At 66.7% G+C, this 230,059-nt stretch carries 196 protein-coding genes, 1 other RNA gene, 2 pseudogenes and 1 riboswitch (1 of these 200 running past the window's edge); of the genes and pseudogenes, 88 read left to right on the top strand and 111 right to left on the bottom strand.

The annotated features are described in order from the left end of the window. Positions 1–26 precede the first annotated feature (26 nt). The 3 genes from ACWV8V_RS15240 to pepQ all read left to right on the top strand — a co-directional run bounded on the left by ACWV8V_RS15240 (position 27) and on the right by pepQ (position 4,250). Positions 27–2,492, top strand: a complete 2,466-nt coding sequence (locus ACWV8V_RS15240; protein ID WP_455900116.1) for a DUF1631 domain-containing protein — start codon at positions 27–29, stop codon at positions 2,490–2,492. Continuing rightward, the gene (locus ACWV8V_RS15235; RefSeq protein WP_259259265.1) at positions 2,489–2,839 is read left to right on the top strand and encodes a PilZ domain-containing protein; all 351 of its coding nucleotides are present in this window, start codon (positions 2,489–2,491) and stop codon (positions 2,837–2,839) included. The genes ACWV8V_RS15240 and ACWV8V_RS15235 overlap by 4 nt, the downstream gene beginning before the upstream one ends. 82 nt (positions 2,840–2,921) lie before the next feature. Beyond that, positions 2,922–4,250 carry a Xaa-Pro dipeptidase gene (pepQ, locus tag ACWV8V_RS15230; RefSeq protein ID WP_455900115.1) on the top strand — a complete coding sequence of 443 codons (1,329 nt, stop codon included), beginning with the start codon at positions 2,922–2,924 and terminating at the stop codon, positions 4,248–4,250. Between the two features lie 168 nt (positions 4,251–4,418). Here pepQ and ACWV8V_RS15225 read toward each other — a convergent pair whose 3' ends face one another. Together ACWV8V_RS15225 and ACWV8V_RS15220 are read right to left on the bottom strand one after the other, a co-directional pair. Then, entirely contained in the window at positions 4,419–5,744 is a 1,326-nt protein-coding gene (locus ACWV8V_RS15225; RefSeq protein ID WP_455900133.1) for an aminopeptidase P N-terminal domain-containing protein, read from the bottom strand. A 7-nt stretch (positions 5,745–5,751) separates the two neighbouring features. Further along, complete coding sequence (locus tag ACWV8V_RS15220) at positions 5,752–6,300, bottom strand: UPF0149 family protein (protein ID WP_346482128.1); 549 nt, start codon at positions 6,298–6,300, stop codon at positions 5,752–5,754. 165 nt (positions 6,301–6,465) lie between these two features. Here ACWV8V_RS15220 and ACWV8V_RS15215 point away from each other — a divergent pair, with 165 nt between their 5' ends. From ACWV8V_RS15215 to ACWV8V_RS15180, 8 genes are all read left to right on the top strand, one after another. Beyond that, positions 6,466–6,687: a TIGR02449 family protein gene (locus ACWV8V_RS15215; RefSeq protein WP_017355837.1), complete on the top strand. Its 222-nt coding sequence runs from the start codon at positions 6,466–6,468 to the stop codon at positions 6,685–6,687. Beyond that, positions 6,684–6,983 (top strand): cell division protein ZapA, encoded by a 300-nt coding sequence (locus ACWV8V_RS15210; RefSeq protein WP_123730298.1) that lies wholly within the window; start codon positions 6,684–6,686, stop codon positions 6,981–6,983. Before ACWV8V_RS15215 ends, ACWV8V_RS15210 begins: the two co-directional genes overlap by 4 nt. A gap of 131 nt (positions 6,984–7,114) precedes the next feature. Further along, positions 7,115–7,299, top strand: a non-coding RNA gene (gene ssrS / locus ACWV8V_RS15205) — 6S RNA. A 79-nt stretch (positions 7,300–7,378) separates the two neighbouring features. After that, positions 7,379–7,978: a 5-formyltetrahydrofolate cyclo-ligase gene (locus ACWV8V_RS15200; RefSeq protein WP_121039478.1), complete on the top strand. Its 600-nt coding sequence runs from the start codon at positions 7,379–7,381 to the stop codon at positions 7,976–7,978. 13 nt (positions 7,979–7,991) lie between these two features. Continuing rightward, entirely contained in the window at positions 7,992–8,468 is a 477-nt protein-coding gene (locus ACWV8V_RS15195; protein ID WP_259259261.1) for an EVE domain-containing protein, read from the top strand. A gap of 27 nt (positions 8,469–8,495) precedes the next feature. Further along, the gene (gene rpiA / locus ACWV8V_RS15190; RefSeq protein ID WP_346468584.1) at positions 8,496–9,143 is read left to right on the top strand and encodes a ribose-5-phosphate isomerase RpiA; all 648 of its coding nucleotides are present in this window, start codon (positions 8,496–8,498) and stop codon (positions 9,141–9,143) included. Positions 9,144–9,188: 45 nt separating this feature from the next. Further along, positions 9,189–9,641: a DUF192 domain-containing protein gene (locus ACWV8V_RS15185; RefSeq protein ID WP_259259259.1), complete on the top strand. Its 453-nt coding sequence runs from the start codon at positions 9,189–9,191 to the stop codon at positions 9,639–9,641. 62 nt (positions 9,642–9,703) lie between these two features. Further along, a complete protein-coding gene (locus tag ACWV8V_RS15180; RefSeq protein ID WP_259259258.1) occupies positions 9,704–10,549 on the top strand; it encodes a SirB1 family protein in 846 nt (281 codons plus the stop codon). Between the two features lie 43 nt (positions 10,550–10,592). Here the strand turns inward: ACWV8V_RS15180 and ACWV8V_RS15175 are convergent, their stop codons facing one another. Then, on the bottom strand, positions 10,593–10,784 hold the full coding sequence (locus ACWV8V_RS15175; RefSeq protein WP_037553342.1) for a rubredoxin: 192 nt from the start codon (positions 10,782–10,784) through the stop codon (positions 10,593–10,595). 72 nt (positions 10,785–10,856) lie between these two features. Here ACWV8V_RS15175 and thiE point away from each other — a divergent pair, with 72 nt between their 5' ends. Together thiE and hemL are read left to right on the top strand one after the other, a co-directional pair. After that, a complete protein-coding gene (thiE, locus tag ACWV8V_RS15170; protein ID WP_259259256.1) occupies positions 10,857–11,498 on the top strand; it encodes a thiamine phosphate synthase in 642 nt (213 codons plus the stop codon). Further along, positions 11,495–12,784, top strand: a complete 1,290-nt coding sequence (gene hemL / locus ACWV8V_RS15165) for a glutamate-1-semialdehyde 2,1-aminomutase (protein ID WP_455900114.1) — start codon at positions 11,495–11,497, stop codon at positions 12,782–12,784. Before thiE ends, hemL begins: the two co-directional genes overlap by 4 nt. Positions 12,785–12,845: 61 nt before the next feature. On the opposite strand, the gene azu is transcribed toward hemL, so the two are convergent. Further along, complete coding sequence (gene azu, locus ACWV8V_RS15160; RefSeq protein ID WP_152152563.1) at positions 12,846–13,304, bottom strand: azurin; 459 nt, start codon at positions 13,302–13,304, stop codon at positions 12,846–12,848. Between the two features lie 113 nt (positions 13,305–13,417). Here azu and ACWV8V_RS15155 point away from each other — a divergent pair, with 113 nt between their 5' ends. Further along, positions 13,418–14,029, top strand: coding sequence for an HAD-IA family hydrolase (locus ACWV8V_RS15155; protein WP_455900113.1), 612 nt, complete (start codon positions 13,418–13,420; stop codon positions 14,027–14,029). A 13-nt stretch (positions 14,030–14,042) separates the two neighbouring features. Here the strand turns inward: ACWV8V_RS15155 and ACWV8V_RS15150 are convergent, their stop codons facing one another. Next, complete coding sequence (locus ACWV8V_RS15150; protein WP_455900112.1) at positions 14,043–15,272, bottom strand: acetylornithine transaminase; 1,230 nt, start codon at positions 15,270–15,272, stop codon at positions 14,043–14,045. 65 nt (positions 15,273–15,337) lie between these two features. Here ACWV8V_RS15150 and ACWV8V_RS15145 point away from each other — a divergent pair, with 65 nt between their 5' ends. Next, a complete protein-coding gene (locus ACWV8V_RS15145) occupies positions 15,338–16,210 on the top strand; it encodes an ion transporter (protein WP_455900132.1) in 873 nt (290 codons plus the stop codon). 42 nt (positions 16,211–16,252) lie between these two features. On the opposite strand, the gene ACWV8V_RS15140 is transcribed toward ACWV8V_RS15145, so the two are convergent. After that, positions 16,253–17,218: a YiiG family protein gene (locus ACWV8V_RS15140; protein WP_455900111.1), complete on the bottom strand. Its 966-nt coding sequence runs from the start codon at positions 17,216–17,218 to the stop codon at positions 16,253–16,255. A 79-nt stretch (positions 17,219–17,297) separates the two neighbouring features. Then, a complete protein-coding gene (locus ACWV8V_RS15135; RefSeq protein ID WP_259259250.1) occupies positions 17,298–18,116 on the bottom strand; it encodes an SDR family oxidoreductase in 819 nt (272 codons plus the stop codon). 116 nt (positions 18,117–18,232) lie between these two features. On the opposite strand from ACWV8V_RS15135, the gene ACWV8V_RS15130 reads away from it, so the two are divergent. Next, positions 18,233–18,913 carry a hypothetical protein gene (locus ACWV8V_RS15130; RefSeq protein WP_455900110.1) on the top strand — a complete coding sequence of 227 codons (681 nt, stop codon included), beginning with the start codon at positions 18,233–18,235 and terminating at the stop codon, positions 18,911–18,913. 69 nt (positions 18,914–18,982) lie between these two features. Here the strand turns inward: ACWV8V_RS15130 and ACWV8V_RS15125 are convergent, their stop codons facing one another. Continuing rightward, positions 18,983–19,645, bottom strand: coding sequence for a serine/threonine-protein kinase (locus ACWV8V_RS15125; protein ID WP_259259248.1), 663 nt, complete (start codon positions 19,643–19,645; stop codon positions 18,983–18,985). A gap of 102 nt (positions 19,646–19,747) precedes the next feature. Here ACWV8V_RS15125 and ACWV8V_RS15120 point away from each other — a divergent pair, with 102 nt between their 5' ends. After that, positions 19,748–21,751 carry a bifunctional DedA family/phosphatase PAP2 family protein gene (locus ACWV8V_RS15120; protein WP_259259247.1) on the top strand — a complete coding sequence of 668 codons (2,004 nt, stop codon included), beginning with the start codon at positions 19,748–19,750 and terminating at the stop codon, positions 21,749–21,751. A 52-nt stretch (positions 21,752–21,803) separates the two neighbouring features. On the opposite strand, the gene ACWV8V_RS15115 is transcribed toward ACWV8V_RS15120, so the two are convergent. From ACWV8V_RS15115 to ACWV8V_RS15105, 3 genes are all read right to left on the bottom strand, one after another. Next, entirely contained in the window at positions 21,804–22,382 is a 579-nt protein-coding gene (locus ACWV8V_RS15115; RefSeq protein WP_259259246.1) for an LON peptidase substrate-binding domain-containing protein, read from the bottom strand. A 12-nt stretch (positions 22,383–22,394) separates the two neighbouring features. Next, on the bottom strand, positions 22,395–23,759 hold the full coding sequence (mpl, locus tag ACWV8V_RS15110; protein ID WP_259259245.1) for a UDP-N-acetylmuramate:L-alanyl-gamma-D-glutamyl-meso-diaminopimelate ligase: 1,365 nt from the start codon (positions 23,757–23,759) through the stop codon (positions 22,395–22,397). 333 nt (positions 23,760–24,092) lie between these two features. Beyond that, on the bottom strand, positions 24,093–24,656 hold the full coding sequence (locus ACWV8V_RS15105) for an adenylate kinase (RefSeq protein ID WP_259259244.1): 564 nt from the start codon (positions 24,654–24,656) through the stop codon (positions 24,093–24,095). Between the two features lie 141 nt (positions 24,657–24,797). On the opposite strand from ACWV8V_RS15105, the gene ACWV8V_RS15100 reads away from it, so the two are divergent. Further along, positions 24,798–26,054, top strand: coding sequence for a 6-phosphofructokinase (locus ACWV8V_RS15100; RefSeq protein ID WP_346468595.1), 1,257 nt, complete (start codon positions 24,798–24,800; stop codon positions 26,052–26,054). 50 nt (positions 26,055–26,104) lie between these two features. On the opposite strand, the gene ACWV8V_RS15095 is transcribed toward ACWV8V_RS15100, so the two are convergent. Continuing rightward, positions 26,105–26,608, bottom strand: coding sequence for a hypothetical protein (locus tag ACWV8V_RS15095; protein WP_455900109.1), 504 nt, complete (start codon positions 26,606–26,608; stop codon positions 26,105–26,107). A gap of 269 nt (positions 26,609–26,877) precedes the next feature. Between ACWV8V_RS15095 and ACWV8V_RS15090 the strand changes: the two genes are divergently transcribed. Next, positions 26,878–28,905 (top strand): sodium-translocating pyrophosphatase, encoded by a 2,028-nt coding sequence (locus tag ACWV8V_RS15090; RefSeq protein ID WP_455900108.1) that lies wholly within the window; start codon positions 26,878–26,880, stop codon positions 28,903–28,905. A gap of 63 nt (positions 28,906–28,968) precedes the next feature. Here ACWV8V_RS15090 and ACWV8V_RS15085 read toward each other — a convergent pair whose 3' ends face one another. The 5 genes from ACWV8V_RS15085 to ACWV8V_RS15065 form a co-directional block, all read right to left on the bottom strand. Continuing rightward, positions 28,969–29,697: an energy transducer TonB gene (locus ACWV8V_RS15085; RefSeq protein WP_259259238.1), complete on the bottom strand. Its 729-nt coding sequence runs from the start codon at positions 29,695–29,697 to the stop codon at positions 28,969–28,971. Beyond that, complete coding sequence (gene exbD, locus ACWV8V_RS15080; protein ID WP_455900107.1) at positions 29,694–30,119, bottom strand: TonB system transport protein ExbD; 426 nt, start codon at positions 30,117–30,119, stop codon at positions 29,694–29,696. The genes ACWV8V_RS15085 and exbD overlap by 4 nt, the downstream gene beginning before the upstream one ends. 9 nt (positions 30,120–30,128) lie before the next feature. Then, a complete protein-coding gene (gene exbB, locus ACWV8V_RS15075) occupies positions 30,129–30,860 on the bottom strand; it encodes a tonB-system energizer ExbB (protein ID WP_455900106.1) in 732 nt (243 codons plus the stop codon). 113 nt (positions 30,861–30,973) lie between these two features. Beyond that, a complete protein-coding gene (locus ACWV8V_RS15070; RefSeq protein WP_310443492.1) occupies positions 30,974–31,366 on the bottom strand; it encodes a YbaN family protein in 393 nt (130 codons plus the stop codon). Positions 31,367–31,415: 49 nt separating this feature from the next. Then, positions 31,416–32,003, bottom strand: a complete 588-nt coding sequence (locus ACWV8V_RS15065) for a biliverdin-producing heme oxygenase (RefSeq protein ID WP_259259232.1) — start codon at positions 32,001–32,003, stop codon at positions 31,416–31,418. Positions 32,004–32,168: 165 nt separating this feature from the next. On the opposite strand from ACWV8V_RS15065, the gene ACWV8V_RS15060 reads away from it, so the two are divergent. Beyond that, positions 32,169–32,426, top strand: coding sequence for a DUF2789 domain-containing protein (locus ACWV8V_RS15060; protein WP_088432639.1), 258 nt, complete (start codon positions 32,169–32,171; stop codon positions 32,424–32,426). Positions 32,427–32,519: 93 nt separating this feature from the next. On the opposite strand, the gene ACWV8V_RS15055 is transcribed toward ACWV8V_RS15060, so the two are convergent. From ACWV8V_RS15055 to ACWV8V_RS15035, 5 genes are all read right to left on the bottom strand, one after another. Next, positions 32,520–35,435, bottom strand: coding sequence for a TonB-dependent receptor domain-containing protein (locus ACWV8V_RS15055; RefSeq protein WP_455900105.1), 2,916 nt, complete (start codon positions 35,433–35,435; stop codon positions 32,520–32,522). A gap of 140 nt (positions 35,436–35,575) precedes the next feature. Beyond that, positions 35,576–36,535, bottom strand: a complete 960-nt coding sequence (locus tag ACWV8V_RS15050) for a FecR family protein (protein ID WP_455900104.1) — start codon at positions 36,533–36,535, stop codon at positions 35,576–35,578. A 113-nt stretch (positions 36,536–36,648) separates the two neighbouring features. Then, complete coding sequence (locus ACWV8V_RS15045) at positions 36,649–37,146, bottom strand: RNA polymerase sigma factor (RefSeq protein WP_455900103.1); 498 nt, start codon at positions 37,144–37,146, stop codon at positions 36,649–36,651. A gap of 120 nt (positions 37,147–37,266) precedes the next feature. After that, complete coding sequence (locus tag ACWV8V_RS15040) at positions 37,267–37,743, bottom strand: hypothetical protein (protein WP_259259222.1); 477 nt, start codon at positions 37,741–37,743, stop codon at positions 37,267–37,269. Positions 37,744–37,778: 35 nt separating this feature from the next. Further along, the gene (locus tag ACWV8V_RS15035) at positions 37,779–38,273 is read right to left on the bottom strand and encodes a hypothetical protein (RefSeq protein ID WP_259259221.1); all 495 of its coding nucleotides are present in this window, start codon (positions 38,271–38,273) and stop codon (positions 37,779–37,781) included. Between the two features lie 258 nt (positions 38,274–38,531). Here ACWV8V_RS15035 and ppa point away from each other — a divergent pair, with 258 nt between their 5' ends. Continuing rightward, positions 38,532–39,068: an inorganic diphosphatase gene (gene ppa, locus ACWV8V_RS15030; protein WP_019183821.1), complete on the top strand. Its 537-nt coding sequence runs from the start codon at positions 38,532–38,534 to the stop codon at positions 39,066–39,068. A gap of 153 nt (positions 39,069–39,221) precedes the next feature. Continuing rightward, complete coding sequence (locus tag ACWV8V_RS15025) at positions 39,222–40,343, top strand: response regulator (protein ID WP_259259220.1); 1,122 nt, start codon at positions 39,222–39,224, stop codon at positions 40,341–40,343. Positions 40,344–40,497: 154 nt separating this feature from the next. On the opposite strand, the gene ACWV8V_RS15020 is transcribed toward ACWV8V_RS15025, so the two are convergent. The 5 genes from ACWV8V_RS15020 to thiC form a co-directional block, all read right to left on the bottom strand. Beyond that, positions 40,498–43,365, bottom strand: a complete 2,868-nt coding sequence (locus ACWV8V_RS15020) for a TonB-dependent receptor (RefSeq protein WP_259259219.1) — start codon at positions 43,363–43,365, stop codon at positions 40,498–40,500. Positions 43,366–43,433: 68 nt separating this feature from the next. Then, entirely contained in the window at positions 43,434–44,315 is an 882-nt protein-coding gene (locus ACWV8V_RS15015; RefSeq protein ID WP_123730264.1) for a helix-turn-helix transcriptional regulator, read from the bottom strand. A 114-nt stretch (positions 44,316–44,429) separates the two neighbouring features. Then, positions 44,430–46,763, bottom strand: a complete 2,334-nt coding sequence (locus tag ACWV8V_RS15010) for a winged helix-turn-helix domain-containing protein (RefSeq protein ID WP_455900102.1) — start codon at positions 46,761–46,763, stop codon at positions 44,430–44,432. 250 nt (positions 46,764–47,013) lie between these two features. Then, positions 47,014–47,691 carry an ion channel gene (locus ACWV8V_RS15005; RefSeq protein WP_259259214.1) on the bottom strand — a complete coding sequence of 226 codons (678 nt, stop codon included), beginning with the start codon at positions 47,689–47,691 and terminating at the stop codon, positions 47,014–47,016. 97 nt (positions 47,692–47,788) lie between these two features. Next, positions 47,789–49,666 carry a phosphomethylpyrimidine synthase ThiC gene (gene thiC / locus ACWV8V_RS15000; protein ID WP_455900101.1) on the bottom strand — a complete coding sequence of 626 codons (1,878 nt, stop codon included), beginning with the start codon at positions 49,664–49,666 and terminating at the stop codon, positions 47,789–47,791. 141 nt (positions 49,667–49,807) lie between these two features. Next, positions 49,808–49,909, bottom strand: a riboswitch (TPP riboswitch). 290 nt (positions 49,910–50,199) lie between these two features. Between thiC and ACWV8V_RS14995 the strand changes: the two genes are divergently transcribed. Both ACWV8V_RS14995 and ACWV8V_RS14990 read left to right on the top strand, forming a co-directional pair. Next, entirely contained in the window at positions 50,200–51,768 is a 1,569-nt protein-coding gene (locus tag ACWV8V_RS14995) for a BCCT family transporter (RefSeq protein WP_259259211.1), read from the top strand. Positions 51,769–52,251: 483 nt separating this feature from the next. After that, entirely contained in the window at positions 52,252–53,166 is a 915-nt protein-coding gene (locus ACWV8V_RS14990) for an IS110 family RNA-guided transposase (RefSeq protein ID WP_455900100.1), read from the top strand. A gap of 325 nt (positions 53,167–53,491) precedes the next feature. Here ACWV8V_RS14990 and ggt read toward each other — a convergent pair whose 3' ends face one another. Next, positions 53,492–55,210, bottom strand: a complete 1,719-nt coding sequence (ggt, locus tag ACWV8V_RS14985; protein WP_455900099.1) for a gamma-glutamyltransferase — start codon at positions 55,208–55,210, stop codon at positions 53,492–53,494. A gap of 656 nt (positions 55,211–55,866) precedes the next feature. Here ggt and ilvC point away from each other — a divergent pair. From ilvC to gdhA, 9 genes are all read left to right on the top strand, one after another. Further along, the gene (gene ilvC, locus ACWV8V_RS14980; RefSeq protein ID WP_070473592.1) at positions 55,867–56,841 is read left to right on the top strand and encodes a ketol-acid reductoisomerase; all 975 of its coding nucleotides are present in this window, start codon (positions 55,867–55,869) and stop codon (positions 56,839–56,841) included. A 39-nt stretch (positions 56,842–56,880) separates the two neighbouring features. Further along, entirely contained in the window at positions 56,881–58,614 is a 1,734-nt protein-coding gene (gene ilvG, locus ACWV8V_RS14975) for an acetolactate synthase 2 catalytic subunit (RefSeq protein ID WP_152154263.1), read from the top strand. After that, the gene (locus ACWV8V_RS14970; protein ID WP_070473596.1) at positions 58,598–58,858 is read left to right on the top strand and encodes an ACT domain-containing protein; all 261 of its coding nucleotides are present in this window, start codon (positions 58,598–58,600) and stop codon (positions 58,856–58,858) included. The genes ilvG and ACWV8V_RS14970 overlap by 17 nt, the downstream gene beginning before the upstream one ends. Before the next feature lie 114 nt (positions 58,859–58,972). Beyond that, the gene (locus ACWV8V_RS14965) at positions 58,973–60,070 is read left to right on the top strand and encodes a threonine dehydratase (protein ID WP_455900098.1); all 1,098 of its coding nucleotides are present in this window, start codon (positions 58,973–58,975) and stop codon (positions 60,068–60,070) included. A 2-nt stretch (positions 60,071–60,072) separates the two neighbouring features. Then, positions 60,073–61,620, top strand: coding sequence for a 2-isopropylmalate synthase (locus ACWV8V_RS14960; protein ID WP_455900097.1), 1,548 nt, complete (start codon positions 60,073–60,075; stop codon positions 61,618–61,620). 39 nt (positions 61,621–61,659) lie between these two features. Further along, on the top strand, positions 61,660–63,081 hold the full coding sequence (leuC, locus tag ACWV8V_RS14955) for a 3-isopropylmalate dehydratase large subunit (RefSeq protein WP_152154261.1): 1,422 nt from the start codon (positions 61,660–61,662) through the stop codon (positions 63,079–63,081). Beyond that, entirely contained in the window at positions 63,081–63,659 is a 579-nt protein-coding gene (leuD, locus tag ACWV8V_RS14950) for a 3-isopropylmalate dehydratase small subunit (RefSeq protein WP_123730256.1), read from the top strand. The genes leuC and leuD overlap by 1 nt, the downstream gene beginning before the upstream one ends. Next, positions 63,649–64,710, top strand: coding sequence for a 3-isopropylmalate dehydrogenase (leuB, locus tag ACWV8V_RS14945; RefSeq protein ID WP_152154256.1), 1,062 nt, complete (start codon positions 63,649–63,651; stop codon positions 64,708–64,710). The genes leuD and leuB overlap by 11 nt, the downstream gene beginning before the upstream one ends. Before the next feature lie 109 nt (positions 64,711–64,819). Then, complete coding sequence (gene gdhA / locus ACWV8V_RS14940) at positions 64,820–66,163, top strand: NADP-specific glutamate dehydrogenase (RefSeq protein WP_259259200.1); 1,344 nt, start codon at positions 64,820–64,822, stop codon at positions 66,161–66,163. Positions 66,164–66,231: 68 nt separating this feature from the next. Here gdhA and ACWV8V_RS14935 read toward each other — a convergent pair whose 3' ends face one another. The 3 genes from ACWV8V_RS14935 to ACWV8V_RS14925 form a co-directional block, all read right to left on the bottom strand. Next, positions 66,232–67,272, bottom strand: a complete 1,041-nt coding sequence (locus ACWV8V_RS14935) for a hypothetical protein (protein WP_455900096.1) — start codon at positions 67,270–67,272, stop codon at positions 66,232–66,234. Between the two features lie 116 nt (positions 67,273–67,388). Beyond that, entirely contained in the window at positions 67,389–70,559 is a 3,171-nt protein-coding gene (locus tag ACWV8V_RS14930; RefSeq protein WP_455900095.1) for an efflux RND transporter permease subunit, read from the bottom strand. A 4-nt stretch (positions 70,560–70,563) separates the two neighbouring features. Next, positions 70,564–71,712 (bottom strand): efflux RND transporter periplasmic adaptor subunit, encoded by a 1,149-nt coding sequence (locus tag ACWV8V_RS14925; protein WP_455900094.1) that lies wholly within the window; start codon positions 71,710–71,712, stop codon positions 70,564–70,566. A gap of 122 nt (positions 71,713–71,834) precedes the next feature. Here ACWV8V_RS14925 and ACWV8V_RS14920 point away from each other — a divergent pair, with 122 nt between their 5' ends. The 3 genes from ACWV8V_RS14920 (at position 71,835) to ACWV8V_RS14910 (ending at position 74,657) form a co-directional block, all read left to right on the top strand. Further along, a complete protein-coding gene (locus ACWV8V_RS14920) occupies positions 71,835–72,500 on the top strand; it encodes a TetR/AcrR family transcriptional regulator (RefSeq protein ID WP_123730250.1) in 666 nt (221 codons plus the stop codon). 131 nt (positions 72,501–72,631) lie between these two features. Continuing rightward, positions 72,632–73,279, top strand: coding sequence for a protein-L-isoaspartate O-methyltransferase family protein (locus ACWV8V_RS14915; RefSeq protein WP_123730249.1), 648 nt, complete (start codon positions 72,632–72,634; stop codon positions 73,277–73,279). A 16-nt stretch (positions 73,280–73,295) separates the two neighbouring features. After that, a complete protein-coding gene (locus tag ACWV8V_RS14910) occupies positions 73,296–74,657 on the top strand; it encodes a TolC family outer membrane protein (RefSeq protein ID WP_455900093.1) in 1,362 nt (453 codons plus the stop codon). 63 nt (positions 74,658–74,720) lie between these two features. Here ACWV8V_RS14910 and ACWV8V_RS14905 read toward each other — a convergent pair. From ACWV8V_RS14905 to ACWV8V_RS14890, 4 genes and pseudogenes are all read right to left on the bottom strand, one after another. Then, a pseudogene (locus ACWV8V_RS14905) lies at positions 74,721–75,006 on the bottom strand (transposase); the annotation flags it as partial. A 203-nt stretch (positions 75,007–75,209) separates the two neighbouring features. After that, positions 75,210–75,599: a hypothetical protein gene (locus ACWV8V_RS14900; protein WP_455900092.1), complete on the bottom strand. Its 390-nt coding sequence runs from the start codon at positions 75,597–75,599 to the stop codon at positions 75,210–75,212. Positions 75,600–75,721: 122 nt separating this feature from the next. Then, complete coding sequence (locus ACWV8V_RS14895) at positions 75,722–76,246, bottom strand: hypothetical protein (RefSeq protein ID WP_455900091.1); 525 nt, start codon at positions 76,244–76,246, stop codon at positions 75,722–75,724. 346 nt (positions 76,247–76,592) lie between these two features. Next, positions 76,593–77,048, bottom strand: coding sequence for a hypothetical protein (locus ACWV8V_RS14890; RefSeq protein WP_259259188.1), 456 nt, complete (start codon positions 77,046–77,048; stop codon positions 76,593–76,595). Positions 77,049–77,851: 803 nt separating this feature from the next. Here ACWV8V_RS14890 and ACWV8V_RS14885 point away from each other — a divergent pair. Together ACWV8V_RS14885 and mgtE are read left to right on the top strand one after the other, a co-directional pair. Further along, positions 77,852–78,520, top strand: coding sequence for a hypothetical protein (locus ACWV8V_RS14885; protein ID WP_455900090.1), 669 nt, complete (start codon positions 77,852–77,854; stop codon positions 78,518–78,520). 156 nt (positions 78,521–78,676) lie between these two features. Continuing rightward, positions 78,677–80,059 (top strand): magnesium transporter, encoded by a 1,383-nt coding sequence (mgtE, locus tag ACWV8V_RS14880; RefSeq protein WP_455900089.1) that lies wholly within the window; start codon positions 78,677–78,679, stop codon positions 80,057–80,059. Positions 80,060–80,107: 48 nt separating this feature from the next. On the opposite strand, the gene waaA is transcribed toward mgtE, so the two are convergent. Continuing rightward, a complete protein-coding gene (gene waaA / locus ACWV8V_RS14875) occupies positions 80,108–81,406 on the bottom strand; it encodes a lipid IV(A) 3-deoxy-D-manno-octulosonic acid transferase (protein WP_455900088.1) in 1,299 nt (432 codons plus the stop codon). Between the two features lie 95 nt (positions 81,407–81,501). On the opposite strand from waaA, the gene ACWV8V_RS14870 reads away from it, so the two are divergent. Continuing rightward, positions 81,502–82,422 carry an LpxL/LpxP family Kdo(2)-lipid IV(A) lauroyl/palmitoleoyl acyltransferase gene (locus ACWV8V_RS14870; protein ID WP_455900087.1) on the top strand — a complete coding sequence of 307 codons (921 nt, stop codon included), beginning with the start codon at positions 81,502–81,504 and terminating at the stop codon, positions 82,420–82,422. Between the two features lie 19 nt (positions 82,423–82,441). On the opposite strand, the gene ACWV8V_RS14865 is transcribed toward ACWV8V_RS14870, so the two are convergent. From ACWV8V_RS14865 to ACWV8V_RS14855, 3 genes are read right to left on the bottom strand one after another with little or no spacing between them, the layout of a single operon-like run. Continuing rightward, on the bottom strand, positions 82,442–83,764 hold the full coding sequence (locus tag ACWV8V_RS14865; protein WP_455900131.1) for an O-antigen ligase family protein: 1,323 nt from the start codon (positions 83,762–83,764) through the stop codon (positions 82,442–82,444). After that, positions 83,745–84,857 (bottom strand): glycosyltransferase, encoded by a 1,113-nt coding sequence (locus ACWV8V_RS14860; protein ID WP_455900086.1) that lies wholly within the window; start codon positions 84,855–84,857, stop codon positions 83,745–83,747. The genes ACWV8V_RS14865 and ACWV8V_RS14860 overlap by 20 nt, the downstream gene beginning before the upstream one ends. A gap of 15 nt (positions 84,858–84,872) precedes the next feature. Further along, positions 84,873–85,070 carry a zinc-finger domain-containing protein gene (locus ACWV8V_RS14855; RefSeq protein WP_019183790.1) on the bottom strand — a complete coding sequence of 66 codons (198 nt, stop codon included), beginning with the start codon at positions 85,068–85,070 and terminating at the stop codon, positions 84,873–84,875. Between the two features lie 387 nt (positions 85,071–85,457). On the opposite strand from ACWV8V_RS14855, the gene ACWV8V_RS14850 reads away from it, so the two are divergent. Both ACWV8V_RS14850 and ACWV8V_RS14845 read left to right on the top strand, forming a co-directional pair. After that, positions 85,458–88,808, top strand: a complete 3,351-nt coding sequence (locus ACWV8V_RS14850; RefSeq protein WP_455900085.1) for a GH92 family glycosyl hydrolase — start codon at positions 85,458–85,460, stop codon at positions 88,806–88,808. Further along, the gene (locus ACWV8V_RS14845; protein WP_455900084.1) at positions 88,805–89,503 is read left to right on the top strand and encodes a basic secretory protein-like protein; all 699 of its coding nucleotides are present in this window, start codon (positions 88,805–88,807) and stop codon (positions 89,501–89,503) included. Before ACWV8V_RS14850 ends, ACWV8V_RS14845 begins: the two co-directional genes overlap by 4 nt. 438 nt (positions 89,504–89,941) lie before the next feature. On the opposite strand, the gene ACWV8V_RS14840 is transcribed toward ACWV8V_RS14845, so the two are convergent. Continuing rightward, complete coding sequence (locus ACWV8V_RS14840; RefSeq protein WP_259259179.1) at positions 89,942–92,233, bottom strand: NADP-dependent malic enzyme; 2,292 nt, start codon at positions 92,231–92,233, stop codon at positions 89,942–89,944. A 255-nt stretch (positions 92,234–92,488) separates the two neighbouring features. After that, the gene (locus ACWV8V_RS14835; protein ID WP_121039654.1) at positions 92,489–93,838 is read right to left on the bottom strand and encodes a dicarboxylate/amino acid:cation symporter; all 1,350 of its coding nucleotides are present in this window, start codon (positions 93,836–93,838) and stop codon (positions 92,489–92,491) included. A gap of 261 nt (positions 93,839–94,099) precedes the next feature. Between ACWV8V_RS14835 and ACWV8V_RS14830 the strand changes: the two genes are divergently transcribed. Both ACWV8V_RS14830 and ACWV8V_RS14825 read left to right on the top strand, forming a co-directional pair. Then, positions 94,100–95,266 (top strand): OprO/OprP family phosphate-selective porin, encoded by a 1,167-nt coding sequence (locus tag ACWV8V_RS14830; RefSeq protein ID WP_455900083.1) that lies wholly within the window; start codon positions 94,100–94,102, stop codon positions 95,264–95,266. A gap of 56 nt (positions 95,267–95,322) precedes the next feature. Continuing rightward, complete coding sequence (locus ACWV8V_RS14825; protein WP_455900082.1) at positions 95,323–97,974, top strand: hybrid sensor histidine kinase/response regulator; 2,652 nt, start codon at positions 95,323–95,325, stop codon at positions 97,972–97,974. Positions 97,975–97,984: 10 nt separating this feature from the next. Here the strand turns inward: ACWV8V_RS14825 and ACWV8V_RS14820 are convergent, their stop codons facing one another. From ACWV8V_RS14820 to ACWV8V_RS14805, 4 genes are all read right to left on the bottom strand, one after another. Next, on the bottom strand, positions 97,985–98,635 hold the full coding sequence (locus ACWV8V_RS14820) for a LuxR C-terminal-related transcriptional regulator (RefSeq protein ID WP_259259176.1): 651 nt from the start codon (positions 98,633–98,635) through the stop codon (positions 97,985–97,987). 138 nt (positions 98,636–98,773) lie between these two features. Then, on the bottom strand, positions 98,774–99,808 hold the full coding sequence (locus ACWV8V_RS14815; protein ID WP_455900130.1) for an ABC transporter substrate-binding protein: 1,035 nt from the start codon (positions 99,806–99,808) through the stop codon (positions 98,774–98,776). A 20-nt stretch (positions 99,809–99,828) separates the two neighbouring features. Continuing rightward, positions 99,829–101,211 carry a sensor histidine kinase gene (locus ACWV8V_RS14810; RefSeq protein WP_259259175.1) on the bottom strand — a complete coding sequence of 461 codons (1,383 nt, stop codon included), beginning with the start codon at positions 101,209–101,211 and terminating at the stop codon, positions 99,829–99,831. After that, positions 101,201–101,899, bottom strand: coding sequence for a response regulator (locus ACWV8V_RS14805; RefSeq protein ID WP_455900081.1), 699 nt, complete (start codon positions 101,897–101,899; stop codon positions 101,201–101,203). Before ACWV8V_RS14805 ends, ACWV8V_RS14810 begins: the two co-directional genes overlap by 11 nt. A 156-nt stretch (positions 101,900–102,055) precedes the next feature. On the opposite strand from ACWV8V_RS14805, the gene ACWV8V_RS14800 reads away from it, so the two are divergent. Genes ACWV8V_RS14800 through phbB form a run of 3 tightly spaced genes read left to right on the top strand, consistent with a single transcriptional unit; the run spans position 102,056 to position 105,372 of the window. Further along, the gene (locus tag ACWV8V_RS14800; protein WP_346468634.1) at positions 102,056–103,237 is read left to right on the top strand and encodes an OprO/OprP family phosphate-selective porin; all 1,182 of its coding nucleotides are present in this window, start codon (positions 102,056–102,058) and stop codon (positions 103,235–103,237) included. A gap of 40 nt (positions 103,238–103,277) precedes the next feature. Then, positions 103,278–104,606 (top strand): CitMHS family transporter, encoded by a 1,329-nt coding sequence (locus ACWV8V_RS14795; protein ID WP_070473693.1) that lies wholly within the window; start codon positions 103,278–103,280, stop codon positions 104,604–104,606. Between the two features lie 25 nt (positions 104,607–104,631). Continuing rightward, positions 104,632–105,372, top strand: coding sequence for an acetoacetyl-CoA reductase (phbB, locus tag ACWV8V_RS14790; protein WP_019183776.1), 741 nt, complete (start codon positions 104,632–104,634; stop codon positions 105,370–105,372). Between the two features lie 800 nt (positions 105,373–106,172). On the opposite strand, the gene ACWV8V_RS14785 is transcribed toward phbB, so the two are convergent. The 3 genes from ACWV8V_RS14785 to rsgA form a co-directional block, all read right to left on the bottom strand. Beyond that, positions 106,173–108,464, bottom strand: a complete 2,292-nt coding sequence (locus ACWV8V_RS14785; RefSeq protein ID WP_455900080.1) for a TonB-dependent receptor — start codon at positions 108,462–108,464, stop codon at positions 106,173–106,175. 177 nt (positions 108,465–108,641) lie between these two features. Beyond that, positions 108,642–109,883, bottom strand: coding sequence for a flavohemoglobin expression-modulating QEGLA motif protein (locus ACWV8V_RS14780; RefSeq protein WP_429000478.1), 1,242 nt, complete (start codon positions 109,881–109,883; stop codon positions 108,642–108,644). Between the two features lie 31 nt (positions 109,884–109,914). Next, positions 109,915–111,012, bottom strand: coding sequence for a ribosome small subunit-dependent GTPase A (gene rsgA / locus ACWV8V_RS14775; protein WP_455900079.1), 1,098 nt, complete (start codon positions 111,010–111,012; stop codon positions 109,915–109,917). 184 nt (positions 111,013–111,196) lie between these two features. On the opposite strand from rsgA, the gene ACWV8V_RS14770 reads away from it, so the two are divergent. The 5 genes from ACWV8V_RS14770 (at position 111,197) to ACWV8V_RS14750 (ending at position 114,591) form a co-directional block, all read left to right on the top strand. Beyond that, a complete protein-coding gene (locus ACWV8V_RS14770) occupies positions 111,197–112,471 on the top strand; it encodes a pyridoxal phosphate-dependent aminotransferase (protein WP_259259168.1) in 1,275 nt (424 codons plus the stop codon). Further along, positions 112,471–113,091 (top strand): SGNH/GDSL hydrolase family protein, encoded by a 621-nt coding sequence (locus tag ACWV8V_RS14765; protein ID WP_455900078.1) that lies wholly within the window; start codon positions 112,471–112,473, stop codon positions 113,089–113,091. The genes ACWV8V_RS14770 and ACWV8V_RS14765 overlap by 1 nt, the downstream gene beginning before the upstream one ends. 17 nt (positions 113,092–113,108) lie before the next feature. After that, the gene (locus ACWV8V_RS14760; protein ID WP_346468661.1) at positions 113,109–113,792 is read left to right on the top strand and encodes a class I SAM-dependent methyltransferase; all 684 of its coding nucleotides are present in this window, start codon (positions 113,109–113,111) and stop codon (positions 113,790–113,792) included. Between the two features lie 67 nt (positions 113,793–113,859). After that, positions 113,860–114,225 carry a hypothetical protein gene (locus tag ACWV8V_RS14755; protein WP_455900077.1) on the top strand — a complete coding sequence of 122 codons (366 nt, stop codon included), beginning with the start codon at positions 113,860–113,862 and terminating at the stop codon, positions 114,223–114,225. 33 nt (positions 114,226–114,258) lie between these two features. After that, positions 114,259–114,591 (top strand): hypothetical protein, encoded by a 333-nt coding sequence (locus ACWV8V_RS14750; RefSeq protein ID WP_259259165.1) that lies wholly within the window; start codon positions 114,259–114,261, stop codon positions 114,589–114,591. 30 nt (positions 114,592–114,621) lie between these two features. Here ACWV8V_RS14750 and ACWV8V_RS14745 read toward each other — a convergent pair whose 3' ends face one another. Next, on the bottom strand, positions 114,622–115,398 hold the full coding sequence (locus tag ACWV8V_RS14745) for a polysaccharide deacetylase family protein (protein ID WP_455900076.1): 777 nt from the start codon (positions 115,396–115,398) through the stop codon (positions 114,622–114,624). A gap of 58 nt (positions 115,399–115,456) precedes the next feature. On the opposite strand from ACWV8V_RS14745, the gene grxD reads away from it, so the two are divergent. Beyond that, a complete protein-coding gene (gene grxD / locus ACWV8V_RS14740; protein ID WP_121039705.1) occupies positions 115,457–116,383 on the top strand; it encodes a Grx4 family monothiol glutaredoxin in 927 nt (308 codons plus the stop codon). A gap of 82 nt (positions 116,384–116,465) precedes the next feature. Here grxD and ACWV8V_RS14735 read toward each other — a convergent pair whose 3' ends face one another. The 3 genes and pseudogenes from ACWV8V_RS14735 to ACWV8V_RS14725 all read right to left on the bottom strand — a co-directional run bounded on the left by ACWV8V_RS14735 (position 116,466) and on the right by ACWV8V_RS14725 (position 120,952). Then, positions 116,466–117,005, bottom strand: coding sequence for a DUF924 family protein (locus ACWV8V_RS14735; protein ID WP_259259161.1), 540 nt, complete (start codon positions 117,003–117,005; stop codon positions 116,466–116,468). A gap of 50 nt (positions 117,006–117,055) precedes the next feature. Beyond that, positions 117,056–117,283: pseudogene (locus tag ACWV8V_RS14730) on the bottom strand (AMP nucleosidase); the annotation flags it as partial. 81 nt (positions 117,284–117,364) lie between these two features. Then, positions 117,365–120,952: an autotransporter domain-containing protein gene (locus ACWV8V_RS14725; protein ID WP_455900075.1), complete on the bottom strand. Its 3,588-nt coding sequence runs from the start codon at positions 120,950–120,952 to the stop codon at positions 117,365–117,367. A gap of 457 nt (positions 120,953–121,409) precedes the next feature. Here ACWV8V_RS14725 and ACWV8V_RS14720 point away from each other — a divergent pair, with 457 nt between their 5' ends. The 6 genes from ACWV8V_RS14720 to ACWV8V_RS14695 all read left to right on the top strand — a co-directional run bounded on the left by ACWV8V_RS14720 (position 121,410) and on the right by ACWV8V_RS14695 (position 126,734). Further along, the gene (locus tag ACWV8V_RS14720; protein WP_455900074.1) at positions 121,410–122,816 is read left to right on the top strand and encodes an amidohydrolase; all 1,407 of its coding nucleotides are present in this window, start codon (positions 121,410–121,412) and stop codon (positions 122,814–122,816) included. A gap of 14 nt (positions 122,817–122,830) precedes the next feature. Continuing rightward, complete coding sequence (locus ACWV8V_RS14715; protein ID WP_429000509.1) at positions 122,831–124,093, top strand: amidohydrolase family protein; 1,263 nt, start codon at positions 122,831–122,833, stop codon at positions 124,091–124,093. 72 nt (positions 124,094–124,165) lie between these two features. Then, complete coding sequence (locus tag ACWV8V_RS14710; RefSeq protein WP_455900129.1) at positions 124,166–124,798, top strand: DsbA family protein; 633 nt, start codon at positions 124,166–124,168, stop codon at positions 124,796–124,798. Positions 124,799–124,886: 88 nt separating this feature from the next. Beyond that, entirely contained in the window at positions 124,887–125,831 is a 945-nt protein-coding gene (locus ACWV8V_RS14705) for a DegV family protein (protein WP_346468650.1), read from the top strand. A 64-nt stretch (positions 125,832–125,895) separates the two neighbouring features. Then, the gene (locus tag ACWV8V_RS14700; RefSeq protein WP_455900073.1) at positions 125,896–126,231 is read left to right on the top strand and encodes a hypothetical protein; all 336 of its coding nucleotides are present in this window, start codon (positions 125,896–125,898) and stop codon (positions 126,229–126,231) included. A 104-nt stretch (positions 126,232–126,335) separates the two neighbouring features. After that, positions 126,336–126,734, top strand: coding sequence for a hypothetical protein (locus ACWV8V_RS14695; protein WP_123730212.1), 399 nt, complete (start codon positions 126,336–126,338; stop codon positions 126,732–126,734). A gap of 54 nt (positions 126,735–126,788) precedes the next feature. On the opposite strand, the gene fghA is transcribed toward ACWV8V_RS14695, so the two are convergent. The 5 genes from fghA to ACWV8V_RS14670 all read right to left on the bottom strand — a co-directional run bounded on the left by fghA (position 126,789) and on the right by ACWV8V_RS14670 (position 130,599). Beyond that, entirely contained in the window at positions 126,789–127,619 is an 831-nt protein-coding gene (gene fghA / locus ACWV8V_RS14690) for an S-formylglutathione hydrolase (RefSeq protein ID WP_455900072.1), read from the bottom strand. Positions 127,620–127,667: 48 nt separating this feature from the next. Further along, the gene (locus ACWV8V_RS14685; protein WP_455900071.1) at positions 127,668–128,777 is read right to left on the bottom strand and encodes an S-(hydroxymethyl)glutathione dehydrogenase/class III alcohol dehydrogenase; all 1,110 of its coding nucleotides are present in this window, start codon (positions 128,775–128,777) and stop codon (positions 127,668–127,670) included. 55 nt (positions 128,778–128,832) lie between these two features. Beyond that, positions 128,833–129,108 (bottom strand): metal/formaldehyde-sensitive transcriptional repressor, encoded by a 276-nt coding sequence (locus tag ACWV8V_RS14680; RefSeq protein ID WP_019183747.1) that lies wholly within the window; start codon positions 129,106–129,108, stop codon positions 128,833–128,835. An 87-nt stretch (positions 129,109–129,195) separates the two neighbouring features. Next, positions 129,196–129,612: a hypothetical protein gene (locus ACWV8V_RS14675; protein WP_259259144.1), complete on the bottom strand. Its 417-nt coding sequence runs from the start codon at positions 129,610–129,612 to the stop codon at positions 129,196–129,198. 102 nt (positions 129,613–129,714) lie between these two features. Further along, a complete protein-coding gene (locus ACWV8V_RS14670) occupies positions 129,715–130,599 on the bottom strand; it encodes a LysR family transcriptional regulator (RefSeq protein ID WP_259259142.1) in 885 nt (294 codons plus the stop codon). A 107-nt stretch (positions 130,600–130,706) separates the two neighbouring features. On the opposite strand from ACWV8V_RS14670, the gene ACWV8V_RS14665 reads away from it, so the two are divergent. From ACWV8V_RS14665 to ACWV8V_RS14655, 3 genes are all read left to right on the top strand, one after another. Next, positions 130,707–131,765 carry an NAD(P)-dependent alcohol dehydrogenase gene (locus ACWV8V_RS14665; RefSeq protein WP_259259141.1) on the top strand — a complete coding sequence of 353 codons (1,059 nt, stop codon included), beginning with the start codon at positions 130,707–130,709 and terminating at the stop codon, positions 131,763–131,765. Between the two features lie 396 nt (positions 131,766–132,161). Continuing rightward, positions 132,162–133,040, top strand: a complete 879-nt coding sequence (locus ACWV8V_RS14660) for an RHS repeat-associated core domain-containing protein (RefSeq protein WP_455900070.1) — start codon at positions 132,162–132,164, stop codon at positions 133,038–133,040. 155 nt (positions 133,041–133,195) lie between these two features. After that, positions 133,196–133,528, top strand: coding sequence for a hypothetical protein (locus ACWV8V_RS14655; RefSeq protein ID WP_259259139.1), 333 nt, complete (start codon positions 133,196–133,198; stop codon positions 133,526–133,528). Between the two features lie 308 nt (positions 133,529–133,836). On the opposite strand, the gene ACWV8V_RS14650 is transcribed toward ACWV8V_RS14655, so the two are convergent. After that, complete coding sequence (locus ACWV8V_RS14650) at positions 133,837–135,201, bottom strand: glutamate--cysteine ligase (RefSeq protein ID WP_455900069.1); 1,365 nt, start codon at positions 135,199–135,201, stop codon at positions 133,837–133,839. Positions 135,202–135,364: 163 nt separating this feature from the next. On the opposite strand from ACWV8V_RS14650, the gene ACWV8V_RS14645 reads away from it, so the two are divergent. The 3 genes from ACWV8V_RS14645 to ACWV8V_RS14635 all read left to right on the top strand — a co-directional run bounded on the left by ACWV8V_RS14645 (position 135,365) and on the right by ACWV8V_RS14635 (position 137,973). Then, complete coding sequence (locus ACWV8V_RS14645; protein ID WP_259259137.1) at positions 135,365–136,063, top strand: VIT1/CCC1 transporter family protein; 699 nt, start codon at positions 135,365–135,367, stop codon at positions 136,061–136,063. A 3-nt stretch (positions 136,064–136,066) separates the two neighbouring features. Beyond that, on the top strand, positions 136,067–136,900 hold the full coding sequence (locus ACWV8V_RS14640; protein WP_259259136.1) for a helix-turn-helix transcriptional regulator: 834 nt from the start codon (positions 136,067–136,069) through the stop codon (positions 136,898–136,900). 95 nt (positions 136,901–136,995) lie between these two features. Further along, positions 136,996–137,973: an MBL fold metallo-hydrolase gene (locus ACWV8V_RS14635; RefSeq protein WP_455900068.1), complete on the top strand. Its 978-nt coding sequence runs from the start codon at positions 136,996–136,998 to the stop codon at positions 137,971–137,973. A 67-nt stretch (positions 137,974–138,040) separates the two neighbouring features. On the opposite strand, the gene yihA is transcribed toward ACWV8V_RS14635, so the two are convergent. Further along, the gene (yihA, locus tag ACWV8V_RS14630) at positions 138,041–138,664 is read right to left on the bottom strand and encodes a ribosome biogenesis GTP-binding protein YihA/YsxC (protein ID WP_123730201.1); all 624 of its coding nucleotides are present in this window, start codon (positions 138,662–138,664) and stop codon (positions 138,041–138,043) included. A 155-nt stretch (positions 138,665–138,819) separates the two neighbouring features. Here yihA and ACWV8V_RS14625 point away from each other — a divergent pair, with 155 nt between their 5' ends. The 7 genes from ACWV8V_RS14625 to betA all read left to right on the top strand — a co-directional run bounded on the left by ACWV8V_RS14625 (position 138,820) and on the right by betA (position 147,431). Next, the gene (locus tag ACWV8V_RS14625) at positions 138,820–139,617 is read left to right on the top strand and encodes a c-type cytochrome (RefSeq protein ID WP_176988211.1); all 798 of its coding nucleotides are present in this window, start codon (positions 138,820–138,822) and stop codon (positions 139,615–139,617) included. Positions 139,618–139,746: 129 nt separating this feature from the next. Next, positions 139,747–140,391 (top strand): thiol:disulfide interchange protein DsbA/DsbL, encoded by a 645-nt coding sequence (locus tag ACWV8V_RS14620; protein ID WP_123730199.1) that lies wholly within the window; start codon positions 139,747–139,749, stop codon positions 140,389–140,391. Between the two features lie 121 nt (positions 140,392–140,512). Continuing rightward, a complete protein-coding gene (locus ACWV8V_RS14615; RefSeq protein WP_455900067.1) occupies positions 140,513–141,340 on the top strand; it encodes a thiol:disulfide interchange protein DsbA/DsbL in 828 nt (275 codons plus the stop codon). A 50-nt stretch (positions 141,341–141,390) separates the two neighbouring features. Continuing rightward, positions 141,391–142,128 (top strand): endonuclease/exonuclease/phosphatase family protein, encoded by a 738-nt coding sequence (locus ACWV8V_RS14610; RefSeq protein ID WP_183073759.1) that lies wholly within the window; start codon positions 141,391–141,393, stop codon positions 142,126–142,128. Positions 142,129–142,247: 119 nt separating this feature from the next. Continuing rightward, positions 142,248–144,227: a choline BCCT transporter BetT gene (gene betT, locus ACWV8V_RS14605; RefSeq protein ID WP_259259132.1), complete on the top strand. Its 1,980-nt coding sequence runs from the start codon at positions 142,248–142,250 to the stop codon at positions 144,225–144,227. Positions 144,228–144,261: 34 nt separating this feature from the next. Next, the gene (gene betB, locus ACWV8V_RS14600) at positions 144,262–145,734 is read left to right on the top strand and encodes a betaine-aldehyde dehydrogenase (protein ID WP_455900066.1); all 1,473 of its coding nucleotides are present in this window, start codon (positions 144,262–144,264) and stop codon (positions 145,732–145,734) included. 26 nt (positions 145,735–145,760) lie between these two features. Further along, complete coding sequence (gene betA, locus ACWV8V_RS14595) at positions 145,761–147,431, top strand: choline dehydrogenase (protein ID WP_455900065.1); 1,671 nt, start codon at positions 145,761–145,763, stop codon at positions 147,429–147,431. Between the two features lie 175 nt (positions 147,432–147,606). On the opposite strand, the gene ACWV8V_RS14590 is transcribed toward betA, so the two are convergent. The 4 genes from ACWV8V_RS14590 to ACWV8V_RS14575 form a co-directional block, all read right to left on the bottom strand. Continuing rightward, complete coding sequence (locus ACWV8V_RS14590; protein WP_455900064.1) at positions 147,607–148,485, bottom strand: EamA family transporter; 879 nt, start codon at positions 148,483–148,485, stop codon at positions 147,607–147,609. Positions 148,486–148,538: 53 nt separating this feature from the next. Continuing rightward, positions 148,539–149,627, bottom strand: coding sequence for an alpha/beta hydrolase family protein (locus ACWV8V_RS14585; protein WP_455900063.1), 1,089 nt, complete (start codon positions 149,625–149,627; stop codon positions 148,539–148,541). Further along, positions 149,618–150,469, bottom strand: coding sequence for an AraC family transcriptional regulator (locus tag ACWV8V_RS14580; protein ID WP_455900062.1), 852 nt, complete (start codon positions 150,467–150,469; stop codon positions 149,618–149,620). The genes ACWV8V_RS14585 and ACWV8V_RS14580 overlap by 10 nt, the downstream gene beginning before the upstream one ends. A gap of 106 nt (positions 150,470–150,575) precedes the next feature. Further along, complete coding sequence (locus ACWV8V_RS14575) at positions 150,576–151,055, bottom strand: VOC family protein (protein ID WP_259259126.1); 480 nt, start codon at positions 151,053–151,055, stop codon at positions 150,576–150,578. Between the two features lie 374 nt (positions 151,056–151,429). Between ACWV8V_RS14575 and fhuE the strand changes: the two genes are divergently transcribed. Then, the gene (gene fhuE / locus ACWV8V_RS14570; RefSeq protein WP_455900061.1) at positions 151,430–153,595 is read left to right on the top strand and encodes a ferric-rhodotorulic acid/ferric-coprogen receptor FhuE; all 2,166 of its coding nucleotides are present in this window, start codon (positions 151,430–151,432) and stop codon (positions 153,593–153,595) included. A 218-nt stretch (positions 153,596–153,813) separates the two neighbouring features. Here the strand turns inward: fhuE and ACWV8V_RS14565 are convergent, their stop codons facing one another. From ACWV8V_RS14565 to ACWV8V_RS14555, 3 genes are all read right to left on the bottom strand, one after another. Then, entirely contained in the window at positions 153,814–154,440 is a 627-nt protein-coding gene (locus ACWV8V_RS14565; RefSeq protein WP_455900060.1) for a LysE family translocator, read from the bottom strand. Between the two features lie 184 nt (positions 154,441–154,624). Beyond that, entirely contained in the window at positions 154,625–157,498 is a 2,874-nt protein-coding gene (locus ACWV8V_RS14560) for a TonB-dependent receptor (RefSeq protein ID WP_455900059.1), read from the bottom strand. Positions 157,499–157,870: 372 nt separating this feature from the next. Then, positions 157,871–158,224 (bottom strand): hypothetical protein, encoded by a 354-nt coding sequence (locus tag ACWV8V_RS14555; RefSeq protein ID WP_455900058.1) that lies wholly within the window; start codon positions 158,222–158,224, stop codon positions 157,871–157,873. A gap of 153 nt (positions 158,225–158,377) precedes the next feature. Here ACWV8V_RS14555 and ACWV8V_RS14550 point away from each other — a divergent pair, with 153 nt between their 5' ends. Together ACWV8V_RS14550 and ACWV8V_RS14545 are read left to right on the top strand one after the other, a co-directional pair. Continuing rightward, positions 158,378–160,366 (top strand): transglycosylase SLT domain-containing protein, encoded by a 1,989-nt coding sequence (locus ACWV8V_RS14550; RefSeq protein ID WP_455900057.1) that lies wholly within the window; start codon positions 158,378–158,380, stop codon positions 160,364–160,366. Positions 160,367–160,448: 82 nt separating this feature from the next. Continuing rightward, positions 160,449–161,675 carry a multifunctional CCA addition/repair protein gene (locus ACWV8V_RS14545; protein ID WP_455900056.1) on the top strand — a complete coding sequence of 409 codons (1,227 nt, stop codon included), beginning with the start codon at positions 160,449–160,451 and terminating at the stop codon, positions 161,673–161,675. Between the two features lie 22 nt (positions 161,676–161,697). On the opposite strand, the gene ACWV8V_RS14540 is transcribed toward ACWV8V_RS14545, so the two are convergent. The 6 genes from ACWV8V_RS14540 to ACWV8V_RS14515 form a co-directional block, all read right to left on the bottom strand. Next, positions 161,698–164,691, bottom strand: a complete 2,994-nt coding sequence (locus tag ACWV8V_RS14540) for an autotransporter family protein (protein ID WP_455900055.1) — start codon at positions 164,689–164,691, stop codon at positions 161,698–161,700. A 113-nt stretch (positions 164,692–164,804) separates the two neighbouring features. After that, entirely contained in the window at positions 164,805–165,872 is a 1,068-nt protein-coding gene (locus ACWV8V_RS14535; RefSeq protein WP_455900054.1) for an acyltransferase family protein, read from the bottom strand. Continuing rightward, positions 165,869–167,017 (bottom strand): N-acetylglucosamine-6-phosphate deacetylase, encoded by a 1,149-nt coding sequence (gene nagA, locus ACWV8V_RS14530; RefSeq protein ID WP_455900053.1) that lies wholly within the window; start codon positions 167,015–167,017, stop codon positions 165,869–165,871. Before nagA ends, ACWV8V_RS14535 begins: the two co-directional genes overlap by 4 nt. After that, the gene (locus ACWV8V_RS14525; RefSeq protein ID WP_259259108.1) at positions 167,017–168,045 is read right to left on the bottom strand and encodes an SIS domain-containing protein; all 1,029 of its coding nucleotides are present in this window, start codon (positions 168,043–168,045) and stop codon (positions 167,017–167,019) included. The genes nagA and ACWV8V_RS14525 overlap by 1 nt, the downstream gene beginning before the upstream one ends. Before the next feature lie 6 nt (positions 168,046–168,051). After that, a complete protein-coding gene (locus ACWV8V_RS14520; protein ID WP_019186013.1) occupies positions 168,052–169,119 on the bottom strand; it encodes a LacI family DNA-binding transcriptional regulator in 1,068 nt (355 codons plus the stop codon). 42 nt (positions 169,120–169,161) lie between these two features. Then, a complete protein-coding gene (locus ACWV8V_RS14515) occupies positions 169,162–170,454 on the bottom strand; it encodes a sugar MFS transporter (RefSeq protein WP_455900052.1) in 1,293 nt (430 codons plus the stop codon). Here ACWV8V_RS14515 and ACWV8V_RS14510 point away from each other — a divergent pair. The 4 genes from ACWV8V_RS14510 to ACWV8V_RS14495 all read left to right on the top strand — a co-directional run bounded on the left by ACWV8V_RS14510 (position 170,396) and on the right by ACWV8V_RS14495 (position 177,047). Next, on the top strand, positions 170,396–170,668 hold the full coding sequence (locus ACWV8V_RS14510; RefSeq protein WP_455900134.1) for a hypothetical protein: 273 nt from the start codon (positions 170,396–170,398) through the stop codon (positions 170,666–170,668). The two genes, ACWV8V_RS14515 and ACWV8V_RS14510, sit on opposite strands and share 59 nt — an antisense overlap. 153 nt (positions 170,669–170,821) lie before the next feature. Continuing rightward, on the top strand, positions 170,822–171,850 hold the full coding sequence (locus ACWV8V_RS14505; protein ID WP_346468922.1) for a glucokinase family protein: 1,029 nt from the start codon (positions 170,822–170,824) through the stop codon (positions 171,848–171,850). A gap of 135 nt (positions 171,851–171,985) precedes the next feature. Further along, a complete protein-coding gene (locus ACWV8V_RS14500) occupies positions 171,986–174,616 on the top strand; it encodes a TonB-dependent receptor (RefSeq protein ID WP_455900051.1) in 2,631 nt (876 codons plus the stop codon). A 94-nt stretch (positions 174,617–174,710) separates the two neighbouring features. Next, on the top strand, positions 174,711–177,047 hold the full coding sequence (locus tag ACWV8V_RS14495; protein ID WP_455900050.1) for a family 20 glycosylhydrolase: 2,337 nt from the start codon (positions 174,711–174,713) through the stop codon (positions 177,045–177,047). Between the two features lie 65 nt (positions 177,048–177,112). Here ACWV8V_RS14495 and ACWV8V_RS14490 read toward each other — a convergent pair whose 3' ends face one another. Together ACWV8V_RS14490 and ACWV8V_RS14485 are read right to left on the bottom strand one after the other, a co-directional pair. Then, positions 177,113–177,481: a VanZ family protein gene (locus ACWV8V_RS14490; protein ID WP_455900049.1), complete on the bottom strand. Its 369-nt coding sequence runs from the start codon at positions 177,479–177,481 to the stop codon at positions 177,113–177,115. A gap of 1 nt (position 177,482) precedes the next feature. Then, complete coding sequence (locus ACWV8V_RS14485; protein WP_455900048.1) at positions 177,483–178,667, bottom strand: class I SAM-dependent methyltransferase; 1,185 nt, start codon at positions 178,665–178,667, stop codon at positions 177,483–177,485. Positions 178,668–178,723: 56 nt separating this feature from the next. Here ACWV8V_RS14485 and ACWV8V_RS14480 point away from each other — a divergent pair, with 56 nt between their 5' ends. Beyond that, positions 178,724–179,461: a pteridine reductase gene (locus ACWV8V_RS14480; RefSeq protein ID WP_265308913.1), complete on the top strand. Its 738-nt coding sequence runs from the start codon at positions 178,724–178,726 to the stop codon at positions 179,459–179,461. 27 nt (positions 179,462–179,488) lie between these two features. Here the strand turns inward: ACWV8V_RS14480 and folK are convergent, their stop codons facing one another. Continuing rightward, on the bottom strand, positions 179,489–179,980 hold the full coding sequence (gene folK, locus ACWV8V_RS14475; RefSeq protein WP_259259098.1) for a 2-amino-4-hydroxy-6-hydroxymethyldihydropteridine diphosphokinase: 492 nt from the start codon (positions 179,978–179,980) through the stop codon (positions 179,489–179,491). Positions 179,981–180,064: 84 nt separating this feature from the next. Between folK and ACWV8V_RS14470 the strand changes: the two genes are divergently transcribed. Next, positions 180,065–180,799 carry a 20S proteasome subunit A/B gene (locus ACWV8V_RS14470; RefSeq protein WP_259259097.1) on the top strand — a complete coding sequence of 245 codons (735 nt, stop codon included), beginning with the start codon at positions 180,065–180,067 and terminating at the stop codon, positions 180,797–180,799. Here the strand turns inward: ACWV8V_RS14470 and ACWV8V_RS14465 are convergent, their stop codons facing one another. The 4 genes from ACWV8V_RS14465 to ACWV8V_RS14450 form a co-directional block, all read right to left on the bottom strand. Beyond that, complete coding sequence (locus tag ACWV8V_RS14465; RefSeq protein ID WP_455900047.1) at positions 180,800–182,314, bottom strand: ATP-binding protein; 1,515 nt, start codon at positions 182,312–182,314, stop codon at positions 180,800–180,802. It abuts the gene before it with no gap. A 4-nt stretch (positions 182,315–182,318) separates the two neighbouring features. After that, the gene (locus tag ACWV8V_RS14460; RefSeq protein ID WP_259259095.1) at positions 182,319–182,759 is read right to left on the bottom strand and encodes a response regulator; all 441 of its coding nucleotides are present in this window, start codon (positions 182,757–182,759) and stop codon (positions 182,319–182,321) included. Next, positions 182,756–184,576, bottom strand: coding sequence for a sensor histidine kinase (locus ACWV8V_RS14455; protein ID WP_259259094.1), 1,821 nt, complete (start codon positions 184,574–184,576; stop codon positions 182,756–182,758). Before ACWV8V_RS14455 ends, ACWV8V_RS14460 begins: the two co-directional genes overlap by 4 nt. A gap of 174 nt (positions 184,577–184,750) precedes the next feature. Further along, complete coding sequence (locus ACWV8V_RS14450; protein WP_121039870.1) at positions 184,751–185,125, bottom strand: BON domain-containing protein; 375 nt, start codon at positions 185,123–185,125, stop codon at positions 184,751–184,753. Positions 185,126–185,296: 171 nt separating this feature from the next. Here ACWV8V_RS14450 and ACWV8V_RS14445 point away from each other — a divergent pair, with 171 nt between their 5' ends. Then, complete coding sequence (locus ACWV8V_RS14445; RefSeq protein ID WP_455900046.1) at positions 185,297–186,337, top strand: oxidoreductase; 1,041 nt, start codon at positions 185,297–185,299, stop codon at positions 186,335–186,337. A 5-nt stretch (positions 186,338–186,342) separates the two neighbouring features. On the opposite strand, the gene gnd is transcribed toward ACWV8V_RS14445, so the two are convergent. The 7 genes from gnd to ACWV8V_RS14410 all read right to left on the bottom strand — a co-directional run bounded on the left by gnd (position 186,343) and on the right by ACWV8V_RS14410 (position 193,723). Then, on the bottom strand, positions 186,343–187,245 hold the full coding sequence (gene gnd, locus ACWV8V_RS14440; protein WP_455900045.1) for a phosphogluconate dehydrogenase (NAD(+)-dependent, decarboxylating): 903 nt from the start codon (positions 187,243–187,245) through the stop codon (positions 186,343–186,345). A gap of 9 nt (positions 187,246–187,254) precedes the next feature. Beyond that, positions 187,255–188,529 (bottom strand): hypothetical protein, encoded by a 1,275-nt coding sequence (locus tag ACWV8V_RS14435; RefSeq protein ID WP_455900044.1) that lies wholly within the window; start codon positions 188,527–188,529, stop codon positions 187,255–187,257. 22 nt (positions 188,530–188,551) lie between these two features. Beyond that, entirely contained in the window at positions 188,552–189,172 is a 621-nt protein-coding gene (locus ACWV8V_RS14430; RefSeq protein WP_455900043.1) for a DUF2242 domain-containing protein, read from the bottom strand. Between the two features lie 129 nt (positions 189,173–189,301). Further along, on the bottom strand, positions 189,302–191,479 hold the full coding sequence (locus ACWV8V_RS14425; protein WP_123730170.1) for a carboxy terminal-processing peptidase: 2,178 nt from the start codon (positions 191,477–191,479) through the stop codon (positions 189,302–189,304). 238 nt (positions 191,480–191,717) lie between these two features. Then, positions 191,718–192,731 carry a lipoyl synthase gene (lipA, locus tag ACWV8V_RS14420; protein WP_121039885.1) on the bottom strand — a complete coding sequence of 338 codons (1,014 nt, stop codon included), beginning with the start codon at positions 192,729–192,731 and terminating at the stop codon, positions 191,718–191,720. An 18-nt stretch (positions 192,732–192,749) separates the two neighbouring features. Beyond that, positions 192,750–193,457 carry a lipoyl(octanoyl) transferase LipB gene (gene lipB / locus ACWV8V_RS14415; RefSeq protein WP_346468915.1) on the bottom strand — a complete coding sequence of 236 codons (708 nt, stop codon included), beginning with the start codon at positions 193,455–193,457 and terminating at the stop codon, positions 192,750–192,752. Further along, positions 193,445–193,723: a DUF493 family protein gene (locus ACWV8V_RS14410; protein ID WP_121041243.1), complete on the bottom strand. Its 279-nt coding sequence runs from the start codon at positions 193,721–193,723 to the stop codon at positions 193,445–193,447. The genes lipB and ACWV8V_RS14410 overlap by 13 nt, the downstream gene beginning before the upstream one ends. A 193-nt stretch (positions 193,724–193,916) precedes the next feature. On the opposite strand from ACWV8V_RS14410, the gene ACWV8V_RS14405 reads away from it, so the two are divergent. Beyond that, positions 193,917–194,981 (top strand): lipid A deacylase LpxR family protein, encoded by a 1,065-nt coding sequence (locus tag ACWV8V_RS14405; protein WP_259259085.1) that lies wholly within the window; start codon positions 193,917–193,919, stop codon positions 194,979–194,981. Between the two features lie 111 nt (positions 194,982–195,092). Here ACWV8V_RS14405 and ACWV8V_RS14400 read toward each other — a convergent pair whose 3' ends face one another. The 9 genes from ACWV8V_RS14400 to ACWV8V_RS14360 all read right to left on the bottom strand — a co-directional run bounded on the left by ACWV8V_RS14400 (position 195,093) and on the right by ACWV8V_RS14360 (position 206,671). Beyond that, the gene (locus ACWV8V_RS14400) at positions 195,093–196,307 is read right to left on the bottom strand and encodes a D-alanyl-D-alanine carboxypeptidase family protein (protein ID WP_259259083.1); all 1,215 of its coding nucleotides are present in this window, start codon (positions 196,305–196,307) and stop codon (positions 195,093–195,095) included. A 106-nt stretch (positions 196,308–196,413) separates the two neighbouring features. Continuing rightward, positions 196,414–197,727 (bottom strand): septal ring lytic transglycosylase RlpA family protein, encoded by a 1,314-nt coding sequence (locus tag ACWV8V_RS14395; RefSeq protein WP_259259082.1) that lies wholly within the window; start codon positions 197,725–197,727, stop codon positions 196,414–196,416. Further along, positions 197,724–198,869: a lytic murein transglycosylase B gene (gene mltB, locus ACWV8V_RS14390; RefSeq protein ID WP_346468913.1), complete on the bottom strand. Its 1,146-nt coding sequence runs from the start codon at positions 198,867–198,869 to the stop codon at positions 197,724–197,726. The genes ACWV8V_RS14395 and mltB overlap by 4 nt, the downstream gene beginning before the upstream one ends. A gap of 600 nt (positions 198,870–199,469) precedes the next feature. After that, positions 199,470–200,570 (bottom strand): rod shape-determining protein RodA, encoded by a 1,101-nt coding sequence (rodA, locus tag ACWV8V_RS14385; RefSeq protein WP_455900042.1) that lies wholly within the window; start codon positions 200,568–200,570, stop codon positions 199,470–199,472. 165 nt (positions 200,571–200,735) lie between these two features. After that, positions 200,736–201,848 (bottom strand): rod shape-determining protein RodA, encoded by a 1,113-nt coding sequence (gene rodA / locus ACWV8V_RS14380; RefSeq protein ID WP_259259079.1) that lies wholly within the window; start codon positions 201,846–201,848, stop codon positions 200,736–200,738. Next, positions 201,845–203,914 (bottom strand): penicillin-binding protein 2, encoded by a 2,070-nt coding sequence (gene mrdA, locus ACWV8V_RS14375; RefSeq protein WP_455900041.1) that lies wholly within the window; start codon positions 203,912–203,914, stop codon positions 201,845–201,847. Before mrdA ends, rodA (ACWV8V_RS14380) begins: the two co-directional genes overlap by 4 nt. A 1-nt stretch (position 203,915) precedes the next feature. Further along, positions 203,916–204,401 carry a rod shape-determining protein MreD gene (mreD, locus tag ACWV8V_RS14370; RefSeq protein WP_019186042.1) on the bottom strand — a complete coding sequence of 162 codons (486 nt, stop codon included), beginning with the start codon at positions 204,399–204,401 and terminating at the stop codon, positions 203,916–203,918. After that, the gene (mreC, locus tag ACWV8V_RS14365; RefSeq protein ID WP_455900040.1) at positions 204,398–205,468 is read right to left on the bottom strand and encodes a rod shape-determining protein MreC; all 1,071 of its coding nucleotides are present in this window, start codon (positions 205,466–205,468) and stop codon (positions 204,398–204,400) included. The genes mreD and mreC overlap by 4 nt, the downstream gene beginning before the upstream one ends. A gap of 156 nt (positions 205,469–205,624) precedes the next feature. Further along, complete coding sequence (locus ACWV8V_RS14360) at positions 205,625–206,671, bottom strand: rod shape-determining protein (protein WP_019186044.1); 1,047 nt, start codon at positions 206,669–206,671, stop codon at positions 205,625–205,627. Positions 206,672–206,946: 275 nt separating this feature from the next. On the opposite strand from ACWV8V_RS14360, the gene ACWV8V_RS14355 reads away from it, so the two are divergent. Beyond that, positions 206,947–207,885: a carbohydrate kinase family protein gene (locus ACWV8V_RS14355; RefSeq protein ID WP_123730158.1), complete on the top strand. Its 939-nt coding sequence runs from the start codon at positions 206,947–206,949 to the stop codon at positions 207,883–207,885. 216 nt (positions 207,886–208,101) lie between these two features. Here the strand turns inward: ACWV8V_RS14355 and ACWV8V_RS14350 are convergent, their stop codons facing one another. The 3 genes from ACWV8V_RS14350 to ACWV8V_RS14340 all read right to left on the bottom strand — a co-directional run bounded on the left by ACWV8V_RS14350 (position 208,102) and on the right by ACWV8V_RS14340 (position 210,582). Further along, positions 208,102–208,704 carry an HAD family hydrolase gene (locus ACWV8V_RS14350; protein ID WP_455900128.1) on the bottom strand — a complete coding sequence of 201 codons (603 nt, stop codon included), beginning with the start codon at positions 208,702–208,704 and terminating at the stop codon, positions 208,102–208,104. A 5-nt stretch (positions 208,705–208,709) separates the two neighbouring features. Continuing rightward, entirely contained in the window at positions 208,710–209,441 is a 732-nt protein-coding gene (locus tag ACWV8V_RS14345) for a hypothetical protein (protein ID WP_346468909.1), read from the bottom strand. 94 nt (positions 209,442–209,535) lie between these two features. Then, positions 209,536–210,582, bottom strand: a complete 1,047-nt coding sequence (locus ACWV8V_RS14340) for an MBL fold metallo-hydrolase (RefSeq protein WP_455900039.1) — start codon at positions 210,580–210,582, stop codon at positions 209,536–209,538. A gap of 130 nt (positions 210,583–210,712) precedes the next feature. Between ACWV8V_RS14340 and ACWV8V_RS14335 the strand changes: the two genes are divergently transcribed. After that, positions 210,713–211,333: a TetR/AcrR family transcriptional regulator gene (locus ACWV8V_RS14335; RefSeq protein ID WP_259259070.1), complete on the top strand. Its 621-nt coding sequence runs from the start codon at positions 210,713–210,715 to the stop codon at positions 211,331–211,333. Between the two features lie 402 nt (positions 211,334–211,735). Here ACWV8V_RS14335 and ACWV8V_RS14330 read toward each other — a convergent pair whose 3' ends face one another. Then, positions 211,736–213,676, bottom strand: a complete 1,941-nt coding sequence (locus ACWV8V_RS14330) for a M1 family metallopeptidase (protein ID WP_455900038.1) — start codon at positions 213,674–213,676, stop codon at positions 211,736–211,738. A gap of 161 nt (positions 213,677–213,837) precedes the next feature. After that, complete coding sequence (gene ubiE, locus ACWV8V_RS14325) at positions 213,838–214,599, bottom strand: bifunctional demethylmenaquinone methyltransferase/2-methoxy-6-polyprenyl-1,4-benzoquinol methylase UbiE (RefSeq protein WP_070471930.1); 762 nt, start codon at positions 214,597–214,599, stop codon at positions 213,838–213,840. A 78-nt stretch (positions 214,600–214,677) separates the two neighbouring features. Here ubiE and ACWV8V_RS14320 point away from each other — a divergent pair, with 78 nt between their 5' ends. The 3 genes from ACWV8V_RS14320 to ACWV8V_RS14310 all read left to right on the top strand — a co-directional run bounded on the left by ACWV8V_RS14320 (position 214,678) and on the right by ACWV8V_RS14310 (position 216,058). Next, a complete protein-coding gene (locus ACWV8V_RS14320) occupies positions 214,678–215,130 on the top strand; it encodes a nucleoside deaminase (RefSeq protein WP_019186053.1) in 453 nt (150 codons plus the stop codon). Positions 215,131–215,384: 254 nt separating this feature from the next. Further along, positions 215,385–215,663, top strand: a complete 279-nt coding sequence (locus ACWV8V_RS14315) for a hypothetical protein (RefSeq protein ID WP_455900037.1) — start codon at positions 215,385–215,387, stop codon at positions 215,661–215,663. 62 nt (positions 215,664–215,725) lie between these two features. Further along, on the top strand, positions 215,726–216,058 hold the full coding sequence (locus ACWV8V_RS14310) for a hypothetical protein (RefSeq protein WP_123730151.1): 333 nt from the start codon (positions 215,726–215,728) through the stop codon (positions 216,056–216,058). 92 nt (positions 216,059–216,150) lie between these two features. Here ACWV8V_RS14310 and ACWV8V_RS14305 read toward each other — a convergent pair whose 3' ends face one another. From ACWV8V_RS14305 to smeD, 3 genes are read right to left on the bottom strand one after another with little or no spacing between them, the layout of a single operon-like run. Next, on the bottom strand, positions 216,151–217,551 hold the full coding sequence (locus tag ACWV8V_RS14305) for an efflux transporter outer membrane subunit (RefSeq protein WP_455900036.1): 1,401 nt from the start codon (positions 217,549–217,551) through the stop codon (positions 216,151–216,153). After that, on the bottom strand, positions 217,544–220,690 hold the full coding sequence (gene smeE / locus ACWV8V_RS14300) for a multidrug efflux RND transporter permease subunit SmeE (protein ID WP_259259062.1): 3,147 nt from the start codon (positions 220,688–220,690) through the stop codon (positions 217,544–217,546). The genes ACWV8V_RS14305 and smeE overlap by 8 nt, the downstream gene beginning before the upstream one ends. A gap of 12 nt (positions 220,691–220,702) precedes the next feature. Then, positions 220,703–221,881, bottom strand: coding sequence for a multidrug efflux RND transporter periplasmic adaptor subunit SmeD (gene smeD, locus ACWV8V_RS14295; protein WP_123730148.1), 1,179 nt, complete (start codon positions 221,879–221,881; stop codon positions 220,703–220,705). A 231-nt stretch (positions 221,882–222,112) separates the two neighbouring features. On the opposite strand from smeD, the gene ACWV8V_RS14290 reads away from it, so the two are divergent. After that, on the top strand, positions 222,113–222,781 hold the full coding sequence (locus ACWV8V_RS14290) for a TetR family transcriptional regulator (protein ID WP_259259061.1): 669 nt from the start codon (positions 222,113–222,115) through the stop codon (positions 222,779–222,781). A gap of 398 nt (positions 222,782–223,179) precedes the next feature. Here ACWV8V_RS14290 and hslU read toward each other — a convergent pair whose 3' ends face one another. The 8 genes from hslU to ACWV8V_RS14250 form a co-directional block, all read right to left on the bottom strand. After that, positions 223,180–224,553: an ATP-dependent protease ATPase subunit HslU gene (hslU, locus tag ACWV8V_RS14285; protein WP_121039962.1), complete on the bottom strand. Its 1,374-nt coding sequence runs from the start codon at positions 224,551–224,553 to the stop codon at positions 223,180–223,182. A 148-nt stretch (positions 224,554–224,701) separates the two neighbouring features. Further along, positions 224,702–225,253 (bottom strand): ATP-dependent protease subunit HslV, encoded by a 552-nt coding sequence (gene hslV, locus ACWV8V_RS14280; protein WP_019183676.1) that lies wholly within the window; start codon positions 225,251–225,253, stop codon positions 224,702–224,704. A gap of 91 nt (positions 225,254–225,344) precedes the next feature. Further along, a complete protein-coding gene (gene xerC, locus ACWV8V_RS14275) occupies positions 225,345–226,235 on the bottom strand; it encodes a tyrosine recombinase XerC (RefSeq protein ID WP_121039965.1) in 891 nt (296 codons plus the stop codon). A 22-nt stretch (positions 226,236–226,257) separates the two neighbouring features. Then, complete coding sequence (locus ACWV8V_RS14270) at positions 226,258–226,935, bottom strand: DUF484 family protein (protein WP_259259058.1); 678 nt, start codon at positions 226,933–226,935, stop codon at positions 226,258–226,260. After that, positions 226,932–227,786, bottom strand: a complete 855-nt coding sequence (gene dapF, locus ACWV8V_RS14265; protein ID WP_346469028.1) for a diaminopimelate epimerase — start codon at positions 227,784–227,786, stop codon at positions 226,932–226,934. Before dapF ends, ACWV8V_RS14270 begins: the two co-directional genes overlap by 4 nt. Beyond that, entirely contained in the window at positions 227,779–228,024 is a 246-nt protein-coding gene (gene lptM, locus ACWV8V_RS14260) for an LPS translocon maturation chaperone LptM (protein WP_455900035.1), read from the bottom strand. Before lptM ends, dapF begins: the two co-directional genes overlap by 8 nt. A gap of 65 nt (positions 228,025–228,089) precedes the next feature. After that, positions 228,090–228,512: a YbaN family protein gene (locus ACWV8V_RS14255; protein ID WP_455900034.1), complete on the bottom strand. Its 423-nt coding sequence runs from the start codon at positions 228,510–228,512 to the stop codon at positions 228,090–228,092. A gap of 89 nt (positions 228,513–228,601) precedes the next feature. Further along, positions 228,602–230,059, bottom strand: the 3' portion of a protein-coding gene (locus ACWV8V_RS14250; protein WP_346469029.1) for a S9 family peptidase. It continues 660 nt past the right edge of the window; the window shows 1,458 of its 2,118 coding nt (coding positions 661–2,118); its start codon lies beyond the right edge, outside the window; its stop codon occupies positions 228,602–228,604.

Here is a 230,059-nt window from a genome sequence, read left to right as displayed (position 1 = left end):
TCTCAGGGGAGCTGGAAGAACATCGGATGTCTGCGCCCGCACCTTCGTCGTCCCAGCCCGACATGACCCGCTTTGCGGACATGGCGGCGCCCCCGCGTGTGCGCCGCCTGCTGGCCGCGCTGCACGGGCTGGCGGTCCAGACCCTCACCCCCCCGCTCAGATTGACCGTCGTGGAGCTGGAGCGCGAACTGTTCCGCGATGCCGAGCGCGCCCGCAACAGCCAGATCCAGGCGGACATCTTCGCCCAGGCCCGGCAGCTGCACGAGGTCAACGCACAGTTCGGCCCACGCTTCCTGGAGGCACTGGGCGACAGCCTGGCCACCCTGCGCGGGCCCCGGCACACCCAGCGCACCGTGTCGACCGAGGTGGCCGTCACCGCCACCGCGCTGACCCTGGTCGACGACACCGACGTGGATCGCGACATCGTCCTGGTCGATATCATCCGCCGCGAAGCCCAGCGCTCGGCCAGCGCCCTGCAGTTGCTTGGCCAACGCTTCGGCGTGCTCGCCGCCGGCCCGGCCTTCGATGTCGATGACCTGCCGTTCGGACCGCAGGCGTTGTGCCGGATCGTGCGCGACCTGGGTGAAGACTTCGCGCTGGGCCTGGAAACACAGCTGGCGCTGTACCGCGTGTTCGACCGCCAACTGCTGGAGCGGCTGGGTGAGCTGCTGGAGCGCGCCAACATCCTGCTGGGGCACGAGGGCGTCCTGCCGGGGCTGGTCTACACCCCGTATCTGGCGCGCTCGGCCACAACCCGCCGGATCATCACCGGCCCCGAGCGCGGCCTGCCCGGCGCACGCGGCAGCGCTGCGGCACGCCCATTGACCGGCTGGAACGGCAGCGCACCCAGCGCCCGCTGGGCGGCCATGACCGAGGAAGCCATGGCGATGGTGCCGCCGGCCGCCGCGCCGGGCTACCGCACGGCCACCGATGACGGTGCCGCGGCATCGGCGCCTGCATCGGCGGCGGCCAGCAACGCCCCGTCTGCGGCCGCCGACCTTGGCGCACCGGCGATGTCTGCCCTGCACCAGTTGCTGGGTGCCGCCCGCCAGGCGCATGCCGCCGGCGCGGTGCCGGACGGCGGTGCGATGGCCGCGCAGGCCGTTGCTGCACCGGGTGCGTTGCCCGCGCATCCCACCGACACCGCCTTGCTCGCCCCCGAAACACCAGCGGCACTGGCCGTGCCCGCCGAGGCCGTGCATGCCACCCTGGCCAGGCTGCAGAGCCAGGCCGTCGCCCCGGGCGGTGCGCGCCGCAGCATGGCCGATCTGCACAACGCCCTGCTTGCCCAGGTCCGCGCGGACCATGGCCCCCAAGCGTCATTGACGGTCAAGGACAGCGACACCTTCGATCTGCTCGACATGCTCTACGGGCAGATCCAGCGCGAGGTCAGACCCGAGGCGGTGGCCACCGATCTGCTGACCCGGCTGCAGGTGCCGGTCGCCCGCGCGGCCCTGTCCGACCCGGCGTTCTTCGTCCGCGACCAGCACCCGGCGCGCGAACTGCTCAATGCGGTGGCCGAGGCCGGCGCCAACTGGCTCGGCGAAGAGGACGTCGACCCGCAGCTGGTGCAGAAGCTGGGGCAGGCCGTCGATCAGGTGGTCAGCGAATACGACGGCGATGTGGCGGTGTTCGACACCGCCAACGAGGAGATCCAGCAGCACTTCCGCGCGCTGGCCCACAAGGCCGAACTGGCCGAGCGTCGTCATGTCGAAGCCGCCCGCGGCAAGGAGCGGCTGGAGGCGGCCAAGCAACAGGCCAGTACCAGCATCGAACAGTTGTGTGCGCAGGCCGCGCCTCCGCGCTTCGTGCAGGCGCTGCTGAAACAGGCATGGTCGGACGTGCTCACGCTCACCCTGCTGCGCAACGGCGAGACCTCGCCGCAGTGGCAGCAGCGCCAGCAGGAAACCGCCCGGATCGCCGAGGTAACCTGCCTGACGCCCGGTGCAGCCGAGCGCGATGACGTGCTGGGCAACGAAGTCGAATCCGCCCTGCTGCAGGTCGGCTACCACCAGGACGAAGCGGCCGCGATCGCGCGGCGCCTGTCCACGCCCGGCGGCGAGGACGACAGCAGCTCGCGGACCGAACTTACCGCACGCCTGCGTGCGCGCACCCGGCTGGGCGAGCAGGCTGACGCCAGCGACCCACGCAAGGTCGCCCCGCTCGCGCGCAGCACCGCCGAGGACGACTGCTATCGCCAGCTGCGCACCCTGCCCTTCGGCACCTGGTTCGAGTTCACCACCAACCAGCAGGGCGACGTCCGCCGGCAGCGACTGTCCTGGTACAGCCTGATCACCGACAACGCCCTGTTCGTCAATCAACGCGGGCAGAAGGTCGGCGAGCATTCGCTGGATGCACTGGCACGGCTGATGGCACACGGCCAGGTGCGGATCGTCACCGAAGACAAGGGCAGGCTGATTGATCGTGCCTGGCAGGCCACGCTGCGCACCCTGCGCTCGCTGGCCGGCAGCCCCGCGGAGAACGCCGAATGACCACACCCGATACCCGCCGCGCGCCGCGCCGCCAGGTGACCGAGCTGGTGCCCGTCACCGACCTGATGGCCGAGACCGTGATCGGCCGGCTCGGCAACGTCTCCGAAACCGGCATGCTGATGCTGGCCTCGGTGCCGATGCACGACGATGCGTTGCACCAGCTGCAGTTCACCATCACCGGCCCGCAGGGGCAGCCACTGCTGATCGACGTTGGCGTGCACCTGCTGTGGAGCGAGCAGACCCACGCACCGGGCCAGGCCTGGGTGGGCTTCCGCTTCCTGACCCTGGCCCGCGAATCACGCGAGCAGCTGCGGCAGTGGATCGCCGAGGAAACTTCGGCAGTCTGAGCGCCGGTTCCGGCACAGCGCCGGTGGCCCGATTACGGCAGAATCTAGGGCTGCATTCCGCACTGTCAGCGAGCTTCATGCCATGAACCAGCCAGACCTCGGCGCCCTGTATTCCCACCATGCCAGCGTGATGCGCCAGCGCGCCGATGAAGCGCTGGCCCGTGGCGGCTTCGACCATCTGGTGATTCCCAGCGGTACGCAGCATTACCAGGCGTTCGACGATCGCGATTACCCCTATGCGGTGAACCCGAATTTCAAGGCCTGGCTGCCGCTGACCAAGCTGCCCAACAGCTGGTTGGTGTACACCCCGGGCAAGCGCCCGACCCTGATCTTCCACCAGCCCTTCGATTACTGGCACGTGGTGCCGGATGCGCCGAACGGCTGGTGGGTCGAGCATGTCGACATCCAGATCATCCGCACGCCCGACGAGGCGCTGGCGCTGCTGCCCAAGGACGCGGCGCGTTGCGCGATCCTGGGCGAGCCGCAGAGCGCGCTGGGGGCCTTCGTGCCGAACAATCCCGCGCCGGTCATCGATTACCTGGACTGGCAGCGCGGCTACAAGACGCCGTATGAAATCGCCCTGATGCGCGAAGCGCAGCGGCTTGGCGTGCGCGGCCACCGTGCCGCCGAAGCGGCCTTCCGCGGCGGTGCCAGCGAGTTCGAGATCCACATGGCGTATTGCCGTGCGGTCGGGCAGGACGCCAACGAACTGCCGTACGGCAACATCATCGGCCTCAATGAACATGCCGCCGTACTGCACTACACCGATCTTGGCCGCAGCGCGCCGACCCCGCTGCGCAGCTTCCTGATCGACGCCGGTGCCAGCGCGTACGGCTATGCCAGCGATATCACCCGTACCTATGCGGCCAGCGGCCATGACGAATTCCAGGCGCTGATCGATGCGGTGGACGCGGCCCAGCAGCAGATGGGCGCCGCTGTGCGTGCCGGCGTGGATTACAAGCAGCTGCACATCGACGCGCACCTGTCGCTGATGGGCATCCTCAAGGACGTCGGCGTGCTCAACGTCTCGCCGGAAGCGGCGTTGGCCACCGGCGTGAGCGCAGCCTTCTTCCCGCACGGCCTGGGCCATCTGATCGGGCTGCAGGTGCATGACGTGGCCGGGTTTGCGGCCAGCGACCGCGGTGGCCGCATCGAGCGCCCGCAGGGTCACCCGTACCTGCGCATGACCCGTGTGCTGGAACCCGGCATGGTGGTCACGATCGAACCGGGCGTGTACTTCATCGACATGCTGCTGGACGAAGTGAAGCAGGCCGGCAATGGCGCCAGCATCAACTGGGACCGCGTGGATTTCTTCCGCCCGTATGGCGGCATCCGGATCGAGGACGAGGTGCTGTGCACCGAGGGCGATGCGGACAACCTGACCCGCCCGGTGTTTGCGGCCGCCAGCTGAGCGGCGATGCGGGTGCCGACCCACGGTCGGTACCTGCACGGCATCATGTGACCGCCGCTGGCCGCTGATTGCCGCCCCGGTATCCGCGTAGAGCCACCCCATGGGTGGCTGAAGACCACGTCGGCACGGAGGGCCGCCACCCATGGGGTGGCGCTACCCGGGCGCGGATCAGCCCTTGGCCATCGCTTCTTCGATCTCATCGGCACTGCGCGCCAACGCAGCCGTCAGTACCTGATGGCCGTCCTCGGTGATCAGCACGTCATCTTCGGTACGAATGCCGATACCGCGCCAGCGCGCTTCCACGCTGCGGTCGTCCGGTGAGACATACAGGCCCGGCTCGATGGTGAACACCATGCCCGGCTCCAGCATCCGCGAATCCCCGGCCAACCGGTAATCGCCGACATCGTGCACGTCCAGGCCCAGCCAGTGCCCGGTCTTGTGCCGGTAGAAACGCTGGTAATGCGCTTCGGCGATGTTCTCTTCCAGTGTGCCCTTGAGCAGACCCAGCCGCAGCAGACCTTCGGTGAGGGTCTCCACCGCGGCCAGATGGCCGGCCTCGTACGCAGTGCCCGGGCGTGCCTGGGCCAGTGCCGCAGCCTGCGCCGCACCGACCAGCTCATGCAGCGCGCGCTGTTCGGCGGTGAAACGGCCGTTGACCGGGAAGGTCCGGGTGATATCGCTGGCGTACCCGCGGTACTCGGCGCCGGCATCGATCAGGACCAGATCGCCATCGTGCGCGCGCGCGTTGTTGTCGCGGTAATGCAGGATGCAGCCGTTGGCACCGGCACCGACGATGCTGCTGTAGGCCGCACACGCATCATTGGCACGGAACACACGCTCCAGATCGGCCTGCAGTTCGTACTCGTGGATGCCCGGCCGCGCCACGTGCATCGCGGCCCGATGCGCCTGCACGCTGATATCGGCAGCGCGCTGCATCACGGCGATTTCCGCGGTCGATTTGAACAACCGCTGTTCGTGCAGCAGGTGGCCCAGTTCCAGGAATTCATGCGGCGGCTGCGCGCCATGCCGCACCTGCGAGCGCACCCGGTTGACCCAGCCGATCAGCTTGAGATCGAACTCGGCATCGCGGCCGAAGTGGTAGTACACCCGCGAGCGCCCTTCCAGCAGGCCGGGCAGGATGTCGTCCAGATCGTCGATCGGGTACGCATCGTCCATGCCGTACTGCGAGACCGCGCCTTCCTGGCCGGCGCGCGCGCCATCCCAGGCTTCGCGGTCGGCATCGCGCTCGCGGCAGAACAGGATCACCTCGCCATGGCGGCGGCCAGGGATCAGCACCAGCACGGCCTCCGGTTCCGGGAAGCCACTCAGGTACCAGAAGTCCGAGTCCTGGCGGAACGGATAATGCGTATCCAGGCTGCGCACCCGCTCGGACGCAGCGGGCAGCACCAGGATCGCGTCGTCGCCGGCCATCTCCATCAACTGCTGGCGGCGGCGGGTGTATTCGGCGGCGGAGATGCCGGTCAGCTGCCGGATATCCATCTCAGTTCAGGCGCTGCCGATGGCGCGCGGCCATGACACAGTCGCCGTGCAGCAGCAGCACCGCCACGCGGATGAACTCCTCGATCTCGGCCAGCGCGTCTTCGTCATCGTCGTTGCCGCTTTCGAAGTCTTCGCTGGAGGCCTGGGCCAGCTTGGCCAGATCGGTCAGGGCTTCATCGCCCTCTTCGGACAAGGCCGGCCGGTTCTGGCCCGAGCCCAGCCCGAAGCCGCCCAGGAACGCGCGCGCCCAGGTGAACAGCGCATCGGCCTGCGCGGCGGTATCGCTTGAATCGCTCAGCAACAGTTCGAAGGCGAAATCGCGGTCTTCCATCTGCGCCACGCTGGCATCGAGCAGGCGCGCCAGGGCATCACCTTCGGCCGGGGTCGGCAGGTTGTCATCGGCCAGCACGCGGGCCGGCCATTCACGCACCGGCGCACCGCCAGCGGACAGCCAGCCACACAGGCCGCCGTGCAGTTCAGCGGCGCTGGCGCCCAGGCCCAAGGCCTGGCTGGCCTGGTTTACGTCGTCGACACTCGGGAGTTCGGTCATCTTGGGGCTACGGTTTGTGAGCGCCACAGTGTAGCAATCCCCCTGTGTCCACCGGGTTGCCATGGCCCGCCCCGGAGCCCGCCCCGGCACCGCCGGGCCCGCTGCCGGCAGGCCCCGTCATTATTCGCTTGACCGCCCCATCCGCCCTTGCCTATCGTGCCGGACATGGAACCCGCCGATGCCATCGCCCAATTGCAGGCCTTCGCCGCCCGGGTGGAGGCGTTGCTTGAGCGCAACCAGCGCCTGGCCGAGGAGAACCGCAGCCTGCGCCACCAGCAGGAGCAGCTGGTGGCCGAGCGCTCCCAGCTGCTGGCCAAGAATGAGCAGGCCCGCTCCCGGGTGGAAGCGATGATCACCCGCCTCAAATCCCTGGAGCAGCACACATGAGCCAGACCGAACCGGTCAGTGTCCGCATCCTGGATCGTGAATACACCGTGGGCGTGGGCGCGGAGGAGCGCGAGAGCCTGACCGCCGCCGCCCGGCTGCTGGATGCCAAGATGCGCGAGATCCGGGGCAGCAACCGGATGGCCGCAGTCGACCGCGTCGCGGTGCTGGCCGCGCTGAACCTGGCCCACGAGCTGCAGCAGCTGCGCGACGAGCACGCACGCCAGGCGATCGCGCTGCAGCAGACCCTGAGCGATCTGAACCGGCGGCTGGATCGGGCGTTTGACGGCGCAGGTTGATCCACGCATCGGTTCCACGCGGTGTTTGATTGCACAAGTGCATCGCGCGGTCTTCATCGATCTGAATTGACATGCAATTGGACCGACGAACGGACTGGTCGAATCGCACAAGAGGGCTATAATCCTCGTCGCGTTCTCTGCTGTGAACGACGGCGTGTGCAAACATTCGCCTTGTCCCTTAATTACGACCACGGGTGCGCGACGGCGCCGGGAGTGCAAGTCCGCCTTGTAGCGGGAAGCCCGATGGAACCCCAGCGTACCCACTTGAACCCCGGGTTCAAGGTCGTTTCGCATGCATCGTCACGGCGGAGAATGCAATATTCCAGCAAGAGCGGCGTTCCCTTGGGACGTCGCTCTTGTTTTATCCGCCTTTCCCGCACGCTCCGGACCCAGGCATGACCGACCCGCGCTCCGCACTGCGCCAGCAGCTGCGCCAACGCCGCCGTGATCTCCCCGCCGCTGTGCGCCTGGCCGCCGCCGAACAGTTGGCCGATGGCCTGCTCGCCCTTCCTTTCGCGCCCACGCAGGGCCATGTCGCCGGCTACTGGGCGATGGATGGCGAGATCGCGCTGCACCGCTGGCAGATGCAGTTGCCCGCCGGCCTGACCTACTGCCTGCCGGTCCTGCACGAGAAGACGCTGCGCTTTGCACCTTGGCGCCCCGGGCAGGCACTGACCACCAACCGCTTCGGCATCCCCGAACCCGATCTCGCGCTGGACGACACGCTCGCACCGGAGCAGATGGCGCTGGTCGTGGCGCCGCTGGTGGGTTTCGACGCACAGGGTCGCCGGCTGGGCATGGGAGGCGGCTGGTATGATCGCAGCTTCGCATTCCGCCACCAGCGCCCGGCCCCGCCGTGGCTGGTCGGGGTCGGCTTCTCGGTCCAGCAGGTCGATGATCTGCCGGTACAACCGTGGGACGTCGCGGTGGATGCGATCTGCACCGACGTCTCCACCCTTGTCTGCGTACCGACCAACGGTCGGCACCTACCGTAATCAAAGACTCCGCATGACCGCACGCAAGCGCTACTGGCTGATGAAGTCCGAACCGGACGCCTTTTCCATCGATGATCTGCAGCGCGTGGGCCGTGAGCCCTGGAACGGCGTGCGCAACTACCAGGCGCGCAACTTCATGCGCGATGGCATGAAGGTGGGCGACGGGGTGATGTTCTACCACTCCAACACCAAGGTGCCGGGCATCGTCGGGCTGGCCACGGTGGCCAGCGAGGCCTATCCGGACGACACCCAGTTCGATCCCGGATCGGACTATTACGACGCCAAGGCAACCCGCGAAGAACCGCGTTGGATGCTGGTGGACGTCGCCTTCGAGCGCAAACTGCGCGACACCATTTCGCTGGACGAGATCAAGCTGCACGCCGATGCGCTGGGCGAGGGTTTTCCGCTGACCGCGCGCGGCAACCGCCTTTCGATCCTCCCGGTGACCGCTGCGCAGTGGACGCTGCTGCTGTCGCTGGAAAAGCACTGACCCCCTTTCCTACAAGAGTTGCCCGCCATGTCCGAAGCCAAGCGCCTGGCCGCTGAAAAAGCCATTGAATACGTCGAAGACGGCATGATCGTGGGGGTCGGCACCGGCTCCACCGTGGCCTACTTCATCGACGCCCTGGCCAAGATCCAGCACCGCATCAAGGGCGCCGTGTCCAGCTCGGACCAGAGCACCGCGCGCCTGAAGCAGCACGGCATCGAGGTGCTCGAACTCAACCACACCGGCAACCTGTCGTTGTATGTGGACGGTGCCGACGAATGCGACGGCAACAAGAACCTGATCAAGGGCGGCGGCGCCGCGCTGACCCGCGAGAAGATCATCGCCGAGGCCAGCGAGCGCTTCGTGTGCATCATCGACCCGAGCAAGCAGGTCAAGGTGCTGGGCAAGTTCCCGCTGCCGGTGGAAGTGATCCCGATGGCCCGCAGCCTGGTCGCCCGCCGCATCATGGACATGACCGGCGGCCAGCCGACTTGGCGCGAGGGCGTGGTCACCGACAACGGCAACGTGATCCTGGACATCCACCACCTGGAGATCACCGACCCGGTCAAGCTGGAGCGCGAGCTCAACCAGCTGCCGGGCGTGGTCGCCGTTGGCCTGTTCGCGCGCCGCCCGGCCGATGTGGTGATCATCGGCGGTGAGCCGCCGATCGTGATCTGACCCCGTGGCCGGCCCGTGCGCCGGCCACCCCAACGAGGTACGCCCATGTCCCTGTTGCGCCTGCTGCCCCTGCTCCTGCTGTTCACCCTGACCGGCTGCGCCAGCACCAACGCCCGTCACTGGGTGGAGCTGGACGGCAACCGTTACCACGTTGAACTGGCCACCAATGACGACACCCGCGCGCGCGGGCTGATGTTCCGCGACCAGATGCCCGAGGATCACGGCATGTTGTTCATCCACGAACGCGAAGAGCTGCAGGCGTACTGGATGAAGAACACCAAGATCGCCCTGGACATCCTGTACTTCGATGCGCAGCGCCGCCTGGTCAGCCAGCAGCGCGATGTGCCGCCGTGTTCGGCCGGTGATCGTTGCCCGCCCTACCCCAGCAGCGAGCCGGCCCGCTACGTGCTGGAACTCAATGCCGGGCAGGCCGAAAAGATGGCGCTCAAAGACGGCACCGAGCTCACGTTCGGTCCCGGCATCGCCGACGGCAACTAAAACTGTCCGGATAAACGCGCCGCGCCCTTGAATCGCGGCGCGTTTGTCGCCAGTCTTGTCCCATGCAGGGGCTGATCACATTGCCGACGTGGGACTCACTGGCCGAGCTGGATGACGAGGCGCTGCCGCTGTTGCCGACCGCGTTGTTGATCGCCCGGGATGAATATCCGGATCTGGACCCCGCCGTCTACGACGCGGTCCTGCAGAGCCACGCCGACCACCTGCGCACCGAGATCGCCACGATCGACATGTGGCCGCTGAAGATTGCCGCGGTCAACCGCCACCTGTTCGACGAACTGGGCTACAGCGGCGACCACGGCGAGTACTACGACCCGCGCAACAGCTATCTGAACCAGGTTTTCGAACGCCGCCTGGGCAACCCGATCTCGCTGGCACTGGTGCAGATGGAAGTCTCGCGCCGGCTCGGCATCCCGCTGGACGGGGTGTCCTTCCCCGGGCATTTCCTGGTGCGCCTGCCGCTCAACGACGGCGTACTGGTGATGGACCCGTTCAACGGCGGCCGCCCGCTGGGTGTGGAAGAACTGCGCGAACGCGCACGTTCACACCTGGGCGGTGAAGTCCCCGACGACGATGTGCTCGCGCAGATCCTCGACCCGGCCCCGGCACGCGCGATCCTGATGCGGATGCTGCGCAACCTGCATGGCGTGTACGTGGAACGGGGGGAATGGGACCGCGCCGCGCGCAGTGCCGACCGCCTGCTGAAACTCGCCCCCGAGCAGGACGACGCCCTGCGTGACCGCGGCATGGCCTACCTGCAGCTGGATTACGAGGCCGGTGCGCGCAGCGACCTGGGGCTGTATCTCAAGCGCAATGCCAAGGCCAGCGACGCACAATTCGTGCGCGAGAAGCTGGTCGGCCTCGGTGGCGTGGTGCCGCGCCTGCATTGAGCACACCAACACGCGCGCCCGGGCGATGGCGTCCGGGCATTGCTCAGTCGACTTCGACCATCTCGAAATCATCCTTGGTCACGCCGCAGTCCGGGCACGTCCACGTATCGGGAATGTCTTCCCAGCGCGTGCCCGGCGCGATGCCTTCTTCCGGCAGGCCGTCCTCTTCCCTGTACAGGAACCCGCAGACAACGCACATCCAGGTGCGGAAGGTGGTGGCGGTAGCGTCGGTCATCGGATAATCACGGTGGGACAAGGGCAGACAGCCCGCATTGTCCCACTCCCGTTGCACTACCGGTAGCCATTGATGAATCACGCTTCAGCCCCCACGCCGCCGCGCGGCGTCTACCTGATCACCCCGGACGAGCCCGATACCGCCCGTCTGCTGGCGCGTACCGCGCCGCTGCTGGCCACCGGCGTCACCCTGCTGCAGTACCGCAACAAGACCGCCGATGCCCCGCTGCGCCGCGCACAGGCCGAGGCCCTGCAGGCGCTGTGCGCCCGCTACGCCACGCCGCTGATCATCAATGACGACCCCGCGCTGGCCCAGGCGGTCGGTGCGGCCGGCGTGCACCTGGGGGAGGACGATGAAGGGATCGCCGCCGCACGCGCCCTGCTCGGCCCGACCGCCATCATCGGCATCTCCTGCTACGACGATCATGCGCGTGCCGAACGCGCCGCCACCGCCGGTGCCAGCTACCTCGCCTTTGGCGCCTTCTTCGCCAGCAACAGCAAGGCCACCACCCGCCGCGCCACGCCCGCCCTGCTGCGGCAAAGCGCCGCACTCGGGCTGCCGCGGGTGGCGATCGGCGGGCTGACGCCGGACAATGTGGCACCGCTCATCGCTGCCGGCGCCGATCTGATCGCCGTCATCAGCAGCGTGTACGCCGCACCCGATCCGGTCGCTACGCTGCACGCCTACCTCGATTGCTTCCAGGAACCCGCATGAACCACGACCAGTCCCACGCCCTTTTCACCCGCGCCCAGACGCTGCTGCCGGGCGGCGTCAACTCGCCGGTGCGCGCGTTCAAGTCGGTCGGTGGCGAGCCGTTCTTCGTCAAGCGCGCCGATGGCCCCTACCTGTACGACGTGGACGACAACCGCTACATCGATTACGTCGGCTCCTGGGGCCCGATGATTGTTGGCCACAATCACACCGCGGTGCGCCAGGCGGTCAAGCAGGCGATCGGCAACGGTCTGTCCTTCGGCGCGCCGTGCGAAGCCGAAGTGACCATGGCCGAAACCCTGACCCGGCTGGTGCCGTCCTGCGAGATGGTGCGCATGGTCAACTCGGGCACCGAGGCCACGCTGTCGGCGATCCGGCTGGCGCGCGGCGCCACCGGCCGCAGCCGCATCGTCAAGTTCGAAGGCTGCTACCACGGCCACGGCGACTCGTTCCTGGTCAAGGCCGGCAGCGGCATGCTGACCCTGGGCGTGCCGACCTCGCCGGGTGTCCCGGCCGGGCTGAGCGAACTCACCCTGACCCTGCCCTACAACGATGTCGAAGCGGCCACCGCGCTGTTCGCCGAACAGGGCGAGCACATCGCCGGGCTGATCATCGAGCCGGTGGTGGGCAACGCCAACTGCATCCCGCCGCGCGAGGGCTACCTGCAGCACCTGCGCGCACTGTGCACGCAGTACGGCACGGTGCTGATCTTCGATGAAGTGATGACCGGCTTCCGCGTGGCCCTCGGTGGCGCGCAGGCGCATTACGGCGTCACCCCGGACCTGACCACCTTCGGCAAGATCATCGGCGGCGGCATGCCCGTGGGTGCCTACGGCGGCCGGCGCGAGCTGATGTCGCAGATTTCCCCGGCCGGCCCGATCTACCAGGCGGGCACGCTGAGCGGCAATCCGGTGGCGATGGCCGCGGGCCTGGCGATGCTGGAACTGGTGCAGGAACCGGGCTTCCATGATCGCCTGAGTGCTTCGGCCGCGCGCCTGTGCGCGGGGCTGGAAGCGGCGGCGGCGGATGCAGGCGTGGCAGTGACCACCACCCAGGTCGGCGCGATGTTCGGCCTGTTTTTCACTGACCAGAAGGTGGAGACCTACGCGCAGGCGACCGCGTGCGACATCACCGCGTTCAACACCTTCTTCCACGCGATGCTGGAGCGCGGCGTGTTCCTGGCCCCCTCCGCGTATGAAGCCGGCTTCCTGTCCAGCGCCCACGACGACAGCATCATCGATGCGACGCTCGACGCCGCGCGCGAAGCGTTCAAGGTCGTCAAGGGCTGATCAAATAACAGGGACGGGGGTAGTTAATAATTACCCCCGTCCCTGTTAAATATTGATTGCTTCAACCGAATACGAAGCGGCCTTTCATCATCGCGAAGTGGCCCGGGAACGAGCAGAAGAAGGTGTAGTCGCCGCCCTTGGTCAGCTTGGCGGTGGAGAAGGTGACGCTGGTGCTCTGGCCACCGCCGATCACCGGGGTATGCGCCAGCACGCGTGCATCGCCCTTGGGCAGGTAGCTGTCGGCCAGCGTCGTGCGCATGCCGGCCATCGCGACCGGCTGATAATCGGCGGCGCGGGTCAGTACCCAGTTGTGGCCCATTGCGGTCGCCGCGAGCTTGCCGGTGTGGCGCAGGGTCAGCTTCACCTGGGTGCAGTCCGCGGCAACCTTGAGTTCCTTCTGGCTGAAGCTCATCTGGTCGGTGCTGTCGATGGCGATCGCGCAGACGCGCGCATGCGCGGCCGGGGCCAGCATCAGGCCAGCGAGCAACACGGGGGCAAGCAGTTTCAAGGCGATCTCCATCAGGCAGTCCCCACGATTCTAGTGACCGCCCGTGCAGGCGACGTGCGACGCGATGTCGCAGCGCAGGCCCCGGCTGGGTTACGGTCAGCCCTGGACCTGGACGAGACTTCCCCATGCCGCGTGTCATCGAGTGCCTGCTGCTGGATTTCGATGGCGTGCTGGTGCGCTATGCGCGGCACCTGCGTGTGCGCCATCTGGCCGCGAGCATCGGCTGCAGCGCGGCGCAGGTGCAGACGGCACTGTTCGACAGCGGGCTGGAACGTGCCTACGACAGCGGCATGGCGACCGACGCCTACCTGCAGCAACTGGGCGATGCGCTGCAGACCACGATCAGCATCGCGCAGTGGCAGGCCGCGCGCATCGCCGCGTGCGCACCGCAAACAGGTGTGGTCGAACGCGTGGCGCAGATCGCGCAGACGTTGCCGATCGGGATCCTGACCAACAACGGCGCGCTGATGGCGCAGACGATTCCACAGCTCCTTCCAACCCTGGCCGATGCCCTGCACGGCCGCATCCTGTGCAGCGGTGCGCTGGGCGGGCGCAAGCCGGATCCGGCGATATTCGCCAAGGCGGTGACGCTGCTCGGCGCACGTGCCGAGCGCACGCTGTTCATCGATGACCTGTTCGTCAACGTGCGCGGGGCACGGCTGGCCGGCCTGCAGGCCGAGACCGCAACGGACAGCCGCGCGTTCGGCAAGGTCATGAAGCGATACGCCCTGACGTAGCGCCGACCGTTGGCTAGCGCGACGCGATGAACGATTGCACGGCCGCACGCAGACGCTTCAGGCCTTCGGCGATTTCCTCATCCGTGATGTTCAGCGACGGCACGAAGCGCAGCACGTCCGGCCCGGCCTGCAGGGTCAGCAGGCCGTGCTCGGCGGCGTGATCCAGGATGGGACCGGCCTGACCGGCAAAATCCTTGTCCAGCACCGCGCCCAGCATCAGGCCGCGACCGCGGACCTGGCTGAACACCTTGAACTCGTCGTTGATCTTGCCCAGGCCATCGCGCAGCGCCTGCGACTGACGGCTCACGTTGTGCGCGATCTCCGGCGAGGACAGCTTGCGCAGCGCCACGCGGGCGACGGCGGCGGCCAGCGGGTTGCCACCGAAGGTGGTGCCGTGCGCGCCGAACTGCATCACCTCGGCCACCTTCGGGCCGGCCAGCATCGCGCCGATCGGGAAGCCGCCGCCCAGTGCCTTGGCCAGGGTGACGATGTCCGGTTTGATGTTGTCCTGCCAGTGCGCGAACAGCGTGCCGGTGCGGCCCATGCCGGCCTGGATCTCATCCAGCACCACCAGCGCGTTGTGCTGGTCGCACAACTCACGCACGCGCTGCAGGAAGCCCGGCTTGGCCGGCATCACGCCGCCCTCGCCCTGGATCGGCTCCAACATCACCGCGGCCACATCGCCGGCGGCCATCGCGGTCTCCAGCTGCACCTCGTCATTGAAATCGACATAGCGGAAGCCACCGGGCAGCGGCTCGTAGCCTTCCTGGTACTTCGGCTGGGCAGTGGCGGTCACCGCCGCCAGCGTGCGGCCGTGGAAGCTGCCGCGGAAGGTCACGATCACCCGCTGATGTGCCGGGCGGCCCAGCGAGGAAGCCCACTTGCGGACCAGCTTGATCGCCACTTCATTGGCTTCGGCGCCGGAGTTGCACAGGAACACCCGCTCGGCGAAACGCGAGGCGGTGACCAGTTCCTCGGCCAGGCGCAGCGGCGGCTCGCTGTAGAACACGTTGCTGGTGTGCCAGAGCTTGCCGGCCTGCTCGATCAGCGCCGCGGTGAGGTCCGGATCGTTGTGGCCCAGGCCACACACCGCGATGCCGGCGGCCAGATCGATGAATTCGCGGCCCTGACTGTCCCAGACGCGCGCGCCCTGGCCACGTTCGAGCACCACCTGGCGCGGTTTGTAGACCGGCAGGTAGTAATGCGACAGGGACAACAGCGGATCGGTGGCAGCGGCAGTCATGGCAGTCAACGGCTCAGGAAAGATCCCATTCTCGCGCTTTGGGCCGGTGGGGCACAATGCGCCCCATGCGACCGTTCACCGCCCCCCAGCTCAACCCCGCCACCGACTCCGGCTGGCGCCGCCAGTGGTTCGACATCATCTACCGCCACGACACCCGGCCCTCGCGCAATTTCGACCTGCTGCTGGTCTACGCGATCATCGCCAGCGTGGTGGTGGTCATGTTCGACAGCGTGCAGCGCTTCCACGCGGCCTATGCCGACTGGCTGTATGTGCTGGAATGGGGCTTCACGATCCTGTTCACCGCCGAGTACCTGCTGCGGCTGGTGGTGGTCAAACGCCCGCTGCGCTACGCATTCAGTATCTGGGGCATCATCGACCTGGCCTCGATCCTGCCGACTTACCTGTCGCTGTTCATCCCCGGCGCCCAGAGCCTGCTGGTGGTACGCGCGCTGCGCATCCTGCGGGTGTTCCGGATCCTCAAGCTGACCCGCTACATCGAAGAAAGCGGCGTGCTGATGGAGTCGCTGTGGCGCAGCCGGCGCAAGGTGCTGCTGTTCCTGTTCACGGTCATCACCATCACCATCATCGCCGGCACCATGATGTACGTGATCGAAGGCCCCAACCACGGCTTCACCAGCATCCCCAGCAGCATGTACTGGGCGGTGGTGACCATGGCCACGGTGGGCTTCGGCGACATCGTGCCGCAGACCGTGCTGGGCCGGTTCGTCACCTCGGTGCTGATCCTGATCGGCTACAGCATCATTGCGGTGCCGACCGGCATCTACACCGCCGAACTGGCCAATACCATGCGTGATGCCGAGCATGCCGCACGCCGGGATGCGCGCGGCTGCCCGCACTGCGGGCTGGAAGGGCACGAACCGGATGCGCTGCACTGCCGCCACTGCGGCGAGAAACTGCCCCCGGTCTTCAACGTCTGATCAACGCGGGGCGGGCCGCCTGGCAGCCCGCCCCGCGCCGGCTCAGCGTGCGCCGCTGGACTGCGCCAGGCGGTTGCTCATGTCGACCAGATCGTTGTAGCTGACCAGCAACGCTTCGGCCGAGCCCTGCGGGTTGTTGATCCGGCCGCCGCTCTCGATCAGCATCTGCTCGCTGCGGGTGTACGGCTTCTTTGACTCGACGCGCTCGATACGGCGACCGGCATCACGGGCCAGCGTATCGGCCGCACGTTCCAGGTGCCCCCACATCGCATCGCCCTTGCCGACCTTGTCATCCTGCGCCTGCTGCAGCAGCGCCTGGAACGCGGTGAGCTGGGTGCGGGCCACGGCCAGGTCCGGCGCCTCGGTGTTGAGCAGCTGGGTCAGCTGCTTGCCATCGCCGAGGATCTTGATCTGGTAGTACGCCATCGAGCGGCCTTCAGAGGCTTCAATCTCCTTGAGCTGCTCGGCACGGCGTTCGTCTTCGCGCTTTTCCAGCGCGGCATCCAGCGCGGTGCCTGCATCGAAGAAGGCCATGTAGGCCTTCATCAACGGCGCATGCTGGCTGCGCATCCCGGCATGGTCATCGCGCAGGTAGTCCTCGCGGCTGTAGTAACGGTCGGCCTGCTCGATCAAGGCGTACAGGTCGACGAAGGTCTTCTGGTAGTTGCGGGCTGCCGGATCCAGTGCCGGCTCGGCCGGCGTCATCGCCAGCGCAGCGACCATGGGCGCGTTGCACGCGTCCACACGATGCGACAGCACCGTACCCGGGCCACGTACCTTCTTCTCGTTGCCGGTCGGGCCGGCCTCCGGGTCCTGCATCCAGCCGATGTACTGCTGGAAGCCTTCGTGGATCGGCTGTTCGACGGCATTGAAGCAGGCGATGTAGGCGTTCACCTTCTCCACGCCCTGGGTATCGGCGACGCTGCCCGGGCCCTTGCTGCAGGCGCCGAGCAGGCTGATCAAGGCGATGGCGGCGGCGAGCGGCGCGGTCCGTGTGCGGAATGACATGCGAGTGTCCATACAAATTGGGGCCCGCACCTTAACAGCCCGGTGTGTGCAGCCGCTGTCATCGCACGCCGGGCGCGCGTCAGTCCAGGAACAGATCCGGCATCAGCGGGCGCGATGGATCGACGGCATAGCCGCTCAGATCGGTGATGCCGGCCTGCGCCAGCACCTCGTCATCGAGCAGGAACTGCCCGCTGAAACCGGCCGCGTCGCGGCACAGCACCGCATGCGCGGCGTCCGCCAGGATCGCCGGCGTGCGGCAGCCACTGATATCCACACCGGGAATCATGTTGATCGCATCGGTGGCGATCACCGTGCGTGGCCACAGCGCATTGACCGCCACGCCCTGCGGGCCGAACTCGGCCGCCAGGCCGAGGGTGACGAAGCTCATGCCCATCTTGGCCAGGGTGTAGCCGGTGTGCGGGCCCCACCACTTCGGGTCCAGCGTCGGCGGCGGCGCCAGCGTGAGGATGTGCGGATTGGGCGCTTGCAGCAGGTGCGGCAGGCAGGCCTGTGCGCACAGGAAGCTGCCGCGCGCGTTGACCTGCTGCATCAGGTCGAAGCGTTTCATCGGCGTATCCAGCGTGCCGCGCAGCCAGATCGCGCTGGCGTTGTTGATCAGGATGTCGATACCACCGAAGGTATCCACGGTGGCGGCGACGGCCGCGCGCACCTGGTCTTCTTCGCGGATGTCGCACTTCAGCGCCAGCCCCTGCCCGCCTGCGGCGGTCACCGCCTCGGCGGCGCTGTGGATGGTGCCCGGCAGCTTGGGGTTGGGCACGGACGACTTGGCCGCGATCGCGACGTTGGCGCCGTCGCGTGCCGCGCGCAGCGCGATGGCCAGGCCGATCCCGCGCGAGGCGCCGGTGATGAACAGGGTCTTGCCTTGAAGACTGGCCATGCGCGGGTTCCTTCGGTGCGATTGCAATGAACCCGCATTATGCCGCCCCGGCGCACACGCCGGATTCATGCACCCCGTCGATACTGGCGGCTCCCGTTCTGCATGGAATGAGCGACATGACGGCGATCCGCCTTCCCCTGACCGCGTTGGCCCTGGTGCTGAGTAGTGCGGCCTGCCAGCCCACCGGCGATCCGGCCACATCCGCCACGTCCGCCACGTCGGCGGTCGCCACGGTGCCGGGCACCGCCGGTGGCGTCTCGCCCTTCAGCGACGCGGCGATCTGGGACGGCCAAGTGGATGCCTGCCGCGGCCAGGCACCCGTTGCCGATGATTGCCTGGCCAAGGTCATGCAGGCCGCCAACGCGAGCCCGCAGGCGATCGCGGCCGCCCATCAGCTCGGTGCGCAGGGCAATCCCGGCTATGTGAGTGCATGGCGCAACCAGGACGGCGTCGGCATCGCCACCATCGAGTATCCGTTCCGCGCCAATACCAACGAGGGCACGCTGCTGGTCGACAGTGCGGGCCACACGCAGGATGTGGACGCCGACGTGCTGCCGGAAATGTCGCGCGCCGACGCCACGGTCAAGCCGTTCCTGGATGCACACCCGGACGCCACGCCTTTCGCACCGGCGCAGGCCAGCGGCAGCGAAGCGCTGCCCGAGGGAGGCGTGCGCTTGATCTACAGCACACCGATGCGCACCTGTCACGCCTGCGCGGACGATGGGAAACTGAGGGTCGCCTACGATTTCGATGGGCAGCGCCGCTTCAGCGGCAAGCAGATTCTCGATCTGCGCTGATCACCCACGCGTGGTCCAGGTCAGCCGTGCACTCGCCCGGTCACTGCGGCGAGCGCGCCGTGCGCGCGCTCACGGCTTGGGGCCCTGCCCTTCGTTGTCTTCCCAGTGCAGGATTTTCCGCGTGACAAAGCGGTAGACCGGCTTGCCGGTACGGAACCAGAGATCGCGCACCCATGAGGTGCGTTTGAGCAGCCGTTTTTCCACCGGGGTCAGCGACTGCCTGCAGTACATGCGCTTGTGCTTGAGCAGATGCCGCAGGTCTTCGCGGGCCAGCAGGCGCATCCAGCGCGAGCGCGGGTTGCCGATCACCGCCAGCTGGAAATCGATCAACGCCGGCGAGCCGTCTTCGCGCACCAGCCAATTGGCCTCCTTGGCCAGGTCGTTGTGCGCGATGCCGTGGCGATGCACCTGCTGCAGCAGCCGTCGCGCCGCGCGGAAGTAGGCCAGATCGCCATGCGGCGGACGCTGGTACATGGCATCACCGGCCATGAAGCTGCGATCCAGCCAGCGCCCGTTCCAGCCCAGCAACCGCGGGGTGGCCGGCATGCCATCCAGATGCGCCAGCGCGCGCGCCTCGCGCCGGGCCAGCCACCAAGCAGGTACCCGCAACCACCAGGGCGTGGCCTCCAGGTCACGGCGCACGAAGCGCTGGCCATCCTCCTCCATCAGCAGGATGCGGCCAAAACTGTCAGCTTTGAGGGCGGTCGGCGCGGGATCGGCAGGGCGTGTCATGCCGCCATTCTAGGCGGGTGACCGCGTTCATTCACTGCAGAAGCTGCACATTGCCGGCGCCTGGCCGGCAGGCAGTCACTTTGCCCCCTCTATAATCCCCCGATGGACTCGTCATGGATCGATGCCACGCTTGCGTGGATCTCAGCTCACCCCGTGCTTGCCGGTGCGGTCATTTTCCTCATCGCCTTCTGCGATGCGGTCATCGTGCTGGGCGCGATCGTGCCCGCGTTGCCGCTGCTGTTCGCGGTCGGTGTGTTCATCGGCCTGGGCCAGATCTCCGGGCCGTATGCGGTGGCCTGCGCGGCGTTGGGCGCGTTCGCCGGTGACGGCATCAGCTACTGGATCGGCCGGCGCTGGGGCGATCGCCTGCGCGGCTTCTGGCCCTTCAGCAAATACCCGCAGCTGCTCGACCGTGGCGAGACGATGTTCCGCCGTAATGCCTTCAAGAGCATCCTGGTGGCGCGCTATGTCGGCGCGATCCGCCCGTTCGTGCCGGCCATCGCCGGCATGATGAAGATGCCGCTGTCGCGCTACATCCAGGCCAGCGGCATCGCCAGTCTGTCCTGGGCGGTGCTGTTCCTGGCGCCCGGCTGGGTGCTCGGCGAGGCGTATGACGCGGTCGCTGCGGTCGCCGGCCGGCTGGTGATGGTGCTGGCCCTGCTCGGCGTGATCATGGGCCTGGTCTGGGCGATCGTGCTGTATGGCTACCGCTGGTCGGCCTCGCGCATGGACAGCTGGCTGGCCAGCCTGCTGGCCTGGTCGCAGCGTCACCCGACCCTGGGCCGTTACTCGGTCGCCGTGTTCGATCCGCAGCGCCGTGAGTCGGTGCCGCTGGCGATGCTGGCGGTGATGCTGCTGTTGCTCGGCTGGGGCTGGTTCGCGCTGTTGATGGCGGTGGTCGCCCACGGTGAACCGCTGATGGTCGATCTGGCCGTGCACCACGCGATGCTGGCATTGCGCAATCCGCTGGCCGATTACCCGATGGCCGCGCTGGCCTCGCTGGGCGCCTGGCAGGTCCTGTTGCCGGCCACGGCGGCCGGCATGGGCTACCTGGTCTGGCGCCGGCGCTGGATGGCGGCCGCGCACTGGCTGGCCGCCCTCGCCTTCGGGCTGGCGCTGTGCAAGCTGCTCGGTGCGACGGTGGACGTGGTCCGCCCACCGGATGCGAGCAGCGGCTTCGGCTTCCCGTCGGTGTCGGTGACGATGGCCACGATCACCTTCGGCTTCTTCGCCGTGCTGATCGCCCGCGAACTGCCGGGGCGCACGCGTGTGTGGCCCTACCTGCTGTCGGGCATCGTCGTCAGCCTGATCGGCTTCGCCCGCATCTACCTCGGCGCGCATTGGCTGAGCGATGTGATCGGCGGCATGCTGTTCGGCCTGTTCTGGCTGCTGGTGCTGGGCATCGCCTACCGCCGCCGGTTCAACCGCTCGTTCTGGGTCAAGCCGGTGGCATGGTTGTTCTACGGCACGTTCGCCATCGCCGCGCTCTGGTACGCCCCGCGCAACATTCCGGTGAAACTGGCGCGCTTCGAGCCGGCCCAGCCGACCCCGGCACCGCTGGACGCCCAGGCCTGGTGGTCAACCGAGTGGCAGCACCTGCCCTCGCGCCGCAATGAGTTCGATGACGATCAGCGCTGGCCGCTGGATGTGCAGGTGGCCGGTCCGCTGGCCCCGTTGCAGCGCCGGCTGGAAAGCCAGGGCTGGCGCGTGCAGCCGCAGGCCGGCTGGGAGCAGGCGCTATTGATGCTCGACAAGTCCTCCGACAAGGACAAGGTACCGGTGCTGCCGGCCACGCTGGATACGCAGGTCGAATCGCTGCTGATGCTGCGTGCGGGCAATGCACCCAATGAGATCTTCGCCCTGCGCCTGTGGCCCGCGCCGGCACGCCTGGCAGCGCCGGACAACGAACCGCTGTGGCTGGGCAGTGCACAGACCCTGCACTACCAGCAGCACTTCAAGCTGATCGGAATGTGGCGGCCGATGCGGGGCATCGACCCGTCGCTCAATGCGGTCCGCCAGGCACTGGACGGCCTGCCGCAGCAGGTCGATACCCATCCGGACACCGAGATGCCGGTACTGCGCGTGCGCATGCCGCCGGCCGAGTAATGCAGCGCCGGGGCTACCCGGCCGAGGGGGCGTAACGCGGGGCGAAACCGCGTTACGGCATCCAGTCCAGCAGCGCCTGCAGGCGCTGGTGCGGGTCATCGTGTTGCAGCAGTTGCAGGCGTTGCGCGTCCTGCAGCGGCAGCAGTTCGGCCAGGCGCCAGCCGACCCAGCTGGCCTGCTCCATCTGCGCCGGGCTGACCGGTGCGAAGGCCGCGCCGGCCTGCTCGATGATGTGCTCCAGCACGGTGGCCATCAGCGCGTGCTCGGGCTGCAGTTCGTCGTCGCTGTCGGCGGCGCACCAGGTCACCTCGGCGATGATCAGCCCGTTGTCGCGCACGCGGGTGTGATCCACATGGAAGCGGCGCTGGCCACGCAGGCGCAGCACCAGCACGCCATCGGCGCCCACGTCGAAATCCTCGATCCGCGCCTCGACCCCATAGGCGGCCGGCAACGCCGGCGCACCGATCTCCTCACCGTCCAGGATCAGGCAGACACCGAAGGCCGTCCCGGCACGGCTGCACTCACGCAGCATGTCCAGGTAGCGGCGTTCGAATACCCGCAGGCCGAGCGCGGCGCCGGGCAGTAGCACGGTGTGCAGCGGGAACAGGGGCAGTGAAGCGGTGTCGGTCATGGCCCGCGTCCCTCAGGGCTGCTGCAGCTGTGCCAGGAAGCGGCGCGGCGCCCCATCGAAACCGCCGTTGGACATGAACACCACATGGTCACCCGGCGCGGCGATCGCGCCCAGCTGAGCCAGCAAGGCATCGGTGTCCGGCACGGCATGGGCCTGGCCACGCACGGCGGCGATCACGCTGGCCGCATCCCAGGCCAGCTCGGGGCGATGCAGGAACACTACCGCGTCGGCACCGTCCAGCGAAGGCGCCAGCGCCTGCGCGTGTGCCCCCAACCGCATCGAGTTGCTGCGCGGCTCCATGGCCACCACGATGCGGGCATCGCCCACCTTGGCACGCAGGCCATCAAGCGTCGTGCGGATCGCGGTGGGGTGATGCGCGAAATCGTCGTAGAGGGTGATGTCGCGTGCCTGGCCGATCACTTCCATCCGGCGTTTGACGCTGCGGAATGCGGCCAGCGCCGGGATCACCGTGGCCAGCTCGACGCCGACCGCATGCGCGGCAGCCAGGGCGGCCAGCCCATTGAGGACATTGTGGCGGCCAAGCAGCGACCAGCGCACTTCACCGACCCGCTCGCCGCGATGGTGCACGACGAACACACTGCCGTCGGCCTCCACCAGCTCGGCGTGCCATTCCAGCGAAGGATCGAAACCGAAGCGCTCCACCGGGGTCCAGCAGCCCATCGCCAGCACGTCGGCGAGATAGGCATCTTCGCCGTTGACGATCAGGCGCCCGCGCGCGGGCACGGTGCGGATCAGATGGTGGAACTGGCGCTGGATCGCGGCCACGTCCGGGAAAATATCGGCGTGGTCGTATTCGAGGTTGTTGAGGATCGCCACCAGCGGCCGGTAGTGCACGAACTTGCTGCGCTTGTCGAAAAACGCGGTGTCGTACTCGTCCGCCTCGACCACGAACTCACGGCCGCTGCCGACGCGGGCGGAAACGCCGAAATCCTCGGCCACGCCGCCGATCAGAAAGCCGGGGTCACGCCCGGCGCTGTGCAGCAGCCAGGTCAGGATGGTGGTGGTGGTGGTCTTGCCGTGGGTGCCGGCGACGGCCAGCGTGTCGCGGCCCGGCAGCACCTGCTCGGACAGCCATTGGGCGCCGGAGATATAGCGTTGGCCGGCATCCAGCACCGCTTCCACGGCGGGATTGCCACGCGACAGCGCATTGCCGATCACCACCTCGTCGCAGTCCGGCGCCACGCTGTCGGCGCGGTAGCCCGGATCCAGGGCGATGCCCAGGCGTTCGAGCTGGGTGGACATCGGCGGGTAGATCGCCTGGTCGCTGCCGCGGACCGTATGGCCCTTCTCGCGCGCCAGTGCGGCCACGCCGCCCATGAAAGTGCCTGCAATGCCAAGGATGTGGATCGTGCTCATGCGTGCGATTGTCGCCGATCACCATCGCCGATGGAGATCGCCGTCAGACAACTCCTGGTCGACTATAAGAAAAGTCCAGCGGGGTGTCGGGGAATTCCCGATAGCGCCGTACTGTGAAGACGGACACAATTGTCTCGGCCAGCCGCAGTACCCCATTGGTCCTACTCCCCAAGAGGCCATCCCCAGGGGGGCTCATGCTGCGGGGCTCTGAGCAAGCCCGCTCGCTGGCACCTTCAAACCACACGCCTGGTCCCTTCGGGGGCCGGGCGCGTGTGTTTTCGGGCCCTGCACGCGCGGTGCGGGTGCGGTGCCGCCGTAGCGGCACCCACCGGCTCAGGCCTGGATCGCGGCGCGGATGCGCGCTTCCACATCGTTCAGTTCACCCACGCCATCCACGCGTGCGAGCGTGCCGCGGCCGGCATAGAAATCCACCACCGGCGCGGTCTGGTCGTTGTAGACCTGCAGGCGCTGGCGCACGGATTCGGGATTGTCATCGGCGCGGCCCTGTTCGGCGGCGCGGCCGGCGATGCGCTCGACCAGCAGTTCGGTCGGCACGTCCAGCTGTACCACGGCATCCAGCGGCTGGCCGATCTTGGCCAGCAGGGTATCCAGCGCATTGGCCTGGGCCACGTTGCGCGGGTAACCGTCGAGGATGAAGCCATTGGCCACATCGTCCTGGCCCAGGCGCGACTCGAGCATGCCCAGCAGGATGTCGTCGGACACCAGATTGCCGGCATCCATCACGGCCTTGGCCTGCTTGCCCAGCTCGGTGCCGGCGGCCACTTCGGCGCGCAGCAGATCACCGGTGGAAATGTGCGCAATCGAAAGATGTTCCTTCAGGCGCGTCGCCTGTGTCCCCTTGCCCGAACCGGGCGGTCCCAACAGAACCAATCGCATCAACCTGACTCCAACTTGGTAAGAAAACGGAGGGCGCGCGCCCCGGGAATGTCCACAATCACGCTGCACCGCAATACGCGCACTTTACCCCATCCGGGTAATGTCTCTGCAATGTCCGTCCCCCCAGACCAAGGTCGCACCATGTCCAAAGGTACCCTCCTCTACGCCCAGTCAGGTGGCGTCACCGCCGTCATCAATGCCACCGCCTCGGCGGTCATCAGCACGGCCCGGGCCAAAGGAATCAAGGTCTTGGCCGCGCGCAACGGCATTCTCGGCGCGCTCCGCGAAGACCTGATCGACACCTCCAAGGAGACCGCCGCCGCCATCGCCGCCCTCGCCCATACTCCCGGCGGCGCGTTCGGCTCATGCCGCTACAAGCTCAAATCGCTGGAGGCCGACCGCGGCAAATACGAGCGTCTGCTCGAGGTGCTGCGTGCCCATGACGTGCGCTGGTTCCTCTACAACGGCGGCAACGATTCGGCCGATACCGCCTGGAAGGTCTCCCAGCTGGCCAAGGCCTTCGACTACGACCTGACCTGCATCGGCGTGCCCAAGACCATCGACAACGATCTGGCGGTGACCGATACCTGCCCGGGCTTCGGCTCGGCCGCCAAGTACACCGCCGTCTCCGTGCGCGAAGCCGCGCTGGATGTGGCCGCGATGGCCGAGACCTCGACCAAGGTGTTCGTCTACGAGGCGATGGGCCGCCACGCCGGTTGGCTGGCCGCCGCCGCGGGCCTGGCCGGCCAAGGCGCCGACGACGCCCCGCACATCATCCTGCTGCCCGAGCGCGCGTATGACGAGGCGGCGTTCCTGGCCAAGGTCAAACAGGTGGTCGAGCGGGTGGGCTACTGCGTGGTGGTCGCCTCCGAAGGCATCCAGACCGCCGATGGCCGCTTCGTCGCCGATGCCGGCGGTGGTACCGATTCATTCGGGCATACGCAGCTTGGTGGCGTGGCCTCGCAGCTGGCCGCGCGGGTCAAGGATGGGCTGGGCTACAAGGTCCACTGGACCCTGCCCGACTACCTGCAGCGTTCGGCGCGCCATCTGGCCTCCAAGACCGATTGGGAGCAGGCACAGGCCGTGGGCAAGGCGGCGGTGCAGTTCGCGCTGAAGGGCCAGAACGCGGTGATGCCGGTGATCGTGCGCACCAGCGACACGCCCTACCGCTGGAAGATCGAGGCGGCCCCGCTGCACAAGGTGGCCAACCACGAGAAGAAGATGCCGGCCGGCTTCATCCGCCGCGATGGCTTCGGCATCACTGACAAGGCGCGGGCGTATCTGGCCCCGCTGATCAAAGGTGAAGCGCCGCTGCCGTACGGGTCCGATGGGCTGCCGAAGTACGTGACGCTGAAGAACGTGGCGGTGAAGAAGAAACTGCCTGCCTTCGAGGCGTAATCGACCCGGTAGTGCCGGCCGCTGGCCGGCACCGTCGGTGTGTGGTCAGCTCAGTTGCAGGCCTTGCCCTCGACCTTCATCTGCGCGGCGAACATCGGCACCTGGGCGATCTTGCCGGCAGCCGCCTGCTTCTTGGCGTCTTCCAGGTAGATGCGCGACTGGCCCTGCCCATCGAGTTCCGGCTTGGTGGTGACCGGCAGCCGCCACACGCGCACCACCGCCTGCTGTGCCGGGCAGGCGGCATTCGGCACGCGGATCACGTCATTGAGCTTCCAGCCCTTGGCTTCGCTGGGCTGCGCCTTGTCGTAATCGACAAAGCGCGCACGCGGCTGGCACTGCTCGCTGGTGCGGACCACGGCGAATTTGTATGGCTGTGCCGCCTCGCCGGTGAACACGCCTTCCAGCCGTGCGCAGGCTTCGGGAATCTGGCGCAGCGTGTGGGCCGCGCCTACCGCCTGCGGTGTGCCGGCGGCGCGCTGCAGCTCGGGGGTTTCGGCGGCGAAGGCGGACACGGCGGGCAACAGGGCCAGCCACAACAGATGACGGGGGGACATGGCAGGACTCCAACGGCGGGGGATGGGCCGAGGCTGCCAGTGGATGGCTGAACGGCGTGGCAAAGGCCGCGGGCACGCGCTTTGAAATCCTTGCTGGCATGCATCGAGGATTTGCCCGCATACTCGGGCCACCAGGGATTGCTGAACACCGCCACACGCTTGAAGACCGGCACGGTCTGAACGGGTTGGTTCATGGTTGCAGCCTGTTGTGCCCCGCGTGGAGACGTTCATCCGTTCACTGGATGTCATTCCATCACCCGGGAGGGGACATGCTGGAACGTTACGGGCTTTCTCTGGCGCTGTTGTGCGCCATTCTCGCGATTCTCTACGGCATCGTGTCGGCACGCTGGATCCTCCGGCAACCGGCCGGCAATGCCCGCATGCAGGAAATCGCCGCCGCCATCCAGGAAGGCGCGCGCGCCTATCTCAACCGTCAATACCTGACCATCGCCATCGCCGGTGCCGTGCTGTTCGTGCTGGTCGGCCTCTTCCTCAGCTGGTATACCGCGATCGGCTTCGCGATCGGTGCCGTGCTGTCCGGCGCGGCTGGCTACATCGGCATGAACGTTTCGGTGCGTGCCAACGTGCGTACCGCCGAGGCCGCCCGCAACGGCCTGAGTGCGGCCATGGACGTCGCCTTCCGCGGCGGTGCGATCACCGGCATGCTGGTGGTCGGGCTGGGTCTGCTGGGCGTGGCCGGCTATTACGCGCTGCTGCTGCGGCTCGGGCTGGATGTCGCGCAGACGCTGCACGCTCTGGTCGGGCTGGCCTTCGGCTCGTCGCTGATCTCGATCTTCGCGCGGCTGGGCGGTGGCATCTTCACCAAGGGCGCCGATGTCGGCGCGGACCTGGTCGGCAAGGTCGAAGCCGGCATCCCCGAGGATGACCCGCGCAACCCGGCGGTGATCGCCGACAACGTGGGCGACAACGTCGGCGACTGCGCCGGCATGGCCGCCGACCTGTTTGAAACCTACGCCGTCACCGTGATCGCCACGATGCTGCTCGGCAACCTGATGATCGCCGAGGCCGGGGCGAATGCGGTGCTGTATCCGCTGGTGCTGGGCGGCGTGTCGATCATCGCCTCGATCGTCGGCGCGCTGTTCGTCAAGGTGAAGCCCGGTGGCTCGATCATGGGCGCGCTGTACAAGGGCGTGATCGTGTCCGGTGTATTGGCCGCCATCGCGTTCTATCCGATCACCACCCAGCTGATGCCGGACAACGCGCACGGTGCGCTGAACCTGTATTTCTGCGCCTTGATCGGACTGGTGCTGACCGGGCTGATCGTGTGGATCACCGAGTACTACACCGGCACCCAGTACAAACCGGTGCAGCACGTGGCGCAGGCCTCCACCACCGGGCACGGCACCAACATCATCGCCGGCCTCGGTGTCTCGATGAAGTCCACCGCCCTGCCGGTGATCGCGGTGTGCGTGGCGATCTGGCTGGCGCACTACTTCGGTGGCCTGTACGGCATCGCCATCGCCGCGACCGCGATGCTTTCGATGGCCGGCATGATCGTGGCGCTGGACGCCTACGGCCCGATCACCGACAACGCCGGCGGCATCGCCGAGATGGCCGAACTGCCGCCGGAGATCCGCGACATCACCGATCCACTCGATGCCGTCGGAAACACCACCAAGGCGGTGACCAAGGGCTATGCGATCGGCTCGGCGGCGCTGGCCGCGCTGGTACTGTTCGCCGATTACACGCACAACCTGCAGGCGGCCAATCCCGGCGAGGTCTTCGCCTTCGACCTGTCCAACCATGAGGTGATCATCGGCCTGCTGATCGGCGGCCTGATCCCCTACCTGTTCGGTGCGATGGCGATGGAAGCGGTGGGCCGCGCGGCGGGTGCGGTGGTGGAGGAAGTGCGCCGCCAGTTCCGCGAGATTCCCGGGATCATGGACGGCACCGGCAAGCCGCAGTACGACCGCGCCGTGGACCTGCTGACCCGCTCGGCGATCCGCGAAATGATCATCCCCTCGCTGTTGCCCGTTGCGGTACCGGTGGTGGTCGGCCTGCTGCTCGGGCCGCGCGCACTCGGCGGCCTGCTGATCGGCACCATCGTCACCGGGCTGTTCGTGGCGATCTCGATGACCACCGGCGGCGGCGCGTGGGACAACGCCAAGAAGTACATCGAGGATGGCCACTTCGGCGGCAAGGGCAGCGAGGCGCACAAGGCCGCGGTCACCGGCGATACCGTCGGCGATCCCTACAAGGACACCGCCGGCCCGGCGATCAACCCGCTGATCAAGATCATCAACATCGTGGCATTGCTGCTGGTGCCACTGCTCTGAGTCGGGACGGGCGCGCTGGCCTCAGGCCAGCGCGTCCGTGCAGCGCGTGCGGGTTGCCACGCCTCAACGCCGCCGGAGGAAGAATGTCACCGGCACCATCACCTCCACCGGGTCGCCGGTGATCTCTGCTGGCGGCGGCGGCAACGGGCTGCCGCGCCGCACCGTGGCCAACGTTTCCTCATCCAGCAGCGGATGGCCGCTGCTCTGGCCCAGCCGGATATTGGAGGCGTTGCCCTGCCGGTCCACCGAGAAGCGCACATAGGCCACACCCTGCTGGCGCAGACGCTCGGCCTGGCGCGGATAACGACGGTACTGTTCCAGATGGCCCAGCAGCAGGCCCTGCCAGGTGACGGCCGCGCTGCCTTGGCGGCCAGCCACCGTCTGCGTGGCGGCATAGCGCTCGGACGGGCGTGCGGACACCTCCGGCGGTGCCAGGGTCTGGTCCACGTTGTGCTGGTCGGTCGGCGCTGCTTCGCGGGGTGTCTCGCGACGCAGGACGTCCTGCGCATCCGGCGCGTCATCCGGTGGGAGATCGATCTTCGGCACCGGCGTCGGCTCGGGCCGGTGCTGTTCCTGCTGCAGCGGCCCAGGCGGGATGTCCTTCCGTGGCGCGGACGGCGCCTCAGGTACCGGCGCCAACTCCACCATCACCGCTTCCACCGGCGTGTCACTGACCCGCACCGGCGCACGCTGCTCCCACCACAGCGCGCCGCCGATCAGCACGGCATGCACAGCCAGCACGAGGGCGAGGCTGCCTGCCCAGCGCAGTGTCGCGGCGGTGTCGCGGCTCATTCGCTGTGCTGCTCCACGCCCACCAGCGCGATCCGGCGATACCCGGCCGCACGCAGCGCGTTCATGGTCTGCATCAGCTCGCCATACGGCACGGCCTGATCGGCACGCAGGTAGATGCGCTGTTCGTGGTCGCCAGCGGTCAGCCGCTCCAGCGTGGCGTTCAGGCCCTCAGTGCCGACCGTCACATCGTTGACGCTCAGCGACAGATCGGCCTGCACCGAGAGGAACACCGGTTCGGCATCGCGCGGCTGTGGCTGCGCGGTGCTGGCCGGCAGCTCCACCGGCGTGTCCACCGTGGCCAGCGGCGCCGCCACCATGAAGATGATCAGCAGCACCAGCATCACGTCGATGAAGGGGGTGACGTTGATCTCGTGGCTTTCTTCCAGCGCATCGTCGTCGTGGCGGGCGGTCTTGATGGACATGGCCGACTCTCAGCGCGCGTCGCGCACGGCAGGCGCGCTGCCGAGGCGGTCCAGATCGCGCGATACCAACTGCTGCACGCCCGCGGACAAATCACCGAGCAAGCCGCGGATGCCGGCCATCACACGGGTGAAGTGGTTGTAGATCACCACGGCGGGAATCGCTGCGACCAGGCCGAGCGCAGTGGCCAGCAGCGCCTCGGCGATGCCTGGTGCGACCACGGCCAGATTCGTGGTGTTGGCGTGGGCGATGCCGATGAAACTGTTCATGATCCCCCACACCGTGCCGAACAACCCGACGAATGGCGCGATCGCGCCGATGCTGGCGAGCAGGCCCACCCCGGTGCGCAGCTGCCGCGCATGCGCCAGTTCGATGCGTTCCAGGCGCGAGGCGACCCGCTCCTTGATCCCGACCGGATCCTGCGCATCCTGCGAGAGGCGCAGCTCGGTCCGGGCCGCGTCGATCAGGTCATGCGCCGCGCCGTCGTCCAGCAGCGGATGCGTCTGCGCCACCGGCAGATGCGCGGCCTGCAGCAGCAGCGCGCGCGCCTGGCGCAGCCGCGTGCGTTGCCGGCCCAGTTCCCAGGTCTTGGCAACCAGCACCGTCCAGGTGGCGATCGAGGCGAGCGCCAGCCCGAACATCACAGTCTGCACCACGCCATCGGCGGCCTGGTACATGCCCCACGGGGTCAGGTCGTGCGGCAGTGCCGCCACGGCGGCAGGAAGAGCGATGGGCAAGGTCATGGGCGGAGTCGTCGGTCAGGGGCATCGCGGCACCGTGCAGGGCCGGAGGCAGGAAAGGGGCGGAAAGTATCGGGGGCAAGGCGGTGGGAATCAGTACCGGGCGGACAGCACGTTCAGCGCTGCGACGGGCGATCGGCCGTGGCCGACGGCTGCGGCGCAGGCCGTGACAGCACATACGCCGCGCTGGCCACGAAGAACAGCCCGACGCCGAGCAGCAGCGGCCAGGACGGATGCGCGCCCCAGCAGAACATGACGAACCCGAACGCCATGCCGGCGCCGGCGAAGGCCTTGCCCTTGCGGCTGATCGCGCCCTGTTCGCGCCACAGCCGCAGCGATGGACCGTAACGGGGGTGCTCGAGCAGCCGGCGTTCGAACGTCGGCGAGCTGCGCGCGAAGCAGCCGACCGCCAGGATCAGGAAGATCGTGGTCGGCATCACCGGCAGCAGGGCGCCGATGACGCCCAGCGCCACCATGATCCAGCCCAGGCCGAACCAGAGCCAGCGCATCATGGGCGGCGGTTGCGGTCCGGCGTGACGTGCCTGGGAGGCGCAGCGGTCATGCGAATTCTTCCTCGACATGCCCGTGCACGCTGCGGAAGGCCGCATCGGCCGCATCGATCACCTGCTGCTCCTGCGCCTCGGTCAGCGCGACACCATCGAGCGCAGCGGTGAACTCGCGCCAGTGGCGGGCGGCACCATCGGGATGGGCGGCCAGGTGACGGGCGCCGAAATTGCTGTCCAGGCCAAGACGTGCCGCCATCTTGTACAGCACGGTGCCACCGAGATTGGAGCCTTCGGCCACGTACAGCCAGCCCAGTGCCGCCGGCAGTGGCAGGTCACCATCCAACCGGGTGGACGTGGGCAGCGGCAGGGTCTGCTCCAGATCAGCCAGGTCGCGGGCGATCAGTGGCAGCCGGCGGCGCTCGTCCAGATCGGGCAGCAGTGCATCCAGCGCGGGATTGCCGTAGAGCGCGTCGATATCGCGGTGGAAGCGGTACTGCACGCGCAGGAACGTTGCGAACAGGTCGCGGCTGGCGAAGATGTCGCCGGCCATGATGCGCTTGTCCAGCGCGCCGTGGCTGTCACGGGTGGCCGCCTTGAGGCGTTGGCTGCGGGTGGCTTCGGGAGTATCGATGACGATCATGGCACTGCTTGGATGGGGAAGTGGGGCACGGTTCTCTGTTGAAGACGTCTGGCACGGGGGTAACCCCAAGCCCATTGTCGCGTGATCAGCAGTGCGAATGTCACATGCCACCGTCACGGCCTTGCCCCGATAATACGGACCACGCCCTGCCACTGGAATGACACGATGATCACCACCGAACCGCGCATGACCAATCTGTTCCTGCAGCTCGGCCTGGACGCCAGCGAGGAGGCGATTGCCGCCTTCATCCGCGATCACCAGCTGTCCAACGAGATCCGCCTGATCGAAGCGCCGTACTGGAACGACGGGCAGCGCCAGTTCCTGACCGAGCAGCTGCGCTCGGATGCGGAGTGGGCGATCGTGGTCGATGAGCTCAGTGAAGCCCTGCACGCCGATGCGACCGCACAGGCCAACGCCGGCTGAGCGATCGCGGGATGCCGATACCGGCCGCACGCCCTGTGTGCAGGCCGGATGCACGCAGGGGCCGGCAATGCCGGCCCCTGTCGTGTCCGGGCATCAGTAGCGGTAGGTCAGCGCCAGCCGCACGGTCCGGCCCGGTGCGGGCATCACGCCCAGCGCCAGTGGATCGAGGTAGTAGCGGTCGGTCAGGTTGTCCACATTGAGGTCCACCGCGAACTGCTCGCTGGCCTGCCAGCTGGCGAACAGATCCACGATGGTCGCCGGGCGGTACAGCTGCTGGATCGCCGACAGGCCGACGTTCCATTCCTTGTCCAGCGTGCTGATCGGGCCGGCGTTGTGGATCACCCGGGTGCCGACGCTGAGGCTCTGGTCGAACAGTCGCGAGCCCAGGGTCAGATTGACGTTGTAGCGCGGCGGGTTCTGCGTGTTGCTGTAGGACCCTTCAAAGCCACCATCCACGCAGTCCGGGGTGTTCTTCAGCTCCTCGATCCTGCGCTGGATCCCGTAGGCGCGGCGCTCGGCGGCGATGTCCGGCGCGCAGGTCTTGGCCTGGATGTAGTAATGCGCGGACAGATCGGCGAACACCGTGCCGCTGTCATAGCTGGACTGGAACTCCACGCCGGAGACCTTGAAACGGTCCACGTTGCGGATCAGGCCGGCCGACAGGGTGCGGTAGTCGCGGGTGATCAGGTGATCGATGCGCGTGTTGAAGTAGGCCAGCTTGAAGCCCGCCTGGTCGCCCTCGGTGAACAGGCTGTGGCGCACCGTGCTCGCGCCGATTTCCCAGGTCCCTGCCCGCTCCGGCTTGAGCTCACCGGTGGGCTTGGCCGCGGTGAACAGGCCCAGCGTGGTTTCGAACAGGCTGGGCAGCTTCACGCCTTCGGCGTACTTCACGTACACCATCGTGTCTTCGTCGAAGCGGTAGGCGACGCTGGCGCTGGGCATGAAGGCACTGTCGCGGCGGCGGATCGGCTGCGACCAGGTCCAGCTGACCGGCACGCTCAGGTCTTCGGCTTCATCGGCGTCATAGAAGTTCCAACCGGTGATGTCACCGACCGTGCCCTTCTCATACGGGGAGGCCAGCAACGAGGCCTCGGTGAACTGGCCATTGGCATCCGGATACCAGTTCAGCATGGCGATGCGCTTGGCGCGCCATGCCGGCAGGTTCGGGTTGCCATCCAGCAGCTGGGTGTAGCGGTACTGACCGATCACGCCGTAGGCGTCCGGCGTGGCCAGGCGGTTGCGGTCATGCACGTTGACGCGGTTGTAGCGGCCACCGACCAGCACTTCCCAATGCTCGTCCGGCTGCCATTTGACCGAGGCCACCGCGCTGTATTCCTTGCGCTCGGCATTGCGCAGGAAACGGTTGTTGACCAGGTCGTCGTGCATGACCGGCGAGTGCGGGCCGGGGCCGACGTCCTCGTCGCTGAAGGACAGGCCGTAGTCCAGCGTGAACAGCCCGGCGCCGGTATCCAGATGCGTGGTGTTGCCCACATCGACGCCGAGCCGCGTCTGCGTCAGCTCATTGCGGTAGGCATCCTTGTAGCCCGGATCGGTGTTGAACGACGGGCCGTCGTACCACTCCGTGCGGCGATCGAAGTACCACGGCGTGATGCCGGTCAGGCCGTTGTACATCAGGCTGTCGGCGTCGGTGTACCAGAGGTTGGCCTTCAGATCGATCAGCTCGTTGTCCGGGTTGAAGCGGTAGCGCAGGTTGTAGGCATCCATGTCGACATGACCCGGATCCCACTGCGGCACGCGGTCACGGTCCACGCGGATGATCTGCGAGGCCATGATTTCGCCCGCGGTGCCCTCATAGCGGCGGTAGCCGGCTTCCAGCGTCTGGTTGTCGTCGATGCGCCAGGTGCCCTTGAGCAGGAACGACGCCGAGCGCGAGGAGGTGTTGAACACTTCGGTGTCCGGCGGATTCAGCGGCGCCAGGGTGCGCCGGGTCTGCGGGAAATCGTCGTAGCCATGCTTGCCCGAGAAGTAGTTGCCGTTCTCGCGCCAGGCGTACGCCGCGACCAGATCGAAACGATCCCAGTGCTTGGCAGTGGCGATGTTGAAGAACTGGCTGCCCAGCGCGCTGCGGTCGGTACGCGGTGCGGCGTCATAGGCGGGCACGTTGTTGGCGCTGGCATTGGCCATGCCGGTGCGCACGCGCAGCCCGGCATCGCGGCCGTCGCGCAGTACGTCTTCGATCTTCAGCGTTTCCATCTCGACCACGCCACCGATGCCACCGGAAGCATTGACGCCCAGGCTCGGCCCCTTGGTGATGGTGATGTTGGAGATCAGGTCCGGATCGAGATAGGTGCGCTGCGACTGGCCCGCGTAGCCACGGTAGGTATCCATGGTGGACTGCCCACCGTCGATGATCACCGGGATGCGGCTCTGGCCCTGGATGCCGCGGATGTTCACGTCCAGCGCGTTGGCGGTGCGCGGATCGCCCGCGGTGACGCCGGCCACGCCCTTGACGATGTCCGCGGTGGAAGTGCCGCGGAAGCGCTCGATCGTGTCACGCGCGATGTACGCGCTGGAACCGGCCGTGCGGTACACCTCCAGCACACGCTCGGCATCGCTGCCGCCCTCGATGCGGTCACCGGCCACGCTCAGCGCGTCGGTGACGATCAGGCCATCGTCGTTGGCTGCCACTGCAGCGCGCTCCAGCGTGACCGCGTCCGGCCCGACCTGGCGCAGGCTCAGCCCGCTACCCTGCAGCAGGCGCAGCAAGGCAGCCTGCGCATCCATCTGCCCGGCCACCGCCGTGGAGGTCACGCCTTCGGCCAGCGCGGCCGGATAGGCGACCTGCACCCCGGACTGCCGCATGTAGGTGCGCAGCGCATCGGACAGCGGCTGGGCGGGAATGTCGAACCGCAGCGTCGCCGCAGCCGGTACCGGGCTGGATTGGGCGAATGCCGGCAGGCCGGGCGCGGCCGCCAGGCCAGCAGTAAGCAGAGCGATGCAGAGACGTGACGGGCGCGGACGATGGGCCGCGCGGGGGGAGATGCGCATGGAAAACCTGTCAGAAGATCAGTGCCGCAGAGGCGGGTCACCCGCACGCAGGTGCGGATGCAGCGGACGTACGTGGCGGCGGCGGGTACGTTATGCCGAGTAAGACGAACGAACCGGGCACAGCCCCAAGACCGGTTGCGCTACTGCGCCGGTGCCACGATCGCCACGCCCATCGGCAGGCGGGTGACGCTCAGCCCGGCGCTGACGGCCAGCGCATCGAGCGCCTGCTCCGGGCGATCAATACGGAACGCCGCGTTGACCGCCGGCAAGGCCGACAGATCGCCACGCACGAAAGTGGCACCCGGGCGGTAGCGCGCAATGCGCTGCACCGCCTCCTCCACGCTGGCCGTCTCCAGCAGCAGTTCGCCGTCGCGCCAGGCCGCAATGCGGTCCAGCGCAACATCGTCCAGCCGCGTGACCCGGCCGGCTGGCGCAATGCGCGCCCGCTGGCCCGCATCGAGATAGGTCCAGCCGCCTCGTTCAGTGGCCGCAACCCGCACGCGCCCCTGCTCGACCACCGCCTCGACCTGGTCGTTCCAGCGGGACACGGCGAATGCGGTGGAGATATCTTCAACCACACTGCCCTGCGCTTCTACCTGGAACGGGCGGGACGCCTCGTGCGCCACCTCGAACCAGGCCTGGCCACGCAGCAGCGCGATACGACGCACATGACCGTCGTAGTGGACGGCGATGGCACTGTCGGCATCCAGTACCGCACGGCTGCCATCGGGCAGCGATACCGTCTCGATCGCACGCGTGCTGCGGTGATCGGCCTGCAGCCGCAGCCACGCATCGGGCGCGACCCATGCCAAGGCCAGCACGGCTGCCGTCGCCACGCTCCACGCGTGCCAGCGGGCCCGCCGTTGACGCGGCACCGCCACTGCCGCCGCGGGGGGGCGTGGCCCAAGACTGCGCCAAAGCTGACGTTCGTGTTCGAAGGCATGCCGGTGCCCGGGCTCACCCAGCCACTGCTCGAAGGCCTGCATCTGTCCCGCATCGGTCGCACCGGAGGCCAGCCAGGCAATCCAGGCCCGCGCCTGGACAGCGACAGCATCGGACGGCGGCGGACAGGGAGAGGAAGAAGGGGGGGGCGGGCTCATGGCTGGCGATGGGTGGCGCAGTCACGCGCGGGCAAGGGATGGACGCAGTCAACACGCCATTATGATCAAGACGGTCGGCAGACGTGTATCCCCAAGTCGGATATCAGCGCGCTTCAGCGGCCACTGCGTGCCCAGGCCAGTCGTTGCAGTGCGCTGCGCACATGATTCTCCACGGTCGTTACCGACACCCCCTGGCGCCTGGCGATGTCCGCCTGGGTCATGCCCTGCAGGCGGTTGAGCCGGAAGATGGTGCGGGTCGGCTCGGGCAGATGCTCGGCCGCCTCCAGCACGCGCTGCAGTTCGTCCTGCGCCATGACCTGCTCTTCGGTGGAGAGCACTTCGTCCGGTCCCCACAGGTAATGCTCGGCAAGCAGTCGCGTGCGCCGCGTGCGCTCACGGCCGTGATCCGTAGCCAGATTCACCGCCAAACGATAGAGATAGGCGCGGGGATTGCGGATCGGCTGGCCGCTATCCACGCCACGCGCCTTGAACCAGATGGACTGGATCACATCTTCGGCGCCGCCGTCACTGCCCAGGATGCGCTGGACCAGGCGCAGCAGCGCCGGGCGCTCGCGGATCAACAGCTCGGTGAGGGTGGCGTTGGAGGACATGGGCCGATGCACGTAGCGGGACCGCAGGAAGACGGCCATCCGTAAGCCGCGGCATGTTACTCCGCAAATGAGAATGAGTCACGTTTGAACTGCGCGGGATTTCGATGTGACGACGCGCCCCTAGAGGCACGCCGTCAGTCCGTCGTAGATGCTGTCGGGGGTTCCGGGCAACGCCACATGCAAGGCATCGTCCTGCTCCAGCGCCTGCAGCAGGACGGGCAGCAGCGTGGTGGCCGCCAGCGGCGCGCGGCAGGCCCACGTCCGCGCGTCCACCGCGATACGGCCCGTCGCAGTGTCCACGCGCGCGGTGCTGCCGGTGAACGTCCACACGCATTCCTGCACCCGTCCGCTGGCGGCCTCGACCGAGCAGCGAAAACGCAGCGCCTGAAGGTTGTGATACTCACCTTCGCAGAACGTGTCGCCACAGAGGTCGTTGAAGCCCCGGACCAAGCGGGCTTCCACCGCACGGAAGCGCTCCCAGCCCGCGGCCTGGGTCGGGTAGGTCCGCGCGTCGATGAAGGTCTCCGCGGTACGGCCGTCCATCGGGAGGCTGCAGACTGCCAGCACCAGCAGAGCGCTCGGGAAGATCGGTTTCATGGGTGTCTCCTGTACGGCGTTGGGGAAGCGCAGGCTCAGTTGAGGCACTCGAACAGCGCGTCGTGCATGGATCGGTGTGTGCCCGGAAGCGGCCGGGTCAATGCGTCACGTCGCCCGAGTGCGGTATGCAGCGCTTCCACGGAGGTATGGGGCGCCAATGGCGCCGCGCACGCCCAGGTACGGCTGTCCGGCACTACCTCGCCGGTGGTCGGCTCCACCTCCAGATTGCCGGCCGCGATGACCAGCGCGCAGGACGCGACGCTTCCACTGGGCGCGTGTACCGAGCAGCGGAACTGCAGGACGATGTGATTGCTGAATTCACCTTCGCAGTACGTATCGCCGCAGAGGTCATGGAACTGCCGTGTCAGATGATCCTGGAGATCGTAGAAGCGGTCCCAGTTGGCTTCGTTGTAGGGGTAGTCGACCAGATCCACGTACGCACCACTGCGGGCACGGGCCTCCCCGGCCACCGCCGTGAGGGACAGGACGAGCGCCATCGACAGGCAGGCCATCCGAGTTGTCAGGGTCATCACCATCCTCCAAGCGGGTTCATGGCCATGATCGACCGCTCGGCCAGGCGCAACCATCGGCGCTCTGCCCGGGGCAGGGTCGGGATTGGTGGCACCGCCCTGTGGGGGTCTGCCCCCCCGTCCCGCGCGCAGGCTGACCTTCCTGGGCCGCGCCCGCCGCGGATCGACCCATCGGCGGCACGACCGCTGCACGCTGGCCGCCAATGGGCCTAAAATGGCGGACTTTGCGCCCTACCCCCTCTCAGCTGGAGCACACCCATGGGTCTGGAACTCGTTTCGCCGGGCAAGAACCCGCCGGAAGAAATCAACGTCATCATCGAAATCCCGAAGGATTCCGAGCCGGTGAAGTACGAAGTGGACAAGGAAACCGGCGCGATCTTCGTCGACCGCATCCTCTCCACCCCGATGCGCTACCCCTGCAACTACGGCTACGTGCCGAGCACCCTGTGCGGCGACGGTGATCCGGCCGACGTGCTGGTGGTCCTGCCGCTGCCGCTGGTCCCGGGCTCGGTGGTGCGTTGCCGTCCGGTCGGCGTGCTCAAAATGAGCGATGAAGCCGGCAGCGACGAGAAGATCCTGGCCGTGCCGATCTCCAAGGTGTTCAGTGGCTACGCCCACGTCGAAGACATCGAGCAGGTGTCCAGCCACTGGCTGGAGCGCATCGGCCACTTCTTCGAGCACTACAAGGATCTGGAGAAGGGCAAGTGGGTCAAGCTGGATGGCTGGGGCGGCGCCGCCGAAGCCAAGAAAATCCTGGTGGAAGCCCACCAGCGCTACCTCGGCAACATCGCCTGAGACTGAACGACATCGCTCCGGCGCACACTGCCGGAGCGATGCGCATCACGTTTTTTCAATGCGGCACATCACTATTCGTGCCGGATTGGGTACATTGCGTCTCTTAACACCGTCCACGGTGCGTTTCACCGTGGTCAGCCAGGGGACCGTGTCGTGCGCATTCTGCTTGTTGGGGACGAAGCCAGCCTGTCGGCTGAGCTGTTGGAATTCATTGCCGATCTTGGGGAAGAGTGGCAGCCACTGACCGCCATCGATGGCCACAGCGCCATGGGCATCGTCGCCGCCTCGCCGGTCGATGCGGTGATCGTGTGTCCGCAGTTGCCGGACCTCAATGCCACCACGCTGCTCGGCCAGATCCGGACCCTGCGCCCTGAGACCATCCGCATTGCCCTGGTGGATGCCGAGCACGGCACCCGCCCGCCGCCGGCACGCCTGATCGGCGTGGCTCATCGCTTCCTGCCTATGCCACTGGCCCCGGAAGTCCTGCTGGAAGCATTGACCAGCCTGGAAGAGCTGCGCGAACTGCTCGACAGCGCGCGCCTGCGCAGCGCCATCGGCCGGATCGAGAAGCTGCCCTCCCCGCCCCACCTTTACCTGTCGCTGACCCAGGCGCTGGAACACGACGACGACACCAACACCGCCGACGTGGCCAAGCTGGTCTCAGCCGATCCGGCCATCGCCGCCAAAGTGCTGCAGTTGTCCAATTCGGCGTTCTTCAACAACGGCCGGATCATTTCCGACCTGCGCACCGCCGTAACCCGGCTGGGACTGTCGACCCTGCGCGACCTGGTCCTGGCCAGCGAAGTGTTCTCCGCCCAGCCGCTGTCCGGCGCCGAGCGCAACTCGCTGCAACAGCGCGCGCTGCTGGCCTCGCGCCTGGCCGCCAAGCTGTTGCCGGAGTCCAGCGCGGAACTGGGTGCCACCGCGGCCCTGCTGGCCGACATCGGCCTGCTGCTGCCCGGCGTGCGCAATGAGCGCACCGCGCCGGCCGATGCCGCTGACGACCGTCCCGGCCACGCCGAGGCCGGCGCCTACCTGCTCGGCCTGTGGGGCCTGCCGATGCCGATCATCGAGGCGGTGGCGTTCCACCTGCAGCCACAGAAGTCCAACACCCGCAGCTTCTGGGTGACCGGTGCGGTGCATGTGGCGCTGGCGCTGATCAACGGCGACCCGGTCGATGAGGAGTACCTGCAGCGCGCGGGCGTGCTGAACAAGTTGCCGCTGTGGCGTGAACATGCCAATGCACTGATGGGGCTGGTCGCCGCCGACGCCTGAGCATTCAATGCTGTGTGACAACGATGGCGCGCCCAGGTGGCGCGCCATCGTCGTTTCAGCGGTTCGTGGATCCACACCTGTTGGTGGATCCACAACGAAAAGAGGGCGGACCTTGCGGCCCGCCCTCCTTTGTCTGCACCAATGCTTCGATGGATCAGAAGCGCTGGGTGTACTTCATGTACAGGAAGCGACCGACGTCGAAGCCACCGTAGTAGGCGAAGCTCGAGTTCGGGGCCGAGTACATCAGCGCACCGCGATGGTCGAACACGTTGTTCGCGCCAACAGCGATGGTGGCATCCCACGGCGCATTCCAGCTGACCTGCACGTCATGGAACGTGTTGGAACCGGTGTGACGCAGCGGATCGGACTCGCCATTGGCCATGTGGTTCGGAGCATCACACCAGCCTTCGGCCTCGGTGATGCAGCTTTCCTTCATGCCCGAGTAGTAACGAGCGGTCCAGTTGACGCCGAAGTCACCCAGCTCCCAGTTCACACCCAGGTTCGAGCGGACGCGGAACAGGCCGGCTTCGCCGACGCGGCCGATGGTGATGTTGTCACCCGCCGAGTTCTGGCCAGCTTCGTCGTACTTGGCCAGGTAGCTGGTCTGCCAATCCAGGCTGATCTTGCCGATGGACAGTTCCGGCAGACGATACTTGACGCCCAGGTCGTAACCTTCGGTTTCCATCGAGCCCAGGTTGGCCAGGCCGTAGGTCAGTGCGTCGATGTGGCCATCGGCCGCACGCGACACGCCTTCGCAACGGGCGGCATTGCCGAGCACGTAGCAGTCACGCAGGATGCGATCAACGCTGTCAGCGATGATCATGTCCTTGATCTCGTAACGGTACCAATCCAGCGAGATGTCCAGACCCTGCACCCAGCGCGGGCTCCAGACCAGACCAGCGGTCTTGCTCGTGGAGGTTTCCGGGCGGAGCTCGGAGTTCGAGCCGCTGATGAACTGGTCCGGGGTCGCGCACGGGAAGGTGCTGCAGGGCGTACCGCCCTGGCCAACCTGCACGTACGACGGCGAGACGCCCGCCGCGGTGCAGGCAGCATTGCCGGCAACGCTGCCCGCTGCGGTCGAACCGCACGGATCGGTGTAACGCTCGAAGCTGGAGTTCTGGCCACCGTACAGATCGTCGATGGTCGGAGCACGGAAGCCTTCAGCGTAGGTCGCACGGACCAGCAGCTCGTCGATCGGACGCCACACCAGGCCGAACTTGGAGTTGATGGTGTCACCGAAGTTGCTGTAGTCCGAGTAGCGGCTGGCAGCGTTGAAGGTCAGTTCCTTGGCGAACGCCATGTCCGACAGGATCGGCACATTCAGTTCGAGGTAGAACTCATCCAGGCTGTAGTCGCCCGAGGTCGTGGTCGAGGCCAGACCCGTGCTGCGGCCCGACTGGCGGAAGGCGTCCGGCACGAAGGTGCCTTCTTCCTTGCGGTGCTCATAGCCCATCGCCACGCCGAGTTCACCGGCCGGCAGATCGATGATCGAACCGGAGAGGTTGGCCGTGAAGCTGGTGGTCTTGGTGACGCCGGTGTCGGTGTAGGTCGGGAACAGGAAGTTCTGCAGGTCCGGATCGGACAGCGAACCCTGGCCAGCCACGCCGTACGGCAGCAGCGGGTTCCACGGACGGCAGGCGCCCAGCTCGATCGGATTGGCAGCGGTACCGCACTGCGCGATGTTCTGGCCGTTGATGAACGACGGGCCCAGGGCCTGCTCGGACGCGATCAGGCTCATGTCGCCGTGACCGGTCTTGGTCAGCTCGTTGCGGTTCCACAGCGCGCCGACGTCCCAATCCCAGGTCTTGCCGGCAACTTCGAAGTAGCCGTTCAAGGTCGGGGCGAAGCGCAGGGTCTTCAGGTCATTGACCGTGGTACGCGGCACTTCCCACAGGCGACGACGGAACTCGACGTCCTGGCCCGGAACCGGGCTGAAGGCGCTGGCGCCCGACAGCGGGGTGCCGAACGACAACGACTGGTACGGGTAACCGGCGATCTGCTGATCGGTGGTGCGCTGGTTGTACAGCAGGTCGGCGTTGAAGGTGATCGAGTCGGTCAGATCGTAGTTGCCGTTGACGTACACGGACTTACGCTCGACGCCGGTCTGCACCATCATCTGCTGGTTGGCGTTGGAATACTCTTCCGGGGTCAGCTCGTGGTAATCGGCCGAGTTGGTCGGATTGCCACCCTGGTTCAGGGTGAACCACTCCGGCTGCGGCTGGCCAGCCGCACGCGGCTTGCAGTTGCCCCACACGCGCGGGTCGCACCAGGTGCTGTTCTGGCTCAGTGCGCTCCAGTCTTCCGGGGTCGAGTTCGGACCCAGGCCGCCATCACGGCTGAACCAACGGTCCTTGGCCCACACCGGATCCTGCTTGGAGTATTCGGCCGACAGGGTCACGCCACCGCGCTCGCCTTCCGAGCCCAGGGTGAACGAGTAGGTGTTGGTGTCGCCGTCGCCGCGGCCGTACTGGCCGACGTAGACGCTGGCTTCAGCACCGTCGAAGCGCTTGCGGGTGATCACGTTGACCACGCCGGCAATGGCGTCCGAACCGTAGATGGCGGACGCGCCATCCTTCAGCACTTCAATGCGCTCCACAGCCGACATCGGGATCTGGCTCAGATCCTGGTAGCCGGCGGTGGTGGCGCCGAGGCGCTTGCCGTTCATCAGCACCAGCGTGCGCTGTGCGCCGAGGTTGCGCAGATCGACGTAGTAGCCACCGACGTTTTCGCCGGAGGACAGTGCGTCAGCGCGCGAGATGGCCGGCGAGCCGGCCGAGGTCAGGTTCTGCAGCACGTCTGCGACCGAGGTGTAGCCCTGCTTTTCCAGGTTCTCACGGCTCAGGGTCAGGATCGGCTGCTGGGTCTCCATCGAGGCGCCGCGAATGCGCGAACCAGTGACTTCAATGCGATCCAGGTCGGTCGCGCCCTTGGCTTCCTGTGCGGAAGCGAAGGTCGGCGTCAGCGCAAGCGCAATGCCGGCGGGCAGAAGGCCCAGCCGCACTGCGGGAGTACGAAAATTCATTTATCTCTCCGAGGTACGTTAGTAGCGTGTTAAACCGCCTCGGAAAGTTACGATTGCGTTGCAGTTAATTATTTGCGTGATGCAACCAATGGCTTTGCCGAGTCTGGCGACAGGTTCGCACCTGCCTCACGGTAGCGTGACGCGGACAGCCCAAAACGGGCTCGAAACGCCCGTGCGAAGCTGCAGCAGTTGTCAAATCCACTGGCCGCGGCAACCTCACCCACCATCATGTCGGTGTCGCGCAGCAGATCGGCCGCACGCTCCAGTCGCAGCCGCGCGGAGAGCGATTGCGGACTCTCTGCATACAGGCTCTGGAACGTCTTGGAAAGGTACCAGCTGGAGAAGTTGGTAAGTTCGGCCAGTTCACCGATGCGGACCACGCGGTGGCTGTTGCCTTCCAGATAGAGGCGCGCACGCTGCATGCGACCGAACACCTGACGCTTGCGGCTGCGCGAACGGCCGGGGCAGCGCTGCACGCCCGTGGCCATGCCCTGCTGCAGGGCGGCCAGGTGCAGCAGGGCCGGACGCAGGGCCTGCATCGGGCGGTCGCTGTCCAGCGCGTCGCGCCACAGGCGCATCGCCACCCGCATCTCACCGCGCGTCATGGTGCCGCGGCCGGCATAGAGGTTGCAGTCGACCAGTTCACCCAGCGCACGCAGCGCATCGGGCGACAGGCTCAGGCCGATGCACAGCCCATCACGTCCGGCCTGCACCATCGGCTTGGAGTCTTTCTCGAAAGCGATCCACTCGCGCTGGCGCAGACGGAACTTGCCCTCCTTGGATTCAACCCACGCGCTGCCACGCACCTGCATCCAGACCGTGAACGTCGTGCCGGCCGTCTGCAGGCTGCCCAGGCGAGCAACCCCGAGACAACTCGGCAGCACGCCGTCGTCGGCGATCTTGTCCAGGGAGAGAGATTGACCGCGATCGGCCAGGGAGAGCTGACGCATGACTGCACCGTGTGTTTGCCTTTGCTGGCGTGCAGTTTTGCCAAGTCAGGCCACTTCTCTCAGGACGTCTTGGCGAGATTGATCCGAATTCGCCACGACAACCTCACGAAGAACTTACGAAGGATCTTTTCCCTTCATAAACATGAGGTTGGAGAATGCCGGGAAGAACGAGGTGGTCGGCTCGGGCAGGCTCATGATGCCGATGTCGGAGCCGTCGGCCACTGCCAGGGCCACATACACGGCACTGCCGTCCGGGCTGGCGCTGAATCCGTTGCCCGTGCCGAGCCGCTCGGCGTCCAGACAGTGCGTGGTGTCGCTCGATGCCGCACTGAGCCGGGCAAACGCCGTTGCGCAATCGGCCCGATTGGACAGGTAATCGATCTGCCCATCGCCGGACACCGCCCAGGACCGATAGCGCCAGCGTGACGGCTGGTCGCCACGAACCTGGCGGATGCTCTGCGGCGTCAACGCCGCATCGGCCGACCACAGTCCGCTGGCCGACAACCGGGTGAACAGCACACGTTCGCCGGCCGCGTCATAGCGCGCCTGGGATACGCCCTCGATGCTGCCCAACAACCGCCACGGCGTCGTGGTGCGATCAAACAGGGACAAGCGCATGCGTTCATCCCGATCGCGCTCGACCACCAGCATCTGGTTGGACTGCTGTCCGTACAGCGCCTGCAGCGGCTGCGCTGCCGGCACCGCCAGCCGCACGATCTGCTCATCACGCGGTGAGACTTCGAACACGGCCGGATTGGCATGCTCATCGCGCCCCAGCACCAGCAGGTGGCGGCTGTCGCGCGACCAGTCCGGGATCTGGCGGGTTTCCGGGCGCAGGCCCTCGATCGGGCGCAGTGATTCGGCACGCTGCAGGTCGGCCCACCACAAGGAGTAGCTGCCGGAGCGATTGGAACTGAAGACCAATTGGCGGCCATCCGGCGCGATCATCGGCTGCGCATCGCGGCCACCGGAGGCGAACAGGCGTTCGGGCACGCCCGGGCCATCGGCGCCGATCGGCACCTTGAACAAGCCGAACTGCGCACGCCGATGCATGAAGGCCAACATGTTGTTGCTGCGCGACAACGCCGGTGACTGCGCATCGTCCAGCCCCAGGTCGCGCAGCGTATGCGTGCGCGTATCCAGTTCATACAAGCGCGCTTCGCTGTCGACGCGGCGGCCGAACACGATGTGGCGGCTGTCGCTGCGCCAGGCCCAGCCACGGATCTCCGCCGAATCGTTGGTCAGTTGTTCCGGCACCCCACCCCCGGCCGGGATCCGCCACAGATCGCCGACCTGGGGATTGCGCACGAACACGATCCAACGCCCATCCGGGGAATAACGCGGGGCGTATTCGAAGCTGTCCGGGTCCATGTCGTAGTCCAGGGCGCTCCAACTGCCACTGGCCAGGTTGAAGGTGCGGATGCCACGGTGCGCGTACTTGCCCGACAGTGAGCCGAACAGCAGGCCGCGGCCGTCCGGGGTCCAGTCGAAACTGAGCAGCTCGGTGCCATCGCAACGGGTGACGTGGCGCAGTGCGCCGCCGGTGGCGCTGGCGATGAGGACTTCACAGCTGCCGTCCGGGCCAAACCGCGCGAAGGCGATATCACGGCCGTTGGGCGACCAGTTGGGGAACCGGTCCGAATAGGTGTCCGGGGTATCCATCAGCACCCGCGCCGGCGCATTGCCCGAGGTCTGGACCTTGATGACGTTGCCTTCGCGCGACGGCATGCCGGCTTCGTAGGCAACCTGCGAACCATCCGGAGACAAGGTGGGGTACGTTTCAAAGCCGGCCGAGGCGGTGATCAGGCGATAGGGCCGTTCCGGGCTGCCGATCACGCGCGTGCCGTCTTCCACCGCCGCTTCCACCGCCGTTGCAGGCCGCTCGCGCTGCACCAGCAGGGCGGCCATGACCAGCAGCGCGATCATCATCGTCAGGCCGATCGCCAGCAGCACATACCGGCGGATGCGGCGCCAGCGCCGGCGCATCGGGCTGTCGACACGCTTGGCGGGCACACCGGTGACGGGGCGAGGTACACCGTCGTCGCTGATGACGTCAGCACCGGCCTCTTCCGTCTCGGCCAGTCCACGCGCCTCGTCGACCACGCTCACGGGTACCAGCAGGCGGTAACCGGTCTTGGCGATGGTCTCGATGTACATGGTGCCGGCGTCTTCGTCAGTGGCGAAGGCTTTGCGCAACTGGGTGACGGCCTGGGTCAGCACGTCATTGGTGGGCAGCGTATCGGGCCACACCTCGGCGAACAGTTCATCGCGCGTCACCACGGTACCGGGCGAGCGCATCAGCGCCTTCAAGACACCCAGTGCCTTCGGAGTGAGACGACGCGGGCGACGCACGCCCACCACCATGACTTCCCGGGAGGAAAGTACTACGGTGCAATCGCCGATTCGGACTACATCGGCGGCGGGTCGCTCACTGTCGTTGTTGATCATTCCGGTGACACGAGTGAATGCAGGACTACTGGAACGCAGCATTCATCACAATCGACACCGATCGAACGAACCGCCAGATTCCGCACAAACCATCAGCGCAAAGCGCAAAACCACTGAAGGCCGCGAATACTAGCCTATGTGGGTTAACCGCAGCTGTGCGTGCGGCCAACATCAGGCTCTCTCTCGCCGACGAAATTACATAAACTGATTCAGCATTCGCGCCTGCGGGCGCGAATTTTTTATGTGCGATTCAGTTTTGTATGCGCCGGATCATGGTCAATCCGACCAGGCGCGACACCACCAATGCGACGTACATCACGCCTGCAAACTGCTCCAGCATCACCAATGCCCGTGCTTGGGGATGGACCGGCACCACATCACTGAGTCCCACCCCGGACAGCAAGCTGAAGCTGAGATAAAGCAACTCCATCCAGGTACGCAGTTCCGTCTCGCTGGTGGCCATGAAACTGCCTGGATACCACTGCTGGCACACCGAGAAGGCGAAGGCGAAAGCCCACGCCAGCAGCGTGAAGGTCGCCCCCGCCGCGAACAGCTCATCACGGGTCACCTTGTGGTCCTGGAGCATGTAGGCGATCAGGCTGCCGGCCGTATAGAAATACAGCAGGCATTCGAGCAGCTGCGCGGTGGTGACCAGCGCCGGGCGCGCCAATAGAGCGCCTGAGATGGAAAACACTACCGAGGGAATGGCCAGCAGCAATGCCACCCACATCCCGAGCGGGCTGCGCCGCACCACCCACAGGGCCAGGCCGAGCACGGCGATGCCGAACGCACCAAACAGCGCGCGACTGGCGCCGGCCTCATCCATCGCGGGGTACAACAACACGCCGAGCAGTTGCACGGCCAACAGCCAGGCAGAGGGATGCCGGCGCGCGATGGCCAGCCATTTGGTGCTGCGTGCTATCGCCATCGTCGTCCCCGCCCCTGCCTGGTCGCGCCGAGCTTAGCGGGAATTGCGCGGGCGGCGGATGATGGCCGGGGCGGCGCGCACTGCCCCGGCCGCCACATCACTCCTGGCGATACACCTCGGCGCCGAGGTCGCGGAACTGCGCGGACTTCTCGGCCATGCCGGCCTCCAAGGCCTGCTGTGCATCCAGGCCCTGCCCCGCCGCATAGTCACGCACGTCCTGGGTGATCTTCATCGAACAGAAGTGCGGGCCGCACATCGAGCAGAAGTGGGCGAGCTTGTGCGCGTCCTTGGGCAGGGTCTCGTCATGGAACTCCTTGGCCTTCTCCGGATCCAGCCCCAGGTGAAACTGGTCCTCCCAGCGGAATTCGAAACGTGCCTTGCTCAACGCGTTGTCGCGGACCTGCGCGCCGGGGTGGCCCTTGGCCAGGTCCGAGGCGTGCGCGGCAATGCGATACGCCATGATGCCATCGTGCACGTCCTGCCGATTGGGCAGGCCCAGGTGTTCCTTCGGGGTGACATAGCAGAGCATCGCGGTGCCGTACCAGCCGATCATCGCCGCACCGATCGCACTGGTGATGTGGTCGTAGCCCGGCGCGATATCGGTGGTCAGTGGGCCCAGCGTGTAGAACGGGGCTTCACCGCACTCGCGCAGCTGCTTGTCCATGTTCTCCTTGATCAGCTGCATCGGCACGTGGCCGGGGCCTTCGATCATGGTCTGCACATCATGCTTCCACGCGATCTTCGTCAGCTCGCCCAGCGTCTCCAGCTCGCCGAACTGCGCGGCATCGTTGGCATCGGCGATGCAGCCCGGGCGCAGGCCGTCACCCAGCGAGAAGGTCACGTCGTAGGCCTTCATGATCTCGCAGATGTCCTCGAAGTGCGTGTAGAGGAAGTTCTCCTTGTGATGCGCCAGGCACCACTTGGCCATGATCGAGCCACCGCGCGAGACGATGCCGGTCACGCGCCGGGCGGTCAGCGGCACGTAACGCAGCAGGACCCCGGCGTGGATGGTGAAGTAGTCCACGCCCTGCTCGGCCTGCTCGATCAGCGTGTCGCGGAAGATCGCCCAGTTCAGTTCCTCGGCACGGCCATCAACCTTCTCCAGCGCCTGGTAGATCGGCACCGTCCCGATTGCCACCGGCGAATTACGCAGAATCCATTCGCGCGTTTCATGGATGTGCTTGCCGGTGGACAGGTCCATCACGGTATCGCCGCCCCAGCGGATCGCCCAGACGAGCTTTTCCACCTCCTCGGCAATGCCCGAGGACACCGCGCTGTTGCCGATGTTGGCGTTGATCTTGGTCAGGAAGTTGCGGCCGATGATCATCGGCTCGCTTTCCGGGTGGTTGATGTTGTTGGGCAGCACGGCACGGCCACGCGCGATCTCATCGCGGACGAACTCGGGGGTGATGATCCTGGGGATCGAGGCGCCGAAGGACTCGCCGGGATGCTGCTTCAGCAGTGCGGCGTCGCCGATCGCATCGAGCCGCTGGTTCTCGCGGATCGCCACGAACTCCATTTCCGGCGTGATGATGCCGCGGCGTGCGTAGTGCATCTGGGTGACGTTGGCGCCTGCCCGCGCACGGCGTGGCTGCAACCGCGCGGGGAAGCGCACCGCATCGAGCCGTGCATCGGTCTCACGCGAACGGCCGAATGCCGAGCTCAGGCCTTCCAGCACCTCGGTATCGCCGCGCTCGGCTACCCAGGCGGCGCGCAGCGCAGGCAGACCGGCGGAGAGGTCGATGGCGACAGCCGGATCGGTGTACGGGCCGGAGGTGTCGTACACGGTGACCGGCGCGTTCTCTTCGCCACCGAACAAGGTGGGCGTGCGGGTCAGGGTGATCTCGCGCATGGGCACCTGCAGATCGGGGCGCGAGCCCTGCACGTGGATCTTGTGCGAGCCGGGAATCGGCCGGGTGACCGATTCGGAGAGTTGCTGGGCCTGTTGCTGCAGGGCGGAGAGCTGTGCGTTCATCGAGGCATCGTCCTAGGTTCAATCCCCGCACAGGGACTGTGCGGTTCTATGCGAGGGATTCGCATGGGAGGGACGAAACGGCGGCGCTCGACGGACGGATCGCGGGCGGTCTCCGGGCGCGGTGGCCCTACGGCGCAATGCATCTGCAGATGCGAAGCTTCCCTACGCCGGTATCAACCGGATCAGGTTCGAAGGGACTGTCTCAACCTTGGCCACTGGGCCGCGGTACCCCCGCTTCGGGGCGAATTAGAGCACAAAGCGGCGCCCACGGGCGCACCGCCAAGCCGCACGCCAACGTGATCGGCCTGTGCATGTGAACAGAGCACCGACACGCCATGCACTACCATGCTGCAGCGCGGTATGCGGTGCGGTCAGGGGGTAGCCTCCCGATTGCGTGCACACCGCGCTCTGCTCGACGCCATTGACGTCCGTACTGACCGGCCTCGACCGGCTTGATCCGCCCCAGTCGTTGCCGTTGTGCCGCTGGAGATTGCAAGCCTCGGCTCGCCCCTACTGATCGGAGACACGCCTGCATGGTGTTCCGCATTTCCATCGCACTGGTCGCACTGCTGGTGCTGATCGCCGGCCTCGCGCCGGGCCCCTTCAACGAGGTCGTCCAGAGCGGCCTGTCCACCATCATCCGCAGTACCGGCTGGCTGTATCTGCTGGTGGTGTTCATCACGCTGTCGTTCCTGATGTACCTGGCCTTCGGCCGCTTCGGTTCGCTGCGCATCGGCGGCGAGGACGCCGAGCCTGATTTTTCCAATGCGAGCTGGATGTCGATGTTGTTCGCCGCCGGCATGGGCATCGGCCTGGTGTTCTGGGGCGCGGCCGAACCGATCTCGCACTTCGTGAAGCCACCGGAAGGACTGGCACCGCAGAGCATGGAGGCGGCGCGCGCATCGATGCGCTACGCGTTCTTCCATTGGGGCCTGCATCCGTGGGCGATCTATGCGCTGATCGGCCTGGCGATGGCCTGGTTCCAGTTCAACCGCAACGGCCGCGGGCTGATCAGCGATCTGCTGCAGCCGATCATCGGCGCGCATCACCGTGGCTGGATGGGCACGGTGGTCAACGTCGCCGCCGTGGTCGCCACGGCGATCGGTGTTGCCACGACGCTGGGCTTCGGCACGATCCAGATCGCGGCCGGCCTTGAGCGCGTGTTCGGTATCCAGGCCTCGGTGCCGGTGCAGCTGACCATCATCGCGGTGGCGTTCGTGCTGTACATGGCCTCCACCACCAGTGGCGTGCACCGCGGCATCAAGTGGTTGTCGAATTTCAATCTCGGTCTGGCGGCGTTGCTGCTCGCGCTGATCCTCGTACTGGGGCCGACCGGTTTCATCTTCGATACGTTCACCACGACGATCGGCTCGTACCTCAATTCACTGGTGACGATGAGCCTGCGCATGTCGCCGTTCTCGGGCAGCACGTGGGTGGCGGACTGGACGATCTTCTACTGGGCCTGGTGGATCGCGTGGGCGCCGTTCGTGGGCTCGTTCATCGCGCGCGTCTCGCGTGGGCGCAGCATCCGCGAGTTCGTGCTGGGCGTGGTGATCGCGCCGAGCGTGCTGGGCTTTTTGTGGTTCTCGGTATTCGGTGGCACGGCGCTGTGGTCGCAGATCTTCGGCCACGTGGATCTGGCGCAGGCGCTGGGCAATGGCTACGAGACGGTGTTGTTCACGATGTTCGACAGCCTGCCGATGCCGACGGTGCTGTCGGTGATCGCGCTGGTGCTGTTGATGATCTTCTTCGTGACCTCGGCCGATTCGGCGGTGCTCGTGCTGGCGACGATGTCGACGGAGGAGTCCGGTGATCCGCCGCTGGCGCGCCGGATGGTGTGGGGCGTGGCGATTGCGTTGATCGCGGGCGTACTCTTGTTGGCCGGCGGTCTCAATGCGCTGCAGGGGATGATCACGATCGCGGCACTGCCGTTTGCGTTGTTGATGCTGGCGGTGATGTGGTCGTTGTACCGGGTGCTGGATATGGAGCATGCGCTGCAGCGGCGCCGTGCGCAGCGCGCGCGGCGGTTGATGGATGAGTGGATCGAGCGGGAGATCGCGGCGCAGGAAGAGACGCGCGATGAGGCGGCTCGGGCGCCTTAGGGTGGGTCTGCATGGCCGCCTAGAGCACCTCGCTTGCCGAGCTATCGATGGGCGGGCCGGGGCGGGAGGGTTGGCGGGACACGCCGTGAATCCGTCCATGGAGGCTCATGTCGCGCCATCCATGGCGCTCATGGTCCCGACAACCCACCCGCCCCGTCCCGCTCACAGTTTTAAGGTGGTTCTGGTAAAGCCGCCGAGCAACGCTCGGCACAGCAGCGTGCACCTGACGCATCGGATCATCGTTGAGGAAAAAGGAGCCACGCATGGCGTGGCTCTTATCTCTTGCCGATCTGGCACTTTAGGTGCCGAGAGCCCGGCGTGGGCGACCGTGTGGCTCCAGGTCTTGCGACCGCTCGGTAGCTTGGGTCCCCACGCCGGTTTCTCCCTGATCCGCCCGAACAGTTGATCGAGTTGGCGCTCGGACTGATAAGACTGGGCAAGCGGGGGGAGCTCTCGACCCTGTCAGCCTAGCGGAGTTCTGCCATGTATGGGATCGGGATCGATGTAAGTCAGGCCACGCTGGATGTGGCCGTCCATGAACAGGCGTTTGACCAATTCAGCAACGATAAGCGCGGCTTTGTGCGGCTGATTCAATGGCTGAAACAATGGCCCATCACGCAGGTCGTTCTGGAAGCCAGCGGCGGCTACGAGCGTGCCGCCCTGGAGGCTTTGCACGAGGCTGGGCTTCCGATGGTCCGCATCAATCCCGCTCGGGCACGCCGCTTCGCCCAAGCTACGGGACGTGCTGCCAAAACCGATCGACTCGACGCAGCCGTGCTGGCGCAGATGGCGCACCTTTTACCGCTCACCCGCTACGTGCCACCGGCGCCGTGGCAGCGGCGTTTGGCCGAATTTGCGCAGTGCCGTCGTCATCTGGTGCAGATGCGCGTCAGCGAGATGCAGCGCTTGCGGCAGCTGACCGATCCAGTCCTGATCACGATCAAGCAGCGCCCTCTTGCCCAGCTGTCCGAAGATCTTAAACAGCTGGACAAGGCCATGGCCGAGCAGCGCGCCGCGCAGCCGGGCTGGAAGAACATCGGAACGCTTAAAGGCGCTGGGCCGATCCTGGTCAGCACCTTGGCCTGCGAACTGCCGGAGCTGGGAACACTGGAGAGCAAGGCCATTGCTTCGCTGGTCGGCCTGGCCCCCATGAACCGCGAGAGCGGTACCTGGCAGGGCAAGCGCAGCATCACCGGGGGCCGGGCCGTAGTGCGCGAAGCGCTCTACATGGCGGCGCTAACTGCCATCCGTTACGAGCCCAAGCTACGTGACTTTTACGCGACCCTGAAAGCCAAAGGAAAGGCGAGCAAGGTCGCCTTGGTAGCTGTCATGCGCAAGATGCTGGTCATCCTCAACGCCCGGATGCGCGACGCTCAAAGCGAATCGATCCCCGCTTGAAGCGCGCCGGGGCACATCTCCAACGGCTGCCGGCCAGCGGCCGGCACTACCGTGCCCGTCCGCCGGGGGGCTGAAGCTCCTCCAGCAACACAGTTGCTACCGCTTTCGCACGCGCGCCGACCCATTGTGGGTGGGTCGGCCTGGGTGGGTTGGCGGGACCATGAGCCGCATGGATGCGGCGACATGAGCCTCCATGGATGGATTCACGGCGTGTCCCGCCAACCCACCCAGGGCGGCCCACTACCCGCAACCCCAAAGCGCCCTGCTTTACGCCCTGCCCTGCGCTTCTGCCGACCAGCGGTCGGCTCTACGGGGTGCCAGCAAATCAGTACCCCGCCGCCTGCCCATCCTTGCGGCTCTCCGACGCGCCGTAGTACACCCCGGTCTCCGGATCACGCAGGATCGCCTGATACCCACCGTACGGACCATCCGCGAACACCACGCGATGGCCCTTGCGCATCAGCGCGCGCACCGTCTCATACGGGAAGCCGGTTTCCAGATTCACCTCGCCACCGTCGCTCATCGCCGTCGCCTGCCCGGTCGGCTCGGTCGAGCCCTCGTGCTGGATGCGCGGCGCATCGCCGGCTTCCTGCAGATTCATCCCGAAGTCGACCATGTTCATCACGATCTGCGCATGACCCTGCGGCTGCATCGCACCGCCCATCACCCCGAAGCTCATCCACGGCTTACCGTCCTTGGTGACGAAGCCCGGAATGATGGTCTGGAACGGGCGCTTGCCCGGCGCATAGCCGTTCGGGTGATCCTTGCGCAGCACGAACATCTCGCCGCGGTCCTGCAGGATGAAGCCCAGGCCCGGAGGCGCCATGCCGCTGCCCATGCCCCGGTAATTGGACTGGATCAGCGAGACCATCATGCCGTCCGCATCGGCCACGGTCAGGTAGATCGTGTCGCCTTCCTTCAATTGCTTCGGCGTCCCCGGCTGCACTTCACTCAGCGCCTTGTCCATCGAGATCAGCGTGCGTCGCTCGGCGGCGTAGCCTTTGGAGATCAGCTTATCGACCGGGGCCGGGTGGAACGCCGGGTCGGTGTAAAAGCGCGCGCGGTCGGCGAAGGCCAGCTTCTTGGCTTCCACGAACAGGTGCACATGCTCGGGCGAGCCGAAGGGGATGTTGGAGAAATCGTACCCTTCCAGCACGTTGAGGATCTGCAGCGCGGCGATGCCCTGGCTGTTCGGCGGCAGTTCCCATACGTCATAGCCACGGTAGTTGCTGCTGACCGGCTCCACCCACTCGCCGTGATGGCTGGCCATGTCGTCATAGCTCAGGTAGCCACCGTTGGCCTTGAAGTAAGTGCCGATGGTGCGGGCGATCTCGCCTTTGTAGAAGGCATCGCGGCCGCCCTGGGCGATCTGCTCCAGAGTGTGGGCCAGGTTCGGGTTCTTCCACATCTCGCCCTTGCGCGGGGCATGGCCGTTGATCGTGAACTGCTCGGTGAAGCCAGGGTACTTGGACAGTCGCGGCACCGAGCGGTCCCAGTAGTAGGCGATGACCTCGGCGACCGGGTGGCCTTCGCGGGCGTAGCGGATCGCAGGCGCGAGGTTGTCGGCCATCGGCTTGCGGCCGAAACGGTCATGCAGGGCGAACCAGCCATCGACCGCGCCGGGGACCGAGACGGGCAGTGGGCCGGTGGCCGGAATCTCCTTCAGGCCGCGGCGCTGGAACTCGGCCAGGGTCAGCGACTTCGGCGAGCGGCCCGAGCCGTTGTAGCCATACAGCTTCTCGGTTTTGGGGTCCCACACGATCGCGAACAGATCACCGCCGACGCCGTTGCCGGTGGGTTCCATCAAACCGAGGGCGGCATTGGCCGCGATCGCGGCATCCACGGCCGAGCCGCCGGACTTCATCACGTCCAGGGCGATCTGGGTCGCCAGCGGCTGGGAGGTGGCGGCCATCGCATGCGGAGCGATCACCTCCGAGCGGGTGGCGAAGGTGTGGCCGGTGATCCGGTCAGCGGCGATGGCGGCGGCGGGCAGCGTACACAGGACGGCGGCGGCGAGCAGACCGCGGGCAAGGCGTGAGGACACGGGGTGGTTCCTGAGAGGTGGTAGCGAGCTGATGGTGGCGGCAGATGCCGCCGGAGGACATCCCACTATGGTCATGCACCTCACACAAATCGGCCCCGAATCCGCGCAATCGCGCCCGGCAAAATGCTGAATTCCGGTTCACCGGAACGCTTTCAGCCGCAACCATCCTTGTACAGCGGGGGCTTGCGGTGGATGCAGGCGAAACCGATGGAAATTGTCTTTCCAAGGTTGACACCGCCGAAACCCGTGTGGTTTTCTCGATCTCATGTTGCAGCGCACAGCCACCCGCGAATCCATCGAGCACGCCGACCACGGCGCGGCCTCCATCCGTTCGCTTCTCGTACTCGTACTTATTACCCAACCAACAGGTGCGGGACGGACCGGCGTGTAAGCAAGACTGCCAGGTATCCATCAAAACCCGCACCCGACCAGGTGCGGGTTTTTTCGTTTCAGAACCCTTTGATTTCCATCCTCCCCGCCGAGTTGCCTTCCACCATGACCCGCCAGCCCACCTCGAGCCAGCCGATGCCCACCGCCCCCACGGCGGGTGCGTTCGCGTGTGCTCGCGGCCAGGCCGGCGCCACCCCTTCCCCTGATGGGCCGACGCGTCGCTGACCGTCGGCCCTCTTTTTTCTTGCCTCCAAAGGACCTCCCCCATGAGCACCAACGACCTGCCCCAGATCAAGATCGCTGTTGTCGGCTACGGCAGCCAGGGCCGCGCGCACGCGCTGAATCTGCGTGAATCCGGTTTCGATGTCGTCGTCGGGCTGCGCCCGGGCGGTCCCACCGAGGTCAAGGCCCAGGCCGACGGCTTCACCGTCAAAGCCCCGGCCGAGGCGGTGAAGGATGCCGATCTGGTCGCCGTGCTGACCCCGGACATGGTGCAGAAGAAGCTCTACGAAGACGTGCTCGCGCCGAACATGAAACAGGGCGCGGTGCTGCTGTTCGCGCACGGTCTGAACGTGCATTTCGACATGATCAAACCGCGCGAGGATCTGGACGTGGTGCTGGTCGCGCCGAAGGGCCCGGGTGCACTGGTCCGTCGCGAGTATGAGATCGGCCGAGGCGTGCCGTGCATCTGGGCGGTCTACCAGGACAAGAGCGGCAAGGCCGCCGAGTTCGCCCTGGCCTACGCCGGTGGCCTGGGCGGCGCGCGCGCCAACCTGATCCAGACCACCTTCAAGGAAGAGACGGAAACCGATCTGTTCGGCGAGCAGGCCGTGCTGTGCGGTGGTGCTTCGGCACTGGTGCAGGCCGGTTTCGAAACCCTGGTCGAAGCCGGTTACCAGCCGGAAATCGCCTACTACGAAGTGCTGCACGAACTGAAGCTGATCGTCGACCTGTTCTACGAAGGTGGCATCACCCGCATGCTGGAATTCATCTCCGAAACCGCACAGTACGGCGACTACGTCAGCGGCCCGCGTGTGATCGACGCCGGCACCAAGGCGCGCATGAAGGACGTGCTGACCGATATCCAGAACGGCACCTTCACCAAGAACTGGGTGGCCGAGTACGAAGCAGGCCTGCCGAACTACAACAAGTTCAAGCAGGCCGACCTGGAGCACCCGATCGAGAAGGTAGGCAAAGAACTGCGCGCCAAGATGGTCTGGTTGCAAAGTCAAGCCGCGTAAACGCGCGGCTCCCCCACCCGCTTTCGTAAAGGTCACCGCATGAATACCTCCGCACACAGCACCGCGCCCCGCAACGGCGCACGCTGGTTGACGCAGGCCCTGGAAGCCGAGGGCGTGCATACGCTGTTCGGCTATCCGGGCGGCACCATCATGCCGTTCTATGACGCCCTGGTGGACTCCGGGCTGAAGCACATCCTGGTCCGCCATGAGCAGGGCGCGGCCCTGGCCGCCAACGGCTTCGCCCGTGCCAGCGGCCGGGTCGGCGTCTGCGTCGCCACCTCCGGCCCGGGCGCCTCCAACCTGGTCACCGGCATCGCCGATGCGATGCTCGATTCGGTGCCGATGGTCTGCATCACCGGCCAGGTCGCCACCCCGCTACTGGGCACCGACGCGTTCCAGGAACTGGACGTGTTCGGGCTGACCCTGCCGATCGTCAAACACAGCTGGCTGGTGCGCTCGGTCGATGACCTGCCGCAGGTGGTCGCCGATGCGTTCCGTATCGCCCGCGAGGGTCGCCCGGGGCCGGTGCTGATCGATCTGCCCAAGGACGTGCAGGTGGCCGATGCGTCGCACCTGCCCGACCACGTGCCGTCCACGGTGGTCGCACCGCCGGCGCCGAATGACGACGCCATCGCGCAGACCATCGCCGCCATCGCCGGGGCCGAGAAGCCGGTGATCTATGCCGGGGGTGGCGTGGCGCTGGGCGATGCGGTGGAGGACTTCCGTGCCTTCGTCGAGGCGACCCGTATTCCGACCGTGCTGACCCTGCGCGGCCTGGGCGCGCTGCCGCCGCAGCATCCCCACTACCTGGGCATGCTGGGCATGCACGGCACCCGCGCGGCCAACATGGCCGTGCAGGAAAGTGATCTGCTGGTCGTGGTCGGCGCCCGTTTCGATGACCGCGCGACCGGCAAGTTGAACGAGTTCGCCCCGTTTGCGCGCGTCGTGCATATCGATGCCGATGCATACGAGATCTCCAAGCTGCGCACCGCCGACATCGCGGTGCCGGGCAATGTCGGTACGGCGCTGCGCGCACTGACCGCTGCGGCCACCGCGCCGGCCACGCAGGAGGCCTGGACCAAGCGCTGCCAGGGTCATCGTGAACGCTTCGCCCCGCGCTACGACGCACCGGGCAAGCACATCTACGCCCCGGCGCTGCTGAAGCGCCTGAGCGAGCTGGCGCCGAGCGACGCGATCATCGCCTGCGATGTCGGCCAGCATCAGATGTGGGTCGCCCAGCATTGCCGCTTCACCCACCCGCGCAACCACCTGACCAGCGGCGCGCTGGGCACCATGGGCTTCGGCCTGCCCGCGGCGATGGGTGCGCAGTTCGCCTGCCCGGATCGCACCGTGGTGCTGGTCTCCGGCGATGGCAGTTTCATGATGAACGTGCAGGAGCTGGTCACCATCGCCCGCTGCCGCCTGCCGGTGAAGATCGTGCTGCTGGACAACAGCTCGCTGGGCATGGTCCGCCAGTGGCAGGAGCTGTTCTTCGCCGAGCGCTACAGCGAGATCGATCTGTCCGACAACCCGGACTTCGCCGCGCTGGCGCAGGTGTTCGGCATTCCGGCCACGCGCATCGAAGCGCGTGACGATGTTGAAGGTGGTTTGGCCGCGATGCTGGCCCAGCCTGGTCCGGCCCTGCTGCATGTGGCCATCGATGCGCGTGCCAACGTGTGGCCGCTGGTGCCGCCCAACAATGCCAACAGCACGATGCTGGAAAGCAACCCCGCTCATCAGTCCCAGGAGTTCCCCAATGCAATACCGGCTTGACCTGGTGCTGACCCCGGCCGAAGGCGCGCTGCTGCGCGTGATCGGCATGGCCGAACGCCGCGGCTTCGCACCGCGCGCGATCGCCGGTGCGCCCAATGCCGCCGACGATGGTCGCTGGCACCTGCAGCTGGTGGTCGATTCCACCCGCCCGCCGGAAACCCTGCGCCGCCAGATCGAGAAGATCTACGACTGTGTGTCGGTGCGCATCAGCGCACTGGAGCCCGGTACGGGAGTATCCGCATGAACGCCCGCACCGTTGCATCGGTGCCGGTACGGAGGTGTCTTCTCGGTCGTACGTCGCACCGTGCGCCGTGGCAGCGCGCGTCGCTCCGGAACGATCACCATGGCCGGGTGCGTGATGCCGGCTAGCCGCACCGCGCAGGAACCGGACGTAGGCGACGTAAGCGTCGCCGATGTGCTGGCCGCGCAGGCGCGGCTGCGCCGCTTCCTGCCGCCCACGCCGCTGCATTACGCCGAGCGTTTCGGCGTGTGGCTGAAGCTGGAGAACCTGCAGCGCACCGGCTCCTACAAGGTGCGCGGTGCATTGAACGCCCTGCTGGCCGGGCGTGAGCGCGGCGACGACCGCCCGGTCATCTGTGCCTCGGCCGGCAACCACGCCCAGGGCGTGGCGTGGGCCGCCTACCGCTTGAACATTCCGGCGATCACGGTGATGCCGCACGGTGCACCGGCCACCAAGATCGCCGGGGTCGCCCACTGGGGCGCCACCGTACGCCAGCACGGCGAGAGCTACGACGAGGCCTACGCCTTCGCCCGTGCCTTGGCCGACCAGCACGGCTACCGCTTCCTGTCCGCCTTCGACGACCCGGACGTGATCGCCGGCCAAGGCACCTTGGGCATTGAGCTGGCCCCGCATGCGCCGGACGTGGTGATCGTGCCGATCGGTGGTGGTGGCCTGGCCTCCGGCGTTGCGCTGGCGCTGAAATCGCAGGGCGTGCGCATCGTCGGTGCACAGGTGGAGGGCGTCGATTCGATGGCCCGCGCCATCCGCGGCGACGTGCGTGAGATCGCCCCGGTCGCCACCCTGGCCGACGGCGTCAAGGTGAAGATTCCCGGTTTCCTGACCCGCAAGCTGTGCAGTGCACTGCTGGACGATGTGGTGATCGTGCGTGAAGCCGAGCTGCGCGAGACGCTGGTGCGGCTGGCGCTGGAAGAGCACGTCATCGCCGAAGGTGCCGGCGCGCTGGCACTGGCCGCCGGTCGCCGCGTCGCCGGCAAGCGCAAGTGCGCGGTGGTCTCCGGCGGCAACATCGATGCGCTGGTATTGGCCCAGCTGCTGGCCGACATCCGTCCCCGCCCCCCGCGCAAACCGCGCCGCCGCGCCAGCGAGCGAACACGCCCGCCCCTACCAACCGTGCTCGCGACATCCCCGATTTCCGCTTCGAATCCTACCTCTGCCATCCCATCCGACCTTGCCGTCGAGGAGACCTCCTGGTGACCATGCCCAACTCCCCCCGAATCAGAATTTTCGACACCACCCTGCGCGACGGCGAGCAATCGCCCGGCTGCAGCATGAGCCCGCAGCAGAAGCTGGTGATGGCCCGCGCACTGGACGAACTGGGCGTGGATGTCATGGAAACCGGCTTCCCGGCCAGCTCCCAGTCCGACCGCGAAGCGATGGCGATGATCGCCCGCGAAGTGCGACGCCCGACCCTGGCCGTGCTGTCGCGCTGTCTGGCCGCCGATATCGAAACCTCGGCCAAGGCGCTGGAGACAGCGGCGAACCCGCGCCTGCATGTGTTCCTGTCGACCAGCCCGCTGCACCGCGAGCACAAGCTGCGCATGACCCGCGAGCAGGTACTGGAGTCGGTGCACAAGCACGTCAGCCTGGCCCGCAGCTACGTGGGTGATGTGGAGTTCTCCGCTGAAGATGCCACGCGTACCGAGGAAGACTTCCTGATCGAGGTCGCCCGCGTGGCCGTGGCTGCCGGCGCGACCACCATCAACCTGCCCGACACCGTGGGCTTCACCACGCCGGAAGAGATCCGCGGCATGTTCCAGCGCGTGATCGCCGGCGTGCCGGACAGCGACCGCATCATCTTCAGCGCGCACTGCCACAACGATCTGGGCCTGGCCGTGGCCAACTCGCTGGCTGCCATCGAAGGCGGCGCGCGCCAGGTCGAGTGCACCGTCAACGGTATCGGCGAGCGCGCGGGCAACTGCTCGCTGGAAGAAATCGCGATGGTGCTGAAGGTCCGCAACGCCTTCTACGACGAAGACACGCGCATCAACACCCAGCGCATCGTGGCCACCTCGCAGCTGCTGCAGCGCCTGGTCGGCATGCCGGTCCAGCGCAACAAGGCGATCGTCGGCGCCAACGCCTTCGCCCACGAGTCGGGCATCCACCAGCACGGCATGCTGCGCCACCGCGGCACCTACGAAATCATGCGCCCGGAAGACGTGGGCTGGGAATCCTCGCAGATGGTGCTGGGCCGCCACAGTGGCCGCGCCGCGGTCGAACAACGCCTGCGTGCGCTGGGCTTCTTCCTGTACGAGGAGGAACTGAAGCACGTCTTTGAACAGTTCAAGGCGCTGTGCGAACAGCAGCGCGTGGTCACCGACGCCGACCTGCAGACCCTGATGCAGGGCAGCGCGACCCAGAACGGCTATCGCCTGGCCTCGATGACCATCAGCGATGTGGGCAGCCGCGCCAACGCGCTGGTCGAGCTGTCCGATCCGGAGGGCAACCGCGTTGCCGAGACGGCGCAAGGCGATGGTCCGGTCGATGCACTGTTCGGCGCATTGTCGGCCGCCACCGGCGTGCAGTTGATGCTGGACAGCTACCACGTGCACAGTGTGGGCATCGGCGCCGATGCGCGCGGCGAAGCCAACCTGAGCGTGCGCCACGAGGGTGTGGAGTACGAAGGCACCGGCACCAGCCGCGACATCATCGAAGCCTCCGCACTGGCGTGGCTGGAGGTCGCCAACCGTCTGCTGCGCCAGCGCAACGCGACGGCCGACCAACCCGCGGCCACCGCCGCGGCCTGAGCCCCCACTACGTACCCCGAACCGCAGCAAGGCCAGTCCATGACCCCAGCTCCCCGCACCCTGTACGACAAACTGTGGGATGCCCACGTCGTCGTTCCCGAGACCGACAGCGCGCCCGCCGTGCTGTACATCGACCTGCACCTGATCCACGAAGTGACCTCGCCGCAGGCCTTCACCGAATTGCGCGAGCGCGGCCTCTCCCCGCGCCGGCCGGACCGGACCAAGGCCACGATGGATCACTCCACCCCCACCCTGCCGGCCGGCGCCGACGGCAAGCTGCCCTATGCCAGCGCCGCCTCCGAAGCCCAGGTAGCGATGCTGGCCGACAACTGTGCCGCGCATGGCATCGAGCTGTTCGACCTGCAGTCGGCCAGCCGCGGCATCGTGCACGTGATCGCCCCCGAACAGGGCTTCACCCAGCCGGGTATGACCATCGTCTGCGGCGACAGCCACACCTCCACGCATGGTGCATTTGGCGCGCTGGCCTTCGGTATCGGCACCAGCGAGGTCGGCCATGTGCTGGCGACGCAGTGCCTGCTGCAGCGTAAAGCCAGGACGATGGCGATCACCGTCGATGGCGCGCTGGCCCAGGGTGTCGGCGCCAAGGACGTGGTGCTGCACATCATCGGTGTGATCGGCGTCAACGGCGGTACCGGCCATGTGCTGGAGTTCCGTGGCAGCGCGATCGAAGCGATGGACATGGAACAGCGCATGACCTTGTGCAACATGTCCATCGAAGCCGGGGCACGTGCCGGCATGGTCGCCCCGGACCAGATCACCTTCGACTGGGTGGCCGCCACCCCGCGTGGCCCCAAGGGCGCCGACTTCGATACCGCCGTGGCCGCGTGGTCGCAGCTGCGCAGCGATGAAGGTGCGCGCTTCGATGTCGAGGTCCACATCGAGGCCGCCGACATCCGCCCCACCCTGACCTGGGGCACCCACCCCGGCACCGCCATCGCGGTGGACCAGCCGATTCCGGCGGCCAACGACGCGGCCGCGCAGAAGGGCCTGGATTACATGCACTTCCACGCCGGGCAGACCTTGGCCGGCACCCCGGTGGATGTGGTGTTCGTCGGTTCCTGCACCAACGGCCGCCTGAGCGACATGCGCGAGGTGGCGCAGGTCCTGCAGGGCCGCCGTGTCGCTGACCGCGTGCGCATGCTGGTGGTGCCGGGCTCGGAAATCGTCAAGCGTCAGGCCGAAGCCGAAGGCATCGATGTGGTGGTGCGCGCGGCCGGTGCCGAATGGCGCGAGCCGGGCTGCTCGATGTGCATCGCCATGAACGGCGATCTGGTCGCGCCGGGACAACTGGCGGTCAGCACCAGCAACCGCAATTTCGAAGGCCGCCAAGGCCCCGGTTCACGCACCCTGCTGGCCTCGCCGATGACGGCCGCCTGGGCGGCGGTGAACGGCCGCGTAGCCGACCCACGCGAACTGTATGCCACGCTGGAGGTGGCCTGATGAGCGGCTTCCGTACCCTGACCTCGACCAGCGTGGTGCTGCGCGAGACCAACATCGACACCGACCAGATCATTCCGGCGCGCTTTCTGTCCACCACCGAGCGCGTCGGCCTCGGCAAGCACGCCTTCAATGATTGGCGCTGGCAGAGCGAGGGCGTACCAAACCCGGCGTTCGCCTTCAACCAGCCGCACAACGCTGGCCGCAGCATCCTGCTGGCCGGCCGCAACTTCGGCTGCGGCTCCTCGCGTGAGCATGCGCCGTGGGCCCTGACCGACCTGGGCCTGCGCGCCATCGTCAGCAGCGAGATCGCCGATATCTTCCGCGGCAACTCGCTGAAGAACGGTCTGCTGCCGATCGTGCTGGACGAAGCCGATGTGCAGACGCTGATGCAGCGCCCGGATGACGAATTGACCATCGATGTGGCCGCGCGCGAACTGCGCACCCCCGATGGGCGCGTGTATGCCTTCCCGCTGGACGGCTTCTCACAGACCTGCCTGCTGGAAGGCGTGGACCAATTGGGGTATCTGTTGGGCCGTACCCCTGACATTGAACGTTACGAGAGTGAACATGCACGCTGAGATTGTCGTATTGCCGGGTGACGGCATCGGTCCGGAAGTCGCCGCTGCCGCCGTGGCGGTGCTGGAGGCCGTCGCCACCCGTTTCGGACACAGCTTCGGGTTCCAGGAACACGACATCGGTGGCATCGCCATCGATCGCCACGGCGAGCCGCTGCCGGCCGCCACGCTGGACGCCTGCCGCAAGGCAGACGCCATCCTGCTCGGTGCGGTCGGCGGGCCGAAGTGGTCCGACCCGAATGCCAAGGTCCGCCCGGAGCAGGGCCTGCTGGCGATCCGCAAGGCGCTGGGGCTGTACGCCAACCTGCGCCCGGTACGCACGCATGCGGCCGCGCTTGGCGCCTCGCCGATCAAGGCCGAGCTGCTGGAGGGCGTGGACTTCGTGGTCGTGCGTGAGCTGACCGGCGGCATCTACTTCGGTGAGAAGACCCGCACTGCCGATACCGCCAGCGACCTGTGCAGCTACAGCGTGGGCGAGATCGAGCGCGTCATGCGCACCGCGTTCCGGCTGGCGCAGACCCGCCGCGGCAAGGTCACCTCGGTGGACAAGGCCAACGTGCTGGAAACCTCGCGCCTGTGGCGTGATGTCGCCGCCCGGATCGGCCGCGAGGAATTCCCGGACATCGCCTTGGAGCACCAGCTGGTCGATTCGATGGCCATGCACCTGCTGGCCAAGCCGCGCGAGTACGACGTGATCGTGACCGAGAACATGTTCGGCGACATCCTCACCGACGAAGCCTCGATGCTGGCCGGTTCGCTCGGCCTGCTGCCCTCGGCGTCGCTGGGCGAACCCGGCGCAGTGGGCATCTACGAGCCGATCCACGGCTCGGCGCCGGACATCGCTGGCAAGGGAATCGCCAATCCGTATGCCACGATCTTCAGCGCGGCGATGCTGCTGCGGCATTCACTGGGGCTGGACGACGAGGCTGCTACGGTCGAGGCAGCGGTGTATGCCGTGCTGGATGACGGCGTGTTCACCGCCGATCTCGCCGCCAAGGGTTATGCGGTGAGTACCGCCGCAGCGACCGACGCGGTCCTTGCCAAGCTGCAATGATCGCAAGGACGCGGCCTGAGGGCCGCGTTCGTGTTTCCACATCGCGCACGGCCTCCCTGTCCCGTCGGTCACGTCGCTGCCAGCGGCTGGCCCCCAACAAGGAAAGCCCTTGAACCATCGTTCCTCTGCCGACTTTCTCAACCACGTGGCCCAGCGCGATCCGCATCAGCCGGAATTCCTGCAGGCCGTCAAAGAAGTGATCCAGAGCCTGTGGCCGTTCCTGGAGCGCAACCCCCGCTACCTGGAACAGGGCCTGCTGGAGCGGCTGGTGGAGCCGGAGCGGGTGATCCAGTTCCGCGTGGCCTGGGCCGATGACGCCGGCAAGACCCATGTGAACCGCGGCTGGCGCGTGCAGCACAGTTCGGCAATCGGTCCGTTCAAGGGCGGCATGCGCTTCCATCCGTCAGTCAACCAGTCGATCCTGAAGTTCCTCGCGTTCGAGCAGACGCTGAAGAACGCGCTGACGACCCTGCCGATGGGCGGTGGCAAAGGCGGCTCGGATTTCAATCCCAAAGGCCGCAGCGATACCGAAGTGATGCGCTTCTGCCAAGCACTGATGCTGGAGCTCCATCGTCACCTTGGTGCCGATACCGATGTGCCGGCCGGTGACATCGGCGTGGGCGCACGTGAGGTTGGCTACATGACCGGCATGATGAAGAAGATCACCAATGACGCCTCCTGCGTGTTCACCGGCAAAGGCCTGTCCTACGGTGGCAGCCTGATGCGCCCGGAGGCGACCGGCTTCGGTACCGTCTATTTCGTCGAGCAGATGCTGCACCATGCGCGGCGCGATACCGATGGCGCGAAAGTGTTGATTTCCGGCGCTGGCAACGTCGCCCAGCATGCCGCGATCAAGGCCATCGAACTGGGCGCGAAAGTGCTCACGCTCTCCGATTCCGGCGGCACGCTGTACGCCCGTGATGGCTTCGATGAGGCGGCGCTGCAGGAGGTGGTGGAACTGCGCAACGAGCGCCGCGGCTGCCTGTCCGAACTGGCCGATGACACACGCTTCGAGTACCTGGACGGCAAGCGCCCCTGGCATATCCCGGCCGAGATCGCCTTGCCCTGCGCGACCCAGAACGAGCTGGACGAAGACGATGCCCGCGCCCTGGTCGACAACGGGGTGCTGTGCGTGGCCGAAGGCGCCAACATGCCCTCCACGCTGGAGGCGGTGGAGGTGTTCCTCGAGGCCGGCACCCTGTACGCACCGGGCAAGGCCAGCAATGCCGGCGGCGTGGCCACCTCGGGCCTGGAGATGAGCCAGAACGCGCAGCGGCTGTCGTGGCACCACGCCGATGTCGACGAGCGGCTGCACGGGATCATGAAGGACATCCACGCCAACTGCGTGCGCCACGGCAAGCGTGCCGACGGCAGCGTGAACTACGTGGATGGCGCCAACATCGCCGGCTTCGTGAAAGTCGCCGATGCAATGCTGGCGCAGGGCGTTTACTGAGGGCAGATGGGTGAAGCGGCGCAGCGGTGTTCATCCGCTGCGCCCTGCAGTATTTCCCGCCGCAGCGGTCAGTCCGCCGAGCGGACCTCGCTCGTCATGCAGCCGGCCAGAACGGCACCGCTGTCGGTGGGTATCACGCTGAATGCCTGCACGCGCGTGTATCCGGAGGACGCCTCCCGGGAAGCTTCGCGCATCCAATACCCTTCCGCCCGACGATCCGCCGCGCCCAGGCCCGTGGCATCGAGCACCGCCTTCAGCGGCGCATCGCCCATGTCGGCTGCGAGATAGCCGCCATACGCGAGGACGATCGACGTCGCAGCCAAGCCCTTCAACGCCACCGGCTGCTCCAGGGTGATGACCATGACGGGCATCTCCTGGCCATCAGCTCGGTACTCGCGCTCGGCCACCGCGCGGACATTGTCCGGCCATGCCAGCGGCGACAGTTCCGACACACGCTCCCACAGATTGGCGATGCGCTGCATGGCAGCGTCGTCAGCCCGACATTCGAGCGCGGCGCCAAAATCACTTGCCGTGGCAGTCTCGCGCCATCGGGGTGGAACACGTGCCTCGCGCATCGGACCAGAGTAGTCACATCCCACCCGATAGCCCTCACCCTCGCTGCTCACCACGATGGCGCCCGGCGATGACGCATCGCCGGATGCCTCCGGTGGCGACCAGACCTGGAACGGCTCACGCAGGCTACTCGACCGCATCCGCAGCCCGTTCCCGCTGACAATGCGCGCACGCTGCCCGGCGTCGATGGGAATCGAGAAGCCCATGTCATCCGCCACCACGCGGTGCGTCGGGATGCCATGAACCCTCAGCGCGTCCGGCATGTCGATGAGGGTCGTCGTGTGCTCCTCGTCACCGCTGGGCGTGAAGCCCCAGCCCTGCAGATGGGCCGGACGATCCTCCGGCGCGCCATAGCGTGCGCCACGCAATGCCGTCGTCACCGCCTGCCTCGTCGCCGGTGTGGCACGGCATTCCAGGATCTCGACGAGATCGCGCTGGAAGTTGGCAGCGGTGGTCGCCTGCGCTGGCGATGCGGCGGGCATCAGCAGAGCGAGAGCTACCGCAGTGGCGAACGGTGAAAAGGAACGTGAAGACATCATGCGCGACCGAAGAAATCCGGTGTGCATTGTGCGCTTGCTGGCACCGCAAAGACGACAGGCATTCGCGTCGCACTGAAAGCATGAAGCCGGCCATCGGCCGGCTTCATCGTCCCTCAGCCTTCGCTGGTCTTCGCTTCATCCGGCTTCACCCGGAACCACGCCGCATACAGCGCCGGCAGGAACACCAGGGTCAGCACGGTGCCGACGATCAGGCCGCCCATGATCGAGATCGCCATCGAGCCGTAGAACGCACTGCGCGACAGCGGGATCATCGCCAGCACCGCCGCCAGCGCGGTCAGCACGATCGGGCGGAAGCGGCGCACGGTGGCATCGATGATCGCGTGCCAGCGGTCATGCCCGGCGTCGATGTCCTGTTGGATCTGATCGATCAGGATCACCGAGTTGCGCATGATCATGCCGGCCAGCGCGATCGTCCCCAGCAGCGCCACGAAGCCGAACGGCGCGCGGAACAGCAGCAGGAACAGGGTCGCGCCGATGATGCCCAGCGGTGCGGTGACCAGCACCATCGCCGCACGCGAGAAGCTGCGCAGCTGCAGCATCAGCAAGGTCGCCACCACGATCAGGAACAGCGGCATGCCGGCCTTGATCGAATCCTGGCCACGGGTGGAATCCTCCACCGTACCGCCGGTTTCCAGCAGGTAGCCGGACGGCAGTTGGGCACGGATGCCCTCCAGCGTCGGCAGGATCTGCTGCACGACGTCCAGCGGCTGCTTCGCGTCGGCAATATCGGCGCGCACGGTCACCGTCGGCAGGCGGTTGCGGTGCCAGATGATGCCGTCCTCGAACACGTACTCCAGGCGTGCCACCTGCGACAGCGTCACCGAGGTGCCGCTGGCGGTCGGAATGGCCAGGCTGCCCAGCATGTCCAGCCGCACACGCTCGTTGTCCGGGCCACGCAGCAGCATCTCGATCAGGCGGTTGCCCTCCCGGTAGGTGCTCACGCTCATGCCCGACAACGAGGTGCCCAGCAGCTGGCTCACCTGCGCGCTGCTCACACCCAGTGCGCGTGCACGGTCCTGGTCGATCACCAGCCGGACCACTTTGCTCGGCTCGCTCCAGTCCAGGTTGACGTTCATCACGTGCGGGTTTGCGCGCACCTTGGCTTCCACTTGCCGTGCGATGGCCTGCACCTGCTCGATATGCTCGCCGGAGATGCGCATCTGCACCGGGTAGCCGACCGGCGGCCCGTTCTCCAGACGGGTCACGCGCATCTGCACGTCCGGGAACTGCGGAATCACATCCTTGAGCAGCCAGTCACGGGTCGCCTCACGTGCGGTGGCATTCTCGGTCAGCACCACGAACTGCGAGAAGTTGGTGGCCGGCAGCTGTTGGTCCAACGGCAGGTAGAAGCGCGGCGAGCCGGTGCCCACGTAGGCCACGTAATTACTGATGCCTTCGCGGTCCTTGAGCAGCTTTTCCAACTTGGTCGCCTGCGCCTGGGTGGCCTGCAACGAGGCACCCTCGGCCAGTTCGATGTCCACCATCAGTTCCGGGCGGGTCGAATCCGGGAAGAACTGCTGGGGCACGAAGCGGAAGATCAGCAGCGAGAACACGAACAGCGCGGCCGTGGCGGCGATCACCCACCAGCGATGACGCAGGCACACATCCAGGAAACGGCGGAAGCGCACGTAGAACGGCCGCTGGTACGGATCGTGATCATGGGCATGCACCTTCGGCGCGATCCAGCGCGCGAACGCGGGATGGCGGTCGGCCCACCGAAGGCGACGGGCATGCCAGCGCCCCGCCAGGCTGTCCGGCTTGGGCGGCTGCGGATTGAACAGGTCCGGCAACATCTTGTCGCCCAGGTACGGAATGAACAGCACCGCGGCGATCCACGACACCACCAGCGCGATGGTCACCACCTGGAACAGCGAGCGGGTGTATTCGCCGGTGCTGGAGGCAGCCGTGGCGATCGGCAGGAAGCCGGCCGCGGTGATCAGCGTGCCGGTCAGCATCGGGAAGGCGGTCGATTCCCACGCAAAGCTGGCCGCGCGCAGGCGGTCGTAGCCCTGCTCCATCTTGGTGGCCATCATCTCCACCGCGATGATCGCATCGTCCACCAGCAGGCCCAGCGCCAGCACCAGCGCGCCGAGAGAAATCTTGTGCAGGCCGATGCCGAAGTAGTGCATGACAAAGAACGTCATCGCCAGCACCAGCGGAATGGTCACGCCCACCACCAGGCCGGTGCGCAGGCCGAGCGAGAAGAAGCTCACCAGCAGCACGATCACCACCGCTTCGGTCAGCACCTGCACGAACTCGCCGACGGACTCTTCCACCGCATGCGGCTGGTCGGAGACCTTGCGCAGCTGCATGCCGGCCGGCAGCGTCTTCTGCAGGCGTTCGAACTCGGCATCCAGCGTACTGCCCAGCTTGAGGATGTCGCCGCCGTCTTTCATCGCCACCGCAATGCCGATGGCGTCTTCGCCCATGAAGCGCATCTTCGGCGACGCCGGATCGGCAAAACCACGTTTGATCTCGGCAATGTCGCCCAGGTGCACGGTGCGGTCGCCAGCCTGGATCGGGAAGCTGCGGATGTCCTCCACGCTCTTGAACTGGCCGGTGACGCGCAGCTGCACCCGGTCGGTCGGGGTTTCGAAGAAGCTGGTGGCGGCAATGGCATTCTGGTCGGCCAATGCCTGCTGCACCTGCTGCAGCGACACGCCCAGCGTGGCCAGCTTGGTGTTGGACAGCTCGATCCAGACCTTCTCGTCCTGCAGGCCTTCCAGCTCGATCTTGCCCACATCCGGCACGCGCTGCAGTTCCAGCTGGATGCGGTCGGCGTAGTCGCGCATCACTGCGTAGTCGAAGCCCTGCCCGGTCAACGCGTAGATGTTGCCGAAGGTATCGCCGAACTCGTCGTTGAAGAACGGGCCGACGATTTCGCGCGGCAGGGTCGGCTTGATGTCGCCCACACGCTTGCGCACCTGGTACCACAGGTCGGGAATCGCCTTGGAGCGCAGGCTGTCGCGCGCCACGAAGATCACCTGCGATTCGCCCGGGCGCGAGTAGGAGCGGATGAACTCGTACTGCCCGGTGTTCAGCAGTGCCTTCTCGATCGGCTCGGTGACCTGGCGTGAGACCTGTTCGGCGGTCGCGCCGGGCCAGTTCGTGCGCACCACCATCACCTTGAAGGTGAACGGTGGATCCTCGGACTGGCCCAGGTGCTTGTACGACCACGCGCCGATAATCGCGAAGGCGAGCATCGCAAACAGCACCAGTGGCCGGTTGCCCAGCGCCCATTCGGAGAGGTTGAAGCGGCGCACGGGATCAGTTTCCCTTGCCGGTGGCAGGCGCGGCGGCGGCGGCGGCAGGCTTGGCTGCCGGTGCAAGCACCGGGCGGTTCTGGCGGTCCACTGCCGTCACCGGCTGGCCCTCGCGCAGCAGATGGCCGCCGGCGGCCACCACCCAGTCGTTCGCGTTCACCCCGCTCAGCACCGGAACGGATTCAACGCCGTACGCGCCGACCGTCACCGGCGTGGCCTTCAACGTGTGCTTGGCCGGATCGACCACCCACACACTGCTGCGCCCATCGGCCCCGCGCTGCACTGCCGCCAGCGGCAACTGCAGCGTGCCCTGGCGACCGGCCGCGGCGAACACGCGCGCGCTCTGGCCCAGCTCGACCTCGGTCAAGGCTTCCGGTGCCAGGCTTACGCGGGTGGCATAGGTACGCCCCTGGGCATCGGCGGCCGGGGCGATCTCACGGATCGTGCCGGCCAGCAGCTGGCCCGGACGGTTCCACAGTTCCACCTGCACTGGCTGGCCCACCTGGTAATCGCGGATGTTGCTTTCCGGCAGCGCGATCACGACTTCGCGGCCGCCATCCGCGGCCAGGGTGAACACGGTCTGCCCGGCGCTGACCACCTGCCCGGCTTCGGCCTGGCGGCTGGCGATCACGCCATCGGCCGGCGCACGCAGCTGCGCATACTCGGCCTGGTTGCGGGCCACGGCCAGATTGGCGCGGGCGGCATTGGCCTGGCCCTGCGCGGCCTTGAAGGCAGCGGTCTGGCTGTCCAGCGCGGATTGGCTGACCAGCTGCTGCTCGGCCAAGGTGGCGTAGCGCTTCTGGTCATCCCGGGCGCGGACCAGGTCGGCTTCGGCGGCAGCCAGCTGCGCTTGCGACGCACTGGCCTGGGAGGCGTAGTCGGCGGCGTCCAGCTCGGCCAGCAGCTGGCCCTTGCGCACACGCTGGCCGGCATCGACATGACGCTTGATCAGGTTGCCCCCGACGCGGAACGACAGCGGGCTCTCCTCGCGGGCCCGGATCTCACCGGGATAGGCAGCCACCTCCTGGCCAGCCACGGTGCCGGCGTGGACCACCAGCACCGGAATCGGCGCAACCGGCTCGGCGTCCTGCTTGCCACATGCTGCCAGCGCGATCGCCAGCAACCCACCACCCATCCATCGCATGTTTTTCATGAGGTCCTGGACCTGAAAAGTAACCCGGGAAAAGCCGCTGGAGACACACTGTTCCAGCCGCTTCAATATTGAACCAGCCGGTATAGTATAAATATCGAACCGATTGGTCTAGTATTGTCTGGATGACTGATGCTACCCCCTCTACATCGCCCTCCAAGCCGCCCGCCAAGGCCGCCGGACCGGGGCGCCCGAAGGATCTGGGCAAGCGCGCGGCCATTCTGGAAGCCGCCAAATCGCTGTTCGTCGACCAGGGCTACAACGGTGTGAGCATGGACAGCATCGCCGCCCAGGCAGGTGTCTCGAAGCTGACCGTTTACAGCCATTTCGGCGACAAAGAAACCCTGTTCACCGAAGCTGTGCAATCCAAGTGCGTCGAGATGCTGCCGGACGAGCTGTTCGTCACCGACATCGAAGGCCCGCTGCGTGACCAGCTGATGGGCATCGGCCACGCCTTTTTCAGCCTGATCACCTCCGATGCGGCGGTCGCCGTGCAGCGGGTGATGATGTCCCCGGATACCGATGACCGGATCCGCGAGATGTTCTGGCTGGCCGGCCCGCAGCGGACCACCGACGCGCTGGCCGACTTCCTGCGTGCCCGCACTGCCCGCGGCGAGCTGGAGATCACCGATTTCCCGACCGCCGCGATCCAGTTTCTGACCTTGATCAAGGGCGAGCTGCATACGCATATGATGTGCGGGTTGCGGCCGGCCCCGGCCGAGTGCGATGCCGACGCCCACGTGAGCGCCAGCGTCGACTTTTTCCTGCGGGCGTATGCCCGGCGGGACTAAACTGAATGGACCGGAGGTCGCGGTGACTTCCGGCACTGCGACCCCGGCGCGACGGCAGCGATGCTCTCAGCGCGCCGCCGGCTCCCGGCACCGGTAAAATGGCCGGCCCACTGCGCTGGATATAGAACCTCATGACGATCGATTACTCCCACGCCCGCGAACTGATGGTCGAACAGCAGATCCGCCCCTGGGATGTGCTGGAAATTCGCGTGCTCGATGTACTGGCACGCTTGCCGCGGGAGGCGTTCGTCGCTGAATCGCACCGGGCCCTGGCCTACACTGATATCGAGCTGCCGCTGGGCAACGGCCAGAAGATGATGAAGCCGGTCATCGAAGGCCGCACCCTGCAGGCGCTGGATCTGCAGCCGGGCGATGAAGTGCTGGAAATCGGCACCGGCAGCGGCTACCTGAGCGCCTGCATGGGCGAGCTGGCCCGCGAAGTGCTGAGCCTGGAAATCGATGCCGAGCTGGCCACGACCGCGCGTGCGCGCCTGGACGCGGCCGGTCTGGGCAACAACGTCCGCATCGAGACCGCCGACGCCCTGACCTGGGACACCGAGCGCCGCTTCGATGCGATCTGCGTCACCGGCGCGGTGGATGTCATCCCGTCACGTTTCGCCCAGTGGCTGCGTCCCGGCGGTCGACTGTTCGTGATCCGTGGCCGTTCGCCGGTCATGGAAGCGGTGCTGGTCAAGGCGGACGGCACCACTGAATCGCTGTTCGAAACCGATATCGATTACCTGCGCGGTGCCGCCCCGGCACCCCAGTTCCAACTCTGAGTCCAAGGAAGCCGCAATGATCCGCCGATCCCTCGCCCTTGCGCTGGCCGCCGCCCTGCTGCCGATGACCGCCTCTGCTGCCGACCTGCTGCAGGTCTACGAAATGGCGCGCAATGGCGATCCGCAGCTCTCGGCTGCCGAGTCGACCCGCCTGTATGACAAGGAAGGCGCCGTGCAGGCGCGCGCCGCATTGCTGCCGCAGCTCAACGGCGAGGCCTCGCTCAACCGCAGCCGCACCAACCCGAACCATGATCTGACCTCCAGCTCGTTCACCACCAAGAGCCGGAACTACACGATCAACGGCAGCCAGACGGTCTTCAACTTCACCCAGTTCGCCAACCTGCGTTCGCAGCGCGAGCTGAGCAAGGCGGCCGACTTCACCCTGGATTCGGCCAACGACGACCTGATCGTGCGCACCTCGGCGGCGTACTTCAACGTGCTGGTGGGCATTGAATCGCTGTCGGCCGCGCAGACCAACGAAGCCGCTGCCAAGAAGCAGTTCGACTTCGCCGACAAGCGCCTGGAAGTGGGCCTGGCCCCGATCACCGACGTGCACGAAGCCCGCGCCCAGTACGACCAGGCCCGTGCCAACACGATCATCGCGCAGAACACGCTGGCCGACGCCTACCAGGCGCTGACCGAGCTCACCGGCCAGCCGGTCAACGACCTGCGCGCCCTGCCGGCCGATTTCCGTCCGGAACTGCCGGCCAAGTACGCCACCATCGATACCCTGGTGGCCGAAGCCGTTGCACAGAACCCGGCGCTGAAAGCACAGGAACTGAAGGTCAACGCCGCCGAATCCGGCGTCTCGGCCGCCCGCGGCGCGCACTACCCGACCCTGTCGCTCGGCGCCACCGCCGGCAAGTCGGCCAGCTGGGGTGATGTGGTCGGCGACAGCGGCAGCTTCAGCCCGGACCGCCGCACCAACAGCGTCGGCCTGACCTTGAACGTGCCGATCTTCTCCGGCGGCGCTACCCAGTCCGGCGTGCGCCAGGCGCTGGCCCAGCGCGACATCGCCCAGGACGGCTACGAGCAGCAGAAGCGCGCCCTGGACCGCAACACGCGCAATGCCTACCAGACCCTGGTGGCCGGCATCAGCGAAGTGGAAGCGCGTCGCCTCGCCGTCGTGTCGGCACAGAGCGCCTATGACGCTTCACAGGTCGGCCTGGAAGTCGGCACGCGTACCGTGCTGGACGTGATCCAGAACCAGCGCATCCTGTTCTCCGCACAGCTGGACTACGCCAACGCCCGCTACACCTTCCTGCAGAACCGCCTGCAGCTGGGCCAGGCGGTCGGCACGCTGGATATCGCCGAACTGCAGGACATCAACCGCCTGCTGACCCAGAAGGCCGCCACGCCGAGCACCACCGTCAACTGATCGACGGCGCAGGGCGAGACAGAAAAACCACCCGCATGCGGGTGGTTTTTTTATGGGTGCTTTTCATGAACAAGGGATCGCTGGAGATCTGCTATCCCAATAAATGACTGCAAACTGGCTCACCGCCTCTTTCCATTCGTGGGTGGTACCGCCCGAGTTGGCCGTGATGTTATGTAAACCCAGCCAGATCAGCTTGGTGGCCGCCTCATTAGTCGGGAAGTGCCCCCTCGGTCTTGATTACCTTGCGCAACTGCGCGTTGACGCTTTCGATGGCGTTGGTTGTGTAGATGACCTTGCGGATTCCCGAAAGGAACACGAAGAACGGGATGACGCGATCCCAGGCTCCCCGTCAGCCCATCGTCACTGTCGATCAAGCAGTGACACGAGCCCAGGCTCAGCATCATCTTGCACGGCCTTTCGGCCAAGGCTTGACCTCGCATCGCCGCTCTTCACTCCGACTACTGCCCTTTCCTCAGTCGCGAATTTGGCAACGCTTCGCTCGCCCGCGGTTACTTGAGCTAGCAACCACACTCCAATTCGATAATCAGACTCTCAACCGCCCGTCTTTACTGCGGCCATTTCATAGGTGGCGATGAGCGCTGCGACCTCCGCAGCTACGCCTAAGTCGTTGTCCACGTCCGACGTAAAGTTCAACGCGAGACGGTACTCGCTTTCGTTGCGGAGCTTCCCGCACTTGATAACACCCAAGCGTTTACCCTTCCTCGCCGCCAGGAACTCCTCAAATCCGAATCCATGGCTGTTGTACAACATCGATTGAGCCTGACGGCGTTCCTCTCCACTCAGGCCATCCATGAGATCCGCAAGCTCAAAGGCAATATCAACTAGTTTCTTCGTGCCGGAGAACCTGAGGACCGCCTTTCGAAATAGATTGCAAACAGACTCAGGCATACCACCTTCGGCGAAGCAAGCAATGACGTCCAAGCACCACTGCTAAAGCGCGACTTTATCAGTCCATTTCATACCGCCTCCCGGTAACGATTCAGAGCGGTACGACACTCGACGGGACTCATGCCACTGGATGCAGCAACACACTTGCCGGAATGTCAATGACGCAGCTCTTCTGTGATGTCGGACAGAAATCTCCGCAACCCAACCAGATCATTTTCTCCAGGATCAAAATCCTCCGTCATTCGCTCCATGACACTGTTCAAACCATGAAGACGGTCGATCACTTCTCGCATGAAATCTCGCTCTGCTGCAAAAAGTGTCACGTCTTGATCAAGGCGAACAACCCAGTTGAACGAGAGCGAGAAGACGTAATGATCGCGTAGAAATCGCTCACCTTCCATCCAATATCGACGCAGCGAGTCAAGATTGGGCTCGACCCTGCATTCTTCTTTGCCGACAGCCAGGTCCTCTAGGGACGCAATCCCTATGGCGTCAGATGGGCAGGAATTTTGTATATGCACATCCAACCAGGCATCCCAAACGTCTGTCGGGGCAAGATCCGCGTATCGATTTCGGTCAAATGCAATCCCCGCCCAGCCATTAATAACAATGGGATTGTCCGGCGGTTGCGCATCCGACAGAACCGCGAGCAGCCTCAGCTTGGCCGAACTATCAGACATCATATCTAGTCCTTTGTGTATCGAATCGTTGTTTCCGGGGTGCTACTACCCGCTGGATAATGCTTAATGGTATCCGTACCTCTTGCAGGACCATCGCTATAAGGCCGCGTACTGCTATGCCGATTCGCATTACTACCATCCGGAAGCCTTACGTTGTTACTCCCCTTGGATTCGGCGCCTGGCACATCGTTTAATCTCTGCCAGTCTGAATCAGCCTCTCCAGCACCCCCTATCAACTCTCCACGCTGACCCGCGATTCCGGGCGCTGCAGATTTTCCAGTCTTGATATTATCAATTGCGGAGGCAACCTTCTCGCCTGGCGCAGCCTCAGCAAACTGACTGCGCGCTACCGCTTCTGCTGAAACGTTACGCTCAACTCATTCTTATCTCTAGGCTCAATAACACTTACCCTAAATTGCTTGGACGGAAACTCACTCTGTAGTTTCGCGCTCCACATGTCATGGACTATATGCGCCAGGTGACCAGTGAAAGAAACCGGAACCCCTGGCAACATGCCATCAAGATTCGTGAAGTTGCACCAGTACTCGACCTCTCCATCCGACAAACCCTGCGATTTCAGGAGCGGCAGCTTGTCCTTCCTTGACGCAAGTACGATCAACCCTCCCACTTCTAGAAGCTGAGGCCATAGCCATCCAACCAATGCACCTAGCACATCGGTTGTCATCCTCCCTTGCACAACCTGAGCATGAATGTAGTCAGAGAAGTCAAATGCACCGGCATTGGCATCGACCCACTGAGCAAAGTCCGGCATATCCTCAACCATGCTGTAGTCCTCAACCATGTCATCAACCTCCAGGAATTTCTTCTGGGCGCGCCGGCCTCACTTCCGGCTTGCTCGGATACTGCTGGCTATTTGAGGCAGTATTCAGATGCATCTCTTTGACGTTCGGCCTCTTCCCACGGCTCCTTCGCGGTGTCCCGCGCGTGGACAGCAGACAGCATCAGCATCAGCAAAGCGCCGATAGCAGCATGCTTCATCATGTTCCCCGAAGTTGGACATCCATTTCCCATGCGACTCATCCGCACACGCCGGCGCTGCAAGATTCGCAGAAGGCTGGTTTGTTTCGGGGACGAAGCCGAACAGGCACACCACCGCCTTGCGGAGTAAAGCACCTCCAATACATCCACTTCAAGTTTGTTCAGCTTTGTTTTTTCTATTGCGGCCGCTTGATTGATTGGTTCGCCATAGGGCCGGTCGCGACAGTCTGCCGCACGTTGCAACGCCGCTCTTCCTAACCGACCACCACTAAAAACTCCCCACCAGTAAGCACTCTCAACCGCGACCAGGCACACAGAACGCAGTCAAACGGCAGAAACCTGTTGACCTGACCTTGCCGGGTGACTATGGTCCGCCCCGCACCACCTTCCCTTTCCCTCCAGAGGCCCCCTCCTTGGACAGTCATAGTCGATCTCGTTGCTGCTCCTGAGCCGACGGACACACTGACCCCAAGGTCGGTTCCGTCCGCACAGGACGGGGCCCACCGGCGCAGCTGACACGCTCGCCCGCCTCGCATCATCCGTATCGCCGTTCCACCGACCCCAAGAAGGGTGCCGCTGGCGTTTCCGTTTGCCTGGAGATTGCCCATGCACGTTTCCCGTGTTTTCGTCCTGCCCCTCGTGGCCGTGGCGATGCTTCCGTTCGACACCCGCGCCGCCGCCAGCCTGATGGTGGATGACGCCTCGATCACCGATGCTGGCCGCTGCCAGCTGGAAAGCTGGGCCCGCCACACCGATGCCGGGGCGGAGTGGACCGCCGTGCCGGCCTGCACCTTCGCCGATACCGAGTGGTCGCTCGGCGTGAGCCATCAACATGCTGCTTCGTCCACGCAATGGGCGCTGGGTGCCAAGCGCGTGCTGCGCGACATCGACCAGCGCCGTTGGGGCCTGGCGCTGAGTGCCGGGGTGGGCAGCGACTGGCACCACCTGCGCGGCGATGACTGGGGCATCAACGCGCCCCTGACCATCGCCCTTGGCGCCAGCGATCGCACACTGCTGCACCTCAACCTGGGCTGGGCCCGCACCGCCGGCGCACGCGGCCGTACCGATGGCATCGGCCTGGAAATCGTCACCGCGCCGCACTGGTCGCTGCTGGCCGAAACCGCGCGTGACGCCACACGCCAGCGCAGCAGTCAGTTCGGTGTGCGCCACGAACTCTGGCGCGGCGCCAGCGTGGATCTGCTCGCCGGTCGTGTCCACCACCAGCGCGACGGTCACTGGATCACGCTCGGCTTCAACCTGGCCTCTGCACCGTAACGCCCTGCGTGCCGCCTGACGGCACCGATCAACCGGACCGCGTGCACGTCAGCACACGGCCCATGCACCCACCGATACCTGCCCCGCGCGAGCCCTTCCCGCGCCTCGGCCTTGTGTACCTCAGCGCACTGCGCTGTATTTTGCTGGAGAACCACCATGAACCGCGAAGACCTCCTGTTCTCGATCCGCACCCTCTCGCTCTCGCTCGACGCGGCCGGCTTCGTCAGCATCGCCGCGACCACGCATCCCTCCGATCTGGTCGATGCACTCGATGCACTGAGCGTGGACAAGACACTCCCCTTGCTGATGATGCTCGAGCCGCAGGCGCGCGCCGAGCTGTTCGCACACTTCACCGAGATACGCCAGGATCAGCTGCTGGCGGCGATGCCGCGTGAGGCGGTGGTGCAGCTGTTCGAGCACATGCCCTCGGATGATCGCGCCGACCTGTACAACCGGCTCGGCGAAGATGCCAAGCAGAAGCTGCTGCCCGCACTGACCAAGGTCGAGCGCGACGACATCCTCAAGATGGCGTCCTATCCCGAAGGCACGGTCGGTTCGGCGACGACGTCCGATTATGTCTGGGTGTCACCGGAGATGACCGTGGCGCAGGCGCTGGCACATATCCGCGCCACGGCGCTGCACAGCGAGACGGTGAACATCCTGTTCGTGCTCGACCATACGCTGCGTCTGCGCGGCACGGTGGCCCTGCGTGATCTGGTGCTGGCCAACGAGAACCGTACGGTCGCCTCGATCATGCATGAGCAGCCGGTGTCAGCGAAGGCGCACTGGCCCAGGCTGCAGGCCGCCGAACTGATCCGTCGTTACGATCTGCTCGCGCTGCCGGTGACCAATGGCGGCGACCGCATGATCGGCATCGTCACCGTGGACGACGCGATGGACATCGAGAAGGAACAGGATGCCTCGCAGCTGGCGCGCTTTGGCGGCACGGTCAGCGGGAACGGGAACGATCTTGATGTGCGCAGCACGCCGCTGAAGCAGATGTTCCGGGTGCGTGTTTTCTGGCTGGCGATCCTGACCTGCTTCGGCATCGTTACCAGTACGTTTGTCGCCGCGCAGGAGGAGCTGCTGTCGCAGGTGATCGTGCTGGCCGCATTCATCGCCCCGATCGTGGACATGGGCGGCAATACCGGCAGCCAGTCGGCCACGCTGGTGATCCGTAGCATGGCGCTGGGCGAGCTGAAACTGAGCTGGCGCGATGTGGGGTTCGTGATCCAGCGCGAACTGCCGGTCGCGGCGGGACTGGGCATCACCATTGCCGTACTCGAAGCGATCCTGGCTTACTTCAGCAAAGGCGTGGGCATGGACGTGCTGCTGGTGGTGGGCTCGAGCATGCTGGTGTGCACCGCGTTGGGCGGCATCATCGGCGCACTGCTGCCCTTCGCCGCACGCCGCATCGGGGCAGATCCGGCCACGCTGTCGGCACCGATGATCACCTCGGTGATGGACCTCATCGGCGTGTTCATCTACTTCGGGTTTGCGTATGCCTTCCTGGGGGATCTGCTGATCGCCGCAGGCTGATGGATCGGCCGGCCTGGTCGCCATGCAGGGCGGCCAGGCCGGGCGCGATCACGCCACCGGCGGCGGCAACTGCGGGGCGATCAGGGCCACGGTGCGCTTCAACGCACCGCGGCCGTTGCTGACCAGCTCGCAGCCAGCACGCGCCATGTCTTCACGCGCCTGTGGGTCCCGCAGCAGGGTCAGCAGCGCATCGCCGACCCCGTTGGCATCCTCGGCGATCACCACCGCGCCGGCTTCGCGCATGCGCCGGGAAATCTCGGCGAAGTTGTGCAGGTGCGGCCCGGTGACCGCCGCCGTGCCCATGGCCGCGGGCTCCAGCAGATTGTGGCCGCCGATCGCCTGCAGGCTGCCACCGACGAAGGCCACCTGCGCACAGCCGTAGAACGACATCAGCTCGCCCAGGGTATCGATCACGAACACATCCGTATCCGCCTGCGGCCACTGCTGCTGGCGGCGCGTGGCCACCTTCCAGCCCTGCTCGCGGGCGAGCGCTTCCACCCGCGGGAAGCGCTCGGGATGCCGCGGCGCCCACAACAGCAGCAGGCCCGGCACTACTTCGCGCAGGCGGCGGTGCAGATCGATGGTGGCCTGCTCTTCGCCCTCGTGCGTACTGGCGGCGATCCAGACCGGACGCGTGGCCGGCACCAGATCATGGAAGCGTGCGATGAAGTCCTGCACGTTCGGCGTGGCGATGTCGAATTTCAGGTTGCCCAGCGGCTGCACCTGTTCAGGGCGGGCACCGAGCTGGATGAACCGCTCGGCGTCGTCGGCCGACTGCGCGGCCACGCAGGTGACCGTGCGCAATGCACGTCCGATCAGGGCACGGAGCAGCCGGTAACCGCGCAGTGAGCGCGCCGACAGGCGGGCATTGAGGATGTAGACGGGGATCTTGCGGTCGCGGCAGCCGAACAGCAGGTTCGGCCACAGCTCGGTTTCCAGGATCAACGCCAGGCTGGGCTTGAAGTGGCCCAGGAAGCGGCCGACGCTGCCCGGCACGTCGTACGGCAGATAGACATGATCGACGGCATCGCCCCATAGCGAGCGGACGCGCTCGGAGCCGGTGGGGGTGATGGTGGTGATCACCCAGCGGATGTCCGGGCGCAGCGCGCGCAGAGCATTCACCAGGGGCGCTGCGGCGTTGACCTCGCCCACCGAGACCGCGTGCAGCCAGACCCGCGGCTGGCCGCTGGAGTGCGGATAGGAGGCATACCGCTCATCCCAGCGCTGGAAGTACTCGCGCACCCGGAAGCCCCGCCAGACCAGGTGGTACACGGTGATCGGCAACAGCAGGTAGAGCACGGCCGAGTACAGGCCGCGCAGGATCCATTCGACAGGGCTTTTACGCATGGACAAAGGATACGGGAGCGGCGCGGGGAAGACACGCCGCGCCGCCGTGATGGCCGCGCCGGGACGCATCCGGGCGCATCCATTAGAATCGAGGCATGTCCGATAACGCTTCCACCGCCACCCGGCCGTCCCTGCGCAATCCGCGCCACTGGCCGACCTTCGCTTTCATGCTGGTCGCCTTCGCGATCGCCCGCCTGCCGTGGATGCTGCAGCGTGCGCTGGGCCGCGGTGTCGGCACGGTCGCCTACCGGCTGGCCAGCAGCCGCCGGCGTGCCGCCGAGGTCAACCTGAAGCTGTGCTTCCCCGAGAAGGACGACGCCTGGCGCCAGCGCCTGCTGCGCGACAGCTTCGACGCGCTGGGCGTGGGCATTTTCGAATTCGCCCGTGCCTGGTGGGGCAGCATCGACAGCATCCGCCCGCAGGTACAGATCGAAGGGCTGGAGCACCTGCACCGCATGCAGGCCGAAGGCCGTGGCGTGCTGCTGGTCTCCGGCCACTTCATGACGCTGGAGATGTGCGGCCGCTTGCTGTGCGATCACGTCGAGCTGTCCGGCATGTACCGAAAGCACCGCAACCCGGTATACGAGTGGGCGGTGAAGTTCGGCCGCCTGCGCTACGCCAAGGCGATGTACGCCAACGAGGACATCCGCGCTACGGTGCGGCATCTGAAGAAGGGCGGCTTCCTCTGGTATGCACCGGACCAGGACATGCGCGGCAAGGACACGGTGTTCGTGCCGTTCTTCGGCCACACCGCCTCGACCATCACCGCCACGCACCAGTTGGCACGGATGACCGGCTGCGCGGTGATCCCGTTTTTCCACCGTCGCGAAGGTGGCAAATACTTCCTGAAGATCGGCGCACCGCTGGAGAATTTCCCCAGCGAAGATGTCGAGGCCGATACCGCCCGGGTCAATCAGGCCATCGAAGCCATGGTGCGCGAGGCCCCGGACCAGTACCTGTGGATCCACCGCCGGTTCAAGCGTCAGCCCGGTGGCCGGAGCGATTACTACCGGTAACGCCGGACGTTTTCCGCGGTTACCGGTCGTCTTTCGCCAACAAACTGCCCGCATACAACGCAGCCAGCAACAGGGTCAGGCCACCCCAGAAGGTGGAATAGAACGCCAGATGGGTGTTGAGCGGGAACACCGTCACCGCCAGCGCGAGCATCGCCGGGCGTGCGCGCTCACGCGCGTCCGGCGCCGCGAACCGCCATGCGCGCCAAGCTTGAGCCACGGCGGCCAGCCACAGCAGCAGGCCGAGAATGCCGGTTTCGGACAGGATCTCAAGCAGGATCTGGTGCGCGTGCAGCGCCGGTCCAGCACCCCACACGTCCTGCGTGGCGGGGGCCGGATTGCAGCCCGGGTAGGCATCGCGGAAGCCACGTGCGCCGACACCATTGATCGGATGTTGTTCGATCATGCACGCCGCCGCAGCCCAGATCTGGGCGCGGCCGGACAAGGCCTGATTGACGCCGTCGTTCTCGCCTTCCCACGCCATCGCGGTACGCGCGACCCGGTCCCCCACCTGGGGCACGCTCACGGTGAGCACGACTGCCGCGACCGCACCGACGGCGACGCAGGCCAGCAACCCGCGCACGCCGATCAACCGCCAGCCGGAGAACACCAGCACCAGGGCATAGGTCAGCCACGCCGCGCGCGAGCCCGCCAAGACCAGCACGACCCCCACCGCGGCGGCCACCAGTGACCAGCCGAGGATGCCCGCACGCCGAGAGGCGGCGAACAACAGGAACGGCGAGAGGCTGGCCAGCACCTGGCCGAATTTGAGGTTGCACGGGCCGAGCACGCCGCTGAGGCGATCCGCCGCCGCCATCTCCTGCGGTGAACACAACCCATGGCCACTGACCGCCCACTTGAGCTGATCCATCGACCAGAACAGCGGGCTGCTGCCGACGATCGCCTGTGCCAGCGCATCCACCGTCCACAGCCCGGTGATCACCGCCAGCCCGCCCAGCGTCAGCGCGCGCCGCTGCGGGGTGGCTACGGCAATCGCCACCAGCCACATGAAAGGCAGATAGCGCAGGCCGGCAGCGGCTTTGCGCCATGCCGTGCCGGGATCGATCGCATCAAACGCGGAGAACGCCTGCGGCAACCAATAACCAAGAAACAGGATGCTGGTCAGCGCCCAGGCCGGGCTGCTGAGCAGGCGCTGATTGCCCTGCAGCCGCAGCTGGACCATGCGCACCGCCGCGTACAGCGCGCCAAGCACCAGCACGCCCTCGGCGATGCCGGGCAGCGGCCACAACGCGACGAACGCAATCACCCACCACGGGGCCCAGCGGCCCGCGCGGGAGCCCGGCGAACCGGGAAGGACGGTGGGCTCAACCGATGAGGGAGGTATAGAGCTGGAGCGTGTCACGCTGCATGGCCTGCAAGGTAAACGGGATGCGCGTCGGCAGTGAGGGCGGCTGCAGCAACAACTGCTGCGCGCGCGCCAGCAGTGCATCGGCGTCGCCCAAGGGTACCGCGCCGGAGGGTTGCAGCTGAGTCAACAACTCGCCGACGCCACCATGGTTCCAACCGAGCACCGGCCGGCCCACCGACAACGCTTCGACCACAGTGCGGCCAAACGCTTCGGCCTTGTCCGAGAGCTGCAGCACCAGATCGCTGGCCGCATAGGCCTGCGCGATGCGCGAGGTCGGCGCGGTCATCAGCACCGCATCGAAGACGCCAAGGCTGCGCGCCTGCGCCTCCAGTTCGGCGACATAGGATTCGCGACCGGGCTCGCGCGTGCCTGGCATCCACAGCGTGGCCGGCACACCGGCGGCGTGCAGCCCGGCCAGCAGGCTCAACGCATGGCGATGCCCTTTCAGGCGGGTGCCACGGCCAGGCAGCAACAGCAGCGGCGCATCGCCGGCCAGCGCGGGATGCTGCTCGCCCACGGCCAGGCGCGCACGGCGATCCTGCCGGCCGACGCGTGGAAATTGCGCGACATCGACACCGCGGGGTATCACCTGCAGGCGCTCGGCCGGCACGCTGGGATAGTGAGTACGCACGAACTCACGCACGCTGTTGGAGACGCAGATCACGCGCTCGCCGCTGGTCATCACCGCGCTGTAGCGGCCCGGCGAGTTGAGCCCGTGCACGGTGGTGACCCAGTGCGGACGGGTCGCCGCCGGCAGGTTGCGCACGGCGTACAGGCCCAGCCAGGCCGGCAGCCGTGAACGCGCGTGCACGATGTCCGCGCCCACTTCGTTGAAGAGATTGCGCAGGGTCAGCACATGGCGCAGCGTCAGCAGCGACTTGCGGCCGATATCCAGCGTCAGGTGTTCGGCACCACTGGCAAGCAACGGCTCGACCAGGCGCCCACCGGCGGACACGACGATGGCCCGGTGGCCGGCGGCCACCAGGGCGGAGGCAATCTCAAGGGTGGAGCGTTCGACCCCGCCGGAGTGCAGCGCCGGCAGCAGCTGCACCACGGTCAGTCGGCGCACAGTGTGGTCCGCGGATCAGTCGGCGAGCACGAACACGGCGCCGCAGTACGGGCACGCAGCCTCGCAGTTGGGCTCGTCTTCGATCGGCAGGTACACGCGCGGGTGCGAGTTCCACAGCGCCATTTCCGGCGTCGGGCAGCTCAGCGGCAGATCGCTGCGGTGCACGGTGTAACGCTTCTCGGCATTGGCGGGCGCGGTGGCGGTATGGCTCATGGCGTGGACACACAAAGGGGGTTGCGAGACCGCCGATTCTAGCATCTGGCGGCTGCGGACGGCCGCTGGAGCGAAGCGGCCCGGGTTGGGACGGCTGGCTCTCGTCCAACCGACCACCGGTGTTTTTAAATCGATCCAAATGCATTGTCAACAATGGCCGATGAAACGAATTTGCGGGATTTAGATCGAACTAATTGCACTTGTCAGCGCCCGTTCCCGTGATGCAGGATCGACCGGTACCGATCATCGACCCGATCGCCTGCCCGACCCCCACCGGACATGCATCGCCTTTTTCCTGCCGTCTGCCGATGGCTGGGGGCGACGCCGTCCGCCGTGGCCATCGATGCGGGTCCTGCCTGCCGCCTGCCCTTCCCGGGAGACCCTTGCATGACCCTGTCCAACCTGCGCCCTGCCCGCCGCGCCCTTCCGCTCGCCCTGGCCCTGGCCTGCGCCTCGATCGCCCTGCCGTCTGCCGCGCAGGGCCTGCAGACCTCGTTCGAGCCGGGTCAGCCGGCCCCGGCCACGGGCGACGACGCGCTGCAGGTGCGGATCGGCACCGGGCCGGCGGCGCCCTATGCGGCCAAGCCCGGCGTCGGCTACAGCGGCCTGCATGCGCTGCATTACGCCTGCGCCGGTGGCAAGGCGCGCCGCCCGCTGTTCACGACCGACCTGGCCATCGAAGCCGATACCACCCTGTCCTGGCTGGTGCTGCCCGAGATCGTCGGCAAGGACACCGTCGCCTCGACCTACGTCTCGCTCGATCTGGTGCTCGACGACGGCACCCGCGTCTCGGCCAGCGCCGCGCGCGATCACCACGGCGTGGCGCTGGGCGCGCGTGCGCAGGGCGACTCGAAGACGCTGTACCCGCAGCAGTGGGCGCGCAAAGCCGTTCGCCTGGGCGATACCCCGGCGCTGCGCGGCCGTCGCGTGGTCGCGCTGGAGTTGGAGGTGGCCAGCGCCGATGGCGCGCCGGTGGCCGGCTGGATCGACGATGTCCGCCTGGACGCGCAACCGCGCAGCACGCCGCAGCGCCCCTCGGACTGGGTGCTGACCACCCGCGGCACGCAGGCCAATGGCACCTTCTCGCGCGGCAACAATTTCCCGGCGACCGCCGTGCCGCACGGCTTCAATTTCTGGACACCGGTGACCGACGCCGGCTCACTGACCTGGCTGTATCGCTGGAACGAACAGAACGATGCGGCCAACCGGCCCCGCCTGCAGGCGCTGGCGCTGAGCCACCAGCCCAGCCCGTGGATGGGCGACCGCCAGACCTTCCAGGTGATGCCGTCGGCGACCCGTGGCGTGCCCGAGGCCGACCGCAGCAAGCGTGCGCTGAGCTTCTCGCGCGACAACGAGCAGGCCCGCCCGTACCGCTATGACGTGCGCTTCGACAACGGCATCGCCGCCTCGATCGCACCGACCGACCACGCCGCCGTCTTCCGCTTCGCGTTCCCCGAAGGCGGTGATGCCAACCTGCTGTTCGACAACGTCGACGCACGCGGCGGGCTGACGCTGGATGCGGCCACCCAGACACTCTCCGGCTATACCGATACGCGCAGTGGCCTGTCCACCGGCGCCACCCGCATGTATGTGGTGGCCAGCTTCGACCGCCCGTGGCGCAGCAGCGGCACGGTGAAGACCGGCCGCCCGACCGGCTACATCAAGTTCGATACAGGTACCGACCGCCGCGTCTCCATGCGCATCGCCACGTCGCTGATCTCGGTCGAGCAGGCGCGCCACAACCTCGCACTGGAAGTGGCTGACAACGACGATGTGGATCGCGTGGCCGCGCGCGCGCAGGAGGCGTGGGATCAGCGCCTGGCCCGCTTCGACGTGGGCGATGCCAGCGATGACCAGAAGACGACGCTGTACTCCAACCTGTACCGCCTCTACCTCTATCCCAATTCCGGCCATGAAAACGCCGGCACCGCGGCGGCACCGGACTGGCGCTATGCCAGCCAGGCCAGCGCCTCGGATGAGAACACCGACGGCAGCGCCACGCGCAGCTTCGCGCCGGTGCGCGACGGCAAGGTGTACGTCAACAACGGCTTCTGGGACACCTTCCGCACCACCTGGCCGGCCTACGCGCTGTTCACCAAGGACGATGCGGGCGCGCTGGTGCAGGGCTTCATCGAGCAGTACCGCGCCGGCGGCTGGGTCGCCCGCTGGTCCTCGCCCGGCTACGCCGACCTGATGGTGGGCACCAGTTCGGACGTGGCCTTCGCCGATGCGTGGCTGAAGGGCATCGGCGGCTTCGACCCGCAGGAGGCCTACGCTGCCGCACTGAAGAATGCGACCGTGGTGCCCCCGGACCGCCATGTCGGGCGCAAGGGCATGGACCGTTCCACCTTCCGTGGCTATGCCACCGCCGATGTGCACGAAGGCATGTCGTGGACGATGGAAGGCGCACTCAACGATTTCGGTGCGGCCAACATGGCCGAGGTACTGGCCAAGCAGGCCGATACGCCGGCCACGCGCGAACGCTATGCGACCGAGGCCGACTACTTCCGTCACCGCGCCGGTACCTATGCCACGCTGTTCGATCCCGCCGCAGGCTTCTTCCAGGGCCGCAAGCCGGATGGCAGCTGGCGCCTGGATGCGAACGACTACGACCCGCGCGTGTGGGGCCATGACTACACCGAATCCAACGGCTGGACGTTCGCCTTCACCGCCGCGCACGACGGCGAAGGGCTGGCGGCGCTGTACGGCGGCCGTGAACAGCTGGCGGCCAAGCTGGACACCTTCTTCGCCACGCCGGAAACCGCCGATGCCGCGTTTGCCGGGTCTTACGGCGGCACCATCCATGAGATGACCGAAGCGCGCGATGTGCGCATGGGCATGTACGCGCACAGTAACCAGCCGGCGCACCACATCCCGTGGATGTACCTGTATGCCGGGCAGCCGTGGAAAACCCAGCAGCATGTCCGCGAGATCCTCTCGCGCCTGTACCTGGGCAGCGAGATCGGCCAGGGCTACCCGGGCGATGAGGACAACGGCGAGACCTCGGCGTGGTACCTGTTCGCCTCGCTGGGCATCTACCCGCTGCGCATGGGCGCACCGGAGTACGTGATCGGCTCGCCGCTGTTCCGCCATGCCCGCGTGGAACTGCAGGGCGGTGCGGTGCTGACCGTCAACGCGCCTGAAAATTCGGACCGCAACATCTACGTGCAGTCGCTGAAGGTCAACGGCACGCCGTGGACCAAGACGTGGCTGCCCCACGACCTGCTCGCCAAGGGCGCCACGCTGGACTTCGTCATGGGCCCGGAACCCTCGCGCTGGGGCAGCGGCCCGGACGATGCGCCGCGCTCGCTCACTGCGCGCGGCCAGCAGCCGGCCCTGCTGCATGATCTTCTCGGCAGCGGCGCGACCGCCCAGCTCGGCGATGGCCGCGCGGCGGCTGCGCTGATCGATGATGATGCTGCCACGGCACTGCCGCTGGGTAGCTCGAGCACGATCACCTTCAGCAACGTCGCAGCGGGCATGCCGTCGATGTACACGCTGACCAGCGGCAACGGCCCGATCCGCGGTGGCGAGTGGACGCTGGAGGCGCGCACCACCGGTGGGCGCTGGGTGCAGGTCGACCAGCGCCGTGGCGAGGCCTTCGCCTGGGCCATGCAGACCCGCCCGTTCCGCATCGCCCAGCCGGGACGCTACGCCGAATACCGGCTGCGCATCGGCGCACCGGGTCGCCTGCAACTTGCGGAAGTCGAGCTGCTTGCCCCGGCGGCGGCGCGATGAGGACTGCCCTGCCGATCACCCGGTGCCTGCTGACCGCCCTGCTCATCATCGCCGGGCTCGCCGATGCGCACGCGTTCGAGACCACACAAACCCGCGAGGGCGTGACCCTGCACTACCGCGACGCCAGCGATGCGCTGGCCGCGCCGGTCCGGGAGCGGATCATCGAAACCTTCTTCGGTGCCTATCTGCGCGAGCGCGCCGATTTTCATCCGGCCGCACCGACGCAGGTCGGCATCGTCATCGACCCGGCGTACGACGGGATCGCCTTCGTCGGCGAGAAGGCGCAGGCGGCGACGATCACGATCAATCCGGCCTGGCTGGCCAAGCACCCGGGCGACATCGATCTGGTCACGCATGAGGCGATGCACATCGTGCAGGGCTACCCCGAATACGCCAACGAACGCGTGCCGGGCTGGCTGGTGGAAGGCATCGCCGATTACGCCCGCGACCGCTATGGCAAGGACAACGCCGGGGCGGGCTGGGCACTGCCGACACAGGTCAAACCGGAGCAGAACGTCGATACCGGCTACCGGGTCACCGGTGCGTTCCTGGCGTGGAGCGAGGCGCAGCATCCCGGGCTGGTGAAGGCGCTTGATGGTGCGCTGCGCGAGGGCCGCTATACGCCGGCGTTGTGGGAAACACTCAGCGGCGTGACGTTGCCGGCGCTATGGGCGCAGTACGTGCGGACACGCTGATTACTGCCGGTGGCCGGTCGGCGTCTGCCAGCAGCCGGCCAGCGGCCGTCACTACCGGTGCCATCGGTGCCGTCTTCAGCGCGCGCCAACCAACCCGGCGTACAGCGCGAACAACTGCTGGAAATACCGCTTCGTCCGTTGATGGCGCATGACACCGTTCCCGTGGCTGATCGTGGAGGATCTGGTCGGGCCCAGGGTGGCGACGCCCCCACCGGAGCGCCACCACGGCCGGGCCGCGTGGGGGTATTGGGCGCTTGGGACGTTGCAGGGCGGTGACCGCCGTGCGGCGCGCGTGTGGCAGATGCACGCGCCACAACGACTCAGGCCGAAGGCAAACAGGGCCTGCCGACCAACGGTCGGCAGCTACCGGTTCGCTGCCCGAAACGAGAACGCGCCCCGAAGGGCGCGTTCTGGCAACTCAGAGCAGGGAAGAACGCCTTACGCGTTCTTCTCCGCCTCCAGTTGCTTGCGGATCTGCGCATCCACGGCCGCGATGGCGGTCATGTTGAGCACGCGGCGCGAGGTCGCGCTGGTGGTCAGGATGTGCACCGGCTTGGCCACGCCCATCAGGATCGGGCCGATCGCCACGCCGTCGGTGAACACGCGCACCAGGTTGTAGGCGATGTTGGCCGCTTCCAGGTTGGGCAACACGAACAGGTTGGCACGGCCCTTCAGCGTGCTGTTGGGCAGCAGCTTCTGGCGCAGGGCTTCATCCCATGCGGTATCCCCCTGCATTTCGCCATCCACGTTCAAGCGCGGGTTGCGCTTGAGCAGCATCTCGCGGACCGCCCGCATCTTCAGCGCGTCCTTGGAATCGTGGCTGCCGAAGTTGGAGTGCGACAGCAGCGCCACCTTCGGCTCGATGCCGAACAGCTTCATGCGGTACGCCGCCTGCAGCGTCGCTTCGGTGATCTGCTCGGCGGTCGGGTCTTCCTGCACGTGGGTATCCACGAAGAAGAACACGCCCTGCTGGTTGATCACGCCGGTCATCGCCGAGGTGGAGGTCACCTTGGCTTCCAGCGGCAGCACGCTGCGCACGTAGCCGAGTTTCTTGTGGAAGCGGCCGACCACGCCGGTCAGCATCGCGTCGGCTTCGCCACGCGCCACCATCACCGCGGCGATCAGCGTCGGCCGCGAGCGCATCAGGTTCTTGGCGGCGGCCACGGTCACACCACGACGGCCGGTGAGGTTGTGGTAGTACTGCCAGTACTCGTTGAAGCGCGGATCGTCGTTGATGTTGGTGATGTCGAAATCGACACCGGCCTTCATGCGCAGGCCCAGGCGCTCGACGCGGGCCTCGATCACGTCCGGGCGGCCGATCAGGATCGGCTGCGCCAGGCCTTCATCGACCACGTTCTGCACCGCGCGCAGCACCACTTCTTCCTCGCCTTCGGCGTACACCACACGCTGCTTGTCCGACCGCGCGCGGTCGTAGACCGGCTTCATCATCAGGCTGGTGCGGTAGACGAACTGGGCCAGCTTCTCGCGGTAGGCGCCCATATCGGCGACCGGACGGGTAGCTACGCCGGAATCCATCGCGGCCTGCGCCACGGCGGCCGACAGCTCCACCAGCAGGCGGCGATCGAACGGACGCGGGATCAGGTAGTCACGGCCGAAGCTCGGGGTCTCGTCGCCATAGGCCGAGCCCAGGTCGCTGGCCTCGCGGCGTGCCATCGCGGCGATCGCGTGCACGCAGGCGATCTTCATTTCTTCGTTGATCGCCGTCGCGCCGACGTCCAGCGCACCGCGGAACAGGTACGGGAAGCACAGCACGTTGTTGATCTGGTTCGGGTAGTCCGAACGACCGGTACCGATCAGCGCGTCCGGGCGGACCGAACGGGCCACTTCCGGCATGATTTCCGGGGTCGGGTTGGCGAGGGCGAAAATCACCGGATCCTTGGCCATGGTCTTGACCATGTCCGCAGTCAGGATGCCCGGCGCCGACAGGCCCAGGAAGATGTCCGCGCCATCGACGATCTCGGCCAGCGTGCGCTTGTCGGTATCACGCGCGTAGCGCGCCTTTTCCGGGTCCAGGTCGGTACGACCGGTGTGGATCACGCCGTCGCGGTCGAACGCCAGGATGTTCTCTTTCTTCAGGCCCAGCGAGACCAGCATGTTGACGCAGGAGATACCCGCCGCGCCCATGCCGGTGGTGGCCAGCTTCACGTCTTCGATCTTCTTGCCGGTGACGAGCATGGCGTTGAGCACGGCCGCGCCGACGATGATCGCAGTGCCGTGCTGGTCGTCATGGAACACCGGGATGTTCATCCGCTCGCGCAGTTTGCGCTCCACGATGAAACACTCCGGCGCCTTGATGTCTTCCAGGTTGATGCCACCGAAGGTCGGTTCCAGCGAAGCGATGATGTCGACCAGCTTGTCCGGGTCGTTTTCATCGATCTCGATGTCGAACACATCGATGCCGGCGAACTTCTGGAACAGCACGCCCTTGCCTTCCATGACCGGCTTGCCGGCCAGCGGGCCGATGTTGCCCAGGCCCAGCACGGCGGTGCCGTTGGAGATCACCGCGACGAGGTTGCCGCGGGCGGTCAGTTCACTGGCCTGCTGCGGGTCGGCCATGATCGCTTCGCAGGCGTGTGCCACGCCCGGCGAATACGCCAACGACAGATCACGCTGGGTCAGCATCGGCTTGGTCGCTGCGACGCGGATCTTGCCCGGCGGCGACATGCGGTGGTAATCGAGGGCAGCCTGTTTGAAATCTTCGTTGGACATCGCTTTCTGCAGATGAATGGGCGAGAGGAACAGGGGATCATACCCCCGTTGGCGTGGACGGACCTGTCGCTACGCTGTCGCGGCGATGTTGCAACCGCACATAATCCAACGCAGCGCACAAGCCGTTCGCCGGCGTATGCGGACCAGCCTGCCGCGCACAGATGACAGCGCGCACCGGGCCTTCAGAACAAAACATGGCCGTGCCGCCCCGGCAGGAACGACACGACCACGCACCACACCATCAGGTCAGCGGGCTCAGTGCGCCGGGGCCGGCAGCGTGTCCGGCAGGTCGGCGACGACCAGCGGCGGCAGCTCGGCTTCGCGGCCGTCCAGCACCATCGCCAGGCGGTCGCGATCCAGTGCGTTTTCCCAGCGCGAGACCACCACGGTGGCCACGGCATTGCCGATGAAGTTGGTCAGCGAGCGGCATTCGCTCATGAAGCGGTCCACGCCCAGGATCAGCGCCATGCCGGCCACCGGCACTTCCGGCACCACCGCCAGGGTCGCGGCCAGGGTGATGAAGCCGGCACCGGTGACGCCGGCGGCGCCCTTGGAGCTGAGCATCGCCACCAGCAGCAGGGCGATCTGGTGGCCCAGGGTCAGTTCGGTGTTGGTCGCCTGGGCGATGAACAGCGCCGCCAGGGTCATGTAGATGTTGGTGCCGTCCAGGTTGAACGAGTACCCGGTCGGGACCACCAGGCCCACCACGGACTTGCTGCAGCCAGCCTTTTCCATCTTTTCCATCAGCGAGGGCAGCGCCGATTCGGAGGAGGAGGTGCCCAGCACCAGCAGCAGTTCGGCCTTGAGGTAACGGGCCAGCTTGAATACCGAGAACCCGCACAGGCGGCACACCACACCCAGGATCACCGCCACGAACAGGAAGGCGGTCAGGTAGAACGAGCCGACCAGCCAGGCCAGGTTGACCAGAGAGCCGACCCCGTACTTGCCGATGGTGAAGGCGATCGCACCGAACGCGCCGATCGGGGCCGCCTTCATCAGGATGTGGACCAGGCGGAACACCGGGGCGGTCAGCGCCTCCAGGAAGGTCAGCACCGGGCGACCCTTGGCGCCGGTCAGGGCCAGCGCGATGCCGAACAGCACCGCCACGAACAGCACCTGCAGGATGTTGCCTTCGACGAAGGCGCTGACCAGGGTGGCCGGGATGATGTCCAGCGCGAAGCCGACCAGGGTCAGCTCATGCGACTTCTGCACATAGCCGTTGACCGCGGTCTGGTCCAGATCGGCCGGGTTGATGTTCATCCCCGCGCCCGGCTGCACCACGTGCGCCACCACCATGCCCACGATCAGGGCCAGCGTGGAGAAGAACAGGAAGTAGGCCATCGATTTGGCGAAGACCCGGCCCACGGTGCGCAGGTGGGTCATGCCCGCGATACCGGTGACGATGGTCAGGAAGATCACCGGGGCGATGATCATCTTCACCAGCTTGATGAAGGCATCGCCCAGCGGCTTGAGCGATTCGGCGAAGGCCGGCTCGTAATGGCCGAGGATGGCACCGAGAACGATCGCCACCACCACCTGGAAATACAGTTGGCGGTAGAACGGCAGCGGCTTGGCTGCCAGCGGGGCGGTGGTGGGAACGTGCATGGGAAGCTCCGGCAGTGTCACGAAGGATGCCGGCCGCGCTGGGCGGCATCTGGCGTGGCCTTTTTACGCCCGCATCCGGCCAACGCAGATAACCTATTGGTACTAGCCCCCCGGTTCAGCTGACCGCACTGCCTACACTGGCCCGGCACCGCGCCCCCACGGCGGCGGGTGGCCCTGCGGCGGATCAAGGGTAAAATTCCCAAAGATTTGCCGTTCGCGGCCGTTGTTGTTCTGCCCCACTCTTACTTGCAGCTACCGCCCATGCGCCCTACACCCCTGTTCATTGCCCTGGCCCTGGCCACGGCCCCGCTCGCCGCCACCGCGGCCGACTGGGACAACTGGCCGACCAAGGCCACTTTCAGCGATGGCACCGAACTGGCCGCCACCGCCAACATCGCCTACGACCTCAACGACTTCTCCGGCAACAGCGGCATTGAAGATGCCGACGCCGTGCGCCGCAAGGAATTCGGCGCGACCCTGAAGAAGAAGGGCGTGTATGACGCCATGGTCTATTACGACTTCCAGTCCGATACCTGGCTGGACGTCTTCGTCCGCTTCGAAAGCAAGGCCTTCTTCGGCAGCGACATCGGCCGCTTCCGCTTCGGCTACATGAAGACCCCGGTCGGCCTGGACGCGGGCACCTCCTCGCGCGCCGGCAGCTTCCTGGAGACCGCCCTGCCCGTGCAGGCGTTCTACGAAGGCCGCCGCACCGGTGCCGAATGGGTGCTGGAGCGCCCGCAGTACCTGCTGCAGGCCGGTGCCTACGGCGGCAAGGATCTGCAGGGTGACAATCCCGGCACCACCCAGGCCGTGCGTGCGGTGTGGACCCCGGTCAAGGCCGCAGGCGACGTGATCCACCTGGGTCTGGCCTATTCGCAGGAAAACCCACGCGGTTACCGCGATGGCCGCGATGTCTCGCACCCGGCCAGCGCCCGCCTGCGCGCACGCCCGGAAGCCGGCCTGACCGATATCCGCCTGGTCGACTCCGGTGCATTGGCCACCGCCGACAAGATCGTCCGTACCGGCCTGGAAGGCATCTGGATCCGCGGTCCGTTCTCGCTGCAGGGCGAAGCGCTGCAGACCACGGTCAGCCGTGATGGCAAGCCGGATTACACCGGCAACGGCCAGTACGCGATGGCGAGCTGGATCCTGACCGGCGAATCGCGCCCGTACAACGCCGGTGCCGTGGCCAACGTGAAGCCGGCCCACAGCTATGGCGCGGTCGAGCTGGTGACCCGTTACAGCCGCATCGATCTGGACGACGCCGATGTGTTTGGCGGCCGTCAGCACGACTGGACCCTGGGTGCCAACTGGTACCTGACCTCGCACTTCAAGTTCCAGGCGAACTACGTGAAGGTCGACGCCAGCCGTCGCGGCGTGCGCAGCCAGCCGGAAATCTTCGAACTGCGCGCTCAGATGCACTTCTGATCCCGCCCGGCGGACGCGTTGACGCGCGTCCGCCGTGTCCTGCCTAGACTGACGGCATGTACCGGGTCTCCCGCTATCGCCCCTGGCTGCTGATCATCGCCCTGATGCTTGGCGGCACGGTGCTGTGCGCGCTGCTGGCCGGGCGCTATGCGCAGCAGCGGGCATTGGATGACGAAAGCCTGCAGGTCCGCCGCCAGCTGGGCCTGTACGCGCAGACCCTGCAGCAGCGGATCGATCGCTTCGGCACACTGCCGCAGGTGCTGGCGCTGGACCCGGACCTGCACCAGGCCGTGTCCCACCCGCTCACCGCCGCAGAACGCCAGCGGCTGAATCTCAAACTGGCCCAGGCCAACAATGTCACCCGCGCCTCGACCCTGACGCTGATCGACAAGCACGGCATCGCCGTGGCGGCCAGCAACTGGGACCAGCCGACCACCAATGTCGGCGAGGACTACAGCTACCGCCCCTATTACCAGCAGGCGATGGCACACGGCAGCGGGCACTTCTACGGCATCGGCATGACCACGGCCGTGCCCGGCTACTTTCTTTCCCAGGCGATCTACGACGAACGCGGCGCCGTGCTGGGTGTGGTCGCGATCAAGATCGAACTGCGCGCGCTGGAGCAGGAGTGGCTGCAGAGCCCGGACATCGTGCTCGCCACCGATGCGCATGACGTGGTGTTCCTGGCCAACGGTGATGCGTGGCGCTACCGCCTGCTGCGCCCACTCGGCCCACAGGAGCGCAACGAGATGCTGGCCACCCGCCAGTATGCGGATCGCTCACTGCAGCCCCTGCAGGCACGTACGCTGGAGGTGCTGGCCGATGGCGGACGCATGGTGCGCATCGAGCAGCCCGCACTGCCACGGCCGGTGCTGTGGCAGACCCTGGTGCTGAGCGAGCCGCAATGGAAGCTGCACCTGCTGCATGACGCCAGTGCCAGCACGGCGGTCGGCCGCAGCGCCGCGCTGGCTGCCGGCGGCATCTGGCTGGCCTTGTGTTTCCTGGGCCTGTTCGTGCAGCAGCGCCGGCGGCTGGCGGCACACCGGCAGCGCAGCCGGCGCGAGCTGGAGAGCGTGCTCAAGCAGCACGCACAGGAGCTGCGCACCGCCCAGGACGGCGTACTGCAGGCCGCCCAGCAGGCCGACAGCGGCCTCAGCCGCAGCCTGGCGCACCTGCCACAGGGCGTGGTGGTGATCGACAACGAGCAGAAGCTGGTGGCGTGGAATGCCCGCTATCTGGAGCTGTTCCGCTTCCCGACCGGGCTGATCCGGGTGGGCCGTCCGATCGAAGAGATTTTCCACTTCAACGCGCGCCGCGGCCTGCTGGGCCCCGGGCCGATCGACGAAGCCATCGAGCGCCGCCTGACCCACCTGCGCAGCGGCCGCCCGCACATGCGTGAGAGCGAGAAAGACGACGGCACCGTGCTGGAGATCCGCGGCAACCCGTTGCCTGACGGCGGCTTCGTCACCAGCTACGCCGACATCACCGCCTACAAGAACACCGCGCGCGAGCTGCGCTCGCTCGCCGATGCGCTGGAGCATCGCGTCGCCGAGCGCACCCGCGATCTGGATGAAGCACGCCGGGAAGCCGAGCGGGCCAACCGCTACAAATCACGCTTCGTGGCGTCGGCCGTGCACGACCTGCTGCAGCCGTTGAACGCTGCGCGGATGTTCGTCTCGGTGCTGCGCGGCAAGCTGCAGGGCGATGCCCGCGAGCTCAGCGAACATGTGGACGCCGCGCTGGCCGCGCAGGACGCCATCCTCAACAGCCTGCTGGACATCTCCCGACTGGAATCGGGCGCACTGAAGACGCATGTACGCGCCTTCGCGCTGTCGCCGCTGCTGGAAACCCTTGCCCGTGAATTCGGCCTGGCCGCCGACAGCCGCGGCCTGCAGCTGCGCTGGGTGGACACCCGTGCGGTGGTGGTCAGCGATGAGGCCCTGCTGCGCCGGATCCTGCAGAATTTCCTGTCCAATGCACTGCGTTACACCCCGCGCGGCCGCGTGCTGATCGGCTGCCGCCGCGACGGCGGTCAGCTGCGCATCGAGGTGCACGACCAGGGACCCGGTATTCCGGAGAGCCTGCAGGGCGAGATTTTCGAAGAGTTCCGACGCCTCGACGACGGCGTGGATCAGGAACGTGGCGCCGGTCTGGGCCTGGCGATCGTGGAGCGGATCGGCCGCCTGCTCGGCCACCCGATCCGCCTGCGTTCGACGTTGGGGCGCGGCAGCGTCTTTTCAGTGAGTCTGCCCCTGGGTGAGGCCGCGGACGTGGTGATCGCACCGGCGCCCGCGGTCGCCCCGGTGGTCGATAGTACCGATGACAGCCCATTGCACCACTGCCGGGTCTGGAGCATCGACGACGACCCGCGTGTCTGCGCCGCCACCCGCGCGCTGCTGGAGCGCTGGGGTTGTGTGGTGGAACTGGCCGATGGCCCGCAGGCCGCGCTGGAGATCGCCTCGGCCTTCAACGTGCCCAAGCTCCTGCTGCTGGACGTGCGCATGGGCCAGTGGCACGGCCCGGATCTGTACGAACACCTGTGCGGCCTGTGGCACGCACGCCCGCCGGTGATCCTTGTCACCGCAGAGCGCGATGACGCGTTGAAGGCCCAGGCTGCGGAGAACGGCTGGGGCTTCCTGTCCAAACCGGTGCGCCCGCCCGCGCTGCGGGCCCTGATGACACAGCTGCTGCTACGCCACCGCAGCTGAGCCCGTACCGCTAGACGCCGGCGCCCGCATCGCCTTCCGGCTCCAGCGCTTTCACCAGCACCGCCGCCTGTGTGCGGCTGTGGCATTCCAGCTTTTTCAGGATCGCGGTGACGTGCACCTTCACCGTGTTCTCGGCCAGGCCCAGCTCATAGGCGATCTGCTTGTTGAGCAGGCCATCGGCCAGGCACAACAGCACCCGGAACTGCTGCGGGGTGAGCTGCGCCAGGCGCGTGGCCAGCAGCGCATCGGATTCGGAGCGTTCGGCCGCCATCGCCGGGAACCACACCCCGCCATCGAGCACCGCCGCCACCGCCTGGCCAAGGGTCTCGGCCGGGGCAGACTTGGGAATGAAACCGGCCGCACCAAACTGCTGCGCACGCCGGATCACCCGCGGGTGATCGTTGGAGGAGACGATGACCACCGGCACGTCGGGATGCGCACCGCGTACATGCAGCAGCGAGGAGAACCCGCGTGCTCCAGGCATGGTCAGATCGAGCAGGACCAGCTCGATCTCCGCATGCTGGTCCAGCGCTGTCTCCAGCGTGGCGGCGCTGGCCACTTCGATCACAGTGACCTGCGGCAGCGCCTGGCGAAGCGAATGCACGACCGCGGCACGCAGCAGGGGATGGTCGTCGGCGACCAGAACGGTGATGTCACTCATGCGGGCCATTGTAATGAGGTTGACGGCCAGCGGCCGTCACTACCGGCATCCCTGCGGCGTAGCGGACCCAACCTGCCGATACACGTTGAGTGTCTGGAGAAGAGCCCCCTTCGTGTTGAAGGGGGCGCGCCAACGGCCTCACCGCCCCTGCTGCATGCTGCCGCGCCATGCCTCCAGGAACTGGCGGCGCTTGAGCGCGTCCAGATACACAAGCAGGCCCGGGCCGAGCTGGATCGGGCGATAACTGCGCTCCGGCGAGGCGCCCCGGCGCTGGCCCGCCGCCGGCAGGATCGGCATCAAACGCGCTTCGCGGGAGAGCACCTGTTGCCCACGGGGCGACAGCAGGTAATCCAGGAACCGGCGGGCTTCCTCTGGGTGTTTTCCGCCGCGCGGGATCACCGCGGTACGCAGCATCACCAGCGTGTAGTCCTCCGGCTCGATGATGCCCAGCGGCGCGCCGGCATCGATGCGTGCCTGCGCGTAGGAGCCCAGCACGTTGTAGACCAGCGAGAGCTGGCCGCTGCTGACCCGGTCGAGCAGCACGCCGGTGCGCTCCTCCAGCTGCACCCGGTTGTCCCCCAGTGCGCCCAGCAGCGCGCCGGCCATGCTGCCGCGCTGGCCATCCTGGGTGGCGAGCAGATACCCGACGCTGCTGCGTTGGACATCGTAGGTGCCGACCCGGCCCAGCAGCGGCGCATCCGGCGCGCGCAGCAACTCCAGCAGTTGGCGACGGGTATGTGGCACGCGCGACGCGGGCAGCGTACGCGTGTTGTAGACCATCGCGACCGGCTCATAGCTGATGCCGAATGCCTCATGCCGCCACTGCGCCCAGGCGGGCAACGCATCGGTCTGCGCCGAGCGATGCGCCAGCGCGTGGCCATCGTTGACCAGCTTGGCCTGCAGGTCCATGCCACTGCTGATCAGCAGGTCCGGTGCGGCCGAGCCGCTGCGATCACGCAGGTAACGCGCGTACATGTCCTGGGTGATGATGTCTTCGTAGATCACCTCCGTGCCGGGATGCAGCCGCTGGTAGTCGGCAATGACCGTGCCGAACACTTCGATATCCGTCGAGCCGTGGATGCGCAGCTGCGCGGTCGGCGCGCCTTGGGCGGGGAAGCGCTGCACGTCGCCGGGATCGGCGTAAGCCGTGGCGGCGAACAGCGACATCAACATCAACAGGCCCTGCCAGCGTTTCATGCGTGTCTCCTCGGCAGCCGGATGGTGGCGATGAGGCCACCGTCGACCCGGTTGGACAGGTCGATATGACCGCCATGGCTGTCCACCACGCGTTTGACGATTGCCAGCCCCAGCCCTGCACCACCGGCGGCCGCCCCTTCGCCACGCGCGAAGCGCTCGAAGACCCGCTCCGCATCGGCCGGTGGAATGCCGGGGCCGTGGTCGGCGATGGTCAGCACGCAGTGCGTATCCTCCGTGGTCAACGCGAGCTGCAACGCGCCGTCGCCACCGTATTTGAGTGCATTGTCGATCAGGTTCTTGATCGCTTCGCGCAGCAGCAGGGCATCCCCGTTGACCCACGCCGGATCGCTGGTCACCGCCAGCTGCACGCGGGGTGCCGGCAATGCCTGTGGCAACGCCTCGTGCAGGGCCTGGTGCACGATCTCGGCCAGATCGACCAGGGCGAAACGCTGCAGGTTGGCGCGATGGATCACACTGGCATCGCTGAGCAGCTGGTTGAGCAGGCGGCTCATGTGGGTCGCGTTGCGCTCGATGGCCTGCAGGCTGCGGCGCATGTCTTCGGGGTCTTCATCATCCAGCGCCAGTTGCGCCTGTGCACGCAATGCGGCCAGCGGCGTGCGCATTTGATGCGCCGCCTCGGCCATGAAGGCACGCAGGGTTTCATTGCTGGTCGAGAGCCGGCCCATGAAGTGGTTCAAGGCGCCGACCATCTGGTCCATCTCCTGCGGTGTGGACGCATCCAGTGGGCGCAGGTCGGAGGGCTCGCGTCTGGACAACTCGCGTTCGACCCTCACCAGCGGGCGCAGCGCCCGGTGCACGCCGAGCGCGACCAGCGCCAGCGACAACAGCGAGAGCACCACGATCGCCACCAGCGCGCGGGTCACCATGTCCTGTGCCAGCGCCTCGCGCGCCCGCCGGGTCTGCCCGACCTGCACACGCACCTCGGCCTGCGCGGACGGTGATGACACCCGCCGCGACACCACCACGAAGCGCACGGTTTCGCCGCTGTAGGGGGCGTCGAACAGCTGCGGGCGATCGGTCGGCGTGCGCGGTGGCGCCGGCAGATCGTCGTAGCCGGTCACGGTCTGGTTGCGCGCATCGAAAACGCGATAGAACACGCGGTCTTCCGGCGCCATGGCCAGCAGGTCGAGCGAGGCGTACGGCAGATCCACCTGCCACTGCGCATCCACCAGCGCCACCGAATCGATGATCGAGAGCGCCGAGGACACCAGCAGGTGATCGTAGGAACGGTTGGCGGCCCGCTGGCCGTAGTCACGCGCACCGAAGAACAATGCGACCGCGAACAGCGCCATCAAACCGCCCAGATACAGCCACAGCGTGCGCCGGATCGAGGTCGGTGCGCGGGCCTCAGTCACCATCGGCGCTGCCCTCGGCCGCCGCATCGTGCGCCTCAAGCAGATAGCCGCTGCCGCGCACGGTCACAATGCGCAGCGGTGCCTCGGCCAGCTTGCGGCGCAGACGCCCGACATACAGTTCGATCGCGTTGGGACCGGCCTCATCATCGAAGCCGAACAGGCCGTTGCCGATCTCGTCCTTGCCCACCACCTGCCCCAGGCGCCCCATCAGGATCTCCAGCAGACGGTACTCGCGGTTGGGCAGCTCGATCGCCTGGCCATCCAGGCTGACCCGGTGCGCGGCGTTGTCGAACTGGAAGCCACCGATCTGCACCACCTCGCTGGCCTGGCCGCGGGTACGCCGCAGCAGCACGCGGCAGCGCGCCTCGAACTCGCGGAAATCGAACGGCTTGCCCAGGTAATCATCGGCACCGACATCCAGCGCCTGCACACGGTCTTCGATGCCATCGCGCGCGGTCAGCATCAGCACCGGCGTGCTGTCACCGCGTTCGCGCATGCCGGCCAGCACGCGCAGCCCATCCAGTTTGGGCAGGCCGATATCGAGCACGACCAGATCGAACGATTGGTAGCGCAGCACGCTCGCCGCCGCCAGCCCGTCGCTCTGCCAGTCCACGGCGTGCCCACTGCGGCGCATGCGGCGCACGATCGCGTCGGCCAGGTCCGGGTTGTCTTCCACCAGCAGGATGCGCATCGGTCGGGATCGGGAAAGGTGCACGAATGCTAGCGCGTGCAGCCGCATCCGTGCGCTTCGCTGCGGTGCAGCAATGACTGACAGGTGGATGACAGCATCCCGGCACTAGGCTGCGCCATCGCGACACCACCGAACACACGGTACCTGGGAGGGGCCATGGAACTGAACGCATTGCGCTGGTGCATGCCGGCCGCCTGCACGCTGTTGTTGGCCGCACCGGCCTGGGCCGCCGACGCCAGCGACGACGACCGCCCGGTCACGGCCAGCCTCGGCGGCCGCCTGCACCTGGATTTCGCCGATTTCCACAATGACCGCCGCGGCACGCCGAACAAGGACGACACCGAGATCCGTCGCGCATGGCTTGACGTATCCGGCAAGTTCTTCGTGGTCGACTACAAGCTGGAAGCGGATTTCTCCGGCGACCGGGTCGAGGCCAAGGATGTGTTCGTCAGCCGCAGCTTCGGCGATGCCGGCAAGCTCACCGTGGGCCAGTTCAAGCAGTTCTTCTCGCTGGATGACCGCACCAGTTCCAACTACGGCACCTTCCTGGAGCGCGGCAATGCCGGCACCACGCTGGCGCCGCTGTATCGCCTCGGCGCCTCCTGGCAGGCCGCGCGCGGCGACATGACCTGGGCCGCCAGCGCCTACAGCCTGGAAAGCATCGACGCGTGGCAGGTCAAGGGCCGTGCCGCAGGTGGCCGCGCGACCTGGGCACCTGGCGCCACGGCCGGTGATGTCCTGCATCTGGGCCTGTCGCTGGCGCATGAGCGCTACGACAACCCGGGCGCCGACGGCGTCCCTGCCCTGCGCATCCGCCCGCGCCCGGCCGGTCACCTCTCCGACAACAGCCGCCTGACCCTGGTCGATTTCTCGGCCGGTCGCGATACCGACGTCAACAAGTGGTCGCTGGAATACGCACAGGTGAACGGGCCGCTGTCCTGGCAGGGCGAGTTCAGCGGCGCCACCTTCGACGACGGCAGCCAGCGCGGCAAGGTGCTGGCCGGCTACGGCCTGGTCAGCTGGTTCGTCACCGGCGAATCGCGCGTGTACGACCGCAAGACCGGGCGCTTCGGCCGGGTCAAGGATTTCCAGCACGCCGCCGGCGCGTTCGAACTGGCACTGCGCTATGACCAGATGCGCGGCGACCAGCACCTGATCGGCCAGCCCGACCTGCGCGACGGCCAGACCGAGGCGTGGACCCTGGGTGGCAACTGGTACATGCGCCCGAACCTGCGCTTCATGCTCAACCTGATCGAAAGCCGCAACCGCGACCGCCTGGCCGAGGCCACCGTGGACCGCACCCGCGCGGTCACCGGCCGCCTGCAGTACGACTTCTGATGCCCACTTTCCGCACCGTTTCTTCTGGAGAATGCAGATGATGCTGAGCATCCTCGGCTTTGGCATGGTCATTACATTCATGTACTTGATCATGAGCAAGCGGCTCTCGCCGCTGGTCGCCCTCATCACCATTCCGATCCTGTTCGCGCTGATCGGCGGCTTTGCGGCGGGCATCGACGACATGATGCTGGAAGGCATCAAGAAGATCGCGCCGACCGGCGTGATGTTGATGTTCGCCATCCTGTACTTCGGGGTGATGATCGATGCGGGCCTGTTCGATCCGCTGGTGCGGATCATCCTGCGCTTCGTCAAGGGCGACCCGATGAAGATCGTGCTCGGCACCGCCATCCTGGCGATGCTGATCTCGCTCGACGGTGATGGCTCGACCACGTACATGATCACCGTGTCGGCGATGCTGCCGCTGTATCAGCGCCTGGGCATGAACGCGTTGAACATGACCTGCGTGACCATCCTCGCCGGTGGCGTGATGAACCTCACCCCGTGGGGCGGCCCGACCGCCCGCGCCGCCACCGCGCTGCATGTGGACCCGGCCGACGTGTTCGTGCCGCTGATCCCCTCGATGGTGATCGCCTGCGCCGGCGTGCTGGTGCTGGCCTGGTACCTGGGCATGAAGGAGCGCCGCCGCCTGGGCGTCGTTACCCTGCCCCAGGGCGGCAGCTGGATGGACAACAGCGTCTCAGATGATGGCAACACGCTGCCGACGGTGGAAGACGCCGAAGACACCAAGCGCCCGAAGCTGCTGTGGGTCAACCTGGGCCTGACCATCGCCCTGATGACCGCGCTGATCCTGGGTGTGCTGCCGATGCCGGTACTATTCATGGTCGGCTTCGCGATCGCCCTGGTGATCAACTACCCGAACCTGGCCGAGCAGCGCCGCCGCGTGGTCAACCATGCCGGCAACGTGCTGTCGGTGGTCTCGCTGATCTTCGCGGCGGGCATCTTCACCGGCATCCTCAACAACACCGGCATGGTCGAGGCGATGTCGCACAGCTTCCTGGCGATCATTCCCGACAGTTGGGGTCCCTACTTGGCGGTGATCACCGCGCTGGCCTCGATGCCGTTCACCTTCTTCATGTCCAACGACGCCTTCTACTTCGGCGTGCTGCCGATCCTGTCCGAAGCGGCCGGCAACTACGGCATCACCCCGGTGGAGATGGCCCGCGCCTCGCTGGCCGGCCAGCCGGTGCATCTGCTCAGCCCGCTGGTGCCCTCGACCTACCTGCTGGTCGGCCTGGCCAAAGTGGAGTTCGCCGATCACCAGAAGTTCACCCTGAAGTGGGCGATCGCCATTTCGATGCTGCTGATGTTCGGTGGGCTGCTGTTCGGCCTGTATCCGCTTGCGTCCTGACCCGCCTACCAAGGAGCGTTCCGCCATGACTCTTCGCATCGCTTACGTCACCAGCGCCATGGGCAGTGTCGGCACTGCCATCTGCCAAAAACTGGCCCGCAACGGCCACACTGTGGTCGCCGGCTGCGCACCCAATTCCCCACGCAAGGCCGCCTGGCTGCGCGAGCAGCGCGAACTCGGCTTTGATTTCATCGCCTCGGAAGGCAATGCCGCGGACTGGGCGTCGACGGTGGCCGCGTTCGCCAAGGTGAAGGCCGAGGTCGGCGAGATCGATGTGCTGGTCAACAATGCCGGCGGCAGCCGCGATGTGCTGTTCCGGCAGATGAGCCCGGACGATTGGAACGCGGTGATGGGCTCGAACCTGCATGCGCTGTTCAACATCACCAAGCAGGTGATCGATGGCATGAGCACGCGCGGCTGGGGCCGGATCGTGAATATCGGCTCGGTGAGTGCGCACAAGGGCCAGATCGGCCAGGTGAACTTCGCGACGGCGAAGGCGGCGATGCATGGCTTCAGCCGGGCGTTGGCCAATGAGGTGGCGACGCGGGGGGTGACGGTGAATACGATTTCGCCGGGGTATATCGCGAGTCAGTCGATCAGCAGTTTTCCGCCGGATGTGTTGGATCGTCTGGCAGGTTCGGTGCCGATCCGGCGGTTGGGCAAGCCGGAGGAGGTGGCGAGTCTGTGTGCGTGGTTGGCATCGGACGATGCGGCGTATGTGACGGGTGCGGATTATGCGGTGAATGGTGGTCTGCACATGTTCTGACGGTTTTGCGCATCCGACGTGATGCGTGGCCTCCCCCACGAGGTGAGCCGCGATGCTGGTTGGCATCGCGGCTTTTTTTTCTTCCGGGATTTCGGGAACGTTGGGCTACTTGCGATGGCAATGGCAATGGCAACAGAAACTGCAACTGCAACGGTGGGGCAAAAGCCGGACTGCAGGCCCGTGTCGCGCTGGGCAGGCACGGGTGGGTTGGCGGGACCCGCTGCAAGTACGTCCGTGTAAGCTCGTGTGTTGCCATCCATGGCAACACACGGTCCCGCCAACCCACCCGTGCCTACCCTTTGACAGTGAGCTGGTGCGCAACGAAAAAGCGGGCACCTGCTGCTCCGTTGCATTGGCTTGGCTTGCTTGGATTCGTTCGCTTCGTTGACTTGCTTGGACCGCTTGCCCTGCTTGGTCCGCTTGCCCTGCTTGGTTCGCTTGGCTCGCTCGGTTCGATTGATCTGCGTAGCTTTCCCAGCTGAGGTGGCTCAGCTCGAGTCGCCTCGGCCTTGTCCGTCTGCGGCGTTGCGTTGCGTTGCGTCGCCATGGCCACCAACCAAGTGTCGGAGGCGTGGGGTGTGTGGGTTGGCGGGACCGTTGTGCCGCATGGATGCGGCTCACGAGCCCCCATGGATGGGTTTACGGCGCGTCCCGCGAACCCGCACACCCCATGCCTGGCCCAGTCATCTGAGAGGCTCTGCGCTCTAGGCGTTGCGCAGTTGGCGTTGCGCCCTTGCATCTGCGCAAAGCAAAGCCACCGACCAACGGTCGGTGGCTACCCATGCCCAAGCAAGCGGAGATCAGAACTCCGCAGCCACCGTCATGAACACCTGACGCGGCGCACTCGCGTGGATCGCATAGCGCGTTCCGGTCGGATCCGTCGGCGCGAACGAACTCAACTGACCCGCGTAACGCTTATTGGTCAGATTGGTCGCATTGAGCGACACCTTGATATCGCGCAACCCCATGCCCGGCCCGAACGAATACCCCATCCCCGCATCGAACGTCGTCACACCCGGCACCGACTGATCGTTCGTGTAGGTGTAGTAACGCTTGCCCGTGTACTTCGCACGCAGGCTGGCGAAGAAGCCATCGCGGTTCCAGCTGATCTCACTGGAGGCCATGCGCTCGGGCGTGTCCACCGTGATCTTGCCGGCCACCGGCACGATCGCACCGCCCGAGGTGTAGTTGTCCTCGTAGGTGGTCTTGTTCCACGAGAGCGCGTTGTACCACTGCAGGCCATCCATCGGCTTGAGGATGAAGGTCAGTTCCGCGCCGCGGCTTTTCACCGAGCCCACGTTGATGAAGCGCGTGATGCACTCCGGGCGCGTGCCCACTTCGATGCTGGTGCAGGGGTTGAGCGAGAGCAGGCGGTTGTCGAAGGTCACGTGATAGGCCGCGAGGGAGGCCTGGTACTTTTCGCCGAAGGTACGGAAGCCGGCTTCCAGCGTCTTGGACTTCTCCGGTTCCAACCCGGCGCTGGCCGCGAAGGACTCTGGCGAGACCTGCAGCGGGCCGCCGCTGCCACCACCGACGAAGGCGGCGATGTTCTCCGAGTAGGAGGCGAAGACTTCCTGGTTCGGGCTCAGCTTGAAGCCGATGCCGGCCTGCGGCAGTACCGCTTCCTTGGCGGTCAGGGTGCCGGAGGCGTAGCTGGCTTCGGTGCCCGGCTTGGCGTTGGCGGTCATGCGGGTGTTCGGGCTCTTGATGCCCACATCCACGGTCAGGCGGTCGTCCAGGAAGCGCATGCGGTCCTGCACGTAGAACTGGCGCGTGCGGATGTCGAAGTCCTGATCGAACAGGCGGCGGTCCGGGTGGTTGAGGTAGCCGTCATCCAGGAACGGGCCGGTGATGTAGTAGAAATTGCGCTCGACGTTGTGGTCGTTGCGCTCGTACCACAGCCCCGCTTCCAATTCGTGGATGCCCCACTGCCAGCTCAGCGCGGCGGTGATGCCCTGGCGGTTGATGGTGTAATTGGTGCTGCGGATGGAGATCGGCAGCATCTCCGGGGTGCCGGGGTTGGACGGCTGGCCCGGTGCCCACCAGTGGCCCTGGCCACGGTTCTCGTGGTGGTAGCCAAGCAGCTTCAGGCGGGCGCTGTCGCCCAGCGCGAGGTCGGCATCCAGTGAGTACAGGTTGTCGTCGCGCAGCGCGCGGCTCTGGTAGTACGCGTCATCGATGCTGTTGACGCCACCGGTGAACGCGCACTTCTGCGCGTTGTAGGTGCCCGGTGCGCAGTAGGCGGCGGCGACCGCGCGATCCCAGTCCGGCGCATAGATGTTCCAGTCCCAGCCGAGGCCACGCGCGAGCATGCTCTTGGACAGGTAGGCGTAGTTGGCCTGGCTCACGCGCGAGGTGGCAGCGAAGGCACCGAAGCGGTTGTCACCCACGTTCCAGATCGCCTTGGCGTTGAACTGGCGGGTGGTCTGGTTCTGGTTCGGTTCGGCCCACATGTCCGAATCCTGATGCACGCCGGACACATAGGCAGAGAAGCCGTTGATGTCGCCGGTGTCCACGCGCAGGTAACCGCGCCGCTGGTTGTCATCGCCGACGGTGACGCTGGCCTTGCCACCGAACTCGGTGGACGGGTCCTGCGAGAAGTACTGGATGGTGCCGCCGAGGTTGCTGGTCGAGGCGACGCCCAGCGAGCCGATGCCCTGCGACAATTCTGCGCCGGCGAGATTCTCGGCGATCAGTGCACGGGCGATGCTCAGGCCGTTGTAGTTGCCGTAGCTGTTGTCGCCCAGTGGAATGCCGTCCAGCGTGTAGCCCAGGCGGCTCTTGTCGAAGCCGCGCAGGCTGATCGTCTGCGATTCTTCGTTGGCGCCGAAGGCATCGTTGGACTGCACGGATACACCCGGCAGGCGGTCGAGGATCTTCTGGCCGCTGGTGCCCGGCGGCAGCACTTCCTTGTCCACGGCCGTGATGCGCTGCACCTGGCGGGTCTCACCCTGGCCGATCACCGAAACGGTGTCCAGGGTCTGCGCGCTGAGCGCGACGTTGGCAGCGGCGGTGGCGTCTACATCGGCAGCGTGGGCATTGGCGGCGCACAGCGCGAGCGCCACCGCGATCGTCAGGGGTCGGGTAAGCATGGTCGTCCGTTACATGGGGGAAGATGACCTGCGCAATGCAGGTGCATGACCAGCATGCGAGCGGAAGATGAAAGGATGTTTACGGTTCAGCGCATCACAGATGAATTGCGATGCAGTGCTCATTAACGCACTGGGCGCACGTAGAAGGCGCGCGCGCTTGCCGGCCAGCGGCCGGCACTACTCGGGGGCGAGCTGATCCATGCGGATGCGGTTGGCGAACAGCGAGAACGCGAGCATGCCGGCCAATCCGTTCGCGCGGCTGACCCAGTGCGGCAGCCAGCGCGGTGGGCGCAGGATGCCTTCTTCGAACAGTGGCGCGAAGGCGATCGCATCGGTCAGCGACATTTTTCCGGCGAACAGCCAGCGGCAGACCTGCAACCGATCTTCAGCCAGCATGTGGCGGAAGAAGGTGTGTACGGAGACCAGCCCGCGCAGGTACACGGTGTCCTTGGTGAAGGCCGCGCCGCCGCTCGGCGGCACCCCGCGGAACACGCGCTGGGCGGAGGCGAAACTCTCTTCGTTGTTCTGGCCGGCCTCGCAGAAGTAACGGAACACCTGGATGAAATCAGCGCCTTCGCGCGCCATGGCGATGGCTTCGGTGCGCAGGCTGATGCGCTTGAGGCGCTCGATGTCGATGCTGCCGGTGATCTGCTCGGCGAACGTAGCCAGTCCTTCCTGGGTGGCGGTGACCCGCGGCGAGGACAGCGCCAGGCTGGGCAGGTGCGGCTGCTCGCGGCCGTTGAGCGCGGTCAGCGAATGCACCAGCGCCTCGTGGTGGAACAGCTGCGCACGGTCGTAGGCGCTGAAACGCGCACTGGTGCGCAGACGGATCCGGTTCGGGCCGGCGGCGGCCTTGGAAATCAGGTCGGGATCCAGCTGGACGCTGATGATCCGCGATTCGAAGAACGCATCCAGATCACTCTGCAGCTGCAGTTGCAGCGCGGTGGCCGAGACCGGCACCTGTTCTTCCGGCGCGAGCAGCTCGTGGTCCAGCTCCTGCGCGATCTGGATGAAGTGCCGTGCGGCATCGCGGGTGCTGGGGCCGTTGCCGGGCAGCGGCTGCTCGGGCGCGCCGAACAGCTCCACCGAGTAACGGTCCACCTCGGCGGTGCCCAGCGATTCCAGCAGGCCGGCGGCCTGGTCCCAGCTGTGCGCCGAGCGCTGTACGTACAGTCCGATGGGATGGTCGGGATCGCATTGCGCGCTGATCGCGGCCAGGCGATGGCGGGTATCGGTGAAATCGAGCTTGGGGTAGTCGACCTGCGGCAGCACCGGCTGACCGCGGGCGACGCTGGCCAGGAACGGCGCCTGCAGCGCGGCCGGCCAGCTGGTCAGCCCCAGCAGCTTGATCCCGCCTACCGCCTCGACCAGTTGTGCGTCGAGCGCGGTGTGGTGGGCGACGTCACGATCCACGGTCATTGGCGTGTCCATGGACGGACAGTAGCAAAAGCTATCGTCGGCCGCCCTTTCCGCCCGGGCGCCACTGCGCGCCCTTGCCGACGTGCTTGCGCTCGATGGCCTGCTGCGCCTGGCGCACGGCCAGCTTGGCCGCGGCGGCAGCCACTTCTTCTTTCAGCTTGAAGTAGTTGAGCAGGCGCTCTTCATCCAGCGTGCCGTCATCGATGGCCGCGCGGATCGCACAGCCCGGCTCACGCTGGTGGCCGCAGTCGCGGAAACGGCATTGCGCCGACAGCGCTTCCACGTCGGAGAAGCCGCCTTCGCTCAAGGCTTCCTCACCGGTCGGCTTGAGCTCGCGCATGCCGGGCGTATCGATCAGGCAGGCCCCGGCCGGCAACGGAATCAGTGCGCGGTGGGTGGTGGTGTGGCGGCCGCGCGAGTCGTTGACGCGCACATCGGCGGTCTTCATGCGCTCGTGCCCGAGCAGCGTATTGGTCAGGGTCGACTTGCCCGCACCGGAGGAGCCGACCAGTACCACGGTCTGGCCAGCCGCGAGCCATGGCAGCAGGGCCGAGGCGCTGGCCGGGTCCTTGCCGTTGATCGCCAGCAGCGGAATGTTCTGCGCCGCCAGTTCTTCCAGCACGTCCAGGGCATCCTGGCTGTACTCGGTCTGGTCGGCCTTGGTCAGCACCACCACCGGCTGTGCACCGCCGCCGCCGACCAGCAGCAGGTAGCGCTCGATCCGGCGCGGATTGAAGTCCGCATCCAGCCCGCAGACGATGAACACCGTATCGATGTTGGCCGCGATCACCTGCTGGTGGTAATGCTCGCCGGCCGCGCCACGCTTGATCGCGGTACGCCGGGGCAGCAGGGCAACGATCTTGATGCCCTCCAGCAGCACCCAGTCGCCGACCGCCGCGCGCTCGTGGCTGGGGAAGCGTGGGCGCTGCCATTCCGGCGGGGACTCGGTCTTGATCGCCGCTTCCGGCGCATCGGAGACGATGTAGCCGGTGCGATGCTGCTCGATCACCCGGCCGGGGCGCGCCTGCGGGAACTGCTCGAACAGGGCCTGCCAGTCCGGCAGCTCCGGGCCGCCCGGCCAGGGCCAGCCAATGGTCTGCAGGGCAAGGTAATCAGTGGGTTCGCTCATCGTGCCCATTCTAATGGGTGTGGCGACCAGGCGTTGCCGCGCGGGACCGGCGCAGGCGTAGACGGACGGAAATCCTTTCATCTGCAACTGCCTTGCAGGGCCGGGCGTTGGGCCGGAAACGCTTGCCCTGCAACGCAACAATTCCGCTACCATGCGGTTTCCATGCCTGAATGACGGCCCGTTCATGTCCACGCCCCCGCTGAAGCCGCTCGCCACCCGCGAGCGCCTGTCCGAAGTCCGCTACGAGATCCGGGGCGAACTGGCGCGACGAGCGCGGGAGCTGGAGGCCCAGGGCCGCAAGCTGATCAAGCTCAACATCGGCAACCCGGGCAACTTCGGGTTCCGCGCGCCTGAGCACCTGCAGCGTGCGATCGCCGATGACATGGGCCGCACCGATCCGTACACCCACCAGCAGGGCCTGCCGGAGGCGCGCGAAGCCATCGCCGCCGCCTACGCCCGTCGCGGCGCACCCGATGCGCACCCGGACCGGGTGTTCATCGGCAATGGCGTCAGCGAGCTGATCGACCTGTCGCTGCGCGCCCTGCTGAACCCGGGCGACGAAGTGCTGGTGCCCTCGCCGGATTACCCGCTGTGGTCGGCCGCGACGATCCTCAACGATGGCCGCCCGGTGTATTACCGCTGCGCACCGGAGAACGGCTTCCAGCCCGACCCGGTCGAGATCGAGGCGCTGGTGTCCTCGCGCACCCGCGCGATCGTGCTGATCAACCCGAACAACCCCAGCGGCGCCAGCTACTCGCGCGATCTGCTGGAGCGCATCGTCGCCATCGCCGCCAAGCACAACCTGCTGCTGATGGTCGATGAAATCTACGACCAGATCCTGTACGACGACGCGCAGTTCCATGCGGTCGCGCCACTGGCCGGCGACCACCCGTGCATCACCTTCAGCGGCCTGAGCAAGGTGCATCGCGCCTGCGGCTGGCGCGTGGGCTGGGCGATGCTGTCCGGCGCGGCCGAGCGGCTGGGCGAGTTCCGCGCGGCGATGGACCTGCTCAGCGCGCTGCGCCTGTGCGCCAACGTGCCGGGCCAGTACGCCATCGATGCCGCCGTGAACGGGCCGGACACCATCTCGCCGCTGTGCGCGCCCGGTGGCCGTCTGTATGAAACCCGCCGCGCAGTGATAGAGGCCTGCAACGCCAGCGAGCATCTGTCGCTGGTGGCCCCGGCCGGCGCGCTGTACGCATTCCCGGCGGTGGTCGGTGCGGCGGCACGCAGCTTCGATGACCATGATTTCGCGCTGGAACTGATGAACGAAGAAGGCGTGCTGGTGGTCCCGGGCTCGAGCTTCAACGTGCCTTACCGCCACCACTTCCGCGTGACCCTGCTGCCCGAGCCGGAGGTGATGCGCGATGTGTTCGCCCGCATCGACCGCGCCCTGGCACGCCGTGCCGAGGCCAACACCAAGGTGGTCCCGCTCAAGCCGCGCAGTGCGGTGGCCTGATGGGCCTGCCGTACCTGGCGCTGGGCGATTCCTACACGATCGGCGAAGGCGTCGAGCCGGCCGGGCGCTGGCCGATGCAGTTGGCCGCGGCCCTGCGCGATATCGGCGTGGACGTGGACGACCCGACGATCATCGCCACCACCGGCTGGACCACCAACGAGCTTGAGGCTGGCATCGATGCCGACGCGCCGCAGGGTCCCTTCGAGCTGGTGAGCCTGCTGATCGGGGTCAACGATCAGTACCGGGGGCGCAGCGTGGACGAGTACCGCCCGCGTTTCACCGCCCTGCTGCAGCGCGCGCTCGCCTTCGCCGCCGACCGTGCACCGCGCGTGCTGGTTCTGTCGATCCCGGACTGGGGCGTGACCCCCTATGCCGTGGCATCCGGCCGCGACCGCGTGCAGATCGGGCAGGAACTGGATGCCTACAACGCTGCCGCTGCGGCCATCTGCGCCGAGCATGACGTCGCGTTTGTCGACATCACCGACCTGAGCCGCCAGCTGGGCGGCGAGCGCGTCATGCTGGCCGAGGATGGTCTGCATCCGTCCGCCGCGATGTACACGCTGTGGCACCAGCGCGCCTTCGAAGTAACGCGCGTGCTGTGGGCGGAGCCGACCCGCTGAGCGAGGCCGCGCTGCCGCTGGCCAGGGAGCAGGCCCGCAGGATCGCCACGGCGTTCCTGCCGCCGCAGCGGTTCGGCAATCGCCGCGATTATTACTATAGCCGCGGCAAGCTCGGCAGTGATCCGCTGTATCCCGGCGTGCTCGCCGCGTTGAACGATGCGCCCGCGGCGCCGTTGCTGGATATCGGCTGCGGCCTGGGGCTGCTGGCCCACGTGCTGCGCCAGCAGGGCAGCACACTTGCGTATCACGGTGTGGACATCGACGCTGGCAAGGTCGCCCGCGCCGAGCAGGCCAGCGCTCGCGCCGCGCTGCCGCAGGCACGGTTCACCTGCATGGACGCCAGTGCCGCCCTGCCCGCCCACCACGGCAACGTCGCGTTGCTTGACGTGCTGCAATACCTGCCCGCCCCCGCCCAGACGCAACTGCTGCTCGATGCCGCCGCGCGCGTGGCACCCGGCGCACGGCTGGTGATCCGCACCACGCTGGCCGACCACAGTGGTCGTGATCGCACCACGCGGATCACCGACATGCTCGCGCACCTGGTGGGCTGGATGGGCACGCGCCCACGCCACTATCCCGATGCCGAGAGCCTGCGCACCCCGTTGGAAGCCGCCGGGCTGCACCTGCGGGTGACACCGCTGTACGGCAATACCCCGTTCAACAACTGGCTGATCGTCGGCGATCGTCCGCTCGCTGCGTAGTCGCCGCGGCTCGCGCCGCCGACCGCACGCGCGCATACTCGCCCCCCTTTCCGGCACGGAGCCGCCCATGCAAAGACAGACCCGACATTCCGCGCTGGGCATCGCCGCGCTGGTCGTCAGTGCCTGCGGCCTGCTGTTGCTGGTCCTCAGCATGCATTACGCGCATGCGCCCGAACACGCGGCCATGCGCGAGCTGCCGTGGTCGCTGGCGGCCCTGCTGGGCAGCAGTGTCGGGCTGGCCATTCTGGCGGCGTTGCTCGGTCTGGGCAGCGTTCTGCAGCCGCGCCGCCGCAGGCTGTTCGGGATCATCGCGCTGCTGGCGACACTGGGGCTGGTGATCGCCCAGCTGTCGCTGGGCGGCTGGATCCGCGACCAATGGCGGACATCGCATCCGCCGAGCGATGCTGCAGGCGCACTGCCTGCTGCACACTGAGTCACTCTTTCACCGCATCGACAAGGAACCCGGATGCACACCCCGCATTCTCCCCATTCCGGCATGGGTATTGCCTCGTTCATCACTGCAGTGGGCGGCGCACTGCTGATGCTGGGGCTGATCGTCGTGGCCGGCGTCATCGAAACCACCACGCCCGGCGGCATGGAGGAGACCTCGATGTCGGCGATCCTGGTCGGCCTCGGCCTGATGTGCACCGCGCTGATGCAGCTGGTGGCCTTCGGCCTGGGCGTCGCCGGTGCATTTCAGGCAGACCGCCGCCGCGTGTTCGCGATCCTCGGCCTGGTGATCTCGATCGGCAGCATGCTCGGGGTGGTGCTGCTGATGATCATCGGCTCCCTGAGCTGATCCCGGCCTGCGCCGGGCACCGACCTGCCGTCAGTCCGGCAGACCCGGGTGCAGGCCACGTGCCTGCACCGCCTGCAGCACCGCCTCGATGATGGCCAGGTTGTGGCCATGTGCAGCGCCCTCATGCAGCAGCACGATGCTGCCCGGCGCCAGATCACGGGTGATCCGCTCGACCACCTGCCCGGGCGTGCAATCCACGCCGTCGAAACCGCGCGCGCTCCAGCCGACCCGGGTCAGCTGCCACTGCTTCAACGCGGGGGCGACGAACGGGTTGGTCATGCCGACCACGGAGCGGTACCAGCGCGGTGGCGTACCGGCGATCGCGGTGAGGGCCTGCTGGCATTGCGCGATCTCCGCGGCCATGGCCTGTCGCCCCAGCCGCCAGAACCGCGCCTGCGGGTGCCGATGGCTGTGGTTGCCCAGACTGTGCCCGCGGGCGAGGATCGCGCGGACCAGGTCCGGCTGCGCCTGCGCGCGTTCACCGACCAGGAAAAAGGTGGCCCTGGCCTCGTAGCGGTCCAGCAGATCGAGCACCGCCGGGGTTTCCGCCGAGGGGCCATCATCGATGGTCAGCCAGACCTGGCGGGCATCCCCGGGCAGGCGGCTGAGCACGGGGGCATAGAAGCGGCTGTTGGGGAGGAACACCGGCACCATGAACAGGGCATGGGTCGCCACCATCAGCGGCAGGCCGTAGCGCCAGCCCCAGGCGGCCCAGACCAGCACCACCAGCAGCTGCGACAGCACCAGCCACGGCAGCCAGCGCCAGGGGCGGCGGGGAATGCGATACAACGTTTCCGGTACGGTCATGCCCCATGATGCCATGCCGCGTAGAATAGGCGGTTCGCATATCCGGACCCTGACCGTCATGTCCCTTGATCCCGCCCTGCGCTCGCGCATCGAATCCATTCTCAACGCCAACCGCGTCGTGCTGTTCATGAAGGGTCAGCCGAGCATGCCGCAGTGCGGTTTCTCGGCCAAGGCCGTCGGCGCCCTGCAGGACCTGGGCGTGGAGTTCGACCACGTCAACGTGCTGGCCGACGCCGACATCCGCGAAGGCATCAAAGCCTATGGCGAGTGGCCGACCATCCCGCAGCTGTACATCGACGGCGAGCTGATCGGTGGCAGCGACATCATCCTGCAGATGGCCGGCAACGGTGAGCTGAGCAGCGTGCTCGGCCTGGCCGCACCGGACCGCACCCCGCCGCGCATCACCGTGACCCCGGCCGCCGTGGAAATGCTGCGTGGCGCGCTGGCCGATTCCCCGGGTGCCTCGCTGCAGCTGGGCATCGACGCGCGCTTCCAGCCGAACTTCCAGCTGGCCCCGCACGATGACAACGCGATCGCCGCCGAGTCCAACGGCCTGCGCGTGCAGTTCGATCTGGCCAGCGCCCGCCGCGCCGAAGGCATCACCATCGACTGGGTCGACGACATCCGTGGCAAGGGCCTGGCAATCGACAACCCGAACGCGCCCAAGGCCGTGCAGGAACTGAGCGTGCGCGACGCCGACGACCAGCTCCGCGCCGGCAGCATCACCGTGGTCGACGTGCGCCCGGCCGACGAGCGTGCGATCGCGGCGATCAACGCCCCGTTCGAAACCTTCGACGGCGACAACCGCGCCCGTCTGGAAGCTCTGCCCAAGGACACCGCGCTGGCCTTCCTGTGCCACCACGGCGGCCGCAGCGCACAGGCGGCCGAGCAGTTCCGCGCCCTGGGCTTCACCAAGGTGTCCAACATCACCGGCGGCATCGATGCCTGGTCGAATGAGGTGGACAACGGCGTGCCGAAGTACTGATCTTCAGCACGTTGCGGGACAAGAAAAACGCCGGCATTGCCGGCGTTTTTTGTTCGTGGTGCCGGTGGCGTCCATGCACCGGTTACCCCGCAAATCCGCCCTCGGCCAGATAATCCAGCTCTTCCGGGGTCGGCATCCGACCCAGCACCGCGTTGCGGTGCGGGAAGCGGCCGAAGCGGCGGATGATGTCGCGGTGCAGCTCGGCGAACTGCAGGTATTCCTTGTCGCCCAGCACATCGAACATCGCCACCGAACGCTCCTGGTCCTGCGGATCCTCGGAGTGCTCGAAGGGCAGGTAGATGAAGGCACGCAGCTTGGGCACCAGCTGCAGGTCCAGGCCCTCCTCTACCGCACGCATGGCGTAATGACGTGCAAGGCCATCGGTGGCGTAGGCGTGCGCCGTATCGCGGAAGCAATTGCGCGGGAACTGATCGAGCAGGATCATCAGTGCGAGCGCGCCTTCGGCGCTGCTCAGCCAATGCTCGCGGGCGCGGCGGGCGGCAGCGAAATGTTCTTCCTGGAACTGCTGGCGGAAGCGCGCGTCGAACGCGTCATCGCGCGTGAACCACTTCTGCGGTCCAGCGTCGCGCCAGAATTCCACTACTTGTGCCGCCACGTCCATTTACTACCCCTGTAGGTGGCGCCCCAAGACGCTCACCCGTTCCATTGCCGTTACTCGTCAAAGCGCAGGTGGCGGACCGACTTGCCGTTGCGCCGTATTAGCTTAAGCGCCTCGATACCGATCTGGATATGGTTCTCGACGAACTGGGCGCTGACCGCGGCATCGGACGCCTCGGTTTTCACTCCATCGGGGATCATCGGCTGGTCGGCGACCAACAGCAAGGCCCCGATCGGATCACGGGCGTCGAAACCGGCCGCGAACGGGGTCGCCCACCGCATCCATGTGGTCATGGCCGCAAGGCCAATGCAAAGAAAAAGGCGGCCATTGGCCGCCTTTTTCCGTTTACCGGTACCGCTGGATCAGAACTGCACGGACCAGCGCGCGGTCACGCTGCGGTCGCGGGCGTCGTCACCGAAGGTGCCGTTGTAGCCCAGCTCCAGCTGGTTGCGCGGGCTCAACCAGGCCGACAGGCCCAGCTCGGCAACCACGGCGTTGTCGGCGATGGCCGCACCGCTGACAGCAAAGCTGCTGCCGCCGGTCCAGGCCAGATCGGCGACCTGGCTGCGGTCACCGGAAGCACGACGGTAGCCGACGCCACCGCGGACGTGCAGCCAGCTTTCCTGCTGCCAGGAGGTCTTCAGGCCCTTGTCGAAGCGCACACCGGCGGTCGCCACGTTGGTGCGCGTATCGGCGACCTGACCGTTCAGTGCAGCCGCGCCACCCTGTTCGGCGAAGCCGTCCACGTCCACTTCAACGCGGGCGAACTGCACGTACGGCTCCAGACCCGCCTCGCGGCCACCGAAACGGTACGCGCCTTCGATGAAGGCTTGGCGGGTGGTGGCGTCGTACTTGGCCGACAGCGCATCCTGGTAGCCGGCAAAGGTCAGCTGACGCTTGCTGTCCACGTCGTGACGCGAATAGCCCAGGCCGGCGCGCAGACCGAACGCACCCCACTGATTGCCCACATAGGCACCGACGTGCGTGTTGTCGATTTCCGAACGGGCGCCGCGACCGGCCGCCTGCTTGATATCGGTACGGCCGGTACCCACCAGCGCACCGACCTGCCAGCCGCCACCGAACACATGGTCGGCACCGACCAGCAGACCGTTGCTGTTGGAATCGGTGCGCGCGGCATTGGCATCGCCATCGAGCTTGCCGCTGCCACCGATCGCCTGCACCCACGCGCCACCGGCGGCGGCGTCATCACCGGCAGCCGGCGAACGCACGCCCACGGCACGGCTGAGGGCCGCATCACGCAGGTAACGGCTGCTTTCCACCAGCGCCATCGGCGTGGCGGCGTGGATTTCACCACTCAGCGCGTCCAGCGCCGCACCGACCTGGGCCGGGAACAGCTGGGTCAGCGGCTTCGGCAGACCCTGGTTGACGCCCAGACGATCGGCGCTGGTTGCCACGGCGATCTGGTTGGCGGTGACCGCCGCGCTGGCCAGCGAGTTGCCGCGTGCCACGCCGATGCTCATGCCACCGGCGGTGTAGGCCAGGCTGAACTGCAGGAACGGCGAGAACGCCGAGAAGTCCGTGGTCGCGAACTGACCGTTCACGCCACCGGCGGCCTGCAGGAAGTTGAACTGCTCGCCGAGGTAGTACACGCCGGCTTCCGGCAGTGCCTTCAGGGTGCCGCCCAGGGTGGCGGTACCGGTCACGCGCAGCACATCGCTGCGGCTGCCCGGGGCCAGCTCGGCCTGGTAGACGCCGGTGGCGGTCTGCACGTAATCGCCGTTGATGGTCAGCGTGCCGATGGAGTTGCCCGGCGCGATGATGCCTTCAACGCGGGTGCTGCCCAGCGTGCCGACACCCTTCAGGGTGCCCTTGGCGCCGACGACGGTCGAACCGTCCTGCTGCACGCCGTTGAAGGACACGGTGCCGGCGGTGACGAACAGGTCCGAACCATCCAGCAGTGCACCGGCATTGACGCGGGTGGTGCCGGCCGAGGTCAGCGTGCTGTCGACCAGACGGCCGTTGAGCACGAAGCTGCCGCCGCTGCCGATGGTCGTGTCACCGTCGCGCTGCAGGCCGTTGAACGTGACCGAACCGCCGGTCACATTGAGTGCCGAGCCATCGAGCACGCCGGTGGTGGAGATGACACTGCTGCCACCCAGGCTGTTGAGCGTGGTGGACACCAGGCTGCCGTTGAGCAGGAACTGGCCGCCCTGCACATCGACTGAGGCGGTCAGTGCATTGGCACCGTCCAGCTCCAGCACGCCCTCGCGCACGATCGCACCGTTGAAGGTGTTGTCGCCGCTCAGACGCAGCCAGCCGATGCCGGACTTGGTCAGCTTGCCCGGGCCGCCGATGTTGTTGGTCCAGTCGTCCCATGCATCGCCTTCCCACACCTTCAGGCCGCCGGCCTTCTGGTTCATGACCACGTCGGTGTCGACGCGCAGCATGCCGTAGCCTTCGATCGCGCTGGCCAGGTTCATCAGGCCCCAGCCGTAGACGTCGTCCACGCCGGCGGCACCAAGATCGGTGGCGGTGGTCAGCAGCACGTCGCGGACCTGCGCGTTGCTCAGGTACGGGAAGCGTTCGAACAGCAGGCCGAGGGCACCGGTGACGTGCGGGGCCGCCATCGAGGTGCCGGTCATCAGGTCATAGCGGTAGGTCGGCACGCGCTCGAGCACATCGAGCAGCACGTTGCCGTCCGCGTCGGCCAGCAGCTGCGCATCCAGCGAGGAATCGCTGCCATACACGGTCGAGCGGATGTCGGTACCCGGGGCGGCCAAGCACCAATTTGCGCTGAAACCGCAGCGATTCGAGGTAATGTCAAGCACATAGCTGCCCGGCTGGTCCTCGCGGACGTTGACCACGCTGAGCCAATCCTTCTCGATATCGCTGAACAGACGCGGCAGCGTGGCGTAGATGCCAGCAATCGGCGCCTCCTCCGGCGTATCAGCATTGGCGTTGTTGTTGCCGGCCGCCCAGACCTGGATCATGCCCTTGGCGCGTGAGCCTTCGGCAAAGATGCTCAGATACTCGACGTTATTCGCATATAGAGCGTCCATGTCAGCTACATCGGTCGGCTCGTTGCTCAGGCCCCAGCTGTGGTTGATCGCGCGAACGTCCTGATCATTCATCTGCGCGTACATATCCTCGAACGCGCTGCCATCCGGGCCGACGCCACCGACATTGACGACGCGGTAGTCGCCACCGCCCACATCGGTCCACGCCTGTGCGTCATTGAAGAACAGCTTGGCCGCGGTCAGGTCGGCGCCGAATGCTACGCCATGGGTGCCATTCCCATCGCGGTTGGCGGCGATGGTGCCAGCCACATGCGTGCCGTGCGTCTGGAAATGGACACCGGCCTGAGCGTAGCGGGGATCCGATTCGATGATGTCACGGATGGCCTGCGGCACGCTGGGATCGTAGGTGACGTAACTGATGGAGACGTCATCGCCATCACTGGCGAAGCAGGCATCGGGTCCGCCGATCAGCGTGGTGTTCGTGCAGCGGGTGCCATCGGGCAGCAGGTCAGCGATCCGGATGCTGCGATGATTCTTGCCCGCGAACTCGGGATGATCGAGGCCCGAACCGCTGTCGAACACGCCCAAGCGGATGCCCTTGCCGGTCAGGCCGCGCGCATACGCAGCGTCGGCGTTGATCGCCTTCAGACCCCAATCGGCCTTGAACTCTTCACTGCGCCAGCTTTCGATGTCGCCCGGCGTGCCGTTGATCGGGCCCTGAACTGGGAGAGAGCTGGTCTGGAGACCACCGACCTTTGCAACGTTGGCAATGTTGCCAGCCGTCTGGTCCAGGCTGAATGCCGAACGCTGCAGCGTGCGCTGCTGCTGGTAGATGGTCAGGGAATCGACGTCGGAACTGGCCAGCGCGGGGACAGCCAGGGCAGCCAGCAGGGTTCCGGTGATGGCCGATGCCAGCAGGCTCGGTGACGGACGACGACGTGCGGTGAAGCGGGACGAAGAGACGTAGGTCATCTGAAAACAACTTCCTTGAAGTGATTAGGGCTGCAATACCACAAGCGATATCGGCAGCCGCCCAGAAAAATGTATGCCATTCCATATGGCAGGCACGGCAAGCGTAAGCGATCTTTCACACATTTTTTACAATTTTCGGGTATCGGCGATATGCCGTAGGCCCGTCGGCACAGCTCCTTGTCGGGTCGTCCTGTCGGCGATCCCCTGTCCTTGCGCACCGTCGTGGACGACGTCCCGGACGATGCGACGCGTCGCAATCACAGCGTCAACCGTAATTTTCCACGCATGCAGGCTAACCAATAGAGATGCAAATGAGCATCAGGAAATTCCCGACATCGACTGTCTTGTCGCGTTGATGACCGATGCCCTGCCGGCACGCCCATGAGCTTCGTCACTTGGCAAACGCCCCGTGCAGCGGATAGCGTCGACCGATTCGTCCACACCGCATCGGGGAAACATGCGCACACGATTGACTGCCGGCCTGGGCCTTGCCCTGTTCTCGCTCGCCGCAGCGCCGGCGCCCGCCGCGTCGCGCTTCCTCCAGGATCCCTACCCCAGCACCTATGCGCCGATCGCTTCTGCCCCGGTGTTGATCAGCAACGCGACGGTGCTCACCGGCACCGGCGTGCGCCTGGACAACGCCGATGTGCTGCTGCGCGACGGCCGCATCGCGGCAGTCGGCACCGGCCTGAGCGCGCCGGCCGACGCGGTCCGCGTCGACGGCCAGGGCAAGTGGGTCACCCCCGGCATCATCGATGTGCACTCGCACCTGGGCGTGTATCCGAGCCCGGGCGTGAGCGCGCACAGCGACGGCAACGAGATGACCGCACCGGTCACCGCCAATGTCTGGGCCGAGCACTCGGTGTGGCCCCAGGACCCCGGCTTTGCCGCCGCACTGGCCGGCGGCGTGACCTCGATGCAGGTGCTGCCCGGCTCGGCCAATCTGGTCGGCGGCCGCGGGGTGACGTTGAAGAACGTACCCGCAACGACCTACCAGGCCATGAAGTTCCCCGGCGCGCCATGGGGCCTGAAGATGGCCTGCGGCGAGAACCCCAAGCGCGTCTACGGCGGCAAGGGCACCGCGCCGGGCACGCGCATGGGCAACGTCGCCGGTTACCGCGCGGCCTTCATCGATGCCAGCGAGTACATCGCCAAGAACACCCCCAAGCAGCCGAAGAAGAAGCGCTGGTTCAGTGGCGATGACAAGGGCGACAGCGCCGGCGACAGCGGCGGCAAGCGCGATCTCAAGCTGGATACGCTGGCCGGCGCCATCCAGGGCGACATCCGCGTGCACATTCACTGCTACCGCGCCGATGAGATGGCCACGATGCTGGATCTCTCCAAGGAATTCGGCTTCAAGATCGCCGCCTTCCATCACGCGGTGGAGGCCTACAAGCTGGCTGACCGGCTCGCCGAGGAAGGCGTGTGTGGTGCGCTGTGGGCCGACTGGTGGGGCTTCAAGATGGAGGCCTTCGATGGCATCCAGGACAACATCGCCCTGGTCGACCGCCCCGCCAACAGCTGCGCGATCGTGCATTCTGATTCCCCGGAGGGCATCCAGCGCTTGAACCAGGAAGCGGCCAAGGTGATCGCCAACGCACGCCGCGCTGGCATCGAGATCGCCCCGGAGCGCGCCATGATGTGGCTCACCTCCAACGCGGCACGCTCGCTGGGCGTGGAGAAGCAGACCGGCAGCCTGGAGGCCGGCAAGATGGGTGACGTGGTGGTCTGGAACGGCAGCCCCTTCAGTTCCTATGCACTGGCCGAAAAAGTCTATGTCGACGGCCATCAGGTCTATGACCGGCAGGATGTGAGGCGACAGCCGCTGTCGGACTTCATGCTCGGCCAGGAGGCACGCCCATGAGCCGCCGCGTCTCGATGCGTCTGCTTCCGCAGGCCCTGTTGTTGATTGCCGGTGCCTGCGTGGCCCCTTCCGTGTTCGCGCAGGATCTGCTGATCCGCAACGCCACGGTGCACACCGCCGCCGCACGCGGCAGCCTGGCGCACAGCGATGTGCTGGTCCAGGGCGGCGTGATCCGCGCTGTCGGTCCGGGCCTGTCGGCACCGGCCGGTGTAGCGGTGGTCGAGGCCGCGGGCAAGCCGCTTACCCCGGCGTTGTTCGGCGGCATCACCGACATCGGCATCGAAGAAGTGTCCGGCGAATCGGCCACGGTCGACAGCACGCTCAAGCTGGAAGAGCAGCCGCTGCGCCCGGAATTCGACGTCACCTTGGCCTTCAATCCGGACTCGGTGCTGATCCCGGTCGCGCGTCTGGATGGCATCGGCTTCACCGTACTGGGCGCCAACACCGGCGGCGGCTTCATCGCCGGCCAGGGCGGGGTGATGCGGCTGGATGGCAGCGCCGACCCGGTCGGCCCGCTGGCGCTGTTCATCCGTCTCGGCGCGTCCGGCGCCGAGCTGACCGGCAGCTCGCGGGCCGCGCAGTGGATGCTGCTGGAACAGATGGTCAGCGAAGCCCGTGGCCGCGTTCCGGCCGACTCGCCGCATGCGCTGCTCACACCCGCCGGGCGCGCCACGCTGGCGCGCTACCTGGCTGGCCAGGGTCGGATCGTGGTGCAGGTCGACCGTGCCGCCGACATCCGCCAGCTGCTGCGCTGGGCCGGCCGCGAGAAGGTCAAGATCGCCATCGCCGGCGGTGCCGAGGCGTGGCGTCTGGCCCCGCAGCTGGCCCAGGCCGGCGTGCCGGTGTTCGTCGATGGGCTGGGCAATCTGCCGAGCAGCTTCGACCAGCTCGGCGCGACCCTGCAGAACGCCGCGCGCTTGAAGGCGGCCGGCGTGCAAGTCAGCTTCGCCCAGCGCGACGATGCCTCGCACAACGCACGCAAGATGCGCCAGCTGGCCGGCAATGCGGTCGCCAACGGGTTGCCCTGGGATGATGGTCTGGCGGGCCTGACCCGGGTGCCGGCGCAGGCGCTGGGCGTCGGCGACCGGCTTGGCACCATCGAGCCGGGCAAGCTGGCCGATCTGGTGCTGTGGGAAGGCGATCCGCTGGATGTCGGGCACTACGCCGAGCAGGTCTGGCTGGGCGGCCGCGCGATGCCGATGCGGTCGCGCCAGACCGAGCTGCGCGACCGCTACCAGGCGCCGGCGTCGAGCGAACCGCGCGCATACTCGCGCTGAGTCCCTGCACAGGGCCGCTGCCTGCGGCGGCCCTGCATCCGGCGGCACTACCGTCCGCAACGTGAGCACCCGATCATGGCCCTGCGCTGGTATTTCGATTTCGTCTCACCGTTCGCCTACCTGCACTGGCAGCAGCTCAAGGCGTTGCCGCAGTTCAAGAGTATTGTCCCGGTGCCGATCGCCTTCGGCGCGGTGCTGCACCACCTGGGCAATCTGGGCCCGGCCGAGATTCCCGCCAAACGGCTGTTCACCTATCGGCAGGCGCTGTGGCAGGCCCGCAGCGCCGGGGTGACGCTGCGCTTTCCGCCGGGCCACCCGTTCAATCCACTGGCTGCCCTGCGCCTGTGCCTGGCCGCCGGGGCCACTCACGAGACGGTCGACCTCCTGTTCAACTGGATCTGGCGCGACGGCCACGCCGGTGACAGTGCGGCCGCGCTCGCCCTGCCCGGCGCGATGCTGGACATCGCCGATGTTGCCGAGGCGATCAGCGAGCCGTCGGTCAAGGAAGCGCTACGCCGCAATACGGATGCCGCCTTGGCGGCCGGCGTGTTCGGCGTCCCGACGCTGGCGATCGGCAGCGAACTGTTCTGGGGCAACGATGCCCACCCGCTGATGCAGGCGGTGCTGGCCGATCCCAGCCTGCTCGAGCAGGGCGAATGGGCCCGGATCAAGGACCTGCCGGTGGCGGTCGAGCGCAGCCGCTGAGGTCGGCCGCCTCCCCGGTCAGGCAAAACATCTCGTTTTGAGATAGCGTTCACGTTTCCGAACCTACAACCTGCCGGAGGGGCACAGGATGCGCATCGGAATCGTGGTCGACTCTGCGTGCGATCTGCCGCAGGATTTCATTGAACAACACAACATCGTGCTGCTGCCGATCACCGTCCGCATTGGCGAGGCCGTGCTGGCCGACCATCGCGACGAACAGGCGACACTGAGCTTTCTGCATGCCCATGTGGCTGAGCACGGCGCCGAGGCGGAGACCATTCCGTTCAGCGTCAATCAGATCCGGGATCTGTTCCTGGGCAAGCTGGTGATCGATTACGACCATGTGTTCTGCATGACGATCACCAAGACCCGCAGCCCGATCCACGACAACGCGATGCAGGCCAGCTTCGCGATCCTCAACGATTACAAGCCGGTGCGGCAGGCAGCGGGCTTCAACTCGCCGTTCGCGCTGCGCGTGCTCGATACCCAGAACCTGTTCGCTGCCCAGGGCGTAACTGCGGTGGAAGCGGTGCGCCTGCGCGACAGTGGTGCGAGCGTGCAGCAGATCCGCGAGCGGCTGGAGCTGCTGGCGCACAACGTGCACGGCTACATGATCACCCGTGATCTGTACTACATGCGCGCCCGGGCACGCCATAAGGGCGACCGCAGCGTGGGCCTGATCAGCGCCGCGCTGGGCAGTGCGCTGGACATCAAGCCGGTGCTGCATGGCTACCGCGGCGAGACCGGGCCGGTGGCCAAGATCAAGGGCTTCGACAACGCGGTGCAGAAGCTGTTCGATTTCGTCGGCCAGCGGGTCAAGGGCGGCCTGATGACGCCAACCGTGTGCATCAGCTACGGCGGCGAGCTGGCCGACCTGCAGGCCCTGCCCGGCTACGCCACGTTGCGTGAGACCTGCCAGGCGCATGGCGTGGATGTGTTCGAGGCGGTGATGAGCCTGACCGGCATGGTCAACGTGGGCAAGGGCGCGGTGACGATCGGGTTTGCCGACGAGCCGCATACCTTCAGCGGCTGACCCCGTTCTGCACGCGGATTGCACCGCGTCTCTGCCAGCCTTGCCGCATTCAAAGGAGGTAACCATGGCAAGTTATGACATCAGCCTGCCGGACCCGGCCAAGGCACGCGGCAACGATCCGGACCTGTCCTTCCACGCCCAGGGCGCGGCGGGCCTGGCCGAGGAACTTCAGAACGCCCTGCGCACCCCGGTGCTGTTCGACCGCTGGCGCGCCAAGCAGGACGACCCGGATGCCGTTGACCCGCAGTGGGGCGCGACCGATCCGTCCGCCACCGTCACCGGCGCGCAGGACGATCTGCGGATCAATCTGGTCGCCACCACCAGCATCGACAGCGAGGTGTTCAAGCAGCGCCTGCGCATGCTGGCCGGCAGTCACTGGGAACTGCGCAACGTGCGTTGAGTGGGTTGAACGTGCCCAGGTAGTGTCGGCCGACCGCCAGCACTACCTGGGCGCCACGCCCGGTGTTATCGTGCCGCCCGCCAACGCTGGCTGCATGGATGCTTATGGACCCGAAACTGAAAGCCCTGGTCGAACAGACCAACCTGGCAGACCTGCTGCCGTCTGCCCCGCAGGAAATGGACCTTCGCCAGCCGGTGGCACCGCCGGAGCCGGCCAGGCCGCAACCGGCGCGCTCCACGCACGATGCGCTGCAGGTGACGTTCGGTGGTACCGACATGGTGGGAAAGCTGGCCAATGCGCCCACCAGCGGGCGGGTGAAGACGTTCGCGATGGTCATGTTTGGCGGACCGACAATCGTCTTCGCTCTGATCCTCCTGGCCACGGTATGGACCGCGCCAGGCAATTCGGCGGTCGCGCTGGTCTGCGGCACGGTCATTTCACTGGGGCTGATCGGTATCTGGCCCTACCTGCTGTTCCGCAAGCGCGAAAAACCGTCGACCTGAAGCCTCCAACCGCCCCGCCAGGCAGCTGCCCAGCGGGTGGCCAGACGGTATGCCTCAGGCGTACAAGGCCTTGGCATGGTGCGCGATGTGCTCGCCGATGAAGCTGCTGATGAAGTAGTAGCTGTGGTCGTAGCCGGGCTGCAGGCGCAGCGTCAGCGGATGAGCGGCCGCGGTGCACGCCGCCTGCAGCCACTGCGGCTGCAACTGGTTGTCGAGGAACTCATCGCCACCGCCCTGGTCGACCAGCAACGGCAGGCGCTCAGTAGCCGTGGCCACCAGTTCGCTGGCATCCCACGCCGCCCAGCGGGCGCGGTCCTCGCCCAGGTAGGCAGTAAACGCCTTCTGGCCCCACGGCACGCGGGTCGGCGCGACGATCGGCGAAAACGCCGAGACGCTTTTGTAGCGACCCGGGTTCTTCAACGCGATCACCAGCGCACCATGGCCCCCCATCGAGTGGCCACTGATACTGCGTGCACCCGTCGTCTGGAAATGCGCGTCGATCAAGGCCGGCAGCTCCTCCACGACGTAGTCGTACATGCGGTAATGCGCCGCCCACGGCTGCTCGGTGGCGTTCAAATAGAAACCCGCCCCCTTGCCCAGGTCGTAGCCTTCGGCGTCGGCGACGTCATCGCCGCGCGGGCTGGTGTCCGGCGCGACCAGGATCACGCCATGCTCGGCCGCGTAACGCTGCGCGCCGGCCTTGGTGATGAAGTTCTGTTCGTTGCAGGTCAGCCCGCTGAGCCAGTACAGCACGGGCAGCTTCTGCGTGGCGGCCTGCGGCGGCAGATACACGGCGACATTCATGTCGCACCCCAGTACCTGCGAGGTATGGCGGTAGACGTCCTGCCAGCCGCCGGAGGCGGCGCGATGTTCGATGCGTTCCATGATGGTTCTCCGTAGGGGCGGCGCAGACCACGCGCCGCCCGCAGTGACTCAGAAATGCACGACCGAGCGGATCGACTTGCCTTCATGCATCAGATCGAACGCGTCGTTGATCTCGTCCAGGCCCATCGTGTGGGTCACGAACGGCGCCAGTTCGATGTCGCCCTTCATCGCGTCTTCGACCATGCCCGGCAGCTGGGTACGGCCCTTGACGCCGCCGAAGGCCGTGCCCTTCCAAGAGCGGCCGGTGACCAGCTGGAACGGACGGGTCGAGATTTCCTGGCCCGAGCCGGCCACACCGATCACCACCGACTGGCCCCAGCCACGGTGCGCGCATTCCAGCGCCGCGCGCATCACGTTGACGTTGCCGATGCATTCAAAGGTATGGTCCACGCCCCAGGTGGTCATCTCCACGATGACCTGCTGGATCGGCTTGTCATGGTCCTTCGGGTTGATGCAATCGGTCGCGCCGAACTGCTTGGCCAGTTCGAACTTGGAGGGGTTGGTATCGATCGCGAAGATACGGCCGGCCTTGGCCTGGCGCGCGCCCTGGATCACCGCCAGGCCGATGCCGCCCAGCCCGAACACCGCCACCGAATCGCCTTCCTGCACCTTGGCGGTGTTGTGCACCGCGCCGATGCCGGTGGTCACGCCACAGCCGAGCAGGCACACGTGTTCCGGATTGGCGTCCGGATGGATCTTGGCCAGCGAGACTTCGGCCACCACGGTGTACTCGCTGAAGGTGGAGCAGCCCATGTAGTGGTAGATCGGCTCGCCGTTGTAGCTGAAGCGGGTGGTGCCATCGGGCATCACGCCCTTGCCCTGGGTGGCACGCACGGCCACGCACAGGTTGGTCTTGCCCGAGGTGCAGAACAGGCACTCGCCGCACTCGGCGGTGTACAGCGGGATCACGTGGTCGCCCGGCTTGACGCTGGTGACGCCCTCGCCCACTTCGACCACGATGCCCGCGCCTTCATGGCCAAGCACGGCCGGGAACAGGCCTTCCGGATCATCGCCGGACAGGGTGAACGCATCGGTGTGGCAGACGCCGGTGTGGGTGATCTTGACCAGCACTTCGCCCTTCTGCGGCGGAGCGACGTCGATCTCGACGATCTTCAGCGGTTCGCCAGCGGCGAAGGCAACAGCGGCACGGGATTTCATGGGGAGCACTCCAAGGCAGGGAACAGAATGTGGCAGCACGCGGTCGCCCGCGCACTCATTTGAGGTAGGACCGGATCAGCATGCTCATCTCGCGCACGCGCTCGTCGCGCTGCGCATCGGATTGGGCCGGCTGCCCGAACTCTTCGCGCAGATGCGCTTCCATCACTTCGGACATCAGCCCGTTGACGGCACCGCGGATTGCGGCGATCTGCTGCAGCACCGGCCCGCACTCGGCCCCGGCTTCCAGCGCGCGGTCCAGCGCATCGCACTGACCACGGATCCGACGGACCCGGGCGAGAACGCGCTTCTTTTCCTGCGGTGAATGGGGCATGGGGCAAAGGCCAGTTAACTATACTGGGGGTGAGTATACAGCATCCAGGAAATTACCCCTCTGCAGCAGGTTCTGCGCCAGGGCTGATCAGGGCTGATGGTCAGAGAGTCGGCGGCGGCGTGCCAGATGGATGCGGCCGGCAACCAACACCGCAAATGCCACTACCGCGGTCTGAACGAGCGGATCAGGCGAGATGCCCGGCTGGGGCCAGAACGCGAGCCGCACCGCCAGCACCGCAAAACACACCAACGCCAGCAACGCGAGCGCCTTTGCAACACGGGCCGAGAATGGGAGGGCAAGCAAAGGGGCCGCCACCAGCAGCAGCCCGGCTCCGCCACATGCCAATGCTGCGCGGCCCTCGATGACATTTCCCGTCGCTGCAATGGTCAGGATCAGCACCCCGTAGATCGCAAGGGCAACACCGCCAACCATCGCCAGAATGTTCACGAACCGTCGCTTGCGCATCCATTTCACCGTTGATGAGGACAGGGCGTGGAGCTGCACCACTCGAAGCCAGATACATCTCCTCCGATGCTAGGTGCACGCGCAGAATGCGGCATCTGCCTTTGAAGAGCGAGCATGCAGAGCCTAGGCCACCCGCTGCCGCTACCCCCGCAACAGGTCAATGAATGCCCGCAGCGCAGACGACATCTGCCGCTGCCGCGGGTAGTACACCGCAAAGCCTGCGAACGGCTCGCTCCAGTCTTCCAGCACCGCCACCAGCCGGCCATCATCCAGATACGGGCGCGCGGAATCTTCCAGTACATAGGCCAACCCCAACCCGTCGACCACCGCCTGCAGGATCGTGTTCTGATCGCCAAGCGTGAGCCGCCCGGGCACGTCGATTTCCAGCGCCTGGCCATCGCGTTCGAACTGCCACTTGTAGAGATGGCCGCTGGCGAAGCGGAACCGCACACACTCATGGTGATGCAGATCACGGGGGTGCCGCGGTATCTCACGCCCTGCCAGATATGCTGGCGCACCCACGATCAAACCGCGCAGCGCCGGTCCCAGCGGCACCGCGACCATGTCTTCCGGGACCGATTCGTGCAGGCGCACACCGGCGTCGTAACCGCCCGCGACGATATCCACCAGACCGTCATCCTGAGCGAGCTCCAGGCGCACATCCGGATGCGCGAGCAGGAACTTCGCCAGCCGCGGGCCCAGTTGGGTCTGCACGGCGGCGCGGGTGGCGTTGATCCGCAACAGGCCAGCCGGTGCCGCACGGAAGTGATTCATTTCTTCCAGTGCGTCATGCACCTGCCCGAGCGCGGGCTGCAGGCGCTCGAGCAGGCGCTGGCCGGCTTCGGTGAGGGCCACGCTGCGGGTGGTGCGGTGGAACAGGCCCACGCCCAGGCGCTCTTCCAGCGCGCGGATGGCGTAGCTGACCGCCGAGGTGGACAACGCCAGCTCGGCCCCGGCCTTGCGGAAGCTGCGGTGGCGGGCCACGGCGGCGAAAGCAGCCAGATGGGTCAGGTTGTCAGTGGCCATGATTATCCAGTCTTACTTGATGAATCATGCCGATATCCTGACTGTCTGTGCACGGGATCGGGGCGTATTGTAAAGCGCCTTTCTACAAACCTGCCAAGGATTCCCACATGTCCCTCGCCCATGGTTATGCGGTGCACGACCAGACCGCGCCGCTGGTGCCGTTCTCCTTCGAACGTCGCGCGGCTGGTCCCGATGACGTCCGCATCGAGATTCTCTTCAGTGGCATCTGCCACTCCGATCTGCACCAGGCCCGCGACGATTGGGGTGGCGCCAAGTTCCCGATGGTCCCCGGCCACGAGATCATCGGCCGCGTCACCGAGGTCGGTGCCAACGTCACCGGCTTCAAGGTCGGCGACTTCGCCGGCGTCGGCTGCATGGTCGATTCCTGCCGCCACTGCGCCGCCTGCGATGAAGATCTGGAGCAGTACTGCGAGAAGGGCGCCACTTATACCTACAACAGCACCGAGCGTGACAGCGGCCAGCCGACCTTCGGCGGTTACTCCGACCACATCGTGGTCGAGCAGCGCTTCGTGGTGAAGGTGTCCGAAACGCTCGACCTCAAGGCCGCCGCGCCGCTGCTGTGCGCCGGCATCACCACCTATTCGCCGCTGCGCCACTGGAAGGTCGGCCCCGGCCAGAAGGTCGGCGTGATCGGCCTGGGTGGCCTGGGCCACATGGGCGTGAAGTTCGCCAAGGCGATGGGCGCCACCGTGGTGATGATCACCACCACCCCGGAAAAGGGTGCCGACGCCAAGCGCCTGGGCGCCGATGAAGTGCTGGTCTCGCGTGATCCGGCGCAGATGAAGGCCCATGCGGGCAGCTTCGATTTCCTGCTCAACACCATCCCGGTCAGCCACGACACCAACCCGTACATGTCCCTGCTCAAGCGCGATGCCACGATGTGCCTGGTCGGCGTGCTGACCGAGCTGGATCCACCGCTGATGGGCGCTTCGGTGATGTTCGGCCGCAAGCACATCACCGGCTCGGCGATCGGCGGCATGGCCGAAACGCAGGAAATGATGGACTTCTGTGCCGAGCACAACATCGTCAGCGACGTGGAAGTAATCGACATCAAGACCGTCAACGAGGCCTGGGAGCGCATGGCGAAGAACGATGTGCGCTACCGCTTCGTGATCGATATGGCCACGCTGGAAAAGGCGGCCTGATTACCAGCGGCACATCAACAATGAAAAACCCCAGCGATGGCGTCATGCGGTTCACTTAAGCGGAACTGCATTGCAATCCAACGTGTAGCGGGCCTTGAAGAGCTTCACCGCCCTCGGCGTAAGTGGCCAAGGGCGGTGATCAAGGAACAAGCGTCCTATACCTGATCGGGTTTTAGCCCAGTCGCGTACTGCCGGCAGCCGGCCGGCCATCCAAGGTTCACTTGACGCGCCCCGACCGAAATTTCTTCCTGTAGCAGGTCCAGCTTTCCCGGCTCTGAGCGCGTCACGCTAGACCCGCACCGGGATGACGCCTTTGACCTCAATACTGCAGGTCAAACTCTGGACCCTAATTCCTGTGCTATCAATGCAAGGCTCCGCTTCGAGACTCTGTCAGGGATGGGAAGGATGCGCAGATTCAAGAAGAGTTCTGGCAGCAGATCTAGTCGCCGCAGGGAATTGGACAGGTTGTTTCGGAAGCTGAGTGCCGCAGGCGCATGGCTCTGCTGCGTGCTGCTGGTCGGCATGACCCTCGTGCCAACCGGACGCGCTCAGACCGTCACCTATATCCATACCGATGCACTCGGCTCGGTCGTGGCCGAATCTGATGCCAATGGAAACGTGACCAAACGCTATGACTACGAGCCCTACGGTGCTGTGGTAAGCGGGCAGGTCACGGATGGACCGGGATACACGGGGCATGTGAGCGATGCGACCACCGGGCTCAGCTACATGCAGCAGCGGTACATGGATCCGCAATTGGGCGTATTTCTGTCGGTTGATCCGGTGACACCACACTACAACCCAGGATCATCTTTCAACCGATACAGATACGCTGCAAACAATCCCTATCGATTCAATGACCCTGACGGTCGTCAGGAGCGTGCAGCCGAGCGACACAGTGATTCAGTAGCAAGCGATCCTGCCGCGTACAACACATTTGGTCCAGCGGCCCTTGTGTTGACCTACACCATAGTTCGAGCGACTCCCATCGTTGGTCCTCCCGCCGCTTCGCTGATGACAGGCGCGATCGACTCTGCGCAACAGTCCCGGGCACTACCTGCACCAACGGCACCGGCACCCGTATCTGCTTCAGTTGCTGCTCCCGCACCTGCGTCCTCGCCCAATTTCGTTATCTCATCAAACGGAACGGCGTTTCCTGTGCCTCCAGGGTCAACGGGCCCCTCTCCAGTGACAAATCCGGCGGGCAAGCAAACCGGCGTTGCTTTTACAGGTGGGGCGGGGGCACCAACGGACAAGTGTCAACCATGCGGATGATGGATCCGACGCCGTCAAAGGGGAACAGTCCCGGATATCCGGCGGGCTACATAAAATATGAAAATGCGGGTAAGCAAGGTGTTGATCCAAGCTCAGGAAAGACCTTGCCCAATTCAAAGTCGCATTTCCCAATCAAGTAGGGTGAGATACGTGAGATGAGTGAGCATCGATCAGACAATTTTCAGCACCTCAAGGGTAAGCATGTAACGCTGACCTTCGAGGATGAGCAGGTTCAGGTTGGCACTGATGATGGATGGATGCTGCACATTTACAACACAGTAGAGCTTTTGGGAGCGGAAAGTGCAGCTGCTTTGGCTCCTGCGTCGTTCCGCCTGAAGTTGCTCGATTGCGTGTTCGATCAAAAAAAGATGACGCTTTTTTTTACTTGCGGCAAGGCGCTCATCGTTGACATGACAGATGATGGATATTCCGGTCCAGAAGCCATGCAACTAAACGGGCCTGACGGCAGCATCATGATCTGGAACTGAAACGCTTGCCTGTCACAGCGCGACGCGCAGGCTATTCCGTTCTTCCATACCCCCCTGCCTGATGGGTGTGATTTATCTCAGTGGTGCCGTTTCGCCTCTCCTACTCGGCCCGTTCCATATAGACGGATTCTGTCGCCTGAGCGCGTAGGTAGTAGGTCGCAGGTTCGATTCCAATGTCCGGCACCAGATAGAGAAAAATGCCACGACCTTGGTCGCAATGCTGTTCAAAGAAACGGCGCTCACCCGGAAAGGGAAAGCGCCGTTTTTCAGGGCTCTTCTCGCATCTGCGTGACAAGCGCGAAGCGAACTCAGTACGCGAATTCCCTGAACACCGGATCGATGTTCCCGCCCCACTCGCCATGGAACAGCGCCAGCTTGCGATCGGCCGGGGTCAATCCGGAATCGACGATCTCCTGCAGCACTTCCAGGAACTTGCTTTCGTCCTGACCATCGGCATTGCGCGCGGCGCGGCGCTTGAGGCCGGCCACGGCGATCTTCAACGCTTCACGCGACAGATCCAGCACGGTGCCGTTGCGGAACGGCAGCTTCAACCCATGCCGCGGCACGCCATCGCGCAGGACGTTGCGCTCGACCAGGCTGAAATCACGGACCAGGTCCCACGCGGCATCGAGTGCAGCATCGTCATACAGCAGGCCCACCCAGAACGCGGGCAGCGCGCACAGGCGACTCCACGGGCCGGCATCGGCGCCGCGCATTTCCAGGTACTTCTTCAGCCGCACTTCCGGGAACGCGGTGGTCATGTGATCGGACCAGTCGCGCAGCGTGGGCAGCTGCCCCGGCAGCACCGGCAGCTTGCCGACCATGAAATCGCGGAAGCTCTGGCCGCTGGCATCGTGGTACTTGCCATCGCGGTAAGAGAAGTACATCGGCACATCCAGCAGGTAATCCACATAACGCTCGTAACCGAAGCCGTCTTCGAAGACGAAGTCGAGCATGCCGGTGCGATCGTTGTCGGTGTCGGTCCAGATGTGCGAGCGGTAGCTCTGGTAGCCGTTCGGCACGCCCTCGGTGAACGGCGAATCGGCGAACAGCGCGGTGGCGATCGGCTGCAGCGCCAGCGACACGCGGAACTTCTTCACCATGTCCGCTTCGGTGGCGTAGTCCAGGTTGACCTGCACCGTGCAGGTGCGGGTCATCATGTCCAGGCCGAGCGTGCCGACCTTGGGCATGTACTCGCGCATGATCTTGTAGCGGCCCTTGGGCATCCACGGCATTTCATCGCGGGCCCACTTCGGCTGGAAGCCCATGCCGAGGAAGCCCAGCTGCAGTTCGCCGGCGACCTGCGCCACTTCATTGAGATGGGTGCCGGTTTCCACGCAGGTCTGGTGGATGGTCTCCACCGCCGCGCCGGACAGTTCCAGCTGGCCGGCCGGCTCCAGCGTCACCGAGGCGTTGTCGCGCAGCAGGGCGATGGTGCGCCCGTCTTCCTGCACCGGATCCCAGCCGAAGCGGGTCAGACCATTGAGCAGCGCTTCGATGCCGCGGTCGCCATCGAAGGTGGGCGGGCGCAGGTCATCCAGTCGGAAGCCGAACTTCTCATGCTCGGTGCCGATGCGCCACTGCGCCTGGGGCTTTTCGCCGGAGGCCAACGTGGCGACCAGTTCATTACGGTCGGTGATCGGCGTCTCGGCGACGTGGCTGGGGCTCGACAAGGGGAGGCTCGCAGAATTCTGGTCAGGGCGGGGATGTGGGGTTCACGCCCCCGCATCGCAAGGGCGCACTATATCGTGGCGTCCCCTGCCGTCGTGTCACCGTGACGGTTTTCAGCATCCTACTGGCATGGGCTTGACGCTGCGCTGGCCCTAAACTGACCCCATGAGCCGATCCCGACATCCGGAAGTCCATCGCTCCGACCGCGTCGGTTGGCTGCGCGCCGCCGTGCTCGGCGCTAACGACGGCATCGTCTCAGTGGCTGGCCTGGTGGTCGGCATCGCTGCCAGTGGCGCCTCGGCTTCGACGATTCTGGCCACCGGCATCGCCGGGACCGTGGCCGGCGCGATGTCCATGGCCGCGGGTGAGTATGTCTCGGTGCAGTCGCAGGCCGATACCGAGCGGGCTGACCTGGCAGTTGAAAAGCGTGAGCTGCACGACGACCCGCACAGCGAGCTGGAAGAGCTGGCGGCAATCTACCGGCATCGCGGGCTGAGTCCCGAGCTGGCACATGAAGTGGCCACCCAGCTCACCGCGCATGACGCACTGGGGGCGCACGCCCGCGATGAGCTGGGCATCACCGAGGAGCTGCGCGCGCGCCCGATGCAGGCGGCCCTGGCCTCGGCCGGCGCCTTCATCAGTGGCGCCGCGCTGCCGGTGCTGACCGCCCTGCTTGCACCGCATGCGCTCGTCGGCCAGGCCACCACCGTGGTGACGCTGTTGGGGCTGTGCCTGACCGGCACGCTGGCCGCGCACGCCGGCGGCGCCCCACGGCTGCGTGGCGCGCTGCGCGTGACCTTCTGGGGCGCGATCGCGATGGCCGCCGCCGCACTGGTCGGCCAGCTGTTCAACGTGGCAGGCTGAGTCATGTCCGCACCCATCGATACGACCACTTCGCTGCTGGCGACCTTGGCCAGCCTGGCCGACTGCCAGCGCGCGGATGGCTACGCCTGCATCACTGCGCGCCGCGAGCATGGCGCCTCGTCGGTGGAGATCCCGCAGCCACAGTTCGCGATCCTGCTGCAGGGTCGCAAGCAGGTGCGCACCGCGCAGCAGTCGCTCGAATTCGCACCTGGCGATCTGTTCCTGATCACCCGGCGCTGCCGCATCGATGTGGTCAACATCCCCGATCCGCACAGCGGCCTTTATCTCAGCGCGATCGTGCCGATGTGCGCCGAGGCGCTCACGGCCGCCCGGGCGCTGTGGAACGAGCCACTGCCCGAAGCCGGTGATGCACTGGCCAGGCTGCCGCTGGCCGAGCATGGCGCGACCCTGCTGCAGTGGCGGCAGGCGCTGGAACACGGTCACTACACCGAAGCACGCCTGGCCTTGGCCTCGCTTGCCGTGGCGTTCTGCCGGCGCGGGCACGGCAGCCTGCTGGTTCCACCCGAACCCAGCCTGGGGGAACGCATCCGCGATCTGATCGCTGCCCAGCCCGAGCGCGATTGGCAGTCACGCGATTTCGAAGCGCAGCTGGGCCTCAGCGGTGCCACGCTGCGCCGGCGCTTGGCCAGCGAACACTCCAGCGTGCGCGAACTGATCACCGATGCGCGGCTCGCGCATGCGATGGGCCTGCTCTACACCACCCGGCTGCCGTTGAAGACCGTGGCCGCGCGCGTGGGCTACCGCTCGCTGGGCAGCTTCAACAAGCGCTTCGCCGAACGTTACGGGCTGGAACCGGCGGCGATCGGCAACAGCTGAGCGCGAGCGGATCGCGCGGCATTCTGAGCGGAACGCAACCGGCAAGACGCGCAGCATGGGGCACCGCGGCGCTGCCGCCCTGTCCGGAACCTGCCATGCATTTCCCCCGCGTTCGCACGCTCGCCGCCGCCCTTCTGCTGGCCGTTGTCGCCAGCCCCGCGTTGGCCACCACCACGCACACCCCGCGCGAGCAGGTCCCCGGCGTGTATCACCAGACCATCGGCACGCTGCAGGTCACCGCGCTGTTCGATGGCACTGTCGCGTTGGGTCGGCAGCAGCTGGTCGGGATCGCCCCCGGCGCGGTCCCCCGCCTGCTTGATCACCGCTACGTACCCGAGGATGGCAAGGGCCTGCAGACCGCGGTCAATGCCTACCTGGTGCAGCAGGGCGATCACCTGACCCTGGTCGACACCGGCACCGCGCAGTGCTTCGGCCCCGGCCTGGGCCAGGTGCTGGGCAACCTGCGCAAGGCCGGCTACGACCCGGCCGAGGTGGATGATGTCGTGCTGACCCACGCCCACCCGGATCACCTGTGCGGCCTGCTCGATGCGCAGGACACGATGGCCTACCCGAATGCCACGGTGTGGCTGTCGGCGGCCGATGCCGCGTTCTGGCTGGATCCGGCCAGCGAGGCAACCGCGCCGCAGGGCGTGCGCTTTGCCTTCGCCTTGGCGCGCAAGGCGGTGGCGCCGTATGAAGCGAGCGGGAAACTGAAGCGCTTTGCACCTGGCGACACATTGCCGGCGGGCATCACCGCCTTGGACAGCCACGGCCATACGGTCGGCCATGTGTCCTATCGCCTCGATGGCGGCGCCGGCCAGCAGTTGCTGGTGTGGGGTGACCTCGTGCATTACCACGCGGTGCAGTTCGCGCAGCCTCAGGCGTCGTTTGAAGCGGACAGCGACCGCGTGGCCGCGATCGCCAGCCGGCGCCGGATGATGGCGCAGGCAGCCGATCAGGGCTGGTGGGTAGCCGGCGCGCACCTGCCGTTCCCGGGGCTGGGGCATGTGCGCCGCGAAGGGGAGGCATTCGCCTGGGTGCCGGGCGAGTTCGCGCCGTTGCCGGCGAAATGATGGGAGCCGGCCAGCGGCCGGCACTACCCGCGTCGCGCGGCCCGTTGGACCGCCGCGACGTCTGGGATCAGACCGCTTCCGGCGCCGGCTTGTTCAGGCCCAGCCAGCCGCCGATGATGCCGCGGGCTTCATCCACGCCCTGGCGGGCGGGACCGGAGAAGGTCTGCACGCTGACGGTATCGCCGAAGGAGGACTGCAGTTCCTTGCGCACCTTCTGCAGGGCGATGCCCTGCTGGCCACGGCCGAGCTTGTCGGCCTTGGTCAGCAGCGCGTGCGCCGGCAGTCCGCGCTGCACTGCATAGGCAAGCATCTGGCGGTCGTAGTCCTTCAGCGGGTGACGGATGTCCATCACCACCACCAGGCCACGCAGGGCCTCGCGGGTACGGAAGTACTGGTCGATGAACGCCTGCCAGTGCGCCTGCAGATCCAGCGGGACCTTGGCGTAGCCATAGCCGGGCAGATCGACCAGCTTGGCCTCCGGGGTGACCTCGAAGAACACCAGCTGCTGGGTGCGGCCGGGGGTCTTGGAGACCCGGGCCAGGCTGTTCTGGCGGGTCAGGGCGTTGAGGGCACTGGACTTGCCAGCGTTTGAGCGACCGGCAAAGGCGACTTCCGCGCCCACGTCGTCCGGCAATTGCCGGGTGTTGTGGGCCGAAAGCAGGTATTGGGCGCGTTCGAGGAGCAATGACATGGGTATAGGATCGCATGTCCGGGCCCGATCCGCGCTGCCCGCGCTCGGTTTTGCTGCACCCTGCGTTGACCGTGGCGTGAAACGGCGTTGATAATCGGGCGATCCCCGTGGTTGCGGTCCCGCAACCGCCAGGCCGGTCCACACGGAGCTTCCGCATGCGCCATGCTCGCGTTCTTGCCGTTTCCGCACTTGCTGTCTCGCTGCTCGCCGCCGTTGCCGTTGCCCAGACCTCGATCACGCCCCTGCCGGACAACGGGCCGATCAAGACCGCCTCGCTGGAGGTCGATTTCAGCAAAACCACCTGGGGCGACCCCAAGGCCGGGCAGACCAAGGCGGCCGCCTGCGCGGCCTGCCACTCGGCCGATGGCAATTCCACGGTGGAGATGTACCCGAGCATCGCCGGCCAGAGCGAGCGCTACAGCGCGCAGCAGATGGCCTTGATCGCCAATGGCCAGCGTACCTCCGGGGCCTCGGCGGCGATGGTGCCGTTCGTGCAGGACCTCACTCCGCAGGACATGCGCGACATCGGCGCCTACTTCGCCACCCAGAAGGCCACGGCCGGCATCGCCGACGATGGCGCGGTGACCGAGGGCCCGTATGCCGGCAAGAAGTTCTTCGAGATCGGCCAGCAGCTGTACCGCGGCGGCGATGCCGAGCGCGGCATCCCGGCCTGCATGGCGTGCCACGGCCCGACCGGCGCCGGCAATCCGGGCCCGGCCTACCCGCACATCAGCGGCCAGCACTCGGCCTACGTTGCCCGTCGGCTGCAGGAGTACCAGGCCGGGACCACCCAGGAAACGGACAAGGCGCACTTCCAGATCATGGCCACAATCGCCAAGTCGCTGACCGAGCAGGAGATCCAGGCCCTGGCCAGCTACCTGCAGGGCCTGCACAACCGGGCCGATGATGTCGCCGCTGCGGCCACCGTTGCCGGGGGCACGCAGGCACCGTAATCACCGCCCGCACCGCAGCGCATCCCCTTGGTCGGATGACAGATGCGACCGCCGTGGCTGGCGGGGTATGTTCACTGCCACGCCGGCGACTGGGCCGGCGTCGTTTTTTCTGTATGGAGATGGATGTAGATGACGTTGATGCCCCGCCTGATGTTGTTGCTGCTGGCCCTGAGCCCGTTGACCACCCTCGCCGCCACCCCGACACCGCTGGTGGAGGGCAAGGATTACGACCGCATCGCCGATGCCGGTCCGTTCGCGCCGCTGGCCGGCAAGATCGAAGTCGTGGAGATGTTCGGCTACACCTGCCCGCACTGCGCGCACTTCGAGCCGCAGCTGGAAGCCTGGGCCGCCAAGCTGCCCAAGGATGTCCGCTTCACCCCGGTGCCGGCCGCTTTCGGGGGCGTATGGGATTCGTTCGCCCGCGCCTACTACGCCGCCGATCAGCTGGGCGTGGCCAAGCGCAGCCACCGCGCCATGTTCGATGCCCTGCATGAGAAGGGCTCGCTGCCGATGCAGAACGTCTCGCCGGATGAACTGGCCGCGTTCTACCAGGGCTTCGGCGTGGCCCCGGCGCAGTACATCACCGCGCTCAAAAGCGACGCCGTGGATGCCAAGGTCAAGGCCGCCCGTGCCTTCGCCCTGCGCACCAAGGTGCCGGGCACGCCGACGTTGATCGTCAACGGCGTGTACCTGGTCAAGGGCGACTCGTTCGAGTCGATGCTGCGCAACGCAGATGCCCTGATCGCCCGCGCGCGCAGTGGCAAGGCGCTCTAACAGCGCTCGCTGAACCATCACGCACCGTGCACGCGGGACGCTCGTTTCCGCGTGTCATCATGCTTCCCTGGCCGGTGCTTCAGCATCGGCCCCACCATGCTCATCCGCTGGAGATCCCTCGATGAAGACCCGTTTCGCCATTACGCTCATGGCCCTGCTGCCGATCCTGGCCGCCTGCAAGGCCCAGGACGGTACCGCCAACACCACCGCCCCGGCCGAACCGGCCACCCCGGCCAGCACCCCGGCCACCGAAACGGCCACCCCGACCGAGCAGGCCCCGGCCGCCAGCGGTGAAACCGCCGCTGCCGAGACCGCTGCCGCCGAAGCCACCACCCCGGCGCCGGCCCCGGCCTCTTCGCGCCCGACCGGCCCGGAGCCGGTTGCCGGCACCGACTATGTAGTGATCGAGAACGGCCAGCCGTTCCAGCCGGCAGCAGGCAAGATCGAAGTTGCTGAGATCTTCGGTTACGTCTGCCCGGCCTGCGCCGCGTTCCAGCCGCTGATCGGGCCGTGGAAGGCGGGCCTGCCGAGCGATGTGAACTTCGTCTATGTGCCGGCCATGTTCGGCGGCACCTGGGATGACTACGGCCGCGCGTTCTACGCGGCACAGAGCATGGGCCTGCAGGAAAAGACCCACGAAGCGCTGTACGCCGCCATCCACGCCGAGCAGAGCCTGAAGGGTGAGCGCGGCCGCGATTCGGTCGAGGACATCGCCAAGTTCTACGCCAAGCACGGTGCCGACCCGAAGCAGTTCGCCGCCACCATGGGCAGCTTCGCGATCAACGCCAAGACCAACTCGGCCAAGCAGTTCGCCCAGCGCAGCAAGATTTCGGGCACCCCGTCGGTGATCGTCAACGGCAAGTACCTGGTCAAGGGCAAGAGCTTCCCGGACATGCTGCGCATCGCCGATCACCTGATCGCACGCGAGCGCGCCGGCAAGGCTAACTGATCCTGCGATAGCGAACCGTCGTGAATTCCCCCCACACGCGGACCCTGCGCCTGCTGACGGCCAATATCCAGGCCGGTTCGAGCACCCGCCGTTACAGTGACTACGTGACCCGCAGCTGGTCGCACGCACTGCCGGCCGGGCGCAAGCGAACCAGCCTGGATGCCATCGCGCAGATGGCCCGCGAACACGACATCGTCGGCCTGCAGGAGGCCGACCCCGGCAGCCTGCGCTCGGGTTTCACCAACCAGACCCACTATCTGGCCGAGCGCGCCGGCTTCAATTACTGGAGCCACCAGCCCAACCGCCGGATGGGCGGGGTGGCCTCCAGCGCCAACGGCCTGCTCAGCAAGCTCGAGCCGGTCGAGGTCCAGGACCACGCCCTGCCCGGCCGGATCGGCGGGCGCGGCGTGCTGCTGGCCAAGTTCGGTGAAGGCAGCCAGGGCTTGGCGGTGGCGGTGGCGCATCTGTCGTTGGGGACCAATTCGCGCATGTCGCAATTGGCCTTTATTGCCGATCTGCTCGCCGACCACCCCAATGCCGTGCTGATGGGCGATTTCAACTGCCTGGCCGAACGCCCGGAAATGCAGGTGCTGTACCAGAAGACGACGCTGCAGCCGCCGGGCTGCGTGGTGCCGACCTTCCCCAGCTGGCGCCCGGACCGGGCGATCGACCACATCCTGCTCAGCGACGGCCTGCAGCAACGCAGTGCCGAAGCCGTGCCGGCCGCGTTCTCCGATCACCTCGCGCTGGCGATGTCGATCGACGTGCCGAGCAGCGCGCTGCGCTGACGCTGGTATACCCGCCGCCCTTGCGCGGCGGGGCTCATGGCGGTGTAAACAGGCTGTCCACAGCGCCTGTGCGATAAATCCGCCGTCCGCCGGACCGGCACCAGAGCACCCCCCACCCCATGAGTACCGTGGAGCCGCCTCTGCCCGAGGTGCGCACGCTTCGACCCGTATTCCTGCTTGCCGCCACCATCGTGGCGGCATTCGCCATTCTGGTCACCGCGTTTCCCATTGATGCTGGCGTAATGTTGCTCGATGCCCAGACCTGGGCCTCGCGCAACGTCGGCTGGTATTACCTGCTGGCGATGACCGTGTACCTGGTGTTCGTGGTCGGCGTGGCGTTGTCCGGCTATGGCAACGTCAAGCTGGGCGCGGACCATGACGAACCGGAGTTCAGCTATCTCTCCTGGGCCGGCATGCTGTTCGCCGCCGGCATCAGCATCACCCTGTTCTTCTTCTGCGTCTCCGAGCCGCTGACCCATTACCTGCTGCCACCGCAGGGCGGCACCGGCAGTGGCGAGGCCAGCGCGCGCCAGGCGATGCAGCTGCTGTTCCTGCATTGGGGCCTGCACGGCTGGGGCGTGTTCGCGCTGGCCGCGATGGCGCTGGCCTACTTCGCCTACCGCCACAACCTGCCCCTGGCGCTGCGCTCAGCGCTGTATCCACTGATCGGCAAGCGCATCAACGGGCCGATCGGCTACACCGTGGATGCCTTGGGCATCGTGGCCACCGTGTTCGGCCTCGGCGCGGACATGGGCTTTGGCGTGCTGCATCTCAACGCCGGCCTGAACACGTTGTTCCCGGTGCCGCACGCGGCCTGGGTGCAGGTCGGGCTGATCGTCCTGATGATGGGCGCGGCGATCACCGTGGCCGTATCCGGCGTGGAGAAAGGCGTGCGCTGGATGTCCAACATCAACATGCTGCTGGCGATCTCGCTGCTGCTGTTCATGCTGTTCGCCGGCCCCACCCAGTACCTGCTCAATGCCTTCATGCAGAACATGGGCGACTACCTGGGCAACGTGGTCGGCAAGAGTTTTGATGTGTACGCCTACGGCGGGCGCCCGGACTGGCTGGGCAACTGGACGGTGTTCTACTGGGCCTGGTGGATCGGCTGGGCGCCGTTCGTAGGTTTGTTCATCGCGCGCATCTCGCGCGGCCGCACCATCCGCGAGTTCGTGCTCGGCGTGCTGCTGATTCCCCTCGGTTTCACCCTGGCGTGGCTGTCGATCTTCGGCAACAGCGCGCTGGATCAGATCCTGCACCACGACCAGGTGCACCTGGCGCAGATGGCGGTGGAGAATCCACCGACCGTGCTGTACGCACTGCTGGAAAGCTATCCGTGGAGCCGCACCGTCATCGCGGTCACGGTGATCGTCAGCTTCATCTTCTTCGTCACCTCGGCCGATTCCGGCACGGTGGTGCTGTCCACGCTGTCCTCGCAGGGCGGCAATCCGGAAGACGACGGCCCGCGCTGGCTGCGCGTGTTCTGGGGCGTGATGACCGGCCTGGTCACCGCCGGGTTGCTGCTGGCGGGCAGCATGGATGCGCTCAAATCCGCCGTGGTATTGGCCTCGCTACCGTTCTCGGTGGTCCTGCTGCTGATGCTGTGGGGCCTGACCCGTGCGCTGGGCGAAGAATCGCAGCGCAAGAAGGCCTCGCAGTACTCGCCGATCCCGTTGATCGGGCAATCGCGGCATCAGCGCGGCTGGCGCCAGCGCATCACCCAGGCGGTGCATTTCCCGGTACGCGACGAGGTGTACCGGTTCATGGATACCGATGTGAAGCCGGCGATCGAAGCCGTCGCGGCGCAGCTGCTCGAACAGGGCCTGGACGTGCAGACGAAGTTCGAGCCGGGCGAGATGGAACTCACCGTGGATCACGGCGAGCAGCAGGTGTTCACCTACCAGGTGATCATGCGCGGCTATCTCACCCCCTCCTTCGCCGCGCAGCGCTTCCGCAACCAGCGTTACTACCGTGCCGAAGTGCACCTCTATGAAGGTGGGCAGGACTACGAGCTGTTCGGCTACAGCCGGCAGCAGATCATCAACGACATCATCGATCAGTACGAGCGTCACCTGCAGTTCCTGCATCTCACGCGTTGACGCACTGATCTCCCGCTGCAAAGGAGTCATCGACATGCCTACCCTCCCCGACCAGCTGCTGTACATCGGCGGCCGTTACGTTCCTTCCCAGGGCGGAAAGACCTTCGAGGTCATCAACCCGGCCAACGGCGAGCTGCTCGCCAACGTCCACAGCGCCAACAGCGACGATCTCGATGCTGCCGTGGAGAGCGCCCAGGCCGGCCAGAAAGTGTGGGCCGCGCTGACCACCGTGGAACGCTCGCGCATCCTGCTGCGGGCGGTGGCGCTGCTGCGCGAGCGCAACGATGTGCTGGCCGAGCTGGAATCGCGCAACACCGGCAAGGCCCTGAGCGAAACGCTCAGTGTGGACGTGGTCACCGGCGCGGACGTGCTGGAGTACTACGCCGGCGTCATGCACGGTCTCGAAGGCAGCCAGGTGCCGCTGCGCGAGGCGAGCTTCTTCTACACCCGCCAGGAACCGCTGGGCGTGGTCGGCGCGATCGGCGCCTGGAACTACCCGATCCAGATCGCGCTGTGGAAGGCCGCTCCGGCGCTGGCCGCCGGCAACGCGATGATCTTCAAGCCCAGCGAAGTGACGCCGTTGACCGCGCTGAAGCTGGCGGAGATCTTCACCGAGGCCGGTCTGCCCGATGGCGTGTTCAACGTGTTGCCCGGCGATGGTGCCGGCGTCGGTTCGGCCCTGACCGAGCACCCGCTGATCGAGAAGATCTCCTTCACCGGCGGCACCGCGACCGGCCGCAAGGTGATGGCCAGTGCCTCCAGCTCCACGCTCAAGGACGTCACCATGGAGCTGGGCGGCAAGTCGCCACTGATCATCTGCGCGGACGCCGATCTGGACCTGGCCGCCGACGTGGCGATGATGGCCAACTTCTACAGCTCCGGCCAGGTGTGCACCAACGGTACCCGCGTGTTCGTTCCGCGCAGCGCGCTGGCCGCGTTCGAAGCCAAGCTGCTGGAACGGGTCCAGCGCATCCGCATCGGCGACCCACTGGCCAAGGACACCAACTTCGGCCCGCTGGTCAGCGCCGCCCACATGCAGCGCGTGCTGGAGCACATCGGCAGCGGCAAGGCCGAGGGTGCACGGCTGGTCTGCGGCGGCGAACGGTTGACCGACGGCGCGTTGGGCAAAGGCTGCTATGTGGCACCGACCATCTTCAGCGATTGCCGCGATGACATGCGCATCGTGCGCGAAGAGATCTTCGGGCCGGTGATGAGCCTGCTCGCCTATGACGACGAAGACGAAGCCGTGCGCCGCGCCAACGACACCGATTACGGTCTCGCCGCCGGTGTGGTGACGCCGGACCTGGCGCGCGCGCATCGGGTGATCCACCAGCTCGAGGCCGGCATCTGCTGGGTCAACAGCTGGGGCGAATCGCCGGCGCAGATGCCGGTGGGCGGCTACAAGCAATCCGGCGTCGGCCGCGAAAACGGGCTGGCCACGCTGCGCGCCTACACCCGCACCAAATCCATCCAGATCGAGCTGGACCGCTACGCGTCGGTGTTCTGAACCGGCCTTACCCAGGAGACACCGCGATGAAGCGCGAGTACGACTACATCATCATCGGCGCCGGTTCGGCCGGCAACACACTGGCCGCGCGCCTCACCGAAGACGCCGGCGTCAGCGTGCTGCTGCTGGAAGCCGGCGGGCCGGATTACCGGATGGATTTCCGCACCCAGATGCCGGCTGCACTGGCCTATCCGCTGCAGGGCCGCCGCTATAACTGGGCGTATGAAACCGAGCCGGAGCCCTACATGAACAACCGACGCATGGAATGCGGCCGCGGCAAGGGCTTGGGCGGCTCCTCGCTGATCAACGGCATGTGCTACATCCGCGGCAACGCGATGGACTTCGATCAGTGGGCCAGCTTCGACGGCCTGGAGGACTGGAGCTACCACGACGTGCTGCCGTACTTCCGCAAGGCGGAGACCCGCGACATCGGGGCCAACGATTACCACGGTGGCGACGGCCCGGTCAGTGTGGCCACGCCGAAGAACGGCAACAACGTGCTGTTCCACGCGATGGTCGAGGCCGGTGTGCAGGCCGGCTACCCACGTACCGATGACCTCAACGGCTACCAGCAGGAAGGCTTCGGCCCGATGGACCGCACGGTGACCCCGCGCGGGCGCCGCTCCAGTACCGCGCGCGGTTACCTGGACATGGCCAAGGACCGCGAGGGACTGGAGATTGTGGTGCACGCCACTACCGACCGCATCCTGTTCGCCGGCAAGCGCGCGGTGGGCGTGCGCTACCTGGCCGGCAGCAGCGCCGAGCCGATCGACGCCCATGCGCGCCGCGAGGTGCTGCTGTGTGCCGGTGCGATCGCCTCGCCGCAGATCCTGCAGCGCTCCGGCGTGGGCGCACCCGCGCTGCTGGCCGCGCTTGGCGTACCGCTGGTGCACGACCTGCCCGGCGTCGGCGAGAACCTGCAGGATCACCTGGAGGTGTACATGCAGTACGCCTGCAAGAAACCGGTCTCGCTGTACCCGGCCCTGCAGTGGTGGAACCAGCCGGCCATCGGTGCGGAATGGCTGTTCGCCGGCACCGGCATCGGCGCCAGCAACCAGTTCGAAGCCGGTGGCTTCATCCGCACCCGCGAGGAGTTCGACTGGCCCAACATCCAGTACCACTTCCTGCCGGTGGCGATCAATTACAACGGCACCAATGCGGTCAAAGAACACGGCTTCCAGGCGCATGTGGGCTCGATGCGCACGCCCAGCCGCGGCCACGTGCATGCCAAGTCGCTGGACCCCCGTGAGCACCCCTCGATCCTGTTCAACTACCAGTCCACCGATCAGGACTGGCAGGAATTCCGCGATGCGCTGCGGATCACGCGGGAGATCATCGCCCAGCCCGCGCTGGACGAGTACCGCGGCCGCGAGATCAGCCCGAGCGCCGAGTGCCAGACCGATGCGGAACTCGACGCGTTCGTGCGCGCGCATGCCGAAACCGCGTACCACCCGTCATGCTCCTGCGCGATGGGCACCGACGCGATGAGCGTGGTCGACGGCCAGGGCCGCGTGCACGGGATGGAGAGCCTGCGCGTGGTCGATGCCTCAATCATGCCGCGCATCATCACCGGCAACCTCAACGCCACCACGATCATGATCGCCGAGAAAATCGCCGACCGGATCCGGGGGCGTGCACCGTTGCCGCGCAGCACGGCGGCCTACTACGTGGCCGGGGACGCACCGGCCAGGCGCTGAGGGCGCCGCGATCAATGGGTAGGCGTCGAACGTTGCTCGGCGCACGAATCCCGGTAGTGCCGGCCGCTGGCCGGCTCCTCACGTCCTGGTAGTGCCGGCCGCTGGCCGGCTCCTCACGATCCACCAGAACCGGAAAGCCGGCCAGCGGCCGGCACTACCGGTCACGGCATCGTGTTCACGCTGGCGCGCCCGGCACCAGGGGCACCGCTCGCTTCGCGGTCAACGTACTGCCCACCGAGGCCACCACGGTGCAGCCGATCGCCGCCCACTGCAGCGGGGTCAGGTGCTCGGCGAGCAGCCCCATCGCCAGCAGCGCGGCGACGGCCGGCTCCATGCTGATCAGGATGCCGAAGGTCTCCTTCGGCAGCCGCTTGAGCGCCATCATCTCCAGCGACATCGGGATCGCGCTGGAGACGATCGCCACGCCCAGCCCAAACAGCAGGATCTTCGGATCCAGCAGTGCCATGCCCGCGTGCGCCACGCCGACCGGCACCACCACCAGCGCCGCCGCACACAGCCCCAGCGAGACCGTGTGCCCGGCCGGCAGATGCCCGGCGCGCTTGCCGAAGATGATGTACATCGCCCAGCACACCGCCGCGCCCAGCGCGAACATCACCCCTGCCGGATCCAGTGGTTCACCATGGCCCAGCGGCAGCAGCAGCAACAGCCCGACCAGCGCGCAGCCGACCCAGACGAAATCGACCGGCCGCCGCGAAGACCACATCGCCACCGCCAACGGCCCGCAGAATTCGATCGCCACCGCGATGCCGAACGGGATCGTGCGCAGCGCCATGTAGAACAGCAGGTTCATCACGCCGAGTGTGATGCCGTAGCGGATGATCGCCCCGGCATCGGCGCGCGAGGTGGTCCAGCGCCACGGCCGGAACACCATCAGCAGCACCAGCGCCGAGAAACCCACGCGCAGCGCGCTCGTGCCCTGCGCACCGATCAGCGGGAACAGCTGTTTGGCATACGAGGTGCCGACGGCCAGCGAAGTGACCGAGCCCAGGACGGCCAGGGCGGGAAAGAGCGTAGAGAGGCGGGAGGTCGACATGCGCACAGGATAGGGCCGAAGGCGCGGCAATACCGCTGCTTTTCTGCTCTGACTCAGCGCGTGGCCGACAGCGCAGCATCGAACAAGGCCGTCGCTTCCGTGATCGCGGCCCCGTGTGTGGCCTGCTTGTCCGCCGCCACCTGGCAGAGTGCGCCGACGCGTGTCTGGCCGAGCGCGGTGCAGCTGGACAGGAAGTCGTAGTGCCCGACGGCTGGCAACGTGGTCAGCGTCGCCTTCGGAAGTGCCTCCGCAGCCACGTCGCTGTTGGTGGCCGGTGAGGCTACGGTGTCGGCTGCACCGACGATGATCGATACCGGCTGGGTCACCTTCTCCAGTTCCTCCGGGGCGAAGGCCTGCACCATGGCCGGCGCGATCAGCACGACCGCACGTACCCCGGCAATGGCGCGATCGTCACCGGCCTTGGCCACCCACGGGGCCAGTTCCGGTGTGTCTGCAGCCGCCATCCGGCGGGCAAGCGTCAGCGCCGGGTTCTCCGCCTGCGGGGCGCATACCCCATCGGCGGGCTGCGCGCGGCAGAACGCCAGCAGCCGCTGCAGATCCGGGCGTGCGCCCGCGGCGACCAAGGCAGTGAACCCGCCGGCCGAATAGCCCGCGATACCCAACCGGGTGGCATCGATCTGCGCTGCCAGCGCGGGCTCGGCCTGCACGGCAGCCAGCGCGGCCGCCAGGTCATCCACGCGGTTCCACATCAGGATGCTGCCGGCCTCGGTCATCGGATCCACCCCGTTGTTGCCGGGATGGTCCACCGCGATCACCACGTACCCGGCCCGCGCCATCGCGGTACCGAACCAGCCCATCATCCGGGCACTGCCACCGTTGCCGTGCGAGAGCAGCAGGACCGGCCAGCGGCCTTTGGCAATGGCGGCATCGGCGGCCGCCGTACCGACCTCGAACAAGGGCGCCCCCGGCGGGCCGATCGTCAGCGCGGTTTCCTGCGCATCGGGCTGGGCCGGATACCACACGGTGTAGCGCACGCTGTCGCGGTGGTCGGCATCGCGCACGGCCGCACTGGGCGTATGTGCAACGCCGTGCCGTTCGCCAACGGGTGGCACGGCCCCAGCGGCAAACAGGGGCAGGCAGAGCGCCAGCAGCGCGGCACAACAACGGGCGGTCATTCGCATGGGTCACTCTCCTTGAGGTGCAACGTGTCGGCCAGCGGCAGCCAGATCTCCACCCCGCCGTGGCCGCTGCGGTCATCGAAGCGCGCGTCGTAGCGCTCCAGGTCCGGTGCGTCGGCCAGGGTCAGGCCGGACGCCGGCAGATAGTCATTCAACAGCCAGAACCAGGTGGAGCGGATCGCGGAAATGTGCCCGGCATGCCAGGCCACCAGATACTCGCGGGGCGCAATCGAGATCGCCTGCCAGCCAGCGGGCACGGGCGCGGATGCACTGATTTCCACGCCGGCGATGTAGTCAAAGCCGCCTTCGGCATCGTTGTTGCCGCACACGCCGTAGGCGATCTCCGCCCCCAGGCCATGCGCTTCGTCCAGGCGCTGCCATTGCGAGGGAATCGATGCCACGGTCGCGGAAGTATGGCGTGCACCGATACCGGCCACGCGCAGGGCACCGCGGTGCGCGCGATGGGGTTCGATCGTGCAGGGTGTCGAGGGGTCGATCAGTTTCAATGCCTCGACCAGCGCCACGCCGGCCAGCCCTTGCTCGCGCACCTGCTCGGGCGAGCGTCCGAACTGCTCGGAGAATGCGCGGGTAAAGGCCGCATGTGACGCGTAGCCGGCAGCGATGGCCACCTCGAGAATGCCAGCAGCCCCGGCGGCCAACTGATGTGCGGCGTCGGTCAGCCGGCGGCCACGCAGATAGCGCACCACCGAGGTGCCGGTGCTGAGCTGGAACAAGCGCGAGAGATGGAACGACGACAGCCCCACCACGCCGGCGATATCGGCCAGCGACGGGTTTTCAGCGAAGTGGCTTTCGATGTACCACAAGGCCCTGCGTGCCGCACCCATACCGCCAGATCCATCGCTGTTGAACGGGACCGCAGCGTAACCCAGCGCGCGCCGCGGCATTTGATCGTTCTTGCTGTCCGTTGCAACACACGACGGGGACGCGATCTCAGCCCCTTACCGCCGCCTCGATGGCCGCCACATCAATCCTGCGCATGGTCATCATCGCCTCGAACGCACGCCGGGCCACGGCCGGATCCTTGCTGGTCACCGCGTCGGTCAGCACGCGCGGCGTGATCTGCCAGGACAGGCCCCACTTGTCACGGCACCAGCCGCAGGCACTTTCCTCGCCCCCGTTGCCGACGATCGCGCTCCATAGCCGGTCCGTTTCGGCCTGGTCATCGGTGGCGATCTGGAAGGAGAACGCTTCGCTGTGTTTGAACGCCGGCCCGCCATTGAGTCCGATGCAGGGGATGCCGGCGACGGTGAAATCGACGGTCAGGACGTCGCCCTGTTTGCCGGAGGGAAAATCGCTCGGCGCGTGGTGCACCGCGTGCACCGCGCTGTCCGGGAAGGTGGCGGCGTAGAAGGTGGCGGCGTCCAGCGCGGTACCGTCGAACCAGAGGCAGATCGTGTTCCTGCTGACCATGGGCGTCTCCTGCAGCAGAGGTTGGATAGCGCTTGGTCACGTTAGGCGCGGGGGTGTTAAGCCTGCGCGGACATCGCTTGGATGGCAGCGCCAGAAATGCGAGCCAGCGCTGGCACGCTTCAGCAAAATGAATACGCAGGAGTCCTGCGTGGCCTGCTTTCCGCACTGACCCTCAGATTGGATGCGGTTGATGATGCGAATCATTGCCATTACCATAGTGTGATCCGGGTCGCGCAAGGGATGCGTACCCGTGAACAGTTATCGAGCCCGCGTCGGGTCACCGCCCCCGCCAGCCGCTTCCTGCCCCCACCCCGCTCCGCCGCAGGCCACCCAGGACGCCGGCCATGCCCGTTGCCGCCTTTCTGGAAACGCCGATGACCCGCTCCGCCCACGTGCTGTCCCGCCCGTCGATGCACCGTCGCCCGCTGCCGCAGGCCTTGATGGTGGCCCTGTGCACCCTCGCCATTGCGCCTGCGTTCGCGCAGGACGCTGCCGCTGATGCCACCACCCTGGACAAGATCGTGGTCAAGGGCGAGCGCGCCGAAGGCTATTCGGTCCGCAGGACCTCGGCCGGCACCCGCTTCGATCTGGCCCCGCGCGAGATCCCGCAGTCGCTCAGCATCATCAGCCACCAGCGCATCGAGGATCAGAACCTCGATGACATCATCGACGTGCTGGCCAACACCACCGGCGTGAGCAGCACCCAGTCCGATACCGAGCGCACCGAGTTTTACGCGCGCGGCTTCTACATCGACAGCTACCAGTTCGACGGCCTGCCGACCCAGATGGTGCAGAACTGGAGCTACGGCGATTCCGGCCTGGACCTGGCCCTGTATGACCGCGTGGAAGTGGTGCGTGGCGCCACCGGCCTGCTGAGCGGCGCCGGCAACCCGTCCGCGTCGGTGAACCTGATCCGCAAGCATGCCGACAGCGCCGAGCTGACCGGCAGCGTGTCGGTCAACGTCGGCAGCTGGGGCCGTACCCGCAGCACCGTGGACGTGACCACTCCGCTGAACGCCAGCGGCTCGGTGCGTGCACGCGTGATCGGCAGCTACCTGGATACCGAATCGCAGATGGACCGCTACGACCAGCACAAGACGCTGGGCTATGCGGTGATCGATGCCGACCTGACCCCGGACACCCAGCTGAGCGTTGGCTACGACTACCAGCAGAAGCGCGCGAACGGCGCGACCTGGGGTGGCTTCCCGATGCTGTTCTCCGATGGCAGCCCGACCCCGTTCGACGAATCGTTCAGCGCCAACCCGGGCTGGACCTACTGGGATACCACCAGCAAGCGCCTGTTCGCCACGCTGGAACATGCCTTCGCCAACGACTGGAAGGTCAAGCTCGGCGCGACGCATGACACCACCAAGGCCGACGACAAGCTGTTCTACCCGGCCTACAACGACTGGACCACCGGCGCCTCGCTGCTGGACAAGAACACCGGCGCCGGCGTTTCGCCCTCGGCCGGTTTCTACAACACCGAGCGCAAGGTCAACGCGGTGGACGGCTTCGTTGAAGGTCCGTTCCAGCTGTTCGGCCGCGAGCACCAGTTCATGGCCGGCCTGAGCTACAACAAGCGCGAGTTCGCCAACTACGGCGACTACCAGGTCGGCTGGGCGCCGCTGGACAACTACCTGGCCGGCGTGGGCAACTTCCCGGAGCCGAACTGGTCCGCCACCCTGCCGTTGCAGAGCGAAGGCACCATCACGCAGAAGGCCGGCTATGCCGCCACGCGCCTGTCGCTGGCCGATCCGCTCAAGCTGATCCTCGGCGCGCGTTACACCGACTGGAAGAGTGAAGGCGAAGGATCCGACCGCTCGCACAAGGTCACCACCCCGTACGCAGGCCTGGTGTTCGACATCAACGACACCTACTCCACCTACGCCAGCTACACCGAGATCTTCCAGCCGCAGACCGCACGCGACCGCAGCGGCAGCTACCTGGATCCGGTGGACGGCAAGAGCTACGAGATCGGCGTCAAGGGCGCGTGGTTCGACAACCGCCTGAACGCCTCCGTCGCGGCCTTCCGCATCGAGCAGGACAACGTGGCGCAGGTCACCAGCGAGCCGATCCCGAGCCGCCCGGGCGAGTTTGCCTACGTCGCCGCACGCGGCACGGTGAGCCGTGGTTTCGAGTTCGAGCTCAACGGTGAACTGGCCCCCGGCTGGAACGCGACTTTCGGTGCCTCGCGCTACGTGGCCAAGGACATCAACGACGCGGACATCAACACCAACCTGCCGCAGACCACCATCAAGCTGTTCACCAGCTACACCCCGCAGTCGCTGAGCGCGCTGACGGTCGGTGGCGGGGCCAACTGGCAGAACGGGATCTACTATCCGGTGCCGGCCTACGGCCGTATCGAGCAGGGTGGCTACGCGCTGGTCAGTGCCTTCGTGCGCTACCGCATCTCGCCGGAGTTCAGCGTGCAGGCCAACCTCAACAATCTGCTGGACAAGACGTACTTCTCGCAGATCAACGGGTACGGCGCGTACGGTGATGGTCGCAATGGCGGCCTGACGTTTACCTGGTCGTTCTGATCGGTCATTGATCAAATCGCGTCAACAAGGAGAGCCGGGCATTGCCCGGCTCTCTACGTTTTGCACGATGCGCAATGGATGCGCGGCGGCGCCTGGCCGGGCCCCGGTAGTGCCGGCCGCTGGCCGGCAGCCTCATGAACGATGAAAGTCCTGCCTGGTTGCCGGCCAGCGGCCGGCACTACCATCAACGTCGTGCGCGCAGCACCAGCGCCAGACCATCACGGCCGTGCGCGCAGCAGCGCCAACCCGAACCCGATGAAGATCGTACCCACCACGCGATCAAACACTTTGCGCAGCCCCGGCTTGGCCAGATGACCGGCCAGCCCGCGGCCGCCGGCGGCGTACACCGCGTACCAGAACATCTCCATCACCGCGAAGGTGCCCACCAGGATCACGAACTGCGGCAGCTGCGGCTGGGTGAGATCGACGAACTGCGGCAGGAACGCCGAGGCGAACAGCAGCAGCTTCGGGTTGCTGATGCCGATGATGAAACCATCGCGGAACAGCACAATGCGCGAGCTGGGCACAAGCGCGGTGGTGCTGCCCACGTCGATCGGCGCGTCGCCGCCGCGCCAGGCCTTGATCCCCAGGTACACCAGGTACGCCACACCCGCGTAGCGCAGCACGTCGAACACCATCGGCGAGGCCTTGAGCACCGCGCCCAGCCCGGCGGCGGAGATCGCCAGGGCCAGTACCAGGGCGGTCAGGCAGCCGGCCATGGCGGCGATACTGCGGCGGAAGCCGACGCGCACGCTGCGGGTCATCACGTGCAGCATGTTCGGGCCGGGCGTACCGCACAGGACGAACACGGTGACGGCGAAGATCCACCAGGTATGCAGGTTCATGGCAATGCTGTTCAAGAGAGAGGTAGTGCCGGCCGCTGGCCAGCACCGCAATGATGCCTGACGGAAACAGCATCGGCAGGCCGGACTCGCGAGATGGCCGGTCCTCGCAACCAGGTTGTCCGCCCGAAACGCACCGGGGCGCCCTCATGGCGCCCCGGTATGTCACGCCCGCATCAGCCCGCGATCAGAACCGCAGGTCCGCGCGCACGTACCAGTAGCGCCCGCGCGGGATGTCGTAGGTGGAGGCGTCGTAGCCATTGAGCGAGCACGACAGGCAGATCGGCGGATCCTTGTCGAACACGTTGTTGAGGCCGGCACTGAGCTGCAGCCCCTTCATCCAGTCAACCTTGTAGCCCACCTGCATGTCGTGGAAGGTGGTCGCGGCCAGTTCGTTCGTCCCCTCGGCCTGATTGCCGCAGATCGGGAACGCGGCCACGTCGCCACACTCCTCGGTGAGCTTGGAGATGTGGCGCACCGTCCAGGAGGCATTCCAGTTGGCCAGAGTCCAGCTCAGCGTGGCATTGCTGGTCCACTCCGGGATCGAGCTGTCGGCCACTTCCACCCCCGGCTCCTGTGGCTGCCGCTGGCCGGCCGCGCCCAGTGCCTCATAGCGGCCGACGAAGGTGTTCTGCCAACCGAGCTTGAACTGGCCGACCTCCGTCTGCGGCAGGGTCCAGAACAGGTCCACGTCCCAGCCATCGGTCTTGATCGAGCCCAGGTTGGTCAGGCGGTTGTTGAAGCTGCTGACCGCACCGGTCGAGGCGCGCGTGATGCCACTGCAGTACAGCGGGTCCAGCGTGTCCACGCACAGGTCGAGCTGGGTCTGCGCGTTGATCGCCTGGATCGCGCCTTCGATGTGGTGGCGGTAGAACGTCACCTCGACATCGAAGCGCTCCGACCACGACGCATTGCTGCCAAACCACGGACTCCACACGAAGCCGGCACTGAAGCTGCGCGAACGCTCCGGATCCAGTTCCGCGTTGCCGCCGGTGGTGACCGATATCTGCGAGTTGGCCTGCTGGAAGCCGCCCGGCACGCCAAGCGCCGCACAGTTGGCCGCGCTGCCGCGCGGCGGGGTGCCGCCCAGCCCGACCGAGCAGGGGTCGAACAGCTGCAGGTCGGCACGCGCAGCCGAGCCGTACAACTCGCCGATCGAGGGCGCGCGGAAGCCTTCGGCATAACTGGTGCGCAGCACGAAGTCATTGGTCACCTGCCAGCGCAGGCCGTATTTCGGGGTGAACTCGCCGCCGAAGGTGGAGTAGTCCGAGTAGCGCCCGGCCAGGCTCAGGTCGAGCTTCTCGCCGAGCGCGCTCTTGGCGAAGATCGGCACGCTCAGCTCCAGGTAGGCCTCGTTGACATCGTAGGAACCGGAGGTGGGCAGTGACGGCACGCCGTTGTAGTGGCCGATCACCGTCAGCGGATCCGGATCGTAGCGGCCCTCGTACTTGCGGTACTCATAGCCGGTGGCGAACGAGACCGGGCCGGCCGGCAGGGTGAACAGCTCGCTGCTCAGGTTGGCGGTGAACAGGCTCAGCTCGTTCTGGCTGCGGTCACGGACCACCGGCTGGATCCAGCGCAGCATGTCCGGGGTGATCGAGCCGACCCCACCGAAGATGTTCAGCGGTACGCAGCCCGGCGTGGCCGCGCAGATGGCCGGATCCCCCAGCGCCATGTTGACCTTGTAGATGTCGTAGCTGCCGTAGTTGGTCTGCTCGGCCTTGTTCTTGCTGTACATGCCGTTGAGGTCCCAGAACCAGCTGCGGTCCGCCGCCTGGAACTGGCCGACCAGCCCGGTGGCGAAGTACTGGGTATTGACCTCCTGCTCGAACACGCGCGGGCCGCCTTCCACCGGGCGGCGACCGATCAGGCTCATGTTGCTCGAGGCATCCAGATCGAAGCCGAACGGGTTGTAGGGGTTGAGCGCGGAGACCACGATGTTGTCCGCCAGCGGGTTGCCGGTGGCGCCGTCCGGGCCGAAGAACAGCGGCTCGGGGCCGGCCTGATTGGTGGACTCGCGGCGGTTGCCCAGTGCCTTGATGTACCACTGGATGTCATCGGTGAGGTCGAAACGGAACTGGCCGAAGATGCCCTTCCGCTCGGACGGGGTGAGCACCAGGTTGTACTCGGCGAAGTTGAAGCGGTCGGCCGAGGTGAAGCAGTGGTAGTCGTCGCTGCGGTTGCAACCGGCAGTGCCGTCATAGCGAGGATTGCTCACGCCGGTGTTGGGCACGATGTTCTGGCTGGCGCCGGTGTTGGGGTCCACGAAGGCGAACCGCCCCTGCGGAATGCCACCACTGCCGAAGGCCAGCCCGGTGCCCGGAATCGGGAAGCGCGACTGCTCGCGATCGCGCGCATACACCGGGTCCTGCTTGGTCCAGCTCGCACCCAGGAACAGGCTGTAGCGGTCGCCACTGGTGCCCCACGCCAGGTCCACGCCCTTCTGGGTGCCGTCGCCCTTGGTGTACTCGCCATAGTTCATCGTCACCTGCGCGCCGTCGAATTCGCGGCGGGTGATGATGTTGACCACACCGGCGATGGCGTCGGAGCCGTACAGCGACGAAGCGCCGTCTTCGAGTACTTCGATGCGCTCGACGATGGCCAGCGGGATGGTGTTCAAGTCTGTCGCCGCGCCCACGCCGGAGGCGGAGGATTCGTTGACCCAGCGGATGCCGTCGACCAGCACCAGCACGCGCTTGGCGCCCAGGTGCCGCAGATCGACCTGGGCCGAGCCCGCGCCCACACCGCTGCCATCGGGTGGGAAGCCGAAGTTGCCTGACGAATTGAACTTCGCATTGAGCGCCGAACCGGAGCCGGTCAGTTGCTGCAGCACATCGCCGATCGAGGTCAGGCCGGTGCGTTCGATCTCGGTACGGGTCAGGGTCTGGATCGGCACCTGCCCTTCCACCTCGGCCCGCTTGATGCGGCTGCCGGTCACTTCCACCCGGTCCAGATCGGTCGTACTGCGGGGCGCGTCCTGCGCGCTGGCCAGGACCGGCACAGCCAACAGCAGGCACACGGATACGGCAACCGCCAGCGGGCGGTAATGCAGGTTGTTCATTCGCTCTCTCTCCAAAGGAATGTCGGGCTGGGCTGCCGCGCCCCCCCTGCATGGCGGCAGTGTCTCCTTTGTAAACAAACGGTAAACAGGCCGACGTGACGGCCGACACTCTTTCACGTGGAATCGACAAAGCCAACTGCGCGAAACCAGGCGGCGTGTGTTGCATGGATCGGCCGTGCGCTGCCGCGAACGCCTTGTTTCTGAAGGCACTGGCGGCCAGGCATCTCGCCAACCGGGCAGGACTGCATCAACGGGAAACCGCGCGATAGACCTGCCCTGGAACGTCGAAAAAAACGGGATCTGCGTGACGTCCTGCGCGTGGTGATCGGCTGAAATGCGGTGACCCCACACGCTGCTGCTTCCGCCGCGGGCTCACTCTTTTTTCTCAGGAGGCGGTTGACGGAGGCGTTGGGCGTCGCGCTCTCCCTGCTCGGCATCCATCACCGCCGCCACGTTCCGCAGGAACGCGGCTTCGATCGAAGGAGGTATCTGGATGGGGATCGCTTGGCCACCTGCCTCGCCGGTGGCCTGGGTCACCTCGAATCCATGCAGCGCCCCCTGCTCGAAGTCCACCACAACGGTCACCCCGGGGCCGCTGGCAAGCGCGACCTGCTCCGGGGATGCACAGTTGTTGCATTCGACAAGGCCCTCGGCCTGGCCCGGCAGGGGCACCGCGAGCCCAAGGGTCGTCAACGTCCCGAACAACCACACGGTCCTGAGCTGCATGGGATCCTCCGTGCGGCACGATGCCGCGTATCCATTCCAGCCTCGGCGCGCGTTGTGGTCTGTGATCTGGTCTGCATTTCCGGACGCCGCTCGGCGCGGCCGCTGTTCATCCTCGAGTCGGCTTGCCCTCACTCCCTTTCACCCCGCGCCGTTATGCTTTCCCGCATGACTCGACTTCCCCTGTATTTCTTCAGCGCAACCGTCCTGCTGGCCTGCACCGGCGTCAGCCCGGTGGCCGATGCCCAGAACCTGGATGCGCAGCGCGCGCAGCTCAAAGCCGTCATCGACAACGCCGAGCGCGGCCAGTTCGACCCGGCCCAGGCGGCCGCATTGAGCCGGCACCCGCTGTATGGCTGGGTCGAATTCGCGAACCTGCGGCGCAACATCGACACCGTCAGCAATACGCAGGCCCAGGACTTCCTGAAGCGCTACAACGGCCAGGCCGTGGCCACCAGCTTCCGCAACGTGTGGCTGCCCGCGGTGGCGCGACGCCAGGATTGGCCGACGCTGCTGGCCAACTGGACCGACACCTCCAACGCTGGGCTGCGCTGTGCACAGCTCAACGCGCGCCAGGCCACCGGCAAAGCCGATGCGCAGTGGGTCAGCGAGGCGCAGGCGATCTGGCGCAGCACCGGCAAGTCGCTGCCCGATGCCTGTGACCCGGTCTTTGCCGTGCTTGATGCCAAGGGTGGGCTGAGCGCCGACCTGCGCTGGGCACGTATCGACGCGGCGGCCGATGAGCAGCAGCCTGCGGTGATGCGCAGTGCGGCGCGCGGGCTACCCGCGGCCGATCTGACCCTGGCCAACACGTATGCCGCCTTCGTCGACAAGCCCAACGCCAGCGCGCTGAACTGGCCACGCAATGAGCGCAGCCGGCGCATCGCCACCGATGGCCTGGCCAAGCTGGCCAAGGCCGATCCCGGGGCCACCGAACAGCAGTTGCCGCAGTACGCCGACGCCCTGCAGCTGAGCGCCGCGCAGCGCGCGCAGGTGCTGTACCAGATCGCGCTGTGGACGGTGGCCTCGTACGGTCCCGAGTCCGCCCGTCGCCTCAATGCGGTGCCCGAATCGGCGTACGACGAGCGCCTGCACGAATGGCGTGCGCGCGAAGCGCTGTCGCGCGGCGACTGGCCAGCCGCACTGACCGCGATCCGCAAGATGGGCCCGACCCAGCGCGCCGATTCGCGCTGGCGCTATTTCGAAGCGCGCATGCTGGACAAGACCGGCAAACGCAGCGAAGCGCAGGCCGCCTTCCGTGAGGCCGCCCGTGCGGCCACCTTCCATGGTTTCCTGGCCGCCGACCAGCTCGGCCAGAACTACACGCTGTGCCCGTGGGAACCCAACGACAGCGCCCAGGCGCAGGCGGCGGTCGCGCGCGACCCGGCGATCGTGCGCGCGATGGAACTGTTCAAGATCGAACGGGCGGGCTGGGCCGTGGCCGAGTGGAACGACGCCCTGAGCCGCTACGACAACACGCAGCGTCGCCTTGCCGTGGAAGTCGCCCGCGACAACGGCTGGTTCGACCGTGCGGTGTTCTCGCTCGGCAAGACCCCGGACGAGCAGCGCCTGTATTCGCTGCGCTTCCCGCTGCACCACGACGACAGCATCCGCCGCGAGTCCGCACGCAATGCCATCGATCCGGCCTGGGTGGCCGCGGAAATCCGCGCCGAGAGCATCTTCAACCCGAAGGCCCGCTCACCGGCCAACGCCATGGGCCTGATGCAGGTCCTGCCCGCCACCGGTGCGGCGGTGGCCAAGTCCATCGGTCTGACCAACTACGGGGGTGCCGCGAGCCTGTACGACGCCGATACCAACATCGCCATCGGCACGGCGTACCTGCGCCAGCTGATGAACAAGTACGACGGTCTGCCCTATGTCACCATCGCCGCCTACAACGCCGGCCCGACCCCGACCGCCCGCTGGCAGTCGCAGCGCCCAGGCTTCGATCCGGACATCTGGATCGAAACGATCAGCTACAAGGAAACCCGCGAGTACGTCGCTCGTATTCTGGCCTTCAGCGTGATCTACGACTGGCGCTTGAACGGTGACGCGCTGCCGGTGACCGACCGCATGAACGGCCGCCTGCAGGTCAAGCGCAAGACCTTCGCCTGCGCGGCCAACGCTGACAAGGGCGGGGATTGACCGGCGCCGGCATGCCAGCCGGCGCCGCAGAATCCGCACAACCGGTTGGCGTGGCCTTGGTCCACTGCGGCATCATGGGCACATGAAAATCTATCTGGTTGGCGGCGCCGTGCGCGACCGCCTCTTGCAGCATGCTCCCGGCGACCGTGACTGGGTCGTGGTCGGGGCTACCCAGGCGCAGATGGAAGCGCAGGGGTACAAGGCCGTGGGCCGCGATTTCCCGGTGTTCCTGCATCCCGACACCGGTGAGGAATACGCCCTGGCCCGCACCGAGCGCAAGTCCGGCCGCGGCTACCGCGGCTTCGTGGTCGATGCCGATCCCGCGGTGACGCTGGAGGAGGACCTGCAGCGTCGCGATTTCACCATCAACGCGATCGCCTGCGATGAAGCCACCGGTGCGTTGGTGGATCCGTATGGCGGCGTGCGTGATATCCAGCAGCGCGTGCTGCGCCACGTCGGCCCGGCCTTCGTCGAAGATCCCCTGCGGGTGCTGCGCGCGGCCCGCTTCATGGCGCGCTTCGCACCGCTGGGCTTCACCGTGGCCGACGAGACGATGGCGCTGATGCGGGAGGTCGCCGCCAGTGGCGAGCTCGATGCGCTGGTGCCTGAGCGCGTCTGGCAGGAGCTGCGTCGCGCGCTCGCCTCGGCGCGGCCGTCCGCCTTCCTGCGCACGTTGCATGACGCGCGTGCGCTTGGCGCGATCCTGCCGGAACTGGAGGCACTGTACGGCGTACCCCAGCGTGCGGAGTTCCATCCAGAAGTCGATACCGGCGTGCACCAGGAAATGGTGAGCGACATGGCCGCACAGCTGGCCCCCGGCGATGACCTGATCGGCTTTGCCGCGCTGACCCACGACCTCGGCAAAGGCCTGACCCCGCCGGCCGAATGGCCGCGTCACATCATGCATGAGCAGCGCGGCGTCGCCCCGCTGCGTGGGTTGGCCGAACGCCTGAAGGTCCCGGTCGATCACCGCCAACTGGCCGAAGCGGTCTGCCGAGATCATCTCAACGTGCACCGCATCGACGAACTGCGCGATGCCACCGTGCTGGAACTGCTCGGCCGCTGCGATGGGTTCCGCCGTCCCGAGCGCATCGCGCAGATCGCGCTGTGCTGCGAAGCCGACAAGCGCGGCCGGCTCGGCTTCGAGGACAGCGACTATCCGCAGGGTGAAACGCTCAAACGCCTGCACCAGGCGGCGCTGGCGGTGCAGGCGCGCGATCTGGATCTGAGCGGATTGAAGGGGCCGGCGGTGGGTGAGGCGCTGGCCAAAGCGCGGGTGAAGGCGATCAGCGCGGTGCGTACGCGCTGATCGATGCCAGCCCGTCGCAACATCACCAATCAAACCGCACGCCGATGTTCCCCTCGATGCTCTTGCGCTCCTTCTGATCGCTGCTTTCCAGATCGCGCGTGTAATCGGCCACCGCAAACGCACTGACATTGGCATTGAAGCGCGCGACCACACCGACACCGACTTCCAGCGCGCGGGCGGCCTGCTGATTGGTCAGGGCATTGGTGCCGAACGTGATGCGATCCTCGCCATCGAAGGTCTGCCAGTAATTCACTTTGAGGTACGGCTGCCAGCCATTGCCGGCGAGGTTGTAGTCGGCTGCCAGGCGCAGGCCGACGCGGCCGGTCCAGGCGTCTTCGTTGTCGTAGCTGATCGTGGAGATGCGGTCCGCGCTGTCATCCAGGGCACTGCGCTGCCAGATCACCTGGGCCTGCGGCTCCAGCCACCAGGCGGACTGCCCGAGCTGCAGCAGGGGCTTGCCGACCTCCAGTGACGCCGTGGTGCCATCGCCGCGCAGATCGATCCCAAGGCCGCGCGCCGACCACGCATTGCCGTCATAGCGGCTCTGCATGACCACGGCGTCCAGGTAACCGCCGGCACTGCCCACGCGGGTCCAGTACAGACCGACATGTTTGTCATCCAGGCGCGTGCGGCCCACCGCCACGTTGTCCCAGCCGATCGCGAAGCCGTTGACGTTGCCCTGCGCGCGGGTACGTCCGACGAACACACCGAACTGATTGCGCGCGTGATCATCGGCCGTTGCGTACAGATCCACACCGGCCTGGATGCCTTGGATGTCACCGTCGAAGCTGGGCTTGGCATCGCCTTCCCAATGCTGCTCATGGCTCTGCCCGATCATTCGCGCCCACGCCGCGCGGAACCCGCCCTGCCCGGCCAGCAGGCGCTGCTCGCCTTGGCGCTCGTGGAAGGTGCCCAGGCTGAGCAGGCTGGTCTCACGCAGCAGCGGCGGCACCACCGCGTAGGTGGCCGCCTCCACGCGGTACAACGGAACGATGTCGCCTTCGGCCGGCACAGCACCGGGTGTCGGCGGCACGGCCAGCGGACCCGGCACGGCGGCTGGCGTGGTCGGCACCGGCGGTGGCGTATCGGTTTGCGGGGGCGTCACCGGCGCCGGTTCGGGCGGCGGCGGTGGGGGGGCCGGTTCCGGCGCCAGCGGATCCGGGTTCTCCGGCAGATCCGGTGACGGTGGCGGCGTCAGCGCGGGCGGTGGTGCACCGGCATTCTCCGGCGGTGGCGGCGACGGTGTCACCGTGGGCACCCCCGGCGGCGCCGGCGACGGCGCGGGTGAGACGCCCGCCACCAGGGTCGAGCGCAGGTACCAGTTTTCACCGCTGCCCGCACTGACGCCGCCCTTGAACAGGAAGTACTCGAATGCGCCGGCCGTGATGGGGTTATAGAGCGCGAACGCGTTCTGCGTGGTACTGGCGCCGTTGATCGACTGCACCACCAGAATGCCGTCCGCCTGCGTCGCCGCCCCACCGCCACCGGCATTGAGGATGCCCAGCCCAGTGCTGCCGCTGGCCACACCATTGGAGATCACCAGTCGATCCGACGGCGCGCCGTCACCGGCCAGCACCGACTGCAGGTACACCCCGCCGTTGTTGCCGACGTAATTGCCTGCGATGGTGAACGCATCGCCCGGGCCGTTGCTGCCGTTGCTCAGATCGATACGGCCGGCATTGATCACATTGACCTGCTGGCCGGCAGTGAACGTGCGCACGTTGGCATTGAGGCCACCGGCAAACACCGTGCTGGTGCTGTCGACGTCCAGCGTACCGCCGCTGGTGGTGACGTCGGACAGCACCAGATCGCCATCGAACGTCAGCTGGCTGTCCTGGCGCAGGTTGATCTGCTCCCAGCCGGTGAAGCGCGAGACACCGCTGGTCTTGACGTTGTTCATCGTGAGCAGATCGGTGCCAAGCCCACCGGTGAACAGCGGAATCGCGCCGAGATGGCTGTTGTTGAGGTTGGACAGCGTGGCGACGTCATTGCCCTCGCCCATGTCCACCGTGCCGTACACCACCCCGCCACCGGACCAGTCCAGCCGATCGTTGCCGGTGCTGGCGCGGATCTCACCGCGCACCGTGCCGCCGGTGATGGTGATGGAATCATCGCCACCGCTGACGCTGATGTTGCCGCCGATGTAGCCTTCGGAGAGGATGATGGTGTCGTTGCCGAAGCCGGTGACAAGGTTGCCCTCGATCGTGCCACCGGACATGTCGAAGGTGTTGTTCTCCAGCTTCATGTTGACCCGGCCGATGCGCCCGCCGGTCATCTCGGCATAGTCGCCGTCGTCGAAGCCGCCGATGATCTGGCCGCCGGTCATGCGGAAACGGTCAGTGCCATCACCCTGCAGCAGCGCACCGATGGTGCCGCCGGTCATCACGAACACATCCTGGCCACCGCCCTGCTGCACCGCGCCGGTGATGGTGCCGCCACTGATCTCCATCACGTCAACACCATCGCCCTGGTCGACGCTGTCGATGACACCACCGCGTACCACCAGGGTGTCGTTGCCGGCGCCCTGCGCGACACCACCGCGGATGCTGCCGGCCAGCATGTCCAGCCGATCATTGCCAACGCCGAATACGATGCCGCCCGTACTGCCGCTGATCACCCCACGATTGATCACGGTGGAGGCGGCATCCAGCTGCAGGCCACGCCCGGCCACCGCGATGATGCTGCCGTCGTTGGTGATCAGATGACCACCGCCGCCCGGCTGCAACGTGATCGCCGTGCCGCTGGTCGGTGCGAGCTGTGCATTGCCGAGGACGTTGATGGTGATATTGGTGCTGCCCGCCGCCCCCGTAACCGGCACCGTGTCTGGATTGGGCAGCTGGTTGGAGCAGGTCACGGTCTGGCCAGTGGTCGGCACTGGGTTGTCACACCCCGCCCAGGCCGGGAAGGCCCCGGCAATCAACACAGTGCCCAGCGCACTTCGTCGGCCGACCTGCAGCAGGTGCGATATCTGGACAGCCAGCAACGGTCGTGCCGGCCAAACAAGCGTCTGGCGCATGTACCTTTCCTGTTCAGCAGAAGGGGGACAGCAACGGCCCAGTGCTTTTACGGATGACCGGCGTAGGTACTTTTACTGTGCCGCCGTGATGCGAAGGTAAAAAACCGATGCCTTCATATCTTCAGGTAGAGGCGCCGGCGATCCAGCACCCACACAACGCCCCACCAGAGCGCGACGAAGCCCACCGCACACATCAGCGAGGCCAACATCGGAGCCTGCGGTACCACAGGCTCCAGTGCATGGAACGCCCAAGCCCAGACGCCTGTCGCGCCCAGGACCAGCGCCATTGCCGAGGACCCAAGGTAAGCGGCGATTGCATTCACCCCGAAGCGGCGGCCCAGTGCGGGCATACCCCAGCAGTCGATCAACAGGTGCGCCAGCAGCAGCGCGACCACGGACAGGCCACCGGTCCAGAGCACGAAGCTCGGCGTCCAGAGCTGTTTGTTCAGGGGCAGCCACAGCGTGGCCAGACCACCGACGGCCAGACAGGCCAGCGCCAGGGTGGCCAGGCGGACCGATTGGCCGGCACGCAGCCACGCACCCGCGCGCAGACCGAGCAACGTAGTGGCAATCGCCCCGAGGCTGCTCAGCAGGCCTTCCGGATCATGACCCAGGCCGGTGAGCGCGGAGTACTTATAGAGGAACGGGGCGAACAGCGCGGTATCCAGGCGGCTGGCTGGATTGACCCATGGCGCCAGCGAATGGGCAGAAAGAAGGATGCCCGCATAGGCCGCCAGCAATCCCATGATCACCACCCATTGCGTCCGCGCCTGTGTGTAGACCGCCAGCACACCGACCACCGCCACGCACAGGGCGATCCGCTGCAGCACGCCCCACAGGCGATACGCGGGCAGCTCGAACAGCCACCACGCCATCAGGTGCAGCAGCGCGCCGGCGATCAGGATGCGCAGCGCGCGTTGCAGTACCCCACGCACCAGCGCCGGACGCGTGGCCCGCTCGCCCGCGCGCGGGGCCAGGCTGAAGGCCATCGAGACGCCTGCGATGAACAGGAACAGCGGGAAGATCAGGTCGGTCGGGGTGAAGCCATGCCAGTCCGCGTGCAGCAGCGGCGCGTAGACATGGCTCCAGTCGCCGGGGTTGTTGACCAGCAGCATCGCCGCGACGGTCAGGCCGCGCAGTGCATCGATCGACCCCATCCGCCCCGACGGCGCGGCACTCATACGTCTTCGCGCTGCCCGGCGATCCAGGTGCTGCGCACCTGCAGCGCGTCATCGAGCAGCACCAGATCGGCATGATGGCCCTCGGCGATGTGCCCGTAGCGGTCATCCAGATTCAGGAACTGCGCAGGATAGGTCGACGCCATGCGCGCCGCTTCGGCCAACGACACGCCCAGCAGCTGCACGCTGTTGCGCACCGCCGTGGCCATGTCCAGCGCCGAGCCGGCCAGCGAGCCGGCAGCATTGCGCACCACCCCGTCCACCGCAGTGATGACCTCGCCGTACAGTTCGTAACTTGGGTCTGCCGCACCCACCGGCGGCATCGCATCGGTGACCAGCATGACCTTGCCGCGCGGCTTGGTCGCCAGCGCCACACGCAGGCTGGCCGGGTGCACATGCACACCGTCGGCAATGATGCCGACCCAGCTGTCGCGGTCTTCCAGTGCAGCGCCGACCGCGCCCGGCTCGCGCCCGGTCAGCGGTGACATCGCGTTGTACAGATGGGTGAAGCCGCGGATACCGGCCTCCAGGCCGGCACGCGCCTCTTCGTAACTGGCGGCGGTATGACCTGCCGCCACCACCACGCCGCGTTCCACCAGCGCGCGGATGCTCTCCAGCGGCACCCGCTCGGGCGCCAGCGTGAGCAGGGTGACGCCGTTGTCCAGCGAGGCGGCCAAGGCAATCTCGGCGGCATCGGGCACGCGGAACTTGTTCGCGTCATGCGTGCCCTTGCGCGCCGGGGCGATGTACGGGCCTTCCAGATGGATGCCGAGTACGCCTGGCACGCCCTCGCTGATCGCCTGGCGGGTCGCGGTGATGGCCGCGCGCATCACCTGCACGTCGTCGCTGATCAGAGTCGGCAGCAGACCGGTGGTGCCGAAGCGGCGGTGCGCCTGGGCCAGCGTGCGCAGCGTGGCGACATCCGGGCTGTTGTTGAACAGCACGCCGCCACCGCCATTGACCTGCGCATCGATGAAGCCGGGCAGCAACCAGCCGCCGCCCAGGTCCACCTGCTCATCGGCCTGGCCGAGCATGGGCGCGGCATCGGAGATGAGCGCGGTGATCCGGCCGCTTTCGATCACGATCGCCAGGTCGTCGCGGAAGTCGTCGCCGGCCAGGATGCGGGCATTGCGCAGAACGGTTTTCATCAGACGGTTTCCGTCACCTTGTTCAGATGCGGCGGCAGGTCCGGGTTGTGGCCACGGCGCAGCGCCAGCGCATTGATCGCGCGGTAGAAGCTCTGGATGGTCAGCAGCGGCGCGCACGCCGGGTGGGGCGCGACCGGCAGCGGCAGATCCCCACCGACATCGGCCAGCCACACCTGCGCATCGCGCGCGGCGAACTCGCTCAGCACCGCGCGGGTGCCGGCGCCGGTTTCATCCGGCTGGGCGAAGGCCAGCACCGGGAAGCCCGGGCCGACCAGCGCCATCGGGCCGTGCTTGACCTCGGCCGAGCTGTAGGCCTCGGCGTGCAGGCCACAGGTTTCCTTGAACTTCAGCGCCGCTTCCTGCGCCGCCGCCAGGCCGAGGCCACGGCCGAGCACGAACAGATTGTGGGCCGGCACCAGGCCATCCGTCAGCGACGACCAGTCGCTGTTCCAGGCCTCGCGCAGCGCATCGGGCAGCGCGCGCAGCGAGGCGATCAGCCCCACATCCTGGGTCCAGTACGCCACCAGCTGCAGGATCGCCGACAGCGAGGCCAGGTAGCTCTTGGTCGCCGCCACGCTGCGCTCGGCACCGGCGCCGAGCGGGATGACCGTCTCGGCCAGCTGCGCCAGCGGCGAATCCTCGACATTCACCAGCGCCACCACGCGTGCACCGGCCGCACGCGCGGCCTCGGCATTGCGCAGCAGGTCCGGGCTCTTGCCCGACTGCGAGATCACGATGTACAGCGCGCCGCGCAGCTTCAGGGGTGCTTCGTAGACCGAGCCCACCGAGGGCGACGCCGAGGCGGTGACCAGCCCGAGGCGCGTTTCCAGCAGGTACTTGGCATAGGTGGCGGCGTGGTCGGAACTGCCGCGCGCGCAGGTCACCACGAACGGCGGCGGTGCCGCGCGCAGGCTGGCGGCCAGCGTCTCCACGGCCACCTGGTTGCGCGCGAACTGCGCGGCGATCACATCGGCAGCCTCGGCGGCTTCGCGGTACATCAGGGTGTCGTGGGGGGCAGGCAGGGACATGGGAACTCAGGTCGTTTCAGGAGAGGGAAGCCGTGCACCCTGCGGGCGCATCGGCGCGGTGGAACCACGCACGACCAGCTGCGGCACGAAGCCCTGGTTCTGCAGCTGCAGCGGCGCGTCGTCGTAGGCATCGCTACGCAGCTGCGCGATCAGCAGGCGCGCGGCATGCCGGGCGATGTCTTCGGTGGCCTGCTTGGCGGTGGTCAGCGGCGGCCAGGACTGGCGCGAGAACGGACTGTCCTCGAAACCGGCGATGGACAGGTCGTAGGGCACGTTCATGCCGGTGGATTTGGCGGCCGCGAGCACGCCGGCGGCGATCTCATCGTTGGAACCGAAGATCGCGGTGGGCGGTTCGCGCAGCGCCAGCAGGCGGCGCGCGCCGCGGAAGCCATCATCGAAGGTGTAATCGCCCTGCACCACCAGGTGCTTGTCGATTGTCATGCCGTAGTCGCGCAGCGCCGCTTCATAGCCGGCATAGCGCTCACCGCTGGAGCGGTGCGAGGTGCCGCCCCAGAGGAAGCCGATCCGCTGGTGGCCCAGCTGGATCAGGTGCTCGGTGATCTCGTAGGCGGCCTCGCGGTCGTCGACGAACACACAGGCGCCGTCCTCCGGATCGGCGGTGGCGGCGATGATGCGCACCAGTTTGATCCCGCGGGCGGTGAGCGCGGCCACCAGATCCTTGCGCTCGGACATCGGCGCGGTCAGCACCAGCCCGGCCAAGCGCGAACGCTGCACCCAGTCGGCCAGTTCCTCGGCGAGCATCGGCGAGCTGGAATCGCAGGGATGGATCTGCAAGCCGAACCCGGTCTCGCGGCACGCGGCAAGCACGCCGTTCTGCACGCCGATGATGTGGTACGGGTTGGGGTTGTCGTAGACCAGCCCGACCACCAGCGTGGTGCCGGTGCGCAGGTTGCGCGCGGCCGGATCGGGCTCGTAGTCCAGCTCGGCGATCGCGCGCAGCACCCGTGCACGGGTGGCCTGCATCACCGACGGCTCGTTGTTGATGACCCGCGAGACTGTCTTCAGCGATACCTTGGCCCGTTCGGCGACATCCTTGATGGTCGCTCTACGCATCGTTTTTCCCTGGCTGACCGGTTGAGCGTCCATGATCGCCGATCACTGCCCGTCGCGGGACAGCCCGACCCGGTGGCCGCGCATCGAATAGAACAGGATGTACAGGTAGCAGGGCACCATCAGGCCGGCGAACACCCACTGGAAGTCGAAGTGCTGCTTGAGCACGGCAAACAGCTGGGGAATGATCGCGCCACCGGCGATGGCCATCACCAGCAGCGCCGAGCCGGTCTCGGTGAAGCGGCCCAGGCCGCGGATCGCCAGCGGGAAGATCGCCGGCCACATCATCGCGTTGGCAAAGCCCAGCGCGGCCACGAAGCCTACCGAGACATAGCCGCGGGTCAGCAGCGCGCCGATGCAGAACAGCACGCCCAGCACTGCCGAAATGCTCAGGTAGCGCGATTGCGTCACCAGGTGCGGAATCAGCGCCAGGCCCACCACGTAACCCGACAGCATGAATGCCAGGGTGATCGAGGTGAACATCTTGGTCTGGTCCAACGGCAGGTCGAAGCCGTGGCCGTAAGTGCCGATCGCATCGCCGGCCATCACTTCCACGCCGACGTACACGAACAGGCACAGCACGCCCAGCCACAGGTGCGGGAACTGGAAGATGCTGGTGCGCTCGGCCACCCCGGGCGCGCGGGCCGGCGTAGCATTGGCTTCAGCGGTCTTCAGCTCGGGCAGCGGCGAGAACAGCACCGCGACCGCGAGCACCACCAGCAGCCCGGCCATGGCCATGTACGGCAGCTGGATCTTGGCGGCGAAGTCATTGAGCAGCACCGTCTTGGCAGCCGCATCGGCGACCTTCACCTGGGCGTCCAGATCGCCGATGCCATGCAGCACCAGCGTGCCGATCAGCACCGGGGCCAGCATGCCGGCGATCTTGTTGCAGATGCCCATCAGCGCGATGCGCCGGGCCGCGGTCTCGATCGGGCCGAGGATGCTGATGTACGGGTTGACCGCTGTCTGCAGCAGGGCCAACCCGCTGCCGATCACGAACAGGCCACTGAGCGCGCCCGGGTACCAGCGCTGCTGGGCAAAGTGCGCGAACACCACCGCGCCGGCCGCCATCACCAGCAGGCTCAGGCTCAAGCCTTTCTTCATGCCGGTGCGCTTGAGAATCCACGAGGCCGGCAGGGCGAGGAAGAAATACGACAGGTAGAAGACCATCAGCACCAGGAAGGCGCCGACCTCGTCCAGCTCGAAGGCCAGTTTGACGAAGGTGATCAGCGGGCCGTTGAGCCAGGTGAAGAAGCCGATCAGGAAGAACAGCACGCCGATGATCAGGATCGAGGTAAGCACGCTCGAACGCGCGGAGGCAGCAGGCACGGCAGACATCAAGAAGGCTCCTGCATCGACGGCGCGCGATGCGGCGTCGGAAGAGTGGCTGGGAACAACGTTGTCACATTTATTCGTCGCCGCTGCCGGGTTTGTCAACAACTGGTTTGACGGGCGTCCGGTGAAAACCGCGTGCTGCATCTGCGCAAAAACCCGGTATGGCTCGCCGGACGGGAGCTGGACGCCTGTTTCCAAGCCGTTTGCAAAAACATGACGGCCGTTGGGTGAAAACGTTTTCCTGCGGCATGGCCCGTTGCGGCGCAGCATCGAAAGTCCGAGGTTATCGTTGACATCGTTGTCAGAACGATTACAGACTCCGCCTCAATCGCCGGGCCAGCCCTGGCCATGCCCAACCGATGGAGTCCGTGTGACCAACGCCGCCCACGCTGTACCGGCCCATGCCCCGCCCGCCGCGACGCCGCCGTTCCTGGCCGCCGACGTGGGTGGCACGCATGTCCGGGTTGGCCGGGTCCAGGCCAGCGCCGATCCGGCCCATCCGGTGGAGCTGCTGGACTACCGCAAATTCCGCAATGCGGATTACGCCGGCCTCAGCGCGATCCTGTCCGACTTCCTGGCCGATGGCCCACGCCCGGCGCACTGCGTGGTCGCCACTGCGGGCTATGCACGTGAAGACGGCACGGTGATCACCGCCAACCTGCCCTGGCCGCTGTCGGCGCGGCAGATCGAGCGTGAGGTCGGCCTGGACCAGGTGTACATCGTCAATGACTTCGAGGCGGTGGCCTATGCCGCCGCCCAGGTCGATGCCAGCGGCGTGCTGCAGCTGACCGGCCCGGCCACCGCCCCGCGCGGCCCGACCCTGGTGGTCGGCCCCGGCACCGGCCTCGGCGCGGCGGTGTGGATCCCGACCGCGCATGGCGCGGTGGTCCTGGCCACCGAAGCCGGCCAGCCGACCCTGGCCACCACCACCGAACTGGAAATGGCGATCGTGCGGCAGATGCTGCGCGACCGGTCGCATGTCTCGGTCGAGCAGGCGCTGTCCGGCCCCGGCCTGATGAATCTGTACCGCGCTCTGTGCGCGTTGAACGGCCAAGCGCCGACGCTGACCACGCCCGATGCGATCACCGCCGCTGCCATGGCCGACCACGACCCGCTCGCGAAGCAGAGCCTGGAGGTGTTCTGCGGCCTGCTCGGCAGCACGATCGGCGACATGGCGCTGCAGTACGGCGTCACCGGTGGGGTCTACCTGGCCGGCGGCATCCTGCCGCAGATCCGCGATTTCCTGTTGAACAGCACCTTCGTCGAGCGGTACCTCAACAAGGGGCCGATGCGCGAGGCGCTGGAACGTATTCCCGTGAAGGTGGTCGAGCACGGGCAGCTGGGCGTCATCGGCGCCGCCAGCTGGTACCTGGGACAGAGGGACCACCCGAACGCCTGACGGCGCACAGGGCAAGGCAATACGCAGTACGTAGCACCCATGGCGCACCCCGTTCAGGGCGCGCGGCAAAGTCGTACCAGACGCAAGAAGACACGCCGTCGCCGGCGAACCATCGGATTGATGAGGAGAGACATCATGAACCACCGCAAGAGTCTGCTTTCGGCAGCCATTTTCAGCTGTCTGGTGTTCGGCGCGCAGGCGCAGGAAACCTCGACCACCCCCACCGACCTGGATACGGTCAGCGTCGTCGGCATCCGCGCGAGCCTGGAAAAGTCGCTGGATACCAAGCGCAACAACGTCACCATCTCCGAGGCGATCACCGCCGAGGACATCGGCAAGTTCCCCAGCACCAATGTGGCCGAGGCGCTCTCGCAGCTGCCAGGCATCTCGCTGGACCGTCGCTTCGGCCAGGGTGAGCGGGTCAGCATCGATGGCACCGACCCCAGCCTCAACCTGTCCTTCCTGGATGGCCATCCGGTGGCGCAGGCGATCTGGCTGTACGGCGAACAGCCCAACCGCGGCTTCGACTACACCCTGCTCTCGCCGCTGATCCTGGGCCGCATGGAGGTCATCAAGTCCTCCGAAGCACGTCTGACCGAAGGCAGCCTGGGCGGCACCATCCTGATGCACACCCGCCAGCCGCTGGACATGCGCGCCAATGAAGTGGCCGCTTCGATCGGCTACAGCTACAGCGACCAGGCCAGCAAGGGCAAGCCGAACGCCTCGGCGATCTACAGCTGGAAGAACGACGAGGAAACCTTCGGCATCAACGTGGCCGCGCAGCACTATGAAGAGCGCGTGGACCGCCAGGGCATGGAAGTATTCGGGTACGCCAAGGCCTCCACCTTCACCAATGCGCCGGGCGTGGACCCGAACGCGGATGTGCCCAACTCGGTCAATGCGGCCTGGTTCCAGCAGGACCGCAAGCGCGACAGCGCCGTAGTCAATCTGCAGTTCAAGCCCACCGACGAGCTCGAGTTCAACCTGAGCGGCCTGTACATCAAGGAGAACTTCGACAACTACAACCAGTCGATGTACTCCTTCCTGACCTGGAATCCCGGCACCGTCGGTGCAGTGAACCAGCTCGGCGATGTGCGCAATGGCGTGGTCAACAGCGGCCACTCCAATGCCAGCGCCACCGCCAACAGCGGCACGGTGATCTACGACAACAACGTGCGCGAATCGGAAGTCACCACCAAGGGCCTGGATCTGCGCGGCGCCTGGAAAGGCGAGAGCTGGGGCATCAGCGGCCAGGCCGGCCAGAGCAAGTCCGAGAACAAGGAACTGGCCCAGTACTTCATCGAACCGTTCTACAACGGTGGTTTCAGCTGGAACCTGGACAACGGCATCACCTTCGACAACCCCGATGCGGCCCGCAACCCGGCCAACTGGGGCTCGGCCGGTGGCTGGTTCGGCAACAACGGCATCTTCTCCACCGACAGCAAGGACACCTACGCGCAGCTGGACTTCAATGTGCAGTTCGACAGCATCTTCAACCAGCTGCAGTTCGGCGTGCGCCACGGCAAGCATGAAGAGAGCTTCGATCTGAACGTGTATGGCGGCGTGCGTCCGGGCACCCTGGCCGACGTCGGCACCATCGGGTTGACCGACATCCAGGGCTTCGCCGATGGCCAGGGCCGTCATGTCCAGGTCGGCCGCGACAACGTGCTGAACTGGGTCAAGGGCAGCCCGCTGGACTTCGCCAACCCGGATCCGGCCAGCTACCTCAACAACAGCTGGGCGCTGGAGCAGACCAACAACGCCGCCTACGCGCAGTTGAACTTCTCCAACGGCCCGGTGCGCGGCAACGTCGGTGTGCGCTACGTGGACTCCAAGACCGCCGGCAGCGGCTTCGTCTACGGCGGCACCCCCACCCTGACCGATCTGGACAGCAAGTGGCAGACCCAGACCAAGAAGGAAGACTTCCTGCTGCCCTCGGTCAACCTGGTCTACGACACCGACAGCGACTGGGTGTTCCGCTTCGGCGCCAGCAAGGTCATCGCCTGGGCACCGTACAACCAGATGGTGAACAACACCTTCCTCAACGACACCACCCTCACCGGCAGTGGCGGCAACGCAGCCCTGTCGCCGTATGAGTCCTGGAACTACAACCTGTCGGCCGAGTATTATTTCGCGCCGCAGTCGGTGGTGGCCTGGTCGCTGTTCTACAAGAAGATCGACAACTACATCGATACCAGCGCCGTCACCGAGCGCCAGTACAACTCGATCCGCGATACCTCGCCGGCCACCTGGGCCAACATCGTGGGCACCAACGGCTGTGCGGCCGACGGCTACTGCGACTACAGCATCCAGCGTCCGCGCAACGCCGGCAGCGGCCACGTCAAGGGCTTCAACCTCAGCTACCAGCAGCCCTTCGGTGAGAGCGGCTTCGGCCTGACCGCCAACTACACCTACGCCAACGGTGAGAACAACTCCGGCGATGCGCTGCCTTACCAGTCGCGCAACTCGGTCGCGTTCAGCCCGTACTACGAGAAGGGCCCGATCAACGCCCGCCTGACCTACAACTGGCGTGACAGCTACCTGGCCGGCGGCTACGTCGCAGGCTCGGCACCGGCCAGCGTGGACGACTACGCCGAGCTGGGCGCCAGCTTCGGCTACACCTTCAACGAAAACTGGTCGGTCACCGTCGACGCCCAGAACCTGCTCGATGAAGAGTACTTCCAGTACCTGGGCGACAAGGATCACCTGGCCTCGCGTTACAAGAGCGGCCGCCGCTACATGGCGACCCTGCACTTCAAGTTCTGATTGCCTTGGCACTATGCTGAATGCCTGATACGGGCCCGGATCTCCGGGCCCGTTTTCACAGGTGGAACCCGATTCGCTACAAAGGAATGACCCGATGCACACCCGCACCCGTCGTACCTCGCTGTCGCTGCTGTCCTTCGCACTGGCACTCTCCCTCGCACCGCTGGCCCAGGCCGCCGACGCACAGGCACCGGCTGGCCCGAAGGCCCTGCCCGGTTCGCTGATGGTGATCCCCGCGCCCGCCAAGGTCGATCGCATCGACGGCGCCGGCTACACCGTGACCGCCGCCACGCCGGTCCGTGCACAGGGCCAGGCCGCCCAGCGCGTCGCCACGCAGTTCGCCACCCTGCTGCGCGACAGCGGTGGCCCGGCGGTGACGGTCGGCGAAGGGCGCGGCAAGGACGGCATCCGCTTCATCCTCGATGCCGCGCTCAGGACCGGCGCCGAAGGCTACCAGCTGCGTTCTGACGCGCGTGGCGCGACCGTGCAGGCCGCCACCGAAGCCGGCCTGTTCTACGGTGCGGCCACGCTCTCGCAGCTGCTTACCGGCGGCAGCGATGGCAAACTTCCAGCGCTGCGTATCGACGATGCCCCCCGTTTCAGCTGGCGTGGCCTGATGCTGGATTCGGCCCGCCACTTCCAGAGCCTGGATGAGATCAAGCAGGTCCTGGATGCAATGGCCGAGCAGAAGCTCAACACCTTTCATTGGCATCTCACCGATGACCAGGGCTGGCGCATGGAGATCAAGCGCTACCCGAAACTGACCGGCATCGGCAGCTGCCGCATTCCGGCCGGCGATGGCGGCCGCGATCCGGTCACCGGTGCCGAGCGCCCGTACTGCGGCTTCTATACGCAGGACCAGATCCGCGAGGTGATCGCGTATGCCGCCGCGCGCCATATCCAGGTCATTCCTGAAATCGACGTGCCCGGCCACGCCACCGCAGCGATCGCGGCCTACCCGGAACTCGGCACGATCGAGACCCCGCTCAAGCCGCTGAGCGAATGGGGCGTGTTCCCGAACCTGTTCAACACGGAAGACAGCACCCTCGAATTCCTCGAGAACGTGCTGGAAGAAGTCATCGCGTTGTTCCCGGCCACGTACGTGCACGTGGGTGGCGACGAAGCGGTCAAGGACCAGTGGGAGGCCTCCGCACGGGTGCAGGCACGCATGCGCGAGCTGGGCGCCGGCGATGAGATGGAGATGCAGAGCCACATCATCAAGCGCCTGGAGACCTTCCTGGAACAACACGACCGGCGCCTGATCGGCTGGGATGAAATCCTCGAGGGCGGGCTGCCGCCGGAAGCCACGGTGATGTCCTGGCGCGGTACCGAGGGCGGCCTCAAGGCCGCCAGCGAAGGCCACGACGTGGTCATGTCGCCGGTGACCGACATGTACATGGACTACCTGCAGACCAACTCGCCGAACGAACCGCCGGGCCGCCCGGCGGCGATTCCGCTGGCGCGCGTGTACGGCTTCGAGCCGGTGCCGGACGCGCTGGCCAAGGACAAGCAGCATCACATCCTCGGCCTGCAGGCCAACATGTTCACCGAACACACGCGCAGCTACGCACGCCTGCAGCACAACCTGTTCCCGCGCCTGTCCGCCGTGGCCGAGACTGGCTGGTCGCCGCGCGAGCGCCGCGACTATGCGGATTTCCTGGCGCGCCTGCCAGCGCAGCTGCAGCGTTACCAGGCGATGGGCATCGCGTATGCGCAGACGCCCTTCCAGGTGGAATTGGACAGCCATGACGACCGCAGCGCCGGCACCGCAACGCTGGCCCTGCGCACCCCACTCGGCTACGACATCCACTACAGCGTGGACGGCAGCGCGGTCACCGCGCAGTCACCGCGCTACACCGCCCCGCTGCAGCAGCCGCTGCCGGTGGCGCTGCAGGCCGCCACGTTCTTCAATGGTCAGGCACTGGCCAAGGCGGCCAGCCGCTTCGACATCACCGTCGCGTCGCTGCTGTCGCGGACCGACGAACATCTCGCGCAGTGCCCGGGCGACGGCCAGCTGCTGCTGCGCCTGGAAGATGACGGACCGGCCGATGGCGAGCGCGCGATCTTCAACGTGGACATCTTCAACCCGTGCTGGTTGTGGAAGGACGCGGCTGTGGACGGCATTGCCAGCGTCCGCATTCGCGCCGGGCGGATCCCGTACTACTTCCAGCTCGCCCATGATGAGCCGAACCGGCGCTTCGCGCCCAAGCGCAGCGCGCATGGGGAAATGGACATCCTCGGCGGCCAGTGCGATGGCAAGCCGCTGGCCAGCGTGAAGCTGCCGGCCGCACCAGGTGCCGATGGGTTCATCACACTGGAGGCGGCGCTGCCGCGCTCGCTCAAGGGCAGCCAGAATCTGTGCGTGCGCTTCACCGGCGATACCCGGCCGACGATGTGGGTGCTGGATGAGATGACGCTGTTGCCGCGGTAATTGGGGCACCGGGGTGCCGGCCAGCGGCCGGCACTACCGATCGTGCGTCGCCGGCGTCACACGCATCAACCGCGCAGGCGCACCAGCAGATCGCGCAACGGGGTGAACACGATCGCCATGCCGGCCAGCGCGTCCATCGGGTCGGCCATGCGGTTGACGGTCAAGGCACCCTGCGCGAATTCGATGCCGATCCCCAGTGCGACCAGGCCGACTGCGGCCCAGATCAGCGCCGCGCGGCGCTGGTAAATCTGCACCGCGGATGCGGCCAGCAGGAAGTAGGCGAGGAAGTGCTCGACCTTGTCGCTGTTCTCCGGCAACGGGATCGGCGGCGGCGGGATCAGGCAGACCACGATGGTGCCCATTACCGCCAACCACCACAGCGCCAGCCAGAACCGCGGCCAGCGCAGCGGCTTCAACACGGGTGTCGCCGCCACCTTACAGACGCCAGGTCAGATCGCCGAGTTCGAAGGCGGCTTCGAAATCGACATCGCGCTGGAAGCCCATCACCTGGAAGCGCTCGCCCATCTCGGTCGGCAGCGTCAGCTTTTTCACCTGATCGCGCAGGCGTACGCGGCCGATCTCGTCGGTGCGCGCATCGGCTTTTTCCAGCAGCGTATCCAGTCCGTTGCCGAGCAGGAAACTGGCCTGCGTGCAGTAACCGGCCAGTTCGAATCCGGCACCGGTGCCCGACTCGGCCAATGCGGTGAAATCCACCGAGGCGGTCAGGTCCTGCAGGCCCGGCCAGCGGTACAGATCATTGTGCACGTGGTGGCGATAGAACGCGCGCACCGTGCCGTCGTCGCGGTCGTCCTGGTAATACTCGTTGCGGGGGTAGCCGTAATCGACGAACAGCATCGCGCCGCGCTTCAGGCCGCCGGCAATCGCCTGGATCCAGTACGGCAGCTGCGGCAGCAGCTCGGAGCGGTAACCGTCGGCGAAGGGCTGCTCGCGATAGCGCTCGACGTGCCGGACCGCCGCCGTGAGCATCGCATCGGCCGGCTGCGCGCCACGCACGAAGGCGCCCTGCGCATCCAGCTCGACGGTTTCCTCGTACACCATGCCGTCACGCGCGAGAAAGCGCGGCGTCGGCAAGGCATCGATCACTTCATTGGCGAAGACCATGCCGTCCCAGTCGTCGTCGAACGGGCGGTCCAGCCACTCCACCAGGGCGAACACCGGCGGGATCAGCGCCTTCTCCAGACGCTCGCGCTGACGCTCGCGCAGGTCCGCGCTGGGCTCCAGGATGGCGTAACGCTCGGGAAGCGCGTCCAGTTCCAGCATGCGCTTGAGCAGCACTTCGGCGAACGCACCGCTACCGCCGCCGACCTCCATGAAACGCGCTTCCGGGCCGAGCTGCTGCATCACCGGGGCGATCGCGTTGGCCAGGGTCGCGGCGAACAGCGCGCCGATTTCCGGGGAGGTGGTGAAATCGCCGGCGGCACCGAACTTGCTGGCGCCGGCGCTGTAATAGCCCCAACCGGGGGTATACAGGCTCAGCTCCATGAAACGGGAGAACGGCATCGCACCGCCGTTGGCGAGGATTTCAGCGCGCAGCGCCGCAGCCAGCTCGTCGCTGTGGGCCAGGGCGTCGGATTCGGGGGGGGGCAGTGGGGAATGCATGGCGCGGGCGATTGCGGTGACAATGCACAGCATAGCCTGAGCAGGGAGTACCCCCGATGACCGATACCGCGCCCGTGGCGCTGATCACCGGCAGCGCGCGCCGGATCGGCGCGGCCATCGCCCGCCAGTTCCACGCCTGTGGCTGGTCGGTGGTGCTGCATGCCCACACCTCCACCACCGAGCTGCAGCAGATGGCCTTCGACATGGACATGCTGCGGCCGGGCAGCGTGCTGGCCCTGCAGGCGGATCTGCGCGATGCCGATGCCCTGCCCGACCTGATCGACCAGACCGTGGCCCAGTTCGGCCGGCTGGACACGCTGGTCAACAACGCCTCCAACTTCTACCCCACCCTGCTCGGCCAGATCACCGCCGCGCAGTGGGACGACCTGTTCGCGGTCAATGCGCGCGCGCCGCTGCTGCTGGCCCAGGCCGCCGCGCCGCACCTGCGCCGCCAGCAGGGCAGCATCGTCAACCTGACCGATCTGCACGGCACCCAGCCGATGCGCGATCACCCGGTGTACGCGGCCGCCAAGGCCGCGCTGGAAATGGTCACCCGCTCGCTGGCGCTGGAACTGGCGCCCAAGGTGCGGGTCAACGCGGTCGCCCCTGGGGCCATCCTGTGGCCGGAACAGGGCAAGGACGATTTCGCCCGGCAGGCGCTGCTGGCGCGCACGCCGCTGGCCCGCACCGGCACGGTGGAGGAGATCGCCGAGGCGGTGTACTGGCTGGCCACCGAGGCCGCGTTCGTCACCGGGCACACGCTGCGCGTGGATGGTGGGCGGACGTTGTCGTAAACGCCGATTGCACTACCCGGCGCCTGATTACCCGGGCACCAGCTCCATCGTGTCGAACGGCTCGCCGAACTGCCGATGGGCGCGCCACAGCGCCTCCAGGGTCAGCCCGCTGACCGGGTCGCGGAAGTCCGGCGCGATATCGGCCAGCGGCTTGAGCACGAACGCGTGCTTGAGCTCCGGGCGCGGGATGCGCAGATGGCCGGGGCCTTCCACGATCAGGTCGCCGTAGAACACCACATCGATGTCCAGCGTGCGGTCACTGAAGCGCGGGCCGCTGCGGTCACGCCCGTGGGCATCCTCCAGCGCGTGCAGCCAGTCATCCAGCGTCTGCAGCGGCAGATCGGTCTCGATCGCCACGGCGTTGTTGAGGAAGTCCGGCCCGTCGAAGCCGACCGCAGCGGTGCGGTAGGCCGGCGAGACCGCGATCGCGCCGAAGCGCGCGCGCAGCGCCTCCACCGCGGCGTGAAGGTGCTGTTGCGGCTGCAGGTTGCTGCCCAGGCTCAGGAGCGCAGTGGTCATGGTATTCAGCGTACGTGGGGCGAATCCACACGGGGCCAACAGGGCCAGCGCATAGAATCGGGGTGCACATCATAGGACACCGACATGACCTATTGCGTCGGCATCGAGGTGGACGAAGGCCTGGTCTTCGCCGCCGACACCCGCACCAACGCCTCGCTGGACGATGTCCGCGTGCACCGCAAGCTGCACGAGTTCGAATTTCCCGGTGAAGCCGCCTTCGTCATCATGGCCGCGGGCAACCTGGCGACCACCCAGCTGCTGATCTCGCGCCTGCGCCGCGATGTGGAGGAACACCGCCCGGAGAACCTTCGCGCCTACCGGCATCTGTTCGAGGTGGCCGAGTACGTGGGCCGCGTGCTGCTCGACAGCCAGGTCAAATCCAGCACGCATGAGGCGGGCCAGGATGGCATCGTGACCCAGGCCACGTTGATCCTGGGCGGCCAGATCGGCGGCGAGCACCCCGGGATGTACATGATCTATCCGCTCGGCAATGCGATCGCGGCCTCGCCGGAGACCCCCTTCCTGCAGATCGGCGAGTCCAAGTACGGCAAGCCGATCCTGGACCGCATCCTGCGCCCGCAGACCCGCCTGGAAGACGCGGCGCGCACCGCCATCGTGTCCCTGGATTCGACCATCCGCTCCAACCTGTCGGTGGGGCTGCCGGTGGATCTGGTGCTGATCCGCAGGGATGACCTGCGGATCACCCAGCGCATGCGCCTGGCCGGTGACAGCCCGTTGTACGCGGAGATCCACGGCAGCTGGTCGCACAAGCTCGAACAGGCCGTCGCCAGCCTGCCGCCGTTCCCGTGGGAAGCCTGATCAGGCGGTCTGCAGCGCTTCGGCGACTGAACGGAACACCTGCTGCATCTCCAGCGGCTTGCGCAGCACATGCACGTTGATGCCGGGCGGAAATACCGCCAGCGGCACGGTGACGTCGGCTTCTTCCAGCACCAGGGCCGGGCCGCGGTAGCCCAGCGTGGCCATCTCACCCAGCAGATGGCTGGCCGAGAGCAGCTTGGAGCCGGCATCAGCGATCACCAGGGCCGGCATGCTCTCCTGTTGCATCCAGCGCAGCGCCGCGGCGCCATCGGAGGCCAGCTGCAGGTGATAGCCCTGGCTGGACAGCGCGTTACCCAACAACGACAGCCGCGTGGCTTCGCCATCCACCACCAGGATCGACTGCCCCGCACCGGCGATGGTCGGCGCGTCCAGGGTGTCGGCTGCATCGGCCACCGCCTGCATCGGCAGCAGCACCTCGAAGCGCGTGCCCACCCCCGGCGTGCTGTCCACCTGGATGGTGCCGTGCGCACCTTCGACGATGCGCTTGCAGGAAATCAGGCCGAGCCCGGTGCCGGTCGCCTTGGTGGTGAAGAACGGATTGAAGAGATTGGAGAGCGTCTGCGCATCCATGCCGATGCCTTCGTCGGACACCGTGATCTGCAGCCAGTCCTCGCCCTGGGTATCGGCGGCGGCCGCCGCGCGCAGCGTCAGCCGGCCACCATCGGGCATCGCCTGGATGCCGTTCAAGGACAGATTGAGCAGGACCTGCTGCAGCTCGGTGTAGTTGGCATCCACCGCCAGGCCTTCGGCCACCTCCAGATGCAGGGTGACCTTGGCCGGCAGGTTGCTGCGCAGGAGCAGCTCCACGCCTTCGAACAGATGGACCAGGCAGATGTGTTCGCTTGTATTTCGCGAGCCGCGCACGAAAGACAGCATCGATTCGGCCATCTCATGGCCGCGTCGACCGCACTCGGCGATGATGTCGGCCAGATGGTGCAGCTGCGGATCGTCGGTCCGGGCCTTGAGCAGGTCCGGCATGATCAGCAGCGGTTGCAGGATGTTGCGCAGGTCGTGGCTCAGGCCGGCCGCCAGCAGCGACAGGCTTTCCAGGCGCTGCGCGCGCATCAGCTCGGCTTCCACCCGCTGGCGGTCGATCGCGCTGCGCGCTTCGCGCACCGCACGCGCCACCGCCGAGGGCAGGCGCGCCGGCTGGTGCTTGATGATGTAATCGTTGGCGCCCTGGTGCAGGGCGGCCACGGCGTTTTCCTCACCCATCGTGCCGGACACGAAGATGAAGGGCACCTCCGGCAACGCCGCGCGCACGATCTGCAGCGCTTCATTGCCGGAGAAGCCGGGCATGCTCAGGTCCGACAGCACGATGTCCGGCGCGGCGCGCTCCAGCGCCTCACGCAGTTCCTGCGCGCTCTCGACCCGCTCGAAGCTGGCCTCAAGACCAGCGTCGAGCATCTGCTCGCACATCAGTTCGGCGTCTTCCGGCGAATCCTCGATCAGCAGGATCCGCAGGGCACCCAACGCAGGGCCGGTCAGCGGCATGGCCTTACTCGACCTCCGGTGCCTGGTTGATCAAACCCCAGAACTTGCCCAGGGTCTGCACCGCGCCGAAGAACTGGTCCACGTCCACCGGCTTGACGACATAGGCGTTGACGCCCATGTCCCAGCTGCGCGCCAGATCGCTCTCCTCGCGCGAGGAGGACAGGATCACCACCGGCAGCCGCTTGAGCTCTTCGGTGTTGCGGATTTCCTTGAGCACTTCCAGGCCGTCCATGCGCGGCATCTTGATGTCCAGCAGCAGCACGGCCGGCAGGCCTTCATCGCGGTTGGCGTACGCGCCGCGACGCAGCAGGTAGTCCATCGTTTCCACGCCATCTTCAACGTGCACGATCGGATTGGCCAGGCGGGCTTCCTTCAGGGCGTCGATCGCCATCTCGGCGTCGGCAGGGCTGTCCTCGGCGAGGAGGATGGTACGGAGAGCGGTCATGCGGCGGAGCCCTTGTTGATCGCGTCGAGCGCGGGGGGAAGTGAGAAGTGGAACGTGGCGCCCCGGTCGACCGCCGACTCGGCCCAGATACGGCCGCCGTGGCGGGTCAACACGCGGCGGACACTGGCCAGGCCGATGCCCGTTCCCGGGTAATCGCTGGCTTTGTGCAGTCGCTGGAACACCCCGAACAACTTGCCGGCGTAGGCCATGTCGAAGCCTGCGCCGTTGTCGCGGACGGTGAACAGGTGGCTGCCGTCGGGCTGCAGTTTGTAGTCCACCTCGATCCGGGCCGGCTCGCGGTTGGAAGAATACTTGATCGCGTTACCGAGCAGATTCAGCCAGACCTGGCGCATCATGTTTTCGTCGGAGACGATGATCGGCAGCGGCGCGATCTTCCAGTCCACGTGGTGCGGCACGCCGCTGCCCTCGGACTCGCTCTGCTGGTTGGCATCGAGCATGGCGCGGGTATCGGCCACCAGCGACTGCATGTCCACCGCCTGCAGCCGCATGGCGGCCCGGCCAAGCCGCGAGTAGACCAGCAGGTCGTCGATCAGGGCGGCCATGCGCCGGGCCGAATTGGAGATGACCCCCAGGTAATGCAGGGATTTTTCGTCCGCATCCTCGCCCAGGTGACGGGTCAGCTTGTCCGAGAAACCCGCCACATGGCGCAGCGGCGCGCGCAGGTCGTGCGAGACCGAGTAGCTGAAGGCTTCCAGTTCGCGGTTGACCTCGGAGACCTGCTCGACCTTGCCTTCCAGCTGACGGTTCAGCTCTTCCACCCGCAGCTGCACGGCGCGCTGCACGGTGACGTCGCTGACCGTCATCAGCACGACCTCGTCGTCCTTGTCCGGCAGCGGCATGCGCCGCGCATTGATCAGCATGATCCGCACCACATCATCGGCGGTGCGCTGTTCGTGTTCGTAATCCCACAGCTCGCGGCCGCGCAGCAGCACATCGGTCAGGCGCTGGCGGACCACCGCATCGGCCCAGGCACCCTCGCCGATGCTGTCCAGCGCCAGGCCTTCAGCCGAGGCGTCTTCGTCCAGGCCGTACAGTTCGGCGAACGCCGGGTTGTGCATCTGCACGCGCAGGCTGCGATCAAGCAGTACGATCGGCTCGCGCACGGTATGCAGCACCGAGGCGGCGCGGCCGGCCGAGCGCAGGGAGGCACGCTCAGCGGTCAGGCGATGACGGATCTGCCGGTGCAGCAGCCACAACACCAGGCCCAGCAGGAGCAGCTGCACTACCAGCGCCGACCAGGACACCAGTTCGCCCTGCCGCTGCTGTGCGGCGAACAAGGCCGAGCGCTTCTTGAGCAGGCGCTCTTCGCTGGCCTGCAGGTCTTCCACCAGGTTGCGGATCGGGTAGCGGGAGGTCAGATCGGCCACCAGCTGGCGCTGATCGTCATTCGGCGAGGAACGCGCCAGTTGCTTGGCCAACTCGATACGGCGCTCCAGCATCGACTGGATGCGACCGATCCGGAGCAGCTGCTCGGGGTTGTCGCGGGTCAGTTCGGCCAACCGCTCAAGCCGGTCGGAAAGATCGTCGCCCCGGGCCACGCGTTCGCGCAGCCCCGGCGAATCGATACCCTTGGACATCGTCAACGCCGCCGACTCCACATCCAGCACATCGGCCTGGAGCTGGTACACCGCGACACCGACCTCCTGGGTGTGGGTGACCCAATTCATGGCATCGACGTTGTCGTCGGCCAATTTGCGCAGGGTCAGCCAAGGCACCACGATGATGGCCACGGCCGCCAGGGCCAATGCCGGCAATCGCCAGCGGTCCCAGATTTGATCACTGAACACCAGCGCCATAGTCCCTCTTCAGCTCGGTGCCATCGACGACCCGACGCACCCGGGAGGCCCGGCAGTGCGCTGCCCACCGGCGATGGCGAAGCGGTGAATATACTCCACCCGTTTGTGAATACGGGGCGGAACAAAAAAAGCGCGCCCGAAGGCGCGCTTTGTTCAGCGATGCAGCGTGTGGGCTCAGCGTGCAGCGGTCGCAGCAACCTTGAGGTTGGCAGCGTCGACGCGCTTCACACCCTTGATCTGCTGGGTCACGCGCACGGCCTTGTCGTGCTCGGCCTGGCTGGCCACGGTGCCGGTGAGGGTGACCACGCCATTGACGGTCTCCACCTTCACTTCGGTACCCGGGACGTTCTTGCTGGTCAGCAGGTCGGTCTTGACCTTGGTGGTGATCCAGCTGTCGGTGACCGGCTCGGCCGAGTCGTGCTTGTCGGCATGGGTCATCGCGGCATGATCGGTGGTCTTCGGCGGATCCTTGGCCATGGCAGTCGAGGTGCCCAGCACCATGCCCAGGGCCAGCGAAGCAGCAAGCAGATTACGGGTCGTGTTGGTCATGTTCGAATTCCTTTGCGGAGAGTGGGGCCAGTGTCCGTGCAGGGCCGTGGACAGGACGTGGGCGCCACATAACGCTGCCGTGAACCACTCAGGTTGATGCGGAATGGTTCAGATTTCCGCCCCGCAGGCACAACCGTTACGCTGTCCAGCCTCGATATGTTGGAGCGCACCATGGCCGCTGAACTGCAGGTGGGACTGATCGGCTATGGCTTGGCCGGCAGCGTCTTCCACGCACCACTGATCATGCATACGCCGGGCCTTGCGCTGCACAGCATTGTCAGCTCGCAGCGTGATCGGCTGCTGCGCAGCTTCACCGACGTGCGCATCTGTGACGACCCGCAGTTGCTGTTCGACGACCCGGCGCTCGATGCGGTGGTGATCGCCACGCCCAACGACGCGCATGCCCCGTTGGCACGCGCCGCGCTGGCCGCCGGCAAGCACGTACTGGTGGATAAACCGTTCGCCCTGAGCGTGGCCGAAGCCGAATCCGTGGTACGGGCCGCGCAGGAGGCCGAACGGGTCGTCACCGTGTTCCAGAACCGTCGCCATGACGCCGACTTCCTCACCCTCAAGCAGGTGATCGACGAGGGCAGCATCGGCCGCGTCGCCGAATGCCATTCCCATTTCGACCGGTTCCGCCCGCAGGTTCGTGATCGTTGGCGCGAAAGCGATGCGCCTGGCAGCGGGTTGTGGATGGATCTGGGGCCGCACCTGCTCGACCAGATGCTGCAGTTGTTTGGTTGGCCCGATGCCATCAGTGCAGATCTCATGGCGCAGCGCGAGCATGCGCTCGGCAATGACTATTTCCATGCGGTGCTGCATTACCCCCGGCACCGCGCGATCCTGCATGCCGGCTCGCTGGTCGCCGCGTCCGGCCCGCGATTCATCGTGCATGGCGACGCCGGCAGCTACCTCAAGGACGGGCTGGACGTGCAGGAAGATCAGCTGCGCCGCGGCATTGCCCCGGGCGCGCCGGGCTGGGGACTGGATCCGCAGCACGGTCACTTGGTGCGGATCGATGCCGACGGACACACCCAACGCAGCACCGTGGACAACGTGCCCGGCGATTACCGGGCGTTCTATGCGGCCTTCCGCGATGCGATGCTCGGCGTGGGCGCGGCCCCCGTCAGCACCGCGCAGGCGCTGCAGCTGATGCGCCTGCTTGAGGCCGGGGCAGAGAGTGCACGCAGCGGGCAGCGGGTGGCGCTCTGACGCGGTCAGGTCGTCTTGATCGCGTGGCCACCGAACTCGTTGCGCATCGCGGCCAGCAGGCGGTCGCTGAACGAATTCTTCTCGCGCGAGCGCAGGCGTTCGAGCAGTGACAGCGTGATCACCGGCGCCGGTACATCCAGATCGATCGCCTCGGCGACGGTCCAACGGCCCTCGCCGGAGTCTTCGACGTACGGCGCGATGCCATCCAGCTGCGGGTTGCGGGCCAGTGCATCGGCACTGAGATCGAGCAGCCACGAACGCACCACGCTGCCGTGCTGCCAGGCCTTGGCCACCTGCGCCAGATCGAGATTGAACCCGGTCTTGTGCTGCATCAACGCGAAGCCTTCCGCGTAGGCCTGCATCATCCCGTACTCGATCCCGTTGTGGACCATCTTGCAGAAGTGCCCTGCCCCGCTCGGTCCCAGATGCGCCCAGCCACGGTCCTCAGCCGGCGCCAGCGTGCGGAAGATCGCCCCGATCCGTTCGACCGCCGCCTGGTCACCGCCGATCATCAGGCTGTAGCCCTCCTGCAGGCCCCACACGCCGCCGCTGGTGCCACAGTCGATGTAGGTCACGTCTTCGCCCTGCAGCTGTTCGCTGCGGCGCATGGAATCCTTGTAGTACGAATTGCCGCCGTCGATCACCACATCGCCCTCGGACAGATGCGGCGAGAGGGACGCCAGGGTCTGGTCGACCACGCCGGCCGGCACCATCAGCCACACCACGCGCGGGACCGGCAGCGCGGCGAGCGTCTCGGCGATCGAGGCGCTGACCTCGAAACCGCGTTCGGCCGCCGCGGTACGTGCCGCCTCACCGGGATCGACACCGATCACGTGGTGCCCGCCGCGATGCAGGCGCTCGGCCATGTTGGCGCCCATGCGGCCCAGCCCGATCATTGCAATATCCATCAATCACCTCTATTCCGTTGTCGTGTTGTCTTGCAGGAAGGCTGTCGGCGGGGAATCGCACTGGCGAAGGCGTGCGTCGATCCAGCGCCGATACAGCGTGGTATGCAGGTTGTGCAGCCCCAGTTCGATCGCGAACGGTGTCCGCGGATTGCGATCAAGCAGGCGGGCGATGTGATACCCGATAGGACGTATACCCCGAGGATGCACGTAAATCAGGAACCCCTGGTAGAACGGATCGTCCAGCAAGGCATCCAGTTCCTTCAGCAGCGGTTGCTGCTCGGCCGGCACCTCGCGCCGCCAGATCGGGTCGCGCTCGATCAGCAGCCGCTCGAACCGGCGCGGCCCCGGGCCCGGCATGCGCTGGGCCAGCGCCCAGATACGCCGGTTGATCTGGTCGTAATAGGCAAAGCCCGCGTGCTCGCGCAGCGCGCGTGCCGCGGCATCGCTGACATCCACCACCACGAAGTTCTCGGCCTGGTTGTTGATGTCGTCCAGGTACTTTTGCTCGAACACGTGCTCGATGAAGCCGGGCGTGCCGACGAACGCCTGCCGCCCGCGCAGGGCGGTCTTCTTCGCCTTGCCGTCGGCCAGAAACTCACCGGCGTGCCGGCCGAGCAGGATGCTGTCGGTCTCGTGCAGGGTCAGGAAGGTGCCGATGGAGAGCTCATCGGCCGAGAACTCGCGATCGAACGCGGTATCGCCGTACAGCTCGCGCTGGGTCGCCAGTTGCGCGACCTGGCGGCCGACCCCGCATTCTGCCCGCACGCGCCCCTCATAGAAGGTCTGCAGCGCCGCGCTGTTGGCCTCGGCCGGCTGATAGCCGCGGCCGAAGCTGCGGAAGCGCTCCCAGCCCTTGGCCTGCGCGCCGCCGGCACCGAAACCGATCCAGCCCAGCTGCAGTGCCGAGAAGCGGAACCCCTCGTTGTCCTGCAGCGCGGTCGTCGCGCGGCGCGTGGCGGCGCCAAGCTGAAAGGCGTACGCACATACGGTGGCCGGGTCATCGAACAACGTGGGCAGCCAGGCCTGCCGCTGCGCCGCCGACCACTGGCGCGGCAGCTGCACACGCAGGTCGCCGGCGCTCTGTGCCTGGCGCAGATCGGCGCGTTCGCAGACCGGACCACCGTGCACCTTGGGGGCGTCGATGTCGGCTGCAGCGATCTGCCAGCCAAGCTCCTCCAGCACGCCCTGCGCACAGGACGACGCGCTCCACGCGCTGCCGGCCGGGATCAGCCCCAGCAGGGCCGCGAGCGCATGGCGGCGCCAGCGCCGCGATCCTGCTGCCATGGCCTGCCGCACCGCCGCCCGCTCAGTGCAGGGAGGCCGGGGTATCGCTCACCACCGTGGCAGGCGTCGCCTCGACCGCGGCGGCAGGTGCCGGTGCCGCCGCTGGCGCAGGCTCGGGCACTGAAGCGGCCGGCAGATACTGCTGCAGGCGTTCGAAGAAGCGACGGTAGAAGCTCGCATCCTGCACCGTGCTGCTGGCAACTTTCACCAGCGAGTCGTCATTGCTGCCAAACGGCAGCGACACCGAGCCAAGCGCCCCCACGCCGACACTGGCCGAGGTGGGACTCTTCTTCAAGGCGTAGCGGTCCTGCACCGCGCTGACGAACACCAGTGCCTGGTCCCCGCGCGGTGCGCAGGAGATGCGCAGCACCAGTTGCTCATGCTCGTCGTCCTTGGGCTGGAAATTCTTGTTGCCTTCCACGGCATCATCGCCGGCACGGGCAATCGCGTAGCCCTGGCTGAGCAGCGTCCGGCGCGCGGCTTCGCAGGCCTGGCCCGGTGCGCCGGGCACGGTACGCGAGTAGGTATCCCCGGAGTCGAACGACTCGCGGATCAGGGTGCTGTCAGCGGCGCGGCCGCCACAGGCACTCAAGGCGGCGACCACCGCCAGCAGCGGGATCGAACGTACACGACGAAAGCGCATGGCCGCTCCTGCGGAAATCCAGCCTCCAAGGATAGACCTCTGCGCGTTGGCGGGAGGTGGATACGCACAGGCCGCCCCGAAGGGCGGCCTGTGGAGTTGTCATCGGTTCAGCTGGCAGCTGCGGGGCGGTCAGTCCGCCCAGCGGCCCACCGCCGTCGACTGCGGCAGCACCTGGGCCGACAGCGGGCGGTCGGTCTCCAGCAGATTCACCGCATCGGCGAGGATCGCGGCCGATTCACGCAGCAGCGGATCCGGACGCTTCTCGGCGGCTTTCTCGCGGGCGGCATCCTTGACGATGTCGCGCTCGTTGCCGGTCAGGCCGTCGTCGTTGCTGTCATCGGCCAGCGGATCCAGATCCAGACCCAGTTCCTTGCGGATGGCCTGGCGGTCAGTGCGCTGCTTGTCCTGCTTCTCACGCTCGGCGCGGCGCTCGGCCTCGTTGAGCGAGATGTACTTCTTGGCCTTTTCGGCGCGGAACTGTTCGACGTCCTCGTTCCACCACTGGAACTCCTTGTCGGCAGCAATACGCGTGTCGTGGCGGCTTTCCAGCTTGGGCAGCAGCGGGCCGAAGTTGCCGTACTGGGTGTGCGGCACGGCGGCGATGCGGGTCCACGGCAGGGCATTGTCGTAGGTGCTTTCACCGTACTCGCTGGCGTCCACGCTGGCCGGGAAGGCCAGATCCGGGACCACGCCCTTGTGCTGGGTACTGCTGCCGCTGACGCGGAAGAACTGGGCGATGGTCAGCTTGACCTGGCCGAAGCGCTGGGTCTCGCCACTCGGCCAACGGTCGAGGTCGACGATGTTCTGCACCGTGCCCTTGCCGAAGGTGGTCTCACCGATCACCAGGCCACGGCCGTAATCCTGGATGGCGCCGGCGAAGATTTCCGAGGCCGAGGCCGAGCCACGGTTGATCAGCACGGCCAGCGGGCCGTCCCACGCCACCACTTCGCTGCGGTCACTGTTGACGGTGACGCGGCCACCGGACTCGCGCACCTGGACCACCGGGCCCTGTTCGATGAACAGACCGGTCAGCTCAATGGCTTCATCCAGCGAACCACCGCCGTTGTTGCGCAGATCCAGCACCACGCCATCGAGCTTGTCGGCCTTGAAGCCGGCCAGCAGCTTGGCCACGTCGCGGGTTGCAGAGGCGTAGTCGGCGGCGTTGCGGCGGCGGCCTTCGAAATCCTGGTAGAAGGTCGGCAACTTGATCACGCCCACCTTGCGCGCCGGCTCCCCGTCCTTGGCCGGGATGGTCAGGGTCTCGCCCTTGGCGGCCTGTTCGGCCAGACGCACCTTCTGGCGGGTCAGCACCAGGGTGTGGTGCTTGCCGTCGACGCCCTCTTCGGCCGGGATGAACTCCAGGCGGACCTGGGTATCGCTCTTGCCGCGGATCTTGGCCACCACATCATCGATGCGCCAGCCGATCACGTCTTCCAGCGGACCGGATTTGCCCTGGCCGACGCCGACGATGCGGTCGCCCGGCTTCAGCGTGCCATTGACGGCGGCCGGGCCACCGGCGATGACCTCGCGGATCACCACCATGTCGTCCTGGCGCTGCAGCTGCGCGCCGATGCCTTCCAGCGACAGCGACATCGCCTGGTTGAAGTTCTCGGCGGTGCGCGGGGTGAAGTAATCGGTATGCGGGTCCACGGCGCTGGTGTAGGCGTTGAGGAAGAACTGGAACACGTCCTCGCCCTTGAGCTCATTGACCGACTTTTCCAGCGTGGCGTAACGCTTGTCCAGCGTCTTGCGGATCTCGGCCGGCTGCTTGCCGGCCAGCTTCAGGCGCAGCCAATCGTTCTTGACCGACTTGCGCCACAGATCGTCCAGTTCGGCGCTGCTCGCGGCCCACGGCACGTCCTTGCGGTCGTACTCGAACTTCTCATCGGTGCTGAAATCGAAATCGGTCTTGAGCAGCTTGCGCGCATAGCCGACACGCTCACCGACGCGCTGCTTGTAGACCGCGAACACCTGGAACGCCGGCTCCAGCTCGCCGCCGCGGATGGCGGTGGCGATGTTGGCCTCGAACGGCGCGAAGCGGGTGATGTCGGCCTGGGTGAAGAACTGCTTGCTGCTGTCGAGCGACTCCAGGTAGCGCTTGAAGACGTCCTTGGAGGTCGCCGCATCCAGTGCGCGCGGCCGGTAGGCGTATCGGCTGTCCGAGAGCAGTCCGTAGACCAGCTTGGAGGTGGTCACCTGGTCGGCCGTGGCAGCCGAAGGCAGCGCGGGCGAATCGGCGTAGGCGGCCAGTGCCATCGGCGCAGTGAGCGCCAGGGCCATCAGGAATGCGGGGGCTTTGAATTTCATGGACTAGCTCGTGGCACCTTGCCAAGGGAGAGACTGCGTGCATTACAGACACCACGACAGTGCCGAAAGTTGCCGCGTTTGTCACCGGGGCCTTCAGCCTACCGAGGCCGTTGGAGAAATTTGTGAATACCGGCGGGATCAGCAGGCAGGCACAGGACTGCGGCCATCCGCGGTTCAGGGCCGCGGCCGGGGAAAGACGTGTGGGATTGGCAGAACGGGCCCCGAAGGGCCCGTGGGATCAACCGGCGACGCCGGCGTCGGCCGCCTGTCGATCGGCGTGGTAGGACGAGCGCACCATCGGACCGGAGGCGACGTGGCTGAAGCCCAGCGCATTGCCGTACTCCTCCAGTGCCTTGTATTCCTCGGGGGTCCAGTAACGCAGCACCGGGTGGTGATGCGCGGTCGGCTGCAGGTACTGGCCGATCGTGATCATGTCCACGTCGTGCTCGCGCAGGTCACGCAACGTGGCCTGGACCTGCTCCAGGGTCTCGCCCAGGCCGAGCATGATGCCGGACTTGGTGGCGATCTCCGGATGCTGGGCCTTGAACTTCTTGAGCAGGGTCAGCGACCACTGGTAGTCCGCGCCCGGGCGCACATTGCGGTACAGGTCCGGCACGGTTTCGATGTTGTGGTTGAACACATCCGGCGGGTTGGTCGCCAGGATCTCCAGCGCGCGCTCCATACGGCCCTTGCCACGGAAATCCGGGGTCAGCACTTCGATCTTGGTCTTGGGCGACTTGGCACGGATGGCACCGATGCAGTCGGCGAAGTGCTGGGCACCGCCGTCGCGCAGGTCGTCACGATCCACGCTGGTCACCACCACGTACTTCAGGCCCATGTCGGCCACGGTCTGGGACAGGCTGGCCGGCTCGTTGGCGTCCGGCGGCTTGGGCCGGCCGTGGGCGACGTCGCAGAACGAGCAACGGCGGGTGCAGACCTCGCCGAGGATCATGAAGGTCGCGGTGCCGTGGCTGAAGCACTCGTGGATGTTGGGGCAGCTGGCTTCCTCGCAGACCGTGACCAGGCGGTTCTCGCGCAGCTTGGCCTTGAGGTTCTGCACGGCGTTGCCGGAGGGAATCCGCACGCGGATCCACGACGGCTTGCGCAGCACCGGCACGTCGGCGAACTGCACCGGCGAGCGGCCGATCTTGTCACCGCCGATCTGTTTGACGCCCGTCTGCAACGGGGCGGCGGACGGCGTGTCGCCCTGCACGACCTGCAGGGGAATGAGGCGAGCGGTGGTTTCAGTCATGGCCTTGGTCGGCGGCGTTCATGCCGCGTCAGTCAAATCGGGTAGTTCAGCGGCCGGCTCGAGGGCCAGGCCGAACTGGCGGGCCAGATGGCCCAGCAGCACCGGCGTGACGGCCGCCATGCCGGACGGTCCCCCCAAGTCTACCACCGAGGTCACCTGCAGCCCTTGATAGCCACAGGGGTTGATCCGGCGGAACGGTTCCAGGTCCATGGCCACATTGAAGGCCAGGCCATGGAAGGTGCAGCCGCGGCGGACGCGGATGCCGAGCGCGGCCACCTTGGCCCCGCCCACGTAGACCCCGGGCGCGCCATCCAGGCGCTCGGCGCCGATGTTCCAGTCGCCCAGGGTGTCGATGAGGGCCTGTTCGATCCGGCACACGTAGTCGCGCACGCCGATCCCCAGCCGCCGCAGCTGCAGCAGTGGGTAGATCACGATCTGGCCGGGGCCGTGATACGTCACCTGGCCGCCACGGTCGACATGCAGCACGGGAATATCGCCGGGGGCGAGCACGTGCTCGTCCTTGCCGGCCTGGCCCAGGGTGAACACCGGGTCGTGCTCGACCACCCACAGCTCGTCCGGCGTGTGTTCGGTCCGGGCATCGGTGAAGCGCTGCATGGCATGCCACACCGGGGCATAGGGCTGGCGGCCGAGGTCACGCACGATGGCCGGTTGCGGCGCCCGGTCGCCCGGGGCCGCGGCAGTGGCGCAGCTGGCTACAGCGTCCACTTCACTTCCGGGTGGTCGCGCAGCGCGTTGTGGGCGGCATCGTACTGTTCGCGGTTGTCGGCCTTGAACACCAGTCGCACGGACACGTACTTGCCGTTGGACGAGTGTTTCCAGCTGACCCGCTCGGTCAGTACTTCCAGGCCGGCGAGCTCGAGCAGGCGCGGCAGTTCGCGTTCCAGGTCGTTGCCGGCCGCGCCCATGGCGCTGAGTTCGAACTGGCCGGGGAACTGGAAGCCGTGGTCGGGGTTGTCAGACTTGATCTCCATGACCGGGATTATGGGGATGCCTGCGCCCGAACCCAAGCGCTGCTTGATCGTGCGCACACTGGCGCCCAACGGTCCGTGAAAACACCCGCATCGTGTTTAAAACGCAGCAGTGCGTGCGCAGCGCTGTTCACGACATCACGCTCTGACTACGCTGTATCGGCTTAAGAAAGCATAAATCCTCGTCTGGTATCCCATGTCACTGAAGCCCTTCGCGCTGCCGGCCGCCCTTGCCGGTCTCCTGGCCTTGGCCGCCCCTGCCGCCCATGCCGCGACTCAATGCGGGCCCGATGCGATGCGCGAGCATCCGCCCCAGGTCAACTTCCGCGTCGACAACGATCTGTTCGGCGGCAAGGACCAGGATCAGGGCTATACCAATGGCGCCCAGATCACCCTGGTCTCGCCAAATCTGGTCGATTACACCGACGATCCCTGCCTGCCGCGCCTGGCACGCTGGGTCAACAGCCATCTGGAGCGGCTGCACCCGGGCGAGTTCGAGCAGCAGAACATGATCTTCAGCCTGGCCCAGGGCATTTTCACCCCGACCGATTTCACCCGGAAGGACCTGATCGAGGACGATCGCCCGTATGCGGGCGTGCTGATCGCCAGCTTCGGGTACAACGCGCGCCGCGGCGACCGCCTGCAGACGACGCAGCTGGCGGTGGGCGTGGTGGGGCCGTGGGCGCTCGGCGAGGAGGTGCAGAACGCGGTGCACGAGCTGCTGGGCGACGAGAAGTTCCAGGGCTGGGACAACCAGCTGCACAACGAACCGGTGTTCATGCTGACGCATGAGCGGATGCGACGTTGGCCGGCCGATGCCAGCGAGAACCTGGGCGGCTGGGGCTGGGATGCGATCAGCCATTACGGCGGCGCGGTGGGCAACCTGGCCACGCACGTCAACGCCGGTGGCGAGGTGCGCTTCGGCTGGAAGCTGCCGGACGATTTCGGCAGTACCCCGCTGCGCCCCGCCGGTGAGAACACGGCGCCGACGCGCGGCGGCAAGCCGAGCGGGTGGTCGTGGCATCTGTTCGGGACCACGGATGCGGCCTGGGTGATCCGCGATATCACGCTGGACGGCAATACGTTCCGCAACAGCCACCGTGTGGACAAGCGCCCTGTGGTGGCCCAGGCCGGTTATGGGCTGGCGGTGATGCGCGGACGCTGGAAGTTCGCGCTGGCGCGGTACCACAGCACGCGCGAGTTCGATGGGCAGCGTGAGGCGCCGGTGTTCGGCAGCTTTACCATCAGCCGCTCGCTGTAACGGCGCCCGGACCAGAAGCCGGCCAGCGGCCGGCACTGCCGGGCAGACGGAAGGGACGCGCAAAAAAAGACCGGCTTTCGCCGGTCTTTTTTTCAGTGCGGTCGAATCGGATTACTCCGATTCCCACCACATCCAGAAGCTGTCCCACAAGCGCTTGAAGAAGCCGGCTTCTTCCACGGCGGCCACGGCCACCAGCGGCGCCTGGGCGACGACCTGGTTGTCCAGCATCACCTTCAGGGTGCCGACCTGCTGGCCAGCGGTGAAGGGGGCTTCGAGGGTCTTGGGCACATCGATGCTCGGCTTGAGATCGTTGTAACGGCCGCGCGGGACGCTGACCAGCATCGGCTGGGCGACGCCCAGCTGCAGCGTGGCGGTCTTGCCCTTCCACACCTTGTGCTCGGCCACGACCTTGCCCGGCTCGTACATGCGGTGGGTTTCGAAGAAGCGGAAGCCCCAGTTGAGCAGGGCCAGGCTGTCATCGGCGCGCTGCTTTTCCGAGCCGCCCCCCAGGACCACGGCCACCAGGCGCTGGTCACCCCGCTGGGCCGAGCTCATCAGGCAATAGCCGGCTTCGGAGGTGTGACCGGTCTTGATGCCGTCCACGCTCTGGTCGCGCCACAGCAGCAGGTTGCGGTTGGGCTGGGTGATGCTGCCCACGGTGAATTCCTTCACCTTGTTGTAGGCGTAGGTTTCCGGGTAGTCACGCACCATCGCACGGCCCAGCAGGGCCAGATCGTAGGCGGTGGTGTGGTGGCCCGGCGCGCTCAGACCATGGGCGTTGACGAAGTGGGAGTCCTTCATGCCGATCTTGGCGGCGTAGCTGTTCATCAGCGAGGCGAAGGCTTCTTCGCTGCCGGCGACGTGCTCTGCCAGGGCGATCGCGGCATCGTTGCCGGACTGGATCGCCATGCCCTTTTCCATGTCTTCCAGACGCGCGGTCTGGTTGACCGGGAAGCCGCTGTAGCTGCCATCGGTGCCCGCACCGCCTTCGCGCCAGGCGCGCTCGCTCATCATCACCTGGTCGTCGGTACGGACCTTGCCGTTCTTGACCTCGGCGGCCACGACGTACGAGGTCATCACCTTGGTGATGCTGGCCGGGGCCAGTTGTTCGTGCACGTTTTCACCGGCCAGGACCTGCCCGGTGGCGTAATCCATCAGGATCCAGGCCTTGGAAATGCTGGGCTTGGGCGCCGGCGGGGTCGCGACGGTGGCCGGGGCGGCGGCGGGAGCAGGCGCCGGTGCCGGGGTCGGCAGGGGGGTCTGGGCGGAGACCATGCCCACGAACAGGGTCGTGGCCATGGCAGCGGCGGCAAAGCGGAATTTCATCGGACAGCAAGCTCCTGGAGGGCGCCAAGGGGGGGATGAGGGATAACGGGCATTGTAGGCCCAAGGAGCGGCGGCACGCGCTGGCGTGCCGCGTGCGATGGAAGGCTCAGTCCTTCACGATCTGCGGCGCCCCGAAGCCCAGACCGGCAATCCGGCCGGCAAGTTCCGAGGCACTGGCATGGTCGGGCGCCGGGACGCGCAAGCGCCACAGGGTGCGTCCGCCACTGACGATGTCGCTGATGCTGGCCCCGGCGATACCGGCCGAGGACAACTGGCCGAGCGCGCGGGTGGCGTTGTCGCGGCTGGCGAAGCTGGCGACCTGCAGCAGCACGCTGCCGAGCACCTGCTGGGAGAGCGTCGCGCCGGGGGCCGGTGCCGGGCGCGCCGCCGGGGCGGCGGCGGGCAATGCGGCCACCGCCACCGGGGCGGTGTTGATGCTGGCGGCCTGGGTGGTGGCCGGCTTGCCGGTGGCCACGCGTACGCCGTTGTCGCGCATCCAGTGATCGAAATTGTCGGCGTTGCCCGGCTTGGCCGAGTCGGCCACGCGGTAGCGGTACTGCTCGCCGGCCGGTCTGGCGGCGGCGGTCGCCGTGGCAGCCGGCAGCTTGCCGACCAGGGCATCCATGTCGCTGGCGCTGCGTGCCGCCGCGGCCGTGGAGGTCGCGGCGGCCGCAGCGGCGGCAACATCCCGGCGCTCACGGCGGCTGGGCTTGTCGGCCAGCAGGTTGTCATCGCCCGGGGCCAGCGCGCGGACTTCGACGTTGCCGGTGCCGCGCTGGGTGATACCCAGGCGCACCGCGGCTGCGTAGCTGAGATCGACCACGCGGCCATCGTGGAACGGGCCACGATCGTTGACCCGCACGATCACCGATTCGCCGTTGTCCAGGTTGGTCACCCGGGCGAAGCTGGGCAACGGCAGGGTCTTGTGTGCGGCGGTGAAGGCGTACATGTCGTACACCTCACGGTTGGACGTCAGGCGGCCATGGAACTTGGCGCCGTAGTACGAGGCGGTGCCCTTTTCGGCATACCCGCGCGTCTTGTCCATCACCTGGTACTGCTTGCCCAGCACCACGTACGGCGATTTGTTGCCAACCGGCGAACGCGGCAGGTCCACGACCTCCGGCTCCGGGATGCAGGCCACATTGGGAATGTAGGTCGGGGTACTGTCATTCACGCCCGGCTTGTACAGCCCGCCAGCGCGATAGTCGCCGCGCGTGCTCGGGTCTTCGGACGCGGCCTTGTAAGGCGAGCCTTCAGGGCAATGCGCCGGACGCCCGCCTTTGCCCTGCACCACTGCGCCGGACGGCTTGCTGCTGCCGGCGGTGCTGCCACCGGGTTTCTTCGGCGCACTGCTGCAGGCGGCCAGTGCCAGTATCAAACAACCCGGGATCAGCCATCTGGAGCGTGCGATCGTGATCATGCCGGCGGCAACTCCTGTCCAGCGATGGCCTGGGACAACTGGTACACGGCCATCGCATACATTTTCGAGAGGTTGTAGCGGGTAATGGCGTAGTAGTTCTGGAAGCCCAGCCAGTACTGCTTGCCGGTACTGCCTTCCAGCGTGATCGGCGTGGCCGTCAGGTCGGCCGCGACCGGCACGCTGGGCTGGTAACCGCGCTGGGCCAGCTCGGACAGGGTCCAGGTTGGCGCCCATTCGGTCGGATTGAACGCGTCACGACCGGCCTGCAGCGTGGCCGGCACGGCGACCGGGCCACCGCGGACCCAACCGCCCTTCTTGACGAAGTAATTGGCGATCGAGGAGAAGACGTCGTCATAGCTGTTGAACAGGTCGCGACGGCCATCGCCGTTGCCGTCCACCGCATAGTCCAGATAGCTGGAGGGCATGAACTGGCCCATGCCCATCGCGCCGGCGTAGCTGCCCTTGATCGCGGTGATGTCCAGCTTCTCGTCGCGGGTCAGTGCGAACAGGCGCGCCAGTTCGTCGCGGAAGAACAGCTCGCGGCGCACTTCGCGTTCGAGCTTGGCCGGATCGCCACTGCGCGGGTACTTGAAGGCCAGCGTGTACAGCGCATCGAGCACCCGGTAGCTGCCGGTGTTGCCGCCGTAGCTGGTTTCCACGCCGATGATCGCCACGATCACCTCGGCCGGCACACCGGTGCGCTGCTGCACCCGCATCAGTTCATCGCGATGCTGGGCGAGGAACTTCTTGCCGCCCTCGATCCGCGCCTGGCTGATGAACATCGGCCGGTATTCGTTCCACGGTTTGACCCGCTCGGCCGGGCGCGACATCGCCGCGATGATCGGGTCGCGGATCTGCGCCTGGGCCAGGGTCGCCTCGATCTGCCCGGCAGGAATGCCGTAGCGGGCGGCGGTATCGCGCACGAAGTTGGCGCGGGCCACCTCGAACGGGACCGGGGTCAGGTCGACCGGGGCTGCGTTGGCACCCGCTGCCTCGGGGGCGGCTTCAGCCGGGCCCTTGCTGCCGGGAGGCGGGGAAACGGGAACACCCGAGGCCTGCGGCGACGGTGAAGGAGTCTGCGGCTGGGTCGCACAAGCGACCAAACCGAGCGTGAGCATGCAGGCCAGGGAGCGTCGGATCATCGCGGCAGGTTAGCAGGTCATGGATGAATTAAAACCCCTAAGACCATGAATCTCAACGGATTGCCCGAGTTTTCGCGGGGCCGTTAAGGCGACGTGTAGACAGGCGCCGCATCGTTCCCCATTCATGTTTGCTCAACGGCCAGGGCGGGCTGGATGATCGCAGCGTCTGATCTCCGCGCGGATGCGCGTCCCGCCGCAATCCATGCGCGATGCGCAGGGAGACGACGCAGGTCTCACTTTTTCGGGTGCCGCCGACGTGCGAAGAGGTCCGCCGGCTGCGCCCCCATCCCCGTGGACGCAACCGGCCAAACCGGACCCGATCGGCAGCAGCGCGGCGCGCATCTCCCCAGCGCGCGCCTCGCCCTTTCTACCTGTGAGGTCAACTGCTCCCCGCCTGACTTCCCCGTCGCGATGCTTGGCTCAGCGCGTCGTTGTTGGCGGGCCGCCATTGTGCAGGCCGTTTGCGACATGTCCATTGATCGAGATCAAGTCACTTCATATCTGTGCGCCACTTCTCACTTTTACCGCAGGACCTTGACCGCGCCTGCACCTGAAAGCGTTTCCGCGTCGCGGGCGCGCGCAAATCGTCACCGCCATCGCTTACGTGGGATGCACCGGCTGATGCTGCCGCGCCGCCATCACCAGTCCAAAACTGGCCAGCAGCGATACCGCCGAGGTACCGCCATAGCTGATCAGCGGCATCGGGACGCCCACGACCGGCAGCACGCCGGAAATCATGCCGCCGTTGACCAGCACATAGACGAAGAACACCAGGCCAGTGGTGCCCACCAGCAGACGCGAGTAGCCGCAGCGCGAGTGGCTGGCGATCCACAGGCAGCGCGCGGTCGCGAACAGGAACAGGCTGAGCACCACCGCCACGCCGACCCAGCCGAACTCTTCGGCCAATACGGAGAACGCGAAGTCCGTGGTGTACTCGGGCAGGAAATCCAGCGTGGCCTGGGTGCCCTGCCCCCAGCCTTTGCCGTGCATGCCACCTGAGCCAATCGCAATCTTGGACTGGATGATGTTCCAGCCGGTGCCCAGTGGATCGTTCTCCGGATACAGGAAGGTCAGCACGCGATCCTTCTGGTACTGCCGCAGCAGCCCGAACCACGCCAGCGGCGCGGCCACCGACAATCCCCCCAGCGCGACGGCCATCCACCACCAGCGCAGGCCGGCCAGCAGCAGCGCGAATACCCCGCTGGCGGTGACCAGCGTCGCCGTGCCGAGATTGGGCTGCAGCAGGATCAGCACCGCCGGGCCGCCGATCAACACAGCCGCGGTCAGCACCGCACGCGGCCGCGGTGGCAACGGCTGCTTGTGCAGGTACCAGGCCATCATCATCGGCAGGCTGAGCTTGAGCAGTTCGGAGGGCTGCAGGTAGAACACGCCCAGGTTCAACCAACGCTGGCCGTACTTGCCGGTGCCGACCACATACACGGCCAGCAGCGGCAGCAAGGACAGCGTGTAGATCCAGGGCGACCACGCGCGCAGCGTCACCACCGGCAGCCGCGACAGCCCCCACAGCGCGGCAAGCCCGGCGCCGTAGCGCATCGCCTGCGCCTGCACGGGCCCGTCCACGCTGTGCAACACGGCCAGCCCGGCCACCATCAGCAGGCACAGCGCGCCCAGCAGGGGCAGATCCAGCGTGCGGAAAAAGAAATGGAACACGGCGCGTGCGCGCTGCAGTAGTTCGACCATGCGGACGACTCCTGTGGATGACGCGACGCACAGCAGGAGGCGACACGCGAACAGAAAGCGGACCCGCAAGACGGGCCGGCGCGAGCGCAGGACCGTAACACGCAAGGGCGCAGCAATCCTTAGCCGATACGTACCGCCAGGCCACGGCGTACGCGTCGCGCGCGCTCAGCCGTAGCCGCCGTGCACCGGATTGTGACGACGCACTGCCATCACCAGACCGAAACCGGCCAACAGCGACACCGCAGACGTACCGCCATAACTGATCAGCGGCATCGGCACGCCGACCACCGGCAGCAGGCCGGAGATCATGCCGCCGTTGACCAGCACATAGACGAAGAACGCCAGCCCGGTCGCGCCAGCCAGCAGCCGCGAGTAAGAGTCGCGCGACTGCGAGGCGATCCACAGGCAACGCCCGATCACCACCAGGTACAGCGCCAGCACGATGGCCACACCGATCCACCCGAACTCCTCGCTGAGCACGGAGAACGCGAAGTCGGTGGTCTGCTCGGGAATGAAATTCAGGTGCGACTGCGAGCCCTGCCCCCAGCCCTTGCCATCCAGGCCACCCGAGCCGATCGCGATCTTGGACTGGATGATGTTCCAGCCTGCGCCGAGCGCGTCGCTCTCCGGGTCCATGAACATCATGATGCGGTCCTTTTGATACGGCCGCAGCAGCCAGAACCAGGCCACGGGTGCGGCCGCGGCGACACCACCGACCGCCACGCCGACCCACCACCACGGCAGGCCGGCCAGCAGCAGCACGAACGCACCGCTGGCGGCGATCAGCACGCCGGTGCCGAAGTCCGGCTGCAGCATCACCAGCCCGGTTGGCACACCAATGATCACCGCGCTGGTCAGCACCGTGGAGAAGCGTGGCGGCAACGGCATGCGATGCAGATACCACGCCACCATCATCGGCAGGCTGACCTTGAGCAGCTCGGCCGGCTGCAGGTAGAACAGCTTCAGATCCAGCCACTGCCGGCCGTACTTGCCGGTGCCGAGCACGAACACGGCCAGCAGCGGAATCATCGAGATCGCGTAGATCAACGGCGTGGCCGAGCGGATGCGCAGGATCGACACCCGCGAGATCACCCACATCGCGCCCAGGCCAACCGCGAAGCGCGCCCCCTGGGCGAACACCAGGCCGTCGCCGCCGGCACTCTTGAGCACCGCCAGGCCGATCAGCATCAGCGCGCCCAGCGCCAGGCACAGTACCCAGTCCAGCGAGCTGCTGAAGCGGACGGCCATGTCGACCGACCAGCGCAGGAAGACCTTCATCGTGGCCGCTCCGGTGCGGTCGGGGGCGGGGTGGCACTGGGCACGGGTGCACCGGGTGCCGGCGCAGGGGAAGGCGCCGGCGCGGCAGGCACACCCACCACCACCGGCAACAGCTCCAGTGCCGCCACCGCGGCATCGCCCGCGTCGCGCGCGGTGGCACCGCCGCCGTCGAACGCGGTGATGCCGATCGCGGTGGTGCCGCGCTCGCTGTCCAGCGGTTCCAGGCCGTCGGGCATCTTGCCCAGCAGCCAGGCATCGAAAATCTTGCGGGCGATCGGTGCGGCGGCAGAGCCACCGTAACCGCCGCCTTCGACCGCGATCGCCACGGCGATGACCGGATTGTCAGCCGGCGCGAAGCCGACGAACAGGGCGCGGTGGCGCAGGTGCATCGGCAGGCTGCGCGGGTTCACCGCCGCGGTACCACGGCGGCTGATCACCTGCGCGGTACCGGTCTTGCCGGCCATGACGTAAGGCGCACCCGCAGCCGCCCGGGCGCCACTGCCGCCAGGCTGCATGGTGCCCATCATGCCCTCGCGCACCGCCTGCAGGTTGCTCGGCGTGGGGCTGATCGGCTTGCTCTCGCCCGCCGGCGTCGCGGTCCAGTCCGCATCGAATCCCGCGCGCTGCTGCATCACCAGGTGCGGCTGGCGCAGCTGACCATCGGCGATGCCGGCCACGCCATGCACCAGTTGCAGCGGGGTGACCTTCCAGTCACCCTGCCCGATGCTGACGTTGACCGTATCGCCGGGGTACCAGCGTTCCTTGCGCGATTTGTACTTGGCTGCCGGCGAGGGCAGGATGCCGCCGATCTCGCCGGTCAGGTCGATCCCGGTCGGTGCACCGAACCCGTAATAGCCCATGTAGTGGTCGAAGCGATCGATGCCCAGGTCCAGCGCGAGCTTGTAGTAATACGTATTCACCGACTGGGTGATCGACTTGCGCAGATCGGTCCAGCCATGGCCGCCACGGTTGGCATCGCCCCAGCCACGCGAAGTGCCCGGCAGATAGAACATGCCGGTGGACAGGATCTTGTCTTCGGGCTTGCGCACGCCGCTGTCCAGGCCGGCCAGGCCGATCAGCGGCTTGATCGTCGAACCCGGCGCGACGCCGCCCAGCACCAGGCGGTTGAACTGCGGCCGCGAGGGGTTGTCGTTGAGCGCCTTGAAATCGGCATGCGAGATGCCGTTGACGAACAGGTTGGGGTCGTAGGATGGCAGGCTGACCATCGCCAGCACTTCGCCGGTGCGCGGGTCCATCGCCACCGCTGCGCCTTCGAACTCGCCGAAGGCGGCGACCATCGCGCGCTGCAGATCGGCATCGATGGACAGCCGCAGATCGCTGCCCGACTGCGCCGCGACCCGGCCGATGGTGCGGATCGCGCGGCCCTGCACGTTGGTCTCGACCTGCTCGTAGCCGACCTTGCCGCGCAGCTGCTGCTCGTAATAGCGCTCCAGCCCGGACTTGCCGATGTGGGTCAACGCGGCATTGCCCTCGCCCAGCATCTCCAGGTCCTTGTCATCGACCCGGCCGACGTAGCCGATGATGTGCGCGAACAGATCGCCGTACGGGTAACGACGGGTCAGGTACGGCTCCAGCTCCACGCCCGGGAAGCGCCAGCGGTCCACCGCGAAGCGCGCCATCTCTTCATCGGTGACACGCAGCTTGAGCGTGACCGGCAGGAAGCTGCGACGCGCCTTGCGCGACTTGTTGAAGGTCTCGATATCTTCCGGGCTGAGCGCGAGGATCGTGGACAGGCCCGCCAGGGTGGCGTCCATGTCCTTGACCTTGTCCGGGGTGATATCCAGGCGGAACGCCGGTACGTTCTCGGCCAGCAGCCGGCCGTTGCGGTCGTAGATCATCCCGCGCCCCGGCACCACCGGCCGCGGCTTGATCCGGTTGGCCTCCGAGCGCGTGGCGTAGATGTCGTGGTCCATCACCTGCAGCTTGAAGTACCACCCTCCCAGGCCGAACAGGCATACCAGTACACCGAGGAAGCCCAGCGCGGCACGGCGCCGGAACTGTTCTGCCTCGGCATGCGGATTCTTGGCCTGGCGGCGCATGTACATGTCAGCGCCCGCGTCGCCCGAAGCGCAGCGCATCCAGCAGCACGAACACCAGCGGCCACAGCGCCATGCCCAGCAGCGGGGCCCACCAGTACGACCACGGCAGGGTCGGCTCGCCGACCACGATGTGCACCACCGCGCTGACGATGCGGTCGTTGAACAGCAGGCCGCCGATCGCCAGGATCTGCTGGGACATCGGGAAGAAGCGGATCCGCGCGCGGAAGCGCTGCAGGATGAAGGTCAGGATCACCAGCCGCAGCGCCTGCTCGCCAAGCACGCCGCCATAGAGCAGATCGGCGATCACGCCGCTGGCGAAGGCGATGCCCAGCCCGACCCGGTCCGGTGTCTCGATCACCCAGTAGGCCAGCACCAGTGCCAGCCAGTACGGACGCAGCGGCTGCAGCAGCGCCGGCAGCGGCAACAGGCCGAGCAGCAGCGCCACGACCAGACTCACCGGCAGCACCCAGGGTTTGTCGCGCAGGCGGCTCATCGTTGTTCCTCCGGCGGTGCGGTCACCGGCACGGGCGCGGACGGACCCGGCCGGTTGGCCTGCGGTGCATTGGCGGGCGCCGTCGCAGGTGCCGTGGAGGCCGGGGATGAACCCGCCGGGGCGGCACTGGCCGGCGCTGCGGTGCCTGCCGGCGCGCCGTCCTGCAGCGGCGCAGCAGCCGGTCCACCGGCTTCACCCGCGTCGCGACGCAGGTTCGGCGGAATGCGGATCGCCTCGCCCGGGCGCAGCAGCAACACGTCGCGGCCGCGATCGAGCTGGGCGGCCGGCTTCAGCTCGCCGACCAGGAAGGCATGGGTGTCATCCGGGCGCAGCGCGGTGATGCTGCCGACCGGGAACCCGGCCGGGAAGCGCCCGCCCAGGCCGGAGGTCACGATCTCGTCGCCCACTTCCACCCCGGCGCTGAGCGGAATGTCGCGCAGCTCCAAGGTGTCGCCGCGACCATAGACAATCAGGCGCACGCCATTACGCGCCACGGTGACGGGCACGGCATGGTCGGGGTCGGTGAGCAGCAGCACCGTCGCGCTGTTGCCGGTGGTGGCGATCACCTGGCCCATCAGGCCACCGGCATCGATCACTGCCTGGCCGACATGCACGCCATCGCGGGTGCCTGCGGCCAGCACCAGGCGCTGGCGCACCGGGTCCAGGTCGATATCCAGGATCGGGGCGAGCTGTACGTCCAGTCCGCTGCGTTCGGCCACGTTGAGCAGCTCGCGCAGCTGGGCGTTGTCCAGCGCGGCGGTCTGCAGGCGGGTCAGCCGGGCATTGGCGATCAGCAGCTGATTGCGCAGTTCGCGGTTTTCGGTGACCAGCTGGCCATGGCTGGCGGCGTTGTCCTTGACCTGCGTGCCCAGGCGCCCCGGCAGGCCGGCCAGCGCCCATACCGGCTGCACCAGCACGTTGGCCTGCGCGCGCAGGCGCGACAGCCAGCCGGCCTGGTCATCCAGCACGATCAGGGTGATGGCCAACGCCAGGTAAGCGAGCAGGCGCAGCGGACTGGCGGCATCGCCCTGACGGGAGGCTACGGGAGGACCGGCGTAAGGCGGCACAGGCGTCGACTGGAAATAGTGTGGATGAAGCGCGCGGAACAAGAGCGCAGCGGGAACAGCATGCGACAACGCCCCGGCGAGGTGACGCCCGGCAAGCGAAGCTTGCCGGAGGCATCACGCCGCAGAGGCGCGTCTACGATACACGGCCGGTACGGCTCACTCCGGCGCAAAGAACTCGTTGCCGTGCATGTCCACCAGCTCCAGCGCACGACCACCACCGCGGGCCACACAGGTCAGCGGGTCATCGGCCACCTGCACGTGCAGGCCGGTTTCCTCGGAGATCAGGCGGTCCATGTCACGCAGCAGCGCGCCACCACCGGTCAGCACGATGCCGCGCTCGGCGACGTCGGCACACAGTTCCGGCGGGGTCTGCTCCAGCGCCAGCTTGACCGCGCTGACGATGCCCGACAGCGGCTCGTGCAGGGCTTCCAGCACTTCATTGGAGTTGATCTTGATCATCTTCGGCACGCCCTCGGCGAGATTGCGGCCGGAGATTTCCATCTCGATCACTTCCGCCTGCGGGTAGGCGCAGCCCAGCTCGACCTTGATCCGCTCGGCGGTCGCTTCACCGATCAGCATGCCGTGGTTGCGGCGCACGTAGTTGGTGATCGACTCGTCGAAACGGTCGCCGCCGATGCGCACGGAGGCCGAGTAGACGATGCCGTTGAGCGAGATCACCGCCACTTCGGTGGTGCCGCCGCCGATGTCGATGACCATCGAGCCGCGCGCTTCGGTGACCGGCATGCCGGCGCCGATCGCAGCGGCCATGGGCTCTTCGATCAGGAACACATCACGCGCGCCGGCCTCCTCGGCCGATTCCTTGATGGCGCGGCGCTCGACCTGGGTCGAGCCGGCCGGCACGCAGACCAGCACGCGCGGGCTCGGGCGCAGGAAGCGCGACTTGTGGACCTTCTTGATGAAGTGCTTGAGCATCGCCTCGGTGTAGGTGAAGTCGGCGATGACGCCGTCCTTCATCGGGCGGATGGTGGTGATATGGCCCGGGGTACGGCCGAGCATCTGCTTGGCCTCGGCGCCCACGGCAGCCACGGAACGAGTACCACCGATGGCACGGTCCTGGCGCACGGCCACGACCGACGGCTCGTTCAGCACGATCCCCTGCCCACGCACGTAGATGAGGGTGTTGGCCGTGCCCAGGTCGATGGACAGGTCATTGGAGAACATGCCACGCAGTTTCTTGAACATCTGGGAGTTGATCCTGAGGGGTGTCGCGCCCAACGCGGGATGGCGAAAAAATGGGCAGAATTCGAGGTCGACAAGCCTAGCAATCCCCCTGTGCGCGAGCAAGGACAAATCTGGCCGAACGCCAGCCTTCACGGCCATTCAGGCCAATCCGGACAGCCCGGGTTCTGGCCCAAAGCCGCCCTACCCGTTAACCTTTGCGCCGCAGGGCGCCGCAGGGCGCCGTTTCGTTGCCCGCCCAACGGGCCTCAAACCCCCTTCCGCATAGGCCTTACTCGATGTCCGCTTTGATCTGTGGTTCTCTTGCCTTCGACACCATCATGGTGTTCCCGGACCAGTTCAAGAATCACATCCTGCCGGACAAGGTGCACATCCTGAATGTGTCGTTCCTGGTGCCGCGGATGCGTCGTGAATTCGGCGGTTGCGCCGGCAACATCGCCTACAACCTGTACCTGCTGGGTGGCGAACCGATCCCGATGGGCACGGTGGGTTCGGATTTCGGCCCGTACCGCGAATACTTCCAGGGCCTGGGCATCGACCTGAGCCGGGTCAAGGTGATCGATGAGCTGTTCACCCCCCAGGCGTTCATCACCACCGATCACGACAACAACCAGATCACCGCCTTCCACCCGGGCGCGATGATGCGGTCCTACGAGAACCACGTGAAAGACGTGCCGGGCGTGACCCTGGGCCTGGTCGGCCCGGACGGGCGCGAAGGCATGATCCAGAACTCGCAGGAATTCTTCGACGCCGGCGTGCCGTTCATCTTCGACCCGGGCCAGGCCATGCCGCTGTTCAATGGCCCCGAGCTGCGCACCTTCATCGAGCAGGCCGACTACGTCGTGGTCAACGACTACGAGTCCAACCTGCTGCAGGAGCGCACCGGCTGGGATGAAAAGGCGATCGTGAGCCGGGTCAAGGCCTACATCACCACGCGCGGCCCCAAGGGCGCGGTCATCCACACCCCGGAAAAGACCTATGACATCCCGCCGGCGCACGAGCGCCGCGTGGTGGACCCGACCGGCTGTGGCGATGCGTTCCGCGCCGGCCTGATCTACGGCATCGAGAAGGGCTACGACTGGCTGACCATCGGCCGCATGGGCAACCTGATGGGCGCGCTGAAGGTCGAGCACCCGGGCACCCAGAACCAGCGCTTCACGTTCGATGAGTTCAATGAGCAGTTCAAGCAGCAGTTTGGTTACGCGTTAACCGTTTGATCGCAGTGCGATCAAACGCGGCCCACGATTCGCTGTAGCGAATCGCGGGTCCCAATTGCATGCCACCTCATCCCCGCGCCGTTGGCGCGCCCCCTTGAACACCAAGGGGGCTCTCCACCAGACGGGGATCGGGGGGATGAGGGTAGAGCCAGGCCATGCCTGGCTGCTTTCCGGGTCCACCGCGATAGACCACGCAGCGGCCCTTGTTCGGCGCGGTCAGGCCGACATCTGCTTGCCTTCCCATGCCGCCTGCACCTGCCCGCAATCTGCCAGGTGCCAGCAGGCCAGGCCCGGCCAGGGGTTGCCCGGGGTGTTGACCAGCAGGGTGCGGGTGCCCGCGGCGCGGCCGCATTCCAGGTCGAAGCGATGGTCGCCGACCATCACCATCCGGGCGGGAACGGCCTGCCAGCGGTCAACGAAGTACTGCAGCCCGGCCGGTGATGGCTTGGGCTCGGCTTCGTCGCGGCCGACGATGTCATCCGTGGCGAATACGTCCCCCACACCGATCGCCTGCAGCGTCACCTGGGCGAGTTCGCGCGCATTGCGGGTGAGGATGCCCAGCCGGCAGCCCGCGACATGCAGCGCGCGTACCAGGGCCACTGCGCCGGGGGCGGCCTGCGCCTGCTCGGCGAGCGTACGTTCGTGCGCGAGCAGCCAGTCGTGCTTGGCCGCCGCCACCTCGGCCGGGAGCGCGGCGAGGTGGCTGAGGATGTCGTCATCCGGCGGTATCGCAAGTTCCCGTTTGATGCGCTGGAAATCATGCACGGCCACGGTCAGCGTGCCGTCCATGTCGAACACCCAGTGACGGATCGCTGGCAGGCCGCTCACTGCCACCACTGCGGCATCTGGCTGGCGTCCACGCCGCCGGTTTCGAACACGGCCGTGCGCGTGCCGCCCGCCTTGACCGGGAATTCGATGCTGATCACCTTGGCCTTGCGCGCCAGGTTCCAGAGCGCCTTCTGGTCGGTGATGAACATCGCGATCGCTTCATCGGTATCCGGACGCCAGGCGGCCATCGAGACCGGCTTGCCATCGTCAACGGTCACCTTGACCTGGCACTTCGGGCAGCGGAAATCCCCGGCCTGCAGCACGAGATAGGCGTGGCGCTTCCACTCGGGATGATCGCGGAACACAAGCTGCACCGGCTTGGCGCCACTGCCGTCCACATCCACGCGCTCCTTGCTGTAGATCTGCGCGGAGGCCTGGATGCCCTTGGTGCCGATCGGGATCTTGTTGTACTGCCACAGCGCCTGCAGACGGCGCGTCTCGCGCGCGGCGTCGGCCTTGGCCTTGACCTCGGCGTAGCCCGGTTCAATCCGGGCGGCCACGTCGGTGTCCTTGTATTGATCCAGCAGCGAACCCCCGTGGATCCGCGCGCGCTCCCAATCCTGCGAGGCGACGGCCATGTCGTACTGCTTGGCCACGCCTTCGGCCTTCTCTTCCTGCTGCGCCTTGGCGGCGGCCGCGGCGGCTTCCTGCGCCTGGCGCTCGGCCTCGGGGTTGCTGCAGGCCGCCAGCGCGAAGGCGCAGGCCGCTACCAGGATCAGTCGTTTCATTGCGTGCTCCGTGTTGGACGATGACGCGCCGGGCGCCTGAGCCTACTTTATCGCCAAGCGCGTCATGCCGGTGCGGAGCCGCACGCGGCCGCTCTCACTTCGTCGCCGGCTGTCCTTCGCGCCACCACTGAGTGGATGGCGCCGGTGCCCGGATATCCAGACGTTCGCCCATGTGCGGCGCGGTCAGCGCCACGCCCTGTTCCTGCGCCAGCGCGGTGATGCGCTCGAACGGTTCGGTCCACGGATGCAGGGCCAGATCGAAGGTGCCGTTGTGGATCGGCATCATTACCCTGCCACGCACGTCCAGATGCGCCTGCAGGCTCTGTTCGGGTTGCATGTGCACATCCGGCCACTGCGCATCGTAGGCACCGGTCTCGATCATGGTCAGGTCGAACGGGCCGTAGCGCTCGCCGATGCGGACAAAGCCGTCGAAGTAGCCGGTGTCGCCGCTGAAGAAGATCCGGGTACGACCGGTGTCGATCACCCACGACGCCCACAGCGTGCGGTTGCCGTCGGCGAGGGTGCGGCCGGAGAAATGCTGGGCCGGGGTCGCGACGATTTTCAGGCCTTCCACGCGGGTGTCCTGCCACCAGTCCAGCTGCACGACCTTCGCGGCAGGCACGCCCCATCCGATCAAGCGGTCGCCCACGCCGAGCGCGGTGACGAAGTGCTGCACCTTGGGCGCGAGCGCGAGGATGGCATCGTGATCGAGGTGATCGTAGTGGTCGTGGGAGATGATCACGCCGGTGATGGGCGGCAGTTCGTCGATGCTCAACGGCGGTGCGTGGAACCGCTTGGGCCCCATGAACGACATCGGCGAGGCACGTTCGGCGAAGACCGGGTCGGTCAGCCAGAAATGGCCGTCCAGCTTCATCAGCATCGTCGAGTGACCCAGTCGCCACAGGCTGTCGTCGGGCGCGTCGAGCAGCGCCTGGCGGCTCAGCGCCTGCACCGGAATCGGGGCCAGCGGAGTGGCGTCGGCGGGCTTTTCGAACAGCATTTTCCACATCACGCCCAGCGTGCCGACGAAGCCGAGCGCGCTCTTGCCGACGGGATTGTGGAAGCGCCCGTCGCCGAACTGCGGCGACTGGTCATAGGCGGCAGCCGGGCGGGCACCGCAGGTCAACAGGCCAATGGACATGGCGATCAACACCGTCAGAAGGAGGAGGAATCGAGGCAGGCGACGCGTCATCGGGGCTTGCCCTGGAAAGTACACCGGCGAGTGTACTTGCCTTTTCCGAAAAGTAAACTGAACGGTGTAAAATAATCCCATGAGCACTTCCGACCGCCCCAGCCGCCTGACCGACCGCAAGCGCGCGGCCATCCTCCAAGCGGCGGTGGCCGAGTTCCGGGAATTCGGTTTCGCGGGCACCAGCATGGACCGCATCGCGGCCACGGCCGAGGTATCCAAGCGCACCGTGTACAACCACTTCGCCAGCAAGGACGAGCTGTTTACCGCCATCCTGTGGCAACTGTTCGAGGCCAGCCAGGCGCTGGCTGTCGTGCCCTACGACCCGGCACGGCCGCTGCGCGATCAACTGTTGCTGTTCGCGGCGCGCAAGATGCACCTGCTGGATGACCCCGGCTTCATCGATCTGTCCCGGGTGGCGATGGCCGAGCTGGTGCACGCGCCCGAACGGGCGCGCGCGATGATGGACAAGCTTGCCGAGAAGGAAGAAGGCCTGACCGGCTGGATCCGCGCCGCCCAGGCCGACGGCCGGCTGCGCCTGGACATGCCACCGGCCGAGGCGGCGCATCAGTTGCAGGCGATGCTGAAGGCCTTCGCGTTCTGGCCGCAGATCACCTTCGGCCAGCCACCGCTCACGCCGGCACAGCAGCAGCAGGTGATGCACGACTGCGTGGACATGTTCCTGGCGGTACGCGCGGTGTAACACTGGTTTTCAGCCAACGAAGCGCACTCCCACCAACTGCGGCGGTCGGTTGGTAGGGCGCTGGGCCGCGATGCCCTTGCCGGCGAATGTCCCCCGGCGTCGGCCTGCGGCCGCCCCCTCCTCCTTTATTTCGCCCACAAGGGCATCGCGACCCACGGATCGAGAACCGCGGCTCTCACAGAAAGGCGCAGTTGTCTGCACGTGTACCGCGAGCCGAGCCCCCCAGGGGCCGGTAGGCCCCTGGGCAAAATCAAGGAGGAGGCCGTCGCCGCCAAGCGGCGGTCGGGGGACATTTGCCGAGGGGCCTGCCGGCCCCTGGGGGGCTCGGCTCGCGGTACGCAGACGCGCATAAAAAACGGCGGGTTTCCCCGCCGTTTTTCGTTCAACCGATACGTCTGGCGATTACGGCTTGGCCGTGCCCGCCTCGGCCTTGTCCAGCAGGTCCTGGACCGAGCCGGTGGTGATCGGGTGGTAGCCGGGCTTGGCCTTGGCGAAGGCCGCCTTGGCGAACGCCAGGCCTTCCGGCGTCTTCACCAGTTCGGCGTAGATCGGCATGATCAGCTTGCGGCGACCGACGCGCTCGATGAAGGCGCCGGCGGCTTCGTTCGCTTCGCTGTAGCCGCTGCGGATCGTCAGCGGGTACCAGCGCATCGCGATCTCACCGTTGGCCGTACCGGTGAAGTGGTAAGCCTTGTCCAGCGCAGCCAGCTTGTCGACCGGCAGGGTCTTGCCCAGGCCGTCGATGAAGTGCACCCACTCCTGGGTGCCCCACTCGCCGGTGATCTGCGCCGTCGGCAGCGTGTTGCTGCCCTGCCAGGCGATGCGCGCGGTATCGACGATGGAGAAGTTGCGCGAGCGGGCCTTGGTCGCGAAGGCCGGAATACCCGGCTCATCCAGCCACGCCTTCAGCTCGGCGTCGCTGACGGCGCCCGGCTTCTTGGACAGCAGATTCTTCTTCAGGTATTCGACGAACTGGTCGGTGTTCGCGCTCTGGAAGGCGTGGTCATCGAACCAGCCGCGCAGGAACGGATCGAACGTCTCGCGGCCGAAACGCTGTTCCAGGAACTGCAGGAACCATGCGCCCTTGACGTAGGCGACCTGGCTCAATGCCTCGTCCGGGTCACGCTCGCTCAGCGGCGGCAGGGCGAGGGCCTGGTCGGCCGCGCTCATGTCCTTCACTTCGGCGAGCAGATCGTTCTGGTCGATCTCGCGCTCCATCTCGGCCATCTCCTGGCCGTACAGCGCCTCGGTGATGCGGCCCTGCACGTAGGTGGTGAAGCCTTCGTTGAGCCAGATGTCCTTCCAACTGGCGTTGGTCACCAGGTTGCCCGACCAGCTGTGTGCCAGTTCGTGGGCGACCAGCGAGACCAGCGACTTGTCGCCGACGATCACGGTCGGGGTGGCGAAGGTCAGACGCGGGTTTTCCATGCCACCGAACGGGAACGACGGCGGCAGCACCAGCATGTCGTAGCGGCCCCAGCGGTATTCGCCGAAGAGCTTCTCGGCGGTGCCGATCATCTTCTCGGTGTCTTCGAATTCCTTGGCGGCCTTGCCGACCATGGTCGGTTCGGCCCAGACGCCGGAGCGGCCGGAAATCGGTTCGAACACCAGATCGCCAGCGGCGATGGCCAGCAGGTAGGACGGGATCGGCTGCGGCATCTTGAAGGTGTAATCACCATCACGCGCGGCCTTGGGATCGTTGTCGGCGCTCATCAGCACCATCACGTCCGGGCGCGAGACCACGTGCGCGCTGTAGGTGAAACGCACGCTCGGGGTGTCCTGCAGCGGCACCCACGAACGGGCGTGGATCGCCTGCGACTGGCTGAACATGAAGGGCAGCTTCTTGCCCTCCGTCATCGACGGCTCCAGCCACTGCAGGCCCGAGGCGGTCGGTGCGGTGTGATACGTGATCACGACCTTGGCCGGCTGGTCCGGGGTCTCGATGCTCAGCTTGCTGCCGAACACCTTGTCGGCCGGGGCCAGCACGAAGGGCAGCGGCGCGGTCTTGCCGTCGGCGGCGATCGCCTCGACCTTCTCCACGGTCAGCTCGCGGGTGTCCAGCACCAGCTGCTTGGCGGCCTTGTCCTTCCACTCCAGGGTGTAGGTCGCAGTGCCACCGATCTGCTTGCTGTCGAAATCCAGCTTCAGATCCAGCGCGAGGTCCTTGACGACCACCTTGTCCGGCTCGGCGTACGAGCTTTCATCGTGGCTGCGGCTGTCCGCTTTCATGGCAGTGCTCGCCGGCGCGTTGGCAGTGGGATCGACGGTCGGAGCCGCCGGTTCTTTGGAGCAGCCGGACGCCAGGGCGACGGCGAGGGGAATCAACAGGAACGGAGATCGCATGAACGGGACCGATCAGGGTGAAACGACCAGTTTACCCCTGTCCCGGGACCGCGCGCAGGCCATAGGTGGCGGTTTGCGCATTCAGCCGGCCGCGCGTGGCAGGCCCGCGCGCATGTCGACCTGCCGTGGCCCGAGTCCCTTGCCGAACCCGGGTCACGGACTCAGAGCTTGTAGCCGGAGTGGATCGAGACGATGCCGCCGGTCAGGTTCTTGTAGTGGCAACGTTCGAAACCGGCCTCGGCCATCATGGTCTTGAGCTGCTCCTGCGGCGGATGCTTGCGGATGCTCTCGGCCAGGTACTGGTAGCTGTCGCCATCGCGTGCGAACAGCTGGCCCAGCTTGGGCAGGATCTTGAACGAGTGGAAATCGTAGATCGGCTTGAACCAGTCAGCGGTGACTTCGGAGAACTCCAGCACACGTGCCTGGCCGCCGACCTTGAGGACGCGGTGCATCTCGCGCAGGCCGGCCTCTTTATCGGTGACGTTGCGCAGGCCGAAGGCGATCGTGACCAGGTCGAAGCTCGCGTCCGGGAACGGCAGCGCCTCGGCGTTGCACTGCACGTAGTTCAGGCCCGCGACCAGGCCGCGGTTGGTCAGCCGGTCACGGCCGACGGAGAGCATGCCGGCGTTGATATCGCCCAGCACCACTTCACCCTCATCACCCACCCGCTCCTTGATCAGCGCGGCGATATCGCCGGTGCCGCCTGCCAGATCCAGCACGCGGTCGCCCGGCTTCACCTGCGCGGTGGCGACGTAGTAGCGCTTCCACGCCCGGTGGATGCCCAGGCTCATCAGATCGTTCATCAGGTCGTAGCTGCGCGCGACCGAGGTGAACACTTCGCCCACCAGCTTCTGCTTGTCCTTCGCAGCGACATCGCGGAAGCCGAAATGGGTGGTGCCAGTCTTGTAGGGGGATTCGCTCATGGGACGATTATCGCACCGCCGGCGCCGTTGCGGCAGGCTGCCTACTATCATGGAGGCCTTCACGTTCCTGGATTGCGCATGATCACGACCCCCGACTACGCCGCCCTGCTCGAAACCGCCATCGCCGAAGCCCGCCAGGGCCTGGCCGAGGGCGGCATCCCGATCGGCGCCGCGCTGTACCACAACGACGGCCGCCTGCTCGGCTGCGGCCACAACCGCCGCGTTCAGGAGGGCGATCCGTCCGTGCACGGCGAGACCGATGCCTTCCGCAAGGCCGGCCGCCAGCGCCGCTACCAGGACACCATCATGGTGACCACCCTGGCCCCCTGCTGGTACTGCAGCGGGCTGGTGCGCCAGTTCAACATCGGCACGGTGGTGGTGGGCGAGTCGGTCACCTTCCAGGGCGGCATCGAGTGGCTGCGCGAGAACGGCGTCAAGGTGATCGACATGCAGAGCCAGGCCTGCATCGATCTGCTCGGCGGCTTCATCAGCGCCCATCCCGAGGTCTGGAACGAAGACATCGGCGAGTAAGAGCGGACGATTCCGCGCGGATGCCCCCTCCGGGTGCCCGCGCAGTCGCCACACACCCTGCGCGGGCAAGGCAGCGTTCTGAATGCTTCAGTGAGTCATCCTGGCCTGAACACCCTGTGCCGTGGGTATCTGCACGACCTGCCGTCACGCGTCGTCGACCGGTGCCGGACGCAGTGAACACGCGGTACTAACAACCGCGCTGCATGAACGTCTTAAGGTGCTTGCACAGGGGGCACCATCGTCGAGGAGACGTCATGCATGCCCAAACCCGCCGCACCTCCTCCGTCGAACCTGCGTTGATTGACGCGTGGGAAAGACTGCAGGTGCACTACGCACGCCACCGCAACGCCGCGCCTTTCTGGGATGCCTACCAGGCCATCCAGGATGAGTTGACGCGGTCCCATCCCGATCATCACGTTGTGGTCTGCAACCGGCTGGCGACGCTGGCCGAACGCCTCGGCGTTGTCCACCACGCGCAACTGCTGGGCGAGAGGCGCGGCAAACGTCGCCACACCGGCTCCACATCGCCATGACACCGCTTGCACCGCGCCCTACGCCATCATCCAGATTCCCTTCTTCCCATATTGAAGTGACCATGTCTTCCGCCCAGATCTCCATCCCTGCCGTCATCGATGTCGACGCCGAAGTGAGCCACTGGCGCCAGCGTCATGCCGACGGCAACCTCGGGACGGGCTCCTTCGGCCACTACGTGCCGTGGATCAAATTCGCCTGCGATTCACTGATCACGCAACCGCGCGCCAGTGATGAGGAGCGCGATGAAATGTTCCAGACCCACTACGCGCTGCAGATCATGCCGCGCCTGTCCGAAGACCAGGCACGCCAGTTCGTCGATCAGTGCTGGGAACACGTCTACCTCGCCGGTCGCCAGGACCAGGCGTCGCGCCCGCGGCTGCACGCACGCGCCTGACCTGCACAGACGCCTCCTGACCGGCACCCCGCCAGGTCATCCCGCTCCATGATGCACGACGGGTGCGACCGGCTGGCCGCACCCGCGTTGCCTCATCCGCGCTCGTGCCAACCGCCGCCGAGCACCTTGTACAACGCCACCTGATTGGACTGCTGGGCCAGCTGTGTGCTGACCAGCGACTGCCGTGCGGTGTACGCCGTGCGCCGCGCATCCAGCAGGGTCAGGAAGCTGTCCAGGCCGGCGTCATAGCGGGCCTGCGACAACCGCTGCGCCTGCTCGGCCGCTGCCACCAGCGCCTGCTGCGACGACAACTGCGCGTCCAGGCTCTCGTTGAGGGCCAGCGCATCGGCGGCCTCACGGAAGCCGGACTGGATCGCCTTCTCGTACTGCGCCAGCGCGATATCGCGATCTGCCGTGGCCATACCCAGATTGGCGCGCAGCTTGCCGCCCTGGAAGATCGGCAGGTTGAGCTTGGGAATGAAACTCCACACGCGCGTACCACTGTCGAACAGGCCGGACAGCTCCGACGAGGCCGAACCGATGTTGCCGGTCAGGCTGATCGACGGGAAGAACGCTGCGCGCGCAGCGCCGATGTTGGCGTTGGCCGAGAGCAGCACATGCTCGGCGGCCATCACGTCCGGCCGCCGCAGCAGCACATCGCCCGGAACGCCTGCCGGCAGTGGCCGCACGCTGGCCACGTCGGTCACCTCGGCCTGCGGCAGCAGCGCGGCATCGACCGGCCCACCGGCCAGCAGCACCAGTGCATTGCGGTCCTGCGCGACCTGCCCGGCAAAGCGCGCCACATCGGTGCGCGCGGTTTCCACCAGGGTGCGGGTCTGGCTCAGTTCCAGCGCCGAGGCGCCGCCGAGCTGGCGGCGCGCCTCGGTCAGGCGCAGCGAGTCCTCATAGGTCGCCAGCGTCGCTTGGGCGATCCGCAGCTGCTCGCTGTCCGCGCCCAGGGTCAGCCACGCATTGGCCACCTCGGCCACCAGCGACAGCTGCGCACTACGGCGGTTGGCCGCTTCGGCGAAGTACTGCTGCAGGGCCGCCTGGCTGAGATTGCGCACGCGGCCGAACAGATCCAGTTCGAACTCGACCACGCCGAGGTTGGCACTGAACTGCTCGGTCACCGGGGCATCGCCGCCACTGCGGGTCATCTGCCCCTGCACACCGATCGCCGGCACGCGGTCAGCGCGCTGGATCCGGTACTGCGCGCGGGCACGCTCGACATTGAGCACGGCCACGCGCAGGTCGCGGTTGTTCTCCAGCGACTGGGTGATCACCGCCTGCAGGCGCGGGTCGACAAAGAAATCACGCCAGCCGATGTCGGCGACATCCGCCATGGCGGCACCCTGCGCGCCTGCGGTGGCCGCTGCCGGCCACTGCGCGGGAATCGCCGGGGCGACTTCGGTGCTGCGCGGCTCCAGCGTCGAGCAGCCGGACAGCACCAGGCTCCCGGCCAGCGCCAGGCTGGCCATCATGGGCTTACGCATCGGAACCTCCGGCGTTCTTGCCGTACTTCTTGCGATTGAACACGCGCTGCACCACCACGAAGAACAGCGGGATGAAGAACACACCCAGCACCGTGCCGACCAGCATGCCGCCGAGCACACCGGTACCGATGGCCTGCTGTGCGCCGGAACCGGCACCGGAGGCGATCGCCAGCGGCAGCACGCCCAGGCCGAAGGCCAGCGAGGTCATGATGATCGGGCGCAGACGGTCACGCACGGCGTGCATCGTCGCCTCGATCAGGCCCGCGCCCTTCTCCAGGTTTTCCTTGGCGAACTCCACGATCAGGATCGCGTTTTTACTGGTCAGACCCACCGTGGTCAGCATCGCCACCTGGAAGTAGATATCGCGCTCCATGCCACGCATGGTGTTGGCCAGCACCGCACCGAGGATGCCAAGCGGCGCCACCAGCAGCACCGAGGTCGGCACGCTCCAGCTTTCATACAGCGCGGCCAGGCACAGGAACACGATCAGCAGCGACAGCGTGTACAGCAGCGGTGTCTGCGAGCCCGCCTGGCGTTCCTGGTAGGACAGCGCGGTCCACTCGATATCGAAACCGGCCGGCAACTGCTTGGCCAGTTTCTCCACCTCGTTCATCGCATCGCCCGAGGCCACGCCCTGCGCCGGCTCGCCCTGGATCTCCATCGCGGACACGCCGTTGTAGCGCTCCAGACGCGGCGAACCGTAGTCCCAGCGCTGGCTGGCGAAGGCCGAGAACGGCACCATCTCACCGGCCGCGTTCTTGACCGACCACAGGTTGAAGTCTTCCGGGTTCATGCGGAACGGCGCATCGGACTGCACGTACACGCGCTTGACCCGGCCACGGTCGATGAAGTCATCGATGTAGCTGCTGCCCCAGGCTGCGGCGAGCGTGGTGTTCACTGCCTCCAGCGACAGGCCCAGCGCACTGGCCTTGCCGACGTCGATGTCGATGCGCAGCTGCGGGGTATCTTCCTGGCCGTTGGGGCGCACGTTGGCCAGCAGCTTGCTCTGCCCGGCCATGCCGAGCAGCTGGTTGCGTGCATCCAGCAGCGCCTGGTGACCGGCACCGCTGGTGTCCTTCAGGAAGAAGGTGTACCCCGAGCCGATCCCCAGTTCCGGCATCGCCGGCGGCGGGAAGGCAAAGATGAAGGCATCCTTGATTCCGCCCAGCGCCGCCATCGCGCGACCGGTCACCGGCATCGCGCCCTGATCGGCATCGCGGTCCTTCCAGTCCTTGAGCTTGACGAAGGCCATGCCCGCGTTCTGGCCCATGCCGGCGAAGCTGAAGCCCTGCACCGAGAAGATCGACTCGATCGCGTCGGCCTCGTTCTCCATGAAGTGCTTTTCGAGCTTGTCGATCGATTCCAGCGTGCGCTCCTGGGTGGCACCGACCGGGGTCTGCACCAGCGCCATCAGGATGCCCTGGTCTTCGTTGGGCAGGAACGAGCTGGGCAGGCGCATGAACAGCAGGCCCATCACCAGCGCCAGCGCGGCGAACACGCCCATGAAACGCCACGGACGGCCGAGAATGCCGCGCACGCCACGCTGATAGCCATTGCTGGAACGGTCGAAACCGCGGTTGAACGCATTGAAGAAACGCCCCGACCAGCCCTTGTGGGCCACGTGGTGCTCGCCCTTCTTGAGCGGCTTGAGCATGGTGGCGCACAGCGCCGGGGTCAGCACGATCGCGACCAGCACCGACAGCGCCATCGCCGAGACGATGGTGGCCGAGAACTGGCGATAGATGACGCCGGTGGCGCCACTCATGAAGGCCATCGGCACGAACACCGCCGACAGCACCAGGCCGATGCCGACCAGCGCGCCGGTGATCTGGGTCATCGATTTGCGTGTCGCTTCCAGCGGTGACAGGCCCTCTTCGGACATGATCCGCTCGACGTTCTCCACCACCACGATCGCGTCATCGACCAGCAGGCCGATCGCCAACACCATCGCGAACATGGTCAGCATGTTCACCGAGAAGCCCAGCGCGGCCAGGATGCCGAACGTGCCCAGCAGCACCACCGGCACCGCGATCGTCGGGATCAACGTTGCACGGAAGTTCTGCAGGAACAGGTACATCACCAGGAACACCAGCACGATGGCTTCGATCAGGGTCTTGATGACGCCCTTGATCGAGACCTGCACGAACGGCGTGGTGTCATACGGCACCACCGCCTTCAGGCCGGCCGGGAAGTTCGGCTCCATCTCATCCAGCGCCGCACGCACGCCATTGGCGGTGTCCAGCGCATTGGCGCCGGTCGCCAGCGTGATCGCGATACCCGACGACGGCTTGCCGTTGTAACGGGTCACGAAGTCATACGACTCAGCACCCAGCTCGACGCGGGCAACATCGGACAGGCGCAGTTCGGCACCGTCCTGCGCGCTGCGCACGATGATGTTGCGGAACTGCTCCGGCGTCTGCAGGCGGTCCTGGGCGTTGATGGTCGCGTTGAGCTGCTGGCCTTTGATCGACGGCGCGCCGCCGAGCTGACCGATGGCGACCTGCGCGTTCTGCGCGGTGATCGCGGCGATCACTTCGGCAGTGGACAACTTGTAGGTGTGCAGCTTGTTGGGGTCCAGCCAGATGCGCATGGCGTACTTGCCACCGAACACCTGGATGTTGCCCACGCCCGGTACGCGGCTCAGCGGATCGACGATGTTGGAGCCGACGTAATCGGAGATGTCGTTGGCATCCATGCTGCCGTCTTCAGAGACGAAGCCGAGCACCTGCAGGAAGCCACTGCTCGATTTGGCGACGTTGATGCCCTGGCGCTGCACTTCCTGCGGCAGCAGCGGCATGGCCAGCTGCAGCTTGTTCTGCACCTGCACCTGCGCGATATCCGGGTTGGTCCCGCTCTCGAAGGTGAGGGTGATGGTCGCCTGGCCGTTGGCCGAGCTGTTGGACGAGAAGTAGATCAGGCCATCCAGGCCTTTCATGTTCTGCTCGATGATCTGCGTCACCGAGTCCTCGACCACCTTGGCCGATGCACCCGGGTAGCTGGCGCTGATCTCGACGGCCGGCGGTGCCACTTCCGGGTACATCGACACCGGCAGCTTGAGCACCGCCAGGCCACCGGCGAGCATGATGATGATCGCAATCACCCACGCGAAGATGGGGCGATCAATGAAGAAACGTGCCATGGAATTCTCCGGTTACTGCTGGGCGGCGGGAGCCGCCGGCGCGGCGGCCGGCTTGGCCGGGGCCGCGCCCATTTCGGTGGCCTGCACGGGCATGCCCGGCTGGATCTTCTGCAGGCCTTCGACGATGACCTTGTCACCCGCCTTCAGCCCGTCTTCGACCAGCCACTTGTCGCCGAGCGAACGGCTGACCTTGACCTGCCGCACTTCGACCTTGTCGTCCTTGCCGACCACCATGGCGCTGGTATCGCCCTTGGGATCGCGGGCGATGCCCTGCATCGGCACCAGGATCGCGTTGTCGCGCACACCGCTGCCGACCTGGGCGCGCACGTACATGCCCGGCATCAGCACCTGGTCCGGGTTCTCGACCTTGACCCGCAGCGCGTAGCTGCCCGTGGTCGGATCCACGCTGACTTCGGAGAATTCCAGCGTGCCCTTGTGATCGAACTCGGTGCCGTCATCGAGCAGGATCGTCACCGGCAGGGTCTGGTTGTCCTGCAGACGGCCGCTGGCCAGTTCGCGGCGCAGCTGCAGCAGCTCACTGGCGGACTGGGTCAGGTCGACATAGATCGGGTTCAACTGCTGCACGGTGGCCAGCGCTTCGGCCTGGCCGGCGCTGACCAGCGCGCCCTGGGTCACCGAGGACTTGCCGATGCGGCCGCTGATCGGCGCGGTGATGCGCGCATAACCCAGCGTCACGTTGGCGGCGTCCAGCGAGGCACGCGCGGCGCCGACATCGGCCTCGGCCTGCTTGAGCGCGGCAATCGCGTTCTCGTTGTCCTGGGTGCTGACCGCCTCGACCTTGGCCAGCTCACCGATGCGCTTGGCGCTCAGGCGTGCGGCATTGGCGGTGGCTTCGGCGCGGGCCAGCTGGGCACGGGCGCTGTTGGCCTGGGCGCGATAGCTGGCGTCATCAAGCTGATACAGCGGCTGCCCGGCAGTGACCAGGCCGCCTTCGGTGAACAGCCGCTTGGCCACGATGCCGTTGACCTGCGGGCGTACTTCGGCGACCAGGAAGGCATTGGTGCGGCCCGGCAGCTCACGGGTCAAGCCGACCTGCTCGGCTTTCAGGGTGGCCACGGTCACCTGGCCGGGGCCGCCCTGCGGCCCCTCCTGCTCACCGCCGCCACAGGCGGACACGGTCAGGGCGATCGCGAGGGACAGCGCGAGAAGACGGTACGGGGTTCTGGACATGGCGGTAGGGGCTCGCAGACGGAAAAGGGAGCGCCTGCAGCCCAACTTCCGATAAAAGCGAAGAATGACGACAAACAGGCAGCAAATGACGACAAATATCCGAAACGAGACCCGCCGGCTTTCACAGGCAGTCCTCGCTGAGGATCAGTGGGGCGCAAATATACATACATGCATGTTTGTTTGTAAAGCGGTACAATTCAGGCCGGTTTCATCCAGCAACTGCACAGCGCAATGGCCAGAAAAACCAAAGAAGAGGCACAGGCCACCCGCGAGGGCATCCTCGACGCGGCCCAGGTCTGTTTCCATGAATACGGGGTCGCCGGCACCAGCCTGGCGATGATCGGCGCACGCGCCGGATTTACGCGCGGCGCGGTGTACTGGCACTTCAAGAACAAGACCGAAGTGCTGACGGCGATGATCGATCGCGAGCGCGTCCCGTTCATCGAGCGGCTGCGACGCACCACCTCGGCCAAGCGCACCACACCGATCCTGGACCTGCGCTCGGCACTGCTGGTGTCATTCCAGGAGTTGGCCGAGGACGAGCGTCTGCGCAACATGATGGAGATCATGCTGCGCAACGATCTGTCTGTGGAAAGCCAGGCAATGCAGGCGCTGCAGCTGGAGGCATCGCGCGAAGAGCTGGGCATCTTCGCGGCCGCGTTCCAGCGCGCGCGGGAGTTGGGACAGCTGCGCGAGGGGGTGGACGTGGACACGGTGGCGCGCATCGTGAGCACCAGCCTGACCGGGGTGCTGTATAGCGCGATGCTGGAACCGGAGCTGTTCGAGATCCAGCGCGATGGCGCGCAGACGCTGGATGCGATCCTCAGCGCATTCGTGCAGCCGGGTGTATTCACCCCGGGCGCCCCGCCGACCGCCCTGCCAACCGACGACGACGCCTGAGGCGAAGGGCGGGTTGGTCGAGCGCTGGGGCGCGATGCCCTTGCCGGCGAATGTCCTCCGGCGTCGGCCTGCGGCCGCCCCCTCCCCCTTGAGTTCGCCCACAAGGGCATCGCGACCCACGTGTCCAGCTCTCTGGCGTCCACCGGAAGGTCTGCTTTGTCGCACGCGTACAGCGCGCTTAGCCCCGTAGCGGCCGGCAGGCCCCTGGGCAAAATCAAGGAGGAGGCCGTCGCCGTCAGGCGGCGGCCGGGGGACATTTGCCGAGGGGCCTGCCGGTCGCTGCGGGGCCCTCACGCTCGCGGCAGCCCCAAACGGAGACAGCGTTTGACAGAAGAAGCAAAAAAAACGGCGACACCGAAGTGCCGCCGTTCTTCCTACCACCCGATCGTTGCGGGCCGTTACAGGATGTAGCGGCTCAAGTCCGGATCCTGCACCAGCTCACCCAGGTGCGCGTCGACGTAGGCCTGGTCGATGCTGATGGTCTCGCCATCGCGGTCCGGGGCTTCATAACTCAGCGTATCCAGCAGGCGCTCCAGCACCGTGTGCAGGCGGCGCGCGCCGATGTTTTCCTGACGCTCGTTCACCTGGAAGGCGATCTCGGCCAAGCGGTCCACCGCATCGACCGTGAACTTCATCGAGACGCCTTCAGTCTGCAGCAGCGCTTCGTACTGCTTGGTCAGCGCGGCCTTCGGCTCGGTGAGAATGCGCACGAAGTCCTGCTTGCTCAGCGCGCCCAGTTCCACGCGGATCGGGAAACGCCCCTGCAGCTCCGGGATCAGATCGCTGGGCTTGGCCAGGTGGAACGCACCGGAGGCGATGAACAGGATGTGGTCGGTCTTGATCGTGCCGTACTTGGTGGACACGTTGGAGCCTTCCACCAGCGGCAGCAGATCGCGCTGCACGCCTTCGCGCGAGACATCGCCACCCCCGACGTTGTCGCCGCGCTTGGCGACCTTGTCGATCTCATCGATGAACACGATGCCGTGCTGCTCGCAGGCTTCGATCGCCGCGCTGCGGATGTCGTCTTCGTTGACCAGCTTGCCGGCCTCTTCCTCGATCAGCAGCGGGCGCGCGGCCTTGATCGACAGCGTACGCTTCTGCGCCTTCGCGCCGCCCATGCTGGAGAACATCTGGCGCAGCTGCTGCCCCATTTCCTCCATGCCCGGCGGGGTCATGATGTCCATGCTGACATTGGCCGACACTTCCAGTTCGATCTCGCGCTCGTCCAGCTCACCGTTGCGCAGCATACGGCGGAACTTGATGCGGGTCTCGTTGTCCTGCGCGGACGGCTCGTTGCGCGCGGCCTCGGCATCGAAGCCGATACCGGTGCTGCGGCGCGGGAGCAATGCATCCAGGATGCGGTCTTCGGCGCGCTCTTCGGCCTGGGTGCGCACGCGGACCTTGGCCTGCTCGCGATACAACTTGACCGCGGTGTCGGCCAGGTCGCGGATGATCTGCTCCACGTCCTTGCCGACGTAGCCGACCTCGGTGAAACGGGTGGCTTCCACCTTGACGAACGGCGCATTGGCCAGCGTGGCCAGGCGACGCGCGATCTCGGTCTTGCCGACGCCGGTCGGGCCGATCATCAGGATGTTCTTGGGCATGACTTCATTGCGGAGCTCGGCCGGCAGCTGCATGCGGCGCCAGCGGTTGCGCAGCGCAATGGCGACCGCGCGCTTGGCGTCGTGCTGGCCGACGATGTGCCGGTCCAGTTCCTGCACGATCTCGCGCGGGGTCATGGTGGCGGACGAAACTTCAATCTTGTGCGGCATGGGTGTGCTCACGAGGATATGGGGTGGAATGACGTATCACCGGCCTGCCTGGCAGCGACGTAACGCTGATGTAGAGCCACGCCATGCGTGGCTGACCGGATACCGCAGCCACGCATGGCGTGGCGCTACCGAGCGTTGACCCTCCGGGTCAAAGCTCTTCGACCACCACGTTGCGATTGGTGTAGATGCAGATGTCACCGGCGATGTTGATCGACTCGGTGGCGATCGTGCGTGCATCCAGTTCGGTATGCGCCATCAGCGCGCGGGCGGCCGAAAGGGCATAGGAACCACCGGAACCGATCGCGATGATGCCGTCTTCCGGTTCGATCACATCACCGGTGCCGCTGATGATCAGCGAGGTGTCCTTGTCGGCGACGGCGAGCAGCGCTTCGAGCTTGCCCAGGCGGCGCTCGGTGCGCCAGTCCTTGGCCAGTTCCACTGCAGCACGCTGCAGCTGGCCGTGCTTTTCCAGCTTGGCCTCGAACAGCTCGAACAGGGTGAAGGCATCGGCGGCAGCGCCGGCGAAACCGGCCAGCACCTGGCCCTCGCGACCCAGACGGCGCACCTTGCGGGCGTTGCCCTTCATCACCGTGTGGCCGAGCGTGACCTGGCCATCGCCGGCGACGGCGACATGCCCGTTGCGCCGCACCGAGATGATGGTGGTGGCATGAAATACGTTGGGGTTCTGACTGGGGTCCATGGAGCCTCCGGGGTGACAAAGACTGAGGTGGGGTCTATGCCCGACGCTTCAACCCGCCCTGCCCTGCGCCCGGATGCCGCAGCGGATCGATTCAGCTTTCGTTGCCGCTCTTGCGGCGCTTGGCACGCGGGTGCGCGGCATCGTAGACCTTGGCCAGATGCTGGAAATCCAGGTGGGTATAGATCTGCGTGGTGGCGATATCGGCATGGCCAAGCAGCTCCTGCACACCGCGCAGATCACCGGAGGACTCCAGGATGTGGCTGGCGAAGCTGTGCCGCAGCATATGCGGGTGTACGTGCTTGAACAGGCCCTGGCGCTGGGCCAGCTGACGGATGCGGATCTGCACGGCGCGCTGGGTGATGGGCCCGCCCTTGCGCCCGGGAAATACCGGTGCGGTGGCCGCGCCACCGCTGTCGGCCCGCCAGCCCTGCAGCGCGGTGCGCGCATGCGAACCGAACGGCACGCGGCGCTCGCGGTTGCCCTTGCCCAGTACGTTGACCAGCCCGGTATCGAAATCCAGGTCCCGCCAGATCAGCGCGCACAGTTCGCTCAGGCGCAGCCCGGAGGAATAGAACAGCTCCAGCAGCGCGCGATCGCGCAGGCCGAGCGGTGCATCGGTGGGCAGTTCGACCAGCTGCACGGCTTCATCGGCATCGAGCACCTGCGGCAGTTTGCGCGGCGCCTTGGGCGCTTTCAGCCCCGTGGCCGGATTGGCGGCGATGCGGTGGTGCTTGAGCAGCCACGCGTAGAAACTGCGGCACGCCGAAAGCCGGCGCTGCAGCGAGGTGGGCGACAGTCCACGGCGGTGTTCGGCAGCGATGAACTGGCGCAGCTGCGCACTGTCCAGCGTGTCGATCACCGCACCTTGGCCTTCCGACCACGCCGCGAGCGCATCGAGATCGCGACGGTAGGCATCCAGCGTGTGCGCCGACATGCGGCGCTCCACTTGAAGGTGCGACAGGAAGTCCTGCGCGGTACTCACGGCGACTCCGCTCGAAGGTGCGTTATGGCGAGGCGAAGCGCTGCAGCGCGACGACCAGCGATTCGCCCATCATGCGCAGGAACAGCGTGCCCATGCCCGGGTAGAACCGATTGCCATCATGGCTGCCGACCGCGATCAGGCCGACACCCGGCAGCGGCAGCAGCGCGCTGGACTGCACTTCCTCGGCGCGCCCGGCGTACAGCACGGTGTTCTTCTCCGCCTGCAGGCGGCCACAGATCGGCTCGCCATCCTTGAGGCAATCGCGGAACACACCGAGCAGCGGGCTGCTCTCTTCGATCACCTGCAGCCACGGCGCCTGCTCCAGCCCGGCGACGGGATGCAGCACGATCAAGCGGACCAGATCGCCGGCGAAATCTTCTTCCAGCGAGGCGGCCATCGCCCGCAGGGTGTCTGCCGCCGAGTCCTGTTTCATCAGTGCCAGGGTCAGCTGGTGCGTGCGGACCGCCAGGCGCTCGTTGATCTGTGCATTGGCGGCCAGATCGGCCAGCCGTCGCGACAGCTCACGGTTCTTGTCGCGCAGCACGTCCAGCTGGTAGCTCGCCAGTGACGCGGTGGGGCCGTCATCGCGCGGCACCACCAGAGTCAGGGCCAGGTCCGGGAACTGCTTCAGGAAGGTCGGATGCCGACGCAGCCAGGCGGCTACTTCGTGCGACCCGATTTTCTCGGCGGTCTCGCTCATGCGTTCCACTCTCCATCAAAGACGAAGGCTGCGGGGCCAGACATCACGATCTGTGCATCGTCGGCCGGCCAGCGGATGCGCAGGTCGCCGCCGGGCAGCGACAGCGTGGCATCGCGCTGCAGGCGACCGCGCTGCATCATCACCACGGCCGCGGCGCAGGCGCCACTGCCGCAGGCCAGGGTTTCGCCGGCGCCGCGCTCGTACACGCGCAGGCGCGCGTGCTGCGGACTGAGCACCTGCACGAAACCGACGTTGACCGATTTCGGGAACGAGGCGTGCTGCTGCAGCAGCGGGCCCAAACGCTCGACCGGGGCGGCATCGACCAGGCCCACTTCGATCACGGCGTGCGGGTTGCCCATCGAAACCGCGCCGAAGCGCACCGTGTCGCCCTGCAGCGGCAGCAGATATTCCTCGCGGGCGCGGGCGAAGCCGATCAGCGGCACGTTCTCCGGCTCGAAACGCGGCACGCCCATGGCTACCGCGTACTGGTCTTCGCCCAGCCGTTCGACTGCATGGGTGGTGACCGGGCTGTCGATCGCGAACGTGCTGCCGGTGGCGGCGCCATCGCGCACCAGCCAGGCCGCCACACAGCGCGCGCCGTTGCCACATTGCTCGGAGCTGCTGCCATCGGCATTCCAGATCCGGTACGAGGCGACCGAGCCTTCTGCCTTGGGCGGCTCGATGGTCAGGATCTGGTCGCAGCCTACGCCGGTGTGGCGATCGGCCAGACGCGCGGCCAGCGCAGCATCCGGCGGTGCGCTGCCATCGCGCAGGTCCAACACCACGAAATCATTGCCGGCGCCATGCATCTTGGTGAAGCGCAGCGCCGCGGAGGTGTTCGACTTACTCATTCCCGTCATTGGCCTTCAGCGCCGGGGCTTCAACGGGATCAGGAACCACCGGGGAATCGGTATCGGCATCGGCGGCCGGCGGCGTAGCGTCGTCGGCGGCCGGTTCAACCAGCTGTTCTTCGACCGGGACCGGCTTCTGCGGCAGGACCAGCGGGCCCTTGTTGCCACAGGCCGACAGCACCAGCAGCGCCGAGGCGGCCAGCGTCAGGGAGATGAGGGTACGGGAGGATGTCTTCATCCTCCGAGTATAGCCGCGGTGTTTGGGCGCTTGGGTGCCGGCTGGATGAACAGGCAGCGCAGGAATCACCCCCTTGGAGGCAGCGGCCGGGACCACAGCCACAGCGCCACGCAGGTCATGCTGCCGATGGAGAGCCACTTCACCCAGGCGATCGGCACGCACCACAGCATGATGCCCGCGCACACCGCCATGGTCAGGGTCGCCATCCATTTGCCGCGACGGCTGACCGCGCCATGCGCCTGCCAGTTGCGGATCGCCGGGCCGAACTGCGGGTGCGCCAGCAGACGGTTGTGCAGGCGCTCGGAGCCGTGCGAGGCGGCCCAGGCCGAGATCAGGATGAACACGGTGGTGGGCAGACCCGGCACGAAGATGCCGACGATGCCGGTGCCCAGGCTGACATAGGCCAGCAGCCACCACGCCCAGCGAAAACGCACCCGTCGCCGCGCAGCCGGTGCATCGGAAACCACGGGGCGTTCGGACCGGGACATGGTGCCAGCATAGCGACCCGGCCGGGCCGCCGCGATGGCGGCCTCACTGCGCTGGCCGACGACACCGGGTCGCCGGCCAGCGACCGGCATTACCGGCCCTGGGTCACGCCAAGCTGGTCGAGCACGAACGCGTACGACTCGGCCAACTCGTGGTACCGCTGGAAGCGGCCCGATTTGCCGCCGTGGCCGGCGTCCATGTTGGTACGGAACACGATCGGGAAGTGGCCGGTGTTGTCATCGCGCAGCTTGGCCACCCACTTGGCCGGCTCCCAGTACTGCACCTGCGAATCCCACAGGCCGGTGCCGACGAACAGGGCCGGATAGGCCTGCTTGCTGACGTTGTCGTACGGCGAGTATTTCAGCATGTAGTCGTAGTACTCGCGCTGCTCCGGGTTGCCCCACTCGTCATACTCGTTGGTGGTCAGCGGGATGCTGGCGTCGAGCATGGTGGTGACCACATCGACGAACGGCACCTGGGCTACCATCACGCGATAATCCTGCGGCGCCTGGTTGGCCACCGCGCCCATCAGCAGGCCACCGGCGCTGCCACCGGAGGCGGCGACGCGGTCCTTGGCGGCATAGCCCTGGCGGACCAGCTCGCGGGTGACATCGACGAAATCGTTGAACGTGTTCTGCTTCTTGAGCAGCTTGCCGTCCTCATACCACGCACGGCCCATTTCCTGGCCGCCGCGGATGTGGGCGATGGCATACACCACGCCGCGATCGAGCAGGCTGACCACGGTCTGGTTGAAGCCCGGGTCCATCGACATGCCGTAGCTGCCGTAGGCGTACTGGTACAGCGCGCCGGTGCCGTCCTTCTTGAAGCCGTTGCGGTAGACCAGCGACACCGGCACCTTGACGCCATCGCGGGCCGTCACCCACACGCGCTCGGTGGTGTACTGGGACGGGTCATAGCCGATCACCGGCTGCTGCTTGAGCTGGCGGCGTTCACCGGTGACGGTGTTGAGCTCGTAGGTGGTGGTCGGCGTGGTCAGCGAGGTGTAGGCGTAACGCAGCCACGGGGTGTCGTGCTCGCTGTTGGCGGCCAACCCCATCGAGTAGGCGGGCTCATCTGCCTTGACGTAATCCTGGCGGCCATCCGGGAACAGCAGGCGCACGCGTTCCAAGCCGTTGGAGCGCTCGGCGATCGCGGTGAAGCCGTCGAACAGTTCGAAGCCTTCGATCAGCACGGCGTCATCGTGCGCGACCCAGTCCTTCCACTGGCTGCGCGCGGTGGCGTCGCTGGGCGCGGTGACGATCTTGAAGTTCTTCGCGTCCGCAGCGTTGGTGCGGATCACCCAGCGACCGTTGAAGTGGTCGGCGTCGTATTCCACATCGCGCGCACGCGGCGCCAGCACCGTGAACGCCTGCGGATCGGCAGCCGGGGCGTAGCGGGTTTCCGAGCTCACCGTGCTGTGCAGCTCGATGGTCAGGAAACGATCATCGCGGGTGCGGCCGACGCCCATGTAGAAGCTGTCGTCCTTCTCTTCATACACGAGCACGTCGCTGCTGGCCGGGGTGCCCAGTACATGCTTTTTGACGCGCAC

This window comes from Stenotrophomonas sp. Ker107b, from assembly GCF_053847245.1.
Note: the sequence above shows the minus strand (reverse complement) of the source record. Positions and strands in the feature narration are given on the sequence as shown.

Coding starts and splice junctions, on each gene's coding strand:
- ACWV8V_RS14590 (WP_455900064.1), bottom strand. CDS start 148,485: ATGTCGACCTCCCGCCTCTCTACGCTCTTTCCCGCCCTGGCCGTCCTG.
- ACWV8V_RS14315 (WP_455900037.1), top strand. CDS start 215,385: ATGCATGCCCAAACCCGCCGCACCTCCTCCGTCGAACCTGCGTTGATT.
- ilvC (WP_070473592.1), top strand. CDS start 55,867: ATGAGCACCAACGACCTGCCCCAGATCAAGATCGCTGTTGTCGGCTAC.
- thiC (WP_455900101.1), bottom strand. CDS start 49,666: ATGAACGCACAGCTCTCCGCCCTGCAGCAACAGGCCCAGCAACTCTCC.
- ACWV8V_RS15185 (WP_259259259.1), top strand. CDS start 9,189: ATGTCCCTGTTGCGCCTGCTGCCCCTGCTCCTGCTGTTCACCCTGACC.
- ACWV8V_RS15240 (WP_455900116.1), top strand. CDS start 27: ATGTCTGCGCCCGCACCTTCGTCGTCCCAGCCCGACATGACCCGCTTT.
- ACWV8V_RS14685 (WP_455900071.1), bottom strand. CDS start 128,777: ATGAAATCCCGTGCCGCTGTTGCCTTCGCCGCTGGCGAACCGCTGAAG.
- ACWV8V_RS14305 (WP_455900036.1), bottom strand. CDS start 217,551: ATGCGTAAGCCCATGATGGCCAGCCTGGCGCTGGCCGGGAGCCTGGTG.
- ACWV8V_RS14500 (WP_455900051.1), top strand. CDS start 171,986: ATGAACCACCGCAAGAGTCTGCTTTCGGCAGCCATTTTCAGCTGTCTG.
- rodA (WP_455900042.1), bottom strand. CDS start 200,570: ATGGTCGAACTACTGCAGCGCGCACGCGCCGTGTTCCATTTCTTTTTC.
- ACWV8V_RS14395 (WP_259259082.1), bottom strand. CDS start 197,727: ATGATCACGATCGCACGCTCCAGATGGCTGATCCCGGGTTGTTTGATA.
- ACWV8V_RS15005 (WP_259259214.1), bottom strand. CDS start 47,691: ATGGCGATAGCACGCAGCACCAAATGGCTGGCCATCGCGCGCCGGCAT.
- leuC (WP_152154261.1), top strand. CDS start 61,660: ATGACCCCAGCTCCCCGCACCCTGTACGACAAACTGTGGGATGCCCAC.
- ACWV8V_RS14640 (WP_259259136.1), top strand. CDS start 136,067: ATGTCCGCACCCATCGATACGACCACTTCGCTGCTGGCGACCTTGGCC.
- ACWV8V_RS14515 (WP_455900052.1), bottom strand. CDS start 170,454: ATGTCTGCCGTGCCTGCTGCCTCCGCGCGTTCGAGCGTGCTTACCTCG.
- ACWV8V_RS14495 (WP_455900050.1), top strand. CDS start 174,711: ATGCACACCCGCACCCGTCGTACCTCGCTGTCGCTGCTGTCCTTCGCA.
- mpl (WP_259259245.1), bottom strand. CDS start 23,759: ATGAGCACGATCCACATCCTTGGCATTGCAGGCACTTTCATGGGCGGC.
- ACWV8V_RS14725 (WP_455900075.1), bottom strand. CDS start 120,952: ATGACCTACGTCTCTTCGTCCCGCTTCACCGCACGTCGTCGTCCGTCA.
- ACWV8V_RS14545 (WP_455900056.1), top strand. CDS start 160,449: ATGAAAATCTATCTGGTTGGCGGCGCCGTGCGCGACCGCCTCTTGCAG.
- ACWV8V_RS14765 (WP_455900078.1), top strand. CDS start 112,471: ATGGGCCTGCCGTACCTGGCGCTGGGCGATTCCTACACGATCGGCGAA.
- ACWV8V_RS14815 (WP_455900130.1), bottom strand. CDS start 99,808: ATGTTGATGTCGCTGTTCGCCGCCACGGCTTACGCCGATCCCGGCGAC.
- ACWV8V_RS15220 (WP_346482128.1), bottom strand. CDS start 6,300: ATGACCGAACTCCCGAGTGTCGACGACGTAAACCAGGCCAGCCAGGCC.
- ACWV8V_RS14925 (WP_455900094.1), bottom strand. CDS start 71,712: ATGAAAAACATGCGATGGATGGGTGGTGGGTTGCTGGCGATCGCGCTG.
- ACWV8V_RS14615 (WP_455900067.1), top strand. CDS start 140,513: ATGAAGACCCGTTTCGCCATTACGCTCATGGCCCTGCTGCCGATCCTG.
- ACWV8V_RS14800 (WP_346468634.1), top strand. CDS start 102,056: ATGGAACTGAACGCATTGCGCTGGTGCATGCCGGCCGCCTGCACGCTG.
- ACWV8V_RS15060 (WP_088432639.1), top strand. CDS start 32,169: ATGATCACCACCGAACCGCGCATGACCAATCTGTTCCTGCAGCTCGGC.
- ACWV8V_RS14410 (WP_121041243.1), bottom strand. CDS start 193,723: ATGGAGATCAAGTCTGACAACCCCGACCACGGCTTCCAGTTCCCCGGC.
- ACWV8V_RS15175 (WP_037553342.1), bottom strand. CDS start 10,784: ATGACCGACGCTACCGCCACCACCTTCCGCACCTGGATGTGCGTTGTC.
- ACWV8V_RS15155 (WP_455900113.1), top strand. CDS start 13,418: ATGCCGCGTGTCATCGAGTGCCTGCTGCTGGATTTCGATGGCGTGCTG.
- ACWV8V_RS15135 (WP_259259250.1), bottom strand. CDS start 18,116: ATGGCCAGTCTTCAAGGCAAGACCCTGTTCATCACCGGCGCCTCGCGC.
- ACWV8V_RS14460 (WP_259259095.1), bottom strand. CDS start 182,759: ATGACCGCTCTCCGTACCATCCTCCTCGCCGAGGACAGCCCTGCCGAC.
- ACWV8V_RS15045 (WP_455900103.1), bottom strand. CDS start 37,146: ATGTCCTCCAACGCCACCCTCACCGAGCTGTTGATCCGCGAGCGCCCG.
- ubiE (WP_070471930.1), bottom strand. CDS start 214,599: ATGAGCGAATCCCCCTACAAGACTGGCACCACCCATTTCGGCTTCCGC.
- ACWV8V_RS14355 (WP_123730158.1), top strand. CDS start 206,947: ATGTCCGCTTTGATCTGTGGTTCTCTTGCCTTCGACACCATCATGGTG.
- ACWV8V_RS15120 (WP_259259247.1), top strand. CDS start 19,748: ATGGACTCGTCATGGATCGATGCCACGCTTGCGTGGATCTCAGCTCAC.
- hemL (WP_455900114.1), top strand. CDS start 11,495: ATGAACCACGACCAGTCCCACGCCCTTTTCACCCGCGCCCAGACGCTG.
- ACWV8V_RS14990 (WP_455900100.1), top strand. CDS start 52,252: ATGTATGGGATCGGGATCGATGTAAGTCAGGCCACGCTGGATGTGGCC.
- smeE (WP_259259062.1), bottom strand. CDS start 220,690: ATGGCACGTTTCTTCATTGATCGCCCCATCTTCGCGTGGGTGATTGCG.
- ACWV8V_RS14890 (WP_259259188.1), bottom strand. CDS start 77,048: ATGGTTGAGGACTACAGCATGGTTGAGGATATGCCGGACTTTGCTCAG.
- ACWV8V_RS15015 (WP_123730264.1), bottom strand. CDS start 44,315: ATGCGTCAGCTCTCCCTGGCCGATCGCGGTCAATCTCTCTCCCTGGAC.
- ACWV8V_RS14805 (WP_455900081.1), bottom strand. CDS start 101,899: ATGCGCATCCTGCTGGTGGAAGACAACCCGGACCTGGCCGACGCGATC.
- folK (WP_259259098.1), bottom strand. CDS start 179,980: ATGACCACTGCGCTCCTGAGCCTGGGCAGCAACCTGCAGCCGCAACAG.
- leuD (WP_123730256.1), top strand. CDS start 63,081: ATGAGCGGCTTCCGTACCCTGACCTCGACCAGCGTGGTGCTGCGCGAG.
- ACWV8V_RS15215 (WP_017355837.1), top strand. CDS start 6,466: ATGGAACCCGCCGATGCCATCGCCCAATTGCAGGCCTTCGCCGCCCGG.
- ACWV8V_RS14360 (WP_019186044.1), bottom strand. CDS start 206,671: ATGTTCAAGAAACTGCGTGGCATGTTCTCCAATGACCTGTCCATCGAC.
- ACWV8V_RS15195 (WP_259259261.1), top strand. CDS start 7,992: ATGACCGCACGCAAGCGCTACTGGCTGATGAAGTCCGAACCGGACGCC.
- ACWV8V_RS15140 (WP_455900111.1), bottom strand. CDS start 17,218: ATGTCATTCCGCACACGGACCGCGCCGCTCGCCGCCGCCATCGCCTTG.
- nagA (WP_455900053.1), bottom strand. CDS start 167,017: ATGAAAACCGTTCTGCGCAATGCCCGCATCCTGGCCGGCGACGACTTC.
- ACWV8V_RS14855 (WP_019183790.1), bottom strand. CDS start 85,070: ATGAGCCATACCGCCACCGCGCCCGCCAATGCCGAGAAGCGTTACACC.
- ACWV8V_RS14625 (WP_176988211.1), top strand. CDS start 138,820: ATGCGCCATGCTCGCGTTCTTGCCGTTTCCGCACTTGCTGTCTCGCTG.
- ACWV8V_RS14335 (WP_259259070.1), top strand. CDS start 210,713: ATGAGCACTTCCGACCGCCCCAGCCGCCTGACCGACCGCAAGCGCGCG.
- ACWV8V_RS14780 (WP_429000478.1), bottom strand. CDS start 109,883: ATGACCGTGGATCGTGACGTCGCCCACCACACCGCGCTCGACGCACAA.
- ACWV8V_RS14970 (WP_070473596.1), top strand. CDS start 58,598: ATGCAATACCGGCTTGACCTGGTGCTGACCCCGGCCGAAGGCGCGCTG.
- azu (WP_152152563.1), bottom strand. CDS start 13,304: ATGGAGATCGCCTTGAAACTGCTTGCCCCCGTGTTGCTCGCTGGCCTG.
- ACWV8V_RS14535 (WP_455900054.1), bottom strand. CDS start 165,872: ATGAGTGCCGCGCCGTCGGGGCGGATGGGGTCGATCGATGCACTGCGC.
- hslU (WP_121039962.1), bottom strand. CDS start 224,553: ATGCCGCACAAGATTGAAGTTTCGTCCGCCACCATGACCCCGCGCGAG.
- hslV (WP_019183676.1), bottom strand. CDS start 225,253: ATGGACCCCAGTCAGAACCCCAACGTATTTCATGCCACCACCATCATC.
- ACWV8V_RS15065 (WP_259259232.1), bottom strand. CDS start 32,003: ATGATCGTCATCGATACTCCCGAAGCCACCCGCAGCCAACGCCTCAAG.
- ACWV8V_RS14550 (WP_455900057.1), top strand. CDS start 158,378: ATGCTTTCCCGCATGACTCGACTTCCCCTGTATTTCTTCAGCGCAACC.
- ACWV8V_RS15040 (WP_259259222.1), bottom strand. CDS start 37,743: ATGAAACCGATCTTCCCGAGCGCTCTGCTGGTGCTGGCAGTCTGCAGC.
- rpiA (WP_346468584.1), top strand. CDS start 8,496: ATGTCCGAAGCCAAGCGCCTGGCCGCTGAAAAAGCCATTGAATACGTC.
- ACWV8V_RS14745 (WP_455900076.1), bottom strand. CDS start 115,398: ATGACCGTACCGGAAACGTTGTATCGCATTCCCCGCCGCCCCTGGCGC.
- pepQ (WP_455900115.1), top strand. CDS start 2,922: ATGAACCAGCCAGACCTCGGCGCCCTGTATTCCCACCATGCCAGCGTG.
- mreD (WP_019186042.1), bottom strand. CDS start 204,401: ATGAGCCGCCTGCGCGACAAACCCTGGGTGCTGCCGGTGAGTCTGGTC.
- ACWV8V_RS14665 (WP_259259141.1), top strand. CDS start 130,707: ATGTCCCTCGCCCATGGTTATGCGGTGCACGACCAGACCGCGCCGCTG.
- ACWV8V_RS15150 (WP_455900112.1), bottom strand. CDS start 15,272: ATGACTGCCGCTGCCACCGATCCGCTGTTGTCCCTGTCGCATTACTAC.
- ACWV8V_RS14655 (WP_259259139.1), top strand. CDS start 133,196: ATGAGTGAGCATCGATCAGACAATTTTCAGCACCTCAAGGGTAAGCAT.
- ACWV8V_RS15085 (WP_259259238.1), bottom strand. CDS start 29,697: ATGAGCCGCGACACCGCCGCGACACTGCGCTGGGCAGGCAGCCTCGCC.
- ACWV8V_RS14400 (WP_259259083.1), bottom strand. CDS start 196,307: ATGAAATTCCGCTTTGCCGCCGCTGCCATGGCCACGACCCTGTTCGTG.
- ACWV8V_RS15070 (WP_310443492.1), bottom strand. CDS start 31,366: ATGCGCTGGCTCTGGTTCGGCCTGGGCTGGATCATGGTGGCGCTGGGC.
- ACWV8V_RS14405 (WP_259259085.1), top strand. CDS start 193,917: ATGTCACTGAAGCCCTTCGCGCTGCCGGCCGCCCTTGCCGGTCTCCTG.
- ACWV8V_RS15020 (WP_259259219.1), bottom strand. CDS start 43,365: ATGAATTTTCGTACTCCCGCAGTGCGGCTGGGCCTTCTGCCCGCCGGC.
- dapF (WP_346469028.1), bottom strand. CDS start 227,786: ATGAGTAAGTCGAACACCTCCGCGGCGCTGCGCTTCACCAAGATGCAT.
- exbB (WP_455900106.1), bottom strand. CDS start 30,860: ATGACCTTGCCCATCGCTCTTCCTGCCGCCGTGGCGGCACTGCCGCAC.
- lptM (WP_455900035.1), bottom strand. CDS start 228,024: ATGAAGACATCCTCCCGTACCCTCATCTCCCTGACGCTGGCCGCCTCG.
- ACWV8V_RS15095 (WP_455900109.1), bottom strand. CDS start 26,608: ATGTCCCCCCGTCATCTGTTGTGGCTGGCCCTGTTGCCCGCCGTGTCC.
- fghA (WP_455900072.1), bottom strand. CDS start 127,619: ATGGAACGCATCGAACATCGCGCCGCCTCCGGCGGCTGGCAGGACGTC.
- ACWV8V_RS14540 (WP_455900055.1), bottom strand. CDS start 164,691: ATGCGCCAGACGCTTGTTTGGCCGGCACGACCGTTGCTGGCTGTCCAG.
- betT (WP_259259132.1), top strand. CDS start 142,248: ATGAGTACCGTGGAGCCGCCTCTGCCCGAGGTGCGCACGCTTCGACCC.
- smeD (WP_123730148.1), bottom strand. CDS start 221,881: ATGTCCAGAACCCCGTACCGTCTTCTCGCGCTGTCCCTCGCGATCGCC.
- ACWV8V_RS14995 (WP_259259211.1), top strand. CDS start 50,200: ATGGTGTTCCGCATTTCCATCGCACTGGTCGCACTGCTGGTGCTGATC.
- ACWV8V_RS14680 (WP_019183747.1), bottom strand. CDS start 129,108: ATGCCCCATTCACCGCAGGAAAAGAAGCGCGTTCTCGCCCGGGTCCGT.
- ACWV8V_RS15200 (WP_121039478.1), top strand. CDS start 7,379: ATGACCGACCCGCGCTCCGCACTGCGCCAGCAGCTGCGCCAACGCCGC.
- ACWV8V_RS14720 (WP_455900074.1), top strand. CDS start 121,410: ATGCGCACACGATTGACTGCCGGCCTGGGCCTTGCCCTGTTCTCGCTC.
- ACWV8V_RS14935 (WP_455900096.1), bottom strand. CDS start 67,272: ATGTCTTCACGTTCCTTTTCACCGTTCGCCACTGCGGTAGCTCTCGCT.
- ACWV8V_RS14645 (WP_259259137.1), top strand. CDS start 135,365: ATGAGCCGATCCCGACATCCGGAAGTCCATCGCTCCGACCGCGTCGGT.
- ACWV8V_RS14770 (WP_259259168.1), top strand. CDS start 111,197: ATGTCCACGCCCCCGCTGAAGCCGCTCGCCACCCGCGAGCGCCTGTCC.
- yihA (WP_123730201.1), bottom strand. CDS start 138,664: ATGTCATTGCTCCTCGAACGCGCCCAATACCTGCTTTCGGCCCACAAC.
- ACWV8V_RS14450 (WP_121039870.1), bottom strand. CDS start 185,125: ATGACCAACACGACCCGTAATCTGCTTGCTGCTTCGCTGGCCCTGGGC.
- ACWV8V_RS14580 (WP_455900062.1), bottom strand. CDS start 150,469: ATGGGTGCGGCACGCAGGGCCTTGTGGTACATCGAAAGCCACTTCGCT.
- mltB (WP_346468913.1), bottom strand. CDS start 198,869: ATGATCCGACGCTCCCTGGCCTGCATGCTCACGCTCGGTTTGGTCGCT.
- ACWV8V_RS14340 (WP_455900039.1), bottom strand. CDS start 210,582: ATGTCCATTGGCCTGTTGACCTGCGGTGCCCGCCCGGCTGCCGCCTAT.
- grxD (WP_121039705.1), top strand. CDS start 115,457: ATGTCCCTTGATCCCGCCCTGCGCTCGCGCATCGAATCCATTCTCAAC.
- leuB (WP_152154256.1), top strand. CDS start 63,649: ATGCACGCTGAGATTGTCGTATTGCCGGGTGACGGCATCGGTCCGGAA.
- ACWV8V_RS15235 (WP_259259265.1), top strand. CDS start 2,489: ATGACCACACCCGATACCCGCCGCGCGCCGCGCCGCCAGGTGACCGAG.
- ACWV8V_RS14480 (WP_265308913.1), top strand. CDS start 178,724: ATGACCGATACCGCGCCCGTGGCGCTGATCACCGGCAGCGCGCGCCGG.
- ACWV8V_RS15050 (WP_455900104.1), bottom strand. CDS start 36,535: ATGAGCCCGCCCCCCCCTTCTTCCTCTCCCTGTCCGCCGCCGTCCGAT.
- ACWV8V_RS14485 (WP_455900048.1), bottom strand. CDS start 178,667: ATGCATTCCCCACTGCCCCCCCCCGAATCCGACGCCCTGGCCCACAGC.
- ACWV8V_RS14965 (WP_455900098.1), top strand. CDS start 58,973: ATGCCGGCTAGCCGCACCGCGCAGGAACCGGACGTAGGCGACGTAAGC.
- mrdA (WP_455900041.1), bottom strand. CDS start 203,914: ATGTACATGCGCCGCCAGGCCAAGAATCCGCATGCCGAGGCAGAACAG.
- ACWV8V_RS14750 (WP_259259165.1), top strand. CDS start 114,259: ATGCACACCCCGCATTCTCCCCATTCCGGCATGGGTATTGCCTCGTTC.
- betB (WP_455900066.1), top strand. CDS start 144,262: ATGCCTACCCTCCCCGACCAGCTGCTGTACATCGGCGGCCGTTACGTT.
- ACWV8V_RS14445 (WP_455900046.1), top strand. CDS start 185,297: ATGGCCGCTGAACTGCAGGTGGGACTGATCGGCTATGGCTTGGCCGGC.
- ACWV8V_RS14510 (WP_455900134.1), top strand. CDS start 170,396: ATGATCAGGATCGAGGTAAGCACGCTCGAACGCGCGGAGGCAGCAGGC.
- ACWV8V_RS14470 (WP_259259097.1), top strand. CDS start 180,065: ATGACCTATTGCGTCGGCATCGAGGTGGACGAAGGCCTGGTCTTCGCC.
- ACWV8V_RS14755 (WP_455900077.1), top strand. CDS start 113,860: ATGCAAAGACAGACCCGACATTCCGCGCTGGGCATCGCCGCGCTGGTC.
- ACWV8V_RS14620 (WP_123730199.1), top strand. CDS start 139,747: ATGACGTTGATGCCCCGCCTGATGTTGTTGCTGCTGGCCCTGAGCCCG.
- ACWV8V_RS14910 (WP_455900093.1), top strand. CDS start 73,296: ATGATCCGCCGATCCCTCGCCCTTGCGCTGGCCGCCGCCCTGCTGCCG.
- mgtE (WP_455900089.1), top strand. CDS start 78,677: ATGAACCGCGAAGACCTCCTGTTCTCGATCCGCACCCTCTCGCTCTCG.
- ACWV8V_RS14345 (WP_346468909.1), bottom strand. CDS start 209,441: ATGAAACGACTGATCCTGGTAGCGGCCTGCGCCTTCGCGCTGGCGGCC.
- ACWV8V_RS14810 (WP_259259175.1), bottom strand. CDS start 101,211: ATGGTGACTGAGGCCCGCGCACCGACCTCGATCCGGCGCACGCTGTGG.
- rodA (WP_259259079.1), bottom strand. CDS start 201,848: ATGAAGGTCTTCCTGCGCTGGTCGGTCGACATGGCCGTCCGCTTCAGC.
- ACWV8V_RS14255 (WP_455900034.1), bottom strand. CDS start 228,512: ATGTCCCGGTCCGAACGCCCCGTGGTTTCCGATGCACCGGCTGCGCGG.
- exbD (WP_455900107.1), bottom strand. CDS start 30,119: ATGTCCATCAAGACCGCCCGCCACGACGACGATGCGCTGGAAGAAAGC.
- ACWV8V_RS14895 (WP_455900091.1), bottom strand. CDS start 76,246: ATGTCTGATAGTTCGGCCAAGCTGAGGCTGCTCGCGGTTCTGTCGGAT.
- ACWV8V_RS14840 (WP_259259179.1), bottom strand. CDS start 92,233: ATGTCCAACGAAGATTTCAAACAGGCTGCCCTCGATTACCACCGCATG.
- ACWV8V_RS14695 (WP_123730212.1), top strand. CDS start 126,336: ATGGACCCGAAACTGAAAGCCCTGGTCGAACAGACCAACCTGGCAGAC.
- ACWV8V_RS15100 (WP_346468595.1), top strand. CDS start 24,798: ATGTCCAAAGGTACCCTCCTCTACGCCCAGTCAGGTGGCGTCACCGCC.
- ACWV8V_RS14845 (WP_455900084.1), top strand. CDS start 88,805: ATGAGGACTGCCCTGCCGATCACCCGGTGCCTGCTGACCGCCCTGCTC.
- ACWV8V_RS15180 (WP_259259258.1), top strand. CDS start 9,704: ATGCAGGGGCTGATCACATTGCCGACGTGGGACTCACTGGCCGAGCTG.
- ACWV8V_RS15055 (WP_455900105.1), bottom strand. CDS start 35,435: ATGCGCATCTCCCCCCGCGCGGCCCATCGTCCGCGCCCGTCACGTCTC.
- ACWV8V_RS14565 (WP_455900060.1), bottom strand. CDS start 154,440: ATGAACCTGCATACCTGGTGGATCTTCGCCGTCACCGTGTTCGTCCTG.
- ACWV8V_RS14885 (WP_455900090.1), top strand. CDS start 77,852: ATGCACGTTTCCCGTGTTTTCGTCCTGCCCCTCGTGGCCGTGGCGATG.
- ACWV8V_RS14310 (WP_123730151.1), top strand. CDS start 215,726: ATGTCTTCCGCCCAGATCTCCATCCCTGCCGTCATCGATGTCGACGCC.
- ACWV8V_RS14960 (WP_455900097.1), top strand. CDS start 60,073: ATGCCCAACTCCCCCCGAATCAGAATTTTCGACACCACCCTGCGCGAC.
- ACWV8V_RS14735 (WP_259259161.1), bottom strand. CDS start 117,005: ATGGACGTGGCGGCACAAGTAGTGGAATTCTGGCGCGACGCTGGACCG.
- phbB (WP_019183776.1), top strand. CDS start 104,632: ATGACTCTTCGCATCGCTTACGTCACCAGCGCCATGGGCAGTGTCGGC.
- ACWV8V_RS14700 (WP_455900073.1), top strand. CDS start 125,896: ATGGCAAGTTATGACATCAGCCTGCCGGACCCGGCCAAGGCACGCGGC.
- ACWV8V_RS14715 (WP_429000509.1), top strand. CDS start 122,831: ATGCGTCTGCTTCCGCAGGCCCTGTTGTTGATTGCCGGTGCCTGCGTG.
- waaA (WP_455900088.1), bottom strand. CDS start 81,406: ATGCGTAAAAGCCCTGTCGAATGGATCCTGCGCGGCCTGTACTCGGCC.
- ACWV8V_RS14430 (WP_455900043.1), bottom strand. CDS start 189,172: ATGCGCTTTCGTCGTGTACGTTCGATCCCGCTGCTGGCGGTGGTCGCC.
- gnd (WP_455900045.1), bottom strand. CDS start 187,245: ATGGATATTGCAATGATCGGGCTGGGCCGCATGGGCGCCAACATGGCC.
- ACWV8V_RS14835 (WP_121039654.1), bottom strand. CDS start 93,838: ATGCACGTTCCCACCACCGCCCCGCTGGCAGCCAAGCCGCTGCCGTTC.
- ACWV8V_RS14435 (WP_455900044.1), bottom strand. CDS start 188,529: ATGGCAGCAGGATCGCGGCGCTGGCGCCGCCATGCGCTCGCGGCCCTG.
- ACWV8V_RS14825 (WP_455900082.1), top strand. CDS start 95,323: ATGTACCGGGTCTCCCGCTATCGCCCCTGGCTGCTGATCATCGCCCTG.
- ACWV8V_RS14455 (WP_259259094.1), bottom strand. CDS start 184,576: ATGGCGCTGGTGTTCAGTGATCAAATCTGGGACCGCTGGCGATTGCCG.
- ACWV8V_RS15125 (WP_259259248.1), bottom strand. CDS start 19,645: ATGACACGCCCTGCCGATCCCGCGCCGACCGCCCTCAAAGCTGACAGT.
- ACWV8V_RS14320 (WP_019186053.1), top strand. CDS start 214,678: ATGATCACGACCCCCGACTACGCCGCCCTGCTCGAAACCGCCATCGCC.
- lipA (WP_121039885.1), bottom strand. CDS start 192,731: ATGACTGAAACCACCGCTCGCCTCATTCCCCTGCAGGTCGTGCAGGGC.
- fhuE (WP_455900061.1), top strand. CDS start 151,430: ATGACCCGCTCCGCCCACGTGCTGTCCCGCCCGTCGATGCACCGTCGC.
- ACWV8V_RS14575 (WP_259259126.1), bottom strand. CDS start 151,055: ATGGTCAGCAGGAACACGATCTGCCTCTGGTTCGACGGTACCGCGCTG.
- thiE (WP_259259256.1), top strand. CDS start 10,857: ATGAATCACGCTTCAGCCCCCACGCCGCCGCGCGGCGTCTACCTGATC.
- ACWV8V_RS15010 (WP_455900102.1), bottom strand. CDS start 46,763: ATGATCAACAACGACAGTGAGCGACCCGCCGCCGATGTAGTCCGAATC.
- ACWV8V_RS14915 (WP_123730249.1), top strand. CDS start 72,632: ATGACGATCGATTACTCCCACGCCCGCGAACTGATGGTCGAACAGCAG.
- ACWV8V_RS15035 (WP_259259221.1), bottom strand. CDS start 38,273: ATGACCCTGACAACTCGGATGGCCTGCCTGTCGATGGCGCTCGTCCTG.
- ACWV8V_RS15115 (WP_259259246.1), bottom strand. CDS start 22,382: ATGACCGACACCGCTTCACTGCCCCTGTTCCCGCTGCACACCGTGCTA.
- ACWV8V_RS14660 (WP_455900070.1), top strand. CDS start 132,162: ATGGGAAGGATGCGCAGATTCAAGAAGAGTTCTGGCAGCAGATCTAGT.
- ACWV8V_RS14820 (WP_259259176.1), bottom strand. CDS start 98,635: ATGAGTGACATCACCGTTCTGGTCGCCGACGACCATCCCCTGCTGCGT.
- ACWV8V_RS14525 (WP_259259108.1), bottom strand. CDS start 168,045: ATGTCCCTGCCTGCCCCCCACGACACCCTGATGTACCGCGAAGCCGCC.
- ACWV8V_RS14465 (WP_455900047.1), bottom strand. CDS start 182,314: ATGCCGCTGACCGGCCCTGCGTTGGGTGCCCTGCGGATCCTGCTGATC.
- ACWV8V_RS14585 (WP_455900063.1), bottom strand. CDS start 149,627: ATGCGAATGACCGCCCGTTGTTGTGCCGCGCTGCTGGCGCTCTGCCTG.
- ACWV8V_RS14555 (WP_455900058.1), bottom strand. CDS start 158,224: ATGCAGCTCAGGACCGTGTGGTTGTTCGGGACGTTGACGACCCTTGGG.
- ACWV8V_RS14560 (WP_455900059.1), bottom strand. CDS start 157,498: ATGAACAACCTGCATTACCGCCCGCTGGCGGTTGCCGTATCCGTGTGC.
- ACWV8V_RS14520 (WP_019186013.1), bottom strand. CDS start 169,119: ATGCGTAGAGCGACCATCAAGGATGTCGCCGAACGGGCCAAGGTATCG.
- ACWV8V_RS14830 (WP_455900083.1), top strand. CDS start 94,100: ATGCGCCCTACACCCCTGTTCATTGCCCTGGCCCTGGCCACGGCCCCG.
- ACWV8V_RS14635 (WP_455900068.1), top strand. CDS start 136,996: ATGCATTTCCCCCGCGTTCGCACGCTCGCCGCCGCCCTTCTGCTGGCC.
- ACWV8V_RS15105 (WP_259259244.1), bottom strand. CDS start 24,656: ATGCGATTGGTTCTGTTGGGACCGCCCGGTTCGGGCAAGGGGACACAG.
- ACWV8V_RS15145 (WP_455900132.1), top strand. CDS start 15,338: ATGCGACCGTTCACCGCCCCCCAGCTCAACCCCGCCACCGACTCCGGC.
- ACWV8V_RS14270 (WP_259259058.1), bottom strand. CDS start 226,935: ATGAGCGAGACCGCCGAGAAAATCGGGTCGCACGAAGTAGCCGCCTGG.
- ACWV8V_RS14670 (WP_259259142.1), bottom strand. CDS start 130,599: ATGGCCACTGACAACCTGACCCATCTGGCTGCTTTCGCCGCCGTGGCC.
- rsgA (WP_455900079.1), bottom strand. CDS start 111,012: ATGAGCGAACCCACTGATTACCTTGCCCTGCAGACCATTGGCTGGCCC.
- ACWV8V_RS14425 (WP_123730170.1), bottom strand. CDS start 191,479: ATGAAATTCAAAGCCCCCGCATTCCTGATGGCCCTGGCGCTCACTGCG.
- ACWV8V_RS14870 (WP_455900087.1), top strand. CDS start 81,502: ATGTCCGATAACGCTTCCACCGCCACCCGGCCGTCCCTGCGCAATCCG.
- ppa (WP_019183821.1), top strand. CDS start 38,532: ATGGGTCTGGAACTCGTTTCGCCGGGCAAGAACCCGCCGGAAGAAATC.
- ACWV8V_RS14705 (WP_346468650.1), top strand. CDS start 124,887: ATGCGCATCGGAATCGTGGTCGACTCTGCGTGCGATCTGCCGCAGGAT.
- ACWV8V_RS14785 (WP_455900080.1), bottom strand. CDS start 108,464: ATGCTTACCCGACCCCTGACGATCGCGGTGGCGCTCGCGCTGTGCGCC.
- ACWV8V_RS14290 (WP_259259061.1), top strand. CDS start 222,113: ATGGCCAGAAAAACCAAAGAAGAGGCACAGGCCACCCGCGAGGGCATC.
- ACWV8V_RS15130 (WP_455900110.1), top strand. CDS start 18,233: ATGACGGCGATCCGCCTTCCCCTGACCGCGTTGGCCCTGGTGCTGAGT.
- ACWV8V_RS15090 (WP_455900108.1), top strand. CDS start 26,878: ATGCTGGAACGTTACGGGCTTTCTCTGGCGCTGTTGTGCGCCATTCTC.
- ACWV8V_RS14330 (WP_455900038.1), bottom strand. CDS start 213,676: ATGCGATCTCCGTTCCTGTTGATTCCCCTCGCCGTCGCCCTGGCGTCC.
- ACWV8V_RS14920 (WP_123730250.1), top strand. CDS start 71,835: ATGACTGATGCTACCCCCTCTACATCGCCCTCCAAGCCGCCCGCCAAG.
- ACWV8V_RS15210 (WP_123730298.1), top strand. CDS start 6,684: ATGAGCCAGACCGAACCGGTCAGTGTCCGCATCCTGGATCGTGAATAC.
- betA (WP_455900065.1), top strand. CDS start 145,761: ATGAAGCGCGAGTACGACTACATCATCATCGGCGCCGGTTCGGCCGGC.
- ilvG (WP_152154263.1), top strand. CDS start 56,881: ATGAATACCTCCGCACACAGCACCGCGCCCCGCAACGGCGCACGCTGG.
- ACWV8V_RS14850 (WP_455900085.1), top strand. CDS start 85,458: ATGACCCTGTCCAACCTGCGCCCTGCCCGCCGCGCCCTTCCGCTCGCC.
- ACWV8V_RS14795 (WP_070473693.1), top strand. CDS start 103,278: ATGCTGAGCATCCTCGGCTTTGGCATGGTCATTACATTCATGTACTTG.